This window comes from Oceanobacillus sp. MO10714A (genome assembly GCF_037072045.1).
GTDB classification, from domain to species: domain Bacteria; phylum Bacillota; class Bacilli; order Bacillales; family Amphibacillaceae; genus Oceanobacillus; species Oceanobacillus indicireducens.
This window is the reverse complement of the sequence record NZ_JAXHDC010000003.1, coordinates 1-214,446: the sequence shown is the minus strand read 5'-3', so window position 1 is coordinate 214,446 and position 214,446 is coordinate 1. Positions and strand designations below refer to the sequence as shown.

188 protein-coding genes, 1 pseudogene and 2 riboswitches are annotated in these 214,446 nt (G+C 42.2%); of the genes and pseudogenes, 138 read left to right on the top strand and 51 right to left on the bottom strand.

What is annotated here, in order from left to right:
- Positions 1–7: 7 nt before the first annotated feature.
- Positions 8–3,091, bottom strand: a complete 3,084-nt coding sequence (locus SPD53_RS04745) for an efflux RND transporter permease subunit (RefSeq protein WP_156856197.1) — start codon at positions 3,089–3,091, stop codon at positions 8–10.
- Between the two features lie 99 nt (positions 3,092–3,190).
- On the opposite strand from SPD53_RS04745, the gene SPD53_RS04740 reads away from it, so the two are divergent.
- Positions 3,191–4,051, top strand: a complete 861-nt coding sequence (locus tag SPD53_RS04740; RefSeq protein WP_336251779.1) for a TetR/AcrR family transcriptional regulator — start codon at positions 3,191–3,193, stop codon at positions 4,049–4,051.
- Between the two features lie 19 nt (positions 4,052–4,070).
- Here SPD53_RS04740 and SPD53_RS04735 read toward each other — a convergent pair whose 3' ends face one another.
- Positions 4,071–5,507 (bottom strand): aspartate ammonia-lyase, encoded by a 1,437-nt coding sequence (locus SPD53_RS04735; RefSeq protein WP_188855886.1) that lies wholly within the window; start codon positions 5,505–5,507, stop codon positions 4,071–4,073.
- 444 nt (positions 5,508–5,951) lie between these two features.
- Between SPD53_RS04735 and mqo the strand changes: the two genes are divergently transcribed.
- The 5 genes from mqo (at position 5,952) to hprK (ending at position 10,441) form a co-directional block, all read left to right on the top strand.
- Positions 5,952–7,502, top strand: a complete 1,551-nt coding sequence (gene mqo / locus SPD53_RS04730) for a malate dehydrogenase (quinone) (protein WP_268239570.1) — start codon at positions 5,952–5,954, stop codon at positions 7,500–7,502.
- Positions 7,503–7,644: 142 nt separating this feature from the next.
- On the top strand, positions 7,645–7,866 hold the full coding sequence (locus SPD53_RS04725) for a DUF2829 domain-containing protein (protein ID WP_188855884.1): 222 nt from the start codon (positions 7,645–7,647) through the stop codon (positions 7,864–7,866).
- Positions 7,867–7,927: 61 nt separating this feature from the next.
- Positions 7,928–8,683, top strand: a complete 756-nt coding sequence (locus SPD53_RS04720; RefSeq protein ID WP_188855883.1) for a 3-oxoacyl-ACP reductase — start codon at positions 7,928–7,930, stop codon at positions 8,681–8,683.
- 175 nt (positions 8,684–8,858) lie between these two features.
- Entirely contained in the window at positions 8,859–9,368 is a 510-nt protein-coding gene (locus SPD53_RS04715) for a QueT transporter family protein (protein WP_156856203.1), read from the top strand.
- Positions 9,369–9,520: 152 nt separating this feature from the next.
- Complete coding sequence (hprK, locus tag SPD53_RS04710) at positions 9,521–10,441, top strand: HPr(Ser) kinase/phosphatase (RefSeq protein WP_156856204.1); 921 nt, start codon at positions 9,521–9,523, stop codon at positions 10,439–10,441.
- 277 nt (positions 10,442–10,718) lie between these two features.
- On the opposite strand, the gene SPD53_RS04705 is transcribed toward hprK, so the two are convergent.
- The gene (locus tag SPD53_RS04705; RefSeq protein WP_336251778.1) at positions 10,719–12,131 is read right to left on the bottom strand and encodes a LysM peptidoglycan-binding domain-containing protein; all 1,413 of its coding nucleotides are present in this window, start codon (positions 12,129–12,131) and stop codon (positions 10,719–10,721) included.
- Positions 12,132–12,529: 398 nt separating this feature from the next.
- Here SPD53_RS04705 and SPD53_RS04700 point away from each other — a divergent pair, with 398 nt between their 5' ends.
- From SPD53_RS04700 to adhE, 3 genes are all read left to right on the top strand, one after another.
- Positions 12,530–13,138, top strand: coding sequence for a YpjP family protein (locus SPD53_RS04700; protein WP_188855882.1), 609 nt, complete (start codon positions 12,530–12,532; stop codon positions 13,136–13,138).
- A gap of 110 nt (positions 13,139–13,248) precedes the next feature.
- A complete protein-coding gene (locus tag SPD53_RS04695; protein ID WP_188855881.1) occupies positions 13,249–13,593 on the top strand; it encodes a hypothetical protein in 345 nt (114 codons plus the stop codon).
- Between the two features lie 331 nt (positions 13,594–13,924).
- Positions 13,925–16,528, top strand: coding sequence for a bifunctional acetaldehyde-CoA/alcohol dehydrogenase (gene adhE / locus SPD53_RS04690; RefSeq protein ID WP_188855880.1), 2,604 nt, complete (start codon positions 13,925–13,927; stop codon positions 16,526–16,528).
- 98 nt (positions 16,529–16,626) lie between these two features.
- Here the strand turns inward: adhE and SPD53_RS04685 are convergent, their stop codons facing one another.
- Positions 16,627–17,340, bottom strand: coding sequence for an NAD-dependent protein deacylase (locus tag SPD53_RS04685; protein ID WP_156856209.1), 714 nt, complete (start codon positions 17,338–17,340; stop codon positions 16,627–16,629).
- Between the two features lie 152 nt (positions 17,341–17,492).
- Between SPD53_RS04685 and htpG the strand changes: the two genes are divergently transcribed.
- The 4 genes from htpG to SPD53_RS04665 all read left to right on the top strand — a co-directional run bounded on the left by htpG (position 17,493) and on the right by SPD53_RS04665 (position 21,755).
- Positions 17,493–19,376 carry a molecular chaperone HtpG gene (htpG, locus tag SPD53_RS04680; RefSeq protein WP_156856210.1) on the top strand — a complete coding sequence of 628 codons (1,884 nt, stop codon included), beginning with the start codon at positions 17,493–17,495 and terminating at the stop codon, positions 19,374–19,376.
- A gap of 1,043 nt (positions 19,377–20,419) precedes the next feature.
- Complete coding sequence (locus SPD53_RS04675; protein WP_156856211.1) at positions 20,420–21,031, top strand: TetR/AcrR family transcriptional regulator; 612 nt, start codon at positions 20,420–20,422, stop codon at positions 21,029–21,031.
- 25 nt (positions 21,032–21,056) lie between these two features.
- Positions 21,057–21,467, top strand: coding sequence for a transcriptional regulator Spx (spx, locus tag SPD53_RS04670; RefSeq protein WP_336251777.1), 411 nt, complete (start codon positions 21,057–21,059; stop codon positions 21,465–21,467).
- A 3-nt stretch (positions 21,468–21,470) separates the two neighbouring features.
- Positions 21,471–21,755: a hypothetical protein gene (locus SPD53_RS04665; RefSeq protein WP_188855879.1), complete on the top strand. Its 285-nt coding sequence runs from the start codon at positions 21,471–21,473 to the stop codon at positions 21,753–21,755.
- A 67-nt stretch (positions 21,756–21,822) separates the two neighbouring features.
- Here the strand turns inward: SPD53_RS04665 and SPD53_RS04660 are convergent, their stop codons facing one another.
- Entirely contained in the window at positions 21,823–22,206 is a 384-nt protein-coding gene (locus tag SPD53_RS04660; protein ID WP_336251776.1) for a hypothetical protein, read from the bottom strand.
- Between the two features lie 260 nt (positions 22,207–22,466).
- Here SPD53_RS04660 and alr point away from each other — a divergent pair, with 260 nt between their 5' ends.
- Entirely contained in the window at positions 22,467–23,594 is a 1,128-nt protein-coding gene (gene alr / locus SPD53_RS04655) for an alanine racemase (RefSeq protein ID WP_156856215.1), read from the top strand.
- A gap of 321 nt (positions 23,595–23,915) precedes the next feature.
- Positions 23,916–24,479 (top strand): NADPH-dependent FMN reductase, encoded by a 564-nt coding sequence (locus tag SPD53_RS04650; protein WP_336251775.1) that lies wholly within the window; start codon positions 23,916–23,918, stop codon positions 24,477–24,479.
- Positions 24,480–24,537: 58 nt separating this feature from the next.
- On the opposite strand, the gene SPD53_RS04645 is transcribed toward SPD53_RS04650, so the two are convergent.
- From SPD53_RS04645 to SPD53_RS04630, 4 genes are all read right to left on the bottom strand, one after another.
- On the bottom strand, positions 24,538–25,110 hold the full coding sequence (locus SPD53_RS04645; RefSeq protein WP_156856217.1) for a CDP-alcohol phosphatidyltransferase family protein: 573 nt from the start codon (positions 25,108–25,110) through the stop codon (positions 24,538–24,540).
- Positions 25,111–25,566: 456 nt separating this feature from the next.
- On the bottom strand, positions 25,567–26,220 hold the full coding sequence (locus tag SPD53_RS04640; protein ID WP_188855875.1) for a lysoplasmalogenase: 654 nt from the start codon (positions 26,218–26,220) through the stop codon (positions 25,567–25,569).
- A 17-nt stretch (positions 26,221–26,237) separates the two neighbouring features.
- Positions 26,238–27,236, bottom strand: coding sequence for a sensor histidine kinase (locus SPD53_RS04635; RefSeq protein WP_336251774.1), 999 nt, complete (start codon positions 27,234–27,236; stop codon positions 26,238–26,240).
- A gap of 82 nt (positions 27,237–27,318) precedes the next feature.
- Positions 27,319–28,020 (bottom strand): LytR/AlgR family response regulator transcription factor, encoded by a 702-nt coding sequence (locus tag SPD53_RS04630; RefSeq protein ID WP_336251773.1) that lies wholly within the window; start codon positions 28,018–28,020, stop codon positions 27,319–27,321.
- Positions 28,021–28,201: 181 nt separating this feature from the next.
- Between SPD53_RS04630 and SPD53_RS04625 the strand changes: the two genes are divergently transcribed.
- Positions 28,202–28,954, top strand: coding sequence for an ABC transporter ATP-binding protein (locus SPD53_RS04625; RefSeq protein WP_156856239.1), 753 nt, complete (start codon positions 28,202–28,204; stop codon positions 28,952–28,954).
- Positions 28,944–30,101, top strand: coding sequence for an ABC transporter permease (locus tag SPD53_RS04620; RefSeq protein ID WP_156856220.1), 1,158 nt, complete (start codon positions 28,944–28,946; stop codon positions 30,099–30,101). The genes SPD53_RS04625 and SPD53_RS04620 overlap by 11 nt, the downstream gene beginning before the upstream one ends.
- Before the next feature lie 101 nt (positions 30,102–30,202).
- Here the strand turns inward: SPD53_RS04620 and SPD53_RS04615 are convergent, their stop codons facing one another.
- Entirely contained in the window at positions 30,203–30,991 is a 789-nt protein-coding gene (locus tag SPD53_RS04615) for an N-acetylmuramoyl-L-alanine amidase (protein ID WP_336251772.1), read from the bottom strand.
- A 221-nt stretch (positions 30,992–31,212) separates the two neighbouring features.
- On the opposite strand from SPD53_RS04615, the gene SPD53_RS04610 reads away from it, so the two are divergent.
- The 9 genes from SPD53_RS04610 (at position 31,213) to SPD53_RS04570 (ending at position 40,938) form a co-directional block, all read left to right on the top strand.
- Positions 31,213–32,217 carry a PstS family phosphate ABC transporter substrate-binding protein gene (locus tag SPD53_RS04610; RefSeq protein ID WP_156856221.1) on the top strand — a complete coding sequence of 335 codons (1,005 nt, stop codon included), beginning with the start codon at positions 31,213–31,215 and terminating at the stop codon, positions 32,215–32,217.
- Positions 32,218–32,455: 238 nt separating this feature from the next.
- The gene (gene pstC, locus SPD53_RS04605; RefSeq protein ID WP_156856222.1) at positions 32,456–33,409 is read left to right on the top strand and encodes a phosphate ABC transporter permease subunit PstC; all 954 of its coding nucleotides are present in this window, start codon (positions 32,456–32,458) and stop codon (positions 33,407–33,409) included.
- 2 nt (positions 33,410–33,411) lie between these two features.
- On the top strand, positions 33,412–34,296 hold the full coding sequence (gene pstA, locus SPD53_RS04600) for a phosphate ABC transporter permease PstA (protein WP_336251771.1): 885 nt from the start codon (positions 33,412–33,414) through the stop codon (positions 34,294–34,296).
- Positions 34,297–34,338: 42 nt separating this feature from the next.
- Positions 34,339–35,160 carry a phosphate ABC transporter ATP-binding protein PstB gene (gene pstB / locus SPD53_RS04595; protein WP_336251770.1) on the top strand — a complete coding sequence of 274 codons (822 nt, stop codon included), beginning with the start codon at positions 34,339–34,341 and terminating at the stop codon, positions 35,158–35,160.
- Between the two features lie 311 nt (positions 35,161–35,471).
- On the top strand, positions 35,472–35,843 hold the full coding sequence (locus SPD53_RS04590; RefSeq protein ID WP_336251769.1) for a CidA/LrgA family protein: 372 nt from the start codon (positions 35,472–35,474) through the stop codon (positions 35,841–35,843).
- A complete protein-coding gene (locus tag SPD53_RS04585; protein WP_336251768.1) occupies positions 35,836–36,525 on the top strand; it encodes an LrgB family protein in 690 nt (229 codons plus the stop codon). The genes SPD53_RS04590 and SPD53_RS04585 overlap by 8 nt, the downstream gene beginning before the upstream one ends.
- Before the next feature lie 193 nt (positions 36,526–36,718).
- Positions 36,719–39,346, top strand: coding sequence for a cation-translocating P-type ATPase (locus SPD53_RS04580; RefSeq protein ID WP_336251767.1), 2,628 nt, complete (start codon positions 36,719–36,721; stop codon positions 39,344–39,346).
- Positions 39,347–39,495: 149 nt separating this feature from the next.
- Positions 39,496–39,825, top strand: a complete 330-nt coding sequence (locus tag SPD53_RS04575) for a DUF378 domain-containing protein (protein WP_336251766.1) — start codon at positions 39,496–39,498, stop codon at positions 39,823–39,825.
- 132 nt (positions 39,826–39,957) lie between these two features.
- A complete protein-coding gene (locus tag SPD53_RS04570; RefSeq protein WP_336251765.1) occupies positions 39,958–40,938 on the top strand; it encodes a ring-cleaving dioxygenase in 981 nt (326 codons plus the stop codon).
- Positions 40,939–41,316: 378 nt separating this feature from the next.
- On the opposite strand, the gene SPD53_RS04565 is transcribed toward SPD53_RS04570, so the two are convergent.
- The gene (locus SPD53_RS04565) at positions 41,317–41,874 is read right to left on the bottom strand and encodes an AAA family ATPase (protein ID WP_156856229.1); all 558 of its coding nucleotides are present in this window, start codon (positions 41,872–41,874) and stop codon (positions 41,317–41,319) included.
- Between the two features lie 245 nt (positions 41,875–42,119).
- On the opposite strand from SPD53_RS04565, the gene SPD53_RS04560 reads away from it, so the two are divergent.
- From SPD53_RS04560 to SPD53_RS04550, 3 genes are all read left to right on the top strand, one after another.
- Positions 42,120–43,385: an APC family permease gene (locus tag SPD53_RS04560; protein ID WP_336251784.1), complete on the top strand. Its 1,266-nt coding sequence runs from the start codon at positions 42,120–42,122 to the stop codon at positions 43,383–43,385.
- A 102-nt stretch (positions 43,386–43,487) separates the two neighbouring features.
- Positions 43,488–43,802, top strand: a complete 315-nt coding sequence (locus SPD53_RS04555; RefSeq protein WP_336251764.1) for an Ada metal-binding domain-containing protein — start codon at positions 43,488–43,490, stop codon at positions 43,800–43,802.
- Positions 43,799–44,065: a helix-turn-helix transcriptional regulator gene (locus SPD53_RS04550; protein WP_336251763.1), complete on the top strand. Its 267-nt coding sequence runs from the start codon at positions 43,799–43,801 to the stop codon at positions 44,063–44,065. Before SPD53_RS04555 ends, SPD53_RS04550 begins: the two co-directional genes overlap by 4 nt.
- Before the next feature lie 443 nt (positions 44,066–44,508).
- Here SPD53_RS04550 and SPD53_RS04545 read toward each other — a convergent pair whose 3' ends face one another.
- Together SPD53_RS04545 and SPD53_RS04540 are read right to left on the bottom strand one after the other, a co-directional pair.
- Positions 44,509–45,156: an SDR family oxidoreductase gene (locus SPD53_RS04545; protein ID WP_336251762.1), complete on the bottom strand. Its 648-nt coding sequence runs from the start codon at positions 45,154–45,156 to the stop codon at positions 44,509–44,511.
- Between the two features lie 198 nt (positions 45,157–45,354).
- Positions 45,355–46,416, bottom strand: coding sequence for an NAD(P)/FAD-dependent oxidoreductase (locus tag SPD53_RS04540; RefSeq protein ID WP_336251761.1), 1,062 nt, complete (start codon positions 46,414–46,416; stop codon positions 45,355–45,357).
- A gap of 342 nt (positions 46,417–46,758) precedes the next feature.
- Between SPD53_RS04540 and SPD53_RS04535 the strand changes: the two genes are divergently transcribed.
- From SPD53_RS04535 to SPD53_RS04525, 3 genes are all read left to right on the top strand, one after another.
- Entirely contained in the window at positions 46,759–47,238 is a 480-nt protein-coding gene (locus SPD53_RS04535) for a PaaI family thioesterase (protein ID WP_442946162.1), read from the top strand.
- Between the two features lie 36 nt (positions 47,239–47,274).
- Entirely contained in the window at positions 47,275–47,919 is a 645-nt protein-coding gene (locus tag SPD53_RS04530; RefSeq protein WP_188855862.1) for a LytTR family DNA-binding domain-containing protein, read from the top strand.
- Positions 47,920–48,059: 140 nt separating this feature from the next.
- Complete coding sequence (locus SPD53_RS04525) at positions 48,060–49,580, top strand: acetyl-CoA hydrolase/transferase family protein (RefSeq protein WP_336251760.1); 1,521 nt, start codon at positions 48,060–48,062, stop codon at positions 49,578–49,580.
- Between the two features lie 275 nt (positions 49,581–49,855).
- Here SPD53_RS04525 and SPD53_RS04520 read toward each other — a convergent pair whose 3' ends face one another.
- Positions 49,856–50,473 carry an NUDIX hydrolase gene (locus SPD53_RS04520; RefSeq protein ID WP_156856235.1) on the bottom strand — a complete coding sequence of 206 codons (618 nt, stop codon included), beginning with the start codon at positions 50,471–50,473 and terminating at the stop codon, positions 49,856–49,858.
- A gap of 167 nt (positions 50,474–50,640) precedes the next feature.
- Between SPD53_RS04520 and SPD53_RS04515 the strand changes: the two genes are divergently transcribed.
- The gene (locus tag SPD53_RS04515) at positions 50,641–51,324 is read left to right on the top strand and encodes a phosphoribosylaminoimidazolesuccinocarboxamide synthase (RefSeq protein WP_336251759.1); all 684 of its coding nucleotides are present in this window, start codon (positions 50,641–50,643) and stop codon (positions 51,322–51,324) included.
- 171 nt (positions 51,325–51,495) lie between these two features.
- Here SPD53_RS04515 and SPD53_RS04510 read toward each other — a convergent pair whose 3' ends face one another.
- Entirely contained in the window at positions 51,496–52,182 is a 687-nt protein-coding gene (locus SPD53_RS04510; RefSeq protein WP_156854069.1) for a universal stress protein, read from the bottom strand.
- Between the two features lie 467 nt (positions 52,183–52,649).
- On the opposite strand from SPD53_RS04510, the gene SPD53_RS04505 reads away from it, so the two are divergent.
- The 7 genes from SPD53_RS04505 (at position 52,650) to SPD53_RS04475 (ending at position 58,472) form a co-directional block, all read left to right on the top strand.
- Complete coding sequence (locus SPD53_RS04505; protein WP_336251758.1) at positions 52,650–55,061, top strand: Na+/H+ antiporter subunit A; 2,412 nt, start codon at positions 52,650–52,652, stop codon at positions 55,059–55,061.
- Positions 55,048–55,470, top strand: coding sequence for a Na(+)/H(+) antiporter subunit B (locus SPD53_RS04500; protein WP_156854071.1), 423 nt, complete (start codon positions 55,048–55,050; stop codon positions 55,468–55,470). Before SPD53_RS04505 ends, SPD53_RS04500 begins: the two co-directional genes overlap by 14 nt.
- A gap of 3 nt (positions 55,471–55,473) precedes the next feature.
- Entirely contained in the window at positions 55,474–55,815 is a 342-nt protein-coding gene (locus tag SPD53_RS04495; protein WP_156854072.1) for a Na(+)/H(+) antiporter subunit C, read from the top strand.
- Entirely contained in the window at positions 55,808–57,283 is a 1,476-nt protein-coding gene (locus tag SPD53_RS04490; protein ID WP_188855855.1) for a Na+/H+ antiporter subunit D, read from the top strand. Before SPD53_RS04495 ends, SPD53_RS04490 begins: the two co-directional genes overlap by 8 nt.
- Positions 57,284–57,344: 61 nt before the next feature.
- Positions 57,345–57,827, top strand: coding sequence for a Na+/H+ antiporter subunit E (locus SPD53_RS04485; RefSeq protein ID WP_156854076.1), 483 nt, complete (start codon positions 57,345–57,347; stop codon positions 57,825–57,827).
- Positions 57,827–58,111, top strand: a complete 285-nt coding sequence (locus SPD53_RS04480) for a Na(+)/H(+) antiporter subunit F1 (protein WP_156854078.1) — start codon at positions 57,827–57,829, stop codon at positions 58,109–58,111. Before SPD53_RS04485 ends, SPD53_RS04480 begins: the two co-directional genes overlap by 1 nt.
- Positions 58,089–58,472 carry a Na+/H+ antiporter subunit G gene (locus tag SPD53_RS04475; RefSeq protein ID WP_188855854.1) on the top strand — a complete coding sequence of 128 codons (384 nt, stop codon included), beginning with the start codon at positions 58,089–58,091 and terminating at the stop codon, positions 58,470–58,472. Before SPD53_RS04480 ends, SPD53_RS04475 begins: the two co-directional genes overlap by 23 nt.
- Before the next feature lie 52 nt (positions 58,473–58,524).
- On the opposite strand, the gene SPD53_RS04470 is transcribed toward SPD53_RS04475, so the two are convergent.
- On the bottom strand, positions 58,525–59,541 hold the full coding sequence (locus SPD53_RS04470; RefSeq protein ID WP_188855853.1) for an LLM class flavin-dependent oxidoreductase: 1,017 nt from the start codon (positions 59,539–59,541) through the stop codon (positions 58,525–58,527).
- A 798-nt stretch (positions 59,542–60,339) separates the two neighbouring features.
- Between SPD53_RS04470 and rlmN the strand changes: the two genes are divergently transcribed.
- Genes rlmN through SPD53_RS04455 form a run of 3 tightly spaced genes read left to right on the top strand, consistent with a single transcriptional unit; the run spans position 60,340 to position 61,869 of the window.
- On the top strand, positions 60,340–61,416 hold the full coding sequence (gene rlmN, locus SPD53_RS04465) for a 23S rRNA (adenine(2503)-C(2))-methyltransferase RlmN (RefSeq protein WP_336251757.1): 1,077 nt from the start codon (positions 60,340–60,342) through the stop codon (positions 61,414–61,416).
- 35 nt (positions 61,417–61,451) lie between these two features.
- Positions 61,452–61,715: a hypothetical protein gene (locus SPD53_RS04460; RefSeq protein WP_336251756.1), complete on the top strand. Its 264-nt coding sequence runs from the start codon at positions 61,452–61,454 to the stop codon at positions 61,713–61,715.
- Positions 61,699–61,869, top strand: a complete 171-nt coding sequence (locus tag SPD53_RS04455; RefSeq protein ID WP_336251782.1) for an acetyl-CoA hydrolase/transferase C-terminal domain-containing protein — start codon at positions 61,699–61,701, stop codon at positions 61,867–61,869. The genes SPD53_RS04460 and SPD53_RS04455 overlap by 17 nt, the downstream gene beginning before the upstream one ends.
- Positions 61,870–62,056: 187 nt before the next feature.
- Here SPD53_RS04455 and SPD53_RS04450 read toward each other — a convergent pair whose 3' ends face one another.
- Positions 62,057–63,340, bottom strand: coding sequence for a GGDEF domain-containing protein (locus SPD53_RS04450; protein ID WP_336251755.1), 1,284 nt, complete (start codon positions 63,338–63,340; stop codon positions 62,057–62,059).
- A gap of 261 nt (positions 63,341–63,601) precedes the next feature.
- Between SPD53_RS04450 and SPD53_RS04445 the strand changes: the two genes are divergently transcribed.
- From SPD53_RS04445 to SPD53_RS04430, 4 genes are all read left to right on the top strand, one after another.
- Positions 63,602–64,600, top strand: a complete 999-nt coding sequence (locus SPD53_RS04445) for an ABC transporter substrate-binding protein (RefSeq protein WP_336251754.1) — start codon at positions 63,602–63,604, stop codon at positions 64,598–64,600.
- Between the two features lie 230 nt (positions 64,601–64,830).
- On the top strand, positions 64,831–65,814 hold the full coding sequence (locus SPD53_RS04440) for an ABC transporter permease (protein ID WP_336251753.1): 984 nt from the start codon (positions 64,831–64,833) through the stop codon (positions 65,812–65,814).
- A 3-nt stretch (positions 65,815–65,817) separates the two neighbouring features.
- The gene (locus SPD53_RS04435; protein ID WP_336251752.1) at positions 65,818–66,612 is read left to right on the top strand and encodes an ABC transporter ATP-binding protein; all 795 of its coding nucleotides are present in this window, start codon (positions 65,818–65,820) and stop codon (positions 66,610–66,612) included.
- A gap of 104 nt (positions 66,613–66,716) precedes the next feature.
- Positions 66,717–67,244 (top strand): CueP family metal-binding protein, encoded by a 528-nt coding sequence (locus SPD53_RS04430; RefSeq protein ID WP_156854515.1) that lies wholly within the window; start codon positions 66,717–66,719, stop codon positions 67,242–67,244.
- A gap of 85 nt (positions 67,245–67,329) precedes the next feature.
- Here the strand turns inward: SPD53_RS04430 and gdhA are convergent, their stop codons facing one another.
- Positions 67,330–68,712, bottom strand: a complete 1,383-nt coding sequence (gdhA, locus tag SPD53_RS04425) for an NADP-specific glutamate dehydrogenase (RefSeq protein ID WP_336251751.1) — start codon at positions 68,710–68,712, stop codon at positions 67,330–67,332.
- Positions 68,713–68,847: 135 nt separating this feature from the next.
- Between gdhA and SPD53_RS04420 the strand changes: the two genes are divergently transcribed.
- A complete protein-coding gene (locus tag SPD53_RS04420; RefSeq protein ID WP_336251750.1) occupies positions 68,848–69,753 on the top strand; it encodes a LysR family transcriptional regulator in 906 nt (301 codons plus the stop codon).
- 479 nt (positions 69,754–70,232) lie between these two features.
- Here SPD53_RS04420 and SPD53_RS04415 read toward each other — a convergent pair whose 3' ends face one another.
- The 3 genes from SPD53_RS04415 to SPD53_RS04405 form a co-directional block, all read right to left on the bottom strand.
- Positions 70,233–71,387, bottom strand: a complete 1,155-nt coding sequence (locus SPD53_RS04415; protein WP_336251749.1) for an N-acetylmuramoyl-L-alanine amidase — start codon at positions 71,385–71,387, stop codon at positions 70,233–70,235.
- 842 nt (positions 71,388–72,229) lie between these two features.
- The gene (locus tag SPD53_RS04410) at positions 72,230–73,462 is read right to left on the bottom strand and encodes an ABC transporter permease (protein WP_232334276.1); all 1,233 of its coding nucleotides are present in this window, start codon (positions 73,460–73,462) and stop codon (positions 72,230–72,232) included.
- Positions 73,463–73,466: 4 nt separating this feature from the next.
- Positions 73,467–74,399, bottom strand: a complete 933-nt coding sequence (locus SPD53_RS04405; RefSeq protein ID WP_156854104.1) for an ABC transporter ATP-binding protein — start codon at positions 74,397–74,399, stop codon at positions 73,467–73,469.
- A gap of 744 nt (positions 74,400–75,143) precedes the next feature.
- Here SPD53_RS04405 and SPD53_RS04400 point away from each other — a divergent pair.
- Both SPD53_RS04400 and SPD53_RS04395 read left to right on the top strand, forming a co-directional pair.
- Entirely contained in the window at positions 75,144–76,349 is a 1,206-nt protein-coding gene (locus tag SPD53_RS04400) for an MFS transporter (protein WP_336251748.1), read from the top strand.
- Between the two features lie 73 nt (positions 76,350–76,422).
- Positions 76,423–79,590 carry a DEAD/DEAH box helicase gene (locus SPD53_RS04395; RefSeq protein ID WP_336251747.1) on the top strand — a complete coding sequence of 1,056 codons (3,168 nt, stop codon included), beginning with the start codon at positions 76,423–76,425 and terminating at the stop codon, positions 79,588–79,590.
- Between the two features lie 61 nt (positions 79,591–79,651).
- On the opposite strand, the gene SPD53_RS04390 is transcribed toward SPD53_RS04395, so the two are convergent.
- Positions 79,652–80,929 carry a hypothetical protein gene (locus tag SPD53_RS04390; RefSeq protein WP_336251746.1) on the bottom strand — a complete coding sequence of 426 codons (1,278 nt, stop codon included), beginning with the start codon at positions 80,927–80,929 and terminating at the stop codon, positions 79,652–79,654.
- 291 nt (positions 80,930–81,220) lie between these two features.
- On the opposite strand from SPD53_RS04390, the gene SPD53_RS04385 reads away from it, so the two are divergent.
- The 5 genes from SPD53_RS04385 (at position 81,221) to SPD53_RS04365 (ending at position 86,824) form a co-directional block, all read left to right on the top strand.
- A complete protein-coding gene (locus SPD53_RS04385) occupies positions 81,221–82,261 on the top strand; it encodes a TAXI family TRAP transporter solute-binding subunit (protein WP_336251745.1) in 1,041 nt (346 codons plus the stop codon).
- 90 nt (positions 82,262–82,351) lie between these two features.
- The gene (locus tag SPD53_RS04380) at positions 82,352–82,882 is read left to right on the top strand and encodes a DUF1850 domain-containing protein (protein ID WP_336251744.1); all 531 of its coding nucleotides are present in this window, start codon (positions 82,352–82,354) and stop codon (positions 82,880–82,882) included.
- The gene (locus SPD53_RS04375; RefSeq protein ID WP_336251743.1) at positions 82,875–84,920 is read left to right on the top strand and encodes a TRAP transporter permease; all 2,046 of its coding nucleotides are present in this window, start codon (positions 82,875–82,877) and stop codon (positions 84,918–84,920) included. The genes SPD53_RS04380 and SPD53_RS04375 overlap by 8 nt, the downstream gene beginning before the upstream one ends.
- Before the next feature lie 133 nt (positions 84,921–85,053).
- Positions 85,054–86,400 (top strand): MATE family efflux transporter, encoded by a 1,347-nt coding sequence (locus SPD53_RS04370; protein ID WP_336251742.1) that lies wholly within the window; start codon positions 85,054–85,056, stop codon positions 86,398–86,400.
- Positions 86,401–86,446: 46 nt separating this feature from the next.
- The gene (locus tag SPD53_RS04365; RefSeq protein ID WP_336251741.1) at positions 86,447–86,824 is read left to right on the top strand and encodes a RidA family protein; all 378 of its coding nucleotides are present in this window, start codon (positions 86,447–86,449) and stop codon (positions 86,822–86,824) included.
- 463 nt (positions 86,825–87,287) lie between these two features.
- On the opposite strand, the gene SPD53_RS04360 is transcribed toward SPD53_RS04365, so the two are convergent.
- Positions 87,288–87,533, bottom strand: coding sequence for a DUF1450 domain-containing protein (locus SPD53_RS04360; protein ID WP_156854121.1), 246 nt, complete (start codon positions 87,531–87,533; stop codon positions 87,288–87,290).
- A gap of 364 nt (positions 87,534–87,897) precedes the next feature.
- Positions 87,898–89,100 (bottom strand): MFS transporter, encoded by a 1,203-nt coding sequence (locus SPD53_RS04355; protein ID WP_336251740.1) that lies wholly within the window; start codon positions 89,098–89,100, stop codon positions 87,898–87,900.
- A gap of 402 nt (positions 89,101–89,502) precedes the next feature.
- Here SPD53_RS04355 and SPD53_RS04350 point away from each other — a divergent pair, with 402 nt between their 5' ends.
- From SPD53_RS04350 to SPD53_RS04335, 4 genes are all read left to right on the top strand, one after another.
- Complete coding sequence (locus SPD53_RS04350; RefSeq protein WP_336251739.1) at positions 89,503–90,390, top strand: DUF1002 domain-containing protein; 888 nt, start codon at positions 89,503–89,505, stop codon at positions 90,388–90,390.
- 310 nt (positions 90,391–90,700) lie between these two features.
- Positions 90,701–91,495 carry a 3D domain-containing protein gene (locus SPD53_RS04345; protein WP_188855831.1) on the top strand — a complete coding sequence of 265 codons (795 nt, stop codon included), beginning with the start codon at positions 90,701–90,703 and terminating at the stop codon, positions 91,493–91,495.
- 276 nt (positions 91,496–91,771) lie between these two features.
- Positions 91,772–92,965 (top strand): glycine C-acetyltransferase, encoded by a 1,194-nt coding sequence (locus SPD53_RS04340; protein ID WP_188855830.1) that lies wholly within the window; start codon positions 91,772–91,774, stop codon positions 92,963–92,965.
- A 41-nt stretch (positions 92,966–93,006) separates the two neighbouring features.
- Positions 93,007–93,966 (top strand): L-threonine 3-dehydrogenase, encoded by a 960-nt coding sequence (locus tag SPD53_RS04335; RefSeq protein ID WP_336251738.1) that lies wholly within the window; start codon positions 93,007–93,009, stop codon positions 93,964–93,966.
- A 355-nt stretch (positions 93,967–94,321) separates the two neighbouring features.
- Here SPD53_RS04335 and SPD53_RS04330 read toward each other — a convergent pair whose 3' ends face one another.
- Positions 94,322–95,941 (bottom strand): ABC-F family ATP-binding cassette domain-containing protein, encoded by a 1,620-nt coding sequence (locus SPD53_RS04330; RefSeq protein WP_336251737.1) that lies wholly within the window; start codon positions 95,939–95,941, stop codon positions 94,322–94,324.
- A gap of 269 nt (positions 95,942–96,210) precedes the next feature.
- Between SPD53_RS04330 and SPD53_RS04325 the strand changes: the two genes are divergently transcribed.
- The 3 genes and pseudogenes from SPD53_RS04325 (at position 96,211) to SPD53_RS04315 (ending at position 103,688) form a co-directional block, all read left to right on the top strand.
- A complete protein-coding gene (locus SPD53_RS04325) occupies positions 96,211–96,843 on the top strand; it encodes a hypothetical protein (RefSeq protein ID WP_336251736.1) in 633 nt (210 codons plus the stop codon).
- A gap of 368 nt (positions 96,844–97,211) precedes the next feature.
- Positions 97,212–103,157 (top strand): annotated as a pseudogene (locus SPD53_RS04320) (Cna B-type domain-containing protein); the annotation flags it as partial.
- Between the two features lie 27 nt (positions 103,158–103,184).
- Entirely contained in the window at positions 103,185–103,688 is a 504-nt protein-coding gene (locus SPD53_RS04315; RefSeq protein ID WP_336251781.1) for a Cna B-type domain-containing protein, read from the top strand.
- Positions 103,689–103,806: 118 nt separating this feature from the next.
- On the opposite strand, the gene SPD53_RS04310 is transcribed toward SPD53_RS04315, so the two are convergent.
- The 6 genes from SPD53_RS04310 to rarD form a co-directional block, all read right to left on the bottom strand.
- Positions 103,807–104,286 carry a hypothetical protein gene (locus tag SPD53_RS04310; protein ID WP_336251735.1) on the bottom strand — a complete coding sequence of 160 codons (480 nt, stop codon included), beginning with the start codon at positions 104,284–104,286 and terminating at the stop codon, positions 103,807–103,809.
- 109 nt (positions 104,287–104,395) lie between these two features.
- Positions 104,396–106,021, bottom strand: coding sequence for a catalase (locus SPD53_RS04305; protein WP_336251734.1), 1,626 nt, complete (start codon positions 106,019–106,021; stop codon positions 104,396–104,398).
- Positions 106,022–106,191: 170 nt separating this feature from the next.
- Positions 106,192–106,830 carry a YpmS family protein gene (locus SPD53_RS04300; RefSeq protein ID WP_336251733.1) on the bottom strand — a complete coding sequence of 213 codons (639 nt, stop codon included), beginning with the start codon at positions 106,828–106,830 and terminating at the stop codon, positions 106,192–106,194.
- A 4-nt stretch (positions 106,831–106,834) separates the two neighbouring features.
- On the bottom strand, positions 106,835–107,719 hold the full coding sequence (locus SPD53_RS04295; RefSeq protein ID WP_336251732.1) for an SGNH/GDSL hydrolase family protein: 885 nt from the start codon (positions 107,717–107,719) through the stop codon (positions 106,835–106,837).
- Positions 107,720–107,889: 170 nt separating this feature from the next.
- Positions 107,890–109,599: an O-acetylhomoserine aminocarboxypropyltransferase/cysteine synthase family protein gene (locus SPD53_RS04290; RefSeq protein WP_336251731.1), complete on the bottom strand. Its 1,710-nt coding sequence runs from the start codon at positions 109,597–109,599 to the stop codon at positions 107,890–107,892.
- A 119-nt stretch (positions 109,600–109,718) separates the two neighbouring features.
- Positions 109,719–109,836: riboswitch (SAM riboswitch) on the bottom strand.
- 264 nt (positions 109,837–110,100) lie between these two features.
- Entirely contained in the window at positions 110,101–111,006 is a 906-nt protein-coding gene (gene rarD / locus SPD53_RS04285) for an EamA family transporter RarD (RefSeq protein ID WP_336251730.1), read from the bottom strand.
- Positions 111,007–111,281: 275 nt separating this feature from the next.
- On the opposite strand from rarD, the gene megL reads away from it, so the two are divergent.
- From megL to SPD53_RS04270, 3 genes are all read left to right on the top strand, one after another.
- On the top strand, positions 111,282–112,466 hold the full coding sequence (gene megL / locus SPD53_RS04280; protein WP_336251729.1) for a methionine gamma-lyase: 1,185 nt from the start codon (positions 111,282–111,284) through the stop codon (positions 112,464–112,466).
- Positions 112,467–112,776: 310 nt separating this feature from the next.
- Entirely contained in the window at positions 112,777–114,213 is a 1,437-nt protein-coding gene (gene cls / locus SPD53_RS04275; RefSeq protein WP_156854151.1) for a cardiolipin synthase, read from the top strand.
- 21 nt (positions 114,214–114,234) lie between these two features.
- On the top strand, positions 114,235–114,756 hold the full coding sequence (locus tag SPD53_RS04270; protein ID WP_336251728.1) for an acyl-CoA thioesterase: 522 nt from the start codon (positions 114,235–114,237) through the stop codon (positions 114,754–114,756).
- A 381-nt stretch (positions 114,757–115,137) separates the two neighbouring features.
- On the opposite strand, the gene SPD53_RS04265 is transcribed toward SPD53_RS04270, so the two are convergent.
- On the bottom strand, positions 115,138–115,482 hold the full coding sequence (locus tag SPD53_RS04265; RefSeq protein ID WP_156854155.1) for a winged helix-turn-helix transcriptional regulator: 345 nt from the start codon (positions 115,480–115,482) through the stop codon (positions 115,138–115,140).
- Positions 115,483–115,694: 212 nt separating this feature from the next.
- On the opposite strand from SPD53_RS04265, the gene SPD53_RS04260 reads away from it, so the two are divergent.
- Complete coding sequence (locus SPD53_RS04260) at positions 115,695–116,939, top strand: aminopeptidase (RefSeq protein WP_336251727.1); 1,245 nt, start codon at positions 115,695–115,697, stop codon at positions 116,937–116,939.
- Between the two features lie 35 nt (positions 116,940–116,974).
- Here the strand turns inward: SPD53_RS04260 and recQ are convergent, their stop codons facing one another.
- From recQ to SPD53_RS04245, 3 genes are all read right to left on the bottom strand, one after another.
- The gene (gene recQ / locus SPD53_RS04255) at positions 116,975–119,119 is read right to left on the bottom strand and encodes a DNA helicase RecQ (RefSeq protein ID WP_336251726.1); all 2,145 of its coding nucleotides are present in this window, start codon (positions 119,117–119,119) and stop codon (positions 116,975–116,977) included.
- A 70-nt stretch (positions 119,120–119,189) separates the two neighbouring features.
- Complete coding sequence (locus SPD53_RS04250) at positions 119,190–119,378, bottom strand: SE1832 family protein (RefSeq protein WP_156854161.1); 189 nt, start codon at positions 119,376–119,378, stop codon at positions 119,190–119,192.
- A gap of 318 nt (positions 119,379–119,696) precedes the next feature.
- Positions 119,697–120,800, bottom strand: a complete 1,104-nt coding sequence (locus tag SPD53_RS04245) for an AI-2E family transporter (protein WP_373290784.1) — start codon at positions 120,798–120,800, stop codon at positions 119,697–119,699.
- A 171-nt stretch (positions 120,801–120,971) separates the two neighbouring features.
- Here SPD53_RS04245 and SPD53_RS04240 point away from each other — a divergent pair, with 171 nt between their 5' ends.
- The 5 genes from SPD53_RS04240 to SPD53_RS04220 all read left to right on the top strand — a co-directional run bounded on the left by SPD53_RS04240 (position 120,972) and on the right by SPD53_RS04220 (position 127,379).
- Positions 120,972–122,711 carry a phospho-sugar mutase gene (locus SPD53_RS04240; protein ID WP_336251725.1) on the top strand — a complete coding sequence of 580 codons (1,740 nt, stop codon included), beginning with the start codon at positions 120,972–120,974 and terminating at the stop codon, positions 122,709–122,711.
- A gap of 338 nt (positions 122,712–123,049) precedes the next feature.
- Positions 123,050–123,841: a TerC family protein gene (locus SPD53_RS04235; RefSeq protein ID WP_336251724.1), complete on the top strand. Its 792-nt coding sequence runs from the start codon at positions 123,050–123,052 to the stop codon at positions 123,839–123,841.
- Positions 123,842–124,178: 337 nt separating this feature from the next.
- Positions 124,179–124,619 carry an OsmC family protein gene (locus tag SPD53_RS04230; RefSeq protein ID WP_156854167.1) on the top strand — a complete coding sequence of 147 codons (441 nt, stop codon included), beginning with the start codon at positions 124,179–124,181 and terminating at the stop codon, positions 124,617–124,619.
- A 184-nt stretch (positions 124,620–124,803) separates the two neighbouring features.
- A complete protein-coding gene (locus SPD53_RS04225; RefSeq protein WP_156854521.1) occupies positions 124,804–126,198 on the top strand; it encodes an L-cystine transporter in 1,395 nt (464 codons plus the stop codon).
- Between the two features lie 194 nt (positions 126,199–126,392).
- Positions 126,393–127,379 (top strand): acyltransferase family protein, encoded by a 987-nt coding sequence (locus tag SPD53_RS04220; protein ID WP_156854169.1) that lies wholly within the window; start codon positions 126,393–126,395, stop codon positions 127,377–127,379.
- 269 nt (positions 127,380–127,648) lie between these two features.
- On the opposite strand, the gene SPD53_RS04215 is transcribed toward SPD53_RS04220, so the two are convergent.
- Positions 127,649–128,995 carry a YjiH family protein gene (locus SPD53_RS04215; protein ID WP_156854171.1) on the bottom strand — a complete coding sequence of 449 codons (1,347 nt, stop codon included), beginning with the start codon at positions 128,993–128,995 and terminating at the stop codon, positions 127,649–127,651.
- Positions 128,996–129,312: 317 nt separating this feature from the next.
- Between SPD53_RS04215 and SPD53_RS04210 the strand changes: the two genes are divergently transcribed.
- The 5 genes from SPD53_RS04210 to SPD53_RS04190 all read left to right on the top strand — a co-directional run bounded on the left by SPD53_RS04210 (position 129,313) and on the right by SPD53_RS04190 (position 132,427).
- Positions 129,313–130,968: an ABC1 kinase family protein gene (locus tag SPD53_RS04210; protein WP_336251723.1), complete on the top strand. Its 1,656-nt coding sequence runs from the start codon at positions 129,313–129,315 to the stop codon at positions 130,966–130,968.
- 3 nt (positions 130,969–130,971) lie between these two features.
- Positions 130,972–131,274 (top strand): phasin family protein, encoded by a 303-nt coding sequence (locus tag SPD53_RS04205; RefSeq protein WP_156854175.1) that lies wholly within the window; start codon positions 130,972–130,974, stop codon positions 131,272–131,274.
- A gap of 122 nt (positions 131,275–131,396) precedes the next feature.
- Positions 131,397–131,558 (top strand): hypothetical protein, encoded by a 162-nt coding sequence (locus tag SPD53_RS04200; protein ID WP_336251722.1) that lies wholly within the window; start codon positions 131,397–131,399, stop codon positions 131,556–131,558.
- A gap of 176 nt (positions 131,559–131,734) precedes the next feature.
- On the top strand, positions 131,735–132,043 hold the full coding sequence (locus SPD53_RS04195; protein WP_336251721.1) for a YwdI family protein: 309 nt from the start codon (positions 131,735–131,737) through the stop codon (positions 132,041–132,043).
- 15 nt (positions 132,044–132,058) lie between these two features.
- Positions 132,059–132,427, top strand: coding sequence for a DUF423 domain-containing protein (locus SPD53_RS04190; RefSeq protein ID WP_156854179.1), 369 nt, complete (start codon positions 132,059–132,061; stop codon positions 132,425–132,427).
- On the opposite strand, the gene SPD53_RS04185 is transcribed toward SPD53_RS04190, so the two are convergent.
- From SPD53_RS04185 to hemQ, 3 genes are all read right to left on the bottom strand, one after another.
- Positions 132,422–132,673 (bottom strand): hypothetical protein, encoded by a 252-nt coding sequence (locus tag SPD53_RS04185; protein WP_156854181.1) that lies wholly within the window; start codon positions 132,671–132,673, stop codon positions 132,422–132,424. The genes SPD53_RS04190 and SPD53_RS04185 overlap by 6 nt on opposite strands.
- A gap of 147 nt (positions 132,674–132,820) precedes the next feature.
- Positions 132,821–133,270, bottom strand: coding sequence for a spore coat protein GerQ (gene gerQ / locus SPD53_RS04180; protein ID WP_156854183.1), 450 nt, complete (start codon positions 133,268–133,270; stop codon positions 132,821–132,823).
- Positions 133,271–133,424: 154 nt separating this feature from the next.
- Entirely contained in the window at positions 133,425–134,174 is a 750-nt protein-coding gene (gene hemQ, locus SPD53_RS04175) for a hydrogen peroxide-dependent heme synthase (RefSeq protein WP_156854185.1), read from the bottom strand.
- Between the two features lie 405 nt (positions 134,175–134,579).
- Between hemQ and pta the strand changes: the two genes are divergently transcribed.
- Positions 134,580–135,548 (top strand): phosphate acetyltransferase, encoded by a 969-nt coding sequence (gene pta, locus SPD53_RS04170; RefSeq protein WP_188855809.1) that lies wholly within the window; start codon positions 134,580–134,582, stop codon positions 135,546–135,548.
- A 417-nt stretch (positions 135,549–135,965) separates the two neighbouring features.
- On the opposite strand, the gene SPD53_RS04165 is transcribed toward pta, so the two are convergent.
- On the bottom strand, positions 135,966–136,808 hold the full coding sequence (locus SPD53_RS04165; RefSeq protein WP_156854189.1) for a lipoate--protein ligase family protein: 843 nt from the start codon (positions 136,806–136,808) through the stop codon (positions 135,966–135,968).
- Positions 136,809–136,890: 82 nt separating this feature from the next.
- Between SPD53_RS04165 and SPD53_RS04160 the strand changes: the two genes are divergently transcribed.
- The 3 genes from SPD53_RS04160 (at position 136,891) to SPD53_RS04150 (ending at position 139,302) form a co-directional block, all read left to right on the top strand.
- Complete coding sequence (locus tag SPD53_RS04160) at positions 136,891–138,210, top strand: HD domain-containing protein (RefSeq protein WP_336251780.1); 1,320 nt, start codon at positions 136,891–136,893, stop codon at positions 138,208–138,210.
- On the top strand, positions 138,200–138,697 hold the full coding sequence (locus SPD53_RS04155; RefSeq protein ID WP_336251720.1) for a YwgA family protein: 498 nt from the start codon (positions 138,200–138,202) through the stop codon (positions 138,695–138,697). The genes SPD53_RS04160 and SPD53_RS04155 overlap by 11 nt, the downstream gene beginning before the upstream one ends.
- 92 nt (positions 138,698–138,789) lie before the next feature.
- On the top strand, positions 138,790–139,302 hold the full coding sequence (locus SPD53_RS04150; protein ID WP_156854195.1) for a YwhD family protein: 513 nt from the start codon (positions 138,790–138,792) through the stop codon (positions 139,300–139,302).
- A 197-nt stretch (positions 139,303–139,499) separates the two neighbouring features.
- On the opposite strand, the gene mgtE is transcribed toward SPD53_RS04150, so the two are convergent.
- From mgtE to SPD53_RS04135, 3 genes are all read right to left on the bottom strand, one after another.
- Entirely contained in the window at positions 139,500–140,861 is a 1,362-nt protein-coding gene (gene mgtE, locus SPD53_RS04145; RefSeq protein ID WP_156854197.1) for a magnesium transporter, read from the bottom strand.
- A gap of 547 nt (positions 140,862–141,408) precedes the next feature.
- Positions 141,409–141,575, bottom strand: a riboswitch (M-box (ykoK) riboswitch).
- Between the two features lie 114 nt (positions 141,576–141,689).
- Entirely contained in the window at positions 141,690–143,594 is a 1,905-nt protein-coding gene (locus tag SPD53_RS04140; RefSeq protein WP_336251719.1) for a transglycosylase domain-containing protein, read from the bottom strand.
- The gene (locus SPD53_RS04135) at positions 143,554–143,892 is read right to left on the bottom strand and encodes a hypothetical protein (RefSeq protein ID WP_336251718.1); all 339 of its coding nucleotides are present in this window, start codon (positions 143,890–143,892) and stop codon (positions 143,554–143,556) included. Before SPD53_RS04135 ends, SPD53_RS04140 begins: the two co-directional genes overlap by 41 nt.
- 255 nt (positions 143,893–144,147) lie before the next feature.
- Between SPD53_RS04135 and SPD53_RS04130 the strand changes: the two genes are divergently transcribed.
- The 17 genes from SPD53_RS04130 to glpX all read left to right on the top strand — a co-directional run bounded on the left by SPD53_RS04130 (position 144,148) and on the right by glpX (position 167,322).
- Positions 144,148–144,585: a DUF1934 domain-containing protein gene (locus tag SPD53_RS04130; protein WP_336251717.1), complete on the top strand. Its 438-nt coding sequence runs from the start codon at positions 144,148–144,150 to the stop codon at positions 144,583–144,585.
- Entirely contained in the window at positions 144,582–146,252 is a 1,671-nt protein-coding gene (gene argS, locus SPD53_RS04125; RefSeq protein WP_336251716.1) for an arginine--tRNA ligase, read from the top strand. Before SPD53_RS04130 ends, argS begins: the two co-directional genes overlap by 4 nt.
- Positions 146,253–146,784: 532 nt before the next feature.
- Positions 146,785–148,887: a (Fe-S)-binding protein gene (locus SPD53_RS04120; RefSeq protein ID WP_336251715.1), complete on the top strand. Its 2,103-nt coding sequence runs from the start codon at positions 146,785–146,787 to the stop codon at positions 148,885–148,887.
- 273 nt (positions 148,888–149,160) lie between these two features.
- Positions 149,161–150,342 (top strand): acetyl-CoA C-acetyltransferase, encoded by a 1,182-nt coding sequence (locus SPD53_RS04115; RefSeq protein WP_336251714.1) that lies wholly within the window; start codon positions 149,161–149,163, stop codon positions 150,340–150,342.
- Positions 150,343–150,354: 12 nt separating this feature from the next.
- On the top strand, positions 150,355–151,206 hold the full coding sequence (locus SPD53_RS04110; protein WP_336251713.1) for a 3-hydroxybutyryl-CoA dehydrogenase: 852 nt from the start codon (positions 150,355–150,357) through the stop codon (positions 151,204–151,206).
- 33 nt (positions 151,207–151,239) lie between these two features.
- Positions 151,240–152,373 carry an acyl-CoA dehydrogenase gene (locus SPD53_RS04105; protein ID WP_336251712.1) on the top strand — a complete coding sequence of 378 codons (1,134 nt, stop codon included), beginning with the start codon at positions 151,240–151,242 and terminating at the stop codon, positions 152,371–152,373.
- 12 nt (positions 152,374–152,385) lie between these two features.
- On the top strand, positions 152,386–153,525 hold the full coding sequence (locus SPD53_RS04100; RefSeq protein WP_336251711.1) for an acyl-CoA dehydrogenase: 1,140 nt from the start codon (positions 152,386–152,388) through the stop codon (positions 153,523–153,525).
- A gap of 287 nt (positions 153,526–153,812) precedes the next feature.
- The gene (meaB, locus tag SPD53_RS04095; RefSeq protein WP_336251710.1) at positions 153,813–154,760 is read left to right on the top strand and encodes a methylmalonyl Co-A mutase-associated GTPase MeaB; all 948 of its coding nucleotides are present in this window, start codon (positions 153,813–153,815) and stop codon (positions 154,758–154,760) included.
- Positions 154,753–155,370 carry a TetR/AcrR family transcriptional regulator gene (locus tag SPD53_RS04090; protein ID WP_156854525.1) on the top strand — a complete coding sequence of 206 codons (618 nt, stop codon included), beginning with the start codon at positions 154,753–154,755 and terminating at the stop codon, positions 155,368–155,370. Before meaB ends, SPD53_RS04090 begins: the two co-directional genes overlap by 8 nt.
- Positions 155,371–155,395: 25 nt before the next feature.
- A complete protein-coding gene (gene icmF / locus SPD53_RS04085) occupies positions 155,396–158,638 on the top strand; it encodes a fused isobutyryl-CoA mutase/GTPase IcmF (protein ID WP_336251709.1) in 3,243 nt (1,080 codons plus the stop codon).
- A 733-nt stretch (positions 158,639–159,371) separates the two neighbouring features.
- Positions 159,372–159,869 carry a DNA-directed RNA polymerase subunit delta gene (rpoE, locus tag SPD53_RS04080; RefSeq protein ID WP_229782526.1) on the top strand — a complete coding sequence of 166 codons (498 nt, stop codon included), beginning with the start codon at positions 159,372–159,374 and terminating at the stop codon, positions 159,867–159,869.
- Between the two features lie 201 nt (positions 159,870–160,070).
- Positions 160,071–161,678: a CTP synthase gene (locus SPD53_RS04075; protein WP_336251708.1), complete on the top strand. Its 1,608-nt coding sequence runs from the start codon at positions 160,071–160,073 to the stop codon at positions 161,676–161,678.
- A 640-nt stretch (positions 161,679–162,318) separates the two neighbouring features.
- Complete coding sequence (locus SPD53_RS04070; protein ID WP_156854219.1) at positions 162,319–162,693, top strand: response regulator; 375 nt, start codon at positions 162,319–162,321, stop codon at positions 162,691–162,693.
- 261 nt (positions 162,694–162,954) lie between these two features.
- The gene (gene fba / locus SPD53_RS04065) at positions 162,955–163,809 is read left to right on the top strand and encodes a class II fructose-1,6-bisphosphate aldolase (protein ID WP_156854221.1); all 855 of its coding nucleotides are present in this window, start codon (positions 162,955–162,957) and stop codon (positions 163,807–163,809) included.
- A 120-nt stretch (positions 163,810–163,929) separates the two neighbouring features.
- Complete coding sequence (gene fsa / locus SPD53_RS04060; protein WP_156854223.1) at positions 163,930–164,577, top strand: fructose-6-phosphate aldolase; 648 nt, start codon at positions 163,930–163,932, stop codon at positions 164,575–164,577.
- 132 nt (positions 164,578–164,709) lie between these two features.
- Positions 164,710–165,996: a UDP-N-acetylglucosamine 1-carboxyvinyltransferase gene (locus SPD53_RS04055; RefSeq protein WP_156854225.1), complete on the top strand. Its 1,287-nt coding sequence runs from the start codon at positions 164,710–164,712 to the stop codon at positions 165,994–165,996.
- Positions 165,997–166,347: 351 nt separating this feature from the next.
- Positions 166,348–167,322 (top strand): class II fructose-bisphosphatase, encoded by a 975-nt coding sequence (glpX, locus tag SPD53_RS04050; RefSeq protein ID WP_156854227.1) that lies wholly within the window; start codon positions 166,348–166,350, stop codon positions 167,320–167,322.
- A 173-nt stretch (positions 167,323–167,495) separates the two neighbouring features.
- Here the strand turns inward: glpX and SPD53_RS04045 are convergent, their stop codons facing one another.
- A complete protein-coding gene (locus tag SPD53_RS04045) occupies positions 167,496–167,618 on the bottom strand; it encodes a hypothetical protein (RefSeq protein WP_255454317.1) in 123 nt (40 codons plus the stop codon).
- Positions 167,619–167,813: 195 nt separating this feature from the next.
- Here SPD53_RS04045 and rho point away from each other — a divergent pair, with 195 nt between their 5' ends.
- The 15 genes from rho (at position 167,814) to upp (ending at position 181,645) form a co-directional block, all read left to right on the top strand.
- Positions 167,814–169,103 carry a transcription termination factor Rho gene (gene rho / locus SPD53_RS04040; RefSeq protein WP_156854229.1) on the top strand — a complete coding sequence of 430 codons (1,290 nt, stop codon included), beginning with the start codon at positions 167,814–167,816 and terminating at the stop codon, positions 169,101–169,103.
- Positions 169,104–169,268: 165 nt separating this feature from the next.
- Positions 169,269–169,514: a type B 50S ribosomal protein L31 gene (locus SPD53_RS04035; protein ID WP_156854231.1), complete on the top strand. Its 246-nt coding sequence runs from the start codon at positions 169,269–169,271 to the stop codon at positions 169,512–169,514.
- 541 nt (positions 169,515–170,055) lie between these two features.
- Positions 170,056–170,679: a thymidine kinase gene (locus SPD53_RS04030; RefSeq protein WP_156854233.1), complete on the top strand. Its 624-nt coding sequence runs from the start codon at positions 170,056–170,058 to the stop codon at positions 170,677–170,679.
- Between the two features lie 401 nt (positions 170,680–171,080).
- Entirely contained in the window at positions 171,081–172,151 is a 1,071-nt protein-coding gene (prfA, locus tag SPD53_RS04025) for a peptide chain release factor 1 (RefSeq protein ID WP_336251707.1), read from the top strand.
- A gap of 1 nt (position 172,152) precedes the next feature.
- Positions 172,153–173,010, top strand: a complete 858-nt coding sequence (gene prmC / locus SPD53_RS04020) for a peptide chain release factor N(5)-glutamine methyltransferase (RefSeq protein ID WP_336251706.1) — start codon at positions 172,153–172,155, stop codon at positions 173,008–173,010.
- A gap of 176 nt (positions 173,011–173,186) precedes the next feature.
- Positions 173,187–173,783 carry a stage II sporulation protein R gene (gene spoIIR / locus SPD53_RS04015; RefSeq protein WP_336251705.1) on the top strand — a complete coding sequence of 199 codons (597 nt, stop codon included), beginning with the start codon at positions 173,187–173,189 and terminating at the stop codon, positions 173,781–173,783.
- Positions 173,784–173,846: 63 nt separating this feature from the next.
- On the top strand, positions 173,847–174,248 hold the full coding sequence (locus SPD53_RS04010) for a hypothetical protein (protein WP_156854241.1): 402 nt from the start codon (positions 173,847–173,849) through the stop codon (positions 174,246–174,248).
- A gap of 221 nt (positions 174,249–174,469) precedes the next feature.
- Positions 174,470–175,483, top strand: a complete 1,014-nt coding sequence (locus tag SPD53_RS04005) for an L-threonylcarbamoyladenylate synthase (protein WP_336251704.1) — start codon at positions 174,470–174,472, stop codon at positions 175,481–175,483.
- Between the two features lie 508 nt (positions 175,484–175,991).
- Positions 175,992–176,543 carry a manganese efflux pump MntP gene (locus SPD53_RS04000; protein ID WP_232334278.1) on the top strand — a complete coding sequence of 184 codons (552 nt, stop codon included), beginning with the start codon at positions 175,992–175,994 and terminating at the stop codon, positions 176,541–176,543.
- A gap of 144 nt (positions 176,544–176,687) precedes the next feature.
- Entirely contained in the window at positions 176,688–177,146 is a 459-nt protein-coding gene (locus tag SPD53_RS03995) for a low molecular weight protein arginine phosphatase (protein WP_336251703.1), read from the top strand.
- Between the two features lie 6 nt (positions 177,147–177,152).
- A complete protein-coding gene (locus SPD53_RS03990) occupies positions 177,153–178,442 on the top strand; it encodes a methyl-accepting chemotaxis protein (RefSeq protein WP_156854249.1) in 1,290 nt (429 codons plus the stop codon).
- Between the two features lie 21 nt (positions 178,443–178,463).
- Positions 178,464–178,904: a ribose 5-phosphate isomerase B gene (gene rpiB / locus SPD53_RS03985; protein WP_156854251.1), complete on the top strand. Its 441-nt coding sequence runs from the start codon at positions 178,464–178,466 to the stop codon at positions 178,902–178,904.
- Between the two features lie 43 nt (positions 178,905–178,947).
- Positions 178,948–179,520: a TIGR01440 family protein gene (locus SPD53_RS03980; RefSeq protein ID WP_156854253.1), complete on the top strand. Its 573-nt coding sequence runs from the start codon at positions 178,948–178,950 to the stop codon at positions 179,518–179,520.
- Between the two features lie 65 nt (positions 179,521–179,585).
- The gene (gene glyA, locus SPD53_RS03975; RefSeq protein ID WP_156854255.1) at positions 179,586–180,839 is read left to right on the top strand and encodes a serine hydroxymethyltransferase; all 1,254 of its coding nucleotides are present in this window, start codon (positions 179,586–179,588) and stop codon (positions 180,837–180,839) included.
- A gap of 176 nt (positions 180,840–181,015) precedes the next feature.
- Positions 181,016–181,645, top strand: a complete 630-nt coding sequence (gene upp / locus SPD53_RS03970) for a uracil phosphoribosyltransferase (RefSeq protein WP_156854257.1) — start codon at positions 181,016–181,018, stop codon at positions 181,643–181,645.
- Between the two features lie 154 nt (positions 181,646–181,799).
- On the opposite strand, the gene SPD53_RS03965 is transcribed toward upp, so the two are convergent.
- Positions 181,800–181,940 carry a hypothetical protein gene (locus SPD53_RS03965; protein WP_336251702.1) on the bottom strand — a complete coding sequence of 47 codons (141 nt, stop codon included), beginning with the start codon at positions 181,938–181,940 and terminating at the stop codon, positions 181,800–181,802.
- 84 nt (positions 181,941–182,024) lie between these two features.
- On the opposite strand from SPD53_RS03965, the gene SPD53_RS03960 reads away from it, so the two are divergent.
- The 21 genes from SPD53_RS03960 to SPD53_RS03860 all read left to right on the top strand — a co-directional run bounded on the left by SPD53_RS03960 (position 182,025) and on the right by SPD53_RS03860 (position 201,875).
- Positions 182,025–184,169: a S8 family serine peptidase gene (locus SPD53_RS03960; protein WP_156854259.1), complete on the top strand. Its 2,145-nt coding sequence runs from the start codon at positions 182,025–182,027 to the stop codon at positions 184,167–184,169.
- A 570-nt stretch (positions 184,170–184,739) separates the two neighbouring features.
- On the top strand, positions 184,740–185,123 hold the full coding sequence (locus SPD53_RS03955) for an ATP synthase subunit I (protein WP_156854261.1): 384 nt from the start codon (positions 184,740–184,742) through the stop codon (positions 185,121–185,123).
- Between the two features lie 142 nt (positions 185,124–185,265).
- Positions 185,266–186,015 (top strand): F0F1 ATP synthase subunit A, encoded by a 750-nt coding sequence (gene atpB, locus SPD53_RS03950; RefSeq protein WP_156854263.1) that lies wholly within the window; start codon positions 185,266–185,268, stop codon positions 186,013–186,015.
- A 44-nt stretch (positions 186,016–186,059) separates the two neighbouring features.
- Complete coding sequence (atpE, locus tag SPD53_RS03945; protein WP_188855780.1) at positions 186,060–186,272, top strand: F0F1 ATP synthase subunit C; 213 nt, start codon at positions 186,060–186,062, stop codon at positions 186,270–186,272.
- 296 nt (positions 186,273–186,568) lie between these two features.
- Positions 186,569–187,096, top strand: coding sequence for a F0F1 ATP synthase subunit B (gene atpF, locus SPD53_RS03940; RefSeq protein ID WP_156854267.1), 528 nt, complete (start codon positions 186,569–186,571; stop codon positions 187,094–187,096).
- On the top strand, positions 187,093–187,638 hold the full coding sequence (locus tag SPD53_RS03935; protein WP_336251701.1) for a F0F1 ATP synthase subunit delta: 546 nt from the start codon (positions 187,093–187,095) through the stop codon (positions 187,636–187,638). The genes atpF and SPD53_RS03935 overlap by 4 nt, the downstream gene beginning before the upstream one ends.
- Before the next feature lie 18 nt (positions 187,639–187,656).
- Complete coding sequence (gene atpA / locus SPD53_RS03930; protein WP_336251700.1) at positions 187,657–189,168, top strand: F0F1 ATP synthase subunit alpha; 1,512 nt, start codon at positions 187,657–187,659, stop codon at positions 189,166–189,168.
- Between the two features lie 81 nt (positions 189,169–189,249).
- Positions 189,250–190,110 (top strand): ATP synthase F1 subunit gamma, encoded by an 861-nt coding sequence (atpG, locus tag SPD53_RS03925; RefSeq protein WP_156854273.1) that lies wholly within the window; start codon positions 189,250–189,252, stop codon positions 190,108–190,110.
- A gap of 242 nt (positions 190,111–190,352) precedes the next feature.
- Entirely contained in the window at positions 190,353–191,756 is a 1,404-nt protein-coding gene (gene atpD, locus SPD53_RS03920; protein WP_336251699.1) for a F0F1 ATP synthase subunit beta, read from the top strand.
- A 69-nt stretch (positions 191,757–191,825) separates the two neighbouring features.
- Positions 191,826–192,224 (top strand): F0F1 ATP synthase subunit epsilon, encoded by a 399-nt coding sequence (locus SPD53_RS03915; protein ID WP_156854276.1) that lies wholly within the window; start codon positions 191,826–191,828, stop codon positions 192,222–192,224.
- Positions 192,225–192,398: 174 nt separating this feature from the next.
- Positions 192,399–192,629: a DUF1146 family protein gene (locus SPD53_RS03910; RefSeq protein ID WP_156854278.1), complete on the top strand. Its 231-nt coding sequence runs from the start codon at positions 192,399–192,401 to the stop codon at positions 192,627–192,629.
- Positions 192,630–193,041: 412 nt separating this feature from the next.
- Positions 193,042–193,758: a YwmB family TATA-box binding protein gene (locus SPD53_RS03905; RefSeq protein WP_336251698.1), complete on the top strand. Its 717-nt coding sequence runs from the start codon at positions 193,042–193,044 to the stop codon at positions 193,756–193,758.
- A gap of 36 nt (positions 193,759–193,794) precedes the next feature.
- Positions 193,795–195,129 (top strand): UDP-N-acetylglucosamine 1-carboxyvinyltransferase, encoded by a 1,335-nt coding sequence (gene murA / locus SPD53_RS03900; RefSeq protein ID WP_336251697.1) that lies wholly within the window; start codon positions 193,795–193,797, stop codon positions 195,127–195,129.
- Between the two features lie 250 nt (positions 195,130–195,379).
- On the top strand, positions 195,380–196,531 hold the full coding sequence (gene spoIID / locus SPD53_RS03895) for a stage II sporulation protein D (RefSeq protein ID WP_336251696.1): 1,152 nt from the start codon (positions 195,380–195,382) through the stop codon (positions 196,529–196,531).
- 152 nt (positions 196,532–196,683) lie between these two features.
- On the top strand, positions 196,684–197,604 hold the full coding sequence (locus SPD53_RS03890) for a M23 family metallopeptidase (protein ID WP_336251695.1): 921 nt from the start codon (positions 196,684–196,686) through the stop codon (positions 197,602–197,604).
- Positions 197,564–197,890, top strand: coding sequence for a hypothetical protein (locus tag SPD53_RS03885; RefSeq protein ID WP_336251694.1), 327 nt, complete (start codon positions 197,564–197,566; stop codon positions 197,888–197,890). The genes SPD53_RS03890 and SPD53_RS03885 overlap by 41 nt, the downstream gene beginning before the upstream one ends.
- Before the next feature lie 63 nt (positions 197,891–197,953).
- Positions 197,954–198,232, top strand: coding sequence for a sporulation transcriptional regulator SpoIIID (gene spoIIID, locus SPD53_RS03880; protein ID WP_156854285.1), 279 nt, complete (start codon positions 197,954–197,956; stop codon positions 198,230–198,232).
- Positions 198,233–198,457: 225 nt separating this feature from the next.
- Positions 198,458–199,459, top strand: coding sequence for a rod shape-determining protein (locus SPD53_RS03875; protein ID WP_336251693.1), 1,002 nt, complete (start codon positions 198,458–198,460; stop codon positions 199,457–199,459).
- 365 nt (positions 199,460–199,824) lie between these two features.
- Positions 199,825–200,628, top strand: coding sequence for a flagellar hook-basal body protein (locus tag SPD53_RS03870; RefSeq protein ID WP_156854289.1), 804 nt, complete (start codon positions 199,825–199,827; stop codon positions 200,626–200,628).
- Positions 200,629–200,654: 26 nt separating this feature from the next.
- Entirely contained in the window at positions 200,655–201,494 is an 840-nt protein-coding gene (locus SPD53_RS03865; RefSeq protein ID WP_156854291.1) for a flagellar hook-basal body protein, read from the top strand.
- 18 nt (positions 201,495–201,512) lie between these two features.
- Complete coding sequence (locus SPD53_RS03860) at positions 201,513–201,875, top strand: DNA-directed RNA polymerase subunit beta (protein ID WP_156854293.1); 363 nt, start codon at positions 201,513–201,515, stop codon at positions 201,873–201,875.
- Positions 201,876–202,009: 134 nt separating this feature from the next.
- Here SPD53_RS03860 and SPD53_RS03855 read toward each other — a convergent pair whose 3' ends face one another.
- The gene (locus SPD53_RS03855) at positions 202,010–202,156 is read right to left on the bottom strand and encodes a lmo0937 family membrane protein (RefSeq protein ID WP_188855774.1); all 147 of its coding nucleotides are present in this window, start codon (positions 202,154–202,156) and stop codon (positions 202,010–202,012) included.
- A gap of 182 nt (positions 202,157–202,338) precedes the next feature.
- Between SPD53_RS03855 and fabZ the strand changes: the two genes are divergently transcribed.
- Both fabZ and SPD53_RS03845 read left to right on the top strand, forming a co-directional pair.
- On the top strand, positions 202,339–202,758 hold the full coding sequence (gene fabZ, locus SPD53_RS03850) for a 3-hydroxyacyl-ACP dehydratase FabZ (protein ID WP_156854297.1): 420 nt from the start codon (positions 202,339–202,341) through the stop codon (positions 202,756–202,758).
- A 113-nt stretch (positions 202,759–202,871) separates the two neighbouring features.
- A complete protein-coding gene (locus tag SPD53_RS03845; protein WP_336251692.1) occupies positions 202,872–203,150 on the top strand; it encodes a hypothetical protein in 279 nt (92 codons plus the stop codon).
- A gap of 291 nt (positions 203,151–203,441) precedes the next feature.
- Here SPD53_RS03845 and zwf read toward each other — a convergent pair whose 3' ends face one another.
- The 4 genes from zwf to SPD53_RS03825 all read right to left on the bottom strand — a co-directional run bounded on the left by zwf (position 203,442) and on the right by SPD53_RS03825 (position 207,052).
- On the bottom strand, positions 203,442–204,917 hold the full coding sequence (gene zwf / locus SPD53_RS03840; RefSeq protein ID WP_156854301.1) for a glucose-6-phosphate dehydrogenase: 1,476 nt from the start codon (positions 204,915–204,917) through the stop codon (positions 203,442–203,444).
- Between the two features lie 280 nt (positions 204,918–205,197).
- Entirely contained in the window at positions 205,198–205,635 is a 438-nt protein-coding gene (locus SPD53_RS03835; RefSeq protein WP_156854303.1) for a threonine/serine exporter family protein, read from the bottom strand.
- Between the two features lie 12 nt (positions 205,636–205,647).
- A complete protein-coding gene (locus tag SPD53_RS03830) occupies positions 205,648–206,400 on the bottom strand; it encodes a threonine/serine exporter family protein (RefSeq protein ID WP_336251691.1) in 753 nt (250 codons plus the stop codon).
- Positions 206,401–206,647: 247 nt separating this feature from the next.
- The gene (locus tag SPD53_RS03825; protein ID WP_156854305.1) at positions 206,648–207,052 is read right to left on the bottom strand and encodes a hypothetical protein; all 405 of its coding nucleotides are present in this window, start codon (positions 207,050–207,052) and stop codon (positions 206,648–206,650) included.
- Positions 207,053–207,330: 278 nt separating this feature from the next.
- Here SPD53_RS03825 and SPD53_RS03820 point away from each other — a divergent pair, with 278 nt between their 5' ends.
- Both SPD53_RS03820 and SPD53_RS03815 read left to right on the top strand, forming a co-directional pair.
- A complete protein-coding gene (locus SPD53_RS03820) occupies positions 207,331–208,425 on the top strand; it encodes a glycosyltransferase family 4 protein (protein WP_336251690.1) in 1,095 nt (364 codons plus the stop codon).
- A 279-nt stretch (positions 208,426–208,704) separates the two neighbouring features.
- A complete protein-coding gene (locus SPD53_RS03815) occupies positions 208,705–212,496 on the top strand; it encodes a S8 family serine peptidase (RefSeq protein WP_336251689.1) in 3,792 nt (1,263 codons plus the stop codon).
- A gap of 191 nt (positions 212,497–212,687) precedes the next feature.
- Here the strand turns inward: SPD53_RS03815 and SPD53_RS03810 are convergent, their stop codons facing one another.
- On the bottom strand, positions 212,688–212,966 hold the full coding sequence (locus SPD53_RS03810; RefSeq protein ID WP_156854315.1) for a hypothetical protein: 279 nt from the start codon (positions 212,964–212,966) through the stop codon (positions 212,688–212,690).
- A 163-nt stretch (positions 212,967–213,129) separates the two neighbouring features.
- Here SPD53_RS03810 and SPD53_RS03805 point away from each other — a divergent pair, with 163 nt between their 5' ends.
- Entirely contained in the window at positions 213,130–213,849 is a 720-nt protein-coding gene (locus tag SPD53_RS03805; protein ID WP_336251688.1) for a glycerophosphodiester phosphodiesterase, read from the top strand.
- Positions 213,850–214,446: the final 597 nt, after the last annotated feature.

The following is a 214,446-nucleotide window of genomic DNA, read 5'->3' as shown; positions in this document are numbered from 1 at the left end:
TTTTCGATTAATCTTCTCTAATATTTTTACGGTCTTTCTTAAAGAGTTTACTTAACATTTCATATACCACTGGTACGATAATGAGTGTAAGGAGTGTCGAACTTGCGAGTCCACCGATAACGGTGATACCTAAGTCTCTTGATACAAGTCCTCCGCCACCTGTAACAGCAAGTGGGATAAGGGCTCCGATTGTCGCGATAGCTGTCATCAGAATTGGACGGAGACGTGTGCCTCCACCTTCGATAATCGCTTCACGAAGCGACATACCGCTGCGTTCCATCCGGATGATCCGGTCGACAAGCACAATCGCGTTCGTGACAATGATACCAATTAGCATCAAGAGTCCCATCATTACCGTTACGGAAATGGTGTCACCAGTCAAGTATAGACCAATGAAAGATCCAATAACTGCAAATGGAAGGGAGAATAGAACTGCGAATGGGGCAATTCCTTCACTAAAGGTAACAACTAGGATGAAGTAAACAATCGCAATTGCGGCAAGCATCGCAACACCAAGCTTTTCAAATGTTTCTTCCATATCAGCTGCAACCCCGGCAATGCCTACTTCCACACCTCGAGGTAGTTCAAGATCTTCAATTGCCTCATCAAGCTCTGAAGTTGCTTGTGAAATATCTTGATCTAGAATCGTTCCCGATACGGTCGCATAGTATTGGTTATTACTTCTGGACAATGTAGCAACCGTTGAATCCTCTTCCACAGATACTAATTCAGATAACGGAAGTACGGTTCCTGGCTGAGCAGGTACAGGTACTTCTAATTCAAGTAATTCATCAATTGAAGTTGCTTCTGTTTCTGCTTCTTGCTGAACGATAACGTCAAGAGTTTCACCATCTTTTTCTACCGTTGTCAGTACATCTTCTGTAGAGGAATTGCTTAGTATACCGACGATTTGTCCTGTTGTTAAACCATATTGCAGGAGATCCGCTTGATCAACTTTCAAGATATGCTCGACGTATGCACCTTCTGCAGTCGACGTTACATCTTCCAAGCGCTCATTTTCAGTCATAACTTCTTCAACCATCCGAACAGCTTCATTTAAATCATTTCGATTTTCACTGTAGAATGTATAGCTTAGCTCATTCGAGCCTATATCCATAGAGAAGTCCTGGCTGATCCATTCTCCAGAGTGGCCGATTTCCGTAATATAATCTTTAATTTCATCTCGTACTTCAGGGAAGTTTTCCATATCCTCATCGAACGTAACGAAGATTAGTGCTCCGCCGCCACCAGTACCCATCATCGCTGATTCAGGAGATGTGGAATCATTAATGGAAAGCTGGACAATTTCTGTATCATCCCGGGCAATTAGCTTATCTTCTACTTCTGCCACATTTTCAAGTGTATCATCCATTAACTCACCTGGTTCTGGTGAATAGGTGATATACATCACTTTTTCCTCATCACTGCCTAGGAAACTGAAGCCAATCAATGGTGTTAAGAATAAGCTTCCAACGAGTAGGGCAATTGCAAGAAAGGATGTAATGAATTTATGATTTAATGTCCAGTTCAGGAACTTCTTATATCCCTGTGTTATTTTTCCTTGTTTTTTATGTTTCACTTCAGTCCGGTCACCATATAATTTCTTCTTGAACAATGTATGGGATAACGCCGGAACAATTGTAATTGCGACAAGTAAGGATGCGAGCAATGCTAGAGACATCGTTAAAGCAAACGGCATGAATAGTTCGCCAACCATACCACCGATAAAGACCATTGGGGCAAATACCGCAATCGTCACTAAAGTGGACGAAAGGATAGGTTTAAACATCTCAATGGTTGCTTCACGGATTAATGCACGCCCTCTAAGTTGTTCGTCTTTCAAGTGAAGTCGTCGATAAATATTCTCAACAACAACTATCGAGTCGTCAATAACCCGTCCGATGGCAACCGTTACCGCACCGAGGGTCATAATATTCATTGTAATATCCAGCCAGTTCAAGATCAGGAAAGCCGTGAAAATAGAAACTGGAATGGAAATGATGGAAATAATTGTGGATTTAATATCCCGTAAGAAAAGCAGGATAATCATAACAGCAATTATTCCACCGAATAGTGCTTTTTCCACCATTGTGCTAACGGAATCTTCAATTGGTTCTCCTTGGTCAAGCGAAACATCTACAACAAGTCCGTCCAATCGATCCTGTTCTTCTTCCATTAAATCCTTGACCGCATTAACAACATCAACTGTGTTTGCTTGCTGGCCTTTAACAATTTGAATCCCAATCGCATCTTCTCCGTTTGTACGGGAGATGGACTCGACCTTACCGACTGTTTCGATTTCTGCAATATCAGCAAGTTCTACAAATGGTACAGGATTTTCTTCTGATGGTGTGACTGGAATAACCATCTCTTCCAGTTCTTCCGCCGTCGTGAATTTCCCGTCAACGGCAACAGCTTCTTCTCCTTCTGTAAACTCAAACAGACCGAGGGAAACGGCCATGTCACTTGCCTGGATCATATCTCTTACCGTTTCTTCATCGAGCTCGAGTTCTTCCATGGCGGCTTCATCGAATGTAAGCTGTACTTCTTCTACATGATGACCGGCCATTGTAGCAGAGGCTACTCCGTCCAACTTTTCAATTTTTGGCAGAATGACTTCATCTACAGTTGATGTAAGCTCGACAATGTCTTCTTCTGTACTACTGATGCTTAATGCAAGAACCGGCATCATATCAAGACTAATTGCTGTAATCGTCGGTTCTTGGGCATCTTCTGGCAGGTTGACGCCTTCAATTGCGTCCTGCAATTCACGACGTTTCTCCGCCATATCAACTCCATATTCATATTCAATTTGAATACTGGAAAGGCTGGAAGAGGAGTCAGAGTAAACATTTTTTACATCTTCCAGGTCTTCAACCGCTCGTTCAAGCGGGATGGATATATCCTCCATCACCTGTTCCGCGGTTGCCCCTGGATAAACATCCATCACCATTAAATAAGGAATGGATATATCTGGAATGGACTCTGTTTTCATCTGAGTCCCGGCATAAATACCACTAGCAGTTACGATAATGGTGAGTAACCATACCGCAAGTTTGTTCTTCATAACGAAATTAGCTATACTTTTCATTTGCACCGTCCCTTTGTTGACATTTTAAACTCATTTTTCTATAATAAATGACCAGCAGGTCAGAAGTCAATAGAAATAGCGGAAAGCAGGACGATAAAAATGGAAAAAAGAAAGTTAATTATGGAAAAAGCAATGGAGCTTTTTGCTGAGCAAGGGTTCCGTGCAACATCTGTCCAAGAAATCACGGAACGTTCTGGTATATCAAAAGGAGCCTTTTATCTTTCATTCAAATCGAAGGATGAACTGATTATGGCCTTAATTCATAAATTTTTACGGGAGTTTATTACCGGTGTTGACCAAGTGGTCAGTGAAGGCGCTTCCGATCAACTACTCTATAATTTTTATGAATATCACTTTGAACGTTTTTTGAAGCAATCGGGATTCGCAAAAATCTTTATGAAAGAGCAAGTTCACTTTTTGGATGAGGAATTTATTACGCAAATCAGTGGCTATAATGAACGGATGCAAGAATTGATTTTAACGATGCTTGAAAAGGTGTATGGAGAAAAAGTGTTGGAGAACAAATATGACCTTGTCTATACGATTCTTGGCCTCATGAAGAGTTATATGGAAATATTGCTACTTACAGATCTGCCCTTTGACGCAAAACAGCTCGCTGAATCACTTGTAGAAAAGACGCATATTTTGGCTAAACATACGAGCCAACCGGCAATTACAGAAGATGCCTACATTATGCTAAAAGGGTCACAGGGAACATCGATTACAAAGGAGAGGGTTTACGCGATTCTTGATGAGACGATTGCTTTGCTGGAAGAATCTGTGGAAAAAGAATCCATTCTTATGTTAAAAAACGAGCTGGTGAATCCCTCATTGCATCAAGCGGTTATTAAAGGATTACTGAAAAATATCGAAGCACACCCCCAATGCAAGCGGGCTACCTATGTACTGCAATATTATTTTGAACGGCAAAATAAATGGTCGGTTAGGAATAGTTCCTGAACCGACCGTTTTTAATTACTTATTTCCCTGCATATACTTTATCTCTCCCAGCAATTCCAGGGGAAGTTAAGTTATTTAAGTCGAGGATCGTATCGACTTCTTTTTCTGTAAGAATTCCGTTTTTAATACAGATTTCACGGATCGGACGATTTGTCTCAATTGCAATCCGGGCGACTTCAGTTGCTTTTTCATAACCAACATATGGATTAATCGCGGTTACGAGAGAAATACTGCGTTCGACCATATTCCGGCAATGTTCGATATTCGCAGTCATTCCTTCAATAGCATATTCTTTAAAGATCTGAATTCCATTTTCTAAAATAGAAATGGATTCGAGAAGGTTGAATACAAGGACCGGCTTCATTACGTTCAATTCAAGCTGTCCGTTTTCTGCTGCCATTCCAATTGTTGCGTCATTCCCAACAACTTGATAAGCGACTTGGCTAATTACTTCACAAATAACCGGATTTACTTTACCTGGCATGATGGAAGAGCCGCTTTGACGTGCCGGAAGATTGATTTCTCCAAGTCCTGCAGTCGGACCGGAACTCATCAGGCGTAAGTCATTAGCGACTTTCGATATATTTAATGCATGGATTTTCAGCATGCCAGACACTTCGGTATAGACATCTGTATTCTGAGTAGCATCAATCAGGCTCTCACTGCTTTTCAGTTCAAAGCCTGTGAGTTCTGCTAAGTAGTCAACAGCTTTCTCCGTGTATTCCGGCAGGGCGTTGAGTCCAGTTCCAACAGATGTTCCACCGAGGTTGATGGAGCGTAAGCCTTTGATTGATTTACTGATTCGCTCTAGGTCACGATCAATAACAGAATGGTAGCCAATGAATTCTTGGCCAAGACGGATTGGAACAGCATCCTGCAGATGGGTTCTTCCCATTTTAATGACATTATCGAATTCCTCAGATTTTGACTTTAAGGCATCGACAAGCTTGGCAATTTTATCAACGAGATGATGTAGGCGTTCGATAAGTGCTATATTTACTGAAGTTGGGAAAACATCATTTGTTGATTGTGCCATATTGACATGCGAGTTCGGGCTAATAATACTGTAGTTGCCTTTCTTTTCGCCTAATAATTCGAGTGCTCGGTTCGCGATAATTTCATTTGCATTCATATTGAAGGAAGTTCCCGCTCCACCTTGAATTGGGTCGACGATAAATTGGTCATCAAATTTCCCGCTAATTATTTCCTCCGAAGCTGTTACAATTGCTTCAGCGAGCTGCTTATCCAGTTGACCGAGCTCGGCATTCGTCATCGCAGCAGCTTTTTTAACAAAACCAATTGCCCGGATAAGTGTCACATCCGTCTTGTAGCCTGTGATGGGGAAATTATCCCTTGCCCTCACGCTTTGTACACCATAATAGGCGGTGTCAGGTATCTCTACTTCACCTAAAAAATCTTTCTCCACACGTACTTCCATTCCCGCATCCCTTTCCATTCTATATTTAACATACCGTTATGTTGAATATCATGAACAATTCATATTCCATTGTACAATTTTTCTTATCACTTGTCAGTAGCTTGACAAGCTTTTAAGACGAATAATGGATAACTTATCCGTTATTGCTCCTCATTTAATCATAAAAAACTGTTTTCATGCGGAATGCTGGAGCAGATTTAGGGAATATGCTAAAATAATAGTGTTACAACTATATGAATTTATCTATGGGCAGAATCTATTGGGTTCTTAAGTCAATTGAATTTGTGGAAGCACTTTCATTTTTTGGAGGAGCAAAGGAAACTATAAAGTGAAACTCATTCAGTGGGGCAACACCGAACTACCTTCCGTTCTGGAAGGAACAGTTTGTACGTTGCTGCGACTACTGGATACGCTGGTACAGGCGTCCGCGTAACGAATCGCGTACTTAGCCTGTAAGGGTGCTTGCGCCGTTGTTCAAAATATACAGATAAGGAAGAGGATAGTATGAATAAAAGGGAGAACACAGATGTTATTTTAATCGGTGCTGGAATTATGAGTGCAACGCTTGGTACGCTATTGCATGAATTGGCGCCGGAGTGGAACATTACAGTGTTTGAGAAGCTTGAGAAAGCAGGGGAAGAGAGTTCACATGAATTAAATAATGCTGGTACAGGGCATGCCGCATTATGTGAGTTAAACTATACGACTGAAAATCCAGATGGCACAATCGATGTAACAAAGGCAAATAATGTGAATGAGCAGTTCCAAGTTTCCTTGCAGTTCTGGTCCTATCTTGTAAAGAAAGGCTTATTGCAGGATCCGGAGAAGTTTATTAGAGCGTTGCCGCACATTAGCTTAGTCCAAGGTGAAAAGAATGTCGAATTTTTAAAGAAACGTTATGAATTGATGAAGGAAAATCCTTTGTTTGAAGATATTAAATACACGGAGAACCCTGCAACATTAGCGGAATGGCTGCCGCTTATGATGAATGACCGCGTACTTGAAGATGGGATTGCCGCGACGAAGATTGATAGTGGAACAGATGTGAACTTTGGCGCTTTAACTCGGAAGTTATTTGAACATCTAGACGAGACTGGAGCAGATATCCAGTACAATCATGAAGTGGAAGATCTGAAGCAAAAACGGGGAGGCTGGGAAGTCAAAGTGAAAAACTTGGAAACTGGTAAGACGGAAAGCCATTTTGCGAAATTCGTCTTTATTGGCGGTGGCGGTGGTAGCTTGCATCTTTTACAAAAAACAGGCATTCCAGAGAGCAAGCATATCGGCGGGTTCCCGGTTAGCGGAATCTTCATGGTATGTAATAATCCAGAAATCGTGGAACAGCATAATGCGAAAGTGTACGGTAAAGCGAAGGTCGGTGCACCACCAATGTCCGTACCGCATTTGGATACACGCTATATCAATAATGAGAAGCAATTATTATTCGGTCCGTATGCCGGATTTTCACCAAAGTTCTTGAAGACGGGTTCCAATATGGACTTAATTACTTCGGTAAAACCGAGCAACGTATTTACGATGCTTGCAGCAGGAGCGAAGGAGTTGCCGCTTACGAAATATTTAGTGACACAAGTGCTGCAATCAAAAGAACAGCGGATGAAAGAACTTCGTGAATTCATTCCGAATGCGAAGAGTGAGGACTGGGACTTGATTGTTGCTGGACAGCGTGTCCAAGTCATTAAAGATACGGATCACGGCGGAAAAGGAACATTACAGTTTGGTACCGAGGTAATTACAGGTGCGGACGGAACAGTTGCTGCATTACTCGGTGCTTCACCAGGTGCATCCACTGCCGTACAGGTTATGTTGGATATCTTGAATCGCTGTTTCCCGGAACGGATGGAAGAATGGGAACCGAAAATTAAAGAAATGGTTCCATCCTATGGAATGAAATTACGTGAAAATCCGGAATTACTGCGTGAAATCAAAGAATCAACCTCTAAGGCACTTGAGTTAAACGAAACGAAAGAACCCGAATTGCTGGCAAGTGTATAATAAATAATTTGAGAAACACCCGCAAGTATGTGGGTGTTTTTTTGAGCAGTGGGACAAATGCTCTGACCCCGTGTCCCGGTAAATTTGAAATCAATTCATGTATCCTCTATACTTTTATATATAAAGAAAGGGTGGTTTCGCAATGAAATTTGAAGAGGTTTTGCCACGTCTTCGTGCAGGTGAAAAGATAATCCGTTCCGATTGGCCGGGTGCTGAATTATATGTCAAACTTGTTGGTGAAAGTACAATCGATGGTGAAAAACTGAATCCATATTTATTAATAAATGTCGAGGGTGAAGGGTATACAATGTTCACTCCGACTGTTTGTGACCTGCTTGCGGAAGATTGGGAAGTAGTCAAATAAAGACGAGCCTTTTTTAATGGGCTCTTTTTTAATATAAAAAATGTTAAAAGGATGATGATGCTTGAATTTTTCAGAGTATGACGGGAAGACGGTTTTTATTACAGGTGCAGCTTCGGGTATTGGATATGCACAGGCAGAAGCCTTCTTAAAGCAAGGCGCTTCTGTTTTTGGGGTGGATCAGAATGAAACCGGCCTGCAGGTATTAAAACAGGCATATCCGGAGACATTTGCGTTCTGGTGTGCGAATGTCGCGGAAAAGTCAGAAGTCGCAGAAGCTGTCCATCAAGCGTTAAGGGAATATGTCCGAATTGATATTCTGGTGAATACAGCAGGCATCCTCGATGATTACAAAACGACGCTCGATACGACAGAGGAATTATGGGATGACGTATTTAATACAAACGTAAAAGGAATCTACCACGTTACGAATTATATCCTTCCCCATATGTTGAAATGGGAACAAGGGGTTATTGTGAATACTGCATCGATTGCCGGGCTTGTCGCGGGAGGCGGAGGAGCAGCGTATACAGCTTCAAAGCATGCAATTGTTGGCTATACGAAGCAACTTGCCTATGATTTCAGCAGAAAAGGAATCCGGGTAAACGCGATCGCGCCTGGGGCGATCCGGACTCCAATGAATGCTAAGGACTTCGTAAATGGAGGCGAGATGGCAAGCTGGGTAGCAGAAGAGACGCCGGCTGGGCGCTGGGCTGAACCAGAAGAGGTTGCGAACCTTACTTTATATCTTGCTAGCAGCGCGGCAGGTTATATTCATGGTGCTGTCATTCCAGTCGATGGCGGTTGGACTGTTAAATAGCGTATCATAACTATTTTCCACAAAAATCCTTCTATGCAAAAGAAGGGTTTTTTGTTATACTCATCTGGCAAGCTTTTTTGCTTGTATTATGGCACTTTGTAGGGCACTTGTCCGATCCTTTGGCCATAATTATTACTAAAATAGCAATTTGCTATTTTACAAAGGAGTTTATCAAATGAATAGTTCTATAGCACACGAAGAGTCACTGACTTCTACAAGGAGTATAGTGAAAATTTCCTTAGTTGCCGCATTATATATGGCGGTCACCCTCATTTTATCTGTCATTAGCTTTGGGCCAATCCAGCTCCGCTTATCCGAAATGTTCAATTACTTGGCATTATTTCACAAACGATATGTCGTTGCAGTTTTCTTGGGAGTTGTAATTGCAAACTTCATGTCACCGATGTGGTTTATCGATGTGCCAATTGGCGGACTCGCGACCCTTGCAGTTTTGCTTGTCGCTAGGGCAGTGACCAAGAATATAAAAAATGTAAAAGCTAAATTTATTGTCACAGCTTTTATCGCTACGTTATCGATGTTTAGTGTCGCTGTGCAACTTTATTTAATATTCGATCTGCCATTTTGGTGGTCTTATCTTACGGTTGCTATTGGTGAGTTACTCTCCATGACAATTGGCGGATTCATTATGTACTATACAAGTAAAAAGATAGATTTGACCCAATGAGTTTAAAGCCAGATTTTCGGACTTCCGATCTGGCTTTTATTATTTTTGTTAAATTTCCATGTTTCCTTAATATATGTGGTAATATATTGTATAATAGATACCATTATCGCTGAAACGGATACTCACATGAAAAGGAGAAATTAGGTGGAAAAGTGAAAACGATTAGTGTAGAACGAATTGCGAAAGAATTATCCTTGGAAATTCTCGCAGGAGAAGATAGTCTCGACAGAAAGGTATCGAAGAATAAATCGCACCGGCCTGGCCTCGAGTTTATCGGTTATTTTGATTTTTTCCCAACGGAACGCGTGCAAGTTCTCGGACTAACGGAAATAAATTACTTGAAATCGCTTAGTGTGGAAGAAAGGAAACAAAGAATCGGCAACATTGTCAATTATCATCCTCCTTGCTTTATTGTGACGCGGGGGCAGGAAGAATTGACCTATCTTGAACAGTACTGCAACCAGGAGCGAATTCCATTGCTTCGGACGAATGATTCTACGTATGAGTTCATTTCTAAATTGGACGCTTATTTAGGTAGAGCACTTGCGGAGGAGATTGCTGTACCGGGCGTTTGCCTGAATGTGTTCGGTATTGGAATTCTTCTGCGCGGTGAATCGGGAATCGGAAAAAGTGAAACCGCTTATACGCTCATTGGGCGCGGGCATCGTCTTGTTGCTGATGATATTGTCGTGCTGAGAAAACTCAGTCACCGGACGATTCTTGGAACACATAATGAGATGAATAAAGAATTCCTTGCTCTAAGAAGTGTAGGACTGTTAAATATCGTCCGTGTTTACGGAAGGAAAGCGTTCCAGGAAGAAACGAGGATTGCCCTTGATATTGAGCTTACCAAATGGGGAGCTAATGAGCTGAACAATGATCTTGAATTAAAGACAGAATATACGAATTATATGGGAGTTGAAATTCCTCATATTAAAATCCAGCTCCAGCCGGGAAGAGATGTTGCAGGCTTAATTGAAGCAGCAGCAAACAGCTGGTATCTAAAACAACAAGGCTACAGTGCTGCCGAAGAATTCATCAACCGAACGGAAAATTATAACGGAAATGACTAAGGACAGCCCATCAAGCTGTCCTTTCCTCGTTGGATAAGAAACTATAAATTAAAATGCTGTAATAACTTAGGTATCCTGGGCTAGCCACGTCCGCTCTGCGCTCAAGCATTGCCTAATTTAATTCCTTCTTGAGTAAGCTCCTAAGGGTAATCTTCTTGCAGCTTTGCGAGGAGAGTTTCTCCACCCAGAAAGCTTGCAATACGACGAGTAACTAGAAGATCTTTTGGTAGGACGAGTAATCGCAGTCCCAGGCGCCCGCGAATCCGCCTTTGCGCTTTCAGATTCTCTTCCTCACCGTAAAGTTATCCCGCAGCAATTCCCAGTTTTGTGGGAAAGGGTAGCCGAGTGCCCAATAACTGATCCCGCCAAGATTGAACTCTTTTGCCAAATCAAACTTGGCTTGAGCACTTCTCGCATCTTCAAACCATACTTCATGATCTACACCTTCTTCATCCGTGTAGCGAAAGAACGGAGAAGCGGCAACTCTATCAAAATGAATTTCTGCATTATACTTGGTAGCGAGTTCCACTGCCCTTTGAGGGCTGAATGTTTGGGCGGCTTGACCTTGAACATGAGGCAACTTCCAGTCCCGCGCGTAAATCTGGAAACCAAGGAATATTTTCTCTGCGGGCATTTCGGTTAGGGCATATTCTACAACCCGCCGCATCTGGTTTAGTGGTGAAATCGCTTGAGGCGGACCGAGCCGGTATCCCCATTCATATGTCATTAAGATAACGAAATCGGCAATTCTTCCATGGGCTGCATAATCATGGGCTTCATACAATAATCCAGGTTGGTCAGCGCTTGTTTTCGGGGCTACCGCAGTCGAAACGAAATACCCTTCAGGATGGAGGCGGTTGACGGCCAATTGTATAAAGTTATTGAAACGCTCCCGATCTTCGGGTAATACATTTTCAAAATCAATATTTAACCCTCGATAGCCTTTTTCGTTCATTACATTGAGGATGTTTGTCAATAACGTATCCATTAGCTGGTTACTCGTCAGAATCGTATGGGTGAGCGATGAACCGGTTTCTTCTGAAGTGAAATTTAAGATCGACATCATTGGCAAAACATTCTCTTCATAACTTGCGGCAATCATCTGTTCATCTGGAAAAGGCTCCAAGCTTCCGTCCGCTTGAACCTGATAGGCAAACGGGCTCGCAAATGTCAGCAGTTCCCCAACTTCACGGATTGACTGGGCACCTGCTGCATCTTGCTGGTAGGAATATGCATTGACATCAATAATTGGTTTCCCCCGTGGAATAAAGAGCGTTTGCCCAGTAAAGATAGGCTCGGTTATCGTAAGGGCGTTCTCCTGAGCGAGTGCATAGACCGATACTCCGTACTGATTCGCAATGCTTGCAAGTGTCTCGCCAGGCGCTACATTGTGACGTGCAAGCGGAATAAATATTCTTTGTCCTGGCATGAGCGCCTCGGGATTGACCCCGGGGTTTGCCTGTAATACTTGATTTAAAGCCAATCCAAAATTAGCAGCAATACTCCACAAGCTTTCTCCAGCCTTTACCGTATGCCACGTTCCCTTAATCGGAATAAGTAACGCCAGACCAACAACAAGCCGTTCCGGATCCGGCAAATCGTTCACCCGCAATAACTCCGTCATACTTACCCCATATCGTTCATGTAACCCATACAAATTATCCCCCGGCTCCACAACGTGAATAATCACAAAAACTCCCCCTCTTACATTTCGCTCCAATATCCTATGCCCAAAAAGTGAGAATGTGTAGGGACAGAGGGTCAGAGCATTTGTCCCAGAATAGGAAACTATAAAATAAAAATGCTGTGATAACTTAGGTATCCAGGGCTAGCCACGTCCGGCTCCAGCGCCCAGCAACTATCAAACTTCACACTCCTCCAATCGATAAGTCAACATCAACTCACTGCGTTCGTTGTGTTTCCTTTATCTCATTCCGGAGTGCTCCAGTTTGTATGTTGCTAAACGGACGCTTACGCCTTTGTCCCAGAAAATTAATAGAAAGTTAACGAAATAAACCATTTTCCCAATAGACATCTGCCCATAACATGTTAAACTTATAGTAAGGAAATGATTGGGAAGTGATGGCCATGAAGTTGTGGATGAAAAAAGCGCTCGTTGCATTGATTGCGATTGCAACACTCGGAATGTACACGCCGACTTCGTTATTGGAAATTGAAGCAGAAGATAATAAAGATACTTTCTCCTCAAAAGCAGAATTCGATCAAGCGACTGAAGTCCGGGCAAGTGAAGCGACGTTCGAAAGCTATGAAACAATGCTTGAAGTCGAAACAGAACCGGATTATTTACGGGAGTTACAAGAACAGGCGAAAATTCAAAGCATGCTGAAATTTGGTCCGCGTATTGCTGAACAAGTGGAGGATGAGTTTTCTGCGGTAATTTTGCCGAAAATGGAGTCTGTACTGGAAGAGTTAGCTGCTGAAGCAGGGGATGAGGCGGTTCGTTATTATGGAATTACGGAACAACCAGCAAAGGGCTACGGTGAGCGAATCTTTCACGTAACCGATTATCGTACGGAAGAAGATGTCGTCCAGTTCCACGTCCGTCGTGACAATCGACCATTAGAAGGTTACTATTTCAACTTCCACTATCATCTTCAAAACGATGACTTCAGAGAGCATCACAACCTCGGTGAAATTTACTGGGATAAAAATACACCACCTAAGTGGATGGCATAAAGATTAAAAGAGGTGAGGATATAAGCTGTCCCCACCTCTTTTTATATATTCGCGCGCCCAGCAAGCCGTTAGTTGCTAGCTGTTGAAACTTTCTTGAATGACCTAAAGCTTTGAGGTGGGAGTTTTACGGACGGTTACACCGGGATAAAGTGAATCCTGCCGCCTTGTCAATTACACCCCTTGTTGAGGATAAAGAGAAGTTGAGCCTGAGATTATCGGCGAAAACCATGGAAGATGTGAGTAACTTGGAATTCAGCACCGAAGAATCCCGCGGGAGTTTCTATTTATGGATTAGGAGAAGGGAGAATATCTTAATGAGATTAGGTTTAAAAAGAAATGAAGTTAGACTGGTACCTCATAATCACGAATGGACAGAAGAGTTTCTCAGAGTTAAAAAAGATATTGTAAAGGAAACAAGGCTAGAGCCATATAAAGAAATCCTTTGTAAGGCATAAACAGGAAGGTATAAATGAGTATACAGTGAAAAAAGAGAGTTTTGTTAAAAAAATATGTGCATTGAATATAGTATAGAATAACTTCACCGATTTGTCATAATCTGCCGAAACAGGAAGCGTTTACAGGTGGTATGATCAATTTGAAAGAGATAGAAATCTTATTACGCAATAATATGATCAACGGTTCACAAAGAAGCGAGGTGAGTTTAACGGTTAATTAACAGACATTATTTTCTCAGCCTCACATGATATTTAGTTGGATAGCAATAGGCTATATTTTTTTAAAACAACATGCTCAATGTTTCACAATATAAGATGAGGAGGATTTACCATGACTACAAAAACACTTGAAAAGAAACAAGTTAAATCAGCGGGTGAGAGCATTGATACCCTGGTCGTTAATGGGAATAAGGCATTAAAGGAAATGAAAATGCTGGATCAAGCCCAAATTAACAACATTATTAAAGAAATGGCTTTAGCGGGCTTGGACAAACATATGGAATTGGCCAAGTTAGCTATAGAAGAAACAAAACGCGGTGTTTACGAGGACAAAATTATTAAAAACATGTTTTCGACGGAATATATTTACCACAACATTAAATATGAACGGACAATAGGGGTCATGAATGAAAATGAAATGGAAGGTATCGTTGAAATTGCGGAACCTATTGGAGTCATTGCTGGAATTACTCCTATCACGAATCCGACTTCTACGACAATGTTTAAATCCATTATCTCTATTAAAACGGGTAATCCGATTATCTTTGCTTTTCACCCTGGGGCACAAAAATCAAGTGCTAAGGCAGCCCAAGTCCTATATGAAGCTGCTGTGAAAGCCGGTGCACCTGAACACTGCATTCAGTGGATTGACCAACCGGCTGTGGAAAAAACGCAAGCACTCATGAAACATGAGGGCATCGCGCTCATTTTAGCCACAGGTGGATCTGGTATGGTGAAATCCGCTTACAGTTCCGGAAAACCAGCCCTAGGTGTCGGACCAGGTAACGTCCCTTGTTATATAGAAAAAACAGCGTATATCAAACGAGCAGTCAATGATCTCATTTTATCTAAAACTTTTGATAATGGCATGATTTGTGCTTCCGAACAAGCTGTAATTATCGATGAGCCAATCTATGAAAAAGTGAAACAAGAGATGATTGCTCAGAACTGTTACTTTTTAAATGCCACAGAAAAGGTAAAAGTCGAAAAACTGGTCATTGATGAAAATACGGCTTCTGTTAATCCGGCGATAGTTGGAATGAGTGCAGCTACTATTGCGAAAATGGCAGGAGTCACTGTTCCGGAAAACACAAAGATATTGGTCGCTGAATTAACCGGAGTGGGTCCCGATTATCCACTGTCACGGGAAAAGCTCAGTCCCGTGCTTGCCTGTTATAAAGCAAACAATACAGAAATGGGACTCAGACGGTGTGAGGAAATGCTTGAATTTGGTGGACTTGGTCACTCTGCTGTGATCCATTCTGAAGATCAGAAGGTCATCGATGAATTCAGTCAGCGGATGAAAGCTGGACGCTTGATTGTTAATCAGCCATCATCTCAAGGGGCAATTGGCGATATATATAATGCGTATACCCCGTCACTGACCCTTGGGTGCGGTTCATACGGCGGAAATTCTGTGTCTAGCAATGTGAGCTCTGTTCATTTATATAACGTCAAAAAATTGGCGAAAAGAAGTGTTAATATGCAATGGTTTAAAGTTCCACCAAAAATATATTTTGAAAAAAATGCCGTTCAATATCTTGAGAAGATGCCGAATATCTCAAGGGCTATCATTGTAACGGATCCGATGATGGTCAAATTGGGATACGTTGATAAGGTCTTATATTACTTAAGAAAACGTCCAGATTATGTCCATTGTAGAATTATTTCAGACGTTGAGCCTGATCCTTCTAAAGAAACCGTCATGCGGGGTGCGGCGGAGATGAGAGAATTTGAGCCGGATGTCATTATTGCTCTTGGTGGTGGTTCACCCATGGACGCCGCTAAATCGATGTGGCTATTCTATGAATATCCTGAAACAGACTTTAACGGTTTGAAACAGAAATTCATGGATATCCGTAAACGTGCTTATAAATACCCGCAACTCGGAAAACGGGCGCAATTTGTCGGGATTCCAACAACCTCTGGGACTGGAGCCGAAGTCACATCTTTTTCAGTCATCACAGATAAAGAGAATAATATAAAGTATCCGCTGGCTGACTATGAGCTGACACCGGATGTAGCAATCATTGACCCGCAATTTGTAATGAGTGTACCGAAAACAGTTACAGCTGACACCGGAATGGACGTCTTAACCCATGCGATTGAAGCTTATGTATCCAATATGGCTAACGACTTTACAGATGGGTTGGCAATCAAGGCTATTCAGCTTATCTTTGAATATTTACCGCAAGCCTATCATGATGGATCAAATGAGAAGGCCCGTGAAAAGGTGCATAATGCCTCGACCATTGCGGGAATGGCATTTACCAATGCGTTCTTAGGGATAAACCATAGTTTGGCACATAAACTGGGCGGTGAATTTAACATTGCTCATGGCCGTGCTAATACTATTTTGTTACCTCATGTCATTCGATATAATGCAACGAAGCCGACGAAATTTGTCTCATTCCCTAAATATGAACATTTTATTGCAGATAAGCGTTATGCGGAGATTGCCAAAGCGATTGGCTTACAAGCTGCTACCACCGAAGAAGGGGTGGAAAATCTGGTACAAGCCATTATTAAACTGGCAAAAGAATTGGATATCCCGATGAGTATTGAAGAAAATGGGGTCACCCAGAAAGAATTTGAAGCAAAAGTGGATCATTTAGCTGATAAAGCTTTTGAAGATCAATGTACAACAGCAAATCCGAAGTTACCTCTCGTCACAGAACTGGCTGATGTTTATAGAAAAGCATTTAAAGGTGTCTAGCTAGTAGAAGAGGGCGAGAAAAACCGGAAAATAGAAATGAAAGACGTGGTATCTACCCTCATAAGGAGAGGGAGCTACCACGTCTGTTTTATTTTTTCTTATAGATTCTCATCCAGTTCTTGCAAAAGCTCACCAATTTTCTTATCTTGAATAATCAAATCGGCGGACCGATCAAGCGGGGTATCTTCTGCATTAACAATGACCAATCTCGCACCATTTTCTTTCGCAAGCATTGGAAACTGGTTCGCCGGCGTAACGGTGAGGGAAGAGCCAAGCACAATGAACAAATCTGCTTTTTCTGTTTCCTGTAGTGCAAATTCAAAGTCATCGACTGGTAGACTTTCCCCGAATAAAACAATCGAAGGCCGTAACACACCATTACATTCCTCACAGTAAAATGCCTCTTTCACATACTTCTCACTACCGTACTGGCGCCCGCATGATTCACAATGCAACTTCTGCAAGGTACCATGAAGCTCTGCGACTTGCTTACTGCCTGCAAGTTGATGGAATCCATCGACATTTTGTGTAATAATCGACTTCACTTTGCCGGAACGCTCCCAATTGGCAAGGATCGAATGTCCTTTATGTGGTCCATATTCCTTCACTCCGAGTACACGCTCCCGGTAAAATGCAATAAACTCTTCCACATTATTGTTGAGTGCATCGGTACTTGCAAGCTGCGCGGGGTCTTTCTTCGTCCATAACCCCTTATTTGCTGACCGAAAATCCGGGAGGCCACTTTCTGTCGACATCCCCGCTCCGGTAAATACGACCGTATAATCAGACTGCTCCAACCAATTCTTAAGCATGTCATTCCTCCTTACTTGTACCCCTAGTATACCGTGAATTCAGGAAGCTTGCAGAGACCCAAGTTGATTGACTTCATTGAAAGGATATGGTATTAAAATAGATGGATTAGTATATATTGCTTCTTACTTTTTAACGAAAGAGGAGAGAGACGATGGAAAGAAGAGAATTTCAAGCGGAATCAAAGAAACTACTAGATATGGTGATTAACTCCATCTATTCGCAGCGTGAAGTTTTCCTAAGAGAATTGATTTCCAATGCGAGCGATGCAATCGACAAACTATACTACCGGGCACTTACAGATGACAATCTCACGTTTGATAAAGACAGTTATTTTATCAAACTTGACCCGAACAAAGATACACGAACATTAACCATAACCGACACAGGAATCGGGATGACAAAAGAAGAGATGGAGAGCAACCTCGGTATCATCGCAAAAAGCGGCTCCCATCAATTTAAGGAAGAGAATGAAATTAAAGACGGCCATGACATCATTGGGCAATTCGGTGTCGGCTTCTATGCGGCCTTCATGGTTGCGGAAAAAGTAACCGTCATCAGTCGCTCTGTTGATAGTGAAGAAGCTTATAAATGGGAATCAACTGGGCCTGAAGGGTACACGATTGAACCGGCAGAAAAAGCCGAAGTAGGCACTAAAATTATCCTCAAAATCAAAGAAAATGAGGAAGAAGAGAATTACGATGAATTCCTAGAAGAATACCGACTCAAACAAATCGTGAAGAAATACTCCGACTTTATCCGTTATCCAATAAAAATGGACGTGACGGAAAGTAAGCTGAAAGAAGGCACGGAAGACGAATATGAAGACGTCATTACGGAAGAAACCTTGAATACAATGATCCCAATCTGGAAGAAGAATAAGAGTGAGCTTACCGACGAGGATTATGAAAACTTCTATCGGGAGAAGCATTATGGTTTCGATAAACCGTTAAAACATATCCATCTTTCCGTTGATGGTGCGGTCCGTTATGATGCGATTCTTTATATCCCGGAGAGCGCACCATATAACTACTATACGAAGGAATATGAAAAAGGATTGGAGCTTTATTCGAACGGCGTACTTATTATGGAGAAAAGTCCAGAGCTGCTGCCGGACTATTTCGGTTTTGTGAAAGGATTAGTAGATTCCGAGGATCTTTCTTTAAATATTTCGCGGGAAATGCTTCAGCATGATCGCCAGTTAAGAACAATTGCCAAAAACATTAATAAACGAATCAAGCAGCAACTGAAACAAGTGCTGAATAATGACCGGGAAGCTTATGAACGCTTCTACCAATCCTTTGGCCAGCAATTGAAATTCGGTGTTTACAGCGATTTCGGCCAGCATAAAGAAGTGCTGCAAGATTTGCTATTATTCTACTCATCGAAAGAAAAGAAATTAGTTACTTTGGATGAATACGTTGAGCGCATGCCAGAAGAGCAGAAATATATTTACTATGCACAAGGCGATAGCGTTGACCGCGTGGACAAGCTTCCGCAGACTGAACTTGTAAAAGATAAAGGTTATGAAATTCTATATTTCACAGACGAAATTGATGAGTTCGCAATCCGCATGCTCATGAGCTATAAAGAGAAGGAATTTAGAAACGTCTCAAGTGGCGATCTTGGCATTGAACAAGATGAGAAAGAGAAGGAAGAAGAGAAAGAAACAGAGAAGGAACACGAAGAGCTGTTTACGAAAATGAAAGAGCTATTAGGGGATAAGGTTACAGCTGTCCGTGCTTCAAAACGTTTGAAATCTCATCCGGTTGTGCTTACAGCAGATGGTGATATTTCAATTGAAATGGAAAAAATCATTAATTCCATGCCCGATGATCAGCAAATTAAAGCAGATAAAGTATTGGAGATTAATGTGGATCACGAAATTATGAATGCTTTAGAGCAAGCGAAAGAGCAAGGCGACGAGCATTTGAAACTTTACACGAATCTATTATATAACCAAGCATTACTAATCGAAGGTCTTCCAATTGAAGATCCGGTTGCTTTCACGAATGATATTTGTAAAGTGATGCTTTAATATTCTGATGGTACTTTTCCGTATATCTGGAAAGGTACCATTTTTTATCTACCTAGCTTTCGCGAAAAAATGGTACACCGCAAAAAGCTCATTAAAAATCCGCCTTGCAATTGTATTGGGTTTTTGATATGATGGAACGTAACCCAAAATTTGTAGTAAACAATTTACCATCTATGTTAGAAATTACCTCCAGACGGGTAGACTAGTTTTCATAGTCGATTGAAAGTATCTGAAAGGAAGTGATTTCATGTTATTAAGTATTATCCTACCTGTCTTATTCCTCGGCCTCATTGTCTTCATCTTGCGTCAGTCAACCAGAAGATCCTAAAACAAAAGCGAGGCTCATTCCTGGCGTATTCCGTAATAGGCCAGGAAAGACCATGCTTCTACTCCTCCTGTTTCACCCATTATGTAGCATAAATTTCATCGCTCTAGAAAATACACCACGCTCATGTATAGCTGACTACTTTCAACTTTCACAGCCTAAAATAGCGAACTATTCCCTCGCGTAGTTAGTAAAACCAACTATCCATTATGGTTTCAGACACATATAGATGTTTTTCCGATCTCCTAATACCCCTCTCAAAAGGAACAACTGACTTACTTACTTTTTTATACAGCGTAAGTGTTTGCCGTTCACTAATTAAAGAACGCTTTCGTATGTGGCAACGTCTGTATTAGCGACATCCTATGCGTCGAGACTTAGGCAGCCGCCCGCGGAAAAAGAGAGGTACCTGGAATGTGGCTCTCCAGAAGTAGGTTGCATTCAAGCCGTAATGAAAGTAATCATCCGTTCAGCTTAAAAAGCTTTTATTTAAAAAATAGTGTCTAGGTACATATTTGCAAAACTGCGGGATTCGGGAAGAAAGTAGGAGTTTTACGATAGCGATTTAAGGTAATAACTATTTAAAGAGGTAATTGTGGAATAAGTAAGTAAAAAGTTAGGAATACCCCGTATTGCATTGACAAATGACACGGTGTCATTTATTATAAAAATATAAGATGACACCGTGTCATTATCTGGTAGAAATGGAGGTAAAGGAATGCCCAAAGCAACATTTTTTAATCTGCCAGAGAAAAAGCGTCAATCCTTAATTAAGGCAATGGAAATAGAATTTTCTAGAGTTCCTTTATACGAGGCCTCCATCGCAAATATCGTAAAGACAGCAGGGATATCTCGGGGAAGCTTTTATCAATATTTCAGAGATAAAGAAGACGCCTATTACTATATTCTCAAGGAACAGGCAAGCCGTAGAAACAAACAGTTTATTCAACAACTGCATACACATCAGGGAGACTTATTCGAAGCAATCACTGCTTTTTACTATGATCTGCTTATTGAATTACCTGATGAAAAGGAGTATAACTTTTTCCGGAATGCTCTTCTTAACGTAACCCATCAGATTGAAACCATCTTCAATGAAATAATTGAAAGCAATCTGAAAAAAGATGGTATGGAAGAAATTACGAAACTAATTAATAGAGATCTTTTAAATATCGAATCAGACAGCGAACTGACCCATGTCATCCACATTATATCGGCAGTTGCATTCCGCAATTTTGTCGAGAAGTTTACGAAAGAGCTATCCGATCAAGAAGCAATTGAAAGCTTTATAGCAGAAATGAACTTATTGAAAAAAGGCATAGCAAAATAAACCAATTTGAAATGGGGTATGATATATGACAGTGACAATTTATGGAGCTGCATGTTCATCGACTAGGAAAGCGAAGCAATGGTTTACAAAGCAAAACATTCATTATGTGGAGCGGAATATTTTGAAGTATCCGTTAACCGTAACGGAACTTCAAGGAATCCTACGCATGACCGTTGACGGAACGGATGAAATTATATCAACACGATCCAAGGTTTATAAAGATCTTGATCTAGATATTGAAGCATTACCGCTTCAGGAATTATTGGAACTGATTCACAAGCATCCTCGTCTGTTGCGTAGTCCAATTATGGTTGACGAGAAGAGGCTGCAAGTAGGCTATCATGAGGATGATATCCGTCAATTCCTGCCGAGAAAAACACGCGAATACCAATGGTTGCAATGGAGATTAAATCATTTGCAACTTGCTGAAGGGTAATTTATGGCGCAACTCTTGGCTGAACAATCGTATGTGAAAGTTATTCGTACCGTCGATTCCCTCACCCAAACAAATACTGAAGAACAACGTATGATGTATTTGTATGAGGATCGACTGGTGACGAAACATCGTGAGTTTCCAATCGATACAATTCACGATTTGTCCTACCGGTTGCTCGGAACAAAAGGTGGACTGTTGTATGTACATACGAACAAAGGTGTATACTCCTTTATTGTTAAAAGCTCTCCAGAACAATTTATTGAAGTTTTTAAAGCATATAGTAAATAAGGTAAACCCTAAGACTGGGTTTACCTTATTTTTATAAAAAATCGAAAGGAATGCATGCCCTAAATAATTACTTACTTTCTGAAGCGTGCACATTCTGGAATAGATTGATAATAAACAGCACAACAGAGATTAAAAATGCAACCCCACCACCAGACACGAAAATTTCAAGAACGATTGGCGGTACATCAAGATAAATCATCATCATCCCGATAAGGAGAAAAGGTAAGCCGATTTGATGAAGCCAGAATTGTAATTTACCAAGTTGGCTATTTCCCGCTTTTGGGTAAACCGAGTAAATAACACCAATTAAACCAGTAGACAGCCAGCCGACAACATTAATATGAGCGTGCGTTGCCCCCCATTGAAGCTGGATCGTGTAAAGCATAAATAACCCAAAGCCAATTCCGATAATAAAATAAAGAGCGGCAATTTTTATCCATTTCGCACCCAACGTTATCCACTCCTTTTTTGCTGATTTCTTACGATTTTTAACTGGTTGACAGGAAAATAGAAGCAGACTGAAATGCTGAGTTACTCTACCCAACCTAAGCCTTTTTTAGCATATTTTTCAAGTGAAACAGAAATACTTCCTCATTTTTATTTCATCTCCTTCATAATATATATTGTTCCAATTGGAAAAGTATGCCCTATCCAGAGGATGTTGGGAAATGGTAAAATATAAGATAATGAAAGAACAGAGGAGTTTGTCGGATGAAACGATTAAGTTACCGAGATACATGGGTTGAAGTTTCTTTAGCTGCAATCCGAGAAAATACGCGAGTCTTTAAACAACATATGAATAAAAATAGTAAACTACTTGCTGTCGTAAAAGCGGATGGCTATGGGCATGGTGCGGAGGAAGTCGGGAGGGCTGCTTTAGCGGCTGGTGCCGATCGTTTAGGTGTCGCATTGCTTGATGAGGCGATTGAACTCAGAAAGGCTGGTATCGAAGCCCCGATTCTTGTGCTCGGTTATACGAAACCGGAAGTTGTAAAGGAAGCGATTATAAATAAAATTACGCTCACCGTTTATAGCAAGGATGTGTTGGACGCACTTGTTACCGCCTGTGAAGAATTGCAGCAAGCAGTTAAGGTCCATTTGAAAATAGATACAGGGATGAGAAGGGTTGGCGTTCAGACCAAGGAAGAAGCACTTGAATTAGTGAAGGGCATTGACAGCAAGTGGATCGAACTTGAAGGGATTTATACTCATTTTGCAGACGCGGACAATGTAGATGAAACGTATACACGGATGCAATTTGCGCGTTTCCTTGAAGTGACGGACTATTTAGCAGAACATGGTTATTCCGCCCTGCTGAAGCATTGTTGTAATAGTGCGGCAACGATTTGTTTTCCAGAGATGCACTTGGATATGTGTCGGGTTGGGATTGGTATGTATGGTCTTTATCCAGCAAAACATATGAAGAAAGTGATTAGCTTGACCCAGGCAATGACATTCCAGACGAAAGCGGTGCTAATTAAGGAAGTAGAGGCGGGAGAGTCAATCAGCTATGGTTGTACATATCAGCCCAAGAGAAAATCGCTGATTGCCACTCTTTCAGTTGGATATGCGGATGGGCTTTCTCGTCAGCTGTCCAATCGTGGTGAGGTGACGATAAGGGGGCAGCGGGTGCCGATTGTCGGGAGAATCTGTATGGATCAGACGATGGTGGACGTAACAAGTATTGACGAGGTACAGGATAACGATATTATAACGATATTTGGTGAGGAAAAAGAAGGCTACATCTCCCTCGACGAAATAGCCGAACAGCTACAAACCATCCATTACGAAATCATTTGTCTCATCGGGAAACGTGTTCCAAGAGTTTATATTGGGTAAAGTGAAACTCATTCAGTGGGGGTATCCTTACCTCCCCGCTGAATGTAAGTTGAACAGAATAGGAATTTACGGACTGTTTATCCCCATCCTTCACATATTGGGTTTCCCCCATGTTTAGAGGAGGGGGTATTACAGACCGTTAATACGTGATAAAATAAAAATTCGCTCTGCGCCTATGTTATTAAACTTACAAATGATAAGTAAATAATAAAAGAGAACAAAAAGATTGCAACATGAAAAAAATCATGGTATATTAATAAGCGTAATTCATTTATATTGAATTAAACTAAAAGTAAGTTATAGATAACAGGGGGAATTCGAGTGTTAAAAATTGGTATTATTTTAGGAAGTGTTCGTGAAGGACGTAATGGGGAACAAGTAGCAAATTGGACACTTGACTTTGCGAACAATCGCAAGGATCAAGATGTAGAATATGAGCTAGTAGACCTAGCGGATTACCGTTTACCATTCCTAGGTGAAAGCTTACCGGAAGCTGAAAAAGAAAAGGCAAATGCAGTTATCAAAGCTTGGTCTGATAAAATGGCTTCTTTTGACGGATATATTTTCATCACTCCAGAATACAACCATGCAATCGGTGGTGCACTGAAGAACGCGCTTGACTACTTAAATCCAGAAGTAAATAATAAAGCGGCAGGATTTGTTGGTTACGGAAGCCTTGGCGGAACCCGTGCTCATGAGAACATGCGCCTGATTCTTGGTGAATTACAAGTAGCAGACGTTCGTACTGCAGTTACATTCTCACTACTAGCTGACTTTGAAAACTTCTCCGTCTTCAAGCCAGCTGATTACCATGCAGATAATGCAAACCAAATGTTAGATCAAGTCCTTGCTTGGAGCAGTGCTTTGAAATCATTACGAGGCTAATTTGCTGACCACAAAATCCTCATGAATGATCTTATAAATGAAAGAGAAGATGCTGAGCTTAACGCACAGCATCTTCTCTTTTTTCATATAATCTCAGGAATTCCGGGATATACATCAAGAAAGAAATGGATAGGAATATACCCGTTACAATCATGAGGAATGCGATAAAATACGTATCTAGGCTGGGAAATGTAATTAAAATTCCCATCGCTAGGTAAAAAACAGCCGTTGATACTTTCCCAAACCACTTCGCTCCGTCCAATTTTTTCCCGCGTTTTAAAAGAATGAGTCCATTGATTCCCATAAACAACTCTTTCAAGACAAAGAGGATAAACAGAATCCACATATATGGATAGCGGAACAATAGACAGGCGACGATCGCTGTCTGTGTTAATTTATCTGCAATCGGGTCAACGATTTTCCCGAGTTCTGTAATTTGATTGAATGTCCGGGCAATCCATCCGTCCAATGCGTCGGTTACACCAGATAAAAGAATAATAATGCCGATAAGATAATAATCGCTTGTGTCCGTTGCATGAATGAAAAGATAGACAAATACAGGAATCAGAAGAATCCGGATGTAAGATAAAATATTTGGGATGGATAAAACTTCCCTTGTTGTTAACTTCACATGAAATTCCCCCTATGTTTAGAACTACATTACCCAACTCTTGCAACTTATAAGTTTTATAAAAACTAGGAATTACTTTCATTCAGTGTAAGAGTAACTCTTACCTGGAGGTCCGCAGTTCAGACACCTCTCGCTTTCCACAGGCGGCCGGGTTACTCCTGCGTGAAAAGCATTAGTCCTAAGCTCCCGCAGGAAGTGCTTTTCTTCCGAGGCAGACTAAGTTCGCTCTCGTATGTGGCAACGCCTGTATTATCACTTCCTGTGCGTCGAGGCTACGGCTGTACCTTAGGATGCGCATCCGTCCGCCGGGCAACTGAACGGCGATTAGTGCTCTTACATAACAGAACGTGCGAAACACTTGCGCTGAATGAAAGTAATTATACGGTTAGGTTGTTGTAAAAGTTGAATAATACCTTATAAGCATATCAAAAATAGTTGTTTTACACTCCTATTTTGCTACCAAACGATGCGCTTGTCTTGTTCAATGAGCGAGTAGAGACTAACTGCAATGAAAAATTGAGCTGCATAGTAGGGGAGCATGACAAGGGCCTCCGCAAATGGAACGGCCGCCACAAACATATTCCAAGCAAGAATCGAATCAGAAATAACGAATAACAATGCCCCGAATTGCGCCGGTCGATTGCCTGTTAAAATTGTAGCCAAGAGCATTAGTGAAATAATGATAATATAAGCAACGACTGGGACCGCAAGTACTTGCTCTCCGGCATCCGTTAACGCAGGTATAAGGAATATCCCGAAAATAATAGCATAGATACCAATTGGAATTGCGGCAAGTATCCGCCGCTTCGTGAATTTGGCAACTTTGAGGAAGCCGATAGCATAACAAATATGGGCAATAAAGAAGGCGACAAGACCAATGAGAAACCAGTGCAGTGTCGCATCGCCAATCATCGAAAAGACGAGACCAAGCATGATGAACCAATGGACGCATCTTTTATTTTCTGGAGCAATCCGAAATGCATAAAGTATAATGACAATCATTGGCAATAGTTTAAAAAAGAGTTTGAACGTAAAAGGCTCATCGGGAGCGATGAAAATATATACGAGACTAAGCGTCAGTATCATTAGCGGTAAGCGGTAAAGAACCATTGTGCTCCTCCTCGTCTTTATTCCGTGTCGACCGATTTCAAGATGGCAGGCAATTTAATTTGCAGTGTAAAGGTTTGGTTCTTATAAACGAAATCAAGATATCCTGCATGTTTCTGGGTAATCTGTGCGATAATCTGTGTACCAAGTCCCTCATGATCCCCTGATTTGGTCGTTCTCGCCTGTTTCGTAAATAAATGATCAAGTACATCGTTCGGTATGGGGAGGGTGTAATTTTTACAGCTTAAAATAAATAATCCGCTCCGTTTTGAAGTCTGTAATGTAATATGGGCCTGTTTTCCGGTCTCTTTTTGCCATTCGGCGCTTGCTTCCAGCGCATTATCCAGTATATTCCCGATTAGTTCAGTTAAATCTCGATCGGAAAGTGGCAAGCTTGAAATTGCCGCTTCGAGATCGTACGTTACTTCAATCCCATTATCTTTTCCTTTGCGGTAACTTTGATGCAGAATACCCGCAACCGTTCCTCTTTCTCCTTGAATGGACAGGTTTGTTTCCTTATACCCTTCCACAAGCTCATTTAAATACGTTGTTGCTTCTTTATGATTCTTATTTTCAAGCATATAATGCATCGCAGAGATATGTTTTAAAAAGTCATGTCTTTCTTTCCGGACGATGAGAAAGGCTTCATTCATCTGCTCAATTTCCCTTGTGTGGGAATGGATAAGCTCATCCTTATGATAAAGCTTCCGGCCCAATGTAAGTCTCATTATTTCAACGGAAAGGAAGAGGAGAAATGGAATAAGTGAAATCCGGCCAGGCCCGCTTAATAAATAGATGAATAAAACAAGTAGCTGGATACTGTATAACCCCAAATTCACCTTTGCTCCAAGCGCCTCAATCTGCACGATCATTTTTCTTTGAAGTAGAAAAACAAGGAACAAAGCTACAATAATTGATACATAAAAGGGAAAATCAAAAGGTAAAGCTCGCCCCGCAAGCTCCAAATGAAACGCGAAAAGCAAGACAACACTCACCCAATAAAGACGCACAATCCCCATTTCCAACCTCCTATCAATCGGGACAACTGCTCTGACCCCGTGTCCCGCACTGGGACAGAGGGTCAGAGCAGTTGTCCCGGTGTTAAAAGTAATTTTGCTGCAAGTGGTTGACCATTTCTTTTGTAATCATTGCGGTTTCTTCTATGCCGTCAAAGTTCACGATGAAGGAGTTTTTCGCGTAGAGCTCGAAATTTTGAATGTAGTGGATGTTGATGATAAAGGAACGGTGTGAGCGAAGAAAATCCCTTTCCCTTAGCTCTCCCTCTAATTCTTTTAACGTTTGATATGTCTTAATGGTTCCACTTTTTGTAAAAATTGTGGATGACCTGCCTGTTCGTTCAATGAAAATGATATCCTTTTTCTGGATAATATGAATGTTGTTCTTCTGTTTAATGTAAAGTCTCCCTGTAATTTCCGCTTGCCGGGACTTTTCCATAATCCGTTTAATTGATGTCGTGAGCCGATTTTTCGTATAGGGCTTCATAATATAGTCATGTACATTGATTTCAAAGGCATGAACCGCATACCCGCTGTTTGCTGTTACAAAAATAACCTCAATATGAAGCGCATGGGAATGAATAATATCTGCGAGCTCATAGCCGGAAAGATGGGGCATTTCAATATCGGCGACGAGCAGCATGATTTCCTCATCTTTAATCCGTTTATACGCTTCCTCTGCGGATGTGGTGGCGAAGACGATCTCCACATCATCAATACGTGAAACAATCCCAACCACCTTATCTAAATCAATCTGACGGTCATCAACGATTCCAACCTTCAGCATACGTGCAACACCTGTACTTTCTATTGTTTTTGACGCAATCGTTTTTCTTCATTATACCATCTCGAAGCGTGAATAAGGCATTTTCACGACATCAAAGGAATGATTCGCGACATGTCCGGTGAAAGAGACGATGGTTTTGCTTACAATGAATGTAACAAATCAAAAAAGGGATGGGAACGAAATGATTGAAATTCAAAACGTGACGAAACGATTTCAAGATAAAAAACTCTCAATAACTGCTTTAAACCATGTGTCCTTTACAGTTCATGCAGGAGAGATCGTCGGTCTATTAGGGGAGAACGGAGCAGGGAAAACGACGCTTCTCCGTTCCATCGCAACATTGCTTACACCGACAGAAGGACAAATTGTTGTAAAAGGCTATGACACAGTAAAGAAACCAGATGAAATTAAAAAGCGGATGGGTGTCTTGTTCGGCGGAGAGACTGGGCTCTATAACCGCATGACCGCTAGAGAGAATCTCGAATACTTTGCAGCGCTCTATCATTTAAGCAAGCATGAGACAAAGGTGCGGATTGATGAACTGACGAAAATGTTCGGTATGCGCGACTTTCTTGACCGGAAAGTGGACGGTTTCTCTAAAGGGATGCGTCAGAAGATGGCGATCGCTCGTGCAATCATCCATGATCCGGAAATTATTCTCTTCGATGAACCGACAACCGGACTCGATATCACCGCTTCCAACGTTTTTCGCCAGCTCGTCCAGGAGCTAAAAACACAAGGAAAAACGATTATCTTCTCCAGCCACATTATGGAAGAAGTTGATATGCTCTGTGACCATATCGCGATGATCCATAAAGGTGAACTTATCTACCATGGGGAGAAAGAGGCCTTATATGAAGAGGAAAACAGTCGGGATTTAAACTATATCTTTATGAGTAAATTAGTAAGGGGGACGGATGGCTATGCTATTTAAAATTTATAAAAAAGAAATGATTGATTCCTTCCGTGATAAGCGGACATTGCTATTAACCGTATTGTTACCGATTCTTATGATGTCCGCATTAACTTTTTTCTATGAAAGTTTGATTAGTGACGGGGAAGATGAAACATACACATTGGCTGTGGAAGAAGACATTTCCGCTGAACAGGAAACAATACTTGGAACATTGGATAAGGTGGAACTCTTACGTGCGGAAAATCCGGAACAGGCGTTTATCGATGGAGAAGTTCAAGCAGCAATTGTGTTTGCAGATAACTTTGACGCGGAAGTGCAAGCGGGAGAAGCTGGCAATGTGGAGCTGATCGGGGATACATTCAGTCAAAAATCTTCTAATCTTATTTATCTTGTAAGTGGCAAGCTTGCAGAATATGAACAGATTGTTGTCGCAGAAAGACTGCAACAAGCGAATATCGATCCATCCATCACTCAGGCGGTTGCAGTGGAGCAACGGGAGACGAACACGGAGGATAGTAATATCCAGGTGCTGGCTCTGTTGATCCCACTTATTCTATCGATTGCTATTGGAGTGGGAGCTGGTCCATCGGCAGCAGATATCTTTGCGGGTGAAAAGGAAAAGAAAACGATGGAAGCACTTCTTATGACGCCAGTAAATCGCTCTACGTTACTAATGGCAAAATATTTAACGATATCTTCTGTCGGGGTCATTATTGGAGTTATTACGCTCGCCGTCGTTGCAATTGAGGTAGCCTTCTTTACGGAACATTTAAAAGCTGCCATTTCGTTTGGTGATAACATGGTCACGATTATTGGGATGGGTGCACTTGTTACGCTAGTCTATTCATTCTTCGTTGGTGCTCTTTTAATGATTACAAGTATTGTGGGTAAGACAGTAAAAGAAGCACAAAGTTATAGCACACCGATTATGATGGTGATTATTTTCCCGGCGATGATGATTGGCGGACTCGGTGTGAATGAATTCACGATGAATCATTTTATTCTGCCATTTGTAAATATCTTTGCGATTCTTACGGAATTATTGTTTGGTGTGGTGAATTATGGGCATATATTGATGACGATTGGCAGTAATCTCGTCTGTATCATCATTATCTTCATTATCAGCAGAATCCTATTTAGTAAGGATAAATGGGTGATGAATTAAAATAAAAGACTCAATAGAGCCATATAATGCTTGAATAAAGATACTTAAACAGCCGGGCACATCATAATATGCCCGGCTGTTTTGTCGAGTGTTTAACTATTTTAAAAGATGAAGGTTTCAATCCCCATTTGCAAGATGCGTTTGCGAGCGATTTCTGCTGCAGATCGGCTCGGATAGGTGCCGGCGATGACACGGTATAGCTTTTTTCCAGTTATCGACGCTTCTTTTACCGTGGCCGGGATTTGTTTTGAGGTGAGTAGTGCTTGTCTTGCACTTGCATTTGCTTTTTGTGCATAGGAACCGGCAATTAATTGGTATCCCTCTTTACTAGAGCTAGAGCTTTTTAAGTTAAAGATTTTAACTAACCCTTCTACATGCGCGGCTGCGACTTTTTCTCTCCAGGCAGCTTGCTTCATCCACTTCGCATCTTCCGGGTGATCGATAAAGCCGTTCTCTGTTAAAATCGCCGGCATGTTTGATTCGCGCAGGACATGAAAGTTGGCCTGTTTCTTCCCACGGTTTGGTATGCCAATTGCTCCCAGGACTTTTTCGTGGAGAATCGTTTGATAGTTTCTTGTAACAGAACCTGCCGGCAATTTGTTATAAATAAAATCTTCATATCCCCGGGCTCGTCCATTAAAAGCATTACAATGAAGCGACAAGAAAAGATTTGCCCCCCAGCTGTTCGCTTCATTTGTCCTCGCACGAAGACTCTTCGTGGCATCAGTCGTTCGGCTCAATTTCACTAAAACTTGCGGATAATCACGAAGCATACGGCGAATCCGAAGCGCCAAATCAAGAGCCACTTCTTTTTCCTGCAAACCATTTCCGATCGCACCGGAATCTTCCCCACCATGTCCGGCATCAAGATAAATTTTCATCTCTTTCATCTCCCTTTCTTTTCATTATCCATCCATTTCTATAATCGAAAGGAAATGATAGAAAGGGGCATAGATTTAGAAGAAAGCTGCATATACTATAGAAGCTCCGTAAATTTACACAAGCTTTACATTCGACTAATACTTCCTTTACATTGGGACACTATACTAGTACTTGAGAGCGAAAAGCGCTCAAGATAAAATCCATCTATTATTGGGGAGGACAAAGTCGTATGAAACTCAAGAAATTCCTTATGTTCCTCGTAATCGGAGCATTCGTTACAGTGCTTGCAGCATGCGGAGGAACAGATAACGGTAATGACACAGGTTCAGAGGAATTGTCAGAAGAAACAAGTGGCAATTCAATAGAAACACAAGAAGGCGAATCCGAAGAGCTGGAAGGTATTGTTGAAATTGACGGCTCTGGAACTGTATTTCCATTAATGTCTAGACTTGCTGAAGAATATATGGTTAATGAACAACAAGGTGTATCGGTCGAAGTTAGTCGAGCGGGTACAAGTGCTGGTTTCAAACGTTTCCTGGAAGAGGGCGGAACGGACTTTAATGATGCCTCCCGTGAGATTAAAGAAGAAGAACTAGCAAAAGCAGAGGAACTTGGAATAGAAGTGAAAGAATTGAAAGTAGCACTAGATGGTTTGACAATTGTAACCCACCCAGAGAACGATTGGGCAACAGAACTGACTCCAGATCAAATCATTGGTATTTTCTTAGGTGAATATACAAACTGGTCTGACGTAAATGCAGACTGGCCGAATGAGCCAATCCGCACGTACGGACCGAATGAAAACCATGGAACGTACGAATTCTTCTATGAAAATATTTTAGAAGAACAAGACTTAAGAGAAGATGTTAACCTGCAACAAGAATATTCAACACTCGTAACACTAATTTCTGAAGATGTAAACTCCATCGGATTCTTCGGATTCGGTTACTATGTAAACAACCAAGACCAAGTACAAGCAGTTAAAGTTGATTTTGGTGAAGGTCCGGTTGAACCGACATTGGATACGATTGCGGAGGATGGCGATTATGCGGACTTCACGCGACCAGTATTTACGTATCTAAATGTAAACAACTCCAAGGAGAAGCCACAAGTCCTTGATTATGCAATCTATTGTATGGAGAATGCGGCAGACTTTGCTGGTGAAACTGGATTCGCACCAATACCTGAAGAGGAAGCAAGTGCATTGGTTGAAGAATTAGAAGCTCTTCAGTAAAATACGCAACATCATGTAAACATTAAAGATGAGGGCAAAAAATTGCTCTCATCTTGTTGTGAATTTTTCACGCATGAATGGGTTGTAGTACCCCACCTCTAAATGTGGATAAATAAAAATTTGAGAAAAGGGGTAGCCCCAGGAATCCCTGATACGGCTCAACTAACAATCCGAGGGGTGATAAAGAAACCCTACGGAATGAAGTTTCACTTTTTATTCTGGGAAGGAGTATACGGAAATGGCAGGGAACAGCGATACAAACAAAAACGCTGTGAATGTAAGAGAAATGATTGCAGAAAAGAAAAAAAGGAAAAGTCTCTCTAATTATACGGAAAAATTCATTCCAACTTTTCTTCTTCTTATCGCATCTATCTCTCTTCTGACAACAGTAGGAATTATTATAACTTTATTTACGGAAGCAATTGAATTCTTTAAGCGTGTTCCGGTTTGGGAATTCTTTACTGGAACGGTGTTGAAACCGATGAGTCAAAATCCTGAATTTGGTGTGCTGCCATTAATTAACGGTACACTGATTTCAACCTTTATCGCAATGCTCGTCGCAGGCCCGATTGGGATTATGTCGGCGATCTATTTAAGTGAATATGCATCAGACAGGGTAAGGCGGGTATTGAAGCCGCTGCTTGAAATTCTCGCGGGGATTCCGACAATCGTATATGGATTTTTTGCATTCACATTCGTTACACCACTTATCCGTAGCATTTTTCCAGAAGTAGGAGCGACAAATATTTTGAGTCCTGGTCTTGTAATGGGGGTCATGATAATCCCGATGATTGCTTCTTTGTCTGAAGATGCTATGAGTTCCGTGCCGAATAGTATGCGGGAAGGTGCATTCGCCTTAGGTGCCACGAAATTGGAGACGACGTTTAAAGTTGTCATCCCGGCAGCACTGTCTGGAATTATTTCATCCTTTGTACTTGGTATTTCACGGGCAATCGGGGAAACGATGATTGTTACGATTGCGAGTGGTAGCTCAAAGAACTTCACTTTTGACGTCACCCAATCGATGCAGACGATGACTGCTTATATCGTAGAAGTTTCTTCAGGTGACGCTCCGGCAGGCTCGACTATTTATTACAGTCTTTATGCTGTCGCAGCTACATTATTTATTTTTACGTTATTAATGAATATCCTAGCAAGATATCTCTCTCGTAAATTTAGGGAGGAGTATTGATTATGAGATATGTTGATGAAGCAGTTGTAGAGAAGCGGATGAAATCACGGGTACGCAATAATTCAATCTTAAAATTCATCTTTTTACTCTCCACCTTATTTGGCTTAATTGTCTTAGCGGTATTACTTGTTCGCGTATTCTCTCAAGGTATTGCTTGGTTGGATTGGGATTTTATAACGGGTAGATTATCGACAGACCCTGATCGTGCAGGAATTATGGGGGCAATTCTTGGAACCTCCTGGCTCATGCTTGTCGTCATCCCGGTCACTTTATTTATAGGAGTGGGAACTGCTATTTATCTCGAACTTTATGCAAAGCCTGGCCGTTTTCAAAACTTTATCGCTACAAATATATCAAACTTAGCCGGTGTGCCATCAATCGTTTATGGTTTACTAGGACTAACAATTTTTGTCCGTGCCCTTGATTTCGGTAACGTCGTGTTGGCAGGTGGTTTAACATTATCACTCTTAGTATTGCCGATTGTTATTGTTGCAGCTCAAGAATCGATTCGTGCAGTTCCTAATTTTTTAAGTGAAGCAAGCTATGGTATGGGGGCTACGAAATGGCAGACGGTGAAGAAGATTATCCTGCCAGCAGCACTACCAGGAATTTTGACGGGCTCGATTCTTGCATTATCGCGGGCAATCGGGGAGACAGCGCCCCTTACAGTTATTGGGATTCCTGCATTGCTCATCCCGTTTCCAGGTGGCTTATTCGATACATTTACGGCACTCCCGATGCAGATTTATTACTGGACACTCGATGCATCCTTAGTTGCTGAGTATACTTATCTTGCAGCTGCTACGATTATCGTGTTGCTCGTCCTATTATTCTTACTCAATTCCGTAGCCATTTTCATCCGAAATAAATTCCAACAACGCTATTAAGGGATTAATTGATTCAAGTCACGTTTTTAAGGAGAGAACATAATGAGTCAGAAAATCACGGTAAAATTAAATGATCAGGTCGTCAAAAAGACTGGCCGACAAGAAAAGAAGCGTGCTGTATTTGAAACAAACCAGTTGAATTTATGGTATTCAGACACCCATGCATTAAAGGATATTAATCTATCAATTAAAGAAAAGGAAGTCACCGCCGTCATCGGTCCATCCGGTTGCGGAAAGTCAACATATATTAAAACATTGAATCGCATGGTTGAACTTGTTCCAGGTGTTCGCACAACAGGTGAAATCAAGTATAAAAACAGAAATATTTTAGATCGAAGTTTCCGTGTGGAAGATTTAAGGACCCAAGTCGGCATGGTTTTCCAGAAACCGAACCCCTTCCCAAAGTCGATATATGAAAACATTGCTTACGGGCCGAAAATCCATGGAATTAAAAATAAAAAAATACTTGATGAAATTGTGGAAAAGAGCCTTCGTGGTGCCTACATTTGGGATGAGGTGAAAGACCGCTTGAATGAGAATGCATATGGTCTTTCGGGCGGACAGCAGCAACGACTTTGTATTGCACGTTGTCTAGCGGTTGAACCTGACGTCATTTTAATGGACGAGCCCACTTCAGCACTTGATCCGAAGTCAACGCTCCGGATTGAGGAGCTTGTTCAAGAGCTGCGTGAGGATTATTCCATCGTTATCGTTACACATAATATGCAACAAGCTGCACGCATTTCAGATAAAACGGCGTTCTTCTTGAATGGGGAAGTTATCGAGTTTGATGAAACGGATAAAATTTTCACCAATCCAAAAGACAGCCGCACCGAAGACTACATTTCCGGTCGCTTTGGCTAGAATGAATAAAACGAGGCTGGCATTCGTGCTAGTCTCGTTTTATCACGTATTAACGGTCTGTAATACCCCACTGAATGAAGTTTCACTTTATCACGCATTAACGGTCTGTAATAACCCCATCTCTAAACATAAGTGAAGCTCAAGATGTAAAGGTGGGGGATATACAGTCCGTAAATTCCTGATTCTGTTCAACTAACATTCAGTGGGGAGGTAAGGAAACCCCACTGAATGAAGTTTCACTTTATTAATAAACCTTCAACTTTCTGCTATACTTGGGATAGACGGTTTGTTGAAGGAAGGAGCTTTTGCAGTTGGTTGGCGTATTTCGCATTATTACTCATATTTTCTTCTTATATGTTTTACTCCTGATCGGGAACTTTCTTCAGGAAGTTTTTCACTTATTCATACCAGGCAGTGTCACTGGTATGCTTCTTTTATTTCTTCTATTAAAAATGGGAATCATTAAAATAAAGTGGATGGAAGAAGGGACTTCACTTTTGTTAAGACATCTCACCTTATTCTTTATTCCGGTGACCATCGGATTTATGGAATACCTTGAATTGTTTAGAGGAAAAGGGATATTCCTTCTCCTTATTACAGTAATCAGCACAGCGCTTGTCATGGGAGTTGGCGGAGCGGTTAGTGAACAGCTGGCCCGCGGAAAGGAAACACAACATGAATGAAATTGTAATCGGTATAATCGCAATTACAGCGACCATCATTATCTATTCATTTATTCTTCCTATCCATAAAAAGGTTCAATCACCGCTTACTCTCCCGATTGTCGCTGTTTCTGCGATTATGATTCTCGCTTTACTTCTCCTTGATATCCCTTATGAAACATATATGATTGGCGGTCAGTGGATTGAATTTCTGATGGGCCCGGCGGTAGTAGCGCTTGCGTTACCGCTTTATAGGCATTATGACATGCTCAGGAAATACATGAAACCAATTTTCGCAGGAGTCACGATTGGTGCCTTCGTGGGGGTAACGACAGGTCTGTTCATGGCAAAGGCGCTTGGCTTCGAGAGGGAACTGATCCTTGCACTTCTGCCAAAATCGGTCACGACTCCAGTAGCGATTTCTATTGGTGAGACATTGGAAGGACCGCTATCCTTGACAGCAGTTTTCGTTGTCATAGCTGGAGTTTCTGGGGCAATTATTAGTCCGGTTATATTTAAACTCTTTAAATTGGAGCGACCGATTGGAAGAGGAATTGGTATGGGGAGCGCTTCGCATGCAATCGGTACAGCTACGAGCATGGATAGAGACGCCTTAGAAGGTTCCATAAGTTCCATTGCAATGATACTCAGTGCGATCATCGTTTCCATCCTTGCACCGTTATGCGCCTTGTTATTTTTGTAATCCAACAATAATAGCTTGAAAGCGAGAGGTGTCTGGACTGCGGACCTCCAGGAGTAAGTTGCATACACTCACGCTGAATGAAAGCAATTCGTTTTTTGATTTTTTAGGTTTTATAAAAAAGAATAGAATGTTTGAATTGTGGTATTCATTATAGTGAACCTTTTATTCAATCCAGGAGAAAGGAACAAGCGCGATGGCATATTACCAACAGGACACAACAGAAGTACTGGAAGAACTTGAAGCAACCACGGAAGGACTAAAACAAAGCGAAGCAGAGAAACGAGTAAAGGAATTTGGCTATAACGAACTAGCAGATAAAGAACAAGTCGCAACTTGGAAATTATTTCTCGAAACCTTCAAAGATCCCATGGTCATTGTTCTGCTTGCTGCGGCAGGCATTCAGATTTTGCTCGGTGAAATCGCGGAATCGCTCATTATTTTTCTCGTACTCATTATAAACTCCGTGATCAGTGTCATTCAGACAAAAAAAGCAGAAAGCTCGCTCGAGGCATTACGGGATATGTCAGCCCCGGAAGCAAAGGTCATTCGGGATGGCACCAATACGATAATACCAGCCCGGGAACTCGTGCCAGGAGACATCGTATTGCTCGAAGCAGGAGACTATATTCCTGCTGACGGGAGAATCATCTCAAGCGAATCGCTTAGGGTAAATGAAGGCATGCTTACCGGGGAGTCTGAAGCCGTTTTGAAGAATACGAAAACGATATCTGGAGAAGCTCCACTCGGGGATCGATTTAACTCTGTTTATAGCAGTTCTCTCGTCGTAAATGGCCGCGGGAGGTTTGTTGTAACAGGTACGGCTGAACAGGCGGAGATTGGAAAAATTGCTGACCTGATTCAAACGGCGGAAGCAAAGCAAACCCCGCTGCAACAAAAACTTGAGGTGTTTTCTAAAAAGCTTGGTCTCGGCATTTTAATCCTCTGTATTTTAATTTTTGCCATACAGGCGCTGCGAATATGGTTCGGGAATTCAGAAGTAGCAACCGGAACAGCATTATTGAACGCATTAATGTTCTCCGTCGCGATTGCGGTGGCAGCGATACCTGAAGCTTTGTCATCGATCGTTACAATTGTCTTATCCGTCGGTACGAATAAAATGGCAAAACAGCATGCCATCATCCGAAAACTTCCTGCCGTTGAAACGTTGGGCAGTGCCAGTGTCATCTGTACAGATAAAACGGGAACATTAACCCAGAATAAAATGACGGTCACTGATTATTTTGTGTTAGGGAAGGAAGAGGAAACGGCCAAGAAGGCAAAGCAGATGTTGCGCAATGTTGCTGCCCTTTGTAATGACGCAAGAATAGATCCGGACGGAAATGAAATCGGTGATCCGACGGAAACAGCGCTGATCCATTTTGTCAATAAACAGGGGAAAGGATATGAAGAAATTCGGGAAACTTACGCCCGCCTCGGAGAACTGCCTTTTGACTCAGACCGGAAGCTCATGTCAACAATTCATTTGATTCAGGGAGAGCGCTTGCTCCTTACAAAGGGTGGACCGGATATTATGCTGAATCGGGCAAGCCATGTTTTACAGGCTGGCGAAGAAGTTCCGGCAACTGAAGAATTGCTCTCGAAATTTACCGAAATGAATGAGGAATTTTCCAATCAGGCCCTTCGTGTGCTTGCCTATGGTTATAAAAAGCTTCCAGAAGACACGGTGACCGTTACCGCAGAAGATGAATTTGATTTTGTCCTTATAGGTCTCACAGCGATGATTGATCCGCCTCGGGAAGAGGTATATGACTCGATTCGCGAGGCGACAAATGCAGGAATCCGAACGGTCATGATTACTGGTGATCATAAAACAACTGCCCAGGCAATTGCGAAAGATATCGGTATTGCGCGGGAAGGAGATATCGCGCTTACCGGTCAAGAATTGGACGAGTGGAGTGATGCGGAACTGGATGAGAAGTTAACATCGATATCTGTTTATGCTCGCGTTTCACCAGAGAATAAAATTCGGATTGTCCAGGCCTGGCAACGGAAAGGTAAGATTTCAGCGATGACTGGAGACGGTGTGAACGATGCACCGGCATTGAAACAGGCTGATATTGGTGTCGCAATGGGAAGTGGAACAGATGTAGCGAAAGACTCTGCTGCGATGATTTTAACCGATGATAACTTTGTTTCAATTGTCCGAGCGGTTGGTGTTGGGCGCACGGTATACGACAATATTAAAAAAGCGATCAGTTATTTATTTGCTGGGAACTTAGGAGCGATTATCGCTATTTTGTACGCGGTTATTTTTAATTTACCGAATCCGTTTACTGCCTTGCAGCTTTTATTTATCAACCTGGTAAATGATTCACTTCCGGCAATTGCACTCGGGATGGAAAAGCCGGAACCGAATATTATGGACCGGAAACCGAGGAAAATAGATGAAGGCATTTTTGAAGGTGGGACGTTACGGGCTGTCATGACAAGAGGTGTTATGATTGCGGCCGTTGTCATTATTGCCTTTTATCTTGGAATCCGTCACTCTGCGGAAATGGGGGTGGCAATGGCCTTTTCAACGCTCATCCTTTCCCGGACATTACAAACGTTTGCAACCCGTTCGAATACACAGACAGCAATCGGCGCAGGCTTTTTCCAAAATAAATATGTACTCGGCGCCGTTGTGATAGGTTTTCTCTTATACGGTATGACGACATTGCCATTTGCAAGAGAAATCTTCAATATCCCACCAGAATTTGGTTTCCGGGAGTTCGCGATCAGTATCGGACTTTCCATTATAGCCCTAATAGCAATGGAGATTGCGAAAGTTATTCAAACACGGCTAGAAAAGACCTTGTAAGCGGCAGTGAGGAAAATTCCTTACTGCTTTTTTATGTTTTAAAAATTATAAAATAATGGGATCCTAAACGGGCACATTCATCTTTATTATGAATAAATTACAGTTTATTTGTAAAGCTATGATTGTAACTATTTTAGGAGGTGTTGACAATGCATACGTTACGAAAAATTGCATTGGCACTTGTAATCATTGGAGCGATTAACTGGGGACTTATTGCTTTATTCCAATTTGACCTCGTTGCAAGCATCTTTGGCGGACAGGCCGCGGGTCTTTCTCGACTTGTGTATGGACTTGTCGGTTTAAGCGGATTAGTTTGTCTAAGCTTTTTCTTTGATCCAGAAACCGATACAGATATGGATCGCGGCGTCCAGGCAACGAACCAGGCGACATTCGGAACGGAATTTGCCGATGACTTTGACCCAGAGTATCGTAGAGAACGAGCAAACGAAAACCCACCACGAGACAGAGATGATCTGTAAATGTAAAATAACCCACTTCAAATAGAAGGGGTTATTTTATTGTTGACAAGAATGTTTACAGCTGTTATCATCTACATATAATGAATTAAAAATACTTTAATTAATATAAACTGAATTTGTGGAGGGTAATGCATGAATCATTTAAAAGGAATTCACCACGTAACCGCGATTACAAGTAGTGCCGAGAAGAACTATGAGTTTTTCACGTATGTGTTAGGAATGCGCCTTGTGAAGAAAACAGTGAACCAGGACGATATTCAAACGTATCATTTATTTTTCGCTGATGATGAAGGAAATGCTGGAACAGATATGACATTCTTTGATTTTCCAGGTATACCTAAAGGGGTGCATGGAACCGATGAGATTTATAAAACATCTTTCCGTGTGCCAAGTGATGCAACCCTGGATTACTGGGTAAAACGCTTTGACCGTCTTGAAGTGAAACATACTGGAATTAAAGAACAATTTGGTAAGAAGACGATCTCATTTGTTGATTTTGATGATCAGAACTACCAGCTTATTTCAGATGAAAATAATGAAGGAATTGCTTCCGGTATTCCATGGCAGAATGGCCCTATCCCGTTAGAGTATGCGATTACTGGCCTTGGACCAATTTTTATCCGCGTGAGCCAGTTCGATTATTTTAAAGAAATGCTGGAAAAGGTCTTGCTTTTTAAAGAGATTGCAGAAGAGGATGGCGCACACTTATTTGAGGTCGGCGAGGGTGGAAATGGTGCCCAAGTGATAGTGGAGAAAAACGTAGTAATGCCGCCGCACCGTCAAGGTTTCGGTACCGTTCACCATGCAGCTTTCCGAGTCGAGGACCGCTCTGTTCTTGATGAGTGGATAGACCGGATGGATAGCTTTGGTTTCCCAACGTCCGGGTTTGTTGATCGCTTCTTCTTTGGTTCCTTGTATGCACGGGTAGCTCCACAGATTCTCTTTGAATTTGCAACGGATGGTCCGGGATTCATGGGGGATGAGCCTTACGAAACACTGGGTGAGAAGCTATCCTTGCCACCGTTCTTAGAGCCGAAACGCGAACAGATAGAAAAGATGGTCCGTCCGATTGATACGGTGAGAAGTACAAAGAAAATTGAAAAGGAATATTAAGAATGAGACCGTGATAGACTGGATAATAAACAAGATTTATTCAATCTTTACCTATTCTTTTCCATTAAGTTGGGGTATTCTAATATTAGAAACTGAATAAATTAAAAATGACAGAAGATGTGCTGCTACCTTCTGTCTATCCAATAGCTAGGTTCCCTACAAGGGCGACTGGCAGCAAATAATCCACTCGAGCGACCAACTCAAGGGTGGATTATTTTTTGGTTAAAAGCTAAAAGTACATCACAACCCCGCATATTACTGTAATTAGAAGAATCCATTTTGAAAAAGATTAATCAAAATGGATTCTTCACTTTTAGATATAGCAAGACTTTTTATAATAAAGAGATTGATTATTTTAGGGCTCTCTTATTCATAAGGTTATAAATTAAATCTTTCTGATATAATCTTAGCTACTTCCATAGGACTCAAATTAGTGTTATCAATTCTTATGTAATTTTCCTTTTTAATTTCACCTTTTTTGGAATTCAATCTGTATTTTTTCATTGTCTCCTTTATTTCCTTTTCTGACCAATCAACATTTCTTTTTGTAGGCTTATGTTCCAGACGATGTGGACTTTTATTTCGTTCCACTCTTTCGTCAAGATTGGCTTCTAATTCTACAAAATAAATACTTGCCTCCTTGGATTCAAAAATTTCACATATATTATCTACATAATCCCAATCATCTTGTTGGTCAAATGCCCATACATAGGTGAATATTAAGCCTTTTTGTTTACTCTCAGCTACTGCCTTAAATATTTCCGTCCTAAATAGAGTTGATAATCTCCACATTTCTGGACTAAAACCGAAAAATGGTTCAAGTAATTCGATGGTCATATGGTTATGAAATAATTTCAATTCGGTTATCTTTTCTAATTCCTGCCCTACTGTCATTTTTCCAACAGCTTGAGGTCCAAATATAAGTACGAATTTCATTGATTTCCTCCTCTTCTTTTGAAACAAACCTGCCCCATTATTACAATATATTCGACGAAAAGAGCGTTAACCCTTCTTTGATTAACGCGCCCTATAGTTGAATAGCCATCCCAATGACTCTCAAGAAACTATATGCCAATGAAAATTATTACTACGAAATTAACAATAGGGAATTAGAACGCAAGAAAAGAGAAGAAATTAAATCCCTTGAAGTGTTAATGTTTTAATTGAAAGAGGGGATATTTATGGGAAAGCGTTCTATTGGTTTATATGAAGGTATAGCATTGTATATTGCTGCAATACTTGGATCGGGTGTTCTATTTATATCATCGGTTACAGCTTCTATTGCAGGCCCTGCATCCATATTGTCTTGGATAATTGTAATTTTTGCTAACCTTCCACTTGCCTATACATTTGCTTGTCTAGCACGTGAATACCCAGATGCTGGGGGTGCTGCAACTTTTGTAAGGAAATCATTTGGATTTCATTCCGGAAATATTGTAGGTTGGTTTTACTTCGTCACTGCTGCAGTTGGACAAACGATTGTATCTTTAACTGGGGCATTTTACATTAGTCAAGCATTTGGATTTTCTGACTTAGCAAGAACTTTAATTGCGTTCATCATTTTAGTAATTGCGGGTATAGCAAATTATAACGGAATTGAGGTTAGTGGTAAAGTTGCGTTAATCATAAGTGGTTGTTTACTTTTAATGCTTATAATTACCATCATTATTTCAATACCGAGCTTCAGGATGGAAAATTTTACACCCTTTGCTTCTAATGGATGGTACTCAATTGGAACAGCAATAACAGTAAGATTTTGGGCATTTTTTGGATGGGAAGCTATTTGTAATCTTGCTAATTACTTTAAAGATCCAAATAAAAATATTATTAATAGTACCATTATTAGCGTAATAATTATAGGGATGTTATTTTTAGCACTAAGTTTTGTAACAATCGGAACCGGGACATACGGAAGTATTGAGAGTAATCTTTCACCAATTGGCGTTATAATGGAGGAAACACTAGGAGTAGGTGCACAAATTGTGACCGCCATTTCGGCATTTTTCATATGTATAGGAACTTCAAATGCGTTTGTAGCAAGCCTAGCGCAACTCGGATACTCCTTGAGTAGAGATGGTGCGTTTCCAAAAAAATTATCACATATGCATCCAACTAAACAAGTCCCAAGACGTATGGTTGTTTTTGTAATTGGTTTTGCAGGTATCGGAGTTATTATTACAGAATACTTGACAATGACATTTAATGATATTTTATTTATTCCGACTTCGTTAGGAGTGTTAGTGTATATTTTTTCTATGGCTGCTGGTGTTAAACTTTTTAAAAATAAAACCTTACCCTGGTGGTCTTCTTTATTTTCACTAATCTTTTGTATCCTTGTATTACCGTTTTTTCAATTATACATCTTTGTCCCTATAATCATTACCGCTTTATATGTTATCTATATGGCATTTCAAAAAAGGTTTCTATCCTTGAAGAAAACAAGTTAGTCAATGAAAATTAAAGTTAACATAATGGTTTATTGGAGATATGTAAAGCCCACCTGGTGTATTAGCTAATAGAAAATTTATCAATTGGAGAGAATTTAATCCATGGAATCAAATAATCTATTTTCATTCGAAGTAAAGTGGAAAGCAATAGTTACATGCGACAAAAGATATGATGGTAAGTTTTTTTATGCCGTAAAGACAACTGGTATTTTTTGTCGACCATCTTGTAAATCCAAAACCCCTAACTATGAAAATATATGTTTTTTTAAAAATGCTATGGAAGCTCTACAACAAGGATTTCGACCATGTAAAAGATGTCGACCTGAGCTTTTTATTGACATTTATGACCCTCAACAAGAAGTAGTGGAGAAAACAAAATTTTATTTAGAAAAGAACTATGAAAAAAAGTCACCTTGAACCACCTTGCTGTCAAAATTGGCGTAAGCCCTTATCATTTAAGTCGAATATTCAAAGAAAATTTAGGTAGCACGCCACACAAATACCTTGAAAATATAAGAATTCATAAAGCCAAGAGTTTATTATTGAATACAGATCATAACATCATGGAAATATGCTTTCAGATAGGGTACAAGAATCTTTCTAGTTTCTACAAACACTTTAAAAAAATATGTGGCTGCTCACCTCACCAATTTAGAATTAACAATAAGAAGGTAAATTAAGAGACCATGTAGAAATTTATTATGAAGAAAAAATAAGAGTGCTAAAATAAAAGCTTTAGAATAAGCTAAGAGAAAAAACAAATTCACCAAATACTGGAGAGTTTGTTTTTTATTGCGTTAAACCACCCGTTTATTGAAGAATGATTGCACTTTTCTGTCATTGTTACAAATGAATACTATCGAAATTCAACTTTAACAACATCTGGTTCCTGCCCTTGCCTAACAAGGGTAACATTAGCTTCATAATCCTTTTTCCATTCAATAGATATATCATCAGGTAGATTAGTTTTTATCACGTATTAACGGTCTGTAATATCCCACTTTTAAACATGAGGGAAGCCCAACATGTGAAGGTGGGGATATACAGTCCGTAAATACCTGATTCTGTTCAACTAACATTCAGTGGGGAGGTAAGGAATTCTCCACTGAATGTTAGTTTCACTTTATAAGTTTTTAATCGCGTCTTCAATCGACTGTTTACCCGAAATGATATCAAAGGACGTGTTTTCGGTGTTTTTATTTTTTAAGCTCGCGATTACCGTTTTCGCAACATCTTCTCGCGCAATTGCACCATATTCCTTCAAGTCACCTGCTTGAATTTTTCCAGTGCCTGCTTCGTTCTCTAGCCTTCCCGGGCGAATAATCGTATGCTTCAATTTACTATCCAAGAGGAAGCGGTCAGCATAATGCTTCGCTGCCATATAATGTTTGATTGGACTTTCCGCCCAAGCTTCACGATTCTGTGCCTGGAATGCGCTGACCATAATGAAACGTTCAACACCAGCATTTTCAGCAGCTTCAACTGCTTTCACTGCGCCGTCGAGGTCAACGAGAATTGTTTTATCAGCTCCTGTATGACCGCCTGATCCTGCTGTGAAGATAACAGTGTCTGCTCCGTCTATTGCTTTCTCTAAATCAGCAACCGAACCTTCTAAGTTTGCCAGTACTGCATCTGTACCGTTTGCTGTCAACTCATCTAGCTGTTCTTCTTTACGTACCATTGCCGTTAAGGAAATATCAGCTTCATCTTTCGCGAGCTGGATTATATGTTTTCCTATTTGACCATTTGCTCCAATCAACAACACGTTCATGAATTCTTCCCCTTTCTAATTTTATTACTTTGTTTTATTTTTGCAAAATGATGAAAAGAATTCAAGCTATTGATTTGGAGTGTTAGAACAACCACAGGAATGCGGCGATCAAACTGACAGTAAGCTTGAAGATGAAACGTATGATCTCACTCCTCTAAAGTATGGTTTACCCTTAATATAGCGTGAGATTTATTAACATTAGTGACGTTTGTTCAACCATAATACGCCAGACTTTGCTAAGCGGGGAAGGAGCCCGGTCATTGGCATTGTCATCATATTACCGAAACCATCCGATTTCCCGAGGGATCCAAGTGTGCCTCTTAACTTGATTGGGCGTGGTTTTCTCGGAGTTTTGCCGCGTAATAGTGCGAGTAAGATTTCAGCAAGCTGTTCTCCTTGGGCCCCTGCAAGCTGGGCGCTTGGCGAAAGCTCGGACGCGGCACAGTCACCAAGGACGAAAATATTTTGTTGCTCTGGTACTTGATAATATTCATTAACGATGATCTTTTCATGCATGTCTTTTTTGAATGGCAGTTCACGGACAAGATAGACAGGTCTTACACCAGCGGTCCAAATAGTGACATCATTCAAGTAACAGACACCATTATTGCACACACCGTCTTTTTCTACATATTCAACATTGGAGTGATGAATGACATCGACATCATTGGCAATGAACCATCTTTCTACATGATTTTGGATTTTCTCATCAAATGCTTTCAAAACAGTCGGTCCCCGGTCGAGCAGGCGAATGTTCAAGTCCGGCCGGCTTTCGCGGATTTCAGAAGCTACTTCAATTCCGCTCAAACCAGCTCCTACAACAGTAACCTTACCGTAAGCATTCAAGTTACCGACCGCGACGCCTGTATGTCTTGCCTTAGAAAAGGTCTGAACACTTTCTGTATATTCGATGGCCCCTTTAACGCCGTGGTAATTGTCTTCGCAACCGAGTCCAATTACCAAGTAATCAAAGTGAAGTGTATCTTCTGGGTCTTCGAATATGATTTTGTTATTTTCTGTATCAATTTTTGTAACTTCTTTAAACATATACTGGACCCGCTTGTCCTCCGGGAATTCCACACGTACTTCTGAATCAGCGACCGTTCCGGCTGCAATCGTATAGAATTCAGTTTTTAAGGAACGAAATGGGTTCCGGTCAATCAATGTAATCTCTATATCGTCTGGAAGATAATTTTCTAGCAATCCGGAGAGCACTTTAATCCCGCCGTAACCCCCGCCTAGTATTACTAGCCTCTTCATGAAATAACCCCCTCAAGTTTGTTCGCATCACGATTTATCTCCCAATCTATCACTGTGTAACTCGCTGTAAGCCCTCCCGACTTCAAACGCTAGTTAACTCGTTAATACGAAAGGGGAGACCTAACAACCAGTAACGGACCGATTGGCTTAGATCATTCAGCAGGGGAGAAAAGCTCGCACCACTGAATGAAGTTCCACTTTATAGATTACCAAAGTTAAGTAAATTCCGCTACTAACGGCCTCAGTCGTTAAAACATGTGAAAGGGCAACCAAATAGATATATGATATACTAAAGGTAGTTTTTCAATGTGTGGAAGAGTAATTATACAAGGGGGAAAAGTGATGGTGCAGGAAAGAATTGCGATCCAAGATGAATATGCAGATGAGTTTGCTTGGTGTTATGGGTGTGGCAGATTAAATGAAGCGGGGCATCATTTCCGGACGTTTTGGCAAGGGGAGAAGACGAGGACAGAATATCAGCCGAAAGACGAACATAAGGCAATACCAGGTTTTGTCTATGGTGGTGTGCTTGCATCGCTTGTTGATTGTCATGGAACAGGGTCGGCAGCATTGGCCTTGCACCGGAAAAATGGTCACGAACCGGGGGACGGGGCAGAACCTCCAAGATTTGTGACAGCATCGCTCCATCTGGATTTTATGAAACCGACTCCACAAGGTGTACCTTTGACAGCGATTGGGACGGTAGAAGAAGTTCATCCGAAGAAGTGGAAAGTACATGCTGAGGTCTTTGCCGGTGAGGAATGTGTTGTTAAAGGGGAAGTTGTCGCAGTCGTCATGCCGAAAACTTTCCAGAATGCATAGTAAGTATAAAGCTTTAAACGAATGATGAGGTGGAACATGAAGATGTTGAATTTAGATTCCTTATTGGATGTCATGGGCGAACTTTTTTCTGATGAAGTATCCATCGCAGTCTCGGATACGAAGGAATATATTTATTATCGCAGGAGTAAACGAATCGATTTAAAAATTACGCCAGGAGATCCAATTAAGGAAGGAACGATCGCATATCAAGCTATTGCAACGAAGCAAAAATCCTCCGAGTTCATCGACCGTTCTGTATTCGGTGTGCCTTATCATGGAATGGCTGTACCTTATTTTGAAGGAAAAGAAGTGGCTGGTTGTGTCACGGCTATTTATCCAGCATTCACCGATGGGAAATCGGTCGTGACGGTGCGGACGGAAGATGGCTGGAAACCGATTCCTTTTCAGGAAGTGCAGTTTTTAGAAGCGAAAGATAGGAAAACCCACGTCATTGCTGAACATGATTATGGGACACATAAGAACACCCTTCAGGAATTTGAATATTTATTACCTCGGGATATATTTGTACGTTGTCATCGTTCTTTTATCGTGAATGTACACCATATTAAAGAGATTTTCCCTGACACGCATTCGACTTTATTATTATCGATGATCGGCGGAGAGAAGATTCCAGTAAGTCAATCCTATTCTAGTTATTTCCGAAAATTGTTAGGATTTTAATGCAAAAAATTCATGGTTTGTTCACAATTAGGCTTGTTTTAATCAAATAAATATGAAGTCTATCCTGGAAATCCAATTTCCCCCTAATTCTCTTGTAAAATTATTTGTAAGAGATCTTTTTAGAGAAGGGGGAAATTTTCATGCGGGAAAGATTAAAGCGCATACATCTTACGGAGCTTCATGATCGCGTTACTTCTGCGCAAGTTGCGGCATCATGGATTGAAGATGGAATGACACTAGGCTTGAGTGGTTTTACGCGGGCAGGCGATGCGAAAGCAGTACCGAGAGCATTAGTGGAGCGAGCGAAAGATGGCGAGGACATAAAAGTAAACGTATACACGGGCGCCTCCCTCGGCTCTGATATTGATAAGATGATGGCAGAAGCGGGCATTGTGAACAAACGAGTTCCTTTCCAGGCTGATCCAGCAATGCGTAAAGCAATTAACTCAGGGGATCTTTTGTTTGCCGACCAGCACTTGTCTCATACTGCTGAACTCTTGCGTTCGGGTGTAATTGAAGTAGATTACGCAATCATCGAAGGCGTATCGATAACGGAAGATGGATTACTGATCCCAAGTACATCCGTTGGGAACAACCTAGCTTTTGTTGAAGCGGCGGACCATTTGATAATTGAAATCAATACAGCTCAACCGGAAAGTCTTGAGGGAGTACACGACTTGTACAGTCCGGAAGTGCAAGGGAAAAGACAGCCGATTCCATTAACGAAAGTAGACGATCGTCTCGGAGATATCGGAATTCCATTAGATATAGATAAAATTAAAGGAATTGTCTTTACAGAGCAGTTGGACTCTCCATCGACTATTTTACCGCCGGATGAAGAAACGCAGCAAATTGCAGATCACTTGCTTGATTTCCTAAGGGAAGAAATCGAGGATGGGCGCTTAACGAAAAAACTTATGCCATTGCAGTCGGGTATTGGAACGGTAGCGAACGCAGTATTGCATGGGATGCTGGAGTCGGAATTTGAAAATCTTGAAGTCTATTCCGAAGTATTGCAGGACGCTGTATTTGACTTAATCGATGCGGGGAAAGTCGATTTTGCTTCTGCCTGCTCCATTACTTTATCGGAAGAAAAGATGGAAACTGTCTTCGGTGACTTTGAGAAATACCGGGATAAGCTTGTCATCCGCCCACAGGAAATTTCCAACCAGCCAGAGCTTATCCGTCGACTAGGTCTCCTATCGATTAATACAGCACTTGAGCTAGATATTTATGGAAACGTGAACTCGACACATGTTACCGGAACGAAAATGATGAACGGTATCGGTGGATCAGGAGATTTCGCTCGTAATGCAAGACTTGCAATTTTTGTTACGAAGTCAATTGCAAAAAATGGCGACATCTCTAGTGTTGTGCCATTCGTATCACACGTTGATCATACGGAACATGATGTAGATGTTATTGTAACGGAGCAAGGGTATGTTGACTTACGGGGACTCGCACCAAGAGAACGAGTTCCACTCATTATTGAAAACTGTGCCCATCCGATGTATCGGGAACAGCTTTGGGCATATTACCAGGAAGCACTTGGACGCGGAGGGCAGACACCGCATGTCCTTGAGAAAGCACTCTCCTGGCATACAAACTTTATGAAAAACGGAACAATGAGAGAACGTGTTGTAGAAAAAGTAGAGGGTTAGGTTTCAAACAAAAAGGGGTTAATTATATAAAAAGGCGGAAGCGCCCGGTTAGCAACGTACAAACTGGAGCACTCCGAAATGAGATAAAGGAAACACAACGAACGCAGTGAGTTGATGTTGACTTATCGATTGGAGGAGTGTGAAGTTTGATAGTTGCTGGGCGCTGGAGCCAGACGTCGTTAAAGAAAGGCATATATGCTTCGGGCAGGAAGCGTATATGCCTTTTACGTTGTTGCATTTAAGAATTAGGACAAATGCACTGACTCTAGTCTCGTTTATTTTCTAATGAGCTGAAGGAAGTGGGTGAGTATTCTTGCGGTTAGTCCCCAGATTACTTTGCCGTTGTATTGATAGAAGATTTCATTGATATGGTTGGCGCTCCATTTATAGTCTTTGCCACCGACAATACGGTCGAATGGGAAATTATCTTCTGGCGTCACGTGGACACGGACTTTATAAATTTCCGGTTCTGTTTCTAGGAAGAAATCGAGCGGGACGGTGAATACTTCTGCTACTTCAGCTTCGTTTGGAACGATTGTTTCCGGTTGAAGCAAGGTTCCTACAAAGGGATAAATGATGCGGCCGCTGTCATTAACGATATAATCAAGAGGGGTCAACCCTTCAATATTCTTAGCGCTAATCCCCAACTCTTCCGTTGTTTCCCGGATTGCTGCATGCTTCGGGCTTGGATCTTGCGGGTCAATCCTCCCACCAGGGAAACAGACATCTCCAGGCTGACTCCGCATATGCATCGCCCTTACTTCAAATAGGATATGGGTTTCATTCTGAATGGTTGTGAGGGGTAGAAGTACGGCAGATTGTCTATAATGTTGTTCGCCCATAACCCGGGGTGTTCTATTTTCTAATTTAGCAAGTATTTTAGATGCATCCATTACGTCACCTCCGTGCATGTTTCGCTTGATTACTATTATACATGAAAATATGGAAATATTCTTTTGTCTGCTTGTGCAAAAGTGTATATAAGCTCATGTTCTTTTTCAAGCGCAAATTTCTATGCTAAAATAATAGGCATAATACACCCATAGAACTGAGGGATAAAATGAAGCGACTATACGAAGGTAAGACGAAAGATGTCTATGAACTTGATAATGGTAATTATTTATTGAAATTTAAAGACGATGTGACAGGGGATGCTGGTGTTTTTGACCCGGGTGCGAATACGGTTGGGATGACAATGGAAGGCGCAGGTCAGGCTGGGCTGAAGCTTACCACATTATTTTTCGAAATACTTAAGGAGAGAAATATTCCAACTCATTTTATTGCTAGTGATTTAGATAGGACAACGATGACCGTTGTACCGGCAGATGCTTTCGGTGATGGTTTGGAAGTTATTTGCCGCTACCGGGCAGCTGGCAGTTTCCTCCGTCGCTATGGCAAATACGTGGAGGAAGGGCAAGAACTAGAGAAGTTTGTGGAGGTTACGCTGAAAGATGACGAGCGTAATGACCCACCAATCAGCAGGGACGCACTTAGCATGCTCGGTATTCTTTCCGGCGGGGATTATGTGACGTTAAAACAATTAACTATTGATATTTCCGATATTATTAAGGAAGAACTCGCTCGGAAAAATATTGAGCTCTACGATATTAAACTTGAATTCGGCCGTGATAAAGAAGGGAATATTATCTTAATCGACGAAATCTCCGGCGGCAACATGCGTGTCTACCGTGATGGCAAAGCAATCGACCCAATTGAACTCGCGAATATCATGACCATAGAATAAAAAAATACCCGGAACCTTGCATTGCTGCTCGTTCCGGGTATTTTTGTTTGTTGTATAGGAAACGTTTAAATTAAATGCTGTGCTAACTTAGGTATCCAGGGTTAGCCACGTCCGGCGCAAGCGCCCGCTAAACTTACTGTAAGGGCGCTTTCTCCTTTATTCTTGGTTACCCTAATGCTTCTCAACTTTCACATTCGGTTCATCTTTGATTTCCCCTATTGCTAGGTCGTCTGTTATATGGAGTTGGCGAGTTTTACCATGCTTTGTTACAAATTTAAAGATCCCATTGTTAAAGTCTGTGCCGATTTCTTTATAAAAGATTCCTTCATATAAGTTTTCTCTCGCCCTTGTGAAGGTAATCCGGTAATCGTCCCCGTCTTTGATTAAAAATGCACGAACGCCTTTTTCAAAATCCGTATCGGTATCGCTCTTTAGGGAACGGTCGACGGATACGATATGCACATCGACAAATGTTATTTCTTTCAAAATTGAATTGACGAAGGAACCTTTTGTAATTTCTTCCCAGCGGCTCTGTGGTGTCTGCCCGACAACAATTTGCGTGATGTTCCGGCTATGGGCGACTTCAGCTATTGCTTTTGCAACCGGGCGTTTTTCGTTATCGCGCAAGATGAATTCTTCGATACCAAGCTGATCGCATAACTCTTCCCAAGCCTCCACATAATTCGATCGTTCCGCATCGAAGTCGTCGTATGGCAGCGGGTCTACTGTCAGCACATATAATGGGCAATTCATAATTTGAGAAAGTTTATGTCCTCTCCGGATTAATCGCTCACCATTTGGCCCATAGTAAACACAGACTAAAATCCTTTCATCCATACGGCCTTTAATATTTTTCATGATGGCAAAATTCACCTCTTTATCCTAATTACTCTGCTGCTTAATTCACTTTGTTTGATGAAACTGTATCATTTTAACATGTATTCTAATGTTCGTGAAGACCTAATCGGAAAAATTTACTTCATGTTATAAGTATGTGGAAACGGGAAAAATAGTAATACACAAATTTATTTTTAGGCCCCGCCAGTCTTCTGAAGTGCAAGCAGTTTAATGTTCATGTATAATTAATACTTGTAATATCAATTCCACAAAGGTTTAACTACAAAATCACATAATATTTTATAACATACTATTCAACATTCTTTGTTTCCGAATGGTTTGTTGCCCCTTAATTATCATACGCGTAACTTATTAAGTCAAGGTATCATGAAATAACTTCATATATACAACAACACCGGCATGTTTTCTTGAAGAAATCCTGTATGTTTTATGCAGTCGACAGGTGACTTTTGATTGGAGGTTTGATTTTGGTAACTTTGAATTTCGTCGTACTTATACCCTTTTTAGCTGCAATGCTTATCCCGCTTTTCTATAAAAAAGGAACGCGGCTGCATATCGGATTATTACCGATGATTGTTGCTGTATCATTATTTAGCTATCTTTTGTTTTATATACCTCAGATTGCAAACGGTAAGACTTTTTTGCACACCATTTCATGGATTCCTTCCTATGGAATTAACTTTACCACTTATTTGGATGGGCTTAGCTTAATTTTAGCTCTACTTATTACGGGTATTGGAACACTTGTGATCCTTTACTCGATTTACTATTTGTCTGAAAATGAACAGCTGGGACATTTTTATACGTATTTAATGCTGTTTATGGGTGCGATGCTTGGTGTCGTGCTATCTGACAACATGATGGTGCTTTATGTGTTCTGGGAGCTGACAAGTATTTCTTCTTTCCTCTTAATTGCATTCTGGTATCAGCGGAAGCGTTCCAGGGAAGGAGCACAGAAATCATTACTTATCACGGTAAGTGGCGGTTTTGGTATGCTTATTGGATTTTTAATGATCTATACAATGACCGGAACGCTGAGTGTGCGGGAAGTTATTCAGATCATGCCGGAGATGACGGGGCACGGTTTGTTTGTGCCGGCCATGTTGCTCGTCCTCTTTGGGGCGTTTACAAAGTCTGCTCAATTCCCATTCCATATTTGGTTGCCAGATGCGATGGAAGCGCCGACGCCGGTCAGCGCGTATTTACACTCTGCGACAATGGTAAAGGCTGGAATTTATTTGGTTGCCCGTTTTACACCAGTATTTGGTGGTGAGGGGATATGGTTCTGGATTGTGACTGGAGTAGGGTTGTTTACGCTGTTTTGGGGTTCATTTCAGGCTGTGCGGCAAACAGATCTTAAGGCTCTTCTTGCTTTTTCTACGATTAGTCAGCTTGGGATGATTATGAGTATGTTCGGAATGGGCTCCGTTGCCCTTCACTTCGGTTATTCTACAGAATCTGTCTTTTACTCACAAGCAACCTTCGCCGCATTGTTCCATCTTGTGAACCACTCCACCTTTAAAGGTGCATTATTCATGGCAGTTGGAATTGTGGACCATAAAGTAGGGACAAGGGATATCAGAAGACTCGGAGGTTTGGCGACAATTATGCCGATTACGTTTACCGTGTCTTTGATTGGAAGTTTTTCCATGGCTGGTTTACCTCCATTCAATGGTTTTCTAAGTAAGGAAATGTTCTTCCAAGCAGCCGTTGATATTACCGAGCTTGGTATATTTCATATGGATACAATCGGTAATTTGATTCCGATAGTAGCGTGGGTGGCAAGTATTTTCACTTTTGTGTACAGTATGATTATCGTATTTCAGACTTTTCTTGGACCATATAAGGAAGAAAGGCTGGAACGACCGGCAAATGAAGGACCTGGCGGTATGCTGATTTCTCCTGTTATTTTGGCAGGACTCGTCGTGCTTATTTTCCTCATGCCGAACATGCTTGGAAATTATATTATCCGTCCAGCGGTGGAAAGTGTGTTCCCGACCCTTGTAACAGAAATGAATTTAGGTGTAGAAATATCGGCTTGGCATGGGCTTAATACAGCACTTTGGATGACAATTGGTGTCGTCGTGCTCGGTATCTTGCTCTATTCCTTCCCAAGAGCTTGGCGCTGGATCTATGCGATTTTCCCGATAGGCTGGTCGCTGAATACATTGTATAACTTCACACTGGAGCAAAGTGTTAAATCGTCCAGGAAGTTTACGAACAGTTATATGACAGGTCTTTTACGTCATTATTTAATGTATATTTATTTATTCTTTATCCTGCTCGTGGCAGGAGCCTTTGTCTTGACGGGATCATATGACTTTACGATCTCAGGTAATGCGGAGATATCAATTTTTGAATGGATCATTGCACTGACGCTGATTATTGCGGCTATTTCCATTCTGTTTGCAAAATCCCGGCTCACTGCTATTCTCCTAAATAGTGTTTTGGGTTACGGAGTTGCGCTGTTATTCGTTATCTTCCGAGCGCCCGACCTTGCACTAACGCAAATGGTCATTGAGACGGTAACAACCGTTCTCTTCCTTGTTGCTTATTATTTCTTACCGGAATGGAAGAAGGAAAACGAACCACGGAGAATAAATCTGTCGAAATTGCTTATATCAATAGGTTTTGGTGCATCGTTCACTGCCGTGGCTTTGGCAGTTCAAAATAATCGTTTGTTTGACCGGATTTCGACATACTTCGAGAACTCTTATGAACTTGCAGGCGGACGCAACATCGTGAATACGATTCTAAGTGACTTCCGTGGGTTTGATACGATGCTTGAAGTTGTTGTGCTCCTCATTGCCGGAATTGGAGTGTACTCCATTATTAAACTGAAGGCAGGAAATCGGGGGGATAAGTTTGAAAATCAATAATGTCATTTTGCGTACCGTTACGAAGCTTGCTGTATTTATTATCCTGACCTTGGCTGTTTACCTGTTTTTCGCGGGGCATAACAGTCCGGGCGGTGGATTTATTGCCGGACTTGCCCTTTCAGCTGCGTTTGTACTGCTGCTTCTCGTAACTGATATTGAAACGATTAAGAAGGGTATTCCGCTCGATTTCAAAAAGGTTGCTGCATTTGGAGCATTTCTAGCAGTTGGGACGGGCTTTGGTGCATTTGTATTTGATGTGCCATTTCTTACTCAAAGCTTCGGTAATTTTGTAGTACCTTTCTTCGGGGAAATTGAATTAAGTACTGTGACGATATTTGAAGCTGGTGTATCGTTCGCGGTAGTTGGGGTTGTAATTACGATTATCTTAAGTATTAGTGAGGATGTGTAGGCTATGGAAACATTGATGATCATCCTAACCGGCGTTTTGGTCACGATTGCGACTTATCTCGTCTTATCGAAAAGTGTGATTCGTGTCATTCTCGGAACGGCCGTCTATTCCCACGCCGCACATTTATTAATCATTACGATGGGCGGACTGAAGAAGGGGAATGTGCCGATTTTGGGAGATGACGACGTTAGTACATTTGTTGATCCGCTCCCGCAAGCGTTGATTCTAACATCAATTGTAATCAGCTTTGCGGTGACGGCCCTTGTGCTTGTACTTGCATACCGTGCTTATCAAACGCTTGGAACGGACAATATGGAAGAATTGCGAGGTAGGAAGTATGAATAATATTATTGTACTGCCGATGGCTCTTCCAATTATGCTTGGCATTATTCTGATCTTTTTAAGACCATATATAAAAACACAGCGGGTATTAACCGTCCTAGGATTGCTCGTGACAATCGGAATAAGTATCTATATGCTGCAGTGGATTCAGACGGACGGCATCATCCGACTCGATTTTGGGGGATGGGAGCCGCCATTTGGAATTCTGTTTGTAGCAGACTCTTTTGCAGTCATTCTTGTTACCGCCGCAAGTATCGTGACATTAATTTGTTTAATTTATGCTTTTTCTTCAATTGGCGAGAAAATAGAGTATATGTATTTCTACTCCTTTGTTAACTTCCTCCTCGCAGGTGTTAACGGATCCTTTTTAACAGGCGATATTTTCAACCTCTATGTAAACTTTGAAATTATGCTACTCGCTTCTTATGTATTAATCGTCCTCGGCGGAAAACGAATGCAGCTAAGAGAATCGCTTAAATATGTCGTTATTAATATTATTTCTTCCTGGTTTTTCCTCGTTGCTATCGCATATTTGTATGCACAGCTTGGAACCTTGAATATGGCGCATATTTCAGTATTAATCAGTGAATCTGGACAGACACCATTACTGACAGTGACGAGTCTTGTATTCCTGATTGTTTTCGCTTTGAAATCCGGATTGCTTCTGTACTTCTGGTTACCAGGTTCATACAGTGCCCCACCAACTGCTGTTGCAGCTTTGTTCGGAGGATTGCTGACAAAGGTAGGAATTTACGTCATGATCCGTGTGTTCACGTTGATCTTTTACCATGAACCGCAAATTACCCATACAATCATCGGGATTTTAGCTGGTTTGACACTCATTATGGGGAGTATTGGAGCGATTGCTTATAAAGATATCCGGCAGATTGTCGCTTATAACGTCATTATTGCGGTTGGATTTATCTTAGTGGGGCTTGCCGTCATGACACAGGAAGCACTGGAAGGCGCGGTTTATTATCTGATGCATGACATGGTTGCAAAATCCCTGCTCTTCCTGCTTGCTGGGACTATGATTACCGTGACAGGAGAGAAGCGGCTTGATAACATGAGTGGTTTAATCCGTAACTATCCTGTATTCGGATGGATGTTCTTTATCGTTATGCTATCTTTAGCCGGGGTACCGCCGCTGAGCGGTTTTATCGGAAAAGTACTTGTTGGTCAAGGGGCAGTTGAAGCGGGCTCTTATATTCTGCTCGCGCTCGGCTTTATTTCCAGTATCTTTGTCCTTTATTCCCTCTTAAGAGTTTTCTTGAATAGCTTTTGGGGAGAGACAATCATCAGTTTTGATGACGAGGTACCGATGAAGAAGGGCTGGATGGTTTCATTTGGCTTGTTCACAGCACTTATGTTTACTTTTGGACTCGGAGCAGAGTACTTCGCTCCCTTCGTAGCCGACGCAGCCAATACACTGCTCAACCCACAAATTTACATTGATGCTGTATTGGAGTAATTAATCTGCTGCTCGTTAGGAAGCAACAATGAGCAGCAGTCAAAAGAGGAGCTGACTATGGATGCCAGCACAATTTTTTCTAAACGTATTTATTGCTATATTATGGGTATTTATTAGTGATGAACCCGAACTGCAATTCACAACATTCGTGTTCGGATATATTGTCGGAATCGGAATCGTCTTCTTGATGCACCGACTATTCGGCGAGCGATTCTATCTCGCCCGTCCGTGGGCTTTATTCAAATTACTACTCATCTTTATCCGTGAGACATTCTCATCCAGCATTTGGGTATTGAAACATATATTAAGCCCAAAAGTAACCTATAAACCTGGCATATTTAAATATGAGACGCAAATGCGGGGAGAATGGGAAATCACTGCGATTTCATTACTTCTTACATTGACGCCGGGTTCAGTGGTCATGGAAGTAGCACCTGAAGAGGACTACTTATATATCCATGGGATGGATCTCGAGGAATCGAAAGAAATGTTGCTCAAATCCTTGCATACTTTCGAAAAAGCAATTATGGAGGTGACGCGCTAATGATTAACACATTACTCGTTACGTCGCTCATTCTGTTCGGGGTGGCGATTGCCATTACACTCATCCGGATTATTATCGGACCGAGCTTACCGGACCGCGTCCTTTCCCTTGATATGATTGGTGTTCAAATCATTTCATCACTGGCGATTATTTCAATACTCCTTGATACTCGTGCTTTCTTAGAAGTGATACTCGTGCTTGCTATCCTTGCGTTCATTAGTACGATTTCCTTCACGAAGTATATAGAGAGGGGTGTTATCATTGAACGTAAGCGTGATGATTGAATATGTCGGTGCCATTTTAATTTTTATCGGTTCATTGTTTGCGGTTGTCAGTGCCATCGGGAATATTCGATTTCCTGATGTTTATACTCGCTCTCACGCAGCAACGAAAAGTTCTACACTTGGTGTATTACTCACTTTAACAGGTGCGTTGATTTATATTTTGGAAAGTCAAAATTACTTCAGTGTACGCCTTGTACTAGGGATTGTTTTTGTATTCTTAACTGCTCCTGTATCTGGTCACCTGGTTACAAGAGCTGCTTACCGGAGTAAAGTGAAGTTAGCGGATATCACACTCGAAGATGATTTAGAAGAAGTAATCCATGGGGAAAAAGAAGAATTGGAAGAAGATAATACAAATTGAAATTGGGACATAACTTTCTGCGTCTATCAGAAAGTTATGCCCTTTTTTGTAATCAATCGAATAGTTCTGCTACGATTTCATAAGAACGCAGGCGATCTTTCAAATGGAAAATCTGCGATCCGATAATCATTTCATCTGCTTGTGTTTCTTCTTGGAATGCGATGAGACGTTCCCTAACTGTATCTTTATCACCGACAATTGTCGTCCGTGGATCGAGCGATTCATAGACAGCGGCTTTTTCCATTGGAGACCATACACTATCCATACTTTCGATGGGTGGCTGAAGTTGTCTTGGTTTCCCGCGGCGCAAGTTAAGGAATTGCATATATTGGGAGCTTGCCAGATACTCGGCTTCCTCGTTCGTATCCGCTGCAATCACGTTTACCCCAACCATCGCATATGGCTTAGCGAGCGCATCGGACGGTTCAAAGTTGGCCCGATAAAGCTTCAATGCCGGAATGGTGTAGGCAGGTGCAAAGTGACTGGCAAAAGAGAAGGGCAGTCCCTTATGAGCAGCAAGTCTTGCGCTGAAGTCGCTGGAGCCAAGCAGCCAGATTGGAACATTCAATCCTTGACCGGGAATAGCTTTAACATGTGTCTTCGGTTCATCGGAAAAATAATCCTGCAATTCATTTACTTGCATCGGAAATTCCTCTGGTCCAGAATTCAGTGTTCTTCTAAGGGCAAAGGCTGTTGCCTGATCTGTTCCGGGTGCCCGGCCGAGTCCAAGGTCGATTCTTCCCGGGAAAAGCGATTCGAGTGTACCGAACTGTTCGGCGACAACAAGCGTTGCATGGTTTGGCAGCATAATACCACCAGCTCCAACCCGCATATGCTTCGTATTCCCAGCAATATGAGAAATGAGAACAGATGTCGCAGAGCTTGCGATACCAGGCATATTATGATGTTCAGCCAGCCAATAGCGGTTAAAGCCTAATTTTTCAACATGTTGAGCAAGTTCAACACTTTCCTTAAACGATTCTCTCGCATTTGAACCTTGGCGAATTGGTGCAAGGTCTAGTACAGATAAAGGGATTTTATTAAAAACTTTGGCATGTTCATGTTGCAATCCACTCACTCCTTTAATCTCATTACTCCACTTTCACATCCGAAACCTGTTCCACCTTATGATTGCTTACATTCAGCGTAAGTATTTTGTGCATTCATTTGATTGGCGTTCTAATTACCGTTCAGTTGCCCGGTGGGCGGATGCGCATCCTATAGGGCACAGCCGAAGCCTCGACGCACAGGACGTCAATGTCAGACGTTGCCACATGCCACATACGAGAGCGAACTTAGTCTGCCTCGGAAGAAAAGCACTTCCTGCGGGGTCTCATCGTCTCCGCTTTCCCGCAGGAGTCAGGGCAACTGAACTAGTAGTGATGAATTATTAGAATGGAAACTATCTCATCAAGATTAGCGTTCTATTCCTAAATGAAAAATAGTGATCCAAACTTGGCCTTTCCTCGGAGCAGTCCAGACACCTCGAGACTCCTGCAGGAGGCCGGCTAAGAACGGTCACGTCCTGTGACCAACGCCGGCATTAGAACTTCCTGTTCGTCGAAAGGCATAGGTGAGTCTCCGCAGGACGGCAGCCTGAGGAGGCTCACCAGCCGCCTGCGGAAAGCGAGAGGTGTCTGGACTGCGGACTTCCAATAGAAAGTTGCGCTTACGCCGAATGAAAGTAATCATTATGAAAGATATACTTAGCTTGTGCAGGTTGTGAAATTGGAGTCATTACTATAAAGGATAAGCTTAGCAATGAATGCCGTCCAATTATCCGCTTATAAAGAAGAATCCGATTTGCTACTACCGAAAGATTAAAGTAAGATGAGAGAAGGAAAAGGAAAAGAAATGGGGAAACATCATGACTAAACTATCCATCTATGGATTAACATTTAAGCAATTGGAAGATTGGCTGATTGAAAACGGCGAGAAGCGTTTTCGAGCAAATCAAGTATGGGACTGGGTCTACAAGAAAAGAGTAAACCAGTTTTCCGACATGTCCAATGTCAATCAATCGACAATTCAATTATTGGAAGAAAATTATTGCCTTACCACATTAAAAGAAGGAGTTAAACAAGAATCTAAAGATGGAACGGTTAAATATCTCTTTAAGCTTGCGGACGGGAACGTGATTGAAACAGTGCTCATGCGGTTTGATTACGGTCTTTCCGTCTGTGTGACGACACAGGTCGGTTGTAATATTGGCTGTTCCTTCTGTGCAAGTGGATTGCTCCGGAAGAGCCGAGATTTAACAGGTGGCGAGATCGTGGAGCAAATCATGCATGTTCAGAAGAATTTAGATTTGAAAGGGAAGAACGAGCGGGTCAGTCATATCGTTGTCATGGGAATTGGTGAACCGTTAGATAACTTTAATAATTTAATGGACTTCCTTTACATTGTAAACGATGATAAGGGCTTGAATATCGGCGCCCGTCATATTACCGTATCAACAAGTGGTCTTGCCCATAGGATTTACGAGTTTGCCGATACAGGAATCCAAGTGAATCTTGCAATCTCCTTGCACGCTCCAAATAATGAACTACGCACGCAAATTATGAAAATTAACCGAGCATTCCCGATCGAGAAGCTCATGCTGGCGGTTAATTATTATTTGAAGAAGACAAATCGCCGAATAACATACGAATATATTATGCTGCAAGGTGTCAATGATCGCAAGAAAGAAGCGAGAGAACTCGTCAAGCTTCTTTACAATCACCGTCATTTAGCCTATGTGAACTTGATTCCATATAATAAGGTCGATGAACATATCCAGTATGAAAGAAGTCATGTTGATGCAATCCAGGAATTCCACCAAACATTGAAAGCAGGCGGAATCAATAGTGGTGTTCGCTGGGAAAATGGTGCAGATATCGATGCGGCATGTGGTCAATTAAGAAGTAAGCAAATCGTGAAAACAAGGAAAACAAAAGCGGTTTAATCTGAGGTTAATCTAGGGAAAGGATTATAAAACAGATGAATGGTTACTTAGCGCAGTATGAAGCAAAGAAGACAACAGCGGAGGGGATTGCCCAGCAAGTTAAATCAGGCTGGGTCTGTGGATCTGATATCGGTCTATCCACACCACCTAGGATTATTGCAGCGCTCGATCAGTATATAAAGGAAGAGAACTTGACCGACATTTATTATCATACACTTTTAGACTGGCTGCCAATGGGTGCTTATAGGGAAGAGTATCCTGAGATAACGGGGGTTTCGTTCGATTGTAACGACGAGTAAGAATGATGTTAATTACATCGCTACAGAGTATGGAATCACAAACTTACGTGGAAAAACACTCGGTCAACGTACCATGGCACTAATTGGGTTAGCTCATCCGAAATTCCGAGATAAACTATTATTCGAAGCAAAAAAACGAAATATTATTATATAAAGTGAAACTTCATTCAGTGGGGTTTTCTTACCTCCCCCACTGAATGTTAGTTGAACAGAATCAGGGATTTACGGACTGTATATCCCCATCTTCACATATTGTTTTCCCTCATGTTTAGAAGTGGGGATATATTACTGACCGTTAATCCGTGATAAAAAACAGCCGGGCGCAACAGGTTGTTTTTATTTTACTTTACTTCTGCATTGGAAACATTGCTTTCGAACTGACCACAGAGCGGCTCATTGCCATTTTTTGAAATAACCTGGTTTTTTCCAAGCCCTTTTGCTTTGTAAAGTAGGTCATCTGCTTGAACATAGCCCTGCTTAATATCTATCTTCTCTAAGGTAGTGAAATAATACATGCCAAAGGAAGCTGTGCAGCTGATGAAAATTTCTTCAGAACGGTACTTCGTAACAATCTGAAGCTGTTCGATTTCATGTTGAATGGTCTTTACTAATGCCTCACATTCACTAAAGGATCGATTTCGCAAAATAATGGTAAACTCTTCTCCACCACTGCGAAACAAAAAGTCATTTTCCCCAAGTAAACTCTTCAGGCGTTTTGCAACATGATGGATGACATAATCCCCGACTGTATGATTATACGTATCATTGATCTGCTTGAAATTATCAATATCACAAACAGCAATACCAATCGTTTCATCTGAGCCGTTCAATTCATTCATCACCTTATTCATATACGTGCGGTTGTGGAGCTTCGTCAGGAAGTCGGTGTAAGCCATTTGCTCGAAACGGTCGCGTTCCATCTTATGTTGGATACTTTGTGATTTAAGTACAGCAGCACGGCTAGATAAATAATTTAAAAGGAAGAGGGCGAGCATCAATTCCCAGCGTCCTTCCGTAATGAAAATTAACAGAAGTCCGTTTGAAATTGCTTTTTGGAGTGAGTCTGCTTTACTTCTTGCTTTGATAAAATTAATGCTATCCACTCGGGTCTGCATATCTCCCATACTATAAAATACCCCGAGAAGCAGTACAGAAGAAAGCATATCGATCAGAAATACGATTAAAATAAGGAGAATCCAAAAACCAAATAATGGTATTTGATCGAAGTACGGAAAAAGCCAATAATACAAGTAAAATCCGAGCGAATGAAGAATGGTCGGCGCTCCAATATTATAAAAGGTATGTAAAAATTCATCTTCATCAGCCGTATCTGTTTTCTTCCGGTAAAGAAAAACATAAAATCGGTTGATTACTTCAAATAAGAAAAGCCCGAGTGGTCCAGCGGCAAGTCCGAATGAAAGACCATATGAGACACTATAATCAATATTGACCCGACCGGTTTTAACAATTGTTTTTAAATGCGAGTAAAATGTAGTGAATAGTAAGTAAATTACTAGTAACTGGGTGTATAATGTTATATCAATGTGAATTGGTCCGGAAAATATCGCTATTCCAAATGAAACGAAAAAAACGAATAAAATATAAGCTTTCAATCGTTTTGTCATCTCTATTTTCCCCTTCCCATTACAATAGAAAGAAATGAGTCCAAATCCCTAGTACTTAATTATCATACCATAAAACTCTAAATTGGGACAGGGGGTCAGAGCATTTGTCCCGCACGAAGTGGGACAAATGCTCTGACCCCCCTGTCCCGGAACTATTAACAGAATTTTTTTAAAAAAGTCTATCTTAAATACAGAAAATATGGTAAAATCGCTCTATGCATTATTACTTTAACGCGTTAATACACATAGGGGGAAAAGTGGATGAGAAAGCTAGTTTTGTTATTGTTTACAATTGGAATCTTGCTTCTTGCAGCTTGTGGTTCCGATGATACGAAGTCATCAGAAGGCAATGAGAATGAAAATACGGATGGGGAAGTATACAAAATTGGCGCAACGCAAATTGCTGAGCACCCATCACTTGATGCTGCATATGAAGGGTTCCAGCAAGCACTCGAGGATGCTGGGCTGAATGTAGAATATGACTTCAAAACTGCGCAAAACGATCAGAATAACGTAAAGCCGATTTCCGACGGTTTTGTTGCGGATGAAGTGGATCTTATCTTTGCAAACTCTACACCAAGTGCACTTGGCGCATTACAAGCAACGAGTGAGATTCCGATCCTTTTTACATCGGTGACAGATGCTGTTGAGGCAAAGCTTGTTGAGTCGATGGAAGAGCCTGGAGGTAATGTAACGGGGGTAGTAGACTTACACCCGGAAGGAATCCAATCAACAGTGCAGTTTATTGCCGATTATTTTCCAGGAGCGGGGATTGGGATGATTTATAATGCCGGGGAGCAAAACTCTGTAACTCAAGTGAACACAGTGAAAGAAGTAGCGGAAGGAACCGATCTTACGGTTGTTGAACGTACTGTGGCTAATACATCGGAAGTGCAACAAGCCGCAGTTACGTTAGTGGAAGATGTAGATGTGTTTTATATTATTACAGATAACACGGTAGTTTCAGCATTCGATAGTGTTGTGAGTGTTGCTAATGAACATAGCATCCCGCTCATTGTCGGAGAACCAGACTCCCTTGCTAAAGGCGGCTTCGCAACATACGGAATAGACTATCATACGATAGGTTACCGCACAGGTGAAATGGCTGTTGATATTTTAACTAATGACAAATCACCAAGTGAAATCCCGGTAGAATATCCTGCAGAAATGCAACTGTTCATAAATAAGGAAGCAGCTGAAGCACAAAACGTCGAATGGCATTCCGACTGGGATGAAGATGCACAATTTATCACGGATTAACGTTCTGTAATATCCCCACCTCTAAACATGAGGGAAGCTCAAGATGGGAAGGTGTGGGATATACAGTCCGTAAATCCCTGATTCTGTTCAACTAACAATCAGTGGGGAGGGAAGGAATTCTCCATTGAATGAAGTTTCACTTTATGGAGTAAAAACAGGGGATAAGTCGCTAGCATTGGCGGCTTATCTTCTTACTATATTGAAAGAAGTCAGCAGGGGGAGTACAAATTATGTTTATTTCAATGTTTGGCGCAGTAGAATCAGGGATTATTTATGCAATAATGGCACTTGGTGTCTATTTGACATTCCGAGTTCTTGATTTCCCTGATCTAACCGTTGATGGAAGCTTTGTCACAGGTGCTGCTGTGGCTGCACTAGCCATCATTAATGGAGTTCCACCAATTATCGCTACGATTCTTGCTGGTATTGCAGGTTTTGTTGCGGGCACACTAACAGGATTACTGCATACAAAAGGAAAAGTGAATGCTCTTTTAGCAGGAATTCTCATGATGACAGCTTTATATTCGATCAACCTTCGTATTCTCGGTCAACCGACCTTATCCCTCCATATGGAATCAACTATTTTCGACCAATTGGGAAGTGTATGGGGGACTTCGATTGATAACAGCCTAAATAGTATGTTAGGTATCTTCGGGATTGACCGGCCGCCAAGTACATGGGCAATTTTAATTGTTATGCTCCTTGTGACGGTTGTTATTAAACTAGTTACCGACTATTTCCTGAAGACAGAGGTCGGACTCGCAATCCGGGCGATTGGAGATAATAAGCGGATGATTCGTAGTTTGTCTGCGAACACGGATAACTTGACGATTCTCGGAGTTGCCTTATCCAATGGCCTAGTCGCACTTTCTGGAGGGTTAATTGCCCAGCTTGGTGGATTCGCTGATGTTGGAATGGGAATCGGAATGATTGTTATCGGTCTTGCCTCTGTCATTATTGGAGAAGCGCTTTTCGGCACGAAGACAATTGCCAGAGCAACCCTCGCAGTTATCGGAGGAGCGGTCATTTACCGAATAATTGTGACACTTGCATTGCGATTTGATTTTCTCGAAACAGGAGACATGAAGCTCATTACGGCGATTATCGTTATTATTGCGCTTATTTCACCGAAGATTCTCCAGGTCCAGCGCGAGAAGAAGCGCCGAATTGAAAAGCGACGGGCTTTAGAGCAAGATATCAAGGAGGTTGGTTAAGAAATGCTTGATGTGAAAAAAATTTCCGTCGTCTTTAATGAAGGGACAGTTGATGAAAAGAAGGCATTAAACAATATTAACATAAGCTTGGAAAAAGGGGATTTCGTCACTGTTATCGGCAGTAATGGAGCAGGGAAGTCCACACTCATGAACGTTATTGCCGGCCAACTTTTACCTGATGTTGGAGATGTGCTCATTAACGGAAAACAGGTCGTCCACCTTTCAGAGTACAGACGCTCCCGTTTTATCGGCCGGGTTTTCCAGGATCCGATGGCAGGGACGGCACCATCCATGACGATTGAGGAAAATTTAGCGATGGCCTATTCAAGAAATAAGAAACGAAAATTAACCTTTGGTGTTACGAAACATCGCAAGAAAATGTTCAAAGAATACTTGCAGACATTGAATCTTGGTTTGGAAGATCGTCTGACAGCAAAAGTTGGGTTGCTGTCAGGTGGAGAACGGCAGGCGCTATCTCTGCTCATGACAACTTTTACCGACCCAGATATTCTCTTGCTGGATGAGCATACGGCAGCCCTTGACCCATCCCGGGCGGAGTTAATTACGGATCTTACGAAAAAAGTCGTGGCGGATGCGGGGCTTACAACATTGATGGTGACCCATAACATGCAACAAGCCCTTGACCTCGGAAACCGGCTAGTCATGATGGATAAAGGACAAATTATTTTTGAAGCAAATGGGATTGATAAGCAGAGATTGACTGTAGAAGATCTCTTGCACGAATTCCAGCGGATTCGCAAGGTACAATTCGAGGATGACCGTGTCGTTTTAGGGTAAACAAGTTGTCAAGTAATCTTCATTTATCCCTATTCCAGTATGATTGTTACCATGCTAAAATGAGGGTATAAGATTTTATTTATACCGTGGGAGTGGAAAAAATGATGAAAAAGATGGCAATGATTATCCTTCTACTAGCGGGTCTTATCTTGGCTGCTTGCAACGCGGAAGAAGAGGGATCGGGAACCGAAGAAGCATCACGTGATATTGAACAATTAGTCCATGAATACAGTACTGGTACGTTTAAGGATGTCTCTGCATCAATCACCTCTAAGGAGTTGATTGTGACAAATGAGAATAATGAAGAAGAAATCTATGACCTTCCTGAAGATAAATTCTTCCTATCGATCGCACCATTTGAAGAAGTAACCCATCCTTGCTTCGATCATAGCTTAACCGGGTGCCAGGGCGAGATGGTAAAAGAAGCATTTGCAGTGGAAATTACGGATAGCGAGGGCAACATCGTCGTCAATGAAACAATGGAAACGATGGACAATGGATTTATTGATCTCTGGTTGCCGCGTAACGATGAATTTGAAGTGAAAATATCGTATGAAGGTAAAACAGCAGAAGAAGTTCTATCCACTTATGAAGGTGATGGAACGTGTGTTACAACGATGCAATTGCTTTGAACCTCTCACGACTGAAATCACGAGTGTCCTTGTTTATAAAAAAGACCTGCCAATCAAGAAGAATGGCAGGTCTTTTAATAACTTTTTAGATAACGCCCTGAGCTATCATTGCATCGGCAACTTTCTTAAATCCGGCAATGTTTGCACCTTGGATTAAGTTCGTGGCATTATCAAATTGTTCGGTTGCATCTACACAATTTTCATAAATGTTCATCATAATATCTTGGAGGCGTTCATCAACTTCTTCAAATGTCCATTTGAGACGCATACTGTTTTGTGCCATTTCCAACTGGGAAACAGCCACTCCACCAGCATTTGTTGCTTTGGCCGGTCCGAACGTTACACCGTTTTCGAGCAATACATTTGTTGCTTTTTGCGTGCATGGCATGTTTGCCCCTTCCGCAACGGCGATGACACCGTTTTTGACAAGTTCAAGCGCATCTTCTTCATCTAGTTCGTTCTGAGTTGCACAAGGTAAGGCAACGTCACAAGGGACACTCCAAATACCTTTACAGTTCTCATGGAATGTTGTATCTGGATCGAATTCCAGGTAATCACTAACTCTGCCTTTATCAACTTGCTTAATCCTTTTAAGTACTTCAACGACAATACCATTTTTATTATAAATGTAGCCGGAAGTATCACTGCAAGCGACAATTTTCGCTCCAAGCTGGCTCGCTTTTTCCATCGCATAAATCGATACATTACCGGAACCGGAAACGACGACGGAACTTCCGCTAATGTTACGGCCGATGTCTCTCAGCATTTCTTTCAAGAAATAAATCGTTCCATAACCGGTTGCTTCGGTTCTTCCGAGACTGCCACCATAAACGGGAGCTTTTCCAGTAATTACTCCAGCCTCATAAGCACCGCGTATTCGTTTATATTGGCCGAACATATAACCAATTTCCTTTGCTCCGACTCCAAGGTCGCCGGCAGGAACGTCAATGTCAGGTCCGATATATCTGGCGAGCTCGGTCATATAGCTTTGACAAAAGCGCATGATTTCATTATCCGACTTTCCTTTTGGATCGAAGTCAGCTCCGCCTTTAGCCCCGCCGATTGGTTGGCCGGTTAGTGAGTTTTTAAATGTTTGTTCAAATCCTAAAAATTTTACGATACTCAAGTTAACGCTTGGGTCAAAGCGGATACCACCTTTGAAAGGCCCGATAGCACTATTGAATTGTACTCGATACCCACGGTTTACTTGGGTTTTTCCGTTGTCATCCACCCATGTGACGCGAAAAGAAATAACGCGTTCGGGTTCAACGATTTGTTCGAGGATACCCAATTCCATGTAATGAGGTTCTTTTTCTAATAGAGGGAGAATCGATTGGAGGAAGACAGCAACAGCTTGGTGGAACTCAGGTTGATTCGGATCTCGTTTCACAACCGAACGATAAATTTCATCGAGATATGTGGATACTTTTTTATTCTCAGTATCTAGTTGGTTACTGATTGTGTTCATATATTTGCCAATCCTCCTTATATCTGTACGTATAACTATATTTCAATTTTACCTTTTTATATCTATCTAAACAATATAAATAATAGATATAATCAATGCCGATATGAGATAATAAGCATAGGAGGGCTGAAATACATGGAACTAAGACAGATTAAATACTTTATTGAAGTAGCGAAAAGAGAACATGTAACCGATGCCGCAAATCACCTGCATGTTGCCCAGTCTGCGGTTAGCCGGCAGATTGCGAAGCTTGAAGAAGAACTTGGGGTTAGTTTATTTATTCGTGAAGGGAGAAATGTCCGGCTCACTCCAATTGGAGAAATTTTCTTAAAGCATATGGAGCAGGCGATCCATGTGATTGAAGATGCGGAACAGGTCATTCATGAATATACCGACCCCGAGAAGGGAACGATCCATATTGGCTTCGTCAGTACGTTGGCATTGTATATTTTGCCGACATTGATCTCTGCCTTTCGCAGGAATTACCCGGAAGTTAAATTTAAATTAATTCAAGGGAATTATTATGAATTAAAAAACTATGTATTGAAAGGGAAGACGAATATGGCATTACTTGCGCCGGTGCCAGTGGATGAAGCTCGCTTACAGGGGAAGGTGCTGTCAACGGAAAAAGTCGTCGCCTTATTACCCCTGAATCATCCAAAAGCAAATCAACGTGCATTACAGCTCACGGATCTGCGCGAGGAATCTTTTATCATGTTCCCGGAAGGCTTTATCTTAAGACGTATTCTCGTCCAGGCTTGTGAACAAGTTGGTTTTACACCTAAGGTTACGTCTGAAGGGGATGATATTGATGCACTCAAGGGGCTCGTCTCGGCAGGTCTAGGCATTTCTCTTGTCCCGGAAAGCACCCTCGTCGACAATCAACCACGGGCAACGGTCCGAATTCCATTAATTGATCCAGTCGTTACCCGCACGGTTGGGATGATCATTCCCGCCGACCGAGAATTACTACCGACGGAGAAAATCTTTTATGAATTTGTCGTTGATTTCTTCAGCCGTTTAGAACAGTTTAAGCAATAATGGTTACATTATTTAATTCAGTGATTCCATATTAAGCAATTCCCCGGTTTCAGCATCAATCGCGAGTTCGGAATCGACTTTTCAGCAGAGTTTATACTGCTCGCTTTCTTTATCATAAACATAGACCTGGGTAAGTTCAATCGCTCTATATAGCTTCGATTCGTTTCGCAACGCCTGGGACTGCGATTACTCGTCTCACTGAAGAGCGTTTGTATTAGCACATCCTCTGATTCGTAGCAACGTACAAACTGTGCCTCCCACGACGGGGCGTACTTAATCGAATTTCCCCTAGTTCTGGGTTGACTTTCACCACAAGGGTATAAGTGCGACTAAGCCTTATAAAGACTGCTCGGCAATTCTTCTCTATTGATTGGAGGAGTGTGAAGTTTGATAGTTGTTGGGCGCAGAGCGGACGTGGCTAGCCCTGGATACTTAAGTTAAGAAATCCCTTCAGCCGAAAATGGTGAAGGGATTTGTTTTTAATGAAAATAGTTTAGTAATCCTTGTGCAATCGATTCAGCAACTGTCTGCTGGTAATCGGCAGTTTGAATCACGGATAAATCATACGGATTTGTAATGAATCCTAGCTCAAGTAAAATGGCTGGTGCATCTGTATTGCGCAATACTTTATAACCTGTCTGTCCCAGTCCTCGATTCGTTAAAGGAACAGTAGAACTAAGATTTGAATGAACATGCTTCCCTAACTGATACCCCGCATCACTATAATAGAACGTATTAATTCCTTGTACGGAAACGATAGGGAACGAATTATAGTGGATACTGATGAAAGCATCCGTGTCATAGGCATTGCTCAAATTTGCTCGCTCATCCAATGATGAATAATAATCCGATGTCCGTGTTTCGATTACGGTTGCCCCGTAATTCCGCAGCACTTGCGCAATTGTATTAGTCGTTTGGTGGACGAGGTCTTTCTCGTGTATCCCGCTAAGACCAATTGCACCAGGGTCTTTTCCGCCATGCCCGGCGTCCAACACAATGTTAAAACCGGAAAGGGAGCTGTTTGCTGAAGATTGAACTTGTTCCGTACTGGCACTTGCAACCTGTGTAGTTCCCGTTTCTGTTGCAGTCTCACTTGTGCTTGCCATGTTTGATTGCGAACTTGTTAGCCAAGCAGCAATCCATCCTGTATCTCCGTTAGACAGCTTAATATTTACCCAATCCCCGGAAACGGAGATTGTATGAAAAGTTTCCCCTTGTACTGCCCCGGCAATGACTGCATGATCCAGACTTGGGCCAGAGCGAATGTTCACACTCGGTGCCGTAACGGTAATCTGGCCGGCGGTTGTTGACTCAGACGCTTTTGTTGTAGCGGCTTGATCAGAACTTGCTGTGGTGACTGCAGAGTCTGTAGGAATTAAATGATGTTTCGCGACCCAGGCGGTGCTTCCGCCATAATACGTCTGTACCCAGCCATATTGCTCCCCAAAGGCGGTGAGCTTATCCCCTTTATTTAGCAACCCGATAATCCTTGCATCACCTGCAGGATCTTCGCGAACGTGGAGTATGTTAGCCCCGACTTCATAGGTTTGTCCACTTGCTGCTTCCATTTTTTCCACATGAATAAAGAAAGTAAGTAATACTATTACGATAAAGCTAATCTTGAGGTTCTTCATAAATGCCTCCTGCTACTTTTGGAAAAAATTAGATTAATAGTTTTATAATAATATGAATGAATATAGTAAACAAGGGAATAAGAGAAATAAATCAAGAATGATAATAAAGGACTATTCAGAAAATATAGGAAAAAAGGTCTGGAAAAGCTAATTAACTAAATGAACGTAACTGCCGATTACTTCATTCAGCGTTTAGTTGGGCACGGCCTTAGTCTCGACGTGTTTATGCAGACGTTACCCCATACGAGAGTGTTCTTAGTCTGCCTCGGAAGAAAGGCACTTCCTACGGGCCTCATCGTCTCCGCTTTCCCGCGGGATTCACCGTCCTGCAGGTAACTGAACTGGTAGGGACAATTATTATGAGTGGAAACTATCTCGTCTCAAGATCAGCGGTCTATTCTTAAATGAAAAATAGTGTTTCAAATTGGATTTTTCCTCGGAGCAGTCCAGACACCTCGAGACTCCTGCGGGAGGATAGGCTTGGTGAGACCCCACAGGGCGTTAGCCCGAGGAGGCTCACCAGCCGCCCGCGGAAAGCGAGAGGTGTCTGGACTGCGGACCTCCAGAAGAAAGTTGCACTAATGCTGAATGAAGGTGATTCATAGCTTTTCTAGGCTTTTTTGGGACTAAGTTTTTACATAAAAAAGGAGCGCATCCATTTAGCGGATGCGCTCTGTACATGCTTATGCTTATTAATCCCATACTTCGCTTGCGATAATTAAACTAACACATACTCCTATACCCAAGGCTATAACATACATTAACATACTTATTACCCCCTACAAGTGAATACTATTATACTAGTATTATAGTATATTTCTAGATTAAATGGAAAAAGTACTTCATGCTTTTAACCATTTCCAAATTTCTCCGGGAGTTGCATTCTTCCCATACATAAGAATTCCGACTTTGAAGATCTTACCAGCAAGTCGAATAAATACAAGGACACTGACGATGATAATTACAAGTGAAATACTAATCTCAAGCCACGGCCAAACATCGAGCATCGTGAGTCGGAGCAGTAATACACCTGGTGCCGTGAATGGAATATAGGTACCGATTTGTGCCATTAAGCCAGAAGGATCCCCAACGACCGGACCGATGAAAATAAATGGCAAGAACGGAAGCATCATGACGATTCCTTGGAAATTTCCTGAAGTCGTCACATCTTCAATCGTAGCCCCAATTCCGACAAAGATTGCTGCGAACATTAAGTAGTTTAAGACGGCAAGGAGTACGAATAGAAGAGTCTCTGGGACGAACAGATACTCAAATAGCGGAACATCGGTTAGAAACAGGATCATTGGCACTAAAAATACAAGCAATACAGCGGCCTGCACAAGTCCAAGGACGAAATAACCGATAATTTTCCCTTGCATCAATTCCTCAGGAGTGACGGAAGAGAGAATGATTTCAGCAATTTTATCTTTTTTCTCCTGGGATGCACTTTGGAACATTGCCATCCCGGTGAAAAGGATCGAAATGAAAATAATTCCTCCAAAGGCTGCTGGGACGATTCCCGCTAGGAAATCTTCACCGGATGCCTCGTCTTCAAGAGCTTTGTCGTTCGTCATTTCTTCTGCATCCATTTCGACAAACTGAATCCCGCGAGAGACAGCAAGCGATTGCTCTTCCGTTAACCCGAGCGCTTTCATCTGATGGGCGAGGATTGGCCCTTGGAAAATTGCTAGTTGACTTGAAAAGAATGGATCGACATCTTCCGCGATATATACTGGAACGACACCATCATTTAAAGCAGCTTCATTTAATAAAATATAGGCGGTATCCTCCGCACCATCTAACTCAGCAGCAACGTCGCCAATTTCCACATTCGCTTCCTCTATAGACCATTCCAGTCCACTTTCAGAAGCATATTGTGTAAGTTCATCTATGATACCAATCTCATCATTAATAAAAACAGTCATCTCATCTTCATGAGAGTCATCGTCAGAACTGCCTCCAATCCAGCTGCCAATCAAGCCGAAACCGACGATTAATAGGGGAGTAAGGAATAACCCGATTAGAAAGGTTTTATTTTTCATATTTCGCTTGATTTCCCATTTCGCAACTTTCATTGCATTACGCATGGATTTCACCTTCTTCCGACATTAAGCGTTTATCTGTAGCGATATCAATAAAGATTTCATGGAGAGATACTCGGTCAATCGCCAGCTCCTGAATCGTAACATCGTCTGGCAGTTGTTTCAGCCAACGGTTTGGATTAACATCCTTCGTTAAGTAAAGAATGGCTACATCGCCGTCCTGTTCGATATTTTCAACTTCAGGAATCGTCTCGAGTGTACCTCTTTCATTGCTTCCACGAATGGTACATTTGAAATTCGCATATTCTTGTTTTACATCATAGAGTGACCCATAAATGATCTTTTCTCCACGCTGAATCATAAATAAACGGTCACACATTTCTTCGACCAGGTTCATTTGATGGGAAGAAAGTAAAATAGCAGTGCCATTATCCCGGAGACTTCGAATTTCATCTTTGAAAATCTCCTGACTCACTGGATCAAGGCCGGAGAAAGGTTCGTCGAGGATTAATAATTCGGGTTCATGGATGACTGCGCCGATAAATTGTACCTTCTGGCCCATTCCTTTTGATAATTCTTCCATCTTGACATTTTCTTTACCTTCCAAGTCAAACTTTTTCAAGTAATCAAGAATTCGTTTCTTTGCCTTGTCCAAGGGGTAACTTTTTAAATCAGCAAGGTAAAGCAAGATGTCCATCACTTTCACATTTTTGTACAAGCCTCGTTCTTCGGGAAGGTAGCCAATTTTATTTTGTGGTATTCCTTTTCCTTGGTGGTTATGGAACGTGACGGTTCCTTCATCGGGATACATGATTCCCATAATATTACGGATGGTTGTTGATTTCCCTGCTCCGTTCGGCCCAAGGATGGCCATTATTTCACCCTTATTTACTTCGAAGGATATGTTTTTTAAAACTTGTTTGTCTTTAAAGGATTTATTAAGTCCTTTTACTTCCAACATCGTTTCCATACAGGTATAGACTCCTTTCCAAAATAAAAATATGTATGCTTCGCTGTAGTAGGTTATACGGATGGAATAGATAAAAGTTTCATAGTAGCGCACTTTTTAAAAATTCTTCTTAGCAAAGTAACTTACTTGCTTTCATCCAGCGTAAGTATCTGGCTCGTTCACTAATTATGGCGTTCTAATCGCCGTTCAGTTGCCCAGTGGACGGATGCTTTCCGCGGGCACAGCCGAAGCCTCCTCGGGCTACCGCCCTGCGGGGTCTCCGGACTCGTGCTATTCCCGCAGGAGTCACCGTCCACTGGGCAACTGAACTGGTAGAGAGTGTTATTGTTGACGGAAAATATCCCACCATAATAAGCGTTCTATTTAAGAAATAATAAATAGTGCTCCAAATTTGGCCTTTCCTCGGAGCAGCCCAGACACCTCGAGACTCCTGCGGGAGGCCGGCTAAGTACGGTCACGTCCTGTGACCAATGCCGGCATTAGAACCTCCTGTTCGTCGATAGGCCTAGGTGAGACCCCGCAGCGCGCAAAGCGTGCGAGGAGGCTCACCAGCCGCCTGCGGAAAGCGAGAGGTGTCTGGACTGCGAACCTCCAGAAGAAAGTTGCACTTACACTGAAAGAAAGCAATCTACCATGCGGCGCTTGATAAGGGTGATTTGCTTTCTCACTTTCAGATGCGTAAGTTAAGATATTTCCATTCTCGAAGTAATCCGGTATAATTTAGTATTAAGCATTTAGGAGAGGATGTCTGATCAAATGGGAGAGGCAAGACCATATTCGAGACCAAAAGAGGAAAAAATTTGGACAAAGGATTTTATTTTTATTTGGTTAGCTAACTTTTTTATTTTTCTTGGTTTCCAAATGACGCTGCCAACACTCCCGCTCTATGTAAAGGAGCTTGGTGGCAGTGACCAGATGGTTGGTATCATTGTTGGGATCTTTACTTTTTCGGCATTATTATTAAGACCATTCGCTGGCCATGCATTGGAAACAAAAGGGCGTGGCTTCGTATATATTATTGGGTTAGCTATTTTTGTAATAACAATGGGGATTTATGGGTTCCTTGCAAGTATTTTTCTACTCGGATTAGTACGGGTGATTCAGGGTGCAGGCTGGGGATTTTCTACTACTGCAGGAGGAACAATTGCAACAGACTTGATTCCACCTAAGAGAAGAGGAGAGGGAATGGGGTATTTCGGATTATCTGGAAATATTGCCCTTGCCATGGGGCCGTCCCTCGGTTTATCCCTTGTTGGCATCATTTCGTTTCGGGATATCTTTTTCATCTGCGCAACACTTGGACTTACTGCATTACTTTTATCCCTTGGCATACGTTATAAAAAGGTAGAAGCACCGGAGACACAATCAAAACCTGCTCGTTTTGATGTGCTTGAGAAGACTGCGTTACAGCCTTCGATCCTTATGTTTTTCATTACGGCGACATTTGGCGGGATCGCTACCTTCTTACCACTTCATGCACTAGAGCGGAATGTAGAAGGGATTACAATGTATTTTCTTGTTTACGCGATTTTCCTTATGTTTTCCCGGCTCTTTGCAGGACAGATTTATGATAAGAAAGGGCATCTCTATGTCTTCATTCCAGGTGCTCTTTTCATCTTTTCTGCCATGCTTTTACTCGCTTGGTTACCAAGTAAGACGATTTTGTTGACTGCAGCAGCGTTGTATGGATTTGGTTTTGGAACAGTACAACCGGCGCTTCAGGCCTGGGCGGTAGATAGGGCGGAAGCGAACCGGAAAGGGATGGCGAACGCAACATTCTTCTCCTTCTTTGACTTAGGGATTGGAGTTGCTGCGATTTTCTTCGGGATGCTCGCATCGAATATTAATTACGCATCGATTTATATTGCATCATCGATCTCCATTCTTTGCTCCATCATCATTTATATTTATTTTTATCTAAAAGGAAAACGGCAGCGGAGCGTAATATGATTTCTTTTCACTTTTATCCTTGCTTCCTTTAAAATGGAACTAAGGCAATAACATAAAGGCAGGTAGTAGGATCTTGAAACCATTAAAGGATGTTAATATCAGCAGATTATTCCCATCGGTCATCTACCGTCGGGGAGTCGATTATTATAACAAGGGCAGAGTCAGTGAACCGCTCTATGACAGGAATCATGGTGTGTGGACAACAACCGTCACCGGTACGGAAGATTATTTTGTAGAAATCGATGTAAAAGGCATCAATAAAGGAATGATTGAAACGTATTGTGATTGCCCAGCGTTCGACACATATGGCTCCTGTAAGCATATTGTAGCAACTTTGTTAATGATACAAGCGAAGGACGGGTCGGGAGAACAGGCAGTTTCCTATGATTATAAAATTACAGACCGGTTCATTGAGCAGATTAGCGAGCTGCAGCAATTAGACCAGAAAAATCCGAGCCTTGTCATGGACCAGACGCCGGTACAGGTAGAGTATCATTTGCATGTTAGTTATAGTGGCAATTTACTCATTGAATTGAAATTCGGAGAGAATCGCACTTATGTGGTAAAAGAACTGGTTGAACTAATCGATGCAGTTCTTTCTGGTAAAGAATACTTTTTCACGAAGAACTTCACATTCAGGCCCGAGGAAAATTATCTTCTGCAGTTGGATGAGGAAGTATTCCGGATGTTACATGCGATCTGGAAGAATGAAAATATTTACCACTCCACGTTCTATTCGATGACAAATTCAGCCGACAACCGGTATATGACAATTCCGCCTCTTGCCGCGCGTGATTTGCTCATGAAGCTTGCAAACCGGAAGACAACGGTTACAGTCGCGGACCGGACGTATGAGGATGTAACGATTGCTGAAAAGGGATTCCCTTTTCAATTTATGCTTGAAAAAAGTAACGAAGCGGACATTTTGCTGCGGCTTAAAGAAGGCAGCGGTATGTCTGTTTTGAAGGAATATAATATGCTGTTGAATAATGGGGTCTTTTATTTCATTACTCCAGAACAAACCGAGATTGTTGCCAACTTGTTTAAATTTAACATTAATCATCATGCCCTTGCGATTTCAAAGCAGCAGGCAGACCGTTTCTTTTCCGAAGTCATTCCGTCTTTAAAAACGGTAGGTGATGTCACGGTTGCAGAGAATATTATTGAAGAAGTCATTCAGGTGCCACTTCAAGCGAAACTTTACCTTGAATTGCAGGATGAGGTAGTGAAAGGAAAGTTGGAATATCAATACGGAAAGCATCTCGTTAACCCATTTAATGGACGCGGGCAAAATGATGTGATCATTATCCGTGAAGTGGAGAAAGAACGGGAAATTATGGAGCTGATTGAGCATGCGAATTTCCGGTATAACGGGAAGGAACTCTATCTGGAAACAATAGAAGAAGAGGAGCTTTATGAATTTCTTTATAAAATCCTCCCACTGTTGGCGGACAAAGTGGAATTGTTTCTGACGTCTGATTTGAAGTATATGATTGTAGAGCATGAACCGACAGCTACAACAAACGTGAATCTCGATTCGGCTTCCAATCTGCTTGAAATCAGCTTTGATATTGACGGAGTGGATGAATCGGAAGTGGATTCAATTTTACAGGCAGTTATTGAAAAGAAACGGTTTTACCGTTTAAATAGCGGGGCAATCCTCTCGCTTGAAAATGATGCTTTTTCCTCTATAAATGAGTTTTTCGATCAGCTGGATATAAAAAAACAGGATGTGACCAGCGGAAACGTGCAAATGCCGCTCTACCGGAGTACGCAAATTGATGAACTGATCGATACGAAAAAAAGCTATGACCCGGAATTCCGCTCACTCATTCATCATTTGCGTTCACCAGAAGAACATGTCGATAAATTGCCGGAAAATCTGGACGCCGATTTAAGGAATTATCAGCTGACAGGCTATCAATGGTTCAAGTCACTCAGTCGTTATCACTTAGGTGGGATTTTGGCAGATGATATGGGGCTTGGGAAAACATTGCAGACAATCGCTTATCTTGCATCTGAACCGAGTGACAAGCTGCATCTAGTCGTCGCTCCATCATCGGTTGTTTATAATTGGAAGAATGAATTCGATAAATTCACACCACATTTAAAGGTTGAAATATTAACCGGGTCACCGGCAGAAAGACTTGAAAAAATCGAGAATAAGCAGGATGTCGATGTTTGGATCACTTCTTATTCAACAGTACGTCAGGATATCGAACAATATAGCCAACTCGACTTTCAAACATTGATCCTGGATGAAGCCCAATATATTAAAAACTATGCAACGAAGACGTCCCAGGCAATCCGTCAGATCAATGCTTCTCGCCGCTTTGCTTTAAGTGGGACACCGATTGAGAACTCGATTGAAGAATTATGGGCCATTTTTCAAGTCGTTTTGCCAGGCTTAATGCCGAATATACGAAGTTTCAAGCAGCTTTCGAATGAGAGAATTGCAAGTATCACAAGACCGTTTATTTTACGCCGTTTAAAGCAGGATGTATTGAAAGAATTACCGGATAAAATTGAATCTGTTAGTCTTTCTGAGTTGACCAAGGAACAAAAGGAATTGTACGTCGGTTATCTGCAGCAAGTACAGCAAGACGCTTCTGAGTCACTTCAAGATAGTGGCTTTAATAAGAACCGGATGAAGATTCTCGCAGGACTGACAAGATTGCGGCAGCTATGCTGTCACCCCTCTTTATTTATTGAGAATTATCAAGGGGAGTCGGGCAAGCTAATGCAATTAATGGAAACAGTGAAGACAGCTCTTGAAAACGACAAACGAATGCTGATATTCTCCCAATTCACGAGTATGCATGAATTGATTATTAAGGAACTGAATAAAGAAGGAATCGATTTCTTTTACCTGAGCGGAGATACGGCTTCCGAGGAACGTCAGCATATGAGCGAACGCTTTAACGGCGGGGAGAAGAGTGTCTTCCTTATTTCGCTAAAAGCAGGGGGAACCGGGTTGAACCTGACCGGTGCTGATACGGTTATCTTATATGACCTCTGGTGGAATCCGGCCGTAGAAGATCAGGCAACCGGCAGAGCCCACCGCTTTGGGCAGAAAAATATCGTTCAAGTCATCCGTCTCATTGCAGAAGGAACGATTGAAGAAAAGATCTACGAATTGCAACAGAAAAAACGTGAACTCATCAACCAAGTCATTCAGCCAGGCGAACAAATGCTAAGCAGCCTGAGCGAAGATGATATTCGGGAATTATTGAGTTTGTAAATGAAAAGAAATCCTCCATATGACCCTTTATTAGGGGCAATATGGAGGTTTTTTGTTTGCATTAATGATTCAGCGTAAATAACTTGCGTGGTCTCCCTTTTTTATAGGGTCGTTCTTCACCAGCTACCCTTATGACATCCCCTGTTAGTAACTTATTTACCGTCCGCTCAGCACTCCGTTTCGTTACTTGATAAAACAATGCCACATCATTTGTTGAGAATGGTTCATTATTTCGATTGGTAATAAAATCAATAAAATTATACGAAAGCTCATTATTCAACCGAGCATCGTGGATCAATGCTTGATATAGGCTTGATGTGTCAATTTCCTTTTCGACGCCAATCGGTCCAATCATTTCTTGTCTTTCATTTGTAATATAACAAATACTATGATCACTTCGTAGACAGCTTTCATGCGCTATTTCGGCATTTTTCGCAGCTTCGAGTGCACTGAGCCCCAGTCCGAATCCAAGATAAACAGGAAGCTTACCGCTTTTCATTTCTTGTAATAAAGGAAATGAACGGTAATGTTCTTTCAAATGCTTATGTAGCTTCTCACTGCCGTATATAATAAATCGTCTTTCCTTCGTCTCTGTGAAGGTTGAATCTGTCCGATTGGTAAACCGTGCTACGATCTTCCTGATTCGCTTTAAAATATCTAAACGATGTCCGACGATTTCTGTGTTTTCATCAATTCCTTGGATTGAAATATAGCCAGTCACCATCTGTGTGTTTTCCGATTCACTTAATTTGGCAAGTGAAATGGCTTTCTCTAGCGCTTGTTTCAGCCGGAGATCAGGTAAGTGAATGGTGCTTGCTGGGATATTTTTTTGCTGAAGAGCTGCAGTGATTTCTGCTGTACTTGCAAGAACATGATCGATATTCCCTTTTTGCCAAAGCGTAGTGTAATAGGTGAGCAGGCTGTCTATATCTGGTCTCTCCCACGAGTCATGCAGGTATGAGTGAATCTGTCCGTCTTCCAAGTCTAGCTCACTTTTTACATCTCTTAGGTAGGCTTCATCAAACAAATCGAAAGCAATTCGTTTAACTGGACCTTCCGCTTGTAATCGGTAGAGGGCCGCGCTTATCCTATACGGGTCCAATTCAATCGCTACGGTTGGCAGGCGTTTCCTTTCAATTTGATTTCGGGCATATAGATAAGAGAGATATTCTGTAAATAAGTAAACATCACAATTATAAACGGTATCAAGGAGAGAGGTTGTCTCATTCACATTGGAATAAACGAAAGGCAACAATTCAATCTCGGCATCTTCTGGTAAAATTGCATAAACTCGGTCAATTGTTTCCTGTATTCCGAACACAGCTATCTTTACTTTCATCTCATTAACCTCCAATCATGAGAAACATCAAAATATTTACACACTATCATATTGAATTTTCGTAATATTGTCAAGAAGTGAATTGAAAACGGATACATTTTTGTTGAACTTTTTACTTAAAGCAGGTAGAGTAGTTAGAAAGGAATAGTACGAACCTAATTCGTGATTTGTATGGTAATTATCGTTAAATTCCTATAGAAAATTGCTAACTTGCCGATAGTTTACAAGAATTATATTGACAAAATAGAGACTTTTGTTAGAATTTTACGTATAACGAAAGGGGGATATAAGGTGAAAAAGAGTAAATTATCTATTCTCTCCGTTCTTTTGATAGCGCTTGCTTTATTCTTGGCAGCTTGTGGCGGAGGAGATGACGAAGGAGATGCAACTGGGGATACTGGCGGCGACAACGCCAGTAATGAAGGCGCTGAGGATGTAGAAACGGGAGAAGATACGCCCGATTTTCTAAGTATGCTTACGGGTGGAACGGGCGGTACTTATTACCCGCTTGGCGGAGAAATGGCGCAAATTATCACGAGTGAGACAGGGATTCAAACAGATTCTCCGTCTTCCAATGCTTCTGCGGATAATGTTATTGCCCTTAAAGAAGGCGAGGCAGAGCTTGCATTTGTACAAACAGACGTCGTAGCTTTCGCGGTAGAAGGAATTAATGCGTTTGAAGGTGAACCGGTTGACAATGTATTGGCAATAGGATCCCTTTATCCGGAAACGGTGCAAATTGTAACAACAGCAGATTCAGGTATCGAATCAGTGGAAGACCTTGCGGGTAAAAAGGTATCTGTAGGTGCACCAGGATCAGGTACTTATATCAACGCTGAACAGATATTCGAAGCTTACGATATGACAATGGATGATGTCGATGCCCAGCATTTGGATTTCGACGAATCAACTGGCGGAATTCAAGACGGTAACATCGATGCAGCATTCATCACTGCAGGTACACCTACTGGGGCAGTTGAAGGCTTAGGTGCTACAACAGAAGTTTCCGTCGTACCGATTGAGCAAGACAAGATTGATGCCATTATTGAAAAATATCCATACTATGCAGAGGACACGATTCCTGCGGGGACATACAGTAGTGTAGATGAAGAGATCAAGACTGTAGCAGTTCTTGCAATGCTTGCGGTGACAGACTCCTTATCAGAAGATGTTGTCTATGACATTACGAAAGCAATCTATGATAATGCGGACACGATTACACACTCTAAAGGGGAATTTATTACACCAGAAACAGGTGTTGAAGGAATCGGAATCGATTTCCACCCGGGTGCGGAGCGTTACTTCAAAGAAGCAGGAGTGCTTGATGAATAATTAACTGAATTTCGTGGCCGGCAATCAAGACGGTAGATTAGTTTTGAACGCCGGCCGTTTTATTGACGAAAAAACTGGTGGTTACATAGAATGAAATTTAAAAAAATGATTATTGCCTTTATAATCCTACTACTTATCGTCCTCATTTTATTTATCCCTTCGCGCACGGCGCTTGTTTTTTATCAAGAGAATACGAAGGAGATTGCGGCTTTTCTGCCGATGAATAAAGGGGATCAATTCGATATAATATTTACTCATTCGATCCACCTGACAGATGTTGAGGAGAAATATATCATAACAGCTGATTTAAATATTGAACAATATGAAATGATTTTTGAATCTTTTGGAATTGGTATGCCTTCCAATGCAGAAGAAGGTCAGAAATTCGAAGCGAAGGATGGGAAGTATCATATTGGTAATATGAATATCCGTTTTGAATCAATGAATATACGCAATGGTAAAACCGTGTCCGAACATCGGCTCCGCTGGCAATATGCGGGTGACGATGAAGAGCAGATGGTTTGGTTCAATGATTACTTTGAACCTGGTGCTCGGTATACGGTGAAAATAGATAAACTTCCGTTATGGAAATACTTGAAAGGAGTGAAGATTGATGAGTGACAAAAAAGATAAAAAGTTGGATATGGAAGAAATACAACTCTCAGAAGAAGAACAGCAGAAGTTGATGGAGAAATATGATGCGGAATCAAACCAGAGAAAATTAGGTGGAATTCTCGGTTGGGTAGTTTTCCTTACACTCATTGCTTTTTCTCTATTCCACCTTTACACTGGAGCATTTGGGGCTAAGACAGCATATATCCAGCGAACGATTCACTTAGGCTTTGCTTTATCACTCATATTCTTATTATTCCCGGCAAAGAGGGGATTAAAAAAGTCAAGTGTTCCATGGTATGACTGGATATTCGTAATCTTGTCTATTGTCGTCTGTGCCTACTGGCCATTATTCTATGAAACTTTGGTAATGAAGGTCGGTAGTATTGATAACACGCAAATGATTATTGGTGGAATAGCAGTTCTGCTCGTTTTAGAGGCAGCGAGGCGAGCGGTTGGTTTGCCAATCGTTATTATTGCAACTCTGTTTCTTGCTTATGCGTATTTTGGTCAGTCTATGCCTGGAATGCTCGCACACCGCGGTTTGACATTAAACCAGTTGATAAATACGATGTTCTTTACGACAGAAGGAATTTTAGGTACACCGATTCAGGTGTCATCTACTTATATTTTCTTATTCCTATTATTTGGAGCATTTTTAGTTCAGACAGGTGTCGGACTTTACTTTAATGATTTGGCACTAGCGATTGCAGGACGTCGTGTAGGAGGACCTGCGAAGGTAGCGATATTCTCAAGTGCCTTAAACGGTACGATTTCTGGAAGTTCAGTTGCGAATACAGTAACAACCGGATCATATACGATTCCGATGATGAAACGGCTCGGATATAAACCGAACTTCGCTGGAGCGGTTGAAGCGGCCGCATCAACCGGTGGACAAATTATGCCGCCGATTATGGGGGCCGCAGCGTTCCTTATGATTGAATTTGCGGGCGTTCCGTATTGGGATATTGCTAAAGCGGCGGTTATCCCCGCATTACTTTATTTCACTGGTATTTGGGTGATGACTCACCTGGAAGCGAAACGGCTCGGTCTTGTAGGACTTCAAAAAGAAGACTTGCCGAATAAAATGGATGTTTTGAAGAAACTTTATTTGCTCTTACCGATTCTCGCAATCGTTTACTTCTTATTTGCTGGTTTTAGTATTGAGCGGACAGCTATTTATGGTATTCTCTCTGCAATTCTTGTGAGTATGTTCAGTAAAGAAACGAATATGTTCCTTGATGAGAATGGTAAATTTACACTAGGTAAGCTCTTGACTGCATTAACAGACGGTGCGCGGACAGCTCTCGGTGTTGCGGCTGCGACAGCTTGTGCGGGAATTATCGTTGGAGTAGTAACACGAACAGGGTTAGGTCTGAAGTTAGGTAACGGTTTAGTCGGTCTTGCTTCAAGTATTGCTACAAATGAAATGATGTTGATTTTGCTGACGTTGGCCTTTACGATGATCACTTCGATTATTATTGGGATGGGGTCACCGACAACTGCGAACTACATTATTACATCAACGATTGCTCTACCGGCAATTATGTCATTAAGTGACCAGTATGAGCTGGCGATTCCAGTTCTTGCCGCCCATATGTTTGTGTTCTTCTTTGGAATCGTGGCGGATATTACCCCGCCAGTAGCGCTGGCAGCTTTTGCGGCTACGGGGATATCGGGCGGGGAACCGATACGTACGGGAGTGAATGCGACGAAGCTTGCAATCGCAGCCTTTATCATCCCGTATATGTTTATCTTTGAACCACAGCTCTTGATGATCGATGTCACCTTTCTAGGCTTGACATGGATTATTATTACGGCTCTTACCGGTATGATTGCAATTGGAGCAGGCTTAATCGGGTATTGGTACCGTAAGCTGGTCTGGTTTGAGCGGATCATTGCCTTTGTTGCAGGTATCTTGCTCATGTACCCAGAAGGAAACTCTGACCTGATTGGAGCAATTATTTTCGCAGTTATGATTGTGATTCAGTTCATGGGTAAAAATAAAAACAACAGCAATGAGGAAAAGCAAGCGGCAAATGCGTGAATGAAAGTTTATAAGAAAAGGGAGGCCCTGATATCCAGGAGCCTCTCTTTTACTTATATTTATCACGCATTAACGGTCTGTAATTCGGTATCATGAAGGGTAGACTAAATATTGATATAAAGGCTGGTTGGATATGACAAGGCAATATGACTTTACGGAAGGAAATATTTTAAAGCAGTTATTCTATTTCTCCTGGCCGATTCTGCTCACGAATTTACTGCAGACATCCTATCAATTTATCGATAGTTTATGGGTTGGTAACTTACTTGGCGCAACTTCGCTTGGAGCAATTGGAATATCTAGTACGATTTTGTTCACTGTCCTTGCGTTTATCATCGGATTAAATAATGCGGCGCTCACAATTCTTTCCCAGCAAAAGGGGAAGCAGAATGATGATGGCTTGAAGCGCTATTTGAACGCATTTGTTGTGCTTTTGGCCTCACTCGCTGTCCTCCTCGGTATCATTGGTTTCTTCTTCGCCGAACAATTATTAAATCTATTAGGCACGCCGGAAACGATGTTACAGGATGCAAAAGCGTATCTCCAAATTAATTTCATGGGGATTTTATTTTTATTTGGGTACAACTTCATCAGTACGGTCATGCGTGCACTTGGTGATAGTAAGACGCCACTTCGGTTTGTAACAGTCGCCGTACTTGCAAACGTTGTCCTTGATCCGTTATTTATTTCGGCGTTTGGCTGGGGAATTCAAGGGGCTGGCTATGCAACGATTGTGTCTCAGGGACTTGCATTTCTATATGGATTCTTTCATATGAGACGTGAGCGCTTGTCACCGTTTACCGTTCCAACCATTCCTGCTATAAAAGATATTCGTCTGATCTTTCACCTTGGTATTCCATCTGGTCTGCAGATGGCGGTTATTTCAGCCGGTTCCGCTGCAATCATGAGTGTCGTTACGTCATTTGGAGGACCGGTTGTTGCCGGGTTTACAAGTGCGCAACGTCTCGATAGTATTATTATGCTCCCCGCACAAGCATTAAGTACAGCTATAACGAGCATGGCAGGACAAAACATAGGAGTAAGAAACTGGAAACGGGTAGACAAAATTGCAAAATACGGTGTGTTATTTAACTTTGCGATTATGGTTACGATTGGCATATTCATTATTTTATTTGGTGAATATGGAATCAAATTGTTTACGCGCGATGAGGCCTCGGTTGATTTCGGTGCCAGATATTTATCGATTATTGCACTCTGTTATCCATTTTTAGGAATTAACTTTATTTTAAATGGAGTTGTACGGGCAGCAGGAGCGATGTATCAAGTGCTCATCTTAAATTTATTATCCTTTTGGGTGTTGCGTTATCCGCTTACTTGGCTCTTCTCTAAGTGGTTCGGTGAAACAGGGATTGCGATGGGGATGGGTGTAAGCTTTATGATTAGCAGTATTTTTGCATTTTTATATTATCGTTATGGAAGATTCCGAGAAAAAGACTTATTCGAATCGAAAGATAATTAGTATAATGATAGAATAGAATTAGTTGCAGAAAAAGGAGGAATTTACATTGGTAAAAGCAATTCACACAGAAAATGCACCAGCAGCAATTGGACCATATTCACAAGCGATTCAAGCAGGAGAATTCCTATATATTTCCGGACAGATTCCAGTCGATCCGGAAACAGGGGAGATCGCAGAAGGTATTGAGAAACAGACAGAACAAGTAATGGAAAATCTGAAGGCAATCTTAAGGGAAGCGGAAACCGATTTTTCCCAAGCGGTTAAATTTACGATTTATTTAAGCTCTATGGAACACTTTGGCTCGGTGAATGAAGTTTATGGTTCATACTTAATCGAGCCTTATCCGGCACGAGCTACAATTGAAGTGAGCCGGTTACCGAAAGATGTTCTAGTGGAAATTGATTGCATTGTGCATATCGGGTAATCAAGGAGGCTTTCTATTCTTGACCCAACTTATACCTCATTCGTCGTTCGTCCGGAATATGGAGTGTTCAAGGAACTGAATAAACAAGATTCCTTGGAAATTTTGCAGGCAAGCTTATAAAGTGAAACTCATTCAGTGAGGTATCTTTACCTCCTCCACTGAATGGTAGTTGAACAGAATCAGGGATTTACGGACTGTTTATCCCCAGCCTCCACCTATTGGGTTACCCTTATGTTTAGAGGAAGGGATATTACAGACCGTTAATACGAGATAAGCGCCGGTTTTTTTCTACAAAAGGGACCAAATTATTTCCTGGGAAATGACGAACAAAGTCGAAAGTTCCCTTGCAGGTTAAAAACGCGATTCGTTTCGCAACACCTAGAACTGCGATTACTCGTCCCACCGAGGAGCGTTTGCACTAGCACATCCTGTGAGGCGTAGCAACGAAAAAAGAAGAACTTGCTCATTCATATTGAGCAAGTTCTTCTTTTATGGCAACTCTTATTTTATCAAGACATTCTTCAGGTGTCTTCCCGAAGACTCGCTTGTTATTGACTAATGCATACGGGCGGACGGCACATAATCCGCAGAAGTTCAAGCATTCATTCATGATGACTGCAACTTCCGGAAATTCGGATTCTAAAATACCTTCCACATCGACTAACGTAATGGTATTTCCATCGCAAATTTCTACGACAACAATTCCCATTTCCATCACACTTTCTCTTGTAGGCTAAAATTGTACGCCTATGTTGTCCTATTATTGTTGCTAGTATAATCGGAAGCTTGTCTAAATGCAATAATTCTGCATGGAAAGAGGCTGGGACATAACTTCTTAGTATGGTTATAAATCCGAACAAATTATAAGAAAGAGCATCAACAACCGCTCCGGGAATATACTACGCTTTCCGCAGGCGGCTGGTGAGCCTCCTCGGGCTGCCGCCCTGCGGGGTCTCACCGATGCCTTTCCTCCTGCTGGAGTCTCCGTATATTCCCGGAGCTAGTTAGCAGTTTTGTTCGGATTTAATTCATATTAGAATAGTTATGTCCCAGCCTCTATTTCATTCGTCTATTTATTGTTTAAGAATGGAAAACAGTTTCGAATCTTTTTCTTCGTATTCGGATGTGTACCATGTGTAGAGCATGATGACACCACTTAGAATAAGTAGTCCGCTTGTAATATAGAAGACGGCAGAGAAACCGAATGATGCTGCAATCAGACCACCGAGTGCAGGTCCGATGACGTTACCTAAAAACCGAAGACTTGTATTGTAACCAAGCACTTCCCCTTGCATCGATAATGGAGCGGCTTGCCGGATATAAGCGATCCTAAGTGGCACAATTCCACCGAGAGCGACACCAAGCAGGAATCTTAGAATAACAAGTTGCCATACACTTGAGACTAAGGCGCCTGGTAAATAGACAAGCCCTGCAGCGAATAAGAGTACCGTTAGTACTTTTACATGACCAACCTTATCACCGAGCTTACCTAATCTGCGCGAAAACAGAAGATTCCCGAGTCCGGCTGCCGAGAATGCCATCCCGGCGAAAAAGGCGATGTTCACAGGTCCATGAATTTCCTCTACGAATAAAGAGAGGATTGGCTGGATACTGAAATGCGCCACTTGTATGAGTAACGATAACAACATAACAACAAGCAGAACCGGTCTACTGATAATATGCTTCAGCACTTCTTTACTAGTATATGTTTTATAATCTCGTTCATCTTTTGAAACTTTAATTTGCACTTCTTTAACGAAGAATACGAGAATAGCAGAGATGAAGATTGTAACGGATACCCATTTGAATGTATTCGTAAATCCAAACGCATCTGCTAGAGCCCCGCCGAGCATTGGTCCCATTAATGCACCGGTGACACTACCTGTCTGTAAGGTTCCGAGTACTTTACCAGCTGTTTCTTTTGGTGTTTGAACAGCTATAAGCGCCTGGGACATTGGAATGAAGCCTGTCACAATTCCCATAATTAATCGCAATAAAAAAAGCTGCCAAACTGTTGTGGCAAACCCCATCAATAGTACAGATAGTCCAATCCCAACGGCGGACATGATCAAAATCTTTTTTCTTCCGTAACGGTCGCCAATTTTACCCCAGATTGGTGAAAAGATAAATGCAGTAATGAACGTAACTGCAAATGTCAGTCCTGACCACGTTTGCACATACGCATCAGAGAAATTACCCATTGAAGCGATGTACAATGAAATAAATGGAACTACCATTGTCATACTTCCGCTAACAAAAAAGTTAGCAAACCACATGATTGCCAAATTCCGATTTGTTATTCGATGATAACTAATTTGTAATGCCCTTCCTTCCAACGAAATGTTTCGTTACTCTAAATATAACGTATCCCGAAGTAAAAATAAAGGGATTAGCTCATACAGTGAAACTTCATTTAGAGGATCTTTCCTTTGAATGTTACATGAACTAATCGGGCCATTGCTGGTTGTTAAATCTCCTTATCTAGCTATCCATATTCCTGGAATTTTTTGATGGAGTAATCTTATATCCAGTTCTACTTAAAGATCCAAAATAGGAGGGCGGCTATTTTTTAGTGTTCATTTTTCCAGAGAAAAGGTATAATAAGTGCAAGTTCCCTTTCTGTAAATAGGGAGCAAGGGAAGAAGACAGTTAACTTCTCTACTAAAGGAGTGCTTACAATGCGAAAACTAACAAAATCGATATTATCCCTTCTATTAATAGCAGTATTATTGGTCGGCCTTGCTACACCTGCAGGGGCCGTATCTGAGAGCATCCTCATTTATGGGGAGAAACTTTCAGAGTCCCAGCGTCAGGAAGTTCGGGCTGCATTAAAGCTTGGTGAGAATGCTGCGGTGGAAGAACATGATGTAACCGGACAAGATTATGCGAATTACATTAACGGGAACCCAAATGCGAATATGTATTCTTCTGCACTGATTACGATGGAGAATGGCGGAGAAGGGCTCGTCGTTAATATCTTGACACCAGGAAACATTACAAAGGTAACAAGTGAAATGTACGAGAACGCACTGCTTACTGCCGGTGCTGAAAATGTGACAGTCGATGTCGTCTCGCCAGTTGCGGTAACCGGACACTCGGCACTAACTGGTATTTATAAAGCGTATGATGTGGAAGGGGTAGAGCTCGATAAGGAGCGGATGGAGCTTGCGAATGATGAGCTCGTTGTAGCGACAGATCTTGCCGAAAATGAAGACGTCTCAGAAGAAGATGTCGCTCATCTTTTAACGGAAATTAAGCAAATGATCGCTGAACAGAACCCGGTAACGCGGGAAGAAGTAGAAGAAATTGTGTCGGAACAATTAAGTAGACTGGAAATCAATTTAAGTGATGAAGACAGACAAATGTTGATCAACCTAGTGGACCGGATGCGCGAATTGGATATTGACTTCGGTAGTGTGCGTGATCAATTAAAGGATATCGCAAAAAGTGTTGCTGAACGGGCTGAAGAGCTAGGCCTTGATGAAGGATTCTGGAAAAAAGTTGCCAACTTCTTCTCCGAGATGTTTGGAGCATTGAGCAATTTCTTTAAAGGATTATTCAATTAAAGAACAAAGGCAGAAGCGCCTTACAGAGCGGACGTGGCTAGCGCTAGCAAAGTTAGTTATCTGCAGCATTTCCATTTTGTGGTTCCTCATGTAAGGACAAAGACAGGGATGTTTTATACTCCCTGTCTTTTCTTTGTAACATTGTAATATACGTTTATGCTTACACCTGCTAATATTTCAAGAACATTACACCTAGACGATTATGTAGGAAAACTGTAACTCCTGTCACGGACTCTTAATTCTCTTGTAACTGTATTCCTCTTTTTCCTGTGGTACTATAGTGACTGTCAGAAATTAAGGAGGAATTGATTTGAAGAAAATAGTAGCGGCTTTAGTGACGGGATTAGTCTTGTCAAGTGCAGCTGTAACTACTGCTTCAGCAGAACAGCACGAAGTTCAATCAGGAGAAAACCTATGGGATATCGCAAATGAGTACAATACAACGGTTGACAAACTTGTCCAAGTCAATGATTTAAAAACGACAGTAATTCAACCAAAGCAAACTTTATATATAAATAACACATACGTCGTACAACAAGGAGATACCTTACTCAGCATCGCAAAAGAACATCAAGTTTCCCTCGAGGAACTAAAAGAGTGGAATGACTTGGATTCAGAACTGATTGTCATTGGTCAGAAATTAGAAATCCAAGGTGTAGCTGTCGATCAAACGGTAAGCGAGGCTCCTAAAGCAAAAGAAGAACAACCGGCTGCGAAGAAGGAAGAAGCACAAGCAACACAACCGGCACCAGAACAACAAACAAGCAGCAATAAAGAAGATTCATCTAATAAAACAAAAGAACAAAAGCCCGAGGGGAAAACAATTTCCGTAACATCAACTGCATATACAGCAAGTTGTGATGGTTGTTCAGGAGTTACTGCCACTGGCATTGACTTGAATAAGGATCCGAACGCTAAAGTAATCGCGGTAGACCCAAGTGTGATTCCCTTAGGTACGAAAGTTCATGTAGAAGGTTATGGTTACGCAATTGCAGGTGATACCGGCGGAGCAATTAAAGGAAATAAAATTGACGTTCACGTCCCATCGAAAGGCGAAGCAACTAACTGGGGTGTGCGTACTGTTAACGTAACAATTGTAGAGTAATAGATTTAGAATACTAACACATAGATAAAAAGGAAAGCATCCATTTAAATGGGGTGCTTTCCTTTTGTGCTTAATTTATATATTTCCTTTGGTGAATGCGATTAGAGTGACAGGAAGTTTATCACGCATTAACGGTCTGTAATACCCCCAATGAATGAAGTTCCACTTTATGGAGGAAAAAATCGGGGTAGCTTTTAACTTTTGCTCGTGTCTATGTTAAACTTATAGAGAGAAAAGAAAGCGCACACATCATTGTGTTAGGGAGGGTTTATTCATATGTCTAGTAAAGCGTTGGAGCAGTTTCTGCGTGATAATATTGCAGATTTAAAGAACAGGGGTTTATATAATGAAATTGATACGGTGGAAGGAGCGAATGGACCGGAGATACAAATCGGCGGCCGAAAGCTGATCAATCTTTCCTCAAACAACTATCTGGGACTTGCAACGAACGATACGCTTAAAGTGGTGTCGAAAGAGGCAATTGACACCCATGGAGTAGGAGCAGGGGCAGTCCGAACGATCAATGGCACACTTGATTTACATCAGAAGTTAGAAGAAAAAATAGCAGCATTTAAAGGAACAGAAGCGGCAATTTCCTATCAGTCTGGTTTTAATTGTAATATGGCTGCCATTTCGGCTGTCATGAACAAGGATGACGCTATTTTATCCGATGCATTAAACCATGCCTCGATCATTGATGGCTGCCGGCTTTCCCGAGCGAAAATCATTCGCTATAAGCATTCGGATATGAATGACTTACGAAAGCAAGCAAAGGAAGCGGTTGAGTCTGGTAAATATAATAAAATTATGGTCATAACGGACGGCGTTTTTTCAATGGATGGGGACATTGCAAAACTTCCTGAAATCGTGGAGATTGCGGAAGAACTAGACCTCATCACATATGTCGATGATGCTCACGGGTCTGGTGTACTTGGAAACGGTGCCGGAACAGTAAAACATTTCGGTCTCCAGGATAAAGTTGACCTGCAGATGGGGACGTTATCAAAAGCAATTGGCGTTGTCGGAGGTTATGTAGCAGGGAAACAAAACCTGATTGATTGGTTGAAGGTCGCTTCTCGTCCGTTTTTATTCTCGACAGCAGTTACCCCGGCAGATGCAGCAGCGAGTACAAAGGCAATCGAACTATTAATGGAAAGCAATGAATTAGTTGAGAAGCTTTGGGAAAATGGTGCTTATTTGAAAGCGGAATTGAAAAAGTTAGGCTTTGATATTGGGAATAGTGAAACACCAATCACCCCAGTCATTATCGGCGAGGAGAAAGTGACACAGGAATTCAGCAAACGTTTGTTTGAATCTGGTGTCTATGCAAAATCGATTGTCTTCCCGACGGTTCCGCGGGGTACTGGACGTGTCCGCAATATGCCAACAGCAGCACATACGAAGGAAATGCTTGATGAGGCGATTGAAGTTTATAAAAGAATTGGGAAAGAGATGGGCATGATTGAATAAGAAGAATATAGATATAGAAAAAGAGTGAAAGGAATTTTGCCATGAAAAAAATTCTCGTAACAGGCGCATGCGGCCAAATCGGTTCGGAATTGGTGATTAAACTACGAGAGCTTTATGGAGAAAATAATGTGGTTGCGACAGATATTAAGAAACCGCAAGATGGGTCAGAAGATTCCTTATTTGAAATAGTAGATGTCATGGATGAGAAGCATCTCTATGAAACTGCGAAAAAGCATCAAGTGGATACGGTGCTGCACTTAGCTGCAATATTATCATTTAAAGCAGAGGAAACGCCAAGGCTTGCCTGGAGATTAAACATGGGCGGCTTGGTAAACGCCTTAGAAGTTGCTCGCGAGCTTAATCTAAAGTTTTTCACACCAAGTTCCATCGGTGCCTTTGGTCCGAAAACACCAAAGGAAAACACCCCACAGGAAACATTGCAACGGCCTACCACGATGTATGGGATTAATAAAGTGGCGGGAGAGCTACTCGCGGACTATTACTTCGAGCGTTATGGTGTTGATACGAGAAGTGTTCGTTATCCTGGACTCATTTCTTCCAAAACATTGCCAGGAGGAGGCACGACCGATTATGCTGTCGAGATATTCTATGAAGCACTGAAAAATAAAAAATATAAGTGCTATATTGCTGAGGGGACGTATATGGATATGATGTATCTTCCCGATGCGCTTCAGGCGGTGATTGATTTAATGGAAGCAGATCCGGATAAACTCATTCACCGAAACGCATTTAATATTACAGCATTCTCCGCCGCCCCAGAAGATTTCGGGGAGGTGATTCAACAGTATATCCCGGATTTCCAGATGACTTATGAAGTCGACCCGGTCCGGCAAAGGATTGCGGATAGCTGGCCGAACCGCCTTGACGCAACAGCGGCTAGAGAAGAGTGGGGATTTAAATATAATTATGATTTGGAAAAAATGGCGAAGGAAATGCTTGAGCTGTTAAGTAATAAATTAGGGTTAAACTATGTATCTTGAGATTAAGCGAATCAGAAAAAAGACATGAAGAAATACGTGTGTATTTCGTTCATGTCTTTTTCTTGTTGAAATACTTTTGTAGTTGAATAGCTGCAGACGCTGTTTCTTTGGTTGATTGGTAGTGCTCTAATGGCTTGAACAGCTGCAGACATCGTTCCTTTGGTTGATTGGTAGTGCTCTAATAGCTGAACTGCTACTGACGCCGTTTCTTCTGTTGTTTACAGAAGTTCTATCCGCTCGAGCCACCGCTAAAGTCAGTTCCCTCAATCGATTAGAAGTGCACCCGAGCACAAATCGCTATTACAGTATGATGCAATACGAAAAACGTCCCTCCATAAAAAGAGGAACGTTCATCTTATGCATACATTTTATCGATTTCTTTCTGCAATGCTTGATCACGCACATAATCATCGTAGCTCATCTGTTTATCGACGATTCCGCTTGGTGTAATTTCAATCAGGCGGTTCGCGATACTACCCACAAATTGATGGTCATGAGATGTAAACAGCATGGAGCCTTTAAATTTGATCAATCCATTGTTTAGGGACGTAATCGATTCTAAATCCAGGTGGTTGGTCGGCTCATCCAAGAGAAGCACGTTCGCATTGGAAAGCATCATTTTCGAAAGCATGCAGCGAACTTTTTCTCCACCGGAAAGGACCTTCGCCTTCTTCAACGCCTGTTCTCCGGAGAACAGCATTCTCCCTAGGAAGCCACGGAGGAATGTTTCTGTTTGGTCCTCTGGTGAGTATTGCCGGAGCCAGTCAACAAGATTCAATTCTACTCCCTCGAAGTACTCTGAGTTGTCTTTTGGGAAATAGGACCGGGAAGTCGTCACGCCCCATTTAAATGTCCCAGCATCTGGTTCCATTTCACCCATTAAAATTTTAAACAATGTCGTTTTCGCAATATCATCGCGGCCGACGAGTGCAATCTTATCATCCTTATTCATGATGAAGCTTACATTATCAAGCACGACCGTATCGCCAATTTTCTTCGTTAACCCTTCTACGCGCAGTAAGTCATTCCCGATTTCCCGCTCCGGTGTGAAAGCAACATATGGATATTTTCTCGAAGAAGGCTGGATATCATCAAGCGTAATATTATCAAGCATCTTTTTCCGGGAAGTCGCCTGCCTTGACTTCGAGGCATTCGCACTAAAACGAGCGATAAAGGCTTGGAGCTCTTTAATCTTCTCTTCCTTTTTCTTATTGGCGTCGGCTGCCATTTGTGCCGCTAATTGACTCGATTCATACCAGAAGTCATAGTTTCCGACCGTAATCTGAATCTTACCGAAGTCTACGTCAGCAATATGAGTACAAACTTTGTTCAAGAAATGACGATCGTGGGAGACGACAATGACGGTATTCTCAAAGTTGATCAGGAATTCTTCTAACCACTGAATCGCTTGGATATCAAGACCGTTCGTCGGCTCGTCAAGTAAGAGAATATCAGGATTCCCGAATAAACTTTGGGCAAGCAGGACTTTAACCTTCTCATCATCAGCAAGCTCGGACATCAACTTATCATGAAGCTTTTCACCAATACCTAATCCTTTCAAAAGAATTGCAGCATCAGACTCTGCTTCCCAGCCGTTCATTTCCGCGAATTCGCCCTCAAGCTCAGCAGCTCGAATTCCATCAGCTTCAGAGAAGTCTTCTTTCATATAAATTGAATCCTTTTCTTGCTTTACTTCGTATAATTTACTATGACCCATTAAAACGACTTCAAGCACTGGATATTCTTCGTAAGCGAAGTGATCCTGTTTTAATACAGCAAGCCGCTGGCCAGGAGTAAGGGACACTCCTCCAGTCTGAGGCTCAATCTCGCCGGATAAAATTTTAAGAAAAGTGGACTTACCTGCACCATTCGCACCAATTACTCCATAACAGTTACCTGGAGTAAATTTCAAATTGACATCTTCAAACAGCTTCTTATCGCCGAAACGTAAGCTGACATTTGTAACTGTAATCATATAAATCCTCCATTATAAAAAATCCAGGCTGTTTAAAACGAACAACCTGCACGATTCGTATTAATCGTAACTATCCACAGTAAGCTTACGTTATTTGAAGGGATTCGTCAATGAAAAATCGCTTGTCTTACGCATTTTAACAGGGATTGAACAAGTACCCGAAAAAAATAATAAAATGGTTAAAAAAAGAACTTGGCGAAAAATGATTTTTGTGTAATAGTAGATTGTAGCTCGCCTCTTTATATGGACTGAAGAAAGGGGGAATGATAATGAAAGAAAGAGAGATTTATTTTCTATTTACAGATACGGGAACCAGTTTAGCAAAAGTGATCAACTTCTTTACGAGGCGGGATTTGAATCATGTCTCCATATCCTTTACGAAGGATTTTACAACAGTATATAGTTTTGGTAGGAAACGGCCTAAAAATCCATTTATTGGTGGGTTTGTCCAAGAGGATATAACGAGTGACTTCATGGCAAACGCGAACTGTGCCGTTTATTCACAAACGGTCAGTGAAGAAGAATACCGAACGATGGTGAGGAAAATACAAGAGATAGAGATGAGGCAGCATGAATATCGTTATAATTTCATCGGATTGTTCGGTGTTCTGTTCCGAGTTAAAATAAAACGGCGTTCGGCCTTATTCTGTTCCCAATTTGTGGCGACTGTAGTCCAAGATTCAGCGAAATTCAATTTTGAAAAGCCGACCTATTTTATAACACCGTATGATATCCGGAAGTCATTGGAAAACAAACTGATCTACTACGGGAAACTAAAATATTACAGAGAAAGCTTACAACCGCTTCCGGCACCCCAGCTAGTCCTGGGTGAACGCACCATACCAAAGCAATCATTTTTATTTCATATATCTAATAAATTTAAACGTTTAGTCATTAAATAGGAGGAACCGTCGCTGCAGAGCGAGAGGCTCCTTTTTTTATGGATTATCGTTAAGAATCGCTTGTTTTGGTGGAACAGGTGCGGAAGGAGGGTGAAGTGTGCTGAGTGAAAGGAAGAAAGTATATAATAAGGAAGATTTGGAGTCCCAGCTCTTTAGGAGTTGGGACTTTTTTTGATGTGAACAATAAGCTGTTAGACCGTTCTCTATAAAGGACAAAGGTTTTTCATTAAATACTCACCGCCAAGATAGTTCCTTGTACTCATAATTCGAATAATTTCGATGGCCTTCAAAAGATTTGTATAGTTTTTGTTTAGAAAGCATATCTATACTTAGGTTTGGTAAAAAATGAAGGGAAAGGGATACGAGGAATGTCTAGGGAAATGGGCAGTAGAATCAGTATATTGTTCGCAGTAATGTTACTGTTTCAAACCTTGCTAAGCAGTTTTGCTTATCCGGGCCAGATTTTTGCAACAGGTTATAATGACTCTGTCTTTACCGGTATTGTGGCCGAAGAGACAGGCGAACAACAGGATTCCTGGCATGGAACAGTTGAATTGGTCGACGTACAAATTAATTGGTCCATCGAACATCTAGAGATTGAACCAGGAAACACGGACTCGCTTCAACTTTCTGATGATCTGTCAATAGATGAGAATCAAACAGGAAGACTTCTTACGAAAGAGGGAGTGGATATTGGGGAATATGCAGCTACAACAAACAATACCGTAGTGGTAACCTTCGAGGAAGCAACGGAAGAATATCCATACGCTAAGGGAGAATTTGTTGTGGAGGCGACGAAGCTACATGTGGAAAGTGAAGATGTTAGCTCAGAAGAAGTTGCTGAAGAGGAAGATGAATCTACAACAAATCCTGAAGAGGAGGTTAATGTGGTAGAAGAAACTCTTGAAGAAGACGAGGAAGCTTCAGAGGAAGTGGGAAACGAAGAAACATCTGAAGAGGATTCCACTGAGCAAGATATAGCAAATGTGGAAGATGAAGAACTTACTGATGAAAAAGATTCAGAAGATAAATCAGCAGAAAAGAAAGAGGAGAAGGAAAGAACAGCTGGTACGTTTGCTGAATTGGAGAATATCTTTACCTTTAAAAGCTTTACATTTGATGGTAATGAGATAGAAGACGGTTCTATCATTGATATAGATGACGGTACTGTAGTCCAAATAGAATTTCATTGGGAAACAGACAACCATGCTAAAAGCGGTGACACCGTATCGATGCAGCTTCCGGACATATTTAAACAGGTTAATATAACAAATCAACCAATAATAACTGACGGTGTAAATGTTGGAGAGTATAGTATTATTGATGGCGAACTTAGATTTGTCTTTAATGAAAATATTGAAGATAGTGCTGTTCAAAACGGCTTTGTAGGTTTAAATTTACAATTTAATTTAGAAAAATTCCAAGAAAATACAATACAAGAGATCCATTTTAATGATAAAAGTGATAAAACACTTACGGTCATTGCAAAACCAAAAGGGGATATTAGTGCTATCACAAAAGAAGGTCATCCTGATCGAGATTTGAATGCAAGAGAAATAACTTGGACAATCGATATTATGAATGACCATGAGGAACCAATGACAAATGCAACTTTAGAGGATGTTATTCCAGATGGCTTAGGTGTACCAAGAGATTTTGTTATCAATAAATTATCTGTTGGATTGAATGGAGATAAGCGCGTTGGTGATGAATTTAATGCAAATCCGCAAGTGGATGGCAATAAATTTAATATTGAATTTGAAAATATAGCACCATACCAAGGTTATAGAATTCAATATACAACAACGATAGAAGATTATACGATTGATAGTTTTACAAATGACGCATTGTTTTCTTATGAAGGTTCGGAATTACATGCGGAGACAACTGTAGGTGGACTTGAGCGAAGCAATCCAATAGAAAAAAGTGGAGTGTATAATGATAAAACTGGACAAATAGACTGGACGATTATAGTTAATGAATCTGGTGGTGAGATTGATGAGGCAATTGTAAGGGATGAACTACCAGATGAATTGAGTTTAGTAGAAGGATCTATAAAAGTTCATAAGTTTAATAGCAATTGGAATTGGATAGAAGAAAGAAGTGCTGAGAAGTTCCCAATCAATTTAGGTCAAGTAGGATCTGATGAAATTTATCAAATTACATTTAGCACAAATATCGACTGGTCAAAAGTTAATGATGGGGATTATCAACTTGACAATGAATTTACGAATCACACTGAATTATACGATGGAGAAATGAAAATAGGGGAAGATGATGCGAAGGTAGAGTATTCGAGACAGTCACTCCTTGAAAAATCAGGAAACTCCAATGTAGATTATGACAATAAAACACTTACTTGGACGATTGATGTTAATAAAGCGAAACATCCAGTAAATAATGTTGTTGTAACCGATTTGATTCCAGCGGGATTGAACATTTCTGAAGATGATATTCTTATAAAAGATGAAGAAGGAAATGAAATTACGGCTGAAAGTATAACAATTTCAGATGCAGATGATGGAAAACAGAAAGTTAGAATAGACTTAGGAAATATTGGTGACAAACATATTAAAATTACCTATACAACTGAAATTGAAAACTTTAAGATCGATAACTTTGACAATGCCGCTTTTATGGAAGGTGATGGCATCGGTGAAGGTACACCTGGTGATAATCATGAAATAACGCCCCCAGCAAATAGCTTTGCCAAAAAATTTGGTGGGATAGATTATAACGAGAAAACTATTGATTGGAATCTTACAGTTAATCCAATAAGAGAAGATATAGCTGAATTAAAAATAGTTGACACCTTTCCTAACAAAGGGTTGATACTGTTACCGGAAACACTAAAAGTAACCATTGGAAATCAAACTCTTAAAGAAGGTATAGATTATAATTTATCGCCAAATACAGAGGGGGAAGAGACTGGCTATCACAAGGGATTTATACTTGAATTTTCTGGAGATAGCTTACCGTTAAATGCTCAGGTTAATATAACGTATAAAACGTCATATGATCCACAATTAGAAGTTGAAGGTCATAATCCAGATCCGCATATAGGTGAAGAAAACCAAGCGAGAATTTATAAAAACCAAGCTACATTCATCGGAAAAACTGTAAATAATAATGATTTTACAGTAGAGAGAGATGCACAAACAACAGTGAGAGAAGATTCTTGGAACAGTGGTAAAAAAGAAGGCCAACGTGTCCGCAAAGACAGTAAAGGAAACCTGGTTGATGGCTGGCAAAGTGGTTCAGAAAGAAAAATTGCTTGGCAGCTATATACGAACTACCAAAAGCAAAACCTTGGACCGGGTGTTGTCATTACAGATACATTGGCTTATGAAGGAACGATTGATCCAAACAGTATCAAAGTATCAGTCTATGAGGTAGCTGCTAATGGTGGAACAAACATTACAGGACCTGAGATAGATGACTATACAGTTACCGTTGAAGGTGATGAGTTCACTTTAACATTTAATGATAATTTTGAAGTAAAAGAAAGATATGTCATCGAATTTACAACAACAGTTCCAAATATTTCGCAACCAAAATACACAAACAACGCAAAAGTTAAAGTTGGCGGGGATGAATATCTTTACTCAGGAACGGTTAATTATGACAAACATAATCGATTCCTGGAAAAAGGAACGATTGGACTGGACGGTAATCAAGTTTTCACCGGAGAGGAAATTGACTGGCAAGTTACTGTGAATGAAGGTCTATCAACTATCTTGCAGGATGTTGTCATTACAGATACGATAAGTCCCGGATTAGTTTACGTTGAAGACAGTCTGAAAATCACTAAATTGGGTGAACCCACTTTAGTGAAAGGCGAAGATTACTCTCTTGAAGTAACCGTAAATGAGAATGACGAGACCATATTAGAAATCAAATTATTAGATGATCTAGAAGAGACCTTAGTGTTAAACTACACAACTGTTGTAACAGAAACAGATGGTGAAGTTAACAATACTGTTAGTTTTAAAGGAACTGGCATCGATGAAAAAACGGTTGAATCTGAACGTATAAGTGCAAGAGAATTTTCTTGGGTAGGCGGAGAATTTAACCCAAAAAGAGGAGCAATTGTGGTTACAAAGGTAGACTCTGAGGAAGAAGAAGTAATTGCAAATAATGAAGCTACCTTTATCCTTGAGTTTGACTTAAATGGTGAAAGAGTCCAATTTGGAGATGAATTCACTACAGAAAATGGTGTTCTGGAAATAGGTAACTTGCCTCTTAGAACCTATTATCTTATAGAGGTGGAGTCACCAAATGGATATGTTTTATCAAATGAAGAAATAGAAATGAACGTGGATGAACCATATGGTAACAACAAAAAAGTTTTTGAAGTAGATTTTGAGAATACAAAGGAAAAAACAGATATAACTGGAACTAAGGTATGGAAGGACGGAGAATCCGTTAGACCAGATTCTATCCAGCTTCAATTATATAGAGGTGGGGAAGCCTATGGTGAACCTGTTACCTTAGAAGATGGAGAAACAGAATATACTTGGACTGATTTAGATGTAACAGATATTGATGGAAAGGTATATGATTACACGGTTGATGAAGTTCAGGTTCCAGACAATTTTAAGAAGACAATATCAGGAGATGGCTTAACTGTTACAAACGAATATCAGGTTGAACAAGTAACTGTCTCTGTGAATAAGGAATGGGTAGATGCAAATGACCAAGACGGCTTGCGTCCTGATTTTATCAAAGTGAAACTGCTTGCAAATAATGAGGAAACAGATCTTGAATTAACTCTAAATGCAGAAAACGGCTGGGAAGGTGCATTCACTGAATTACCAGCAACAGACCGTGCAGGGAATGAAATCACCTACACAATCGAGGAAGTAGCTGTTAAGGGTTATGAAAGTGAAGTAGAAGTTAATGAAGAAAATCCATTTGATTTCAAGCTTACAAATACCCATGTACCGGAATTAATTAATGTAGAAGGCACAAAAAAATGGGATGACGCCAATAACCGAGATGGTAATCGCCCAGAAACTATTACGGTAAATCTTTTAGCAGATGGTAAGCAACTTGATTCTGTTGAAGTAACAGAAGAAGACAATTGGAAGTACAGTTTTACAGGTTTGCCAAAATATAAAGCTGGAAAAGAAATTACCTACACCGTTACAGAGAGTACGGTAGAAGATTATTCTCAAGAAATTGACGGCTATAATATTACGAACAGCTACACACCAGAAGAAACAGTAGTCACTGTGACGAAGCATTGGGATGATGCGAATAACCAGGATGGTAATCGTCCAGAAAGCATTCAAGCACAATTAACGGCAGATGGCGAATCATTTGGTGAACCAATCGAGTTAACGTAGGAAAATAATTGGACTCACACATGGTCAGAGCTACCATTAAATAGTGATGGAAAACCAATCAAGTATTCCGTAAAAGAAATATCAGAACTAGAGGAATATGATATGGCAGTGAATGATGAGGATCACAGTAACATTATCATCACAAACAGCTACACACCTGAGGTAACTAAAGTTTCTGGAGCAAAAACATGGAATGATGGTGACGACCAAGATCGTAAACGTCCAGATTCCATCACTGTAAATTTACTAGCAAATGGTGAGCAAGTTGATTCTGCTGAGGTAACTGCAGAAGACAAGTGGAAATACAGCTTCACAGACTTACCGAAATATAATGCCGGTGAAGAAATTGTATATACCGTTACTGAAAACTCAGTAGACAAATATACAACAGAAATTGATGGTTATAATATTAAAAACCATTACACACCTGGACAGACAAGTGTCACGGTTACTAAAAATTGGCAAGATAAAGATAATCAAGATGGCAAACGCCCTGATGCTATCGAAGTACAGTTAACAGCAAATGGTGATACGATCGGTGACCCTGTTGAATTATCAGAAGAGAATAACTGGACGCATACTTGGACTAAGCTTGACGAGAAAGCTGCAGGCGAAACGATTGTTTACTCTGTAGAAGAATTAACAGAAGTACCGGAGTATGATACAGAAATCAATGATGAAAATCATGGCAACATCATTATTTCAAACAGCTACACACCAGAAACCATTACTATTTCCGGTGAGAAGACGTGGCTCGATGGTGACAACCAAGCGAATGACCGACCGGAAGAGATTACAGTTGATCTCTTGGCAAACGGTGAAGTTGTTGCGAGCATGAATGCGACGGAGGCAGAAGACTGGAGCTATCAATTTACAGGCTTGCCGAAGTACAGTGCTGGTAAAGAGATTATCTACACGATTGAAGAAGTCCCGGTAGAAGGATATGAAACAATCATTGATGGTTATAACATAACGAACCTCCGTGTCGGTACGATGGATGTAGAAGGTGTGAAAACATGGGTTGGTGACAGCGAAGAAGTGCGGCCGGAATCCATCACAGTCCATCTTTTACAGAATAATGTCGTCATCGATACGAAAGAAGTAACGGTAACAGACAACTGGAAATACAGCTTCACCGATCTTCCAGCGTTTGACGAAGAGGGTGCGGCATATGTTTACACCATTGAGGAAGAAGCAGTGAAAGATTACGAAACAACGATCAACGGCTACGATATTACGAACACGTATACAGTAGGGGTTGAGGAAGGTGCAGAAGATCCAAAGGACGGGGAAGACAAAGATAAAACTCCGGGCACACAAGTTGATAAAGAAGAGAAAGAAACATCAGCAGGTGTGGATAGAACAGATTCAGATTCTGGAAAAGGCAGCAAACTTCCAAGAACAGCGACAAATATCTTTAATTTGTTGGCTATCGGAATCGGCTTAATTGTTCTGGCAGCGGCCATTACAATCTATCGACGAAGAAAATCCGCATAAATAAACAAAAAGACTCTAACCGTCTAAATGACAGTTAGAGTCTATTTTCCAGTGGAACATGGGGTCAGAGCATTTGTCCCAAGAGGCGGGACAAATGCTCTGACCCCAATGTCCCGCTTTAATCAAAAATATTAGATGCTGATTTGTTTCTTAAAATATTAATAATTTGCTTCCCATCGCTCGCATGTTTTTCCGAATATTGGATGGGAAAGAGGGAATAAAACATGAAGTAGATTGTAAAATAACCGAATTGGTAGAAAAAAGAAGTCTCTGGCAGTGTGTTGCTCATAATTAAGATATTGATTAGTAGCAGAGAAAATAAATTAAGCAACACACCCCCAGCATATACAAGGATATGTGAAGCTTTTGAATTCACTTTTAGCGACTCATAGTGACAAAATGAATCAAGGAAATAAAAGCGATTCACTTTTACAGCGCCGATTCTAAATAATTGCTTTCCCCGACCCAGAACTATCTCCGAACGCCCACCGAATAAACGGGCCATCAAATAATGCCCTAGTTGATGAATGAATGTCACTAATGGAAGGTTTACGAAAAAAGCCCAGAACGCTGTAATAAAGTCTCCCCACTCAAACACAGTATCAACTCCATAACTAATCATTCCACATAAAAAAAATATAAAACATTAGATGGAATCGAAGTTGAATAGAGGGGAGAGGGACAGGGGGTCAGAGCATTTGTCCCATTTAATATGGTTCGGCGTCGTGGCCTTTTCGGATTGCTTCATCCACTGCTTTGTCTGCGTCTTTTGCACCGAGTGGATGCATTTCTTCTGCAGCCTCCATCCCGGTGGAAGATTTCTGTTTACTTGCTAGTTCCAGACCTTCGCGTAATCTTCGGCCATACTCTTCATCTGCTGACTCCGCAAGCGCAATCATTTTATCTTGAATTACCTTCGCACAGGTAGAAAGGTCGTTCACGAGATTATTAATAAGCTCATCTTTCTCCCATTGCTCGAACTTACGATACGTTTCCCCAGCTTGTTTCGTGTTATCGTCCCGGTCAATGGATTCACGGACAATATTCCCTTCCACAAACGGAGTGTACTCTTTCCCGGTTTGTTCGGCTTCTTCTAGCCCGCCCAAGCTGGAAGGTTCATAGTTCACATGCAAATTCTGTTTAGGCCCTTTATCGTTATCGTAACGCATATGGCCGCCCTCCTGGTTAGTTGCCACCCGTCTTTTCGCTGCGTTAATCGGCAGTTGTAAATAGTTTGCGCCAACACGGTATCGTTGTGTATCAGAGTAGGAGAAGGTGCGGCCTTGGAGCATCTTGTCTTCAGAAAAGTCTAAGCCATCCACAAGTACTCCCGTCCCAAAAGCGGCTTGTTCCACTTCGGTAAAATAATTCTCCGGGTTACGGTTAAGCACCATTTTTCCAACTGGAAGCCACGGGAACTGATCATCCGGCCAGAGCTTCGTATCGTCGAGCGGGTCAAAATCAAGTTCCGGATGTGGTCCATCCTCCATGATTTGGACGAATAATTCCCACTCGGGATAATCGCCTTTTTCAATCGCTTCATATAAATCCTGTGTTGCATGGTTAAAGTTTTTCCCTTGGATCTCCTGAGCTTCTTTCATCGTGAGATTCTTGATTCCTTGTTTCGGCTCCCAGTGGTATTTCACGAGAACTGCTTTACCTTCAGCATTTACCCATTTATATGTGTTCACTCCGGAACCTTGCATCATGCGGTAATTGGCTGGAATTCCCCAGGGCGAATAAATAAAAGTCACCATATGGAAAGATTCCGGCGAGTTCGCACAGAAATCAAAGAAACGCTCACTGTCCTGCACGTTGGTCACAGGGTCTGGGCGGAATGCGTGGATCATATCAGGGAACTTCATCGCATCTCGGATGAAAAATATTTTGATATGATTTCCGACTAAGTCCCAGTTCCCGTCTTCTGTGTAAAATTTCACTGCAAATCCTCTCGGGTCACGGACAGTTTCTGGAGAATGGTTCCCATGTACAACAGTGGAAAAGCGGACAAATACAGGAGTTCGTTTCCCCTTGCCGTGGAAAACTTTCGCTCGTGTGTATTTAGAAACCGGTTCATCACCGACCGTTCCATACGTTTCAAAATAACCGTGAGCCCCGGCACCTCGAGCATGGACAATCCGCTCTGGGATTTTTTCACGGTCGAAATGGCTGATTTTCTCAATAAAGTCATAGTTTTCAAGCATCGCCGGTCCGCGATTTCCAACGGTTCGGATATTCTGGTTATTCGTAACCGGATGCCCTTGCCGTGTCGTTAACGTGTTCTCATCTTCCTTATGCGTTTCGTAATCATCTTTGGGTGGCTCTTTACTCATTGTTCGTCCCTCATTTCCTAAAGTTATCAATGAATAGCCTACCCAGATAAGAAGATTTCATGCAAAACGGGACATGGGGTCAGAGCTTTTGTCCCAAATATCTGGGACATTTGCTCTGACCCCATGTCCCGCTCAAAAGGAGGGACAACTGCTCTGACCCCGTGTCCCGATCAGGGGAACATTTTCCAGCTTTCGATGCCGAATGTTTCGTATGGGACGCTGATGCGGAAGGCGAGGTTGTTTTCTTTCAGGTCGATGGTTTCGACGGCTAGTTCGAAGTTACTGCGAATATCCATGTCGGAAATGGCAATATAAATCTCTTCTTCATTTGGATTGACAGTGACCCAATCTGGCATTGGTAAGTATCTAGCCAAGTATTGCATAATTCTCCGATTCGGTAATTCCAGCAATCCAAGTGAAATAGATTCTTGTTTTAAAATAATATCTCCATTTTGGGCGACTTCCGGTTCAAAATGCATAGATAGGGGGACCGTCGTTGAAAACACTGGCAGTTCTCCAATCAGATGCACATCTTCTTCCAATTCAATCCGGTACTTATGCCGTGTATTTTCAGTTAGATGTTCAATATAAGCGTTAATTAGATTATTTAAATTTTGCTTTGATGTCCTTACAATGAATTGGGAGCTTTCCTGCTTGGTCTCCGCTGATTCACTAGGTAATTCCAAATCTTCCGCCGGCCAAAAGATCAAACTGACAAGCAGCAGGAGGCCGGCAATATTCAATGCTAAAATCAAGAAAAAACCTGTTTTCCAATTGATCTTCTGTCGGTGCTTATCGGTTCTCGCCATGCTGTCAACCTTCTTCTCTAGAAATATAGTCTAACACACGCTCTGCCATCAAATAATATCCCGTATAATTCGGATGGAAATTATCATCGGCAAATATAGGGTCTTCATTCCCTGCAAATAAATCGATAATCGGAATGAAAGTAATATTATCTATTTCGTTCGCCAAGCTGCTTCCTGTCTCATTCCAGGTATTTACAATCTGATTTAATTCCTCGATATCTTGGAAATACTTTTCAAAAGGATTATAGATCCCAAGCAAGTAAATATCGGCATTTGAATTAATATCAGAGAGCCTTTTAAGAACTTCTTCAAGCCGCTCTTCATAATCGCTATGTTCATCAATAAAGTCATCCATTTCGAGGTTCGTAATATTTTCTTTTGCCACTTGCATGATGTCATTGGCGCCAATCGTGACGAGAACAATATCTGCCTCTTCCAGTGCTTCAATGATTTCAGGTTGCCCCAAACGGATTAAAAGCTGATCCGTCCGATTTCCGGGAATACCGAAGTTTTCAAATGTTGCAATCTCGTCCTCTTGATTGATGAAACGCTCTAAAATGCCGACATAGCCGCCACTATTTGTTGCATCACCAACTCCACGGGTCAACGAGTCACCAATCGCAACAATTTTCACTTCCCGTTGGAAAATCCGGCCAATCGTCTCTCGGACAACATGGGATAATCGTTCGGAAAAGCTGTTTTCCTCTTCTTCAGTTTCTTCCTCATCTTCCAGTTCATCTTGTTCGGGTTCGATTTCTTCCTTCAATTCTTCTGCATTTTCCTCAGGGATCAACGGTTGGGTTAATGCTGGGGGCTGACCATCGATATAATAAAGTATTCCTATTGTTAAAAGAATGATTGCAAAAAGAATAAATAATATTTTTTTCATCGTATCACACCTATAATCTGTCTACTACCAGTATAAAACGTGGATTTAATTTGTCTAGTATTCTCTATCTACCCAATTATTCTACGCACAAAAAGTTGAAGTTAAACGAGGAGACAGGAACAAAAAAGAAACGAACGCACCTTGCATTCGTTTCTTTAATAAAAAAATTGTTATATTTCGATTGCTTCTTTTGCTGCTTTACTGCCACGGATACGGTCTAATTCATCCGCAATGGACTTGCTTTCGATCACGTGAATGCCTGCTGCTTGTGCATATTCTGCTGCTGCACCATCGATGTTATTTTCAATCCAAAGAATTTTGCTTTCTTTATTGATAAGTTGCTCGATTGTTTCTTTCGGAAGTTCTTCTGCATTTACTACAAGAGCATCAAGGGTTTCGGAAGTGCCATTCAATTGTTTTGGCTCCTCAACCGCTACAACTTCAAAACCGTAGTTACGCAACTTCTTCTCGGTTGCTTCATCAACACCAGTAACTGCAATTGTTTTCTTTCTCAACCCATTGGAGCGATCGAAAGGCGAATGGAGCAACCAGTTAGCTGCGTCATCCGCAGTCGGTGTGAATTGTGGTGCTTCACCAGTTGCTTTTGCAATAGCTTGGTCAAGGTCTTTCAAGATATCTTTCGTTGACTCAAGACCAATTGATAGCCGGACAAGCTCTTCAGGCGTACCACTCTTTTGTAAGTCCTCTGCACTTAGTTGTTGGTGTGTCGTTGAAGCGGGATGAATAATAAGGGATTTCGAATCTCCAACGTTTGCCACATGGGACCAGAGGGTAATGTTATCGATCAGCTTACGTCCTGCTTCCCGGCCACCTTTAATACCAAATGTAATTATAGATCCTGCGCCTCGGTTTAAATACTTTTTCCCCAATTCATAGGAGGGGTGCTCCTCAAGCCCCGGATAGTTGACCCATTCAACAGCAGGGTGGTTCTTCAGGTACTTAACGACCTCTTTCGTATTTTCCAAATGACGATCGATACGTACTTGTAAAGACTCTAGCCCTTGAATGAAAGTGAATGCGCTCTTTGGACTTAGTGATGCACCAATATCACGTAGAAGTTGAACACGTAATTTTGTTGCATATGCAGCCGGTCCTACATCTACGTATTTTAAACCTTTATAGCTTTCGTCCGGTGTTGTGAACTCAGGGAAACGCGGGTTATCCCAGTTGAAGCGTCCACCATCAATAACGACACCACCGATAGTTGAACCATGACCGCCAATCCATTTCGTTGCCGAGTGGATCACAATATCTGCGCCCCAGCTAATTGGTTTTGTGATGAATGGGGTTGCAAATGTATTATCGATAATGAGTGGAAGCCCATTTTCATGCGCGATTTCAGCAACTGCTTCAATATCAAATACGTTCAAGCTTGGGTTCGTAATCGTTTCCCCGAATATTGCTTTCGTTTTATCCGTGATTGCTGTTCGGAAATTCTCCGGGTTTGTTCCGTCTACTAGCTTAAATGTGATTCCGTATTTCGGTAAGGTGTTTAGGAACAGGTTATACGTTCCACCGTAAAGATTGCTGTCCGCAATGATTTCATCACCGGTTCCAGCGATGTTTAGAATAGCGAGCGTAATAGCAGCCATTCCAGAAGATGTTGCCACTGCTCCTACACCATCTTCAAGATCTGCAATCCGTTGTTCAAAAGCTGCGACGGTCGGGTTGGTGATTCTTGTATAAATGTTTCCTGCTTCTGCGAGCCCGAAAAGATTTTGTGCATGCTCCGTATCCCGGAAAACATAGGAAGTTGTTTCATAAATCGGAACCGCTCTTGCCCGTGATGTTGGATCTGCTTCCTCTTGACCAGAGTGAAGAGCTTGTGTTTCTAAATTGAAAATGTTGAATTCTGACATTGATAATTCCTCCTTGGTTTTGAAAAATATGTAGCTTGGAATGTTTTGGAGAGAGGGGAATAATTAAAACGCCCCCCTTCCTTAAGAAGAGGGGCGTATAGTTTACTATACATATCCTCCTCTTATCTTCCAGATCCGGGTAGATCTGTAGGATTTAGCACCATTAAAAGTAAAATTGCTTACTTCAAGGTTGCCGGGCTTCATCGGGCCTAATCCCTCCGCCGCTCTTGATAAGAAGATTTCTTGCTACAGATTTGCTAGAAGCGCGTTAATTGCGCTACTTGAAAATCTTTTATAAATTTACAGACGATTATAACGTTTAATCCAGACTAATGTCAACCCCTTTAGTTGGTATTTTAAAAAAGATTGATACTGGGACATGGGGTCAGAGCATTTGTCCCGCTGGCCTGGGACATGGGGGTCAGAGCAACTGTCCCGCAGGCGCTGGGACATTGGGGTCAGTGTATCTGTCCCACTGGGACAAGTGCTCTGACCCCATTCTTATGTATTTGCCTGTCTTTTCGCTGGGTGATGATATACCGAGCTTAAATAGAGAATTAATGCAAACCAGATAAATAAAAAGGCGATAAATTTTTCTATTGAAAAAGCTTCATGATAGACGAATACTCCTAGGAAGAGCATGATCGTCGGTGTAATGAATTGTAAAATCCCTACCATAGATAGCGGAATTGCTTTTGCTCCATTAGCAAATAATAAAAGTGGGATTGCTGTGGCGATCCCTGCGCCAATAAGTAAAAGATTTGTCCCAGATATAGCAGGGGACAGAGTGAAAGCTTGACGTGGTAGCAGGAAAAGGTAGCCCGCTGCAATTGGTGTAACTAGCATCGTTTCAATCGTTAGGCCATGGGTGGAGCTAATGTTGATTTTCTTTTTTAGAAGCCCATAGATTGCAAAGCTTGTTGCAAGGGCAAGTGAGACCCAGGGAAAGACACCGCTTGATACGCTCAGATAAAGGACACTTATGGCACACAGAAGAAAGGCAAATCCTTGTCGCATCGTTACTTGTTCCCTTAAAACGACAATACCTAAGAAAATGCTCATTAATGGATTAATATAATAGCCTAGGCTTGCTTGGAGGACGTAACCATTCGCGACTGCCCAAATGAATAAGAACCAATTCGTCGAGATAAGAATTGAAGCAGCTGCAATAGCTAATAGAGCCTTTGGATTTCGTAATAAATTTCGGCACGTATGGAGAAACGAACGGAATTGTTTGATTGTAAGCAGTAAAGCAATCATGAAAATGAATGACCAGACAATTCGATGGGCGAGCGTTTCCATTGGATTCACATGATCGAGAAGTTTCCAGTACATTGTTAAGAAACCCCAAAGCAAATATGCACTAAACGTATATAACGTACCTAACTTCATTTCCCTCGATTCCATCGTCACCAATCCCCCATCCTAACCCCTCTGTAAGTATAAAAACAATATTAAGACTAATTACGCAAAAACGCAAGAATCGGGACAGGGGGTCAGAGCATTTGTCCCGCTGGTAGGTGGGACATTGGGGTCAGTGTAACTGTCCCATTGGGACAAATGCTCTGACCCCAAGTGTCCCAACTCCCTCGGAAAACGCTTTCATAATAGTGTTTTTTCTTGTATGCTAGTTATAGAGATATTGCTTCATTTTGAAATGAGAAGTAAAGGGGAGGAAGCATATGACAAAGAAATATCAAAGGTTTGAAACTGCAGTGATTCATGAGGGTTATGATGAAAAGGAAATGCTCGGAAGTCTGTCCATTCCACTATTTCAAACATCCACTTATGTTTTTGATACGGCAGAACAAGGCGAAAGACGATTTAGCGGGGAAGAGGAGGGATTTGTTTATTCGCGTTTAGGAAATCCGACCGTTCGTGTCCTTGAGGAGCGGATTGCCCGGCTTGAAAATGGAGAGAAAGGTCTTGCTTTTGCTTCAGGTATGGCGGCTGTTTCGGCGGTTTTATTATCCTTAACGAAGGCAAATGATCATGTTTTATGCTCTGCTGGGCTTTACGGATGCACGTACGGATTATTAACACTGATGAAGGAAAAATACAATATCACGTCAGACTTCTCCCTGCTTGACTCAGAAGATGCAATCCACGCTAAAATAAAACCAGAAACCGCATTGATTTATGTTGAAACACCGATCAATCCTACAATGAAGCTTATTGATTTGGAACTTGTAACAAAAGTTGCGAAAGAATATAGTATTCCAGTCGTCGTGGACAATACGTTCTCTACACCTTATTTACAGCGCCCGCTTGATTTAGGCTGTGACGTCGTTCTTCATAGTGCTACGAAATATATTGGAGGCCATGGTGATGTCATTGCTGGTCTTGTCGTCGGTAAAGCAGATTTTATTGATGATTTGGCAATCACCGCACGTAAGGACATTGGCGGAATAATGTCACCATTTGATGCGTGGTTGCTGCTCCGCGGCTTGAAAACATTGCCCATTCGAATGGACCGCCACTGTGAAAATGCAGCTAATATTTTTGAAAAGTTAAAAGGGCATCCAAAAGTTGCTTCGATATATTTTCCGGGCGATACGGAATCAAGTGACGGAAAAATTGCAGCAAAGCAGATGCGTAAGAGTGGCGGAATGATTTCTTTTGAAATAAAAGGAAGTAAACAAGATGCCCAGCACTTTATGAACCGCTTGAATTTTATTAAAATTGCAGTGAGTCTCGGGGATGTGGAGACATTGATTGAACATCCAGCAACAATGACACATGCAGTCGTGCCGGAAGCGTCTCGTTTAAAGATGGGCATTACCGATCAATTGATCCGGCTCTCGATCGGGCTTGAAGCTTGGGAAGATATTTGGGATGACTTGGAACAAGCGCTAGAGCATGTATAAAGTGAAACTCATTCTGTGGGGTATTACAGACTGTTAATACGTATAAATGGAAAGAAGCATCTTATTCCGATTTGGGGTAGGATGTTTTTTGTGTTCAAGCTGTCTTCGTAGGGTATATTAATTGAGGTAAATGCTTTGCCCCACTTTCTAACAGAAACCGGGACAAAAGCTCTGACCCCGATGTCCCAACCCCGATGTCCCACCACACCGGGACAAATGCTCTGACCCCAATGTCCCGCTCGAAGTGGTGGGGGAGTTGTGCTATATTATAGTATATTAGTTGATTTGATTGATGAAGAGGGCTGGTTGGATGAGTTTAGTTGCAATTTTGTTGAACATTACAATATTAGTTAATATCATTCTCGGGTTGTCGATTATCTTTCTGGAGCGGAAAAACGCTTCGTCCACCTGGGCTTGGCTTATGGTCCTTTTATTTATCCCAGTTGCTGGATTTATTCTTTATTTAATCTTTGGAAAGCCAATCAGTAATGGACGGATTTTTGTCTGGGACACGAAGAGTAAACTCGGATTAAAGGCGGCGGTTCAGTCTCAGCTTCGTGATATTGAAAATGATGAACTCGAATATAGCGACGCAGATATGAAAAAATATGCGAGCCTGGTTTATTTAAATTTACGAACAGATTCTTCCCTTTTATCTCAGAACAACGCGGTTGATATACTTCTCGACGGAGAGGAGAAGTTTGAACGCTTGATGCAAGACATGCGGCGGGCGAAAGAACATATCCATTTAATTTATTATATTGTTCGCAATGACGAGCTCGGCATGAAACTAGCCGATGTCATGATCAAGAAGGCCAATGAAGGTGTCACCGTCCGTTTCCTTTATGATGCAATGGGCTCACGCCGTTTAAGTAAAAAATATGTGAAGCGACTTCGCGATGCCGGTGTTCAAGTCGAAGCTTTTTTCCCAGCAAAACTCGTCAATTTTAAAATAAATTACCGTAACCACCGAAAACTCGCAATCATTGATGGGAAAATCGGCTATATCGGGGGATTCAATATCGGTGATGAGTATCTTGGTAAAGATAAAAAATTTGGTTACTGGCGCGATACCCATCTGCGTGTAAAGGGTTCTGCCGTCGAAGGGATGCAGACGCGGTTTATCCTTGACTGGAACCAAGCAGCTAAAAGTAATATCCATTATGAAGACCACTATTATCAATCGGAAAAAGCAGGAGACGCCGGCATGCAAATCGTCTCGAGCGGTCCGGATCAGGATTTAGAACAGATAAAGAATGCGTATATAAAGATGATACTCGAGGCAAAGGAATATATTTATATTCAGACGCCTTACTTCATTCCGGATGAAAGCTTGCGGGATGCGCTAAGACTTGCAGCATTATCTGGAGTGGATGTAAAGGTCATGATCCCGAATAAACCGGATCATCCATTTGTCTACTGGGCAACCTTATCCTACAGTGGGGACTTGCTCGAAGCGGGCGGAGAAATTTATATTTACCAGAACGGTTTCATGCATGCGAAGACACTAATCGTCGACGGAAAAATATCAACGGTTGGAACGGCGAATATTGATGTACGCAGTTTCCGCCTGAATTTTGAAGTGAGTGCCTTGATCTATGATAAGGAAATTACCGAAGAGCTCGTCGAAGCATTCCATGACGACATTCGCCGATCCACACAAATGACGAAGAAACTGTATGAGAAACGCTCGCTTGGAATCAAATTGAAAGAATCGATATCACGCTTATTATCACCAGTTCTATAAGAGAACATCAAGGAGGACACCATGAAAGCAAAACCTTGTTCCAACTCATTAGCAATTAAAACAACCCACGTTCACCCGCCGGATACAAACGTCCATAATACATTATTCGGTGGAAGGCTTTTAGCGCATATTGACGACTTAGCGGCAATTTCGGCTGTAAAGCATTGCCGAAATCCTGTCGTTACGGCGTCGATTGACTCGGTTGACTTCTTAACCCCTGTACGGGCAGGGGACGCGATTTTAATCGAATCATTCGTTACGTGGACACGGAATACATCGATGGAAGTTTTTGTCCGGGTCATTACGGAGAATCTCGTAACGGAGGAAAAGGAAGTATGTAACACCGCTTTTCTTACCTTTGTAGCAATTGATGAATACGGCAGACCAACTCCAGTTCCGCCAGTTTACCCGGAGACCGATTATGAGAAGACGCTGCACGAGTCTGCACCCGAACGTGCCGAACAACGCAGAGAACGCCGGAATAAATCGAAAACTTTCGCTCAAAAAATTGGCTCCGAATATATTTGGGACAGAAACAAGTAGAAGAGAGGGACCAGCAGCTCTTAACCATTTTCTGTTTGGAGCAGCTACACAACAACCTCATAGCAAAAATGAGGTGTCCCTATGTTAAAAAACAAACACATATGCAACAACTTAAAGGAGGCATGGTTTTACAACTATCGCCTCCTTTTAAAAACGTTGCAACGGGTTAGGAAAATGAATTAAATTAGAAGAAAGCCCGCAAAAAGCGAGAGGTATCGGGATTACAGACCCCCAGATGAAAGCTGTACTTACGCTGAATGAAAGTAATCCACTCTTTCAGGCTGCGAAATTGGGTGAATGTAAAATAGGGCTTAGGGAAGTAAATTCGCTAAGCCCTTAAAATGTGCCCAAGGTAATGAAATCAGGCGCACATCTGTCTATTTATTTTACCTTGTCCTCTTTCTCCGTCTCTACCTCTTCTTTCGTAACATGCTCCTCCGCCCAAGCCTGAATTTCGCGGATGACCGGCTCGAGCGCACGGCCTTTTTCAGAAAGCGAATATTCAATCCGGACAGGGAACTCAGAATATATTTTCCGCTCGACAATACCTTCTTTTTCGAGCATCTTCAAGCGATCGGAGAGCAATCTGCCACTAATAGGTAAATTAGCTTCCATCTCTGAGAAACGTTTTGTCCCTTTCAGCAACTCAAATAAGATTAAGCCTACCCAGCGGGTACTTAATAACCCCATCGCCTTTTCAAAACGTGGACATAAGATTTCCTCCATATTGATCACCTCACTAATCCAATGTCAAGCCTTAAGAAAAGGGATTACAGTAATTACAAAAAGTAACTTAATATTAAGTTTACCATAAAATAGCTTCGTTCGCAATAAGGGATAAGGCAGGTCCAATGATTTTGTCTACAAAAAAGTTGGTGAATTCTTCAATTTATGAAATAATAGAATGTATACAATTTGAACCAATTGGAGGTCATAAAATGGCAAGTATCGAATTGCAAGAAAAATATGCTGAACTCGCTTTAAAAACTGGCGTCAACTTAGAGAAGGGGCAGGCACTCATGATCAATGCTCCACTCGAGGGTGCAGATTTTACAAAGATTGTGGCAAGGAGGGCATACGAAATCGGGGCGAAAGATGTCCATATCAACTGGGTGGATGATGAGTTAACGCTCTTGAAATACCAGTATGCACCGGACGAGGTCATTGCTTCATTCCCGGAATGGCGCGTTAAATTGCATGATGAATTTGCAGAAGATGGGGCAGCCATACTTCATATCCGTTCGACAAACCCGGATTTATTAAAAGATATTGATCCATCTCGTGTAGCCGCAGCAAATAAAGCAGCAGCTGAAGCAATGGTTAATTTCCGCAAATATACGATGAATGACAAGATTCCTTGGTCAATTATATCCATTCCATCTAAAGACTGGGCCCAAAAGATTTTCCCTGATAAATCTCCAGAGGATGCGGTAGAAAGTTTATGGGAAGCCATCTTGAAAATCGTCCGTGTTGACCAAGCCGATCCGCTTGCCGCATGGGATAAGCATAATGCAACATTGAAAAAGGCTCGTGAAGTTCTAAATAACAAGAATTATAAAAAGTTAATCTTAAAAGCACCAGGTACAGAGCTCGATCTCGAATTACCAGAAGGGCATATTTGGAAGGGCGGTTCGGCGGTTGCGGAAACCGGTGTTACGTTCAATCCGAACATCCCGACAGAAGAAGTCTTCTCCTTGCCGCATAAATATGGTGTAAACGGTACGGTTTCAAGCACGAAACCATTGAACTACGGCGGAAGCTTAATCGACAACTTCCAGCTGACTTTCAAAGATGGTAAAGTAGTCGATTTCAAAGCGGAAGAGGGAGAAGAGGTACTCAAGCACTTACTCAATTCCGATGAAGGAGCTCGTCGTCTCGGTGAAATTGCGCTCGTCCCAGATGAATCCCCGGTATCTCAATCTGGACTCATTTTCTATAACACGCTTTTTGACGAAAACGCCTCTTGCCACATTGCGTTGGGTAAAGCTTATCCGACCAACTTAAAAGGCGGCTCTGAAATGAGTGATGAGGAATTGGACAAACACGGTGTTAATGATAGCCTCATCCACGTCGACTTCATGATCGGTTCCGACAAGCTTGATATCGACGGCGTCAAACAAGACGGCACAACCGAACCTGTCTTCCGTAAAGGTACATGGGCACTGAATGTAAAAGGGGAATAAAAAAGTGGGACATTGGGGTCAGAGCCCTTGTCCCACTACATCATGCCATTTTTCACTAACACAGCTTTAATTTTCAAATACGTATAGCTTTCAGGTAAGGCTTCTTTCAGCGGTTTTAACCGTTCTTCCTCCATTCCTTCTTTTGCCTTCAGTACTTCCGCTTCTTCTTCCTCATTAAAAAAGATATTCCAAGCAAGGGTAAATCCATCTTTATATGCTTTAAATAAATGATTCTCAATCGTTTGATCCTTAAATCCGCGAATTGCAGCTATTTCTTTAATTGTTTTGCCGGATTGGAAAAGATTGTAGCTAACGAGATGACTTGGCCCTTCGTCATCTGTATCCTTTTTCCGGACAACCGGTGTGTCGGCAGAAATAAGCACTTTTACTTCCACATCTGGATTACGTGCACGCCAGTCTTGTAGAAGGGTAAGGAAGCTTTCCCCGTATTGTTCAAACTTAACCTCACCAATTCCCTTGATTTGCAGCATCTCTTCTTTCGTTTGCGGGAAATATCGGCTTAGTTCTTTTAATGTAGCGTCGGAAAAGAGAATATACGGCGGCAGATTCTTCTCATCGGCTATTTCCTTCCGGAGTGCTCGCAGTTCGGTGAACAATCCAACATGGAAATCGGAATCTCCTGTCGTTGGAATTGGCGCAGTATACATTTCTACCGGTCGTTCACCCTTCAAGACGTCGACAGAATTCTGATTCAAGCGGATCGTTGGATAACGTCCTTCTTCAATTGCCAGCAGATTTTCCGCAATTAAAAAGTGAATCATTTCAGTAATTTCCTTTTCGGTATACCGAGAAAGCAGCCCGTATGTTGTGAGGCGTGTTAGATCAAATTGAACAATCTTTTTATCCCTTGACCCTTTCAGTACCTTGGCCGTCATACTGACACCGAACCGTTCATTCATTCGCTTGACACACGAAAGAATCATTTGCGCTTCTTCCGTAATATCAGTTTTCTCCTGAAGTTCCGTACAATTGCTGCAACGCTCGCAGCTTGCATATGGAGTGGTATCATCAAAATATTCCAGGATGAAGTTCGCGAGACACCCGTGGGTATGACAGTAATTAATCATTGCTTGAAGCTTGCGATATTCATTTTGTTTCGCATCTTCTTCCATCATCGATTGTTCAATTAAAAACTTCTGAACTTGCACATCCTGTGGTGAAAATAAAAGAATACAGTCACTCGCTTCTCCATCACGGCCAGCTCTTCCGGCTTCCTGGTAATAGGATTCAATATTCATCGGCATCGCATAGTGAATTACAAAACGAACGTTTGATTTATCGATTCCCATGCCAAATGCGTTCGTCGCAATTATAACCGTCACTTCATCATGGAGGAAAGCGGATTGAGCCTCTTGCCGCTCGAGTTCCGTAAGCCCGGCATGATATTTCGCAACAGAAAATCCACGCTGACTTAGCTGCGTTTGCAGATTGTCCGCCTGTTTCCGGGTTGCCGTGTAAATAATTCCTGGCTCATTTTTATGTTCGGTAAGGAAGCTGCGAATATACGTCTGCTTATCTTTCCCTTTAACCACATGAAAGGAGAGGTTTTCCCTAGCAAAGCCGGTGTTTACGGTCTGCTCGTTCTGAATGCTTAGTAGGGACTGAATATCTTCAACAACCTCCTCTGTCGCCGTTGCAGTAAGCGCGACAAAGACAGGAATATTGCCAAACTCCTTTAGGCGCGGGACAATCGAGCGGTAACTCGGTCTGAAATCATGCCCCCATTGGGAAATACAATGCGCTTCATCAAAGGCGACGAGCGAAATATGAATCTCTTGCATCAGTTCGGTGAAACGATAGGACTCAAAACGTTCTGGAGCGACATAGACAAACTTATATCTGCCTGCCGCAATTTCCCGCATCCGCATATCCTGTTCAGCGGCAGACAGGGAGCTGTTGATATAGGTTGCAGCAATTCCAAGGGATGCAAGTCCATCCACCTGATCTTTCATCAGTGAAATTAAAGGGGAGATAATGATTGCAGTACCTTCCATGGATAATCCGGGGATTTGATAGATTAGGGATTTACCTCCACCTGTAGGCATGACAGCAAGTGTATTTTTTCGTTCGAGTATATGGGAGATTGCTTCTTCTTGCCCAGGGCGGAATGCTTCATAACCGAAGTAGGTTTGCAGTATGTTTTTTTCTTTGACGAGCATGTCCAACACTCCTTCCTATGAAAATAATCGTATCATATTTTTACATAAAAAGAAGAGTAAAATTGCAAGTTTACTCTTCTTCCTCGATTTTCTCTAGTTGTTTGCGTAATTCGGCAATTTCTCCTTCGAGGCGTACGAGTTGGCCTTCTGCTGAGGATACTCTGCCTTTTACATATTCCAATTTATCCATATCACCTTGAATCCGGACGTAATCCGACTTCAGTTCATCCAATTTACCCAAAAGCTGCTCTTTATTCATCTTCTAAAAAGTCCCCTTTCCCAAAGCCTTTGTATCTATTGTAATATGATTTCGGATAGATTCCTAGGGAAAAAGCTAAACCATAATTAGAGGGCTAGCCCCGCTCCGGGAATATACTGCGCGATTGATGAGCCTCCCCGCAGGCAAGCCTGCTGTAGGGTCTCATCAATGCCTCTCACCCTGTTGGAGTCTCCGTATATTCCCAGAGCTAATTAAGTGGGAAGTGGATTGTTCGATTTTCATTCTAATTTAGTCTGGAATGCAGACTTCCAGGAGAAAGTACAAGTGCGGAGTATTTCCTGGAATTAGACACACTGATCAAAACAACGCGTCTTCTCTATTTTTCTTAGAATCCACATATGTTTCGTAAAAATGAATAATGATCGTTCGGATGACGGCATAGAAGGGGACGGCGAATAGGATGCCGAGAAAGCCGGCGATACTTCCTGCTGCAAGGATGACTGTAATAATTGTAAGTGGATGGAGATGCAACACTTGCCCCATTACATTTGGTGAAATCAGTGTACTTTCAATCTGTTGGGCAACAATCATAATGATCGATACCCAAACAATGTTCCATGGATCTTGAAATGCCCCAACAATAATCGCCGGCGTTACAGCTAGAAAGGGTCCAAGATAAGGAATCACATTCGTTAACATTCCGAACAAAGCAAGTGCCAGCGCATAGTCCAAACCGATAATCGAATACCCGATCAAGAGAAGCACTCCGACAAAAAAGCTTACAATCAACTGTCCCTGGATGAATGCCGTTAAGACTTGATTGATTTTTAGCAATAAACTTCGGAGATTATAAGCCTTCTTCGGCTTGAAAAATTTCATAATAAACGGCAATAATTTTTCCCCATCCTTTAGCATAAAGAAAAGGAAAAATGGGATCAGCACGATCCCTGCTACAATACTGATAACTTGACCGATCAATCCACCGACGAAGGAAAATAAATGATTGATAATATCGTCAATGCGAGAAGGAATCTTGTCGGCGAAATCATCAACTGCCTGCAGTACCTGATCTGGTATGATCGTATAATTCGTTTCCCAGTAACTGATGAAGTCTTCAGCAACTTTAACCATCGCCGGGATTCCTTTTATCAGATTCGCTGTCTGATCACGGACAATTGGCCAAATATAAATGACAAAGAGAAAGGCGACGAGCAAAATAATGACGAATACCATAAGAATCGCGACAATACGATGGATTCTAAAACGTTCAAAAAAGTGCATCAACGGCTTCGTCAGATAATAAAGAATCCCTGCTCCGATAATCGGAAATGCTACCGCGCCAACCAATTTAAACAATGGCATAAATATAAAGTCATTGATTGAAACTAGCCAAATCAATAAGAAAATCAAAATCAGACCAACCAGCACTTCAAAAAAACGTTTATTCCTCACCAAAACCATACCCCCGAACCCACTAATCTATTATTCTCATTTTCCCTGCTTTTGTGCTTTTAAATTTATACTATATAATAGTATTATTAACAAAAACTCATGATTTTATTCATGATTCATAGAATAAAAGAATCTGCTGTGTTAATATTTTGATATATATACATATTTAGGGGGAGCGAAATGGCGAAAAACTGGGAACAAACCTTTGAAAAATGGCTTGCTTTCGAGAACTTGGATAGTAACCTCCAAGCCGAATTAAAGGATTTGAAAAACGATCCTAAAGAAACGGAAGATGCTTTTTACCAAGAGTTGACGTTCGGAACAGGAGGTATCCGCGGCGTGCTCGGACCCGGCACGAACCGGATGAATATATATACCGTAAGAAAAGCAGTCAATGGACTTGCAAATTACTTATTGGAGCATGTTGTGAATGCAAAACAACGCGGTGTTGCAATCGCTTATGATTCACGTTACATGTCCCAGGAATTTGCTGTTGAAGCGGCAAAAGTATTAGGGGCATATGGGATTCGCGCGTCTGTCTTTACATCAATCCGGCCTACCCCTGTTCTTTCCTATGCGGTTCGTTACTTGAACGCAGCAGCTGGGATTATGATTACGGCAAGTCATAACCCGCCACAATACAATGGGCTTAAAGTCTACAACGAACAAGGCGGCCAAATTCTACTGGAAGAAGCGGAGCAAATTACAGCAGCAATTCAAGCGACAGGGGATGAACTGCAAGTACCGGTCCGTGACAAGAAGGAATTAGAAGATGAATTGCTGCTTTACTGGCTAGGTGAAGAAGTAGACCGCTCCTACCTGGAAAATCTTATTGGAATGACGAAGATGGGCGAGGAAGAACTTGAACGAGAAAAGGATCTGAAAATCATTTACACGCCGCTTCACGGAACAGGGACAGACTTGGTTGCGCGCGGATTTAAACAACTGAATTTCCCAAATGTCACTATTGTGGAGGAACAAGCAGTCGCAGATCCAGAATTCTCGACCGTTGAATCACCGAACCCGGAAGAACATCAGGCATTTAAGCTGGCGATACAGTATGGGGAAAAAGAGAATGCCGATGTCCTACTTGCGACAGACCCGGATGCCGACCGGCTTGGAGCAGCTGTTAAAAATAAGGCAGGCGAATATGTCGTCCTTACTGGAAACCAGCTCGGTTCTTTATTGCTCGATTATATTTTATCCCATAGCAATCTGAACGTTTACCGAAATGCCCGGATGATTAAAACAGTTGTCACGACAGAACTTGGCCGAGCGATTGCTGATTCTTATGGAGTAGAGACGATTGAAACACTCACTGGCTTTAAATATATCGCAGAGAAAATTGCAGGTTTTGATTCAACTGGTGAAACATTCATGTTTGGTTACGAGGAAAGTTACGGTTACCTTGCAAGTGGATTTACCCGTGATAAAGATGCTGTTCAAGCGGCGATGCTAACTGCGGAAATGGCCCATTACTGGAAGAGCCAAGGGAAGTCTGTTTTAGAAGCCCTTCATTCACTATATGAGAAACACGGCTATTACCTCGAAGGGCTCAATTCCTTAACACTCGAAGGAAAAGAAGGTTCAGAACAAATAGCTAAAATTATGGAAGAGATCCGTCACCGGCCAATGGAAGAAGTTGCTGGAATCCGTGTGGAAAAAGTCGAGAATTACGTAACGAGTGAACGTACGGACACAGCAACCGGCACGACTGAAACGATTAACTTGCCGCAAGAAAACATGATGAAATTCATTCTTGAAGAAGACGGCTGGGTTTGTTTCCGCCCATCAGGAACTGAACCGAAATTGAAATACTACTACGGTGTCCGGGACAAGAGCGAAGAAGCAAGCACGAAAAAGTTAGAAATGATACAAATTGCACTAGATGAAATTCTTGCAGAAATCATCAAAAAATAGCAAAAAACTTTCCTATTCATGTATAAATATTTTGATTTGGGGAACAGTAGAATAGAAAAAGTTTTTACAAATCGCATATGTTTTCCCTGTATGGGGTAAAGATTGACATTTTAACTAGAATAGTGTTTAATATTCCTAAAGATTCCTAAAGGGGAGTAGCTGTACAATTTAAGTCGTCATTACGAGATACCTATCTCCGGCTTGATTGGCAACAATTGTTGTTAGCGAGACCTTTACCCATCGCAGGTAAAGGTCTTTTTCTGTGGCCTTTATCTATAAAGGCCATTTTTTTGTGCCTAAAACCACGCTGAGGGAAGCAGGAGAAGGAGTGTGTACCAATGGGTGCAGATTTGATTTTAGAATATTTATGGGTATTGATCGTTTTAATCGGTCTGGAAGGACTGCTTGCTGCAGATAATGCGCTCGTATTAGCGATTATGGTAAGGCATTTACCGGAAAAACAACGAAAAAGAGCTCTGTTTTATGGACTGGCAGGTGCCTTTGTCCTTCGTTTCGGTTCTTTATTAGTCATTTCTTACCTCGTAGAATTTTGGTGGATACAAGCGCTAGGCGCGATATACTTACTTGGAATTGCAGCTAAAAACTTATACGACCGTTTCAAATCGAAAAGTCCAGAGGAAGCGAGCATTCCAAGGGATAGAGAACCCCTCAAGGAGGCAACACCGAAAGAATTTTGGTTTACGGTATTTAAAGTTGAATTCGCCGATCTTGCTTTTGCTATCGACTCCATATTGGCAGCTGTTGCACTCGCAGTAGCCCTGCCGCCTACTGGACTCGGTCATATTGGAAGTCTTGATGCTGGACAGTTTGCAGTTATTTTTGCCGGCGGGATGATCGGACTAATCATTATGCGATTTGCAGCGAATGTTTTCGTTGGTTTACTTGCTAAACGACCAGGTCTCGAGGTAGCGGCATTTCTCATTGTCGGATGGGTCGGGGTGAAGCTTGCTGTTCTTGTCCTAGCCCATAAAGATATTGCGCTTATTCCACAAGGATTCCCGCATACAACGGGCTGGAAGCTAACGTTTTACATCGTGCTCGTTCTAATCGCAGTTATCGGTTGGTTCTTATCGAAGAAGACGACAACGGATACAGAAGACATTCAATAAATGCTAGATAGATGAGCTATGAAGAGAAACGACCGAGGTGGATTTTTCCTTGGTTTTTTTCTTTTAAGCAACTATAAAAGGGTAAGTTCGATTAAGTACGCTCACGTATGGGACAACATCGAACTATCTACCGTCCTGTAAGGCACAGTTTGTACGTTGCTGCGACTACTGTACGTGCTAGTACAAACGCTCTTCGGTGGGACGAGTAATCGTAGTCCCAGGCGCCCGCGTAACGAATCGCGTACCTAGCCTGTAAGGGCACTTGCGCCTTTGTTTTTTTGCTTCCTGTTAAGTAAATAGCAAAAATTATGCTACAATCGGGCTAAGAGGTGATTACATGGCGGAACATAATTTTTATTTGAAGGCGGAATGGCCGGGTGGAAGAAATAGTAGCGGTCGGATTGATGCTGGGAATTTAAAAACAGAGATTTCAATCCCTAAAGAAATGGATGGTCCGGGTATTGGTACGAATCCGGATGAAATGCTGCTTGGAGCAGCTGCGACCTGTTATGTCATCACACTAGCGGCGATGATCGAACGGGCGAATTTGCCACTGGAGGAAATGTCCCACGATGCTGAAGCAATTGTCGACGTGACAAATGGTGTGTTTACGTATAAAAAAATAATCCATAAGCCGACCGTAGTCTTAAAAGCTTCCGCAACGGATGAAGAACATGCGAAATTGAAAAAGTTAGTCAAAAAAGCAGAAACGAGCTGTATGATTTCCCGTGCAATTAAAGGAAATGTTGAAATCGAACTTAAGGCTAATCTAAGATGAAGAAATGATTCCACCTCGGATTGTGGAATCATTTCTTTTATTTACAGAAAGCTTTAATCTCTTAAAGAAAAGCTAATAAACATGTAAATTTTCCTGATAAACTCATTTCTTGCACATCGGATTAATTCATAGTATAGTCTATATCAGATTAATTCTATGGGAATAATAATTTAGGAGGGAAATGATGGATATCGTCTTTATAGTTATAAATATTATTGTCTTATTAGCAATTATTGGCTTGCTGTATACAATGCAGAAAAAACATGTATCCTTTGCGAAGCGTGTCTTTACTGCAATGGGTCTGGGGATTGTTCTTGGTGCCGTCCTGCAGATTATTTACGGAGCGGAGTCGGATGTGTTAACCGGGACGCTTGACTGGTACGATATTGTAGGAAGCGGATATGTCCGTCTCCTGATGCTTATTGTCGTACCACTCGTAATGGTTTCCATTATTCGGGCAATCATCAACTTGGAGAAAACGAAACAACTTGGGAAAATGGCTGGCTGGGTTATCGGTATCTTAATTGGTACGACGATGATTGCAGCTGTTGTCGGAATTAGCTCTGCACTTATTTTTGATCTTTCTGCCGACCAGATTGAATCGGGTCAAGCGGAGAGTGACCGAGCGTTAGCACTTGAAGAGCGCTATTCGGATATGGAAGAGCAGACAACGCCTCAACGAATTTTAAACTTTATTCCAAACAATATTTTCCTTGATATGACTGGAGAGCGTCCGACATCTGTTATTGGTGTCGTTGTCTTTTCATTTATTACAGGTGTCGCCGTTTTAGGTGTCAGAAGGAAACAGCCGGAACAGGCAGAGCTCTTTGTTAAAGGTGTAAATGCGATTTATGCGGTTGTCATGCGGATCGTTACATTGATTCTTCGTCTAACACCATACGGAGTACTCGCGCTAATGACAAATATGGTTGCGACAACGAACTATGCGGGAGTGCTTGAACTCGGTAAATTCGTTCTTGCTTCTTATGTAGCGTTAATTGTCATGTTTATCATCCATTTGGTCCTAGTGTCAATCAGTGGTTTGAACCCATTCATTTACGTGAAAAAAGCTTTCCCTGCCCTTGCATTTGCATTTACATCCCGTTCAAGTGCCGGAGCGATTCCAATCAATATTCAAGCACAGAAGAACGGACTTGGAGTAGATGACGGAACAGCGAATATATCTGCCTCATTCGGTGCGACAATGGGACAAAACGGTTGTGCTGGTATTTATCCGGTTATGCTTGCCGTTATGATCGCTCCAACCGCAGGAATCAATCCATTGGCATTTGACTTTCTAATCCCGCTTGTTATCATCACAGCAATTAGTTCATTTGGTGTAGCGGGTGTAGGTGGTGGAGCTACATTTGCAGCAATTATCGTCCTTTCTTCCATGGGTCTTCCAGTCGGTCTGGCAGGTTTATTGATATCTGTTGAAGCATTAATCGACATGGGGCGTACTGCTTTGAACGTGAATGGAAGTATGGTTGCCGGCACACTTACATCCCGTATTCTCGGCACACATGATTCAGACAAATTTAATGATAAAGATTCCGTTGCTGATGAAGCAATCGTATAAGTTTACGCGAAAAAACCGTCTCTCCATAGGGATGGTTTTTTTTTGATTTCAAAAATATTACATTTTGTCATCTAGTTTACATGAGGCTAACAAAACAATGAAAACGCCGCATCATTCCAGCTATTTGGGGCTGTAGCGGGTACAATGGTTTTAGTGACGAATAAAATAATCATGAACAAAAAGGATGAAGAACAATGGAAAGAAATGCGTATTTTGATAATGCTAGAACGATATTGATCTTCCTCGTTGTATTTGGTCATTTGATTCAACCGTTCGCAACGGATTCACTTGGTATGAACACATTATATACATGGGTCTATATTTTCCATATGCCTGCCTTTATTTTAATCTCCGGTTTCTTTGCAAGGGGGGCAGGGGATAGCAAATATATTTGGAAACTCGTAAATAAATTACTTCTGCCATACCTTATTTTCCAGATGTTGTACACTGGCTATTATTACCTTATTGGTAAAGCGGACTGGCAGGCGAGCTTATTTTACCCGCAATGGTCGCTCTGGTTCCTAATAAGCCTATTTTGCTGGCACATATTACTCGAACAATTTAAGAAGCTAAAACCAATGCTAGGCATTAGCATCGCTTTACTGATTGGGATTGTGGTCGGTTACTTTGGCGAGATTGGCCATACATTAAGTTTGTCGCGGACATTTGTCTTTTTCCCATTTTTCCTAATTGGCTACTGGCTCACGGAAGAGCAATTCATGCTTGTGAAAAAGAGATCTGTCAAAATAGCGGGAATTGTCATTATGGCGGTGTTCGCCTTCTTAATCTATTATTTACCGGAAATTAATACCGGTTGGTTGCTCGCTTCGAAATCGTATGGTGATTTAGGGGTGGAGAACTATGGAGGAATTGTTCGTCTGCTCGTCTATGCGGGGTCGGCATTGATGGTTATAAGCGTCCTTGCCTGGATTCCGCAACAACGGATAAAAGGGGTTACCCATCTTGGAGCCCGGACAATCTACGTCTATTTATTACACGGATTCTTTATCCAATACTTCCGTGAAGCGGGATTATTTTCTGTCGACAGTCCACTCGACCTCATTGGCCTTGCCGCCATCTCAGCAGGAATCGTCTATCTCTTAGCATGGAAACCAGTACTCGGCATCTTCCAACCACTAATTGAAGGCCGCACCACCCTCCTAAGAGAAAAACTAAATTAAGATCTGGGACAGTGGGTCAGAGACACTGTCCCAATTCGAGATCTGGGACAGCGGGGTCAGAGGCACTGTCCCGATACGGGATTCCTATAATCTTTACAAAAAATGAAGAAAGCAGTGAACCGGGTGATGGTCCACTGCTTTCTTCATTTTTTAATCCCGGAAGTGAAGGGATGAGAGTCTCCCGTTCACTTAGCTCACTGGGACAACTGCTCTGACCCCATGTCCCGCTCAAAAGGAGGGACAACTGCTCTGACCCTCTGTCCCGATTTCTAAAACAAGAGGTGTGCGATTAGTGTGATGATTGGGAGTGTGATGATCGTCCGTAATAAGAAGATGACGACTAGGTCGATGAAGGAAACTGGAATTTTGGAACCTAGTAATAATCCTCCGACTTCGGATAGGTAGATCAACTGGGTCACGGATAAAGCGGCAATGATGAAACGTGTCATTTCTGACTCAATACCGGAACCGATAATTGCCGGTAAGAACATATCCGCAAAACCGATTAGAATCGTTTCGGATGCTTCCACAGCATTTGGTACTTGCATAAGTTCTAAGAGCGGGATAAACGGTGTTCCGATCCAACTGAAGAATGGTGTATATTCGGCGATGATAAGTGCAATCAGACCGAATGCCATCACAACAGGAGCAACCCCCATCCACATATCTAAAATGTTTTGGAAGCCCTCTTTAAAGAATTTAGACGCATTCGTTTCTTTCTTTGCACGTTCCAGCGCATTTTTCAGACCGTAACTCAACACGTTATATCCTTCAGGAATGGTTTCATCAAGAACATCGTTACTTCCGTCGATATAGCTATCCTTTTTTCGTGAAAGCGGTGGAATTCGCGGCATGATCAGTGCAGCAACAACGCCGGCAATCACAATTGTGATGTAATAAGGAACAAACATATGCTCCAGTCCGACTTCGGATAATACAACTAAAGAAAATGTAATCGACACGATGGAAAACGTTGTCCCGATTACCGTCGCTTCCCGCTTCGTATAAAATCCGTCTTCATATTGCTTGCTTGTTAGTAGTACTCCGATTGTCCCATCTCCAACCCATGAAGCGAGTGCGTCAATCGAAGACCGTCCCGGAAGTTTAAATACAGGACGCATAATTTTCGTCATCAATGAACCGAAGAACTCAAGTAAGCCAAAGTTCGTCAATAATGGCAAAAATAATCCGGCAAACAAGAAAACCGCGAATAACGTATGCAATAAACCATTAAGTAATGTTCCACCGGTGTCCGGGCTATAAAATGCCTCATGTCCCAGTTTGAAATAGACCATGATCGCAAACACGGCAGCAATCGTCCGGGTAATCGTCCAGAATAATGAAGTAGTAAATAATTGCTTGAAGAAAGGTGTTCGTGCATAAACTTTACCTTGCGATACAAAGCCGATTATTGTACAGATTGCAGTAATCAAGATGATCAGCAACATAATTAGTGATAGATAAGGTGCAAGTGCATCCTCGATAAATCCCGCAAGTAATGCAATTGGAATCGTCGTCCCGTCACTAGTTGAAATCGGGGTAATAAATAAAAGAATCCCGATCAGGGAAGGGATAATGAATAATAAATAGTTCTTCCATGTGTATCCTTTTAACATTTTTTCATCCTCCAAATTAACGTACTGCATAATTATACATCCGGCTGATAAAACATGCAATAGCTGAATAAAATTTCAGTGAATTCTAACTTCTGCCCCGATGTAACCGTTCGTAAAACTCCTACCACAAAAACTTTAGGTCATGTCAAGGAAGTTTTGGAGGGAGATAACGGACGCTAAAACCCTGATTCATTCAACTAACAATCAGTGGGAAATGAAGCAAGACCTCCATTGATTAAAGTTTCAGTTTAGGTTTGTGTAAATCGGATAATTAAGATAAGGTGAAAGTAGGGAAGATAGGAACAGAGGTGGTTCATTTGCGGAAGCTGCTCAAATATAATTTCCTTTATCGCTATTTAGTAATTATCACCCTTACGATTTCATTTATAACGAGAATATATCTATTCCTGCTCCTTCATTCCGTATGGGATGAGCAGACGAATAAGAAATGGAACAAACTGCTTGAAGAGCTCGGGAAGAAGTACCGGGAGAAAGCAGAAAACCTCGGCGGCGTACTCATTAAAGTGGGACAATTTTTAAGTACAAGAACCGACTTTCTTCCCGATGTTTTCATCCAAGAGTTAACCGGCCTTGTCGACCATGTGCCGTCAATGCCTTTTGAATATGCGGAAAAGATTCTCCGGGAAGACTGGGGAGAGAACATATATGAACATGTGAAGTATATTAAGAAACAATCAGTCGCCTCGGCATCGATTGGTGAAGTCTATTACGGTATTTTAAAAAATGACCAAGAAGTTGCAATCAAAGTAAGGCGCCACCGGATTGAAGAAGTATTCCATAAAGATTTTGTCGCACTGCGGATGGTGTTCTGGATTCTTAAAGTGTTTACAAACTTTGGGAAGAAAGCTGATTTAACAGCACTGTATCATGAACTGGTCACCGTCATGGAACGTGAACTTGACTACGGGCAGGAGCTTGAATTCGGAAAGTATTTTAAAAGACGCTATGGTGATATGGAGAATATTCATATTCCATACTTTTATGAAGAACAATGTACGAAACGTATCCTTTTGATGGAATGGATCCACGGGGAAAAAATTACGGATACTGCATTCTTCGCGGAACATCACCTGAACCGGGAACAGATATCCAAGAATCTTTTCGATTTTTACATCGATCAATTCCTGAATCCTGGTAAATTTCATGCGGATCCTCATGCGGGAAACATCCTGCTGCGTGAGGACGGTACCGTTGCGATCATTGATTTCGGAATGATTGGAGAGATTAAGAAACAGGATACTGAAAATTTTAAACTGCTCATCCAAGGATTTATTATCGATAATTATGAAATTGTCATTGATGCATTGGATAAAATGAATTTCCTCCTCCCGAACGCGAATAAGAAGAAAATTAAAGAAGTGTTGATTGATGCCGTTGAAATGTATTCCGATGTTTCATTAAAAAATTTAGATAGACAGGCGATAAATCAAGTATTCGACGAGATAAGCGAGATTGTAAAAGAACAGCCAATCCAGCTTCCTGCCGATTATGCTTATCTGCTCCGAGCGATATCGATCGTCGTTGGGATATTATATACCATTAATCCGGAGATTGATATCGTGAAATGGGGGAAAGATGAGATTAAGGACTGGTTCGGCACGAAGAGTATCGTCGAATCTGTTACCAAGCAGTATGTGAGGCGTGCGACTGATCCGTTGTTGTCTTACCCGCGGGCTCTACTTAATTTCTTAGAAAGCGGAGAACGGGACCGGGTCTGGGATAAAGAAAAGAATCAGATAAAAATGAAGCATCAATACTATTTACTGTTAGAGGTTTTTTCCTTTATTATGGTAGTAGTAGGAACATTAATCAGCGTGTACAGCTATGCGATCGATGAAGCTGCTATTCGCTATACAGGTTGGACCATTGCCGTAATTTTTTTTGTTTTATTGAATATCCTATTACTATTCCATCGTAGAATGATACGCAAGCAAAATAAAAAGGGGGTGTAATTGATGACAGATTACTTAAAGAAAGGCTTCTTACTAGGACTTGGTGCTGCAATTGCAAGTAAAGAAAAGCTGGAAAGTAAGCTAGACGAACTCGTTTCTAAAAATGAGATCTCCCAAGAGCAAGCGAAACAAATGATGAATGACTTCATTGAAAAAGGAGAACAAAAAACGGAAGAATGGTCACAGAAACAAGACGACCAGAAACGCAGAGCTGCTGAGGACTTAGGTCTTGCTACAAAAGAGGACATTGCCGCCTTGCACGCACGAATCACAGAACTGGAGTCAAAACTGGAGAGTCAAGAATAAACTTAACGAGAACTGGTTGAATCATCAGCCGGTTCTTTTTTTCTGTAAAGTTCTTGAAAAAGGCTATAATGTACTTTATAATTGACCCAAACAATCGACCTTTCAAAGGGGGAAGTAAAGCTTTGGAAGAATACAATCAGTTTTGCTTAAACACGGAAATAGTCCTAGGGAGAGCGCTAGAGCAAAGAGAACTGGAATTTTTGTCATGGCTTTACAATCGGTATCTAGAGGAGCAGCAATTAGGGGCAGCAAGCAGACCTCATAAATCCGAGCAGGAGTCTTAGCGGTAAGCTGAGGCTTTTTTGTGTGTCGGAAATTAAAAATTAAAGATGCTGGGGATGACTGGAATTGCTAGCGATAGCCACGTCCGCTCAGCTCCTTTGTTTATCTCTCAAGTTCATCCAGCGCACAACTCGTGCTATAATGGAAGGAACTGCAGAACACTTAAAGGAGTGACAGGATGAGCATGGAGAATCGAACAGTCTTAACTAAAATGATGAAGGAACTTAACACTGCGATAGCTAAGGAACAGGATGGTCAAGATTTCCTTCAGCATATAAATAATATTAAATTGCTCTCTGAACTATTTCTTGAAGAAGCAGGCGAGCCGGTTCGGGAGGTCCAAGCATCCCAATCACAAAATACGTTTTCCGAACAAGAAATTAAGGCAATGCTTGGGGAGAAGAAGAGTACTGTAATAGAGAATCAGAACGCACCTGCTACGATTGATCATGATGGAGCAAATGGTGATTCAATTTTTGACTTTTAAAGGAGATAAGAAAAAATGAAAGCATTGTTACTAGTTGGTGTCATTAACGGATTTCTGGCCGTTGCTTTAGGAGCCTTTGGTGCGCACGGCCTTGAAGGTAGACTTACGGAAAAGCAATTGGAGACATGGGAAAAAGCCGTTAATTATCAAATGTTCCATACGTCAGCGATTCTAGCAACGGGAATCTTAATGTTGAAAGTCCAGGCGGCAAGTATTACGTGGGCAGGCTGGATGTTTGTTCTTGGAATCGTACTGTTTTCTGGAAGCTTGTACTTATATTCCACGACAGGCGTTCGGACACTTGCGATGATTACTCCATTTGGCGGGGTTTCCTTCCTTGTTGGTTGGGTCCTGCTTGGAACAGCGGTTCTGAAACATTTATAAAAAGAAGAGTGAGCTTGCGAGCAGGAGGATGACAACCGCGCGAATGAGTTGCTTCTTCCCTTGAAGCATGCGGGACGAAGTGTACTGATGGCTGTATGCGTCACAAATTAAGCTAATGCTAAGCAGATAAAAGGAAAAAATGACAAGGAAGATAGAACTTTGGAAAAGGGCGATGAAACCAAGCACAACGGACAGGCCTAACGTTAGGAGCTCAATCTGTATAACTTTTTCATATGTCTGTTTCACGGGTTTCACCCCTTTATTGAAAGATGAGGATGGCAAATTAACTTGCCATCCTATTTTATTGCATAGCGTACGATGAAATAAAAATGCTGTGGCTAACCTAGGAGGTATCCAGGGCTAGCCACGTCCGAATCTGCGCCTTTATTGTTTTTATCGTGGTGGGAAGTTGGCTAATTGTTGACCCGTTGCGGCGAAGGGGTAGTCGTAGTTGATTTCTTCGTTAAAGGTGACATAATCCAAGTAGACCATGAGTAAAAGCACGCGACGGCCGGTTCCTTCTTCGCTTAAGATAATATGATCTCTCCCCGCAGCTTCGATGATCCCCGTAAAAGTACGGCTATTATTCCCTTCAAATGTCATATGGACGGTTGCCATTTTCCCGCGATTTAAACGTAAAATATTTTCAATATACGATTGCTGGAGCGGAAGCATGCCATGGCTTCCTGCTTGTTGCTGCGGGGGTGTCATTTGCCGAACAGCAGGATACATCGGGTAGAATCCGTAAGTCTGCTGTTGTTGCTGCGGATAATACACCTGGTTAGGATAATTATAAAAGCTTTGTTCCTCTTGATTCTGATTTATTTCTTTTTCCTCACTCATTTTGAAAAACCTCCTCATATAAAACAAGATTAATGATAAACATTCGGACAGTCAGGATGAATATTCACTAATTATATGTATGTGAGTTGGGCAAAATGATGACAAAAAAAGCCCGGAACTTATATTTCAAGTTCCGGACCCTTGATACAAACTCTTATAAACTAAAGTATTCTGCGAAATCATCATTTGGCAAGTATGCACCGATGATGAAGTCACCAAATTCGCCGTATTTTGTCGTCACTTCATCAAAACGCATTTCATAAACAATCTTTTTGAACTGCAATGGGTCGTGCGCAAACAATGTCACACACCATTCCCACTCATCAAGCCCAATAGATCCGCTAATAATTTCCTTTACTTTTCCAGCATACTTACGACCTGTCATTCCATGCTCATAAAGCAGGCGAGTACGTTCTGCTTTTGAAATTTCAAACCAGTTTGCATTTTGCTCGCGACGACGATTCATCGGATAGAAACAAGCATACTCCCATTTCGGTAAAATTGGTTTCAATCTTGCTTCAACTTGAGGAGATAGCTCCCGGTCTTTCCCTTCCTCCATTGGATTATGCATCGTCATTTCGACGATGGACACATACGAATGACTCGGGATAAGGAAATCACCTAATTTTGATCTATTAATATCACGCTTAATCTCTTCTAACTCATCCATTGTCGGACGCAGGAAAATAAATAGTAAATCTGCTTTGTTTCCAATAACTTTATAAACGGATTGACTGCCTGCTTTATCTGCTTCAACAGCATCCCATTTCTTCATTAATTCTTGAAATTCTTGAATTGCCGCATTGCGTTCTTCTTCTGATGTTAATTTCCATGTCGACCAATCAAAAGTACGTGTATCATGTAACTTACACCAACCATCCATGGTTACTACTGCTTCAGCCATTATGATCTCTCCCTTATAGAGGTTGTTCAAAAAGTCCGGTAAAAATGACACTTCGAACTTCTTCGTTGGCTTGCTTTTTCGCTCCTCATGTACCTACTGACGTACATTCCGGTGCTCAAAGCTTCGCCGCCTCGAATTTCGACGCATAGGACGTGCTAGTGTCGGCGTTGCAACAGGACGTTGCGCTCTTAGCCGACCTCGGTCCTTTTTATCCTCCTATTTGAACATTACCTTAAATTAATGAATTCTGGTTTTACTATAACATATTTACGAATGTTGATTCACCTCGGAACGTGTCTGTCATTACTTTGTCGAATATCTGCACTCCCTCAATGGTTATTTCTTTAAATCTCAAGTCGAATCGCGTAAAATAAAATTAAAGTCAATTTTAGTGGAGGCAATAATATGAGCGATATATTCGAACAACTAAAACCGAAAGTATCAGCTGCAAATAAAAAAATTGTATTCCCAGAAAGCTTAGATGAGCGTATACTTGAAGCAGCATCGAAGCTAGCGGGGGAGGGCATTCTTACCCCTGTACTAATTGGAGAAGAAGCTGCAATTAAAGACAAGGCAGCATCCTTATCCTTTGATATTAGCGGATGTAAGATTGTTGACCCAACGAATTATTCGGAATTCGCCGCGATGGTGGATGCCTTTGTCGAGCGCCGTAAAGGAAAAGCCACCCCGGAAAGCGCAAGAGAAATCTTACAGACCGAGAATTATTTCGGGACGATGCTTGTGTATCAGGGAGAAGCAGATGGTCTTGTAAGTGGAGCGGTTCATTCCACATCAGACACCGTGCGTCCTGCATTACAAATCATCAAAACAAAACCTGGAGTGAAGAAAACTTCCGGTGTATTCATTATGGTCCGAAATGAGGAAAAATATGTATTTGCCGACTGTGCTATCAATATTGCACCTGACGCAAACGATCTTGCAGAAATTGCCGCAGAAAGTGCAACCACAGCAGATCTCTTCGGAATTGATCCACGTGTAGCAATGCTAAGCTTCTCTACAAAAGGATCGGCAAAATCAGAAGAAACAGAGCGTGTAGCAGAGGCGCTTCAAATAGCGAAAGAAAATAATCCAGAGCTCGTCATTGATGGTGAATTCCAATTCGACGCAGCCTTCGTACCAAGCGTTGCCGCGAAAAAAGCTCCAGATTCAGAAATCAAAGGGGACGCGAATGTTTTTGTATTCCCAAGCCTTGAAGCTGGAAACATCGGCTACAAAATCGCAGAACGTCTCGGTAACTTTGAAGCGGTAGGACCGATTCTACAAGGATTGAACAAACCAGTAAACGACCTATCCCGAGGCTGTAGCACAGAAGACGTCTACAAACTAGCAATCATCACCGCCGCCCAAGCATAATTGGGACATGGGGTCAGAGGTGTTGTCCCACTTGAAGTGGGGAACACCTCTGACCCAGCTTGCTTATCAGCTCGAGCAGACGGAACAAGGGATTGGTAGAATATTGATTTCGTATTTTATAAAAATAATGCAAGCAGTGGACCATATGTTGGTTCACTGCTTTTTAATTCTGCGCACATGAAGGAGATACGAATTTGGAAGCTTAGGCGTCCTTTAGTCGCTCGAAAGGCTGTGACAATCTTCTTGTTCATTTGATTACAATCTCTCTAATCGGTCGAACAAGTGTGATCCTCTCTTGTTCATTTGATTACAAGCTCTTTAATCGCTCGAACAGCTGTGACCCTCTCTCGTTCGTTTGATTACAAGCTCTCTAATCGCTCGAACAGCTGCACCTTCCTTTTCTCGCTCCCTATCCTTTTATTTAATTCTTTCATTTCGTTTTACCATTTGTTCGTACCTTTTTATGAAGGTTTCCTTTTCCAGTTCTGAAAACTCGGTAGTAATGATTTCACCGCTCAATTCCTTTAAAGCATCAAGGGTTCGCTGCTTCACATCCTCGACCGTCAGCGGATAATTCAATAGTTCAGAAAGGGACCCCATCACTTCTGGCTTCACCTCAGGATAAACGAATGTTGTTTCTTCATCTTTCTTGCTCAACTTGTAAAACTTCTGAATATGACGTGCGCGCTTCTTACTATCACCACTCACATCCAAATAGATTTGAATTGCCGCAGCATCCTTAATCCGACGCTGAGAGATGCCGGCGAATTTTACCCCGTTAATACTTAAATCATAATCCCCGGGACAATAAGAGCCGACGATTTCGTACGCTGCAATATTTGCCGTCAAATCGCGGAACATATGCTGGACGAACTGGAACATCGCGTCATATGCATCGTGAATGGAGACATGCTTTACATCGGGTATGACAAGGGATAAATTCAGCACATGTTCATCAAGTGCCACCGCAAGCCCACCGGAATTCCGTATCATCACATGATATCCTAAGCTTTGCAAATAAGAAACACCTTCATCAATAAAAGGAAGCCTGCCATCCGGGATTCCGAGTACAATCGTTTTCGGATGCGCCCAAAGCCGAATTGCAGGAGGGGACTTTTTCTCACTTACCGCTGTCGCAATCGAGTCATCGATCGCAAAGGAAGTGATTGCCGAATTCGGTTTCCCCTCGAATTCCTTAAGTTTGGTATGATCTATATAGCGAAATGTTTCATAATTTATTATTTCATCCCAATTTTTCATCGTTATCTCCTTATCCTTTTTTCCTGTACGAATCTATTATATAATATAATGAACAATGACCGAAAAGAAACGGGTGGAAAATTTGGCATATAAAGATGAACAATTATCAGAGGAGAAGGTTTTTAAAGATCCGGTTCACCGGTATGTGCATGTTCGGGACCGTGTCATCTGGGATTTGATCGCTACCCCAGAGTTCCAGCGGTTGCGACGGATCAAACAGCTTGGCACAACGAATCTGACCTTCCATGGTGCAGAACATAGCCGTTTCAACCATTCCCTCGGGGTCTATGAAATCGTCCGGCGGATCCTTAATAATTTTAAAGGCCGCGAGCATTGGAATAACGAAGAACGCTTGCTATGCCTCTCTGCAGCACTGCTTCACGATTTAGGCCACGGTCCGTTCTCCCATTCCTTCGAGAAGGTTTTCAAACTGGATCACGAGTACTTCACACAAGCGATTATCGTCGGGGATACGAAAGTAAATGAGGTCTTACAGAAGGTGGGCCCTGACTTTCCGAACCGTGTTGCCGATGTCATTGGGAAAACATATGAAGACCAACTTGTTGTTAGCTTGATCTCCAGTCAAATTGATGCGGACCGGATGGATTATCTCCAGCGGGATGCCTATTATACGGGAGTGAGCTACGGTCATTTTGATATGGAACGGATTTTGCGTGTCATGCGTCCGATTGAAGATCAGGTCGTTATTAAATCGACCGGGATGCATGCGGTGGAAGACTATATTATGAGCCGTTATCAGATGTACTGGCAAGTATATTTCCATCCGGTTACCCGCAGTGCCGAGGTAATTTTATCGAAAATCTTCGGGCGGGCAAAAGCGCTCTACCAAGATCCGGATTATGAATTCAAACTGGAACCGACTCATTTTATTTCCTTTTTCGAGGAAAATGTAACGCTAGCAGATTATGTGAAACTCGATGAAACCATCGTCCAGTACTATTTTCACCTCTGGCAAGAGGAAGATGATGCTATTCTAAGTGATCTCTGTGAGCGGTTTATGAATCGCCGGTTGCTTAAATATGTGGAATTCAATCCGAATTTGCAAATGAATGACTACATGGAACTCATGAGGCTGTTCAAGCAAGCGGGCATTGATCCGGAATACTATTTAGTCGTTGATTCTTCCTCTGATTTGCCGTATGATTTTTACCCGCCTGGGGAAGAGGAAGAACGGTTGCCAATCCACTTACAGATGCCAAATGGGAATCTGAAGGAATTATCCCGGCATTCCGATATTGTCGAATCCATTTCAGGGAAAAAACGGACCGATCATAAATTATATTTCCCCGAGGATTTGCTGAAGGCCCTGACAGACAAGCGGGTTAGGAATGCGATTTTGGAAATTCTTTATGGGCAGGGAGAGAGTAGCAATGTTGATTAACCGTGCAAAATTAATTCACTTTTTCCAGTTGACAGGTGGAGTCACTGGGAGGAAAAAGTTACAGAAGATGATTTATATTTTACAAAAATCTGCGGTCCCGTTCGAAGAGAAATACCAATTTCATTTCTACGGACCTTATTCCGAAGAACTGACTTTACGGGTAGAGGAGCTTTGTAATCTTGGATTTATAGAAGAGACGCGGGAAGATAAAGCAAATTATTTCCAGTATCATTATGATGTCACAAAGGCGGGAGAGGATTTTCTTAAGCAATTCACCCTCGATATGCCAGACATTACGGATAAAACGGAACTGCTCCAGTTGCGAAGTTCCAGATTTCTCGAACTCGTATCCACGATTCTTTTCTTTGAACATCTGGATAAGCGCGAGCAGATTGAAAAACTGCACCAAATGAAACCAAAACAAAACTTCACCGAAGCAGAAATAAACGAAGCCTACCAATTCATCAAACAAATACGCAGCACGTGACTGGGACATGGGGTCAGAGCACTTGTCCCAGATTGGGACAGGTGCTCTGACCCCATGTCCCAACTTAAAATATCAGGAAGGGAGTTATTCAAATGAACGATGAACAGAAGAAAAAGAAAAATCGTTTTACGATCATTAAAGATGACTCAACCGACGGGCACGGTGGATATGGAGCTGGGGTGATCAGCCTCGAAAACATGTCATCCATTATCGTTGACCCGAATGAAAATAAAGCATATGTTGACATGGCCGCGATGCATGCGCGGAGTGATGTCGAGCGCCGGGTGAAATGGATACCGAATAAAGAAGAAGTGCCGAATGGGAAGCTGTACTGGATCGTGTGGGTGAACCTTGATCGCAATGATCAAGGAACATATTACGCCGGAGTTGCTGCGAGTGAGATTCGTGTCGACCGGGAAATCAAGCGCGCCTATAAATCAATGGGCGAACATGTGAAACATATGGAACAATCTTTAAAAGGGAAGATTGTCGTCGACCATATGGATGACCATTCGAAAAAGCTGTTGGGTGATTACTTAAGGGAATTCAACGAAGAAATGTGGAACAACTCCTCGGATGAATTGAAAAAAGCCCTCTCTCTATAAAAAGTGAACAAATTGTGACGGATGTTAAAAATGGATATAAAAAGTTGTACTTTAACGTGGGAATTTGTAAAATGAGTATACATGGACGTTAATGTATTACTAGGACAAAAAAGTAACCAACAGCAGCTGAACTGGACATTCACTGCTCGTTGGTTACTTTTTATGAGAGGACTAGCCACGTCCGCTCTGCGCCTTTGTTAAAGATACGCCATTAAAGAAGTCGCAATTGAGAAATAAATAAGCAGACCGACTATGTCATTAACAGTTGTAATGAAAGGACCGGATGCAATTGCTGGATCAAGTTTTAGTTTATTAATGATTAATGGGATAGTTGAACCAATGACAGCCGAAATACCGAATGTACAGAGGATGGACACACCGACAATTAATGCTACCATCCAGTTACCAAATATAATGGTAATCATAACGCTGATCAGTGCCATACATATAATTCCAATTAGAATTCCTGTACTGAATTCCCGCCTAATCATTTTCCAGAATCCTCCGTCTTCAATCGTCTCAAGTGCTAGTCCACGCACTGCAACAGCTAGTGATTGCGTTCCGATATTTCCCGCAGAACCCATAATCATAGGAATAAAAGCAGCAAGCACGACGACAGCTTCAAGTGTTTCCTCAAATTGTCTGATTACACCACCGGTAACTAATCCAAAGAGCATGAGAATGATAATCCAAGGCGCACGTTTTTTTGCGGCTGTAAATGGACTTAATGTCAAATCTGTGGCCCCTTTGGTAGCTGAAATTTCTCCAAAGTCTTCTGTAACTTCTTCTTCAAGGATATCCATGACATCATCAAATGTAACAATACCAAGTAGATGATTATCTTTGGAAACAACAGGAGCGGCAAGAAAGTCATACTTCTTAATCATCCGGCCAACATCTTCCTGATCCATATCCTCTGGAACAGACACTGTTCTTGTAGTCATAATATCTTTTATTACCTCGTCGGGAGCAGCGATGATCAAGTCCCTCAAGGAGACGACCCCTACTAGTATTCCCTCACAATCGACTACATAAAGATAATAAATACTTTCGGCACTTGGAGCCTCTTTTCTAAGCATCTCTAATACATCGGCAGCAGTATCTGTAGACGAGATACTGATCAGTTCTTTTGTCATAATCGCTCCAGCAGTTTTAGGAGCATAGGACAGCAAAGCTTTTATCTTCTCGGCCTTTTCTTTATCCATTTGGAGTAAAATATCTTCAGCTCGTTCACTATTAATTTCTGTCAAAAAGTTCACAACATCGTCTGTAAACATTTGATTAAACATACGAATAGAGTAGTCTTCATCCAATTCTAAAAAGAAAAGCTTTTGGTCGCTTATGTCTAATCCGCCAAAAATCTCTGCAAATTCCCCTGGTGTAAGATAGGAATACCCCCGCGACCTAGCGTCACCATCCAATTTTACGAAAATATCGAGTTGATCGGATGGATGTAAGTCTAAGAAAGTATCTCGAAACTTTTCCTTATCGCCAGCATCTAAAGTATCTAAAATTAATTTTGTATATTGTTCCCGTGTTTTTTTGGTTAGTTTAACCATCGTAATTTCCTCCTTTGACAGGAGTCAATCTACTAAAATAAAAAAATATGTGAGAATAGACTCCTGAATTGTTTTAACTTTTCCATCATGCAACAAAAATATGATTCCGAATTGGGTTCGGGAATAAGATCCAATCTATCCCACATCCTTTCTAAATATATAAGAAACTACAAATTAAAATGCTGTGATATCTTAGGTATCCAGGGTTAGCCACGTCCGGCTCCAGCGCCCAGCAACTAGCAGATCTTTTGGTGGGACGAGCAGTGCGCAGTCCCAAACTTCACACTCCTCCAATCGATAAGTCAACATCAACTCAAAACTAAAGGAGGGCCGCTTAAATACGGGCTAAAGCCCAACATCGGCATACCCCTAAAGGGGCATGTTTCCTTTATCTCATTCCGGAGTGCTCCAGTTTGTACGTTGCTAAACGGGCGCTTGCGCCTTTGTTCATAAAAATAAAAATACACCTTCTACGGCTAGAAGGTGTATTGAAAAAAGCATAATTAAGAAGAGTTCTGATTACGAACACAGTTAAAAAAGCTTATCAAATATCCTCCAATCGTAGAGCTTTAGCACTGTGTGGCATAGGAATCATATCCAGCTACATTAAAAACCACCTTATGTCGATGGTTCCTGTTGACCCATTGGCGTCTTTGGACATTTTTGGGCAGTAGCGTATCTCCAACACAGGAGCCTTACCTAACGAAGGTCTATTTACATACGAATACAATGGTACAGGTATTCTGGGCATTAGTCAACCAACCTTACCGAAAAGTTACTGCACCTCCCGCGTCTTAAAAATATTTTCAAAGACTCGAAAGTAAAAAGCTACTCGAACAACAGCTGAAACCATTTTTTAAAAAATCCATCATCATTATCTTCCTGTTCCGGGGCAATTGTTGGCTCACAATAATCAACTGGTTCCGTCCCTTTTTTAAAATACATCATAAGGCTTTCTCCGCAATAGGGAGTCGCCCGTAAACCTGTCTCAAGATCAATCGGAACCCCAACGACACCATCTGGGATAGGGAAGTTTTCCTGCTGTTCCCCTTCATGTGCCTTTTCCATCACACGGGCCCAAATCTCTTTCGCATACGTCGTTTCTTGCACTGCTGTAATAACGCGGTGGTCATCATATCCGGTCCATACACCGGTCACAACAGAAGGACTATAACCGATCATCCAGTTATCGGCCTCTGTCGTCCCGGATTTACCCGCATAGAGTCTTGTTAGATGATGGGAAATCGGACTTCCAGTGACCGGCATATAGCCATTCAGCTTCGGTTCGAAAATCCCGGTAAGCAGCTGGGTCAAAATAAAACTCGTCTGCTCATTCAATACTTGTCGTCCGTTTGAACTTTTTCGCTCATATAGTACCTGGCCATTTTTGTCCGTGATTTTTCGAATCGTATATGTTTCCAGCTCTTTTCCTCCATTTCCAAGCATCCCGTAAGCTGTGACAAGCTCTTCTAACGTAACAGACGCTGTCCCAAGCGCAAGGGAAGGGACGGCAGGCAACTCTTTTTCAAAACCAAAAATTTGCGCAGTATCAATGAACCGTTCGATACCAAGCTGCAGACCTGTGCGAACGGCATACACATTATCGGAAAGGGCGATTGCTTCGGCGAGTGTAATAGGCCCATAAGCATAATAATGATTGAAATTTCCCGGCTCATACACGTTCCCATTCTCGAGCCGGAATGTAGTCGGTTCGCTCATCAATTTCGTCAGTGGTGTAAAGCCGTTTTCCAGTGCAGCATAATATAAAAAAGGTTTGAAACTTGACCCTGGCATCCGAAAAGCATTCCGTACCCGATTAAATTCACTTGCCTGATAGCTTCTTCCACCAGCAAGGGCGAGGACTTCTCCTGAATGGATATCTACAGAGAAAACCCCCGCCTCTAGTTCTGTCGTTTCTGGAATAATTTCCTTCATGGCCGTTTCTACCTGTTCCTGAACGGTTTCATCAATCGTCGTATAGAGCTCATAACCACCCGCGCGAATTAATTGCTCCGTTACTCCAAGAATCGCAGCTGCCTCTTTCATCGCCATGTCCTGGAAATGCCCGGCAAATTCCTCGCGTCCTTCATCTTTATCCGTTCGGTACTCAAGTTTTTCTCTAATTGCCGTATGATATGTTGCGTCATCGATTATCTTTTCTTGCCATAAACGCTTTAAAATCAATTCTTTTCGTGCTTCGGCATTTGCTTCGTTATTAAAAGGCGAATAATAGGTCGGTCCCTTAGGAATCCCAACAAGCATCGCTGTCTCCGCGTAAGACAGGTCCGTTTGCGGTTTACCGAAGAAATACTCACTCGCCGCCTCAATCCCGTAAGCACCATGACCGTAATAAATCGTGTTCAAATACCCTTCCAGGATCTCATCTTTCGTATAATGCATCTCAAGCTGCACGGTATAAAACGCTTCTTTCAACTTCCGGATCCATGTCTTTTCATGGGTCAAATATAAATTCCGAGCGAGCTGTTGGGTAATCGTACTCGCACCTTCCCGGAGTGAACCAGAACGGATATTTTTAATAATCGCTCCGCCAATCCGTATGAAATCAAAACCATGATGCTCATAAAAATGATGGTCTTCGATTAAAATCGTTGCAGCGATCACTTTTTCCGATAGATCTTCCTTCTCGACCCAATACTGGTTCCGTATCCCGCTCTCAATTCCAATTACCGCATCATCCCTGCTGTAAATCTTCGTATCCTGCTCCGCTCCCATTGGGGGTGGTCCCAAGAGGTAAATGAATGCTAAGAAAAAAACTGCAAAAAGAATAAGCGCTATGACCATATAAATACCGAGCCGCACCAACCGCCACAGCAACCGATGCTTTCTTCGCCTCTTCACTGACACCCAGCTCCCTAAACCTAGCTTTTTTCACAGTATGGGAGAAATTGGCCGATTTTAAACAATAAAAAAGGAAAGGAGGACGCCCCATTCCTTGTGTATCAAACTCGTTAATTCTCTTACGGTTTTCAAAGCTACTCGTGCTTCCTGTAATAATACCAACTTTAACCAAAATAATTCCTCCAAAAGTATATAGACTGCATGATCGTGGTGCATTTTTTTGAAATCCTTATGTATCAAGGATAAACCGGATCACCGCACTGAACACCAATAGATTTTCCCTCCTGATTTGTTAATCCACCAACTTGGAATATATCTAAAAAGTAGCCAACAAAGTGTGAGTAAAAGAAAAACACATCTTTTTATTGATTACCATGTCAACTTACCGATATAATAAGGTCATTATTCAAAAAGGAAAGGCGATAGGATGAACGAGCTAGAAAAGCGTGTTGCGCTTCAATTGAAAATGAAGATTCAGGATGCTTCAGACAAGGAAGTAAATCATATAAAAGCAACCGGTGTATTCTTCCGGAAGGGCAAGCTGGATGTACTAAGGTTTGAAGAAACAATAGATGATATGGAAATTTCATCACTTATCACAATCCAGAAAGAGAAAGTGACGATTAAACGAACCGGTGCCGTCTCGATGCATCAGCAATTTCGCCTTGGTCAAGTAACAGAAAATGTTTACAAACACCCGCATGGAAACCTGCATATGGAAACATTCACACAACTGATGATGTATCAGCCATTGGGGCAAGGCATACCAGCGCGATTGAACCTGGATTACACTGTTAAACTAAATGGGCAAGATGAACGAAAGCATACATTGGAACTTATTATTATAGAGGAGGACCCCAGATGAACGTACTGGAACAAACAGAACAGAAATTGAAACAAGAAATTTCGGAAGCCGTACTTAAGTCAGGCCTTGCAAGCGCAGAAGAACTTCCGGAAATTATTTTAGAGAAACCAAAAGATAAATCCCACGGTGACTTTGCAACGAATATTGCCATGCAGCTTGCCCGAATTGCAAAGAAAGCGCCACGGCAGATTGCTGACGAGATTGTAAAAGTGATCAACGAGACAGAAGCATCAATTGAAAAAATCGAAATCGCAGGACCTGGGTTTATTAACTTTTTTATGAAAAATGATCTTCTCGAGCAAATCATCCCGACAATTCTTAGAGAGCAGGACAATTACGGGAAAAGTGATGCTGGTAAAGGCAAACGTATCCAAGTAGAGTTCGTTTCGGTAAACCCGACTGGTGACCTCCACCTTGGTCATGCCCGCGGAGCAGCTTATGGGGACGTGCTTAGTAGTTTGCTCGCGGCGGCAGGCTATAATGTCGAACGGGAGTATTATATTAACGATGCCGGCAGCCAGATCGATAAGCTAGGGTTCTCGGTTGAAGCACGCTACTTGCAGGAGCTCGGTGAAGACGTTGAGATGCCGGAAGACGGTTATCACGGACAAGTCATTATCGATATGGCAAAAGCAATTGTCGCAGAAGACGGCAATAAATGGCTGGAAAAATCTCATGAAGAACGTTTTGAATACATGAAAGAGTATGGACTTAAGGCTTCACTGCGAAATATTGAACGTGACCTTAAAGACTTCCATGTCGAATTCGATAACTGGTTCTCGGAGCGCACATTATATGAAGATGATCAAATACCGAATGCAGTCCAGCAGCTGAAAGAGAGTGGCTATATTTATGAAAAAGATGGTGCAACGTGGTTCAAGACGATGGAATTTGGTGATGATAAAGACCGTGTCATCATTAAACAGGATGGTAACTACACGTATCTGACACCGGATATCGCGTACCATAAAAATAAATTGGACCGTGGCTTCGATAAACTCATCAACGTCTGGGGTTCCGATCACCACGGCTATGTCGCTCGTATGAACGCAGCGATTCAAGCGCTCGGTTACCCGGCAGATAAGCTGGAAGTAAAAATCATTCAAATGGTGAATCTCTTTGAAGGCGGGGAAAAGGTACGAATGAGTAAACGTACCGGAAAAGCTGTGAGCTTGCGTGAACTGATGGAAGAGGTCGGAATTGATGCAACCCGTTATTTCTTCGTCGCCCGTTCCAACGATTCCCAGCTTGATTTCGATATAGACCTTGCTCGTTCTCAGTCCAACGAAAACCCGGTTTACTACGTGCAATATGCACATGCACGGATCTGTACGATGCTCTCTCAAGCGGAAACAAGAGGTTTCGATGTTAATGGGAAGTTTGATTTTGCAGAGCTTACATCAGAAAAAGAGCAAGAGCTCCTTATGAAGATCGGCTCCTTCCCGCAAACGGTCGCTGACGCAGCGGAAAAGCATGCACCTCAACGCGTAACGAATTATGTATTCGAACTCGCAAGCTTACTTCATAGCTTCTACAACGCAGAGAAAGTACTTGATGCAGATGCACCGGAACGGACAACTGCAAGAATCGCCTTAATGAAAGCAGTCCGTATCACTATCGCCAACGCACTTAACCTAATCGGCGTAACCGCACCGGAGAAAATGTAAAGAACATAAGAGCCAAATTAATTTCTTTTGTGAAAGGAATTGATTTGGCTCTTTTTTGTTGTTTGAAAGATTTTATGATTAGGGTTCTTCTTACATTAATGGGGGAACAAGTGGTAGATGTTTTCCCATTACCGTGTTGATCTAGCTTGAGTGGGAAAATAAATGGTGTTTATTTTCCCGTTATCGTGTTGATCCAGTGTAGATGGGAAAACAAACGGTGTTTATCTTCCCATTCTCGTGTTGAACTAGCATGAATAGGAAAACAAACGGTAATTATTTTCCGATTATCGAGTTTATCCAGTATGAATGGGCAAACAAATAGCAATTATTTTCCTAATTAGCATCCCCATCTCGCATGAATGACAAAACAAACTAAAAGATTTCGACAAAACTATTGACTGAATGGTCATTCACCTATAAAGTAGTATGTACTATAATGATATGTATCTATATCATTTCAGACGAGAAATTTTTTTAGAACACCATGTAATCGCTATCATTCTGAATAAATGAAAAAAGAGGGGGCATTTAAATGGATACATTTCAAATTATTAACTGGATCGCATTCTTAGTTGTAACCATCTATGCAATCTATTTATTTGCTAGAGTCATTGCAACGAGAATGTCCTATATCAAACTTGGGAGAAAGTCAGAGTTTGATGGCGAAATCAAATTACGTCTAAAACGCGTAGGGAAAATTGTTTTCGGTCAATCGAAGCTGCTGAAGGATAAGAAGTCTGGAACGATTCATGTGATGATGTTCTATGGATTCATCCTTGTCCAGTTCGGCGCAATTGACATGTTCATCAAAGGATTATCACCGGGCAACCATTTGCCATTCGGATCGCTTTATCCAGGGTTCGTCTTTTTCCAAGAACTCGTTACGTTGATGATCCTTGTAGCGGTATTTTGGGCATTTTACCGCCGTTATATGGAAAAGCTTGTCCGACTGAAGCGCGGATTTAAAGCAGGTCTTGTACTTATTTTCATCGGGACACTCATGCTTTCTGTCCTTGCTGGAAATGGGATGCTCATGCTCTGGGAGGAACGGGCAGTAACCTGGACAGAGCCTGTTGCGAGTTTAATTGCAACAGCTTTTAGTTTTCTATCACCAGAGACAGCGATGGTACTGTTTTTCGTTGCTTGGTGGGTGCATACGCTCACGTTGCTTACCTTTTTAGTATACGTTCCGCAATCCAAGCACTTCCACTTGATTGCAGCACCAATCAACGTATTTTTAAGTAAAAAGGTTCCTGGAAAGTTAGAAAAAATTGATTTTGAAATGGACGCGGAAGACGAGGAAGAAGAAATTTCCTTCGGTGTAGGGAAAATTGAGGACTTCAGCCAATACCAGATGATTGATTTTTACGCCTGCGTGGAATGTGGCCGTTGTACCGACGTCTGCCCAGCTGCAGGTACCGGGAAGATGCTTTCCCCAATGGATATTATGATTAAACTGCGTGATCATCTTACAGAAAAGGGAGCAGCAGTAACTGGTAATTCACCTTGGGTGCCGAGCTATGCATTCTCGAATTCTACTGGAAATATGGCCAGTAGCGAGGGAGAGGCTGCAGCAACAATTCAAAATATGAGTCTTGCAGGTGACGTCATTACTGCTGAAGAGCTTTCTGCATGTACGACTTGCCGGAACTGTGAAGATGCTTGCCCAGTAAATAACGAACACGTTGGAACGATCATTGACCTGCGTCGTTACTTAGTGATGACGGAAGGGAAGATGGATTCTGAAATCCAACGTGCCGTGCAAAATATCGAACGTCAAGGTAACCCTTGGGGTCTATCGAAAAAAGATCGCGTGAAATGGCGCGAAGAAGATGAAACAGTATACATTCCGACGGTAAAAGAATTGAAGAAAGAAGACAAAGAGTTTGAATACCTGTTCTGGGTAAGTTCGATGGGGGCCTACGATAGCCGTAGCCAAAAAATCGCTCTTGCTTTTGCGAAACTAATGAACCGGGCAGGTGTCAGCTTTGCGATTTTAGGAAACACTGAAGCAAACTCAGGAGATACAGCCCGCCGTATCGGAAATGAATTTCTTTTCCAAGAGATTGCAGAAAAGAACATAAAGCAATTCAATAAATATAATGTGAAGAAGATTGTTACAATTGACCCGCACGCCTATAATATCTTTAAAAACGAGTATCCAGACTTTGGCTTTGAAGCGGAAGTCTACCATCATACGCAATTACTCTATGATTTAATCATGGAAGGAAAATTGCAGCCAACCGGCCAGATCAATGAACGCCTAACGTACCATGACTCCTGTTATTTGGGCAGATATAATGGCGTATATGACCCACCGCGGGAAATCTTGAAATCGATTCCGGGGCTGGAATTAGTAGAAATGGTCCGTACCCGTGAAAACGGCATGTGCTGCGGGGCCGGCGGAGGCTTAATGTGGGCGGAAGAAACAACCGGAAATCGCATCAACGTCGCCCGTACAGAACAAGCATTACAAGTGAACCCATCGATGATTTCGACAGGTTGTCCATACTGCTTGACGATGATCAGCGACGGAACAAAAGCGAAAGAAGTCGACGAAGATATCGGCACGCTTGACGTAGCTGAAATTCTAGCAATCTCCGTATTTGCTGAAGAAGAAGAGAAAACAGCGTAATAATAAAGTGAACCTTCATTCAGTGAGGATTCCTTCCCTCCCCACTGAATGTTAGTTGAACAGAATCAGGGATTTACGGACTGTATATCCCCACCTTCACACCTCGGGCTTTACTCATGTTTAGAGATGGGGGTATTACAGACCGTTAATACGTGATAAATTGAGGTTGGGAAATGAACTATTTTAATCTATTTCCCAACCTCTAAATTTACTAACCTATAATGAGCGAGCGATCAATCAGACGCGCTAATATATTTTTTTAGGAGGATCATAATGAGAAAATCAGTAATTGTGTCAGGTGCAAGAACTCCATTTGGAAGATTCGGAGGCGGATTACAACCTCTCCAAGCAACAGACCTTGGTGGAAAAGTTATTTCTGAAGCGGTCAAACAAGCAAACTTGGAAGGTGACCAAATCGATGAAGTGATTATGGGAACTGTACTACAAGGTGGCCAAGGCCAAATCCCTTCCCGCCAAGCAGCAAGAAAAGCCGGACTCCCTTGGAACGTGAAAACAGAAACAATCAACAAAGTCTGTGCATCCGGACTTCGCGCCGTTACTCTCGCCGATCAACTCATTCGTCTAGGAGATGAGGACACGATCGTAGCAGGTGGAATGGAAAGCATGAGTAATGCCCCTTATATTTTAAAAGATGCCCGCTGGGGACACCGGATGGGTGACAGACCTGTTGTAGATTTAATGATTCACGACGGACTCACCTGCTCCTTTGAAGGTGTCCATATGGGGAATTATGGAAACAGCACAGCGAATAAATACGATGTCAGCCGCGAAGCTCAAGATGAGTGGGCCTACCGGAGTCATATGCGGGCAGTTGAAGCAATTGAAGAAGGTAAATTCAAAGATGAGATTGTCCCTGTTGAAATTCCGCAGCGAAAAGGGGATCCGGTCCTTATTGATACAGATGAAGCACCACGGAAAGATACGAGTATCGAAAAACTTGCGAAATTGCGCCCGGCATTTGATAAAGATGGAACGATTACAGCTGGTAACGCACCAGGCGTAAACGACGGGGCCTGTGCATTTGTTGTGATGGGTGATGATACAGCGGAGAAACTTGGGAAAACACCGCTCGCAACGATTCTCGGTCACGCAGAAGTTGCCGTTGAAGCAGAGAATTTCCCGCAAACGCCAGGTCTTGTCATTAACGAACTTTTAAAGAAAACTGGCTATACAAAAGAGGATATTGAACTCTATGAAATCAACGAAGCATTCGCTGTTGTGTCGCTCGCAAGTGGGGAAATCGCTGGAATTGATATGGAGAAAGTAAATGTCAATGGCGGGGCAGTTGCACTTGGTCACCCAATCGGAGCAAGTGGCGGAAGAATTATTTTAACACTTATCCATGAACTGAAAAGAAGAGGTGGCGGTCTCGGAATTGCCGCGATCTGTAGTGGCGGCGGTCAAGGAGATGCCATCTTAATTGAAGTGAAATAAGGGGGAACGATGATGACAATTAAACGCGTAATGGTAATCGGTGCAGGGCAAATGGGGGCAGGGATCGCCCAAGTGGCGGCCCAAGCTGGTTTTGAAGTGCTTTTACACGATGCAAATGAAACAGCGCTTGATGCAGGGATACAACGAATTGAAAAACTCCTCACCCGTGCCGTCCAAAAGACGAGAATCACGGATGAAGAGAAGGCATCAACGCTGAACAATCTGAAGCGGGCAAAGAAACTAGAAGATGCGCGTACTTGTGATTTAGTCATCGAAGCAATTGTTGAAAATATGGACGTGAAAACAAATCTTTTCCGTGAACTGGATGAAATTACTCCAGCTCATACAATTTTAGCGACGAATACATCATCTTTACCGATCACGGAAATTGCCGCTGTAACAAATCGTCCGGAACAAGTTATCGGCATGCATTTTATGAACCCGGTCCCGGTTATGGAGCTCGTCGAAGTCATCCGGGGGATTCAAACAAATGATGAGACATATGAAAAAATTTCTCAGATGGCGGAAGAACTCGGGAAGACTTCAGTTGAAGTTGCTGATTTCCCAGGTTTTGCAGCGAACCGGATTTTAATGCCGATGATAAACGAAGCGATTTATGCGGTTTACGAAGGTGTCGCTTCACCAGAAGATATTGATACGGTGATGAAGCTCGGTATGAATCACCCGATGGGACCACTTCAGCTGGCAGATTTCATCGGGCTTGATACATGTCTCTACATTATGGAAGTGCTCTATGATGGTTTTGCAGACAGTAAATATCGTCCGTGCCCATTACTTAGAAAATATGTGAAAGCGGGCTGGCACGGTAAGAAATCCGGTCGTGGCTTTTACGTATATAGTTAATACAGCAAGAGAACAGCAAAGGGGGTAACCGGGATGGATTTGACATTTACCGAAGAACAGGAAATGATCCGTAAAATGGTCCGTGATTTTGCCGAAACAGAGATTGCGAATGAAGTGGATCGGATGGAGCGTGAAGACCGCTTTCCAGAAGAAGTGATCCGGAAAATGGGTAAGCTCGGTTTAATGGGGATTCCAATTCCAGAGCAGTACGGTGGAAGTGGAATGGATTTCACATCGTACATTATTGCTATTAACGAAATTTCAAAGGTGAGTGCCGGTATCGGTGCTATCTTATCTGTTCATACATCCGTTGGTACGAACCCGATTTTAAAATTTGGTACGGAACAACAGAAAGAAAAATATATCCCGAAGCTCGCAAGCGGAGAATATGTAGGAGCATTCGCGCTCACGGAACCTGGTGCAGGCTCGGACGCTGCAAATATTAAAACAACGGCAAAAAGAGACGGGGACCACTATATTTTAAACGGCTCGAAACTGTTCATCACGAATGGTACCCATGCAGATACGTTCATTACATTTGCAAGAACCGGTGAAGGGACGAGTGGAGTTAGTGCCTTTATCGTGGAAAGGGAAACCCCCGGTTTTTCTATCGGGAAAGCCGAGAAGAAAATGGGCATGCATGGTACTGGGACGGTTACACTGAATTTTGACCACTGTAAAGTACCGAAAGAGCAACTCCTCGGAGGAGAAACAGAAGGCTTCAAAATTGCGATGGCGAACCTGAATGTCGGACGCATTGGTATCGCTGCCCAAGGCCTTGGTATTGCAGAGGCTGCTCTTGAGCATGCAATCGATTATGCTAAAGAGCGTGAACAATTCGGCAAACCAATCGCCCACCATCAAGGAATTTCATTTAAACTGGCCGATATGGCAACAGAGGTTGAAGCTGCCAGGTTATTAGTTTATCGGGCAGTAGATCATGTTGAAAAAAATCTTTTGCTCAGCAAAGAAGCATCCATGGCGAAAATGTACGCATCAAACACGGCGATGAAGACCGCGATTGAAGCGGTACAAATTCATGGCGGCTACGGATATACCGAAGATTACGCCATCGAACGGTTTTTCCGGGAAGCAAAAGTTACCCAGATTTATGAAGGTACCAATGAAATCCAACATGTCGTCATATCGAAAAACTTACTGGATTAGGAGTGAACAAAAATGAATTTTCAACTGACGGAAGAACAGGAAATGCTGCGGAAAATGGTCCGCGAATTTGCGATGAATGAAGTGGAACCGACTGCAGCCGAAAGAGATGAGGAAGAACGCTTTGACCGGGAGATTTTTGATAAAATGGCAGAACTCGGTCTGACTGGAATCCCATGGCCGGAAAAATACGGTGGAATTGGTGCAGACTTCGTAAGTTATTGTATTGCGGTTGAAGAATTGTCCCGTGTTTGTGCGTCTACCGGTGTGACATTGTCTGCCCATTTATCCCTTGCTAGCTGGCCGATTTATAAGTACGGTACGGAGGAGCAGAAGAAGACGTTTCTTTACCTGCTTGCGACTGGGGAAGCACTTGGTGCCTATGCCTTATCTGAACCAGGTGCAGGAAGTGACGTTGCAGCGATGAAGACCATTGCGAAAAAAGATGGTGACGATTATATATTAAATGGCAATAAAGTTTGGATTACAAATGGTGGGGTTGCCGATATCTATATCGTTTTTGCGAAAACGGATCCTGCTGCAAACCACAAGGGCATCAGTGCATTCATCGTGGAGAAAGGAACAGAAGGCTTCACCTTTGGTAAAAAGGAGAAAAAACTCGGTATTCGTTCGTCACCTACGACCGAATTAATTTTTGAAAACTGTCGGATACCGAAAGAGAACTTACTTGGCGAAGAAGGGGAAGGCTTTAAAATTGCGATGACAACTCTAGATGGCGGGAGAAACGGAATCGCTGCCCAAGCTGTCGGGATTGCCCAAGGAGCACTCGACGCATCGATAAATTACGCGAAAGAAAGAGAACAGTTTGGAAAACCAATTGCCCATAACCAAGGAATTTCATTTAAACTTGCTGACATGGCAACAGAAGTCGAAGCCGCCCGTTTATTAACGTACCAGGCAGCATGGCTTGAGAGTAACGGAAAACCATACGGAAAAGAATCCGCCATGTCCAAACTATTCGCAGGAGACGCAGCCATGCGGATTACTGTAGAAGCAGTCCAAATCTTCGGCGGTTACGGCTATACGAAAGATTATCCGGTCGAACGCTATATGCGTGACGCGAAAATCACCCAAATTTACGAAGGCACCCAAGAAGTCCAACGCCTCGTCATCGGCCGCACCATCACAAAATAAACTGGGACACTGGGGTCAGAGCACCTGTCCCAGTATGAAGCGGGACAGTGGGGTTGGGACACGGGGTCAGAGCACTTGTCCCAGTAAGAAGTGGGACACGGGGTCAGAGCGCCTGTCCCAGTATGAAGCGGGACAGTGGGGTCAGAGCGCCTGTCCCAGTATGAAGCGGGACAGTGGAGTCAGAGCGCCTGTCCCAGTAAGAAGTGGGACACTAGGGTCAGAGCACTTGTCCCAGCAAACTGGGACAACAGCTCTGACCCCATGTCCCGGTGGAAAGGAAGGGCATCATGCAGACGTTAGTTGAACGGTTGAAACAAAAGGATATACGTGCGCTTGCTCGGGCGATTACGCTGGTGGAAGATGATCATCCGGAAAAGCTGGAGCTGTTAAGTGCGGTGTTCAGCGAGCGGAAACACGCTGTATATGTAGGGCTGACTGGCTCACCTGGCGCAGGTAAGAGCTCCCTTGTAAACAGGCTTGTCACCCAGATCCGGAGTGAGGGGAAAACGTGTGCTGTTATCGCGGTTGATCCAACAAGTCCATTTAGTGGTGGCGCACTCCTCGGGGACCGGGTCCGTATGAATGAACATTTCCTTGATGACGGCGTGTTCATCCGCAGTATGGCGACGCGCGGTAGTCTCGGTGGCCTTGCCCGGGCAACAAAGGATGCGGTGCGCATATGTGATGCCTACGGGTTTGATGTGATTTTAGTCGAAACAGTCGGTGTCGGCCAGTCCGAGCTCGACATCATGAAAATCGTCGACACAACAGCCGTCGTCCTTACCCCGAACAGTGGGGATGTGCTCCAGATTTTTAAAGCAGGCATTATGGAAATCGCTGATCTTTTCGTCGTGAACAAAGCAGACCTCCCAGGCTTCGGTAAATTGAAAGCATTACTGAAAGAACTTGTCATGATCACCGCAACCGAAGAACGGGAAACCCCGATCATCAAGACGATCACGACGGAAAATAAAGGAATCGATAAACTGTGGGGAAAAATCAAAGACCATCATGAATATCTCTACAAGACCCACGAAGGAAAAAGAAAACGTAAGATGCAGCAAGAACTTGAAGTCTATGAACTCATCCGCGAAGAAATTTGGCGAGAGGTGAAACAATTTATCGAATCAAAGAGACACCTTGAGCCAATCAAGGCAGATGCGGATCCTTACAAACTCGCGATAGACTGGTACGCAAGATGGAAGAAGGAAGGAGGCTTTACAGATGATGGATAAGAGTCGAATTATCTCCTCCGTAAAAGACGAAGACCTGATCAAAAAACGCCGCGATCAGATGATTCAAGGCGCGATTCGGCTTTTTAAAGAGAAGGGCTTCCACCGGACGACAACGAGGGAAATCGCTAAAGAATCTGGCTTCAGTATCGGTACACTTTATGAATATATTAGAAAGAAGGAAGATGTCCTTTTTCTTGTTTGCGATTACATTTATGATGGCGTGCGCGATCATTTTGAAACAGAGCTGCAGCTGGAAAACCCTTCAGAGGAAAATTTGAAGGCAGTTTTCAAGTTTTATTATGAGCTTATGGATGACATGCAGGAAGAAATTCTCGTTCTCTATCAAGAAATAAAAGGCTTAAATAAGGAGACGAGGAAATATGTGCTGCAAAAGGAGAAAGATATGGTCGCTATGCTTGAGAAGCTTATCCTTTCTTGCTACCCGGATGCATTAAATGAAGAGGAAGTAAGCATAGCAGCGAATAATATCTTTGTTCAAGGCCATATGTGGGGCTTTCGTCGGTGGATTCTGCAACAGAAGTTCACGATAGAAGAATACATCGATATCCAAATTAAGCTGAACCTCCATGGCCTCTTGCATAAAAAATGATGATCCAAAGGGGAGGAGAAACATCATGCAACAAGTAGAAGTTTACAAACCGAAAAATCCGATTCGTTTTGTCACGGCATCAAGCCTATTTGATGGCCACGATGCCTCGGTCAATATAATGCGCCGAATCCTGCAAGCAACTGGGGCAGAAGTTATCCACCTCGGTCATAACCGTTCCGTGGAAGAAGTCGTCTACGCTGCGATTCAGGAAGATGCTCAAGCGATTGCCGTCTCTTCTTATCAAGGCGGACACGTCGAATATTTTAAATATATTATCGATCTATTAAAAGAAAACGATGCCGACCATATTAAAGTTTTCGGTGGTGGAGGTGGAACGATTATCCCGAGGGAAATTAAAGAACTTCATAATTATGGGGTTGACTGGATATTTTCCCCTGAGGATGGTCGTAAATACGGTCTTCAAGGTATGATTAACCGAATGATGGAAGCGAGCGACTTTCCAACGCCGCTTCAGATTGAAAAGGAGAAAGAGCGTTTATACAAGAGTGAGCGGGACGCCATGGCGAAGTTCATTACGTATATGGAAAACACGCCGAGCGATTCCAAGGAGAAACAACAGCTTCTCGAAGAATTTCGCAGTAAAGCAGATCAAGCGATTCCCGTGCTTGGGATTACGGGTACAGGTGGAGCGGGGAAAAGTTCGCTTACGGATGAACTCATACGCCGCTTCCTTAATGAAGTTCCCGATAAAAAGATTGCCGTCATCTCCATCGACCCGACGAAACGGAAAACTGGCGGAGCATTACTCGGTGATAGGATTCGTATGAATGCTATTTTTCATGATCGCGTCTATATGCGCTCACTTGCAACGAGGGAATCGCGGGACGAACTTTCCACGGCAATTAATGATGTCCTTGATGTCGTCAGGGCAACTGGTTTTGACTTTGTCATTGTGGAAACGAGCGGGATTGGCCAAGGAAATGCTGCAATTACCGATGTCACAGATCTTTCCATGTACGTCATGACCGCTGAATTCGGTGCTCCCACTCAGCTTGAGAAGATTGATATGATTGATTACGCGGATTTTATCGTCATTAACAAGTTCGAACAACGGGGTTCAGAAGATGCGTTGAATCAAGTACGTAAACAATATGAGCGGAGCCGCATGCTTTTCGGTCAAGACAAAACAAAATATCCAGTATTCGGAACGATTGCGAGCCAATTCAATGATACAGGAACGAATTCTCTATTTGCTTCCATTATCGATACGCTGAACGAGCGCTACGGATGGGAGGAGGAGGTTGAGTTTGAAAGGCATGTCCTTTCCGAGAAGCAAAATCAAATCATCTCCGGAGATCGCCGCCATTATTTACGGGAAATTGCTAGTATCGTCCGTGATTATAATAAACAAACCGAAAATCAAAGCGAGATAGCGCGAAAACTGTATCAGCTGCAAGGAACTTTGGAAATCATCGAGGACCCTGAAGCGAAAGAATTACTAGAACAAACTATAACCCAATATAAAAAACAGCTGAGCAATCATTCGCTAGAGCTGCTTGAATCATGGGATGATACGCAGGAAAAATATAGTCAGGACACGATGACCTTTAAAGTCCGTGATAAGGATATCGTTACGGAAATCACAACAGAATCCTTGTCTGGTCTCAAGATCCCGAAAGTCGCCTTCCCGAAATTCCAAGACTGGGGTGAACGCCTCCGCTGGCTTATGAAAGAAAACGTTCCGGGCAGATTCCCATTCACAGCAGGAGTATTTCCGTTCAAGCGGGAAGGGGAAGATCCAACCCGTCAATTCGCTGGAGAAGGGACGCCAGAGCGGACGAACCGGAGATTCCATTATTTATCAAAAGATTCCGAGGCAAAACGGCTTTCGACCGCCTTTGACTCTGTTACTCTATATGGTGAAGACCCGGCAGAGCGCCCGGATATTTACGGAAAGGTCGGAGAAAGTGGCGTCAATATATGTACCCTCGAAGATATGAAGAAATTGTATGCAGGCTTTGATTTGACGAACCCGCTCACCTCCGTCTCTATGACGATTAACGGACCGGCCCCAATTATTTTAGCGATGTATTTCAATACAGCAATCGATCAACAAATTGATAAATTTACAGAAGAACATGGCCGGAAACCGACAGATGAGGAATATGAAACTATTAAGAATAAAACAGTTTCCACCATTCGCGGAACCGTTCAAGCCGATATTTTAAAAGAAGATCAAGGGCAAAACACATGTATCTTCTCAACAGAATTCGCCCTGCGCATGATGGGGGATATCCAGGAATATTTTATTGAAAAAAATGTGCGCAACTATTATTCTGTCTCCATCTCGGGCTACCATATTGCGGAGGCTGGTGCAAATCCAATTACCCAGCTCGCCTTCACACTCGCAAATGGGTTCACCTATGTGGAATATTATTTAAGCCGGGGCATGGACGTGAATAAATTCGCACAAAACCTGTCCTTCTTCTTTTCGAATGGACTGGACCCGGAATATACGGTAATTGGCCGGGTTGCCCGCAGGATTTGGTCGATCGTTTTAAGGGAAAAATACGGAGCAAATGAGCGAAGTCAAAAACTTAAATACCATGTCCAGACTTCTGGACGCTCCCTACACGCCCAAGAGATTGACTTTAACGATATCCGTACAACACTGCAAGCACTTCTAGCAATCCAAGATAATACAAATTCCTTACACACGAATGCATATGACGAGGCAATCACGACACCGACAGAAGAATCCGTGCGCCGAGCGATGGCGATCCAAATGATCATCAATAAAGAATTCGGACTGACGAAAAATGAAAACTCCACCCAAGGTTCTTTTATCGTCGAGGAATTGACGGATCTTGTCGAAGAAGCAGTGCTCCAAGAGTTTGAGCGGATGAATGACCGTGGAGGTGTGCTCGGAGCAATGGAACGGCAATACCAGCGGGGGAAAATCCAGGAAGAATCACTTTACTATGAAAGCAAGAAACATTCCGGTGAACTTCCGATTATCGGGGTGAACACGTATGTAAACCCGAACCCGCCAAGTGATGAAGAGATTGATTCCATGGAGCTTGCCCGTGCCTCCCAAGAAGAGAAACAACATCAAATTACAGAACTGCGCAAATTCCAAAAGCAGCATGCAGATGAAACAGAAGCAGCTCTAAGTCGTCTCAAACAAGTAGCAGTCCAAGGAGGCAACATCTTCGCCGAACTCCTCGAAACCGTCAAAGTTGCGAGCCTCGGCCAAATCACGACTGCTTTATATGAAGTCGGCGGGCAGTATCGAAGGAATATGTGATTTTTTTGGGTAAAATATAACGTTCATAATTAAGATTGTAAATCCGAACAAATCGAGGGAGAGCGTTTTGTTCGGATTTTTCGTGTATAGGGTAGTTATGTATTTTACTGCTCGGGATGGTGTTTCTTTTCTCAATCGTGCGCTCACTTTGTCCGAATAGGCAAATAACCGGTGTTTCTTTTCCCAATCCTGCGGTCACTTTGTTCGAATGGGCAAATAACCGGTGTTTCTTTTCCAAATCATAGGGTCACTTTGTCCGAATGGGCGAATAACCGTCGTTTCTTTTCCCAATACTATGCACCCGCCGTTCAAATGGGAAAATAACCAGCAATTCTTTTCCCAATACTATGCACCCACCGTTCAAATGGGAAAATAACCGGCAATTCTTTTCCCAATACTATGCATCCTCCGTTCAAATGGGAAAATAAACGGTATTTCTCTTCCCATTATTACGCAGTTCCCTTCCAAAAGGGAAAAGAACCGTTATTTGTTTTCCCAATGCCGCGCTACATCTGTCTAAAAGAGAAAATAAAAGATGTTTTTTTCCTTATGCAACGTCTTATCCTTGGAAAAAGGAAGTCAATATGAAATATCCCACTGAAAACTTAACTTTTTAGCCAAAAACCCTAGCATAAACACTACATACTTGTATATAATGAAAGGTATGTTTATCTTAGTAATATAGAAATGTAATCAATCATTTATTAATATACAGTAAAAGGAGTGCGTATTTGTGTTAGATCAATACAGCCGCGAAGAATTAAAAGGAAAATCCATGCTCGGCCTAGCCAGTCTCATTTTAAAAGACACAAAAAAAGCATTAGATTTCCAGGAACTCTATAACCAAATTACAGAACTAAAAGGACTAACCAAACAAGCAAAAGAAAATCAAATTGCTCAATTCTACACAGAGCTCAACGTTGACGGTCGCTTTATAACACTAGGCTCAAACATATGGGGCCTAAAAGAATGGTACCCAATCGACCAAGCAGACGAACAAATCACACAAACACCTAAGAAACGGAAAAAGAAAAAAGCAGACGAATTTGATGAAGAGGAAGAACTGGAATACGAAGGAGACCTTGTTGAGCTTGGCGAAGAAGAGGTTGACGAGGACGGAGAGATAGTGGGAATTGATGAATTCGATGAAGACTTTGACGAAGATCTAGACGAAGAAGACGAGGAAGAACTCGATGTAGAAATCGACCTTGACGACGAGGAAGAAGAATAAAAAATGAGGAAGCCCACTTGACTTTTTTTCATAGGATAAGTAGAATTTTATTTGGGCTCCTTAATCGACAAACAGGCGTTTTCCCAGAAAAAAATGGGAAGGCGCTTTTATTATTTTAGAGGGTGCTGCCAAATAAGTTATAAATGTTTGTCTTCGGGCAACATATAAATAGAATCTTAGGAAAGAAAGAGGGAAAGAGCAGTGACTAAATATATTTTTGTTACAGGTGGAGTTGTCTCTTCATTAGGAAAAGGTATTACAGCTGCCTCACTTGGTCGCTTATTGAAAAATCGTGGTTTGAAGGTGACCATTCAGAAATTCGATCCATATATCAACGTGGATCCGGGCACAATGAGTCCGTATCAGCACGGAGAGGTTTTCGTAACGAATGATGGTGCGGAAACGGATTTGGACCTTGGTCACTATGAACGGTTCATTGATATTAATCTGAACAAATACAGTAATATCACAACGGGTAAAGTGTATTCCACCGTTATTAAAAAAGAAAGACGCGGCGATTATCTCGGCGGTACCGTCCAAGTCATCCCACATATTACAAATGAAATTAAAGACCAAGTTTTCCGTGCAGGCAGCGCAACGAATGCGGATGTCGTCATTACTGAAATAGGCGGTACGGTCGGCGATATTGAGTCACTTCCTTTCCTTGAAGCTATTCGCCAGATTAAAAATGAAGTAGGAAGAAACAGTGTCATGTATATCCATTGTACACTTGTTCCTTACCTTGCAGCAGCCGGTGAACTTAAAACGAAACCGACACAGCACAGTGTGAAGGAATTACGTTCACTAGGGATTCAACCAGATATTATCGTGCTTCGTACTGAAGTGGAGGTTTCCAGAGAACAAAAAGAAAAAATTGCTTTATTCTGTGATATAGCAAAAGATGCGGTAATTGAAATGCCGGATGCGGATACCCTTTATCAAGTGCCGATTTCCCTTCAGGAACAACATTTGGATGACATCGTTTTGAAGCATTTCGGTTTGGAATACCCGCAAGCAAAAATGGATGACTGGTTCCAACTGCTTGAAAGGGTAAGAAACCTATCGAAAACAATTGACATCGGACTTGTTGGGAAGTATGTGGAACTGCAGGATGCTTACCTTTCTGTTGTAGAATCCTTGAAACATGCAGGTTACGACTATGATGCAGACATTAATATCCACTGGATTAATTCAGAGACACTAACAAAAGAAGCGATTGAAGAAGAAATATCTCATGTGGACGGAATTGTTGTACCAGGCGGCTTCGGTACTCGAGGCGTTGACGGGAAAATTGAGGCGATTCGCTATGCAAGGGAAAATAAAATTCCATTCTTTGGAATCTGCTTAGGAATGCAGCTTGCAACAGTCGAGTTTGCCCGTAATGTGCTCGGCCTGGAAGATGCTCACTCTACAGAAATTGATCCGGAAACACCACATCCAGTTATCTCGCTTCGTCCAGAACAAGAGGACGTAGAAGACCTTGGCGGAACACTTCGTCTCGGTGCCTACCCATGTAAACTAGTGGCGGGAACGAAAGCGAAAGCGGCTTACGGCGAAAGTGATATGATTGAAGAACGTCACCGTCACCGCTATGAAGTTAACAATGCATATCGGAAACAGCTTGAGGAAAATGGGTTCATTATTTCAGGACTTAGCCCCGATGAAAGGTTAGTAGAGATTATTGAATTAAAAGACCACCCGTGGTTTGTCGCTTGTCAATTCCACCCAGAATTCACATCACGACCAACCCGCCCTCAACCACTGTTTAATGGTTTTATTGAAAAAATTGTAAATGGAGACAAGAGCTGATGCTTTATGCATCGGCTTTTTTAATTGACCCTTGCTTATTGCTTTCATTCAGCGTAAGTGTCGGCAACTTTCTTCTGGAGGTTCGCAGTCCAGACACCTCTCGCTTTCCGCGGGCGGCTGGTGAGCCTCCTCGTGGGCAAGCCCACTGCGGGGTCTCACCAAGCCTATCCTCCCGCAGGAGTCTCGAGGTGTCTGGACTGCTCCGAGGAAAGGCTAAATTTGGAGCACTATTTTTCAATTTAGGAATAGAATGCTGATCTGAAGAGAATAGTTTCCATTTATAATAATTGCTCCTATCAGTTCAGTTGCCCGGCGGACAGTGACTCCTACGGGAATAGCACGAGTCCGAAGACCCCGCAGGAAGCGGTTTTCTTCCGAGGAGGCTGAGGCCGTGCCCGTGGAAAGCATCCGTCCGCCGGGCAACTGAACGGTAATTAGAACGCCAATAAAATGAATGCACAAAATACTTACGCTGAATGAAAGCAATCAACATTTGCGAAAATTGACTTAGGACCTTAAAAATATGTCTTTATCCAATATTTCCCTGTAAACAATTTGCATAATTCATTAAAAAAGCAGGATATTTTCTTTTTTTAGCGAACTTAAGAAATGGGGAGAATGAAAAAGGGGGCAAAAAATAATGACAAAGGAGTTATTGATTGTAGATGACCAACCAGGGATACGCCTACTGCTTACTGACATCTTAATGAACGCCGGCTATGAGATCACGACGGCATCTGATGGGAAGGAAGCTATTGACTTGCTTGGGGAGAAGCAATTTGATTTAGTAATGTTGGACTACAAGTTACCATTGGTCGACGGGATTGGAGTTCTGGAGAGAATAAGAGAAATGGAGCAATCGGTCCCAACAATTGTGATGAGTGGACTCGTGGAAAAAATTGAAATGGAACTGCAAGATTTTCCGCAGGTGAAGAAAATTTTGGCAAAACCGTTCAATATTGAAGACATTCCGGTTATCGTGGAAGATGCGATCGGTGATGTATTAATGGAGTAAACTCGAAAATTTTGTTACATTTTTCACAACCAAAAGGACGTCAATCGCCTGTAACAGCGCTACAATCGGCTTCTTGGGGGAAATAGGGGGATATTACATCTAAGAGACAAGTATGAGAATCAGTTGCACCAATGATTAGGAGTTGGTATTCTTATAGTATAAATGCCGATGCGGATTTTTTGCTCTAAAGACGAAAGATGTCGTTAGAAGGACGAATTCGAATTGGGCAGTTGCTTTTCATACATCAAAGGAGGAATTACCATGTCATTAGTATCAATGAAAGACATGCTCGAAAAAGCGAAAGAAAACGGGTATGCCGTTGGTCAGTTCAATATTAATAATTTAGAATATGCTCAAGCAATCCTACAAGCTGCAGAAGAGGAGCAATCTCCGGTTATTCTAGGAGTTTCCGCAGGTGCCGGTAAATATATGGGCGGTCTGAAAGTAGTTGTAGCAATGGTGAAATCGTTAATGGAATCATACGGAACAACCGTACCTGTTGCGATTCACTTAGACCATGGTACAAGCTTTGAGTTATGTGCAGAAGCAATTCATGCTGGCTTTACGTCCGTTATGATTGACGCATCACACTCACCAATTGAAGAAAATATCGCAACAACGAAAAAAGTAGTCGAACTCGCTCATATCCACGGAGTATCCGTTGAAGCGGAAGTAGGTACAGTAGGTGGGGAAGAAGACGGAGTCATTGGCGGAATCATGTATGCTGACAAGGATGAATGTAAAAAGCTCGTTGACGAAACAAATGTTGACTGTCTTGCACCAGCATTAGGTTCTGTTCACGGACCATATCAAGGAGAACCTAACCTTGGCTTTAAAGAAATGGAAGAAATCCTGAACCTCGTACAAATCCCACTTGTGCTTCACGGTGGAACAGGGATTCCACTGAAAGATATCCAAAGAGCGATTTCACTTGGAACTGCAAAAATTAACGTAAATACGGAGAACCAAATGGCACAGGCAGAAGCAGTGCGTAAAGTTCTTAACGAAAAACCAGATCTATATGATCCACGTAAATATTTAGGACCAGGTACAGAAGCAATTAAAGCAACAGTTAAAGAGAAAATGCGTGAATTTGGTTCTTCTCAACAAGCATAAAGTGAAACTCATTCAGTGGAGGTACCCTTACCCCTCCATTGAATGTTAGTTGAACAGAATCAGGGATTTACGGATCGACCGTTAATACGTGATAAAAAATCTTCACATGGAGGGATTACGATGAAATTTTTTATTGATACAGCGAATATAGAAGAAATCAAAGCGGCAAATGCCCTAGGGGTACTGGCTGGTGTAACAACCAACCCATCCCTTGTAGCGAAGGAAGGCGTATCTTTCCATGACAGGCTTCGTGAAATTACAACAGAAGTAACATCTGGCTCTGTCAGTGCAGAAGTAATCGCTGAAGACGCAGAAGGCATGATTGAAGAAGGTAAGGAGTTGGCGGCAATTGCACCGAACATTACGGTTAAAGTGCCAATGACTCTAGAAGGTTTAAAAGCTGTAAAAGCATTCAGCGACCTAAATATTAAAACTAACGTTACCCTGATCTTCAATGCGAATCAGGCGCTACTTGCAGCTCGGGCAGGTGCAACGTACGTATCACCGTTTTTAGGACGTCTTGACGATATCGGTCATAACGGAATGGAATTAATTGCGACAATTGCGGAAATCTTTGACCGTCATGAAGTGAAAACAGAAATCATCGCAGCATCCATCCGCCACCCGCTGCACGTAACAGACGCAGCTTTAAACGGAGCACATATTTCAACGATCCCTTACAACGTTCTTGAGCAGCTTGTGAAACACCCACTCACAGACCAAGGAATCGAACGCTTCCTAGCCGACTGGAACAACGCAAACAAATAGTATAAAATCGAAGAACACAGGAAAGATAAAAAGAATGGGAATCTGTTCATTCGGAGTGACTTGAGGCCGAGACAACAAGTACCGGCCTCAAGAACAGATTTCAAATAGCCTCATTTAGGAGCGAATCAAGATATGCAGAAAATATTAATTGAAGGTGGACATCCGCTTAATGGAAAAATAAGAGTAAGTGGTGCAAAAAACAGTGCAGTGGCCTTACTTCCAGCATCGATTTTAGCCGATTCGGAAGTAACGATTGAAGGCTTGCCAAACATATCCGACGTACACACTTTAAGTGACCTCTTAGAAGAAATCGGTGGAACAACATCACGAAACGGGAACGACATTACAATCAACCCCGAAAACATGGTAGCTATGCCACTTCCAAACGGGAAAGTGAAAAAACTCCGTGCCTCTTATTATTTCATGGGAGCAATGCTCGGCAAGTTTAAAAAGGCCGTCATCGGCTTACCTGGTGGATGTTATCTTGGACCAAGACCGATTGATCAGCATATTAAAGGTTTTGAAGCACTGGGGGCGACCGTCACGAATGAACAGGGAGCCATTTACCTTCGTGCCGAAGAATTGCGCGGTGCAAGGATTTATCTAGACGTCGTCAGTGTCGGTGCAACGATTAATATTATGCTTGCAGCGGTAAGGGCAAAAGGGAAAACCGTAATTGAAAACGCGGCAAAAGAACCGGAAATCATTGATGTAGCAACCCTCCTGAGTAACATGGGAGCAAAAATTAAAGGAGTAGGAACCGATGTAATCCGTATTGAAGGGGTTCCGAGCCTGAAAGGGTGCACGCATACGATTATCCCTGACCGGATTGAAGCAGGTACATACGTAATTGCAGCAGCAGCTCAAGGGGAGGAAGTCGTGATTGACAATGTCATCCCCCAGCATATCGAATCACTTATCGCCAAGCTTCGGGAAATGGGTGTCACCATTGAAGAGAGTGATGAGCAACTTCTTATTAAACCGGGTAAAAAATTGCATAGTGTCGATATCAAAACGTTAGTATATCCTGGATTTCCAACCGACCTCCAGCAACCGTTTACATCGTTGTTGACAAAAGCTAAAGATACCGGGGTCATTACAGACACAATTTATTCCGCCCGCTTAAAGCATATTGATGAATTAAGGCGTATGAATGCTGAAATCAAGGTGGAAGGCGGTTCGGTCATCGTCTCCGGGCCAGTCCAGTTGGAAGGGGCGAAGGTGAAAGCATCTGATTTAAGAGCAGGCGCTTCCCTTATTGTTGCCGGTCTTATGGCCAATGGAATCACAGAGATAACTGGTATAGATCATATCGATAGAGGCTATGAACAGATTACAGAGAAACTTTCCGCTCTTGGTGCCAGTATTTGGCGTGAAGAAATGACAGAAGAAGAAATTATCCAATTGCAGAATTCGTAACTTTTGATGCCTGTTCTGTAGGTTCATACAATAAAATCTCCTTTTGGGATGAGGATATTTTATTGAAGAGGGTTCAAAAAGAGGATGAAAAGGACCGAAGTCGATTAAGTGTGCGCTAATCGTTATTGCAACACCAACGCTGGTACGTGGTGTGCGTCTAATTTCGAGGTGCGAGGGCTTCCGGCCCCGGAATGTACGTCGGACCGGTACATGAGGCAACGAGTTTTTTGCGTGTGTGGTGAGTTCTACGTTGTCTACAGACGTGGATTGTTTTAGTAGAACTTCCTTTTTCACGAAATGTCCTTTTCACCGGACTTTTTGAACAACTTCTTGAAGGGGAGAGGACAACAGATGGAAAGAAGTTTATCAATGGAGTTAGTTCGAGTAACGGAAGCAGCAGCTTTATCATCCGCCCGTTGGATGGGGAGAGGCGAGAAGAACGATGCAGATGATGCCGCGACCTCAGCGATGCGGGATGTATTTGATACGATTCCGATGGAAGGGGTAGTCGTAATCGGAGAAGGGGAAATGGACGAGGCGCCAATGCTTTATATTGGTGAAGAACTTGGTACCGGAGAAGGTCCTAAGGTGGATGTCGCAGTCGATCCGCTGGAAGGTACATCCCTTGTCGCCCACGGATCCTGGAACGCCCTATCAGTTGTTGCAATTGCGGATAAAGATACGTTGCTCCACGCTCCGGATATGTATATGGATAAAATTGCAGTTGGCCCGGCGGCAGTTGGAAAAGTAGATATTAACGCACCCGTCATCGATAACCTCCGCAGTGTAGCCGAGGCAAAAAATAAAAAAATTGAAGACGTACTTGTCACCGTACTCGATCGCCCGCGTCATGCCAAACTGATTCAAGAAATCCGTGAAGCAGGTGCCCGGATTAAAGTGATTGCAGATGGTGACGTAGCAGGTGCGATCAATACTGCTTTTGATTGGACAGGTGTCGATATTTTACTCGGCAGCGGTGGTGCACCTGAGGGTGTTCTTGCGGCTGCAGCATTAAAATGTCTTGGCGGAGAAATCCAAGGAAAACTACTGCCGAAAAATGATGAAGAACTTGCTCGTTGTAAAGCAATGGGAATAGAAGATATCAATAAAGTATTTAAAATGGAAGACTTCTGTAAAGGAGACGACGCCATCTTCGCAGCAACCGGCGTAACCGACGGAGAATTGCTGAAAGGTGTCCAGTTCAAAGGGTCCAAAGCAACAACTGAAAGTGTCGTCATGCGCGCTAAAAGCGGCACCGTCCGCTTTATCCAAGGCGAACATAGTCTAATCAAAAAACCAAACTTAGTAATGAATGAAGCCGAATAGACTAAGAATAAGGAAGAGGTTGAGACTTTAAGTGGATGTCCCAACCTCTTTCCTCCTGATTTCCTCTAATAAGAAAATTTTCAGCAAAATATTACGTTAAATGGACGAGAAGATGTTGAATAATCCAGAGTAAACGTGTAATATAAGATATGTTTAGAACACGTGTTATTTGGTTATTCTATCAATAAAAGAATGAAAGCTAGCCAATCGCACACTTCCAATCTTACTTCCAATTTCTCTTCATTTCTTCCAGGAACACCATTCAACCATAGAAATGGACATAAAGTGAAACTCATTCAGTGGGCGTACCCTTATCTCCCTCACTGAATGTTAGTTAAACAGAATCAGGGATTTACGGACTGTTTATCCCCCAGCCTTCACATATTGGGTTTCCCTCATGTTTAGAGGAGGGGGTATTACAGACCGTTAATACGTGATAAATTTATAAAATAATAGCAAACCAAAGACAAAAGAATAGGCGTGATATATTTATGGCGGAATTAACAATTTCCCAATTGGAAACATTAACACTAAAAGAATTATATGCATTAGCAAAAGAGTACAAAATTTCCTATTATGCGAAATTAACGAAAAAGGAACTTATCTTTGCTATTTTAAAGAGCCAAGCGGAAAAAGATGGCTTCCTGTTCATGGATGGGGTGCTCGAAATCATCCCGTCGGAAGGATTCGGTTTCCTGCGCCCCATCAACTATTCACCGAGCGCGGAAGATATCTATATCTCAGCTTCCCAAATTCGTAGATTCGATCTCCGTAATGGAGATAAAATTTCTGGAAAAGTGCGACCACCTAAAGAAAATGAACGTTACTACGGTCTGCTCCATGTAGATGCTGTAAACAGTGAAGACCCGGATTCTTCAAAAGACCGGGTTCATTTCCCGGCACTGACCGCCCTTTATCCGGACCGGTTTATGAAACTGGAATCAGAATCTGATAAATTATCAACAAGAATCATAGATTTGATGACACCGGTTGGGTATGGCCAACGTGGGTTAATCGTCGCCCCACCAAAAGCTGGAAAAACAATGCTTATCAAAGAAATCGCGAATAGCATTTCCAAGAACCATCCTGAAGCAAAATTAATTATCCTTTTAGTGGACGAGCGTCCGGAAGAAGTTACCGATATTGAACGATCTGTCGCACCAGATGTCGATGTCGTAAGTTCAACTTTCGATGAAGTACCGGAAAGTCATATCCGCGTCTCTGAGCTTGTTTTAGAGCGTGCGATGCGTCTTGTTGAGCATAAGCGCGATGTGATTGTGTTGATGGATAGTATTACACGACTAGCTCGGGCTTATAACCTTGTTATTCCGCCAAGTGGACGGACGCTATCTGGAGGGATTGACCCAGCAGCATTTCACCGTCCGAAACGCTTTTTTGGAGCGGCGCGTAATATTGAAGAAGGTGGCAGTTTCACTATTTTAGCAACCGCTTTAGTTGATACTGGCTCCCGTATGGATGATGTTATTTATGAAGAATTTAAAGGAACAGGGAATATGGAGCTTCATCTTGATCGTAATCTCGCGAACCGCCGTATTTTCCCAGCGATCGATATTCTGCGTTCCGGTACACGGAAAGAAGAATTACTCGTCGACAAAGATCACTTAGATAAAATGTGGACACTTCGCAGAACAATGCAAGATTCCAATGATTTTCTTGAACGTTTCCTGAAAAAACTCAAGAGCACAAAAACAAACGAAGAATTCTTATATGAGATGGAAGAAGAAATGAAACGCAAAGGCATCAAGCGCACAGAAAAATAAATCGTGCTTTAGGTATAACTTTTTGGTATAAAAAAATGATTGCAAACTTAAACTGATACTGGTATAATTCTTTTATGTGAGTTTTGATAAGTTTTTTATCACTTATGACGGCTCTTACAATAACTCTGTCTCCACAGGATTCAGGGCAAAAAGGAGTGGAATGAAATGAAAAAGGATATTCATCCAGAATACCGTAAAGTAGTTTTTCTTGATACAAGCTCAGATTTCAAATTCTTAAGCGGCTCTACAAGAGAGTCTAACGAAACGATTGAATGGGAGGACGGCAACACGTACCCACTAATCAAAGTTGAAATCAGCTCAGACTCCCACCCGTTCTACACAGGCAAACAAAAAGCCGATCGCGTAGGCGGACGAGTAGACCGATTCAAGAAGAAATATAATATGAAATAAAAAGGTGAGGCGACTGTTCGGAAGCTGAACGCTAGCAAGGGACCGAAAAGCGGGTGCACTTCCCGCTATTCGTGTCCCATGCTTATGACGACAGCTTCAAGGAGCCGAATCTAGATTGAACCTAGAATTGAACAAAAGGGTGAAAGGACTCGCCAGCCCTTAAATCTAGATTGAAATAATAAAAAAGACAGGCAAAATGTCGAAAGCCAATTTGCCTGTCTTTTGTTTGTTTATATATCATGCTTGTTACACTCAAAATTAATTTTAATATTTTTCTCGAACAGGGTTAAAATACACTGCAAATTGGTATACACTTGTATAAGCAATCTGTTAGCGAGATAAAGGAGGAAGTGCCCATACAGGCTAAGTACGCGATTCGTTACGCAGGCGCTTATACTAAGCACGTCCGGTAGGCAAAGCGGCGTATAAACTGAGGCACTCCGAGTTACTGGACGCTAGACGTGGCTAGTACTAGCAACTAGTTATCCACAGCATTTTTATTTTATTGTTTGCTATGCAACAAGAAAAGAGGTCAACGCACATGTATATGATGAAGCAAAGCGGCTGGATCGAAGTAATTTGCGGCAGCATGTTTTCAGGAAAATCAGAAGAGCTTATTCGCCGGATTCGCCGCGCCAGCTATGCAAATATGCAGATTCGCGTGTTTAAGCCGGTAATCGACAACCGGTATGACGACGAGTCCGTCGTATCTCATAACGGAACGACAATTATGGCTCGCCCGATCAAACATGCAAAAGATATATTCGAGTACGTCGACGAAACGGTTGAAGTTGTCGGCGTCGATGAAGTGCAATTTTTTGATGAATCAATCATTGAAGTAATTGATGAACTCGCCAATCGCGGCATCCTTGTCATTGCTGCCGGACTCGACACCGATTTCCGCGGTGAACCATTCGGGCCGATGCCAAGATTAATGGCGATGAGTGAATACGTAACGAAACTTAATGCAATTTGCCCGATTTGCGGATCACCTGCAACGCGCACGCAACGATTAATCAACGGAAAACCAGCCTCCTACGATGATCCGGTCATTCTCGTCGGTGCCTCTGAATCCTATGAACCAAGATGCAGACACCATCATGAAGTACCGAACAAACCTAGTAGAATAGGTTTCGTTAACAAGTTAACAAACAGCACAAAATAGAGCATTTTTAATCGATTGGAGTTTAGTAGAGAAGTTTTAAACTTTCGAACGAGTCGGTAGAGCATTACCTGAATTGATTTAGGTGCTCTAACCGCTCGAACAGGCGGGCAACTGACGTCTTCGGCTTATTATGGGCTCTAATCGTTTGAAAAAACGTACCGGGCTCACTACTTCGATTGATTATAAGTGCTCCAACCTCTCAAACAAGAATGCCACCCACTTACTCCAGCTTATAATCGCTGGAAAAACGAGCTGATTCAACTTTCCGGTCGTTTATAAGCAGTATAACTCAATCAACGATTTACCTCGGGTGTTTACCACCTCCGCATCTTAAAAAAATTTTGACCAACTGTAGCGGCTATACTATAATTAGAGTGTTAATTCAAAAAGAGGTGTTCGTGATGTTAGATCGCTTACAAGCGTTGGAAGATCGTTATAATAAATTGAATGAATTATTAAGTGACCCGGAAGTGTCGAGTGATCCGAATAAATTACGCGAGTACGGGAAAGAACAATCTGATTTGGAAGATGTTGTTCAAGCATACCGCGAATATAAAAGTTTATCGACTGAACTTTCCGATGCGAAAGAAATGCTCGAGGATGAACTCGACGGTGATATGGAAGAAATGGTAAAAATGGAAATCAGTGAACTTGAAGAACAACTCAAGACATTAGAAGACAATATGAAAGTCCTTCTATTGCCAAAAGACCCGAACGATGGTAAAAACGTTATCGTGGAAATCCGCGGTGCGGCAGGTGGAGACGAAGCAGCGCTCTTTGCTGGTGATTTATACCGGATGTATTCCCGTTATGCCGAAGAAAAGGGCTGGAAAACGGATGTGATGGAAGCAAACACGACAGGTGTCGGCGGCTATAAAGAGATTATCTTCATGATTAATGGAAAAGATGTATATTCTCGCTTGAAGTACGAAAACGGTGCCCACCGTGTGCAGCGTGTACCAGAAACAGAATCTGGCGGACGTATCCATACATCGACCGCAACCGTTGCAGTACTTCCGGAAGCGGAAGAAGTGGAAATAGATATCCATGAAAAAGATATACGTGTTGATACCTTTGCCTCGAGCGGACCTGGAGGACAAAGTGTTAACACGACAATGTCAGCCGTTCGTTTGACCCACGAACCAACAGGAATTGTCGTCTCCATCCAAGATGAGAAATCACAAATTAAAAACAAAGAAAAAGCAATGAAAGTTCTGCGCGCAAGAATTTATGATAAATACCAGCAGGAAGCTCAAGCAGAATATGATGAAACGCGTAAGTCTGCGGTTGGTACAGGTGACCGTTCCGAACGTATCCGCACATATAATTTCCCGCAGAACCGTGTAACGGATCATCGTATCGGGCTTACTATCCAAAAGCTCGATCAAATTCTTGACGGGAAACTAGATGAATTTATTGAGGCCCTAGTTTTAGAAGAACAGACAGCGAAATTAGAGCAAATTGGTGAATAAAATGACGTTAAAACAATATGAAGTCCTGAAACGGGCTTCTCTTTTTTTAGAAGCAAATAACCGAGAACCTCGTTTTGCCGAGTTACTCCTCCAACATCATCTCGGCCTCTCGCGATCAGCATTTTTCCTAAATATGCGTGAGACGATTCCGGAAGAAGTGTATCATGCTTTTCAAACGGATCTGGAAAAGCATGTAAACACGGGTATCCCATTACAGCATCTTACCGGTTATGAGGAATTTTACGGCCGGCGTTTTCAGGTGAATGAATCAGTCCTCATTCCCCGCCCGGAAACGGAAGAACTCGTGCAGCATACGATTGCAGCCGTATACTTGAGGGGAAATCAAAAGGTGAGAATCGTTGATGTAGGTACGGGTAGCGGAATTATTGCGATTACACTGGCCTTGGAACTCCCTGAAGCAGACGTTTTCGCAACCGATATTTCCGAGGCAGCACTCCACGTCGCGCGGGCGAATGCAGCGAGGCTTGGAGCTGATGTTACTTTTTTTGAAGGTGATTTTTTACAACCACTCACGGAAAGACAACTACCTGTGGATATCCTCGTTTCAAATCCGCCTTATATTGCTGAAGCGGAACGGGGGGAACTTCATGACACGGTGAAAAACTTCGATCCCGATCTTGCCCTTTTTGCGGAAGACGACGGACTTGCTGCATATAAAAAAATCGTGAAACAAGCAACAGAGCTTATCAATCGAAACGGCTTGATTGCCTTTGAAATCGGGCATATGCAAGGAGAAGCAGTGAAACAACTTGTAGAGGAAAGTTTCCCTGACAGCAATGTGGAAATCATTCAAGATATCAACGGAAAAGATCGTATCGTTCTCGTAAAAATCTGCTAAAGTGAAACTCATTCAGTGGGTGTATCCTTACCTCGCCCACTGAATGTTTAGTTGAACAGAATCAGGTATTACAGACCGTTAATACGTGACAAATAACTTTTTACTAGAATACTAGTTTAAATTTTCGTTTCTTTGGTCATACTGTGGATAATTCAGTTGAAAAAGGAGTACCGAAAATGAAAAAACTAGTATTCTTTATTTTTATTATAGCTTTTATGTGGACAAGTCTTGCGGGATGGACTCCCGATGAACAAACAGAAAATCTAGATTACCAGGTCATTCCTGACGAAGCGATTCGCCTGCGGATTTTAGCAAACAGTGATGAGGAAAAGGACCAACAAATCAAGCGTGATGTAAGAGATGAAGTTAACAGAGTAGTAAGCAGATGGGTGGCGGATATCACAGATATTGAGGAAGCACGCGAACTCATTCAGGAGCGTCTGCCTGAAATTGACGAGCTTGTCGGAGAAGTTTTGCAAGAGTCGGATGAAAATAGGGAATACACAGTAGATTACGGCAAGAATATTACGTTTCCAATGAAGTTGTATGGAGACTATCTGTACCCGGCAGGTGAGTATGAAGCGATTTTAATTACACTTGGTGAAGGTGATGGCTCCAACTGGTGGTGTGTGTTATTCCCGCCCCTTTGCTTTCTTGATTTCTCATTCGGAACAACGGTAGAAGCGAAAGATGGCGAGTTAGACCAAGAACTAGAGGAAGAAGAGGAAACCGAGGTTAAATTTTTCCTTTTTGAATGGCTTGGTTGGTCATAGTTTTCTTCGATTTGCATAACATGTCAGAAAGGGAACAATCAAATCTAGTAGAGGTGAATCGAAATGAAAGTAATGCCCGTAAAACACGCGACCTATGAGCAGCTTGATGATTTCTTGACGAGAAATGACCGTATCGATAAACCGTTACTCTTTGATAAGGGATTTGTAGTAGAAATTGGAGGGCGGATTGAGGCGAGTTTTATTCTTGATGAACTGGATTCTGGTGGATGTTGGTTGAAGCAGCTCTATATTACCCAGTCACATGCCGCGAAGTTACCTGTCTTGCTGGAAACGATTCTGCAGATTGCCCGTAAACAAGAGGCAAAAATTGTATATGTCCACAGTCACCAACCGGTTGTGGATATCCTGCTTGAGTCGCTTGACTTCCAACAGGAAAAAAATAAACAAAATATCCCCGAGAAGTCAGTAACATCAGGGTGTTGGTGGAGTTATCACGTTTCGTAAACAGCTATTTTATTTTCCACATTTTCCTGTGAATAACTTGTTGATAATTTACTTATAAATTTCAAAATGTTTATATGCCCACTTATTTTGAATAAAGTCCTGTGGATAAATTGCCGCAGGATTTTTTGTGGATAAATCAGTGGATTGCACAATATAAAAATATCAACTAAACTGGTAACATAGTAGCGAAGGTTAACGAAAGAGAAACGAGGATTTAATGAATGGAAACGAAACGATGGAACATACAACGAGGAACGACGATAAATAAACAATTCATTAGCGAGGCAGCTGCCCTCCTAAAGGCTGGAGAGACCGTTGCTTTTCCGACTGAGACGGTGTATGGTCTTGGAGCTGATGCAACGAACAAGTCAGCCGTCGCGAAGATATTTGAAGCGAAGGGGAGACCTCAAGATAATCCGCTTATCGCCCATGTCGCAAATGTTGAACAATTGCAACAACTTGTGGATAACCTCCCCGAATATGTGGATGATTTAATTACTGCTTTTTCTCCCGGTCCATTAACATACGTGCTCGAAAGTAATGGGGCTTGTGCAGAGAATGTGACTGCTGGACTATCCACAATCGGTGTGCGTATCCCTGATCATCCGGTTGCCTTGGAGCTGCTTCAAGCATGTAATTTCCCGGTCGCTGCCCCGAGTGCCAATCTTTCAGGTAAGCCGAGTCCGACCACCGCAAACCATGTGGATGAGGACTTAAACGGGAAGATATCGGGGATTGTAGATGGTGGTCCGACTGGGGTGGGTGTGGAGTCTACTGTCATTTCCTGTAGGGAACACGATGTTGTGATTCTTCGCCCAGGTGGCATTACGAAAGAACAAATTGAACAAATTGTTCCTGTTGCCGAGCCCGTGAATGAAACTGTGGATAAACCTGCCTCCCCGGGGATGAAATATAAACATTATTCACCGGATGTTCCCCTGTGGCTTGTGGACGGAGGTGCGGAGAAAATCCAAAACGTAATTGCTGAGGAAACCGCGAAAGGAAAAAAGGTTGCTCTTCTTGCACGTGATACGATCCTCGAGCTTGTCGAAGCAGATTTGAAACTTAGCCTCGGCTCCAGCTTAGAAGATGTTGCAAATAAGCTGTATGATAACTTACGGAAAGTTAAAAGATCGGATGTGGATATAATCGTTTCTGAAGTTTTTCCCGAATCGGGAATCGGACAAGCAATCATGAACCGTTTGAAAAAAGCGAAGACGGATTATATCCCTTAGTTTAATTATAGTAATTGGATGAAAAAAGCGATTCGTCTCGCAACATCGACATTAACGCGTTCTGTGCGTCGAAACTTCCGCTGAATGAAGTTTCGTTTTATTAAACGCTGGTGGTATAATAAGAAGTAAGAGTATTGTGGATAATTAAAATTGCAGGTACGGCGTCCGCACCCAGCAAAACTCAAATGAATTACAACTTCATGATATAGTCTAAAGGTCCCCGTCCTCTTAATCTCGCTTCAGGTAAAAAGGAAATCGATTAAGATCACGCACATATAGGCACCAACATCGAACTTCTTTCCATCCTGGAGGTACAGTTTGTGCATTGCTGTGACTACTGAACGCGCTCGTACAAAAATTCCTCGGTGGGACGATTAATCGCAATCTTTAGGCGGCCGCGCGAAAGCAAATCTTACTGTATGGCGCGGTTTTCGTCTTTGTTAATTTTCCACATATCCCCTCTTGGACATGCATATAGTGTATAAGCATGTCCAAGGGGGGATTTTTGTTGGGCATTTCAACAGGAGAATTTGTCACACTCATTTTTATGGGCCAGGCTCTTGCACTGGACGCTTTTTCGGTCTGCCTAGGGATCGGCATGCAGCAGATCCGATTAAAACGCATTCTGTGGATAAGTTTAATCATTGGGGCATTTCATATCATCATGCCGTTAATTGGAATTCTTATGGGAATAATGGTAGCAGGGCCATTTGAAAGTTATGCCCACCTGATCGGGGGAGCGTTACTTGTTTTCATCGGTTCCCAGATGTTTTTCAACGCTTTTACCGAAGAGAAAAAACTCATCATCCAGCCAGCTGGAATTGGTCTGATTATCCTTAGCTTTACCGTAAGCATGGATAGCTTCACAGTCGGTTTTGGTCTTGGGATTACAGGGGTCCATATTGCGCTTGCCCTTATATTATTCGGTGCATCCAGTGCCTTGTTATCTTGTATCGCCTTATTAATCGGGCGCCGTGTTCAAGGATTTCTAGGAAGATACAGTGAACTCCTTGGCGGAAGCATCCTATTCGGATTTGGCCTATACATCCTGCTCGCTTGAAAGGGACAGGGGGTCAGAGCATTTGTCCCGCGAAATGGGACAAATGCTCTGACCCCCTGTCCCGATTTTTCTGTCCGTGGGTGCTAGAGTGTGGTATATTTATAGGTAGATAGTCAGTGTTATCTTGCTTGGGGGGTAAAAGAGATGAATATTTTATTTGTTTGTACGGGGAATACGTGCCGCAGTCCGATGGCGGAAGCGATTTTACGGGATCGATATCCACAGGTCGCGGTTCAATCGGCAGGAGTTTTTGCTGTAGATGGAGTCTGTGCAAGTGGCAATACTTATAAAGCACTGGAGGAGTGTAATATTACACTGGATCACCGTTCCCAACCAGCCACTGAAGAATTGCTCCAGTGGGCAGAGCTTGTCCTTACAATGACGAGTCAGCATAAGCAGCTGCTTATTATGGAATATCCAGAATATGAAGCGAAAATTTACACACTGAAAGAGTACACAGGTAACGCAGATGAAGAAAGTCACGAGTATGATATTTCCGATCCATACGGTGGTGACTTGCACGTATACCGTTCCACTCGTGCGGAATTAGAAGAGCAAATCGACCGCCTAATAGAAAAAATAGAATCGGCAAAGGGGAAATAATAGTAAATGGAGAGAAAATATTCATTCAGTATCCGTAAGAAGCTTGTTTTATTCACCGTTTCATTAGCCATTATTACATATAGCACATCATTTGTTTTTATTTTTTTCCTATATGACTTTTTCCAGGATTACATACCGTTCAGTCTCGAATGGTTCACAATCATTACCTTTATTCTTGGAATCACGTGGTCGGGCATCCTAGCCTTCTTCTTCGCGAGCTTTATCACCAAGTCGATTGAAAAACTGGAAAAAGTTGCCACGATTGCAGCGGAAGGAAACTTGAACCAGACAGTCGAAATCCCGAAATCGAATGACGAAATACGTGGTCTGGCCCTCTCATTCAACACCATGCTGACGAATTTAAATAGTATCGTACAAAATATTGATGAAAACTTTGACAAGACGAATCAAGCAGTTATACAAATGAAAGAAGCATCAACAACTGCCCATACTCATTCCCGAATGATCGGTACATCGATTGGGGAAATCTCAAATGGAGCTGAAGATTCCTCTGTAGCGATTCAAAATACAGCAGAATCTGTCGAAATTGCGTCCGATCTTGCCTTAAAAGTTCAAGACCGGGCAGGGGAGTCAAAGGGTAAATCCGATCAAATGCTTGATACATTGAATGCGACGAAGGAAGTCGTGAACAATCTTGTTCAAGGCATCGACCAGATAGCAAAAGAACAGCAAGTGTCGTTAACTAGTGTTAATAATTTAAAACAAAATGCGATTCAAGTGGAATCCATTATCTCGATGGTTGGAGAAATCGCCGAACAGACGAACCTCCTTGCGTTAAATGCCTCTATTGAAGCAGCAAGGGCGGGAGAGCACGGGCAGGGATTTGCGGTTGTCGCAGAAGAAATTCGGAAACTCGCTGACCAAAGTGCCGGGGCTGTTCAGCAAATCTCTCGGCTTATCGGTTCCATCCAAGATGACGTGAAAAATGTTGTCGAAAATATTAATCAAAATGTCGTTTTTGCAAATAATGAAGCAAAGAATGGAAAACAGTCGAATGAGACGTTTGCAGAAATGTCCAATTCAGTCATGGAAGTAGCGTCCGAAATCGAAACAATCTCCGGCCTTGTTGATAAGCAATTACAGTCGATTCAAGATACGAGCCGTGAATCCCAGGAAGTTGCAGCAATTGCGGAAGAAACTTCAGCCGGTGCGGAAGAAGTGAACGCGGCAATTCAAGAACAGGTGGCTAGCATTGAAGATGTGGACCGCCTCGCAACAGAAATTGAAGAACATGCGAATCAATTGAAAAAACAAATACAGCAATTCCAACTTTAAAAAAGGAAAGGAAGAAACAACATGAAAGTTTTAATAACAGGCGACCATGCAGGCTTAACATTAAGGAATGAAGTGGCGGATTTAATGGATGAAATGGGAATTGAGTACGAAGATGCTGGAGCGAGTTGTGCAACCTCTGTCGATTATCCAGACTACGCCCTCCCAGCAGCAGAACGGATTGCAAACGGAGAGTTTGACCGGGGAATTTTCATCTGTGGAACAGGAATTGGCATGTCGATTGCTGCGAATAAAGTAAAAGGAATCCGCTGTGCTTTAGTGCATGACGTATTCAGTGCCCGGGCAACGAGAGAACATAACAACTCCAATGTTCTTGCGATGGGGGAGCGCGTTATCGGACCATCTCTAGGAAGAGAAATTGCCAAAGTTTGGCTTGAAACCGAGTTCCAAGGGGACCGTCATGCAAAAAGAATTGAAAAAATCCATTCCTATGAAGACAAATAAGTAGTATAGTAGAGGCATGGTTATTTTTCTGAAAAAATGTTTAATGGAGGGAAGCCAAGTGACGTTAATCGAACAAGTAAAAGTGGATTTGGAGAAAATCGTCGATGAATGGCTTGCGACTGATTATTTACGTGAAGATGAACTTTTCGTAATCGGTTGTTCCACAAGCGAGGTGGCAGGGAAGAAAATCGGTACAGCAGGTACAGAGGATATTGCCGCCCATATTTTCAGAGAACTGAACCGTTTAAAGCAAGAAGTGAATATCCAGCTTGCTTTCCAATGCTGTGAACATTTGAACCGTGCCCTCGTTGTCGAACAAAACGCAGCAAAAACTTTCGGCCTTGATGAGGTAACAGTCATTCCTGTTCCGGAAGCTGGCGGTTCGATGGCTTCTTTCGCCTACAAGCATATGGAAGAACCGGTGGTCGTTGAATCACTCGGGGCAAAAGCTCACGCCGGGTTGGATATTGGAGAAACAATGATTGCCATGCATTTAAAACCGGTTGTAGTCCCTTTGCGTTTCAGCAAGAAATATATCGGGGAAGCTCGGATTGGCCTCGCACGGACGAGACCGAAATTAATTGGCGGCGAACGAGCCGTTTATCAAGACACTTGAAGCAATTAAATAGAGGATATATGTCCTTTTCATAATATTTAACAACTTACAGGGGGGACTCTACAATGGAACAAGTGAAGCAAACTGGATTAGAACAAACGGATCCGGAATTATATCAAGCAATTGAGGATGAAAAGAAACGTCAACAAGACAACATCGAACTGATTGCTTCCGAGAACTTCGTATCAGAAGCGGTGATGGAAGCGATGGGATCTGTCTTGACGAATAAATATGCGGAAGGTTACCCGGGAAAACGTTACTATGGTGGTTGTACATACGTTGATGTGGCGGAAGACCTGGCGCGTGACCGTGTGAAACAGCTTTTTGGTGCGGATCATGCGAACGTACAACCACACTCTGGAGCCCAAGCGAACATGGCTGTTTATTCAGCTATTTTACAGCCGGGGGACACTGTACTTGGAATGAACTTAAACCATGGTGGGCACCTTACCCACGGAAGTCCCGTTAACTTCAGCGGTAAACTGTATAACTTTGAAGAGTATGGGGTAGACGAAAAAAATGAACAGCTCGATTATGATGCTGTTTTAGCAAAAGCAAAAGAAGTAAAACCGAAGCTGATTGTAGCTGGTGCAAGTGCTTATTCCCGGACGATTGATTTTAAGAAATTCCGTGACATCGCGGATGCAGTCGATGCTTACTTGATGGTCGACATGGCTCATATCGCCGGCCTTGTTGCGGCAGGTGTTCATCCAAACCCGGTACCACATGCCCATTTTGTAACGACGACAACTCATAAAACGTTACGCGGCCCACGCGGTGGTGTTATCCTTTGTGAACAAGAATTCGCGAAGAAAATCGACAGCTCTGTATTCCCTGGGATGCAAGGCGGTCCACTCATGCACGTTATCGCTGCAAAAGCTACTGCGTTCAAAGAAGCATTATCTGATGACTTTAAAACATACGCAAAGCAAGTTGTTAAAAACGCTGCAGTCTTTGCAGAAGAATTATCGAAAGCAGGCATCCGCATCGTTTCCGGCGGTACAGATAACCACCTCTTGCTCCTTGACGTGAAGCCACTTGGATTCACTGGTAAGGATGCAGAAGAAGTGCTCGACAGTGTATTAATTACAACGAATAAAAACACGATTCCATTCGATACAGAAGGCCCGTTCATTACAAGCGGTGTCCGAATCGGAACAGCAGCTGTCACGACCCGTGGCTTCAAAGAAGAGGAAATCAAAGAAGTCGCAGAAATTATGGTTACTGCACTTAAAAACCACAAGAACAAAGACGTTCTTGAAGAATTAAAACAACGCGTCCTCAATTTGAACGCACGCTTTCCATTATATGCGAAATAATGAATAATCGAGGTTGGAATTTATCCCAGCCTCTTTTTTTCGTGTAATTAGCTGAGGGTTGTCACCACTAAAATGTAGTTCAACATTTTTTCAAAAATATATAATCCTGCTTGAATATCTTGTCGTTTTTCCGTATACTTTTAGGGATATGAAAATTTTAAAGGAGTGATCTGCAATTGAGTAGAGTATTCGTATTAGATCATCCGTTAATTCAACATAAATTAACGAAAATCCGTGATAAACACACAGGCACCAAAGAATTCCGTGAACTAGTTGATGAAGTGGCCATGTTAATGGCATTCGAAATCACAAGAGATCTTCCTTTAATGGACGTGGAAACAGAAACCCCTGTAACAGTTGCGAAAACAAAAGAACTCGTTGGGAAAAAAATCGGCCTTATTCCAATCCTTCGTGCCGGACTTGGAATGGTTGAAGGGGTACGCAAATTAATCCCAGCTGCAAAAGTAGGACATGTCGGACTATATCGTGATCCAGAAACGCTCAAGCCAGTCGAATATTACATTAAGCTTCCATCTGATATCTCAGATCGAGAACTGATCGTAATTGACCCGATGCTAGCAACAGGTGGTTCAGCAAACGATGCCATCCACTCACTAAAAAAACGCGGCGCAAAAAATATCAAACTCATGTGCCTAGTTGCTGCTCCAGAAGGTGTGGACGTCATCAAAGAAGACCATCCAGACGTTGATATTTATCTAGGTGCAATCGATGATGGTTTAGATGAGAACGGCTATATTATACCAGGTCTTGGTGACGCTGGTGACCGTTTATTCGGTACAAAATAAATAGGAAGTATGCAGTCTTTTTTGTAAAGAACTGCATACTTTTTTCTTTGGCTTTGGCTGCTTATGCCTGTAATCATTCGAATCCGGTTGTTTGTCGTTTCCTTATGTGATGAGAGGGCTTGTAATCATTCGAATCCGTTTATTTGTCGTTTCCTTATGTGATGAGAGGACTTGTAATCGCTCGAACTCGAGTTTTTCTCGTACCTTCAAGTGATGAGGCCAGCTGTAATTCCTCGAACCGGAGCATCCCTGCGTTCCCTCGCATGATAAGACGTTGCAATTCTGCCCTAAACACTTACCCCCCCACTCACAAAAAAACATACATATATTTACACTTTTATTAAAAACTAACCCTATCATGACAAAAGGAGCGGCCAACATGAGAGGATTTATTTTTTTCCTGATCGCGAGCTTCGTTTATTTTCCCGCCGTTCATGCGGAGGAAGTGGAAACGGTCATTATCGAAGTGGAGGGGAACGTGGAAGCGCACGCGGATTATATCAAAAACTATCATCCATTTATTGAAGTCGTCGCAACTTATTCGACTTTATTTAATGGTATCGCCCTACAAGGAAAACCAGAACAACTCGAGCGGCTGCACACAGCAGAATTCATAACAGGTATCCATGACGTCCAGACGTACAAAGCCGATCCGTTACATTCATCGGGACAACCGAAAACCGAGCCGCGAGACGCCCGGCAAAACTATACTGGGAAAAATATCAAAGTCGGAGTAATCGATACTGGGATTGACTACACCCATCCCGATTTAAAAAGTAACTTTGCTGGCGGGTACGATGTTTTTGATCTTGATGAAGACCCGATGGAAACAATACCGGAAGAAGGGATGCCGACGAGCCATGGAACTCATGTCGCAGGGATAATCGCGGCGAACGGAGAGTTGCAAGGAATAGCTCCTGAAGCCTCACTCTACGCTTATCGTGCTCTGGGCCCGGGTGGTTTTGGCTCGACAGTCCATGTGCTTGCCGCCCTTGAACAAGCGGTAAAAGACAAGATGGATGTCATCAATCTCTCCCTCGGTAATGAAGTCAATGGTCCCGACTATCCGACGAGTATTGCGGTTGATAAGGCAGTTGAGCTCGGTATTCCCGTCGTCATTGCCAATGGAAATAGCGGACCTGAGCCTTGGACGGTCGGGAGTCCAGCGACCGCAAAAAATGCTTTAGCTGTAGGGGCAGTTCAAGCACCTACTGAGGTGCCATATCTTTACCACGCGCCGGATAATAAAAAAATCTCCCTAGCTGCAATGCAGGGAGCGCCGGCCTGGGAGCTCACGAAGGATTATAAAATTGTAAACGCAGATGAAGACAGCACGAATCTTAACGGGAAAATTGCCCTGTTCGAGCGAGGGGAAGTAACCTTCCGAGACCTTGCACTGCAAGCGCAGGAAAAAGGTGCAGCAGCTGTTTTAATTTATAATAACGAACCTGGAGAACTCCATGGAGGCATCGAAAATGAAGAAGACGCGACAGTGGAAATCCCAGTTGCTGGAATTACAAAAGAGGACGGGGAATGGCTTATCGAACAGAATGTAACGTATCTCGATACCGTTTATGAATCCCTCGATACAACAATTGCTGCCTTCAGTTCCCGCGGACCTGTCACTGTCAATTGGCAGATCAAACCGAATGTAACGGCACCTGGAGCAGCAATCAACAGTACCGTTCCTGGAGGATATGAGCATTTGAGCGGAACAAGTATGGCAGCTCCATATGTTGCGGGTGCGGTTGCTTTACTAAAAGAAGCCCACCCGGACTGGGGTGTGGATACGATTTATCATGCATTAGAAACAACAGCAGTACCGCTACAGACAGAGAACGGTGATTTTCACGCACCATCGATTCAAGGACATGGCCTTATCCAACCAGAACAAGCAATCGAAACTCCGACTATTATAAAGAATGGAACACTTGAAGCAGGGAAAATTACAGAACGGCATGAAGCAGAGGAGTTTACCGTACAACTCGAAAATCGCTCATCTGATACCCAATCCTTTTCCTTTGACATTCCAAAGAGTGAACGGGGCATCGAATGGGAGCTTCCCTTATCGTTTGACGTCGCGCCGCACGAGACAGAAGAAATAAAAATCAAACTGAACATTACAAGCACGGAACTGGAAGAAGGGGTCCACGAAGGTTTCCTGACATTAAAGGAACAAACGGAAAATAAGACATATCATTTACCATATCTTTTCGTGAACCAATCGGCCGACCAGCCGAAAATTGCAGGGATAGAATTTAGTCTGAAACCATTTAGAGAAGATGTATACAGCTATAGTCTTTATTCAACAGAGGAATTGCAGCTCGTGTCAGTTGATTTATATGATCCCGACACCTTAACCTACCGTGGAAATTTACTGGAACTGGAAGAACCGACTGTCGGAATGAACGAAGGAGAAATCCCTAGTTACAAATTAACACCAGGCAACTATCTCGGTATCATCACCGCTATCAACAAAGACGAAAGAATAGAAACAACAGAAATCCCTCTCCACATCGAATAAAAACAGGACTTGGGGTCGAAGGCAATACTCTAATGGGACAACGCCTCTGACCCCGATGTCCCACCCTAATGGGACAACGCCTCTGACCCCAATGTCCCACCGAATATCCGGGATGTTTGAAAAACCGTTCACAGAAACGTCATATTTATGATGCTTGATTTCCTTTATAATAGTGGTGGATTAGAAGTGGTATGGTAGGTTTAACCTGTGATGAATTGATGGATAAAAGTGTTACGAAATGAATGTCATTTATCTATGGATTCTAATTGACAATGACTGTTCCAGTAAGGTACACTATCTTAGTGTGAGTATGGACATTTTTCGATAATTATTCGTTATTTATTCGAAAATTCGTCTGACTTTGTTAAAAAACATACAAATAGAGTAAACGATTCTGTTGGAGGTTTTTAGCAAGACTCATAAGTACATAAGTATAGGTCGCTGATTCTTGCAAGTTTCTGGCAACTGGAGGTACATCACCTTCTGCTATCGGGTAGAAGAACTGCGCCTCGCAAGTGGGAAGTTCATTGCCTGCCTGCGAATGTTTCACAGTAGGAGCGTAGAATACAAATGAACGAATTTGAAAGTATGATAACGCGCCAACGTAAATGGATGCTCTATTTACTGGCACTTATAGTGCTCGGAGTCGGGTTTCTTCCTTATACAAGGATCCTTAATGGACTCCTGTTAGGTGGAGCAATCAGTTTCTACAACCTATGGCTGCTCCAGCACAAGACAAAGCAGCTTGGTGATAGAGTAGCAGAATCAGGTGAGGCACGTGGAGGTTTGGGAACGTTCTCTAGAATGGCGGCAGCAGTATTAGGTGTGCTTATCGCAATTCGCTTTGAGGAAAACTTTCATATTATTGCTGTAGTAATTGGTTTGATGCTTTCTTACATCATACTCGGTCTTGATGGAATGTTTCGTTTTGTAATCAACAAAAAGTCAAGATGAATTCTGCACTACATACTACCTGCAGCTGTAATATGTAGGTTTTAAGGTGGGTATCTAAAATATCCACACAACCGCAATTTGACTGTTATCGTAGAAAAACAGTCAAATGTTCGAAAACCATCGATGTAAAGGGGTGATAATTTTGGATCATACAGCTCCAATAGTTGAAGATGTTTTTGGGATATCCTGGCTCGACTTTAACCTCGCAAACGTATTTATGATTGCAGTAATTTCCACACTTGTATTCATCGTCTGTGTATGGGCAAGTCGCAACCTCCAAATGAAGCCGACAGGAAAACAGAACGTCATGGAGTGGGCCATTGAATTTGTAAGAGGTATCATCAGCGACACGATGGACTGGAAGACAGGGAAACAATTCTTGCCACTCGGTCTCACACTCGCGCTCTACATTTTATTCAGTAACGTTGCAGGACTCGTCACCGTTGTTACAATTGGGGACGACCTCTGGTGGAAATCACCAACAGCTGACGCAACACTAACCTTAACATTGTCAACCATGGTTGTTGTGTTAACACACTATTACGGAATCAAACTACGCGGGACGAAACATTATCTCAAGACTTATGTCAGTCCAGTTCCGTTGATGCTACCGTTTAAGATTATTGAGGAATTTACCAACACCTTAACACTTGGTCTCCGTCTATTCGGTAACCTCTATGCAGGTGAAATTCTCTTAAGTCTACTTATTGGATTAACAGCTACAGGATTTGCAACTGGAATTGGTTCCGGGATCCTTAGTTTCGTACTATCAGCAGTTCCAACACTTGCCTGGATGGGCTTCAAGCTATTCATTGGTGCAATTCAGGTATACGTATTCGTTATGTTAACAATGGTGTACATGTCTCATAAAGTGAGCGTAGAAGACCATTAAATAAAAAAACAATAGCTTTAAGATAAAAAAGGAGGAAATTTTTAATGGGAGCTTTAGCAGCAGCAATCGCAATCGGACTTGCAGCATTAGGTGCGGGTCTAGGTAACGGAATGATCGTTAGTAAGGCACTGGAAGGTATTGCAAGACAGCCAGAACTCAAAGGTTCACTACAAGGTACAATGTTTATTGGGGTAGCACTAGTTGAGGCGATTCCAATCATCGCAGCGGTTATCGCATTCATGGCTATTTTCTTGTAAGAACACGTTCTTAAATAAGTTGAAAATGGCGAGGATCGATTTGTGGAATCTTCGCCATTCCTTTATTGCGGTGTAACTGGAGGCAGGACCTATATCAAAGAATGGACGAAAAATGGAAGTTCTAAGTGGGATATCCTCGCGTCCAGTAACGGCCGATTGGTTTTACTAACATTTTTAGGGATGAAAAGAACACCCCTAAAATTAAGTTTTACTTTATGAAATGAAAAATCACTTGATTGTAGTATAAATGGAAGCGGGAAGCCGTTTCCGAAAGATCCGTGAAAGGAGTGAAAGCAGTGCATTCATACATCGACTTTATGTCTGTAGGTGCAGCTGTAGGAGGATTACGAGTGGGCGATATGCTTGTTCAATTAATCTTCTTCCTAATTCTACTTGCATTACTGAAAAAGTTCGCGTGGGGACCAGTCATGAACATGATGGAAAAGCGGGAAAACTATGTTGCTAATGAAATCGATGCAGCAGAAAAAAGCCGCGCGGAAGCTGAAAAGGCCGCAAAAGACGCAGCCGACCAGCTTAACAACGTAAGACAGGAAGCACAGAAAATTATTGAAGATGCAAAAACTGCCGGTGTAAGACAAGAGCAGGACATCATTGAATCTGCACGCGCGGAAGCTGAACGTATCAAAGAACAGGCGCAAGCGGATATCCAAAATGAAAAAGAACAGGCAATCCAAGCGCTTCAAGCACAAGTTGCTTCCCTATCTGTGTTAGTGGCAAGTAAAGTAATTGAGAAAGAAATCAATGAACAAGACCAAGCGGAATTCATTAATGACTACATTAAAGAGGTAGGAGAAGAGCGATGAGTGAAGTCGTAGTAGCCAAGCGTTATGCAGATGCTCTTTTTCAACTAGCTTTAGAAAAATCCACACTGGACCAATTTGTGGATGATTTAAAAGTCGTCCGTGACGTCTTTCAAACAAATGAAGATTTAAACGCATTCCTATTGCATCCAAGAGTGAATGGGGAACAAAAAGAACAGCTTGTAACAAAAAGCTTCAAAGGCTTACATACAGATGTCGTTAATACAGTAAAACTCCTTGTACAACGCCATCGTACAATGCTTATTCCATCCATTGTTGAAGCGTTCATTAAACGGGTGAACGACGCAAAAGGAATTGAAGTTGCAACTGTTTATTCTGTTCGCAAACTGACCGCTGATGAGAAGCATAATTTGAAGACATCTTTCGCCAAACGAATCGGTAAAACGACCCTCGAATTTGAGAATGTCATTGATCCGTCTCTTGTTGGCGGCATTAAAATTCGCGTCGGGAACACGATTTATGACGGTTCAGTCAGTGGGAAATTGCGCCGGATTGAGCGGAAAATTGCAGTAGCAAACAAATGATGATAGGGGTGAAATGGTATGAGCATTAATGCGGAAGAGATTAGTAAGCTGATAAAACAGCAAATCGAAAACTTTGAAACAGATATCGAAGTTTCGGATGTTGGAACAGTTATTGAAATCGGGGACGGGATTGCACGTGCACACGGCCTTGAGAATGCAATGGCTGGAGAACTACTCGAATTTGAAAATGGAGTCATGGGACTCGCACAGAACCTTGAAGAAAGTAACGTAGGTATCGTTATTCTTGGTGAGTTTACAGACATCAAAGAAGGCGATGAAGTTCGCCGTACAGGAAGAATCATGCAAGTACCAGTTGGAGAGGAGCTTCTGGGACGCGTTGTCAACACATTAGGTCAGCCAATTGATGGTCAGGGCCCAATTAACACAACGAAAACTCGTCCAATTGAAGCGGCTGCTCCAGGAGTAATGGACCGTCAATCGGTATTCGAACCATTACAGACAGGTATTAAAGCGATTGACGCGCTTGTACCAATTGGACGCGGACAGCGTGAATTAATCATCGGTGACCGTCAGACAGGTAAAACAACCGTAGCAATCGACACGATTATTAACCAAAAAGATCAAGATATGATCTGTATTTATGTTGCAATCGGACAAAAAGAATCCACTGTACGTTCTACAGTAGAAGTCCTTCGCCGTTACGGCGCATTAGACTATACAATTGTTGTATCTGCTGGTGCATCTGACCCGGCGCCATCCCTCTACCTTGCTCCATATGCAGGTGTAGCGATGGGTGAAGAATTCATGTACAACGGAAAACACGTACTCGTCGTTTATGATGACTTATCAAAACAAGCGACAGCATATCGTGAACTTTCCTTGCTATTACGCCGCCCGCCAGGACGTGAAGCTTTCCCAGGAGATGTATTCTACCTCCACTCACGTCTACTTGAGCGTGCAGCAAAACTGAGTGACGCAAAAGGCGGCGGATCTTTAACCGCACTGCCATTCGTTGAAACACAAGCAGGAGATATTTCTGCATATATTCCAACAAACGTAATCTCCATTACAGACGGACAAATTTTCTTACAGTCCGACCTCTTCTTCTCCGGCGTACGTCCGGCGATTAACCCAGGTCTATCTGTATCCCGTGTAGGTGGAGATGCACAAATTAAAGCGATGAAGAAAGTTGCAGGTACATTACGTCTTGACCTTGCTTCATTCCGTGAGCTTGAGGCCTTCTCTCAGTTCGGTTCCGACCTTGACGCAGCAACACAAGCCAAGCTGAACCGCGGGGAGCGAACAGTTGAAGTACTGAAACAAGGGCTGCATAAGCCACTCGCTGTAGAAAATCAAGTGATGATTATCTACGCACTTACGAAAGGCTTCCTCGATGATATTCCAGTGGAAGATATCGTCCGCTTTGAAGAGGAAATGAATATCTGGCTCGCTACAAACGAGAGCGAACTACTAGAAGAAATCCGCACAACCGGAAAACTTCCAGATGCAGAGAAGATGGATGGAGCTGTAACAGCGTTTAAGAATACTTTCTTACCATCAAAAGCGTAAAAATTAATTAAAAAACCCGAGGTCCGGTGTTCTTTTATACCGGTCCTCTCCCATATCACTGCGAAAGGGTGGTGAAATAGCTTGGCATCACTTAGAGATTTGAAAGCACGAATTGACTCTACAAAAAAGACGAAGCAAATTACTGGTGCGATGGAAATGGTATCTGCCTCTAAAATGGGAAGAGCAGAACGTAACGCAAAAGGTTTTGTCCCTTATAGCGACAAGATTCAGCAAGTTGTCGGCAGTATTGCTAACAGCCATACTGATGTCTCACACCCAATGCTGACAAAACGCAAGGTAAACAAGACTGGTTACCTGATCATTACATCAGATAAAGGACTTGTCGGAGCGTATAACAGTCATGTTTTGCGAGACCTCATGAAGACAATTGAAGAGCGTCATAACGACCCATCTGAATATACCCTCATCGTCATGGGATCAAAAGGCTTTGAGTATTGTAGAAGACGTAATTTACCAATTGCCAAAAGTATCCTTGGTGTAGCAGATCAACCGGAATATGCCGAAATTAGAGAACTGGCTTCCGAGACGGTGCAAATGTACACAGATGGAGAAATTGATGAATTAATCATTTTCCATAACCATTATGTCAGTGCAATTTCACAGGTCGTTACACAGAAGCAGTTACTACCGATAGAAGATATCGCGGATCTAGGAAATGCGAACAGTGAATACGAATATGAACCAAATGAACAGAAGATTTTAGATGTATTGCTCCCACAATATGCTGAGAGTCTAATTTTCGGTGCATTATTAGACGCAAAAGCGAGTGAACATGCGGCAAGTATGACTGCAATGAAGAGCGCTACTGATAATGCGAATGAATTGATCGATGACCTTTCACTTGCATATAACCGTGCACGTCAAGCAGCAATCACGCAAGAAATCACCGAAATTGTTGGTGGAGCGGCTGCACTTGAATAGCAGATTGGAACAAAGGCGCAAGCGCCCGTTTAGCAACGTACAAACTGGAGCACTTCAGAATGAGATAAAGGAAACACGGCGAACGTAGAGAGCCGATGTTGACTTATCGATTGGAGAAGTGTGAAGTTTGCTAGTTGCTGGGCGCTGGAGCCGGACGTGGCTGTCGCTGGAAAATCAAGTTATCCACTGCATTATTATTTTAAAGTTTTTTATGTAGGAGATTATTGTTAGGAGGGAAATCCATGAGTAAGGGACATGTTACACAAATAATGGGTCCTGTTGTCGACGTTAAGTTCGAAGACGGCCAACTTCCTGATATTTACAACGCTCTTGTAGTAGATATCAACGTAAATGGAGTGGAAAGCAAGCTTACATTGGAAGTTGCACTTCACCTTGGTGACAACAGTGTCCGTACGATTGCAATGTCATCCACGGATGGCGTTCAACGCGGCGCGCCTGCTACAGACCTAGGCAGACCAATCTCCGTACCAGTAGGAGATGTGACATTAGGAAGAGTATTTAACGTATTAGGTGAAAACATTGACCTGGACGAGCCACTCGCTCCAGACGTTCGTTTAGATCCAATTCACCGAAATGCTCCTGAATTTGAAGAACTGTCAACAGAAACAGAAATCTTGGAAACAGGAATTAAAGTTGTTGACTTGCTCGCACCTTATATTAAAGGTGGTAAAATTGGATTGTTCGGTGGTGCGGGTGTAGGTAAAACCGTACTGATCCAGGAACTAATCAACAACATCGCTCAAGAACACGGTGGTATTTCCGTATTCGCCGGAGTTGGAGAGCGTACACGTGAAGGTAATGACCTTTACTTTGAAATGAAAGACTCTGGAGTTATTGCTAAAACGGCAATGGTATTCGGTCAGATGAACGAACCACCTGGAGCACGTATGCGTGTTGCCTTGACGGGTCTAACAATGGCTGAACATTTCCGTGATGAACAAGGCCAGGACGTTTTACTGTTCATCGACAACATTTTCCGTTTCACACAAGCAGGTTCCGAGGTTTCCGCGCTATTAGGCCGTATGCCTTCAGCGGTAGGTTACCAGCCGACGCTTGCGACTGAAATGGGACAGTTACAAGAACGAATTACATCAACGCAAAAAGGTTCCGTAACATCAATTCAAGCGATCTACGTACCTGCGGATGACTACACGGACCCGGCTCCGGCAACGACATTCGCACACCTTGACGCGACAACAAACCTTGACCGTAAACTTTCAGAGCAAGGTATCTACCCGGCGGTGGATCCACTAGCATCCACATCTCGTGCCCTTGACCCGGAAGTAGTAGGGGAAGAGCATTACCGCGTAGCAACGGAAGTACAACAAACACTTCAGAAATATCGTGAACTACAAGATATTATCGCAATTCTTGGTATGGATGAGTTGAGTGAAGAGGACAAACTGACGGTTTCTCGTGCACGTCGTATTCAGTTCTTCTTATCACAAAATTTCCACGTTGCTGAACAGTTCACTGGTCAGCCAGGTTCATATGTGCCTGTAAGCGAAACGGTAAAAGGATTTAAAGAAATTCTAGAAGGTAAATATGACGATCTTCCAGAGGATGCATTCCGTCTGGTAGGAAGCATTGAAGAAGTTGTGGAAAAAGCAAAACAATCACAATAAAAAATGGAAGAAGTGAGTAGAGATGAGGAATTTCTACTTGCTTCTTACCAATATTAGGAGGGGTTTATCCTGAAAACACTAAATGTGAGTGTTGTAACTCCTAGTGGTACAGTTCTGGAAGAGGATTATGAAATGATCGTCTGTATGACAGAAGATGGAGAATTAGGTATTCTACCAGGTCATATCCCTTTAGTAGCTCCATTAGCGATAGGTGTCGCTCGTTTAAAGAAAAATGACGAAACCTATAAAGTCGCAATAAGTGGCGGTTTCATGGAAGTGCGACCGGATAAAGTAACTATCTTAGCGCAAACTGCCGAAAAAGCAAGCGACATTGACGTCGCCCGCGCAAAAGAGGCGAAAGAACGGGCAGAACGTCGCTTACAAGCGAAACAAGACGATACCGACTTCCGGAGAGCTGAATTAGCACTCAAACGCGCAATGAATCGCCTCAGCGCAGGCGGAAAATAAAAAACAAAATCTCTTATGACACCATAGGTTATAAGAGATTTTTTTCATTGGGACAGGGGGTCAGAGCGATTGTCCCACTAAAAGTGGGACAATCGCTCTGACCCCCTGTCCCGGTTTCCGGAAATCATTTCCCGGGAAATATCGACAATAATATTCCTTATGGGAGGTCGTTTTATGTTTTCAATTGGACAGTTTGCGCTAATTGGAATGATTTCGCATATATTTTTCATTTGGCTCACATGGAGAGTCATGCTCAAGTTGAATTTTGATCCGATTATTCGAAAAGGCCATCCACAAGATGGCAGGATTTTCCTACTCTTCCTTGCCATCATGATTGGAACAGGAGTCAGCAGATTCGTCCTCGACATCTTACAATGGTCACAGGATCTGATCTATCTGTTTTAACGTTAACGAATAGAAAGGTTATTCAATGAAGGGGAGGAGCATATATACTAATATGGATTAAATCCGAACAAATTATCTTTTTAGCTCCGGGAATATACGCTAGACTTCATTGGTCTGGCAAGTACAGTCACGTCCTGTGACCAGCACCGCCACGAGAGCTTCTTATTCATCGGGATTTAGATGGGAAGCCTAGGTGAGAAGCGACAGAATGCTCTGTTCGTTGCGGCTCGCCAGTCGCCCACGGCTAAAGTGAAGTATTTTCAAGCTTTAATGCTCCATTTATAACTTGTTCGGATTTATTTCTCCACTCTTTACTTCAGAATCTTAGTCAATCTCTCATTCTACCAATCTATGAATAAATTTCTGCCTCCTGTCCATACTGGAAATAACCAAATGGAGAGGGGTAACGACTATGCAACAGTTCATTATATCTTTTCTAATCGCAACCTTTATAATGCTGACAGGATCAACTCCTGCACATACAGAAATAGACCCACTACACACGCTGACAGAAATTACAACTACGAACCAATTACCACTAACAGGCTGGGAAGTAACCCTGAAAGAAACAATCCACACAACTGACTTTGAACAAATTGTGAATGATAAAAAAAATAGTTATTTCGTATCTAGAACAGAAGATGAAAATAGTATAATATTTAACTTTGTTAGTGCCGATAAACCGGCATTAATTACAACCCAAAAACGAATGATTATAGCGAAGGAAAATCCAGGGCAAGTAGAGCTAATTGCCGTCCTAAAAGGAGACTCATGGAACGAATCAGTCCAGCAGGAATATGACGAGACGCGTAAAAATCTTCTGAATAAACTTTTCCACACAAATGTCAAATCATTTACTTGTATTGAAGTGATAGAAGATGATACAATAGGGAATAGGGCGATTATGGAGAATTTGACAGAATCGCTACAGCTGGTACATATAGAAGAACAGTATGATTCATACGAAATGTCCAAGCTTAAAAAGTTGATTTACGGGTATACACCACTATGGAATGACAAATTCATTCTGGAAGGTATACCTTATAATGTGCAAATTGCCACAGCCGAGAAGGAACCAGGAGAGCTTGTCTACACGATAGGAACACCTATCCTAATTACTGAATACTAATATCTAGAAATAAGGATTTGAAGGAGATTTATAAATATGGAAAAAATCATCGTAAGAGGTGGACAGCAACTACGCGGCACAGTAAAAGTAGAGGGTGCCAAAAATGCCGTATTGCCAGTTTTGGCTGCGAGCTTAATTGCCAGCGAAGGCAAGAGTGTCATAACAGACGTACCTGTTTTAGCTGATGTCTATACAATTAATGAAGTACTGAGAAATCTAAATGCCGATGTAGAATTTAATGCAAATACGAATACCGTGGAAATTGATGCTTCCAAGGAATTACTTACAGAAGCCCCATTTGAATATGTACGAAAAATGCGCGCATCTGTGCTTGTTCTGGGACCATTACTTGCCCGCTACGGCCATGCCAACGTCGCAATGCCGGGTGGATGTGCCATCGGATCCCGTCCCATCGACCTTCATCTGAAAGGCTTCGAAGCTATGGGAGCAGACATTCATGTCGGCAATGGGTTCGTTGAAGCACGAGTGGATGGTCGTCTTCAAGGTGCAAAAATTTATCTCGACATGCCAAGTGTTGGCGCAACCGAGAACATCATGATGGCAGCATCCCTTGCAGAAGGAACGACGATTATTGAAAATGCTGCGAAAGAACCTGAAATAGTTGATTTAGCCAATTATTTGAATAAAATGGGTGCTGATATCGTTGGAGCAGGTACAGAAACCATCCGTATTTACGGAGTGGAAAAGCTTTACGGCACAACGCATACGATTATTCCTGACCGGATTGAAGCAGGAACCTTCATGGCTGCAGCTGCAATTACAGGGGGAAATGTTTTAGTGGAAAATGTGGAAAGCGAACATCTCCGTTCCGTTATTTCCAAGATGGAAGAAATGGGTGTATCGATTGAAGAAGAAGGCACAGGACTCCGTGTGATCGGACCGGAAACCTTTACATCAACCGATGTCAAAACACTTCCATATCCCGGATTCCCTACCGATATGCAATCCCAGATGATGGCTTTGATGCTGAAAGCAAATGGCACAAGTGTCCTCACCGAGACGGTTTTTGAAAATCGCTTCATGCATGTAGAAGAGTTCAGAAGAATGAACGCTAAAATCAAAATTGAAGGTCGCAGTGTGATCGTAGAAGGGCTAAATGACCTGCAAGGTGCTGAAGTTGCAGCAACCGATCTACGCGCTGCTGCTGCGCTTATTTTGGCTGGTCTTGTAGCAGAAGGACATACCCGCGTCACTCAATTAAAGCATCTTGACCGCGGCTATGTGAATATTGTTGGAAAGCTCGCTGCATTAGGTGCTGACATTGTCCGTGTTGATGAGTTCGACAATGTGATTGAAACTATTACAGAAACAAACGAATTAAGCGAAGAAGCAATTGCAAAGTTATTATAAAAAATAAACCGTCGGGCAGTTCGGACGCCCGGATACAAAATTAAACACCCCTATTTCAGAAAAAACAATTCTGGTAGGGGTTATTTGTATTTATAGCCTTTAAACCGTTATATTTTTTCCTATAAACTGCAATTCACAGGTCTATTTCTAACTTTTTCGTATAAATATAATAGTAGATTGCAATACTAGGCTGTGCATAAGGGGAAGTGAAACTCCTCTTCACGGCAAATCAGCGACGAGGAGGGAATTTGTGAAAAGTCCGAAGAAAAACGCCCATATCCAGAAACTACTCAAGAAAAAGACACAATTGAAATCAGTATCCAGCAAGCCGAAGTTTAAAACAATGAAACGAAAGCCACCCCCTTTCATTAAACGTAAGGGTTCTGCTTATTTCCAACATCACCAGCTCTCTTACCGGCTGCCGCTCATCCTGCTGGTTGCTTCCCTGTTTATCCTTATTATTGCCATTCCGAGCCTGATCGTGCTACCACAGAACAAAAATAATGAAGCAACAGAGCCGGCGGATGATTTTACAATTACGAATGAACAACAACAGGAAGCCATATCCGTCGCGGTCATGCGAACGAAAGCAGATGTCGTTGAAGATGTTTCTCTGGAGAATTATATTGTCGGTGTCGTTGCTGCGGAAATGCCTGTAACCTTCGAAATGGAGGCACTGAAGGCTCAAGCCATTGCAGCTCGGACGTATACAGTTAACCATCTCCTCACAAATGATGAGGATTCCTACGATATTACAGATACCGTGCAAGATCAGGTATATAAGAACAATGACGAATTAAAGCAGCTATGGGGCAGTGCCTATGAAGACAATATTAAAAAAATCAAAGCTGCGGTGGAAGCGACGCGTGGAGAAATTTTAACGTATGAAGATGCTCCGATCATGCCTGCCTACTTTTCGATGAGTAATGGCTATACGGAAAACTCGGAGGACTATTGGGAAAAAGAACTGCCCTATCTACGGAGCGTGCCAAGTCCATGGGATTTAGAAAACCCGAAGCTCGTTAATCAGGAAACATTTACGAAAGCCGAACTGGAAGAGCGTCTTGGTATTACGTTATCCAGTGATGCGGCTGATCATATTACGATTGCCCGCTCAGACAGTGGCCGCGTCAGTCAATTTACAATGGATGAAAACACATTCACAGGAAGGGAAATCCGCGATAAGCTTGAGCTCCGTTCCACGGATTTCTCTGTTAAACAAGCAAATGATCATTATATTTTCACGACGAAAGGAAATGGTCACGGCATCGGCATGAGTCAGTACGGTGCGGATAGTATGGCGAAGGAAGGAAAGAACTATGAAGATATCGTGAAGCATTACTATCAGGGAATAGATATAAGTACGCTTGATGAAGCAGCTCCGACCCTCGTCTCGAAATAGACGGGGGTTTTTCCTTGATTACTGATAATATTGGCAAGTAACAGCTTAATTTCCCCTTAACAACCAAAATAATACATGTTTATGAAAAATATTTCCTTGCAGATGTATAGATTTTCTATTTTCTGAACAGAATGGTTGTTGAGGTGATGAAGATGAATGAGGAAAACAAATTCGGTCCAAAAAAAAGTTGGACACGCATTTTCCGTAAAAAGTGGTTCTTCCCTAGTCTTTATTTGGTTCTAGCAGCTCTATTAATCTCAGCAGTTGTCTGGTACCAAAATAATGGAGACGATCAGGAAATTGTCGAGGAGCGGGAACAGTCCGAAGAGTATTCCCCGGTTCTAAATGAAGAGGAAGCAGAGCCTGTCATGGAACAACAAGAAGTCGTACAATTACCGATCGAAAACAGTGAAGAAGCGCAGATTGTAACGAAATTTTTTGACTATAACGCAGACGAATCAGAGAAGGTAAATGCCCTAATCCATTACAACAATCGTTATTATCAAAGCACAGGTATTGATATTACAACAGAAGATGGGGAAGGCTTTGAAGTAGTCGCTGCGTTAAGTGGTACAGTCGCTGAAGTGAAAGAGGACCCGCTTTTAGGGAATGTTGTCGTAATCGATCATGGTGACGATGTGAAAACCTATTATGCGAGTCTTGGCGATGTGAAGGTTGAAGCAGATGCAAATGTAAAACAAGAAGAAGCAATTGGTACAGCCGGGAAAAATAAATTCGGAACAGAGCATGGCAACCATGTTCACTTCGAAGTCCGAAAAGGTGATACACCTGTGAACCCGGAAGCATTGCTGAACCAACCGCTTGCAAGCATTGATGAACTCATGGACTCAGCTGAATCAACTGAGGATGTAGCGGAGGATGCGGACGAATCAGAAGGTGTAACAGAAGAAGCGGAAGAAACAGAACCAACAGAAGAAACGGATGCAGTCGAGCAGCCAGAGGAAGCGGATGAACAGGATGAAGACGCTGATGCTGAACTAGATGAATCCGACGCTGACTTGGAAGTTGAAGATGAACAACCAGAAGAAACGGAAGACGACACAGAAGAATAAACACACAAGCAAACACCTTGGCATTTCAGACCAAGGTGTTTTTGCGTGGTGGGACATCGCCTCTGACCCCACTGTCCCACAAGCCGTCTCAAAAACTGGGACAAATGCTCTGACCCCTTGTCCCAAAAAGATTTATTCATATTCGGTTGGTGCTTGTAATAAAATGTTACAAACCAACCAAGATTTTAGTGCTGAGGTGAAGGAGCATAGTAGTGACTTTTTCCGTTCCCGCAATGATGCAAATTACATAGACTCACTTTTCGGTTCAGTTGACAGCATTAAATAATGAGCCCCGGTTGAAGAGATAAGAGATGACACCTCAGAACGATCAACTTAGGAGGCGAACGGTGTGCATGATTACATCAAAGAAAGAGCAATCCGTATTGGACAGCATGTGATTGAAACGAGAAAGACAGTCCGGAAAATTGCCAAAGAATTCGGGGTCTCCAAAAGTACTGTCCATAAAGATTTAACTGAACGTTTACCTGAGATCAATCCCGAACTTGCCGGACAGGTGAAAGAAGTGCTGGAATATCATAAAGCAATCAGACACCTGCGTGGCGGGGAAGCAACGAGACAGAAATATAAAAATGAAGGCCGCCTGAAGGTAAACCCCTCCCGGAATTAATACCCCCAAGCTACTAGTCGCCTCCCGGGATTAGTAGCCCATTTTTTTACAGAACTTCCCAGAATGAACCCGCATCCCTATCTGCCGTCAAGCACAACAAAAATTTCATAAAATAATTATCAATAAAAGAAGTTAAATGTGACAAACTGTGATAAAATATGTTAATAGTAGCATTGTGTCTAAATCACGATGTAAGACAAGTTAATTTGGGAGGACCTAGATAGAATGTTTTCTAGAGATATTGGAATAGACCTTGGAACCGCCAACGTTTTGATTCATGTAAAAGGAAAAGGAATTGTGTTGAATGAACCAGCTGTAGTAGCGATGGACCGAAATACTGGAAGAGTACTGGAAGTCGGAGAAGAAGCCCGTCGCATGGTTGGTCGGACACCTGGAAATATAGAAGCAATCCGCCCGTTGAAAGATGGGGTAATTGCTGATTTTGATGTGACTGAAGCGATGTTAAAGCATTTTATTAATAAAATCAATGTTAAAGGCCTGTTTACAAAACCGCGCATGCTCATTTGCTGCCCGACGAACATTACCAAAGTCGAGCAGAAAGCGATTAAAGAAGCGGCGGAAAAGTCAGGCGGAAAGAAAGTGTATCTGGAAGAAGAGCCCAAGGTCGCAGCAATCGGTGCTGGGATGGAAATTTACCAGCCGAGTGGAAACATGGTTGTCGATATCGGTGGAGGAACGACAGATGTAGCCGTTCTTTCTATGGGTGGCATTGTAACCTCTGAGTCCATTAAAATGGCAGGGGATAATTTTGATGCAGAAATTCTACAGTATATTAAGAAAAAATATAAGCTCCTAATCGGTGAACGGACTGCCGAAGAAATTAAAATCAATGTCGCAACCGTTTTTGAAGGTTCACGCGATGAATCCCTTGAGATTCGTGGTCGAGACATGGTGAGTGGCCTTCCGCAAACAATAACGGTAAACTCCAAGGAGATTGAAGAAGCGCTTCGTGAATATGTTTATGTAATTGTACAAGCTGCGAAAATGGTTCTTGAGCAGACTCCACCGGAACTATCTGCTGACATCATCGACCGTGGTGTCATTCTCACTGGCGGAGGGGCGCTCATCCACGGTATGGACCAATTGCTTGCTGAAGAGCTGAAGGTGCCTGTATTTGTGGCGGAAGAGTCAATGAGCTGTGTTGCTAAAGGAACCGGAATCATGCTTGAAAACATTGATAAGATCGAAGGTAAAAAGATTGGATAAGATTGAAAGGTGCTAAGCGACCCTTACAGTAAGTTGGGCGAATCGTTTCGCGGGCTTGGGACTGCTTTTACTTGTCCCACCGAAGAGCGTTTGTACCAGCACATAGCAGTAGTCGCGGCAACGCAACGTAGAAACTGTGTCTCCCAGGACGGGAAGCGGTTCTTCCGAGGTAGTTTTTTCACGGTAGAGAAACATTCGTTGCAAAGTCGCAAGAAGCTTACTTAAGAAGAGAATTCATCTTGTTTGTGCTAGGTGCAGTACGGAAAAGGTTATTGCTAGCAACTTTCAGTTCATAATCCACAGATTTTTATTAGTAATTCAATAATTTTTCAAAATATCCTGAACGCTAAAAAGGAGGAAATCGCGTGTTACGAGGATTCTACACTGCTGCAAGTGGCATGATGACCCAGCAGCGTCATCAGGAAGCATTAGGGAATAATCTGGCAAATATAAATACACCAGGATACAAGGCGGATCAAGCAACAATCCGGTCATTTCCTGAAATGCTGATTCAAGCCCAAGGGAAGAAACAGTTACCGGTGAATCGGAACGTGCATCTCCCAATAAGTGAGACAATCGGTTCGCTTAATACCGGAGTCTATGTCCAGGAATTCGTGCCTAATTTTGCGCAGGGCGGCATCCGCGAGACGAATATCGGAACAGATCTTGCTATAACGCAAGATGCAGTACCGGACGAGACAGGTGGCATCTTTTTCCGTGTACAAAATGAAGCAGGGGAAGAACGCCTCACTCGCAACGGAAATTTCACCATTGACGGGAACGGCTTTCTTGTGACGAATCAGGGCTATTACGTGTTAAATAACGCTGGTACACCGATTGAGACAGGTGGCAGAGATTTTACCGTGACGGATACGGGAATGCTTCAGACCGATACGGAAACGATTCCGCTAGGACTAGCCTACGTAAACGATGTGAATGAACTAACAAAAGAAGGCGATAACCTGTACGACGGCGAATCAATTGCGGTACCGGCTGATGCTGAATTTACTGTTTTGCAAGGCTTTCTAGAGCAGTCGAATGTGGACGCGCAGGCGACGATGACAGACCAGTTGAATGCTTACCGGATGTTTGAACTGAATCAGCGCGTGTTACGGGCTTATGATGAAAGTTTAGGAAAAGCAGTGTCAGATATCGGCCGCCTCGGTTAAACAAGATTTAGATTGGAGGTTTATAGATGTCACGGACGATGATTCAGGCAGCTGTGACGATGAATCAGCTGCAACAGAAATTGGACTTGATTGGACATAATATGGCGAACAGCCAAACACCTGGCTATAAAACACGAAACTCGGAATTTTCCTCCCTTTTAACCCAGCAAATCAATAATCTAAACACCCCGGAAAATGCGGTGAATCGACTAACGCCAGAAGGAATTCGTGTTGGGTCTGGAGCAAAGCTTGGAGCAATTAATAATGATTTTTCTATCGGATCTCTACAGACGACAAACCGGGCACTCGATCTTGCCCTTCGCAATGAAAGGCATTTTTTCCAGATTCAAACGGGGGAACCGGGAGCACTCGAGACGAATTACACACGCGATGGAAGTTTTTATTTACAGCCGACGAGTGCAGGGGCGGATGCAGTGATGCTGACAAATGGCGATGGCGAACCCGTCCTTGGGCAAAATGGTGAGCGAATTATAATTGCAAGTGGCTTCGAGGGAATCGAGGTTCGCGATAATGGGCAAATCGTCGTTGAACGGAATGGTGAGCTGCAGGTAGTTGGTGCAATTGGCATTGTCGAAATTACGCGGCCACATTTACTGGAAGCAGCTGGTGGCAATCTTTTCCGTCTGCCTGATGCTGGTGAGTTGGGCTATGTGATGGATGAAGTTGTGGAGCAAATTGGAGTTACCAATTTATTAGTTGAAAGTGGGATGTTGGAGCAGGCGAATGTTGATTTGGCAACTCAGATGTCAGAATTAATGGTGGCTCAGCGTGCCTACCAGTTTAATTCCCGGACGATTTCAACGACCGATCAGATGATGGGACTCATCAATCAACTGAGAAGTTAAGATTAAGGAGAACAAACGATGTCAACAAAGCAATTAAGACTAGCTGGAATAGGAAAGAAACAAGAAAAATCCAGCGAAGCAGAGGATAAAAAGCTAAATAAACGTGCAAAAAAAGCGGAACTTGCCGCCGAGAAAAAACAATCGAAGGCAAAAAGTCCTGAAACAAAAGAGCAGCAAAGGCGAAGTGAACAGCGGGACAAGCAATCGAGAGTACGGATTTTCCCGATTTGGCTGCGCATTATTATTGTTGCGATTCTCGCCGTATTTGCCCTTGTAGCAGGGCTTATGATCGGTTACGGAATCATTGGCGACGGAACCCCGACAGACGCACTTAAGGTGGAAACCTGGCAACATATCATCGACATCGTTACAAAAGAATAAAGTGGCACTTCTTCTCGTATAAGAGCCACACGTACAAGTTATATTGTGGTAAATGATAAAGGACATAGGTGGAAATCCTATGTCCTTTTTGTGAGTGTATTAGCTTTCGTTAGGCTGCAATTTTTAATTAAAAGTTAATCGACCCGTCCTCCAGTTATTAAACGGAAAATAAGCACGATTAAGGCGATAACTAAAAGTATGTGGACAAGACCGCCGCCAACATCAAATGAAAAGCCTAATAGCCATAATACGAGCAATAGAACAATAATTGACCAGAGCATTTTGTTTTCCTCCTAACTACTTCTAAGGTTGATTTTTGAGAAATGCACTTGCCTTTCTTTTTCCGTTTTCGATTGGAGTCAAACATGCAAACTTGATATAATCAAAACTAGCAAGCAAAAGGATATGGAAGCATCATTTTAAATATCCCTGCTTTATCATGGTGAAAAGAGGAGATTAAAACATGAATACGGAAGAAATTAAAGCAATTATCCCGCACCGTTATCCATTTTTATTAGTCGATAAAATTGTAGAGATGGACGAAGCGAAACGCGTGGTAGGCATTAAAAATGTAACAATCAATGAACCGTTTTTCCAAGGACATTTTCCCGAATATCCGGTCATGCCAGGCGTGCTGATTGTTGAGGCAATGGCCCAAGTTGGTGCAATTGCAGTGCTGAATAAGGAAGAGAATAAAGGGAAAATCGGCTTCCTCGCAGGACTGGATAAATGTCGTTTTAAACGTCAAGTAAAACCAGGAGACCAACTGCGACTTGAAGTGGAAATTACACGGATGAAAGGGCCGATCGGGAAAGGGAAAGGCCGGGCAACCGTTGATGGTGAGCTAGCTTGTGAAGCGGAGATTACATTTGCGATTCAGTAGGGAGTGTGTTAGGAGGAGCGATATCGTCTTTTATGTGTATAATGTATGACTTTCGGGTAAAGTGGTTATGCTAAATTCGAGCAACTACTTTAAGGAAAAGGAGGCATACACAGATGATGAATAAATGGCTTCTCCGTATTGGTTCACTTGCATTAGCACTTACATTGATCACAGGGTGTGCGACAAATAACGACAACAATGACAATAATGATAACGAACCAATTGACGAAACACCACGTGACCAAAATGATGACAACCAAGGTAACATCGACGACGGAACCAATGGTAATAATGGCGACAATGGCGACAACAACGACAACGAAGACATAATCGAAAGAGACGACACAGAAAGAGAAAAAGAACTCGACAGAGACGACACCCGCCAGAGATAATGAGCGCGGCGGGACATGGGGTCAGAGCAACTGTCCCAGATAGAACGCAGATGGCGGGACATTGGGGTCAGTGTAATTGTCCCACTTAATAAGAGTCCCATCGTCATCGCATATATAATAAAAAAATGGGTCATTCAAGAAATCATCTTGAATGACCCATTTTTATAGTTGCGGGACAAAAGCTCTGACCCCGCGTCTCGCTAAATCTGGGACAGGAGCTCTGACCCCGCGTCCCGCTCCAACCCCGTGTCCCGCTAAATCTGGGACAAGGTCTCTGACCCCGTGTCCCAGCTAAACTTCCCACCAGTGGTTGCCGTCTTGGTTGAGGAGTTCGTCTGATTTTTTCGGTCCCATCGAGCCGGATTCATAGTTCGGGAAGTTCGGCTGTTCATCTTCCCAAACTTTTAAGATCGGGTCGATGTATTGCCAGGACAACGCAACTTCATCCCAATGTGTAAAGTTTGTCGCGTCACCAATCATGCAATCATATAGAAGTTTTTCATACGCTTCTGGCGTGTTTATTGCTGGCATCGCGCCTTGTTTATAACTAAGCTCAATCGGCTCCGCAAGTGCCTCAGAACCAGATTTTTTCGCATTCAGATAAAGGGCGATTCCTTCATCCGGCTGAATATTAATGACAAGCAAGTTCGGATGATGTTCCCGCTCACTCTTAAAATACAGGTTCATCGGGATATCTTTAAATTCAATGACAATCTTCGTCCGCTTTTCTGGCATTCGTTTTCCAGTTCGAATATAGAACGGAACCCCAGCCCAGCGGTAATTATCGATTAAAATTTTCCCAGCCACGAACGTCTCTGTATTGGAAAAGATGAGATCCTCCGATTCTTTTCGATAACCAGCGACCTCTTTATCATTTACAACACCGTGTCCATACTGCCCGCGGACATAATACTCATGAACCTGATCTAAGTCAAGTTCCCGAAGCGCACGCATTACTTTAATTTTCTCCGAACGAACTTCATCCGTTGTCAGACTGATCGGCGGTTCCATCGCAAGCAGCGCAACCATTTGCAGCATATGGTTCTGCACCATATCCCGGATCGCCCCTGAATCATCGTAATAGCGCGACCTGTCCTCCACCCCGAGCGTTTCACTCGACGTAATTTGGATATTGGAAATAAATCGGTTGTTCCACAAGTGTTCAAAAATTCCATTCGCAAACCGGATAACTTCAATGTTTTGTACCATCTGTTTTCCAAGATAATGGTCAATCCGATAGATTTGCTCCTCATCAAACGCTGCCCGAATTTGGTTATTCAACTCTTTTGCCGAATCCAAATCATGACCGAACGGCTTTTCAATAATCAAGCGTGTCCAGCCCGGCGTTTCTTTCAAGCCGTATTCCTGCAGGCTATTTGCAATCTGTCCGAAAAATTCCGGCGCCATAGCCAAATAGAATAACCGATTTCCTTCTGTGTCGTATTGTGATTCAAGCTGTTCCACTAATTCTTTCATGCGGTCGTAAGCTGTCTTATCCGTCACATCAAAGGATTGATAGTGGAAATGTGACGCGAAATCATCCAACTCCTCGCACTCACCAAATGCTTGTTCAACCGATTCCTTTACATTATCGCGGAACACCTCATTGGACCATCCTCTACGTGCAAGTCCAATTACGGCAAAATCTTTACTAATCGTATTATTCCGCAAAAGGCGGTATATGGAAGGGTATAGCTTACGTTTAGCTAAGTCACCTGTTGCTCCAAATATTGTAATTAAAACTTTTGGCTTTATTTGTTCACTCATCAAACTTCCCTCACTTTATTGGAATAAAAATTATCGCAGTGTAACTGGCTGTAAGACTCCTACTTCAAACTTTAAAGTGGGAGATCCGCCCTTCCAGTAACGGCTCGATTATTTTATTAAACATTCCGTTAGGTTAAAAAGTAAACCCCGCAGAATGAAGTTTTATTTTATTGTAATGGAGTTTAGAAATTTAGCAATAGATACGAACTGAAAGTCAGTGAATTGTTTAAAAGAAAAAATATTCAGAAGTGTGTACTGTTTCAAGCTGAAGTTATTTATCTTATTTATGAACCGACAGTTTCACGACAACTTGCCGGATGACCTCTGAAAACATTAATCCAATCGCAATTCCACCAGCAAGCAATGCAACCTCAACCGATAGCTCAATTGCTGTCGTATAATCATTTTCGACAAAATGACGCATCGCATTATATGCAAGCCCACCTGGCACGAGCGGGATGATTCCGGAAATATTGAAAATGATAATCGGCACTTTAAACAGGCGGGCACAGAAATAACTGAGCACCGATACAAGCATCGCTGCAAAAATCGTCGCTGGAACATTATTCATAACCGCTGGTGTCAGAAAATAATAAAGCATCCAGCCGGACATCCCAACGAATCCGCATTGAATGAGGGCTCTTTTCGGGGCGCTGAATAAAATTCCGAATCCGCTTGATGCAATGAAGCTTGTAATAAGTTGTGCAAGTATCGTCAAAAGAACCCCCTCCTAGACAAAAGCGAATAGCAGCGACACACCAGCACCGATCGAGAACGCGGTCAATGTCGCTTCGACACCTTTAGATATTCCAGAAAGCAGATGTCCCGCTACCATATCGCGAATGGCATTCGTAATATGGAGCCCAGGAACGAGCGGCATCACTGCTCCAATAATCACTTTATCGAGTTCCAAAGCAAATCCATAATGAATCAACAGATAAGAACTGATTCCAATGACGAAAGCACCGAAGAACTCCGCCAAATAACGGATTTCAAGAAGACGGTCCATCCCAGCCATTACCGCAAAGCCAAGCCCACCGGCAATACAGGCTGGAAGGAAATCAGTCCAGGTCCCCTGAAACATTATGACAAAACAGCCGCTCACGAGCGCAGCAATTATAATCTGCAGCCAAACCGTATAAACAGGAGGGGCCGCTTCAATTTTTAGCAGTTTGCGGTATGCCTTTTCCGGGCTTAATTCCCCGGCGATGATTTTCCGGGAAATACTATTCACTTCGGCTATTTTATGCAAATCAGTCGGGCGCTTTAAAATCCGCACAAAGTTATTCACTTCGGTCATCCCAGCTGAGAAATTAATCCCAGTAGGTGTAGCATGACTCTGCGCACTCTCGACGCCAAAGGCATGCGCCATCCGATTCATCGTATCCTCCACGCGATGCGTCTCCGCCCCGCTCATCAACATAATCTTCCCAGCAATCATACAAACCTTCACAACACTATCCCGATCACCCGAACCAACCACAAAACCAACCCCCATCAAAAAAACACCTACCCAAATCATACACCGGGACACAGGGTCAGAGCAACTGTCCCAGTTTGAGCGGGACATTGGGGTCAGAGGCACTGTCCTAGGGGAGATGCCTTTTTGGGGTCAGTGCTGTTGTCCCAAACTTCAGTGGGACACTGGGGTCAGGGCATCTGTCCCGCACAGAACAAAAAAGACACTCATCGGAACGAGTGTCTCCTTATGTAGCCATCTATTCCACACATTATCCTTGCACCGACAAAAATAAAAACACAAGCGCAATAATAGGAATGGCATTCGACATCATGATCGCAATCATCGAAAAGCTAGTTACAACCTGCTTGCTGTCCTCATCAGTACCTACAGCTCGCTGCAAGAAGACAAAGAAGACCGAGAACGCAATTAGCATAATAACAATAATAACAGGTAGATAAATCTGATCCACCGGCACCGGTTCGACATTGACGAATCCTAGGATAAGTAAAACAATCGGTAATGCTTCAATGAGTGCCGTACTAATGAAGAAATTTTTATGTACTTCAGCAACTTGACTCGGATTTTCCTTGAGTCGTTCTACATTTTTCTTATACATCATTAAAATACCAAATACTGCAATAGCGGCTGCTATTACAAAAATATACAGTCCCATAGAAATCCCCCTATTTTTATGAATCGTTGTCTCCCATCCTTATTCTAACAAAGCGATTGCCCCAATAATAGTCCCCAAATTATTCAAAATTCAATTGAACTGGGTGATATACCGGCACAAGAGCCTCTGACCCCATGTCCCACTCCAAATCGGGACAACGCCTCCGTCCCCATGTCCCGGTATCCTCACGGTTAAATTTGCCCAATCAACCTTTCTTTCGTTATAATTTAATCGATACGTGTAAATTGTTTGTTGAATATGTTAATTAGGAGAATATTATGTTTAACTTTGTCGATCTAGCTATTGCTTTTACGATAGCTTTAGTTTCATCTTTTGTTTTAACCTATCCAATAAAGCGATTTTCCATTTGGGTTGGTGCGGTTGACTTTCCGAATGACCGCAAAATACACAAGAAAGTTACGCCTCGGCTAGGTGGACTTGCGATCTTCTTAGGGGCTTTACTAGGAGGCTTATATTTATTTCCACGACATGAACATATGCCAGAAATATTTTTCGGTGCTTTGGTAATTGTCATTACAGGTGCCCTGGATGACCGTTTTGATATTAAACCGATTGCAAAACTAACAGGCCAGCTCGTTGCTGCATCTTTTTTAGTATCATCGGGGCTGATTATTGAACGGATTACCATACCCTTTATTGGCATGATTGACCTCGGATTTTTTAGTGTGCTTATTACCGTCCTTTGGGTTGTTGGAGTAACCAACGCAATAAATCTAATTGATGGATTAGATGGACTAGCTACGGGTGTTACAACAATTGCTTTGGTTAGTATTTTCATTATGGCAATTATTGATGGCCAACTTATTGCTGCATCTTTAAGCATTGTCATTATTGGATCGAATCTCGGGTTTCTTTATCATAATTTTTATCCGGCTAAAATTTATATGGGAGATACGGGCTCGAACTTCCTCGGATACATGGTTGCAGCAATATCAATGCTCGGCTTATTTAAAAACATTGCTTTCTTTAGTTTTGTTGTACCAATTATCGTACTGGCAATTCCAATTTTTGATACATTAGTTGCCATTGTTCGAAGGGCATATAACAAGAAAAGTATTATGACAGCCGATAATAAACATATCCACTATCAGATGATTAGGGCAGGCTACAGTCATCGACAAACAGTACTCATCATGTATGTATTTGGAGCTGTTTTCGGTGGACTAGCAATTCTCTTTTCAACTGTTAGTACAAAGTTCTCTCTTGTCGTAAGTATTTTCGTTCTATTTTTCCTCCATATAATTTCTGAACTTGCCGGTATTGTACTCGGAGGAAAACGACCAGTTATTGATTATCTGCGTAAACTTAAATGGAAAATCCATAGAAAGCGGGATAGCAGGGACAGCATCTGACTGTCCCCTTTTTTTATGGGACAATTGCTCTGACCCCTGTCCCCCTCCACCGAACTTTGACATTTATTCTGATTCCCCGATGGCCTACTATTTACCTGTAAAGCAGAATTTAAGAAACTTTCCTACTATTACTTTGTACACTAGTGTAGAATTTTGTAATTTTATAAAATTGTTTTATCAGAATTTTTTGATGTGTGCGAAGGGGGATGAAGAATAGGAATAAATGGAGAGTGTTGTTACAATTTAGACGCTTAAATTTTAATTCATAGGGGGAGAAAAATGGGGAAAAGATTATCTGTTTTAATTGCTGTAACTTTATTAGTTTTTAGCAACGTTTCATATGTAAATGCAATGGTGAAGGAGTTGCCAGGACAATTAAACCAGAAAACTGAAATTACAGCGGAGCAATCTGAATCAATTAAAGATACGGTGGATCCCAATAAAGATGTGCGTGTCATTATAGAGCTTGATGATAAAGCACCGATTGAAATAGCGACAACGCGCGGGATGAAATATGAAAATTTAACAGAACCAGAAAAAGATAAATTAGAAAAAGCAGTAATTACGCAACAAAAAGAAGTAAAAGATAGTATTAAAGCGGAAAAGATTGAAGTCACAGAACTCCAGGAATTTACAACAGTTGTAAATGGATTTAGTCTGGAGGTAAAGTATGCAGATATTGAAAAAATAGCTGAACTTCCAAACGTTAAAACAGTACACATGGTAAATGAATACGAGCGTCCAGAAGTGAAGCCTGATATGGTTTACAGTAAAGAACTGGTCGAAGCGCAGCAAGCTTGGCGAGACTACGGTGTCAAAGGGGAAGGGATGGTTGTTGGAATTATCGATACCGGGATTGATCCAACCCACGACGACATGATACTTACAGATAATGAAACTGGTAAACTGACGGAAAATTTCGTTAACAAAAAGATAGAATCGGAGAATTTGCCAGGTCAATATTATACAGACAAAATACCTTATGGCTATAACTATATGGATGAAAATGATGAAATTAGGGAAAAACATGCAACTGCTAACTATCATGGTATGCATGTTGCAGGAACAGTTGGGGCTAATGGGGAAGAAACAGACGGTGGTATTTTAGGGATTGCACCTGAAGCACAGCTTTTAGCATTAAAAGTTTTTGGAAATGATCCAGATATGCAATCAACATTTGGCGATATTTATATTAAAGCAATTGATGACGCAATCAAACTAGGTGTAGACGTACTAAACATGAGCTTAGGGAGCGCTGCAGGCTTTGTCAGTGAAGACTCACCAGAACAACAAGCTGTAACTCGTGCCGTAAATAACGGTGTACTGATGTCGATATCTGCAGGAAACTCAGCACTTTTCGGTGACGGCTATTTCTACCCATATGCATCTAACCCAGATTATGGGGTGGCTGGATCACCTGGTGTTTCGACTGATTCCCTCCAAGTCGCATCTTTTGAGAATACGTTTATGGATGTTGATGGCTTAGAGTATTCCATTGATGGAGAAATAGGAGAAGCAGCATTTTTATCAGCGGGAAGCACCCATCCTAACACTATCGATCAAAAAGAATTTGAAATCGTTGCAGCAGGACTCGGTTATCCAGAAGACTTTGAAGGTAAAGATGTGGACGGAAAGTATGCACTCATCCAACGTGGAGGTAATCCATTTACGGAAAAAGCATTAAATGCTCAAAATAGCGGTGCAGCCGGTGTAATCATTTATAACAATACAGATGGTATTGTAAATATGCAAACAGATCCAGAAATTACAATACCACAACTCTTTATGCTAAAGAGTCACGGAGATCTCCTTGCCGAAGCAGCACAGGCTGGACAAGCAGTCACTATTGCCTTTAACGGTGAAAAAACAACAATTGATAATCCAGATGCAGGCAAAATGAGTGATTTTAGTTCGTGGGGGCTAACACCGAATCTTGATTTCAAACCAGAAATCACAGCTCCGGGCGGGCAAATATTATCTACATTGAACGACAATCAATATGGTTTAATGAGCGGAACTTCTATGGCTGCTCCACATGTAGCTGGTGGTGGAGCTCTTGTATTAGATCGAGTGGATAATGAATTTGGTTATGACAATGCGGATCGTGTTAATTTTGCTAAAAATATTTTAATGAACACAGCAACGCAAATTGAGTTTGATGATGCCCCCGTTTCACCGCGTCGACAAGGTGCGGGAATGATGCAATTACATGCAGCTCTTTCTACTCCAGTAGTAGTGACGGAAGCAAAAACAAACGAAGCAAAAGTAGCATTAAAAGATTTTACAGAAGATAAGGTAACATTTGAACTGATAGCAGAAAATTATACAGACGAGGCTGTAACATATGAAGCGAGTGTAAACGTCCAAACGGATACTCCAGTTGACGCCGGTGATATGTTTGTTACGGCACCGAATTTATTTGGAGCACTTGATCTTGGAGCATTGGCAACAGTCAATGGAGAACAGGTGGGAATGGTTCAAGTGCCGGCACAAGGTAGAACATCCATCACGGTATCAATTGATATGAGTTCGGTGGATGCTGATTTGCAAGAGATTTATACAAACGGATATTGGCTGGAAGGATTTGTTACGCTAACTGATCCGTCCGATACAAATCCAAATTTAACTGTTCCATATGTTGGTTTTAAAGGCGACTGGCAAGATGCACCAATATTTGATGAACCGTTATGGGATGAATCCTCCTATTATGGCGTAACAGGAGTCGTAACTAGCGACGGAGATGGAAACTATGAATTTTTAGGAGAAGATTTAGCCACAGGAGATATTGATCCGGAAAAAATAGCATTTTCACCAAATGGCGACGGTATTCAGGACGATTCTTTCCTGATGCTTTCTCTCTTACGTAATGCCAAAGAAGCTAGCTTTCAAGTGCTTGATGAAGATCAGGAAGTAATTCGCACGATCAGAAAGGAATCGGACCTGCGAAAAAATTATTATGATAACGGAAGCTCCCCACACTATAGTTTGTCAAGTACTTGGGGATGGGACGGTAAAGTGAATGGTAAGCTAGCTTCAGAAGGTCAGTACTACTTACAAGTAGAAGCAGCAATTGATTATCCAGATGCCGAAGCACAAACACTGACAGTACCAGTCATTCTCGATATAACAGAACCTGAAGTCGATGCAAAAATGGACCAAGATGAAAATTTAGTTACAGTCGAAATGGATGATATGGACGGAAGTGGTATTGCTTATTGGGATGTGCTTGTGGACGGTGAATCCGTATTAGAAGAGCCATATGTAAATGGCGAAAGCGAGCATCGGTTTAGTGAAGCAGTTGATTTCGACAATCAGGTCGTTACAGTAGTAGCAGTTGACTATGCGGGGAACAAAGCGGAGGAAGAAGCTCAGCACGTGGAAAAAGACACGACACCTCCAGATTTACGTGTAACTACACCGGAAGTTTTTGGCGTGGAAACATCTAAAGTAGTAGAAGTCACAGGATTCGTAACAGATGAATCGGGAATACGTGAGGTAACGGTTGATGGGAAAGAGGCCGAGCTCATTTTTGATGAGGAGAAAGATCGTTATCACTTTACATTTACAGTGGAATATAAAAAAGATGGTTATTACTTGAACAAGATTAAAGCAGTGGATAACGCTGGAAACGAGGCCGAATTCAGTCGTAGATACTTTGTCGATTCAACACCTGCAAGTTTAAAAGTGAATGCAAAGAAAAAGACAAAGGATGACACGGTTATATTAAAAACACATATTAAAGATGAATTCGACCAGATGGATGTATTCATTAATGGTGACCATGTATATAATAATGAACTCTCTCAACCATACGGAAGTAATAAATTTAATGAAAAACTAGAATTCGAACGAGCATTAGATGAAGGGGAAAATGTATTTGAAATTAAAGTAGTTGACTTAGGAGGACATGAAACAATTGAATACGTGACCGTAGAAAAACAGCCTGAAAAAGGAAAGCCGAATAAACCTGGAAAACCAGAAAAACCTGGATTTTCCTTACGTGATATTCTTGGAAAAGTGACAAACATCGTATCGAGTATATTCAACAAGCTCTGGACGATATTTGGCTAATTGAAAGTAGGGCTCTCTCTTTGCGGTTCCCAAGCAGCTTTTATAAAAACCGGATAGAAGTATAAAAGACCGCCACATCGGAAACATGATATGAATCGATCGAATTCTTATTAACCAAATTTTTTGATGAAAAATAGAGGGTATGCATCTATACTAGACCGCATACCCTCTAATCACTATGCAAAATTCACCTAAGACCACGCAAGATATATAATTACACCAATATTAAGTAACGTGATAATGAGCGCTATACTAGGAATCAATTTCTTTTCCCGCTTCGAGACAAACGTAACAATGCTCATCACAATAGACACGATTAGTCCAACAATAATAAAAACTGCGATGATATCTGTCACCGTTTCACTCGTAGATTGCGCAACCGGACCAAGCAAGATCATGGACAAACTTGTTACGATGCTCGCAATCAGGAAAATATAACTTTTCCATGAAGTAACTTTACTATCCCACACCGTCACTTCCTCCTCTACTAGAATCTCCTTTTATTTTATACCGTTTTTCTTCTCCATTTACAAACATTTATTCTCCAATTCATCCAAAATTAACATTCCCTGGGTATAATCAAAAGTAATGATGCATAGAATCGATATGTAGCCCAATCGAGAGGAGAATTTAATGAAAATACAGGCTGTTGCGGAGCGCGGTTATCCAATAAAATTTCCCGAGAATACATTGTCTTCTTTTCAGGCAGCAATCGATTTGAACTTTACCCATACAAAATTTGAGGTGCATCTGACGAAAGATGGTATCCCCGTCGTCATGCGTGATACGACCATCGACCGTGTAACGAGCGGTCGTGGTGAAATCAATCAATTCACCTATGCGGAATTGCTTGCTTTCCCGATCAATCATGACGAACGAATTCCCACCCTCGCAGAAGTCATCCATTTAACAAAAGGCAAAATAAAAACTGCCATCGAAATTAAACAGAGCGGTTTCTATTACGGTCTGGAGGAGAATGTGTATGATATCATCCGCCAGCACCAAGCAATGGAAGATGTTTTCATTATTTCGGAAAATCATCATTCACTCGCTAGACTGCGCATATTATCGAAGCAGATCAAACTCGGCTTTCTTAGGGAAAATCCAGGAATTCATGATTTCTTCTTACTGAAAGAACTCATGGCATCTTATTATATGCTTAAGTTCGATTTTCAAACGGTTCAACAGCTCGATCTCGCTGTTCTTAAACGAATGGGCATCCAGCCGATTGTCGGTACCGTCCAAACGATTGAAGAAATGAAATTCATGCAAAACTATCCAGAAATCCTCATATCCACAACCGAACTGGAGAAATACCAAACAATCGCCCACCCCAAAACAATCACTATTTAATCGGGACATCGGGGTCAGAGCACTTGTCCCAGCTTGGTGGGACATTGGGGTCGGAGGCATTGTTCCAGTTTGGTGGGACAGAGGGGTCAGAGGCATTGTCCCAGGTTAGATTTTATAGAGGAAGGGCGGGCTCCTATGTTTCTAGAAGAGATAATTCGTCGTGAAGGAAACCTTGTGCCTTAGAACAACTACCATTTACAGTGAAGGCCATTCTATCTTCCATTTGCCGTGTTCGTTCGCTATAAAAGGACTGATCCACCCGCTCTCCGCCCTGCAATAACATTCAGCCGCTAGAAAGTGCTCTGACAACTCCATCTTCCCGAATGCACTACCATCATATAAAATTGGAACTGCCTCCCGTTTGAATCCCCAATAATCTGAATTTTAACTAATAAATAGAAATCCTCCCTGAAATCATTGCCCTCTATTTGAAATGGAATGGAACGAATTGTGAAAAAATGGGACAGGTACACTGACCCTAATGTCCCAACTGGGACACTTGCTCTGACCCCGATGTCCCGCTCACCAACTGGCGCAGTTGCCTGACCCTCTGTCCTACGATTGTTTATCGTGGGCGATATTGATATAATATGCTTG

What these genes read in the sequence shown, in the direction of transcription:
- SPD53_RS04745 (WP_156856197.1), bottom strand. Translation starts at nt 3,091, where the DNA reads ATGAAAAGTATAGCTAATTTCGTTATGAAGAACAAACTTGCGGTATGG.
- SPD53_RS04740 (WP_336251779.1), top strand. Translation starts at nt 3,191, where the DNA reads ATGGAAAAAAGAAAGTTAATTATGGAAAAAGCAATGGAGCTTTTTGCT.
- SPD53_RS04735 (WP_188855886.1), bottom strand. Translation starts at nt 5,507, where the DNA reads ATGGAAAGGGATGCGGGAATGGAAGTACGTGTGGAGAAAGATTTTTTA.
- SPD53_RS04725 (WP_188855884.1), top strand. Translation starts at nt 7,645, where the DNA reads ATGAAATTTGAAGAGGTTTTGCCACGTCTTCGTGCAGGTGAAAAGATA.
- SPD53_RS04715 (WP_156856203.1), top strand. Translation starts at nt 8,859, where the DNA reads ATGAATAGTTCTATAGCACACGAAGAGTCACTGACTTCTACAAGGAGT.
- SPD53_RS04700 (WP_188855882.1), top strand. Translation starts at nt 12,530, where the DNA reads ATGAAGTTGTGGATGAAAAAAGCGCTCGTTGCATTGATTGCGATTGCA.
- adhE (WP_188855880.1), top strand. Translation starts at nt 13,925, where the DNA reads ATGACTACAAAAACACTTGAAAAGAAACAAGTTAAATCAGCGGGTGAG.
- SPD53_RS04685 (WP_156856209.1), bottom strand. Translation starts at nt 17,340, where the DNA reads ATGCTTAAGAATTGGTTGGAGCAGTCTGATTATACGGTCGTATTTACC.
- htpG (WP_156856210.1), top strand. Translation starts at nt 17,493, where the DNA reads ATGGAAAGAAGAGAATTTCAAGCGGAATCAAAGAAACTACTAGATATG.
- SPD53_RS04675 (WP_156856211.1), top strand. Translation starts at nt 20,420, where the DNA reads ATGCCCAAAGCAACATTTTTTAATCTGCCAGAGAAAAAGCGTCAATCC.
- spx (WP_336251777.1), top strand. Translation starts at nt 21,057, where the DNA reads ATGACAGTGACAATTTATGGAGCTGCATGTTCATCGACTAGGAAAGCG.
- SPD53_RS04665 (WP_188855879.1), top strand. Translation starts at nt 21,471, where the DNA reads ATGGCGCAACTCTTGGCTGAACAATCGTATGTGAAAGTTATTCGTACC.
- alr (WP_156856215.1), top strand. Translation starts at nt 22,467, where the DNA reads ATGAAACGATTAAGTTACCGAGATACATGGGTTGAAGTTTCTTTAGCT.
- SPD53_RS04640 (WP_188855875.1), bottom strand. Translation starts at nt 26,220, where the DNA reads ATGGTTCTTTACCGCTTACCGCTAATGATACTGACGCTTAGTCTCGTA.
- SPD53_RS04635 (WP_336251774.1), bottom strand. Translation starts at nt 27,236, where the DNA reads ATGGGGATTGTGCGTCTTTATTGGGTGAGTGTTGTCTTGCTTTTCGCG.
- SPD53_RS04630 (WP_336251773.1), bottom strand. Translation starts at nt 28,020, where the DNA reads ATGCTGAAGGTTGGAATCGTTGATGACCGTCAGATTGATTTAGATAAG.
- SPD53_RS04625 (WP_156856239.1), top strand. Translation starts at nt 28,202, where the DNA reads ATGATTGAAATTCAAAACGTGACGAAACGATTTCAAGATAAAAAACTC.
- SPD53_RS04620 (WP_156856220.1), top strand. Translation starts at nt 28,944, where the DNA reads ATGCTATTTAAAATTTATAAAAAAGAAATGATTGATTCCTTCCGTGAT.
- SPD53_RS04615 (WP_336251772.1), bottom strand. Translation starts at nt 30,991, where the DNA reads ATGAAAGAGATGAAAATTTATCTTGATGCCGGACATGGTGGGGAAGAT.
- SPD53_RS04610 (WP_156856221.1), top strand. Translation starts at nt 31,213, where the DNA reads ATGAAACTCAAGAAATTCCTTATGTTCCTCGTAATCGGAGCATTCGTT.
- pstC (WP_156856222.1), top strand. Translation starts at nt 32,456, where the DNA reads ATGGCAGGGAACAGCGATACAAACAAAAACGCTGTGAATGTAAGAGAA.
- pstA (WP_336251771.1), top strand. Translation starts at nt 33,412, where the DNA reads ATGAGATATGTTGATGAAGCAGTTGTAGAGAAGCGGATGAAATCACGG.
- pstB (WP_336251770.1), top strand. Translation starts at nt 34,339, where the DNA reads ATGAGTCAGAAAATCACGGTAAAATTAAATGATCAGGTCGTCAAAAAG.
- SPD53_RS04585 (WP_336251768.1), top strand. Translation starts at nt 35,836, where the DNA reads ATGAATGAAATTGTAATCGGTATAATCGCAATTACAGCGACCATCATT.
- SPD53_RS04580 (WP_336251767.1), top strand. Translation starts at nt 36,719, where the DNA reads ATGGCATATTACCAACAGGACACAACAGAAGTACTGGAAGAACTTGAA.
- SPD53_RS04575 (WP_336251766.1), top strand. Translation starts at nt 39,496, where the DNA reads ATGCATACGTTACGAAAAATTGCATTGGCACTTGTAATCATTGGAGCG.
- SPD53_RS04570 (WP_336251765.1), top strand. Translation starts at nt 39,958, where the DNA reads ATGAATCATTTAAAAGGAATTCACCACGTAACCGCGATTACAAGTAGT.
- SPD53_RS04565 (WP_156856229.1), bottom strand. Translation starts at nt 41,874, where the DNA reads ATGAAATTCGTACTTATATTTGGACCTCAAGCTGTTGGAAAAATGACA.
- SPD53_RS04560 (WP_336251784.1), top strand. Translation starts at nt 42,120, where the DNA reads ATGGGAAAGCGTTCTATTGGTTTATATGAAGGTATAGCATTGTATATT.
- SPD53_RS04555 (WP_336251764.1), top strand. Translation starts at nt 43,488, where the DNA reads ATGGAATCAAATAATCTATTTTCATTCGAAGTAAAGTGGAAAGCAATA.
- SPD53_RS04545 (WP_336251762.1), bottom strand. Translation starts at nt 45,156, where the DNA reads ATGAACGTGTTGTTGATTGGAGCAAATGGTCAAATAGGAAAACATATA.
- SPD53_RS04540 (WP_336251761.1), bottom strand. Translation starts at nt 46,416, where the DNA reads ATGAAGAGGCTAGTAATACTAGGCGGGGGTTACGGCGGGATTAAAGTG.
- SPD53_RS04535 (WP_442946162.1), top strand. Translation starts at nt 46,759, where the DNA reads ATGGTGCAGGAAAGAATTGCGATCCAAGATGAATATGCAGATGAGTTT.
- SPD53_RS04530 (WP_188855862.1), top strand. Translation starts at nt 47,275, where the DNA reads ATGAAGATGTTGAATTTAGATTCCTTATTGGATGTCATGGGCGAACTT.
- SPD53_RS04525 (WP_336251760.1), top strand. Translation starts at nt 48,060, where the DNA reads ATGCGGGAAAGATTAAAGCGCATACATCTTACGGAGCTTCATGATCGC.
- SPD53_RS04520 (WP_156856235.1), bottom strand. Translation starts at nt 50,473, where the DNA reads ATGGATGCATCTAAAATACTTGCTAAATTAGAAAATAGAACACCCCGG.
- SPD53_RS04515 (WP_336251759.1), top strand. Translation starts at nt 50,641, where the DNA reads ATGAAGCGACTATACGAAGGTAAGACGAAAGATGTCTATGAACTTGAT.
- SPD53_RS04510 (WP_156854069.1), bottom strand. Translation starts at nt 52,182, where the DNA reads ATGAAAAATATTAAAGGCCGTATGGATGAAAGGATTTTAGTCTGTGTT.
- SPD53_RS04495 (WP_156854072.1), top strand. Translation starts at nt 55,474, where the DNA reads ATGGAAACATTGATGATCATCCTAACCGGCGTTTTGGTCACGATTGCG.
- SPD53_RS04490 (WP_188855855.1), top strand. Translation starts at nt 55,808, where the DNA reads ATGAATAATATTATTGTACTGCCGATGGCTCTTCCAATTATGCTTGGC.
- SPD53_RS04485 (WP_156854076.1), top strand. Translation starts at nt 57,345, where the DNA reads ATGCCAGCACAATTTTTTCTAAACGTATTTATTGCTATATTATGGGTA.
- SPD53_RS04480 (WP_156854078.1), top strand. Translation starts at nt 57,827, where the DNA reads ATGATTAACACATTACTCGTTACGTCGCTCATTCTGTTCGGGGTGGCG.
- rlmN (WP_336251757.1), top strand. Translation starts at nt 60,340, where the DNA reads ATGACTAAACTATCCATCTATGGATTAACATTTAAGCAATTGGAAGAT.
- SPD53_RS04460 (WP_336251756.1), top strand. Translation starts at nt 61,452, where the DNA reads ATGAATGGTTACTTAGCGCAGTATGAAGCAAAGAAGACAACAGCGGAG.
- SPD53_RS04450 (WP_336251755.1), bottom strand. Translation starts at nt 63,340, where the DNA reads ATGACAAAACGATTGAAAGCTTATATTTTATTCGTTTTTTTCGTTTCA.
- SPD53_RS04445 (WP_336251754.1), top strand. Translation starts at nt 63,602, where the DNA reads ATGAGAAAGCTAGTTTTGTTATTGTTTACAATTGGAATCTTGCTTCTT.
- SPD53_RS04440 (WP_336251753.1), top strand. Translation starts at nt 64,831, where the DNA reads ATGTTTATTTCAATGTTTGGCGCAGTAGAATCAGGGATTATTTATGCA.
- SPD53_RS04435 (WP_336251752.1), top strand. Translation starts at nt 65,818, where the DNA reads ATGCTTGATGTGAAAAAAATTTCCGTCGTCTTTAATGAAGGGACAGTT.
- SPD53_RS04430 (WP_156854515.1), top strand. Translation starts at nt 66,717, where the DNA reads ATGAAAAAGATGGCAATGATTATCCTTCTACTAGCGGGTCTTATCTTG.
- gdhA (WP_336251751.1), bottom strand. Translation starts at nt 68,712, where the DNA reads ATGAACACAATCAGTAACCAACTAGATACTGAGAATAAAAAAGTATCC.
- SPD53_RS04420 (WP_336251750.1), top strand. Translation starts at nt 68,848, where the DNA reads ATGGAACTAAGACAGATTAAATACTTTATTGAAGTAGCGAAAAGAGAA.
- SPD53_RS04415 (WP_336251749.1), bottom strand. Translation starts at nt 71,387, where the DNA reads ATGAAGAACCTCAAGATTAGCTTTATCGTAATAGTATTACTTACTTTC.
- SPD53_RS04410 (WP_232334276.1), bottom strand. Translation starts at nt 73,462, where the DNA reads ATGAAAGTTGCGAAATGGGAAATCAAGCGAAATATGAAAAATAAAACC.
- SPD53_RS04405 (WP_156854104.1), bottom strand. Translation starts at nt 74,399, where the DNA reads ATGGAAACGATGTTGGAAGTAAAAGGACTTAATAAATCCTTTAAAGAC.
- SPD53_RS04400 (WP_336251748.1), top strand. Translation starts at nt 75,144, where the DNA reads ATGTCTGATCAAATGGGAGAGGCAAGACCATATTCGAGACCAAAAGAG.
- SPD53_RS04390 (WP_336251746.1), bottom strand. Translation starts at nt 80,929, where the DNA reads ATGAAAGTAAAGATAGCTGTGTTCGGAATACAGGAAACAATTGACCGA.
- SPD53_RS04380 (WP_336251744.1), top strand. Translation starts at nt 82,352, where the DNA reads ATGAAATTTAAAAAAATGATTATTGCCTTTATAATCCTACTACTTATC.
- SPD53_RS04375 (WP_336251743.1), top strand. Translation starts at nt 82,875, where the DNA reads ATGAGTGACAAAAAAGATAAAAAGTTGGATATGGAAGAAATACAACTC.
- SPD53_RS04370 (WP_336251742.1), top strand. Translation starts at nt 85,054, where the DNA reads ATGACAAGGCAATATGACTTTACGGAAGGAAATATTTTAAAGCAGTTA.
- SPD53_RS04360 (WP_156854121.1), bottom strand. Translation starts at nt 87,533, where the DNA reads ATGGGAATTGTTGTCGTAGAAATTTGCGATGGAAATACCATTACGTTA.
- SPD53_RS04355 (WP_336251740.1), bottom strand. Translation starts at nt 89,100, where the DNA reads ATGTGGTTTGCTAACTTTTTTGTTAGCGGAAGTATGACAATGGTAGTT.
- SPD53_RS04350 (WP_336251739.1), top strand. Translation starts at nt 89,503, where the DNA reads ATGCGAAAACTAACAAAATCGATATTATCCCTTCTATTAATAGCAGTA.
- SPD53_RS04340 (WP_188855830.1), top strand. Translation starts at nt 91,772, where the DNA reads ATGTCTAGTAAAGCGTTGGAGCAGTTTCTGCGTGATAATATTGCAGAT.
- SPD53_RS04335 (WP_336251738.1), top strand. Translation starts at nt 93,007, where the DNA reads ATGAAAAAAATTCTCGTAACAGGCGCATGCGGCCAAATCGGTTCGGAA.
- SPD53_RS04330 (WP_336251737.1), bottom strand. Translation starts at nt 95,941, where the DNA reads ATGATTACAGTTACAAATGTCAGCTTACGTTTCGGCGATAAGAAGCTG.
- SPD53_RS04325 (WP_336251736.1), top strand. Translation starts at nt 96,211, where the DNA reads ATGAAAGAAAGAGAGATTTATTTTCTATTTACAGATACGGGAACCAGT.
- SPD53_RS04315 (WP_336251781.1), top strand. Translation starts at nt 103,185, where the DNA reads ATGGATGTAGAAGGTGTGAAAACATGGGTTGGTGACAGCGAAGAAGTG.
- SPD53_RS04305 (WP_336251734.1), bottom strand. Translation starts at nt 106,021, where the DNA reads ATGAGTAAAGAGCCACCCAAAGATGATTACGAAACGCATAAGGAAGAT.
- SPD53_RS04300 (WP_336251733.1), bottom strand. Translation starts at nt 106,830, where the DNA reads ATGGCGAGAACCGATAAGCACCGACAGAAGATCAATTGGAAAACAGGT.
- SPD53_RS04295 (WP_336251732.1), bottom strand. Translation starts at nt 107,719, where the DNA reads ATGAAAAAAATATTATTTATTCTTTTTGCAATCATTCTTTTAACAATA.
- SPD53_RS04290 (WP_336251731.1), bottom strand. Translation starts at nt 109,599, where the DNA reads ATGTCAGAATTCAACATTTTCAATTTAGAAACACAAGCTCTTCACTCT.
- rarD (WP_336251730.1), bottom strand. Translation starts at nt 111,006, where the DNA reads ATGGAATCGAGGGAAATGAAGTTAGGTACGTTATATACGTTTAGTGCA.
- megL (WP_336251729.1), top strand. Translation starts at nt 111,282, where the DNA reads ATGACAAAGAAATATCAAAGGTTTGAAACTGCAGTGATTCATGAGGGT.
- cls (WP_156854151.1), top strand. Translation starts at nt 112,777, where the DNA reads ATGAGTTTAGTTGCAATTTTGTTGAACATTACAATATTAGTTAATATC.
- SPD53_RS04270 (WP_336251728.1), top strand. Translation starts at nt 114,235, where the DNA reads ATGAAAGCAAAACCTTGTTCCAACTCATTAGCAATTAAAACAACCCAC.
- SPD53_RS04265 (WP_156854155.1), bottom strand. Translation starts at nt 115,482, where the DNA reads ATGGAGGAAATCTTATGTCCACGTTTTGAAAAGGCGATGGGGTTATTA.
- SPD53_RS04260 (WP_336251727.1), top strand. Translation starts at nt 115,695, where the DNA reads ATGGCAAGTATCGAATTGCAAGAAAAATATGCTGAACTCGCTTTAAAA.
- recQ (WP_336251726.1), bottom strand. Translation starts at nt 119,119, where the DNA reads ATGCTCGTCAAAGAAAAAAACATACTGCAAACCTACTTCGGTTATGAA.
- SPD53_RS04250 (WP_156854161.1), bottom strand. Translation starts at nt 119,378, where the DNA reads ATGAATAAAGAGCAGCTTTTGGGTAAATTGGATGAACTGAAGTCGGAT.
- SPD53_RS04245 (WP_373290784.1), bottom strand. Translation starts at nt 120,800, where the DNA reads ATGGTTTTGGTGAGGAATAAACGTTTTTTTGAAGTGCTGGTTGGTCTG.
- SPD53_RS04240 (WP_336251725.1), top strand. Translation starts at nt 120,972, where the DNA reads ATGGCGAAAAACTGGGAACAAACCTTTGAAAAATGGCTTGCTTTCGAG.
- SPD53_RS04235 (WP_336251724.1), top strand. Translation starts at nt 123,050, where the DNA reads ATGGGTGCAGATTTGATTTTAGAATATTTATGGGTATTGATCGTTTTA.
- SPD53_RS04230 (WP_156854167.1), top strand. Translation starts at nt 124,179, where the DNA reads ATGGCGGAACATAATTTTTATTTGAAGGCGGAATGGCCGGGTGGAAGA.
- SPD53_RS04225 (WP_156854521.1), top strand. Translation starts at nt 124,804, where the DNA reads ATGGATATCGTCTTTATAGTTATAAATATTATTGTCTTATTAGCAATT.
- SPD53_RS04220 (WP_156854169.1), top strand. Translation starts at nt 126,393, where the DNA reads ATGGAAAGAAATGCGTATTTTGATAATGCTAGAACGATATTGATCTTC.
- SPD53_RS04215 (WP_156854171.1), bottom strand. Translation starts at nt 128,995, where the DNA reads ATGTTAAAAGGATACACATGGAAGAACTATTTATTATTCATTATCCCT.
- SPD53_RS04205 (WP_156854175.1), top strand. Translation starts at nt 130,972, where the DNA reads ATGACAGATTACTTAAAGAAAGGCTTCTTACTAGGACTTGGTGCTGCA.
- SPD53_RS04195 (WP_336251721.1), top strand. Translation starts at nt 131,735, where the DNA reads ATGAGCATGGAGAATCGAACAGTCTTAACTAAAATGATGAAGGAACTT.
- SPD53_RS04190 (WP_156854179.1), top strand. Translation starts at nt 132,059, where the DNA reads ATGAAAGCATTGTTACTAGTTGGTGTCATTAACGGATTTCTGGCCGTT.
- gerQ (WP_156854183.1), bottom strand. Translation starts at nt 133,270, where the DNA reads ATGAGTGAGGAAAAAGAAATAAATCAGAATCAAGAGGAACAAAGCTTT.
- hemQ (WP_156854185.1), bottom strand. Translation starts at nt 134,174, where the DNA reads ATGGCTGAAGCAGTAGTAACCATGGATGGTTGGTGTAAGTTACATGAT.
- pta (WP_188855809.1), top strand. Translation starts at nt 134,580, where the DNA reads ATGAGCGATATATTCGAACAACTAAAACCGAAAGTATCAGCTGCAAAT.
- SPD53_RS04165 (WP_156854189.1), bottom strand. Translation starts at nt 136,808, where the DNA reads ATGAAAAATTGGGATGAAATAATAAATTATGAAACATTTCGCTATATA.
- SPD53_RS04155 (WP_336251720.1), top strand. Translation starts at nt 138,200, where the DNA reads ATGTTGATTAACCGTGCAAAATTAATTCACTTTTTCCAGTTGACAGGT.
- SPD53_RS04150 (WP_156854195.1), top strand. Translation starts at nt 138,790, where the DNA reads ATGAACGATGAACAGAAGAAAAAGAAAAATCGTTTTACGATCATTAAA.
- mgtE (WP_156854197.1), bottom strand. Translation starts at nt 140,861, where the DNA reads ATGGTTAAACTAACCAAAAAAACACGGGAACAATATACAAAATTAATT.
- SPD53_RS04140 (WP_336251719.1), bottom strand. Translation starts at nt 143,594, where the DNA reads ATGGGAGCGGAGCAGGATACGAAGATTTACAGCAGGGATGATGCGGTA.
- SPD53_RS04130 (WP_336251717.1), top strand. Translation starts at nt 144,148, where the DNA reads ATGAACGAGCTAGAAAAGCGTGTTGCGCTTCAATTGAAAATGAAGATT.
- argS (WP_336251716.1), top strand. Translation starts at nt 144,582, where the DNA reads ATGAACGTACTGGAACAAACAGAACAGAAATTGAAACAAGAAATTTCG.
- SPD53_RS04120 (WP_336251715.1), top strand. Translation starts at nt 146,785, where the DNA reads ATGGATACATTTCAAATTATTAACTGGATCGCATTCTTAGTTGTAACC.
- SPD53_RS04115 (WP_336251714.1), top strand. Translation starts at nt 149,161, where the DNA reads ATGAGAAAATCAGTAATTGTGTCAGGTGCAAGAACTCCATTTGGAAGA.
- SPD53_RS04110 (WP_336251713.1), top strand. Translation starts at nt 150,355, where the DNA reads ATGACAATTAAACGCGTAATGGTAATCGGTGCAGGGCAAATGGGGGCA.
- SPD53_RS04105 (WP_336251712.1), top strand. Translation starts at nt 151,240, where the DNA reads ATGGATTTGACATTTACCGAAGAACAGGAAATGATCCGTAAAATGGTC.
- SPD53_RS04100 (WP_336251711.1), top strand. Translation starts at nt 152,386, where the DNA reads ATGAATTTTCAACTGACGGAAGAACAGGAAATGCTGCGGAAAATGGTC.
- meaB (WP_336251710.1), top strand. Translation starts at nt 153,813, where the DNA reads ATGCAGACGTTAGTTGAACGGTTGAAACAAAAGGATATACGTGCGCTT.
- SPD53_RS04090 (WP_156854525.1), top strand. Translation starts at nt 154,753, where the DNA reads ATGGATAAGAGTCGAATTATCTCCTCCGTAAAAGACGAAGACCTGATC.
- icmF (WP_336251709.1), top strand. Translation starts at nt 155,396, where the DNA reads ATGCAACAAGTAGAAGTTTACAAACCGAAAAATCCGATTCGTTTTGTC.
- SPD53_RS04070 (WP_156854219.1), top strand. Translation starts at nt 162,319, where the DNA reads ATGACAAAGGAGTTATTGATTGTAGATGACCAACCAGGGATACGCCTA.
- fba (WP_156854221.1), top strand. Translation starts at nt 162,955, where the DNA reads ATGTCATTAGTATCAATGAAAGACATGCTCGAAAAAGCGAAAGAAAAC.
- fsa (WP_156854223.1), top strand. Translation starts at nt 163,930, where the DNA reads ATGAAATTTTTTATTGATACAGCGAATATAGAAGAAATCAAAGCGGCA.
- SPD53_RS04055 (WP_156854225.1), top strand. Translation starts at nt 164,710, where the DNA reads ATGCAGAAAATATTAATTGAAGGTGGACATCCGCTTAATGGAAAAATA.
- glpX (WP_156854227.1), top strand. Translation starts at nt 166,348, where the DNA reads ATGGAAAGAAGTTTATCAATGGAGTTAGTTCGAGTAACGGAAGCAGCA.
- SPD53_RS04045 (WP_255454317.1), bottom strand. Translation starts at nt 167,618, where the DNA reads ATGAGTTTCACTTTATGTCCATTTCTATGGTTGAATGGTGTTCCTGGA.
- rho (WP_156854229.1), top strand. Translation starts at nt 167,814, where the DNA reads ATGGCGGAATTAACAATTTCCCAATTGGAAACATTAACACTAAAAGAA.
- SPD53_RS04035 (WP_156854231.1), top strand. Translation starts at nt 169,269, where the DNA reads ATGAAAAAGGATATTCATCCAGAATACCGTAAAGTAGTTTTTCTTGAT.
- SPD53_RS04030 (WP_156854233.1), top strand. Translation starts at nt 170,056, where the DNA reads ATGTATATGATGAAGCAAAGCGGCTGGATCGAAGTAATTTGCGGCAGC.
- prfA (WP_336251707.1), top strand. Translation starts at nt 171,081, where the DNA reads ATGTTAGATCGCTTACAAGCGTTGGAAGATCGTTATAATAAATTGAAT.
- prmC (WP_336251706.1), top strand. Translation starts at nt 172,153, where the DNA reads ATGACGTTAAAACAATATGAAGTCCTGAAACGGGCTTCTCTTTTTTTA.
- spoIIR (WP_336251705.1), top strand. Translation starts at nt 173,187, where the DNA reads ATGAAAAAACTAGTATTCTTTATTTTTATTATAGCTTTTATGTGGACA.
- SPD53_RS04010 (WP_156854241.1), top strand. Translation starts at nt 173,847, where the DNA reads ATGAAAGTAATGCCCGTAAAACACGCGACCTATGAGCAGCTTGATGAT.
- SPD53_RS04005 (WP_336251704.1), top strand. Translation starts at nt 174,470, where the DNA reads ATGGAAACGAAACGATGGAACATACAACGAGGAACGACGATAAATAAA.
- SPD53_RS03995 (WP_336251703.1), top strand. Translation starts at nt 176,688, where the DNA reads ATGAATATTTTATTTGTTTGTACGGGGAATACGTGCCGCAGTCCGATG.
- SPD53_RS03990 (WP_156854249.1), top strand. Translation starts at nt 177,153, where the DNA reads ATGGAGAGAAAATATTCATTCAGTATCCGTAAGAAGCTTGTTTTATTC.
- rpiB (WP_156854251.1), top strand. Translation starts at nt 178,464, where the DNA reads ATGAAAGTTTTAATAACAGGCGACCATGCAGGCTTAACATTAAGGAAT.
- SPD53_RS03980 (WP_156854253.1), top strand. Translation starts at nt 178,948, where the DNA reads ATGGAGGGAAGCCAAGTGACGTTAATCGAACAAGTAAAAGTGGATTTG.
- glyA (WP_156854255.1), top strand. Translation starts at nt 179,586, where the DNA reads ATGGAACAAGTGAAGCAAACTGGATTAGAACAAACGGATCCGGAATTA.
- SPD53_RS03960 (WP_156854259.1), top strand. Translation starts at nt 182,025, where the DNA reads ATGAGAGGATTTATTTTTTTCCTGATCGCGAGCTTCGTTTATTTTCCC.
- SPD53_RS03955 (WP_156854261.1), top strand. Translation starts at nt 184,740, where the DNA reads ATGAACGAATTTGAAAGTATGATAACGCGCCAACGTAAATGGATGCTC.
- atpE (WP_188855780.1), top strand. Translation starts at nt 186,060, where the DNA reads ATGGGAGCTTTAGCAGCAGCAATCGCAATCGGACTTGCAGCATTAGGT.
- SPD53_RS03935 (WP_336251701.1), top strand. Translation starts at nt 187,093, where the DNA reads ATGAGTGAAGTCGTAGTAGCCAAGCGTTATGCAGATGCTCTTTTTCAA.
- atpA (WP_336251700.1), top strand. Translation starts at nt 187,657, where the DNA reads ATGAGCATTAATGCGGAAGAGATTAGTAAGCTGATAAAACAGCAAATC.
- atpD (WP_336251699.1), top strand. Translation starts at nt 190,353, where the DNA reads ATGAGTAAGGGACATGTTACACAAATAATGGGTCCTGTTGTCGACGTT.
- SPD53_RS03910 (WP_156854278.1), top strand. Translation starts at nt 192,399, where the DNA reads ATGTTTTCAATTGGACAGTTTGCGCTAATTGGAATGATTTCGCATATA.
- SPD53_RS03905 (WP_336251698.1), top strand. Translation starts at nt 193,042, where the DNA reads ATGCAACAGTTCATTATATCTTTTCTAATCGCAACCTTTATAATGCTG.
- murA (WP_336251697.1), top strand. Translation starts at nt 193,795, where the DNA reads ATGGAAAAAATCATCGTAAGAGGTGGACAGCAACTACGCGGCACAGTA.
- SPD53_RS03890 (WP_336251695.1), top strand. Translation starts at nt 196,684, where the DNA reads ATGAATGAGGAAAACAAATTCGGTCCAAAAAAAAGTTGGACACGCATT.
- SPD53_RS03885 (WP_336251694.1), top strand. Translation starts at nt 197,564, where the DNA reads ATGAACAACCAGAAGAAACGGAAGACGACACAGAAGAATAAACACACA.
- SPD53_RS03875 (WP_336251693.1), top strand. Translation starts at nt 198,458, where the DNA reads ATGTTTTCTAGAGATATTGGAATAGACCTTGGAACCGCCAACGTTTTG.
- SPD53_RS03865 (WP_156854291.1), top strand. Translation starts at nt 200,655, where the DNA reads ATGTCACGGACGATGATTCAGGCAGCTGTGACGATGAATCAGCTGCAA.
- SPD53_RS03860 (WP_156854293.1), top strand. Translation starts at nt 201,513, where the DNA reads ATGTCAACAAAGCAATTAAGACTAGCTGGAATAGGAAAGAAACAAGAA.
- SPD53_RS03855 (WP_188855774.1), bottom strand. Translation starts at nt 202,156, where the DNA reads ATGCTCTGGTCAATTATTGTTCTATTGCTCGTATTATGGCTATTAGGC.
- fabZ (WP_156854297.1), top strand. Translation starts at nt 202,339, where the DNA reads ATGAATACGGAAGAAATTAAAGCAATTATCCCGCACCGTTATCCATTT.
- SPD53_RS03845 (WP_336251692.1), top strand. Translation starts at nt 202,872, where the DNA reads ATGATGAATAAATGGCTTCTCCGTATTGGTTCACTTGCATTAGCACTT.
- zwf (WP_156854301.1), bottom strand. Translation starts at nt 204,917, where the DNA reads ATGAGTGAACAAATAAAGCCAAAAGTTTTAATTACAATATTTGGAGCA.
- SPD53_RS03825 (WP_156854305.1), bottom strand. Translation starts at nt 207,052, where the DNA reads ATGGGACTGTATATTTTTGTAATAGCAGCCGCTATTGCAGTATTTGGT.
- SPD53_RS03820 (WP_336251690.1), top strand. Translation starts at nt 207,331, where the DNA reads ATGTTTAACTTTGTCGATCTAGCTATTGCTTTTACGATAGCTTTAGTT.
- SPD53_RS03815 (WP_336251689.1), top strand. Translation starts at nt 208,705, where the DNA reads ATGGGGAAAAGATTATCTGTTTTAATTGCTGTAACTTTATTAGTTTTT.
- SPD53_RS03805 (WP_336251688.1), top strand. Translation starts at nt 213,130, where the DNA reads ATGAAAATACAGGCTGTTGCGGAGCGCGGTTATCCAATAAAATTTCCC.